The sequence below is a fragment of the Neobacillus niacini genome, from assembly GCF_019749295.1.
Taxonomy (GTDB): domain Bacteria; phylum Bacillota; class Bacilli; order Bacillales; family Cytobacillaceae; genus Neobacillus; species Neobacillus niacini_D.
This window is the reverse complement of record NZ_JACWFG010000018.1, coordinates 109,561-327,887: the sequence shown is the minus strand read 5'-3', so window position 1 is coordinate 327,887 and position 218,327 is coordinate 109,561. Positions and strand designations below refer to the sequence as shown.

214 protein-coding genes, 2 pseudogenes and 2 riboswitches (1 of these 218 running past the window's edge) are annotated in these 218,327 nt (G+C 38.2%); of the genes and pseudogenes, 61 read left to right on the top strand and 155 right to left on the bottom strand.

Annotated features, from left to right (window positions below; translation table 11 throughout):
- Positions 1–270 precede the first annotated feature (270 nt).
- Positions 271–1,146, bottom strand: coding sequence for a nucleotidyltransferase-like protein (locus H0184_RS22870; RefSeq protein ID WP_221828768.1), 876 nt, complete (start codon positions 1,144–1,146; stop codon positions 271–273).
- Between the two features lie 149 nt (positions 1,147–1,295).
- On the opposite strand from H0184_RS22870, the gene H0184_RS22865 reads away from it, so the two are divergent.
- Entirely contained in the window at positions 1,296–1,664 is a 369-nt protein-coding gene (locus H0184_RS22865; RefSeq protein ID WP_221828765.1) for a YgzB family protein, read from the top strand.
- Between the two features lie 20 nt (positions 1,665–1,684).
- Here H0184_RS22865 and perR read toward each other — a convergent pair whose 3' ends face one another.
- The 3 genes from perR to H0184_RS22850 form a co-directional block, all read right to left on the bottom strand.
- Positions 1,685–2,122 carry a peroxide-responsive transcriptional repressor PerR gene (gene perR, locus H0184_RS22860; RefSeq protein WP_063255569.1) on the bottom strand — a complete coding sequence of 146 codons (438 nt, stop codon included), beginning with the start codon at positions 2,120–2,122 and terminating at the stop codon, positions 1,685–1,687.
- Positions 2,123–2,536: 414 nt separating this feature from the next.
- Complete coding sequence (gene bcp / locus H0184_RS22855; protein WP_221828764.1) at positions 2,537–3,007, bottom strand: thioredoxin-dependent thiol peroxidase; 471 nt, start codon at positions 3,005–3,007, stop codon at positions 2,537–2,539.
- Between the two features lie 66 nt (positions 3,008–3,073).
- Positions 3,074–3,421 (bottom strand): potassium channel family protein, encoded by a 348-nt coding sequence (locus H0184_RS22850; RefSeq protein WP_260631732.1) that lies wholly within the window; start codon positions 3,419–3,421, stop codon positions 3,074–3,076.
- Positions 3,422–3,654: 233 nt separating this feature from the next.
- Between H0184_RS22850 and H0184_RS22845 the strand changes: the two genes are divergently transcribed.
- The 3 genes from H0184_RS22845 (at position 3,655) to H0184_RS22835 (ending at position 10,977) form a co-directional block, all read left to right on the top strand.
- A complete protein-coding gene (locus tag H0184_RS22845; RefSeq protein ID WP_221828761.1) occupies positions 3,655–4,950 on the top strand; it encodes a glutamate-1-semialdehyde 2,1-aminomutase in 1,296 nt (431 codons plus the stop codon).
- A gap of 288 nt (positions 4,951–5,238) precedes the next feature.
- Positions 5,239–9,708, top strand: a complete 4,470-nt coding sequence (locus tag H0184_RS22840; RefSeq protein WP_221828759.1) for a glutamate synthase-related protein — start codon at positions 5,239–5,241, stop codon at positions 9,706–9,708.
- Positions 9,709–9,903: 195 nt separating this feature from the next.
- On the top strand, positions 9,904–10,977 hold the full coding sequence (locus H0184_RS22835; RefSeq protein ID WP_221828757.1) for an FUSC family protein: 1,074 nt from the start codon (positions 9,904–9,906) through the stop codon (positions 10,975–10,977).
- A 370-nt stretch (positions 10,978–11,347) separates the two neighbouring features.
- Here H0184_RS22835 and H0184_RS22830 read toward each other — a convergent pair whose 3' ends face one another.
- From H0184_RS22830 to fabL, 5 genes are all read right to left on the bottom strand, one after another.
- Positions 11,348–13,123: an ABC transporter ATP-binding protein gene (locus tag H0184_RS22830; protein WP_221828755.1), complete on the bottom strand. Its 1,776-nt coding sequence runs from the start codon at positions 13,121–13,123 to the stop codon at positions 11,348–11,350.
- Positions 13,124–13,262: 139 nt separating this feature from the next.
- On the bottom strand, positions 13,263–13,793 hold the full coding sequence (ntdP, locus tag H0184_RS22825; RefSeq protein WP_063254541.1) for a nucleoside tri-diphosphate phosphatase: 531 nt from the start codon (positions 13,791–13,793) through the stop codon (positions 13,263–13,265).
- Positions 13,794–13,988: 195 nt separating this feature from the next.
- Positions 13,989–14,246, bottom strand: a complete 258-nt coding sequence (locus tag H0184_RS22820; protein ID WP_221828754.1) for a YgaB family protein — start codon at positions 14,244–14,246, stop codon at positions 13,989–13,991.
- A 161-nt stretch (positions 14,247–14,407) separates the two neighbouring features.
- Positions 14,408–14,719, bottom strand: coding sequence for a gamma-type small acid-soluble spore protein (locus H0184_RS22815; RefSeq protein ID WP_221828814.1), 312 nt, complete (start codon positions 14,717–14,719; stop codon positions 14,408–14,410).
- A gap of 76 nt (positions 14,720–14,795) precedes the next feature.
- The gene (gene fabL / locus H0184_RS22810) at positions 14,796–15,545 is read right to left on the bottom strand and encodes an enoyl-[acyl-carrier-protein] reductase FabL (protein WP_221828752.1); all 750 of its coding nucleotides are present in this window, start codon (positions 15,543–15,545) and stop codon (positions 14,796–14,798) included.
- Between the two features lie 113 nt (positions 15,546–15,658).
- Here fabL and H0184_RS22805 point away from each other — a divergent pair, with 113 nt between their 5' ends.
- Positions 15,659–15,883, top strand: a complete 225-nt coding sequence (locus H0184_RS22805; RefSeq protein WP_221828750.1) for a hypothetical protein — start codon at positions 15,659–15,661, stop codon at positions 15,881–15,883.
- 20 nt (positions 15,884–15,903) lie between these two features.
- Here H0184_RS22805 and mutY read toward each other — a convergent pair whose 3' ends face one another.
- Entirely contained in the window at positions 15,904–16,998 is a 1,095-nt protein-coding gene (gene mutY, locus H0184_RS22800; protein ID WP_221828748.1) for an A/G-specific adenine glycosylase, read from the bottom strand.
- Positions 16,999–17,274: 276 nt separating this feature from the next.
- Between mutY and H0184_RS22795 the strand changes: the two genes are divergently transcribed.
- Positions 17,275–18,255: a metal-dependent hydrolase gene (locus H0184_RS22795; protein ID WP_221828746.1), complete on the top strand. Its 981-nt coding sequence runs from the start codon at positions 17,275–17,277 to the stop codon at positions 18,253–18,255.
- A gap of 33 nt (positions 18,256–18,288) precedes the next feature.
- On the opposite strand, the gene H0184_RS22790 is transcribed toward H0184_RS22795, so the two are convergent.
- Positions 18,289–18,558: a YfhJ family protein gene (locus tag H0184_RS22790; RefSeq protein ID WP_221828744.1), complete on the bottom strand. Its 270-nt coding sequence runs from the start codon at positions 18,556–18,558 to the stop codon at positions 18,289–18,291.
- Positions 18,559–18,699: 141 nt separating this feature from the next.
- Here H0184_RS22790 and H0184_RS22785 point away from each other — a divergent pair, with 141 nt between their 5' ends.
- Positions 18,700–18,873, top strand: coding sequence for a small, acid-soluble spore protein K (locus H0184_RS22785; protein ID WP_179161444.1), 174 nt, complete (start codon positions 18,700–18,702; stop codon positions 18,871–18,873).
- 58 nt (positions 18,874–18,931) lie between these two features.
- On the opposite strand, the gene H0184_RS22780 is transcribed toward H0184_RS22785, so the two are convergent.
- Positions 18,932–19,255 carry a YfhH family protein gene (locus H0184_RS22780; protein WP_221828742.1) on the bottom strand — a complete coding sequence of 108 codons (324 nt, stop codon included), beginning with the start codon at positions 19,253–19,255 and terminating at the stop codon, positions 18,932–18,934.
- Between the two features lie 83 nt (positions 19,256–19,338).
- On the opposite strand from H0184_RS22780, the gene H0184_RS22775 reads away from it, so the two are divergent.
- Positions 19,339–20,016 carry an SDR family NAD(P)-dependent oxidoreductase gene (locus H0184_RS22775; RefSeq protein ID WP_221828740.1) on the top strand — a complete coding sequence of 226 codons (678 nt, stop codon included), beginning with the start codon at positions 19,339–19,341 and terminating at the stop codon, positions 20,014–20,016.
- 10 nt (positions 20,017–20,026) lie between these two features.
- Here H0184_RS22775 and recX read toward each other — a convergent pair whose 3' ends face one another.
- Positions 20,027–20,836 (bottom strand): recombination regulator RecX, encoded by an 810-nt coding sequence (gene recX, locus H0184_RS22770; protein ID WP_221828738.1) that lies wholly within the window; start codon positions 20,834–20,836, stop codon positions 20,027–20,029.
- A 141-nt stretch (positions 20,837–20,977) separates the two neighbouring features.
- Here recX and H0184_RS22765 point away from each other — a divergent pair, with 141 nt between their 5' ends.
- Complete coding sequence (locus tag H0184_RS22765) at positions 20,978–21,112, top strand: YfhE family protein (protein WP_221828736.1); 135 nt, start codon at positions 20,978–20,980, stop codon at positions 21,110–21,112.
- A 94-nt stretch (positions 21,113–21,206) separates the two neighbouring features.
- Entirely contained in the window at positions 21,207–21,395 is a 189-nt protein-coding gene (locus H0184_RS22760) for a YfhD family protein (protein ID WP_090760423.1), read from the top strand.
- 459 nt (positions 21,396–21,854) lie between these two features.
- Here H0184_RS22760 and H0184_RS22755 read toward each other — a convergent pair whose 3' ends face one another.
- From H0184_RS22755 to argC, 13 genes are all read right to left on the bottom strand, one after another.
- Positions 21,855–22,523 (bottom strand): GNAT family N-acetyltransferase, encoded by a 669-nt coding sequence (locus tag H0184_RS22755; RefSeq protein WP_221828734.1) that lies wholly within the window; start codon positions 22,521–22,523, stop codon positions 21,855–21,857.
- 13 nt (positions 22,524–22,536) lie between these two features.
- Positions 22,537–23,205 (bottom strand): GNAT family N-acetyltransferase, encoded by a 669-nt coding sequence (locus tag H0184_RS22750; RefSeq protein WP_260631731.1) that lies wholly within the window; start codon positions 23,203–23,205, stop codon positions 22,537–22,539.
- Between the two features lie 20 nt (positions 23,206–23,225).
- Positions 23,226–24,086, bottom strand: a complete 861-nt coding sequence (locus tag H0184_RS22745) for a carbon-nitrogen hydrolase family protein (protein WP_221828731.1) — start codon at positions 24,084–24,086, stop codon at positions 23,226–23,228.
- Positions 24,087–24,285: 199 nt separating this feature from the next.
- On the bottom strand, positions 24,286–24,486 hold the full coding sequence (locus tag H0184_RS22740) for a hypothetical protein (protein WP_221828729.1): 201 nt from the start codon (positions 24,484–24,486) through the stop codon (positions 24,286–24,288).
- Positions 24,487–24,700: 214 nt separating this feature from the next.
- Complete coding sequence (gene argH, locus H0184_RS22735; RefSeq protein WP_221828728.1) at positions 24,701–26,077, bottom strand: argininosuccinate lyase; 1,377 nt, start codon at positions 26,075–26,077, stop codon at positions 24,701–24,703.
- A 60-nt stretch (positions 26,078–26,137) separates the two neighbouring features.
- Positions 26,138–27,349 carry an argininosuccinate synthase gene (locus tag H0184_RS22730; protein ID WP_221828726.1) on the bottom strand — a complete coding sequence of 404 codons (1,212 nt, stop codon included), beginning with the start codon at positions 27,347–27,349 and terminating at the stop codon, positions 26,138–26,140.
- 77 nt (positions 27,350–27,426) lie between these two features.
- Positions 27,427–28,404, bottom strand: a complete 978-nt coding sequence (gene argF, locus H0184_RS22725) for an ornithine carbamoyltransferase (protein WP_221828724.1) — start codon at positions 28,402–28,404, stop codon at positions 27,427–27,429.
- Positions 28,388–31,624 carry a carbamoyl-phosphate synthase (glutamine-hydrolyzing) large subunit gene (gene carB / locus H0184_RS22720; RefSeq protein ID WP_221828721.1) on the bottom strand — a complete coding sequence of 1,079 codons (3,237 nt, stop codon included), beginning with the start codon at positions 31,622–31,624 and terminating at the stop codon, positions 28,388–28,390. Before carB ends, argF begins: the two co-directional genes overlap by 17 nt.
- Positions 31,611–32,687, bottom strand: a complete 1,077-nt coding sequence (locus H0184_RS22715; protein ID WP_221828812.1) for a carbamoyl phosphate synthase small subunit — start codon at positions 32,685–32,687, stop codon at positions 31,611–31,613. The genes carB and H0184_RS22715 overlap by 14 nt, the downstream gene beginning before the upstream one ends.
- 5 nt (positions 32,688–32,692) lie before the next feature.
- Positions 32,693–33,892, bottom strand: coding sequence for an acetylornithine transaminase (locus H0184_RS22710; RefSeq protein WP_221828720.1), 1,200 nt, complete (start codon positions 33,890–33,892; stop codon positions 32,693–32,695).
- Complete coding sequence (argB, locus tag H0184_RS22705; RefSeq protein WP_221828718.1) at positions 33,892–34,683, bottom strand: acetylglutamate kinase; 792 nt, start codon at positions 34,681–34,683, stop codon at positions 33,892–33,894. Before argB ends, H0184_RS22710 begins: the two co-directional genes overlap by 1 nt.
- Before the next feature lie 14 nt (positions 34,684–34,697).
- Complete coding sequence (argJ, locus tag H0184_RS22700; RefSeq protein WP_221828810.1) at positions 34,698–35,924, bottom strand: bifunctional ornithine acetyltransferase/N-acetylglutamate synthase; 1,227 nt, start codon at positions 35,922–35,924, stop codon at positions 34,698–34,700.
- A 43-nt stretch (positions 35,925–35,967) separates the two neighbouring features.
- Positions 35,968–37,005 (bottom strand): N-acetyl-gamma-glutamyl-phosphate reductase, encoded by a 1,038-nt coding sequence (gene argC, locus H0184_RS22695; RefSeq protein WP_221828716.1) that lies wholly within the window; start codon positions 37,003–37,005, stop codon positions 35,968–35,970.
- Positions 37,006–37,314: 309 nt separating this feature from the next.
- Here argC and H0184_RS22690 point away from each other — a divergent pair, with 309 nt between their 5' ends.
- Together H0184_RS22690 and H0184_RS22685 are read left to right on the top strand one after the other, a co-directional pair.
- Positions 37,315–37,620, top strand: coding sequence for a hypothetical protein (locus H0184_RS22690; RefSeq protein ID WP_221828714.1), 306 nt, complete (start codon positions 37,315–37,317; stop codon positions 37,618–37,620).
- Positions 37,621–37,637: 17 nt separating this feature from the next.
- Positions 37,638–38,375 (top strand): Mrp/NBP35 family ATP-binding protein, encoded by a 738-nt coding sequence (locus tag H0184_RS22685; protein WP_221828712.1) that lies wholly within the window; start codon positions 37,638–37,640, stop codon positions 38,373–38,375.
- Positions 38,376–38,411: 36 nt separating this feature from the next.
- On the opposite strand, the gene H0184_RS22680 is transcribed toward H0184_RS22685, so the two are convergent.
- The 6 genes from H0184_RS22680 to H0184_RS22655 are packed head-to-tail and all read right to left on the bottom strand — an operon-like array spanning position 38,412 to position 43,297.
- Positions 38,412–38,741, bottom strand: coding sequence for a group I truncated hemoglobin (locus H0184_RS22680; protein ID WP_260631749.1), 330 nt, complete (start codon positions 38,739–38,741; stop codon positions 38,412–38,414).
- 21 nt (positions 38,742–38,762) lie between these two features.
- Positions 38,763–38,957 carry a hypothetical protein gene (locus H0184_RS22675; protein ID WP_221828708.1) on the bottom strand — a complete coding sequence of 65 codons (195 nt, stop codon included), beginning with the start codon at positions 38,955–38,957 and terminating at the stop codon, positions 38,763–38,765.
- A gap of 11 nt (positions 38,958–38,968) precedes the next feature.
- Positions 38,969–39,472: a QcrA and Rieske domain-containing protein gene (locus H0184_RS22670; protein ID WP_221828706.1), complete on the bottom strand. Its 504-nt coding sequence runs from the start codon at positions 39,470–39,472 to the stop codon at positions 38,969–38,971.
- Positions 39,469–40,038 (bottom strand): 4Fe-4S dicluster domain-containing protein, encoded by a 570-nt coding sequence (locus H0184_RS22665; protein ID WP_221828704.1) that lies wholly within the window; start codon positions 40,036–40,038, stop codon positions 39,469–39,471. Before H0184_RS22665 ends, H0184_RS22670 begins: the two co-directional genes overlap by 4 nt.
- The gene (gene fdhF, locus H0184_RS22660) at positions 40,031–42,193 is read right to left on the bottom strand and encodes a formate dehydrogenase subunit alpha (protein ID WP_221828702.1); all 2,163 of its coding nucleotides are present in this window, start codon (positions 42,191–42,193) and stop codon (positions 40,031–40,033) included. The genes H0184_RS22665 and fdhF overlap by 8 nt, the downstream gene beginning before the upstream one ends.
- Positions 42,194–43,297: an MFS transporter gene (locus H0184_RS22655; protein WP_221828700.1), complete on the bottom strand. Its 1,104-nt coding sequence runs from the start codon at positions 43,295–43,297 to the stop codon at positions 42,194–42,196.
- Positions 43,298–43,479: 182 nt separating this feature from the next.
- On the opposite strand from H0184_RS22655, the gene H0184_RS22650 reads away from it, so the two are divergent.
- The gene (locus H0184_RS22650; protein ID WP_221828808.1) at positions 43,480–44,067 is read left to right on the top strand and encodes a YdcF family protein; all 588 of its coding nucleotides are present in this window, start codon (positions 43,480–43,482) and stop codon (positions 44,065–44,067) included.
- Positions 44,068–44,085: 18 nt separating this feature from the next.
- Here the strand turns inward: H0184_RS22650 and H0184_RS22645 are convergent, their stop codons facing one another.
- From H0184_RS22645 to desA, 6 genes are all read right to left on the bottom strand, one after another.
- A complete protein-coding gene (locus H0184_RS22645; protein WP_221828699.1) occupies positions 44,086–45,411 on the bottom strand; it encodes a sensor domain-containing diguanylate cyclase in 1,326 nt (441 codons plus the stop codon).
- 105 nt (positions 45,412–45,516) lie between these two features.
- The gene (locus H0184_RS22640; RefSeq protein ID WP_221828697.1) at positions 45,517–46,281 is read right to left on the bottom strand and encodes a MerR family transcriptional regulator; all 765 of its coding nucleotides are present in this window, start codon (positions 46,279–46,281) and stop codon (positions 45,517–45,519) included.
- 313 nt (positions 46,282–46,594) lie between these two features.
- A complete protein-coding gene (locus H0184_RS22635; protein ID WP_221828694.1) occupies positions 46,595–48,208 on the bottom strand; it encodes an acyl-CoA dehydrogenase family protein in 1,614 nt (537 codons plus the stop codon).
- A gap of 199 nt (positions 48,209–48,407) precedes the next feature.
- Positions 48,408–49,007, bottom strand: coding sequence for a response regulator transcription factor (locus H0184_RS22630; RefSeq protein ID WP_221828692.1), 600 nt, complete (start codon positions 49,005–49,007; stop codon positions 48,408–48,410).
- Positions 49,008–49,011: 4 nt separating this feature from the next.
- Positions 49,012–50,145: a sensor histidine kinase gene (locus H0184_RS22625; RefSeq protein WP_221828690.1), complete on the bottom strand. Its 1,134-nt coding sequence runs from the start codon at positions 50,143–50,145 to the stop codon at positions 49,012–49,014.
- A gap of 148 nt (positions 50,146–50,293) precedes the next feature.
- Positions 50,294–51,325, bottom strand: coding sequence for a Delta(5) desaturase DesA (gene desA, locus H0184_RS22620; RefSeq protein ID WP_221828688.1), 1,032 nt, complete (start codon positions 51,323–51,325; stop codon positions 50,294–50,296).
- A gap of 306 nt (positions 51,326–51,631) precedes the next feature.
- Here desA and H0184_RS22615 point away from each other — a divergent pair, with 306 nt between their 5' ends.
- Positions 51,632–52,702 (top strand): GIY-YIG nuclease family protein, encoded by a 1,071-nt coding sequence (locus H0184_RS22615; protein WP_313771816.1) that lies wholly within the window; start codon positions 51,632–51,634, stop codon positions 52,700–52,702.
- Positions 52,703–52,754: 52 nt separating this feature from the next.
- On the opposite strand, the gene H0184_RS22610 is transcribed toward H0184_RS22615, so the two are convergent.
- From H0184_RS22610 to H0184_RS22555, 12 genes are all read right to left on the bottom strand, one after another.
- Positions 52,755–53,363: a methyltransferase gene (locus H0184_RS22610; protein WP_221828686.1), complete on the bottom strand. Its 609-nt coding sequence runs from the start codon at positions 53,361–53,363 to the stop codon at positions 52,755–52,757.
- Between the two features lie 21 nt (positions 53,364–53,384).
- The gene (locus H0184_RS22605) at positions 53,385–53,942 is read right to left on the bottom strand and encodes a hypothetical protein (RefSeq protein WP_221828684.1); all 558 of its coding nucleotides are present in this window, start codon (positions 53,940–53,942) and stop codon (positions 53,385–53,387) included.
- Between the two features lie 3 nt (positions 53,943–53,945).
- Entirely contained in the window at positions 53,946–54,578 is a 633-nt protein-coding gene (locus tag H0184_RS22600; RefSeq protein WP_221828682.1) for an SCO family protein, read from the bottom strand.
- Between the two features lie 82 nt (positions 54,579–54,660).
- Positions 54,661–56,343 (bottom strand): cbb3-type cytochrome c oxidase subunit I, encoded by a 1,683-nt coding sequence (locus tag H0184_RS22595; RefSeq protein ID WP_221828804.1) that lies wholly within the window; start codon positions 56,341–56,343, stop codon positions 54,661–54,663.
- Positions 56,344–56,362: 19 nt separating this feature from the next.
- Positions 56,363–56,830 (bottom strand): cytochrome c oxidase subunit II, encoded by a 468-nt coding sequence (locus H0184_RS22590; RefSeq protein WP_221828680.1) that lies wholly within the window; start codon positions 56,828–56,830, stop codon positions 56,363–56,365.
- A gap of 14 nt (positions 56,831–56,844) precedes the next feature.
- Positions 56,845–56,991, bottom strand: coding sequence for a cytochrome c oxidase subunit 2A (locus H0184_RS22585; protein ID WP_221828678.1), 147 nt, complete (start codon positions 56,989–56,991; stop codon positions 56,845–56,847).
- Positions 56,992–57,176: 185 nt separating this feature from the next.
- Positions 57,177–58,112 (bottom strand): heme o synthase, encoded by a 936-nt coding sequence (gene cyoE / locus H0184_RS22580; protein ID WP_221828677.1) that lies wholly within the window; start codon positions 58,110–58,112, stop codon positions 57,177–57,179.
- Between the two features lie 108 nt (positions 58,113–58,220).
- On the bottom strand, positions 58,221–58,970 hold the full coding sequence (locus H0184_RS22575; protein ID WP_221828675.1) for a TPM domain-containing protein: 750 nt from the start codon (positions 58,968–58,970) through the stop codon (positions 58,221–58,223).
- Positions 58,967–59,545: a LemA family protein gene (locus H0184_RS22570; protein ID WP_221828673.1), complete on the bottom strand. Its 579-nt coding sequence runs from the start codon at positions 59,543–59,545 to the stop codon at positions 58,967–58,969. The genes H0184_RS22575 and H0184_RS22570 overlap by 4 nt, the downstream gene beginning before the upstream one ends.
- Before the next feature lie 91 nt (positions 59,546–59,636).
- Positions 59,637–59,867 carry a hypothetical protein gene (locus H0184_RS22565; RefSeq protein ID WP_221828671.1) on the bottom strand — a complete coding sequence of 77 codons (231 nt, stop codon included), beginning with the start codon at positions 59,865–59,867 and terminating at the stop codon, positions 59,637–59,639.
- A 31-nt stretch (positions 59,868–59,898) separates the two neighbouring features.
- Positions 59,899–60,429: a hypoxanthine phosphoribosyltransferase gene (gene hpt / locus H0184_RS22560; protein ID WP_260631729.1), complete on the bottom strand. Its 531-nt coding sequence runs from the start codon at positions 60,427–60,429 to the stop codon at positions 59,899–59,901.
- 86 nt (positions 60,430–60,515) lie between these two features.
- Positions 60,516–61,112, bottom strand: coding sequence for a vWA domain-containing protein (locus H0184_RS22555; protein ID WP_221828669.1), 597 nt, complete (start codon positions 61,110–61,112; stop codon positions 60,516–60,518).
- Positions 61,113–61,207: 95 nt separating this feature from the next.
- Here H0184_RS22555 and H0184_RS22550 point away from each other — a divergent pair, with 95 nt between their 5' ends.
- Positions 61,208–61,699 (top strand): hypothetical protein, encoded by a 492-nt coding sequence (locus H0184_RS22550; RefSeq protein ID WP_221828667.1) that lies wholly within the window; start codon positions 61,208–61,210, stop codon positions 61,697–61,699.
- Between the two features lie 80 nt (positions 61,700–61,779).
- Entirely contained in the window at positions 61,780–62,208 is a 429-nt protein-coding gene (locus tag H0184_RS22545) for a VOC family protein (protein ID WP_221828666.1), read from the top strand.
- 86 nt (positions 62,209–62,294) lie between these two features.
- Here the strand turns inward: H0184_RS22545 and H0184_RS22540 are convergent, their stop codons facing one another.
- The 5 genes from H0184_RS22540 to H0184_RS22520 all read right to left on the bottom strand — a co-directional run bounded on the left by H0184_RS22540 (position 62,295) and on the right by H0184_RS22520 (position 66,488).
- Positions 62,295–63,041 carry an amino acid ABC transporter ATP-binding protein gene (locus H0184_RS22540; RefSeq protein ID WP_313771815.1) on the bottom strand — a complete coding sequence of 249 codons (747 nt, stop codon included), beginning with the start codon at positions 63,039–63,041 and terminating at the stop codon, positions 62,295–62,297.
- A gap of 16 nt (positions 63,042–63,057) precedes the next feature.
- Positions 63,058–63,717, bottom strand: coding sequence for an amino acid ABC transporter permease (locus H0184_RS22535; protein ID WP_221828664.1), 660 nt, complete (start codon positions 63,715–63,717; stop codon positions 63,058–63,060).
- Between the two features lie 69 nt (positions 63,718–63,786).
- The gene (locus tag H0184_RS22530; RefSeq protein ID WP_221828662.1) at positions 63,787–64,563 is read right to left on the bottom strand and encodes an amino acid ABC transporter substrate-binding protein; all 777 of its coding nucleotides are present in this window, start codon (positions 64,561–64,563) and stop codon (positions 63,787–63,789) included.
- Positions 64,564–64,683: 120 nt separating this feature from the next.
- Positions 64,684–65,229, bottom strand: coding sequence for a GNAT family N-acetyltransferase (locus tag H0184_RS22525; RefSeq protein WP_221828660.1), 546 nt, complete (start codon positions 65,227–65,229; stop codon positions 64,684–64,686).
- Between the two features lie 14 nt (positions 65,230–65,243).
- The gene (locus tag H0184_RS22520) at positions 65,244–66,488 is read right to left on the bottom strand and encodes an MDR family MFS transporter (RefSeq protein ID WP_221828658.1); all 1,245 of its coding nucleotides are present in this window, start codon (positions 66,486–66,488) and stop codon (positions 65,244–65,246) included.
- Positions 66,489–66,588: 100 nt separating this feature from the next.
- On the opposite strand from H0184_RS22520, the gene H0184_RS22515 reads away from it, so the two are divergent.
- Positions 66,589–68,235 carry an ABC transporter substrate-binding protein gene (locus H0184_RS22515; protein WP_221828656.1) on the top strand — a complete coding sequence of 549 codons (1,647 nt, stop codon included), beginning with the start codon at positions 66,589–66,591 and terminating at the stop codon, positions 68,233–68,235.
- A gap of 43 nt (positions 68,236–68,278) precedes the next feature.
- Here H0184_RS22515 and H0184_RS22510 read toward each other — a convergent pair whose 3' ends face one another.
- The 15 genes from H0184_RS22510 to H0184_RS22440 form a co-directional block, all read right to left on the bottom strand.
- On the bottom strand, positions 68,279–68,452 hold the full coding sequence (locus tag H0184_RS22510; RefSeq protein WP_221828654.1) for a hypothetical protein: 174 nt from the start codon (positions 68,450–68,452) through the stop codon (positions 68,279–68,281).
- A gap of 130 nt (positions 68,453–68,582) precedes the next feature.
- The gene (locus H0184_RS22505) at positions 68,583–70,376 is read right to left on the bottom strand and encodes an ABC transporter ATP-binding protein (protein ID WP_221828652.1); all 1,794 of its coding nucleotides are present in this window, start codon (positions 70,374–70,376) and stop codon (positions 68,583–68,585) included.
- On the bottom strand, positions 70,373–72,112 hold the full coding sequence (locus H0184_RS22500) for an ABC transporter ATP-binding protein (RefSeq protein ID WP_221828650.1): 1,740 nt from the start codon (positions 72,110–72,112) through the stop codon (positions 70,373–70,375). Before H0184_RS22500 ends, H0184_RS22505 begins: the two co-directional genes overlap by 4 nt.
- 589 nt (positions 72,113–72,701) lie before the next feature.
- Positions 72,702–74,300 (bottom strand): aspartate:alanine exchanger family transporter, encoded by a 1,599-nt coding sequence (locus H0184_RS22495; protein WP_221828648.1) that lies wholly within the window; start codon positions 74,298–74,300, stop codon positions 72,702–72,704.
- 185 nt (positions 74,301–74,485) lie between these two features.
- Positions 74,486–76,861, bottom strand: a complete 2,376-nt coding sequence (locus H0184_RS22490) for a polyprenyl synthetase family protein (protein ID WP_221828646.1) — start codon at positions 76,859–76,861, stop codon at positions 74,486–74,488.
- A gap of 139 nt (positions 76,862–77,000) precedes the next feature.
- A complete protein-coding gene (locus H0184_RS22485; protein ID WP_221828644.1) occupies positions 77,001–78,206 on the bottom strand; it encodes an ABC transporter permease in 1,206 nt (401 codons plus the stop codon).
- Positions 78,203–78,883, bottom strand: a complete 681-nt coding sequence (locus H0184_RS22480; protein WP_221828642.1) for an ABC transporter ATP-binding protein — start codon at positions 78,881–78,883, stop codon at positions 78,203–78,205. Before H0184_RS22480 ends, H0184_RS22485 begins: the two co-directional genes overlap by 4 nt.
- Complete coding sequence (locus H0184_RS22475; protein WP_221828640.1) at positions 78,867–80,090, bottom strand: efflux RND transporter periplasmic adaptor subunit; 1,224 nt, start codon at positions 80,088–80,090, stop codon at positions 78,867–78,869. Before H0184_RS22475 ends, H0184_RS22480 begins: the two co-directional genes overlap by 17 nt.
- A 167-nt stretch (positions 80,091–80,257) precedes the next feature.
- Entirely contained in the window at positions 80,258–81,724 is a 1,467-nt protein-coding gene (locus H0184_RS22470) for a protein adenylyltransferase SelO (protein WP_221828638.1), read from the bottom strand.
- A 119-nt stretch (positions 81,725–81,843) separates the two neighbouring features.
- The gene (gene abc-f / locus H0184_RS22465; protein WP_221828636.1) at positions 81,844–83,751 is read right to left on the bottom strand and encodes a ribosomal protection-like ABC-F family protein; all 1,908 of its coding nucleotides are present in this window, start codon (positions 83,749–83,751) and stop codon (positions 81,844–81,846) included.
- A 410-nt stretch (positions 83,752–84,161) separates the two neighbouring features.
- Complete coding sequence (locus H0184_RS22460; RefSeq protein WP_221828634.1) at positions 84,162–85,427, bottom strand: MFS transporter; 1,266 nt, start codon at positions 85,425–85,427, stop codon at positions 84,162–84,164.
- A gap of 189 nt (positions 85,428–85,616) precedes the next feature.
- The gene (locus H0184_RS22455; RefSeq protein ID WP_221828632.1) at positions 85,617–86,783 is read right to left on the bottom strand and encodes a C40 family peptidase; all 1,167 of its coding nucleotides are present in this window, start codon (positions 86,781–86,783) and stop codon (positions 85,617–85,619) included.
- Between the two features lie 255 nt (positions 86,784–87,038).
- Positions 87,039–87,962, bottom strand: coding sequence for a cysteine synthase A (gene cysK, locus H0184_RS22450; RefSeq protein WP_221828630.1), 924 nt, complete (start codon positions 87,960–87,962; stop codon positions 87,039–87,041).
- Between the two features lie 241 nt (positions 87,963–88,203).
- The gene (locus H0184_RS22445) at positions 88,204–88,572 is read right to left on the bottom strand and encodes an MmcQ/YjbR family DNA-binding protein (RefSeq protein ID WP_221828628.1); all 369 of its coding nucleotides are present in this window, start codon (positions 88,570–88,572) and stop codon (positions 88,204–88,206) included.
- Between the two features lie 23 nt (positions 88,573–88,595).
- On the bottom strand, positions 88,596–88,991 hold the full coding sequence (locus H0184_RS22440; protein ID WP_221828627.1) for a VOC family protein: 396 nt from the start codon (positions 88,989–88,991) through the stop codon (positions 88,596–88,598).
- Between the two features lie 286 nt (positions 88,992–89,277).
- On the opposite strand from H0184_RS22440, the gene H0184_RS22435 reads away from it, so the two are divergent.
- Positions 89,278–90,240 carry a S8 family peptidase gene (locus H0184_RS22435; protein ID WP_221828625.1) on the top strand — a complete coding sequence of 321 codons (963 nt, stop codon included), beginning with the start codon at positions 89,278–89,280 and terminating at the stop codon, positions 90,238–90,240.
- 130 nt (positions 90,241–90,370) lie between these two features.
- Here the strand turns inward: H0184_RS22435 and H0184_RS22430 are convergent, their stop codons facing one another.
- The 4 genes from H0184_RS22430 to H0184_RS22415 all read right to left on the bottom strand — a co-directional run bounded on the left by H0184_RS22430 (position 90,371) and on the right by H0184_RS22415 (position 93,477).
- Complete coding sequence (locus tag H0184_RS22430; RefSeq protein WP_221828623.1) at positions 90,371–90,946, bottom strand: DUF4256 domain-containing protein; 576 nt, start codon at positions 90,944–90,946, stop codon at positions 90,371–90,373.
- Positions 90,947–91,232: 286 nt separating this feature from the next.
- Positions 91,233–92,207 (bottom strand): tRNA dihydrouridine synthase, encoded by a 975-nt coding sequence (locus H0184_RS22425; RefSeq protein ID WP_221828621.1) that lies wholly within the window; start codon positions 92,205–92,207, stop codon positions 91,233–91,235.
- A 314-nt stretch (positions 92,208–92,521) separates the two neighbouring features.
- The gene (locus H0184_RS22420; RefSeq protein WP_221828619.1) at positions 92,522–92,914 is read right to left on the bottom strand and encodes a YsnF/AvaK domain-containing protein; all 393 of its coding nucleotides are present in this window, start codon (positions 92,912–92,914) and stop codon (positions 92,522–92,524) included.
- Positions 92,915–92,973: 59 nt separating this feature from the next.
- Positions 92,974–93,477 carry a YsnF/AvaK domain-containing protein gene (locus H0184_RS22415; protein WP_221828617.1) on the bottom strand — a complete coding sequence of 168 codons (504 nt, stop codon included), beginning with the start codon at positions 93,475–93,477 and terminating at the stop codon, positions 92,974–92,976.
- A gap of 408 nt (positions 93,478–93,885) precedes the next feature.
- Here H0184_RS22415 and H0184_RS22410 point away from each other — a divergent pair, with 408 nt between their 5' ends.
- Entirely contained in the window at positions 93,886–95,049 is a 1,164-nt protein-coding gene (locus H0184_RS22410; RefSeq protein ID WP_221828615.1) for a hypothetical protein, read from the top strand.
- A 486-nt stretch (positions 95,050–95,535) separates the two neighbouring features.
- Here H0184_RS22410 and H0184_RS22405 read toward each other — a convergent pair whose 3' ends face one another.
- The 3 genes and pseudogenes from H0184_RS22405 to H0184_RS22395 all read right to left on the bottom strand — a co-directional run bounded on the left by H0184_RS22405 (position 95,536) and on the right by H0184_RS22395 (position 99,810).
- Positions 95,536–99,351 carry a GH32 C-terminal domain-containing protein gene (locus tag H0184_RS22405; RefSeq protein ID WP_221828614.1) on the bottom strand — a complete coding sequence of 1,272 codons (3,816 nt, stop codon included), beginning with the start codon at positions 99,349–99,351 and terminating at the stop codon, positions 95,536–95,538.
- A gap of 22 nt (positions 99,352–99,373) precedes the next feature.
- Positions 99,374–99,697, bottom strand: a pseudogene (locus H0184_RS22400) (sugar ABC transporter permease); the annotation flags it as partial.
- Complete coding sequence (locus tag H0184_RS22395; RefSeq protein ID WP_221828612.1) at positions 99,664–99,810, bottom strand: hypothetical protein; 147 nt, start codon at positions 99,808–99,810, stop codon at positions 99,664–99,666. The pseudogene H0184_RS22400 and the gene H0184_RS22395, both read right to left, overlap by 34 nt.
- 691 nt (positions 99,811–100,501) lie before the next feature.
- On the opposite strand from H0184_RS22395, the gene H0184_RS22390 reads away from it, so the two are divergent.
- Positions 100,502–101,044, top strand: coding sequence for a hypothetical protein (locus H0184_RS22390; RefSeq protein ID WP_221828799.1), 543 nt, complete (start codon positions 100,502–100,504; stop codon positions 101,042–101,044).
- Positions 101,045–101,130: 86 nt separating this feature from the next.
- On the opposite strand, the gene H0184_RS22385 is transcribed toward H0184_RS22390, so the two are convergent.
- The 9 genes from H0184_RS22385 to pdxR all read right to left on the bottom strand — a co-directional run bounded on the left by H0184_RS22385 (position 101,131) and on the right by pdxR (position 110,472).
- Positions 101,131–102,627 carry a recombinase family protein gene (locus H0184_RS22385; protein WP_221828610.1) on the bottom strand — a complete coding sequence of 499 codons (1,497 nt, stop codon included), beginning with the start codon at positions 102,625–102,627 and terminating at the stop codon, positions 101,131–101,133.
- A 312-nt stretch (positions 102,628–102,939) separates the two neighbouring features.
- Positions 102,940–103,344 (bottom strand): hypothetical protein, encoded by a 405-nt coding sequence (locus H0184_RS22380; protein ID WP_221828608.1) that lies wholly within the window; start codon positions 103,342–103,344, stop codon positions 102,940–102,942.
- A gap of 179 nt (positions 103,345–103,523) precedes the next feature.
- Positions 103,524–103,904, bottom strand: a complete 381-nt coding sequence (locus tag H0184_RS22375) for a hypothetical protein (protein WP_221828606.1) — start codon at positions 103,902–103,904, stop codon at positions 103,524–103,526.
- Between the two features lie 116 nt (positions 103,905–104,020).
- Positions 104,021–106,333 carry a DUF3987 domain-containing protein gene (locus tag H0184_RS28035; protein ID WP_221828604.1) on the bottom strand — a complete coding sequence of 771 codons (2,313 nt, stop codon included), beginning with the start codon at positions 106,331–106,333 and terminating at the stop codon, positions 104,021–104,023.
- A gap of 135 nt (positions 106,334–106,468) precedes the next feature.
- Positions 106,469–106,603 carry a hypothetical protein gene (locus H0184_RS27830; RefSeq protein WP_260631727.1) on the bottom strand — a complete coding sequence of 45 codons (135 nt, stop codon included), beginning with the start codon at positions 106,601–106,603 and terminating at the stop codon, positions 106,469–106,471.
- Between the two features lie 22 nt (positions 106,604–106,625).
- Entirely contained in the window at positions 106,626–106,802 is a 177-nt protein-coding gene (locus H0184_RS22365) for a helix-turn-helix domain-containing protein (RefSeq protein WP_221828602.1), read from the bottom strand.
- A 68-nt stretch (positions 106,803–106,870) separates the two neighbouring features.
- On the bottom strand, positions 106,871–107,686 hold the full coding sequence (locus H0184_RS22360) for a hypothetical protein (protein WP_221828600.1): 816 nt from the start codon (positions 107,684–107,686) through the stop codon (positions 106,871–106,873).
- 110 nt (positions 107,687–107,796) lie between these two features.
- On the bottom strand, positions 107,797–108,606 hold the full coding sequence (locus H0184_RS22355) for a hypothetical protein (RefSeq protein ID WP_221828598.1): 810 nt from the start codon (positions 108,604–108,606) through the stop codon (positions 107,797–107,799).
- Positions 108,607–109,086: 480 nt separating this feature from the next.
- The gene (gene pdxR / locus H0184_RS22350; RefSeq protein ID WP_221828596.1) at positions 109,087–110,472 is read right to left on the bottom strand and encodes a MocR-like pyridoxine biosynthesis transcription factor PdxR; all 1,386 of its coding nucleotides are present in this window, start codon (positions 110,470–110,472) and stop codon (positions 109,087–109,089) included.
- Positions 110,473–110,598: 126 nt separating this feature from the next.
- On the opposite strand from pdxR, the gene H0184_RS22345 reads away from it, so the two are divergent.
- The 4 genes from H0184_RS22345 (at position 110,599) to H0184_RS22330 (ending at position 113,227) form a co-directional block, all read left to right on the top strand.
- Positions 110,599–111,525, top strand: coding sequence for a DMT family transporter (locus tag H0184_RS22345; RefSeq protein WP_221828595.1), 927 nt, complete (start codon positions 110,599–110,601; stop codon positions 111,523–111,525).
- Positions 111,526–111,578: 53 nt separating this feature from the next.
- The gene (locus H0184_RS22340; RefSeq protein WP_221828593.1) at positions 111,579–111,731 is read left to right on the top strand and encodes a hypothetical protein; all 153 of its coding nucleotides are present in this window, start codon (positions 111,579–111,581) and stop codon (positions 111,729–111,731) included.
- A 284-nt stretch (positions 111,732–112,015) separates the two neighbouring features.
- Entirely contained in the window at positions 112,016–112,240 is a 225-nt protein-coding gene (locus H0184_RS22335) for a hypothetical protein (protein ID WP_221828817.1), read from the top strand.
- A 147-nt stretch (positions 112,241–112,387) separates the two neighbouring features.
- Complete coding sequence (locus H0184_RS22330) at positions 112,388–113,227, top strand: tyrosine-type recombinase/integrase (RefSeq protein ID WP_221828591.1); 840 nt, start codon at positions 112,388–112,390, stop codon at positions 113,225–113,227.
- Positions 113,228–113,328: 101 nt separating this feature from the next.
- On the opposite strand, the gene H0184_RS22325 is transcribed toward H0184_RS22330, so the two are convergent.
- From H0184_RS22325 to H0184_RS27825, 3 genes and pseudogenes are all read right to left on the bottom strand, one after another.
- Positions 113,329–113,787 (bottom strand): hypothetical protein, encoded by a 459-nt coding sequence (locus tag H0184_RS22325; RefSeq protein ID WP_221828589.1) that lies wholly within the window; start codon positions 113,785–113,787, stop codon positions 113,329–113,331.
- Positions 113,788–113,830: 43 nt separating this feature from the next.
- Positions 113,831–114,841: a DUF3231 family protein gene (locus H0184_RS22320; RefSeq protein ID WP_221828588.1), complete on the bottom strand. Its 1,011-nt coding sequence runs from the start codon at positions 114,839–114,841 to the stop codon at positions 113,831–113,833.
- A 370-nt stretch (positions 114,842–115,211) separates the two neighbouring features.
- Positions 115,212–115,292, bottom strand: a pseudogene (locus H0184_RS27825) (SAM-dependent methyltransferase); the annotation flags it as partial.
- A gap of 265 nt (positions 115,293–115,557) precedes the next feature.
- Here H0184_RS27825 and H0184_RS22315 point away from each other — a divergent pair.
- The 3 genes from H0184_RS22315 to H0184_RS22305 are packed head-to-tail and all read left to right on the top strand — an operon-like array spanning position 115,558 to position 119,280.
- Complete coding sequence (locus H0184_RS22315) at positions 115,558–117,042, top strand: spore germination protein (protein ID WP_221828585.1); 1,485 nt, start codon at positions 115,558–115,560, stop codon at positions 117,040–117,042.
- An 8-nt stretch (positions 117,043–117,050) separates the two neighbouring features.
- Positions 117,051–118,136 carry a GerAB/ArcD/ProY family transporter gene (locus H0184_RS22310; RefSeq protein ID WP_221828583.1) on the top strand — a complete coding sequence of 362 codons (1,086 nt, stop codon included), beginning with the start codon at positions 117,051–117,053 and terminating at the stop codon, positions 118,134–118,136.
- A gap of 13 nt (positions 118,137–118,149) precedes the next feature.
- Positions 118,150–119,280 carry a Ger(x)C family spore germination protein gene (locus H0184_RS22305; protein ID WP_221828581.1) on the top strand — a complete coding sequence of 377 codons (1,131 nt, stop codon included), beginning with the start codon at positions 118,150–118,152 and terminating at the stop codon, positions 119,278–119,280.
- Positions 119,281–120,045: 765 nt separating this feature from the next.
- Here H0184_RS22305 and rlmD read toward each other — a convergent pair.
- The 7 genes from rlmD to cax form a co-directional block, all read right to left on the bottom strand.
- Complete coding sequence (rlmD, locus tag H0184_RS22300) at positions 120,046–121,443, bottom strand: 23S rRNA (uracil(1939)-C(5))-methyltransferase RlmD (protein WP_221828579.1); 1,398 nt, start codon at positions 121,441–121,443, stop codon at positions 120,046–120,048.
- 99 nt (positions 121,444–121,542) lie between these two features.
- Positions 121,543–122,349, bottom strand: coding sequence for a delta-lactam-biosynthetic de-N-acetylase (gene pdaA / locus H0184_RS22295; protein ID WP_221828577.1), 807 nt, complete (start codon positions 122,347–122,349; stop codon positions 121,543–121,545).
- A 63-nt stretch (positions 122,350–122,412) separates the two neighbouring features.
- Positions 122,413–123,378, bottom strand: a complete 966-nt coding sequence (locus H0184_RS22290) for a nuclease-related domain-containing protein (protein ID WP_221828575.1) — start codon at positions 123,376–123,378, stop codon at positions 122,413–122,415.
- 306 nt (positions 123,379–123,684) lie between these two features.
- Positions 123,685–125,229 carry a fumarate hydratase gene (locus H0184_RS22285; RefSeq protein WP_313771814.1) on the bottom strand — a complete coding sequence of 515 codons (1,545 nt, stop codon included), beginning with the start codon at positions 125,227–125,229 and terminating at the stop codon, positions 123,685–123,687.
- Positions 125,230–125,358: 129 nt separating this feature from the next.
- Complete coding sequence (locus H0184_RS22280) at positions 125,359–125,556, bottom strand: SE1561 family protein (RefSeq protein ID WP_221828572.1); 198 nt, start codon at positions 125,554–125,556, stop codon at positions 125,359–125,361.
- A 97-nt stretch (positions 125,557–125,653) separates the two neighbouring features.
- Positions 125,654–126,439 carry a YfkD famly protein gene (locus H0184_RS22275; protein ID WP_221828795.1) on the bottom strand — a complete coding sequence of 262 codons (786 nt, stop codon included), beginning with the start codon at positions 126,437–126,439 and terminating at the stop codon, positions 125,654–125,656.
- 546 nt (positions 126,440–126,985) lie between these two features.
- On the bottom strand, positions 126,986–128,023 hold the full coding sequence (gene cax / locus H0184_RS22270; protein WP_260631743.1) for a calcium/proton exchanger: 1,038 nt from the start codon (positions 128,021–128,023) through the stop codon (positions 126,986–126,988).
- Positions 128,024–128,222: 199 nt separating this feature from the next.
- On the opposite strand from cax, the gene H0184_RS22265 reads away from it, so the two are divergent.
- Both H0184_RS22265 and H0184_RS22260 read left to right on the top strand, forming a co-directional pair.
- Entirely contained in the window at positions 128,223–129,401 is a 1,179-nt protein-coding gene (locus tag H0184_RS22265; protein ID WP_221828568.1) for an MFS transporter, read from the top strand.
- A gap of 177 nt (positions 129,402–129,578) precedes the next feature.
- The gene (locus H0184_RS22260; protein ID WP_221828566.1) at positions 129,579–131,495 is read left to right on the top strand and encodes a heavy metal translocating P-type ATPase; all 1,917 of its coding nucleotides are present in this window, start codon (positions 129,579–129,581) and stop codon (positions 131,493–131,495) included.
- Between the two features lie 207 nt (positions 131,496–131,702).
- Here H0184_RS22260 and H0184_RS22255 read toward each other — a convergent pair whose 3' ends face one another.
- Both H0184_RS22255 and H0184_RS22250 read right to left on the bottom strand, forming a co-directional pair.
- The gene (locus H0184_RS22255) at positions 131,703–132,539 is read right to left on the bottom strand and encodes a YihY/virulence factor BrkB family protein (protein ID WP_221828564.1); all 837 of its coding nucleotides are present in this window, start codon (positions 132,537–132,539) and stop codon (positions 131,703–131,705) included.
- A gap of 31 nt (positions 132,540–132,570) precedes the next feature.
- Positions 132,571–132,957: a YtxH domain-containing protein gene (locus H0184_RS22250; RefSeq protein WP_221828562.1), complete on the bottom strand. Its 387-nt coding sequence runs from the start codon at positions 132,955–132,957 to the stop codon at positions 132,571–132,573.
- A 234-nt stretch (positions 132,958–133,191) separates the two neighbouring features.
- On the opposite strand from H0184_RS22250, the gene H0184_RS22245 reads away from it, so the two are divergent.
- Entirely contained in the window at positions 133,192–133,419 is a 228-nt protein-coding gene (locus tag H0184_RS22245; RefSeq protein ID WP_221828560.1) for a DUF1128 domain-containing protein, read from the top strand.
- 29 nt (positions 133,420–133,448) lie between these two features.
- On the opposite strand, the gene map is transcribed toward H0184_RS22245, so the two are convergent.
- Positions 133,449–134,198, bottom strand: a complete 750-nt coding sequence (map, locus tag H0184_RS22240) for a type I methionyl aminopeptidase (RefSeq protein ID WP_221828558.1) — start codon at positions 134,196–134,198, stop codon at positions 133,449–133,451.
- 214 nt (positions 134,199–134,412) lie between these two features.
- Between map and H0184_RS22235 the strand changes: the two genes are divergently transcribed.
- The gene (locus H0184_RS22235; RefSeq protein WP_221828556.1) at positions 134,413–134,742 is read left to right on the top strand and encodes a helix-turn-helix domain-containing protein; all 330 of its coding nucleotides are present in this window, start codon (positions 134,413–134,415) and stop codon (positions 134,740–134,742) included.
- A gap of 182 nt (positions 134,743–134,924) precedes the next feature.
- Here the strand turns inward: H0184_RS22235 and sinI are convergent, their stop codons facing one another.
- Positions 134,925–135,074 carry a DNA-binding anti-repressor SinI gene (gene sinI, locus H0184_RS22230; protein WP_313771812.1) on the bottom strand — a complete coding sequence of 50 codons (150 nt, stop codon included), beginning with the start codon at positions 135,072–135,074 and terminating at the stop codon, positions 134,925–134,927.
- 32 nt (positions 135,075–135,106) lie between these two features.
- Positions 135,107–135,196, bottom strand: a riboswitch (cyclic di-GMP riboswitch).
- A 622-nt stretch (positions 135,197–135,818) separates the two neighbouring features.
- Here sinI and H0184_RS22225 point away from each other — a divergent pair.
- A complete protein-coding gene (locus tag H0184_RS22225) occupies positions 135,819–135,983 on the top strand; it encodes a hypothetical protein (RefSeq protein WP_221828553.1) in 165 nt (54 codons plus the stop codon).
- Positions 135,984–136,014: 31 nt separating this feature from the next.
- On the opposite strand, the gene hutH is transcribed toward H0184_RS22225, so the two are convergent.
- Together hutH and H0184_RS22215 are read right to left on the bottom strand one after the other, a co-directional pair.
- Complete coding sequence (gene hutH / locus H0184_RS22220) at positions 136,015–137,532, bottom strand: histidine ammonia-lyase (protein ID WP_221828551.1); 1,518 nt, start codon at positions 137,530–137,532, stop codon at positions 136,015–136,017.
- A gap of 506 nt (positions 137,533–138,038) precedes the next feature.
- Positions 138,039–140,228 (bottom strand): DNA topoisomerase III, encoded by a 2,190-nt coding sequence (locus H0184_RS22215; protein ID WP_221828549.1) that lies wholly within the window; start codon positions 140,226–140,228, stop codon positions 138,039–138,041.
- Positions 140,229–140,434: 206 nt separating this feature from the next.
- Between H0184_RS22215 and H0184_RS22210 the strand changes: the two genes are divergently transcribed.
- The 4 genes from H0184_RS22210 to H0184_RS22195 all read left to right on the top strand — a co-directional run bounded on the left by H0184_RS22210 (position 140,435) and on the right by H0184_RS22195 (position 144,448).
- On the top strand, positions 140,435–141,706 hold the full coding sequence (locus H0184_RS22210; protein WP_221828547.1) for an MDR family MFS transporter: 1,272 nt from the start codon (positions 140,435–140,437) through the stop codon (positions 141,704–141,706).
- 360 nt (positions 141,707–142,066) lie between these two features.
- Complete coding sequence (locus tag H0184_RS22205; protein WP_221828545.1) at positions 142,067–143,299, top strand: aminopeptidase; 1,233 nt, start codon at positions 142,067–142,069, stop codon at positions 143,297–143,299.
- Positions 143,300–143,371: 72 nt separating this feature from the next.
- Entirely contained in the window at positions 143,372–143,746 is a 375-nt protein-coding gene (gene mscL, locus H0184_RS22200) for a large-conductance mechanosensitive channel protein MscL (protein WP_221828543.1), read from the top strand.
- Positions 143,747–143,812: 66 nt separating this feature from the next.
- Positions 143,813–144,448 carry a Bax inhibitor-1/YccA family protein gene (locus tag H0184_RS22195; protein ID WP_221828541.1) on the top strand — a complete coding sequence of 212 codons (636 nt, stop codon included), beginning with the start codon at positions 143,813–143,815 and terminating at the stop codon, positions 144,446–144,448.
- Positions 144,449–144,485: 37 nt separating this feature from the next.
- Here H0184_RS22195 and H0184_RS22190 read toward each other — a convergent pair whose 3' ends face one another.
- The 8 genes from H0184_RS22190 to safA all read right to left on the bottom strand — a co-directional run bounded on the left by H0184_RS22190 (position 144,486) and on the right by safA (position 150,983).
- The gene (locus tag H0184_RS22190) at positions 144,486–145,004 is read right to left on the bottom strand and encodes an RNA polymerase sigma factor (RefSeq protein ID WP_221828539.1); all 519 of its coding nucleotides are present in this window, start codon (positions 145,002–145,004) and stop codon (positions 144,486–144,488) included.
- Between the two features lie 87 nt (positions 145,005–145,091).
- Positions 145,092–146,420, bottom strand: a complete 1,329-nt coding sequence (locus H0184_RS22185) for an oligosaccharide flippase family protein (RefSeq protein WP_221828537.1) — start codon at positions 146,418–146,420, stop codon at positions 145,092–145,094.
- A gap of 296 nt (positions 146,421–146,716) precedes the next feature.
- The gene (locus tag H0184_RS22180; protein ID WP_221828535.1) at positions 146,717–147,349 is read right to left on the bottom strand and encodes a response regulator transcription factor; all 633 of its coding nucleotides are present in this window, start codon (positions 147,347–147,349) and stop codon (positions 146,717–146,719) included.
- Positions 147,342–148,394, bottom strand: a complete 1,053-nt coding sequence (locus H0184_RS22175; protein WP_221828534.1) for a sensor histidine kinase — start codon at positions 148,392–148,394, stop codon at positions 147,342–147,344. The genes H0184_RS22180 and H0184_RS22175 overlap by 8 nt, the downstream gene beginning before the upstream one ends.
- A complete protein-coding gene (gene liaF, locus H0184_RS22170) occupies positions 148,391–149,125 on the bottom strand; it encodes a cell wall-active antibiotics response protein LiaF (protein WP_221828532.1) in 735 nt (244 codons plus the stop codon). Before liaF ends, H0184_RS22175 begins: the two co-directional genes overlap by 4 nt.
- 92 nt (positions 149,126–149,217) lie before the next feature.
- The gene (locus H0184_RS22165) at positions 149,218–149,862 is read right to left on the bottom strand and encodes a PspA/IM30 family protein (protein WP_221828530.1); all 645 of its coding nucleotides are present in this window, start codon (positions 149,860–149,862) and stop codon (positions 149,218–149,220) included.
- Positions 149,863–149,880: 18 nt separating this feature from the next.
- Complete coding sequence (locus tag H0184_RS22160) at positions 149,881–150,228, bottom strand: lmo0954 family membrane protein (RefSeq protein ID WP_221828528.1); 348 nt, start codon at positions 150,226–150,228, stop codon at positions 149,881–149,883.
- 140 nt (positions 150,229–150,368) lie between these two features.
- Positions 150,369–150,983: a SafA/ExsA family spore coat assembly protein gene (safA, locus tag H0184_RS22155; RefSeq protein ID WP_221828526.1), complete on the bottom strand. Its 615-nt coding sequence runs from the start codon at positions 150,981–150,983 to the stop codon at positions 150,369–150,371.
- Between the two features lie 91 nt (positions 150,984–151,074).
- Between safA and H0184_RS22150 the strand changes: the two genes are divergently transcribed.
- Positions 151,075–151,449 carry a DUF1360 domain-containing protein gene (locus tag H0184_RS22150; protein WP_221828523.1) on the top strand — a complete coding sequence of 125 codons (375 nt, stop codon included), beginning with the start codon at positions 151,075–151,077 and terminating at the stop codon, positions 151,447–151,449.
- Between the two features lie 55 nt (positions 151,450–151,504).
- On the top strand, positions 151,505–151,645 hold the full coding sequence (locus H0184_RS22145; protein WP_221828521.1) for a hypothetical protein: 141 nt from the start codon (positions 151,505–151,507) through the stop codon (positions 151,643–151,645).
- 47 nt (positions 151,646–151,692) lie between these two features.
- Here H0184_RS22145 and H0184_RS22140 read toward each other — a convergent pair whose 3' ends face one another.
- Positions 151,693–152,832, bottom strand: a complete 1,140-nt coding sequence (locus tag H0184_RS22140; protein ID WP_221828519.1) for a trans-sulfuration enzyme family protein — start codon at positions 152,830–152,832, stop codon at positions 151,693–151,695.
- 176 nt (positions 152,833–153,008) lie between these two features.
- Here H0184_RS22140 and H0184_RS22135 point away from each other — a divergent pair, with 176 nt between their 5' ends.
- Positions 153,009–154,541 (top strand): FAD-dependent oxidoreductase, encoded by a 1,533-nt coding sequence (locus H0184_RS22135; RefSeq protein ID WP_221828517.1) that lies wholly within the window; start codon positions 153,009–153,011, stop codon positions 154,539–154,541.
- Between the two features lie 67 nt (positions 154,542–154,608).
- Here H0184_RS22135 and H0184_RS27820 read toward each other — a convergent pair whose 3' ends face one another.
- From H0184_RS27820 to H0184_RS22115, 5 genes are all read right to left on the bottom strand, one after another.
- Entirely contained in the window at positions 154,609–154,743 is a 135-nt protein-coding gene (locus H0184_RS27820) for a hypothetical protein (protein ID WP_260631726.1), read from the bottom strand.
- A 55-nt stretch (positions 154,744–154,798) separates the two neighbouring features.
- Positions 154,799–156,268 carry an amidase family protein gene (locus H0184_RS22130; RefSeq protein WP_221828515.1) on the bottom strand — a complete coding sequence of 490 codons (1,470 nt, stop codon included), beginning with the start codon at positions 156,266–156,268 and terminating at the stop codon, positions 154,799–154,801.
- A gap of 91 nt (positions 156,269–156,359) precedes the next feature.
- Positions 156,360–157,496: a DEAD/DEAH box helicase gene (locus tag H0184_RS22125; RefSeq protein ID WP_221828513.1), complete on the bottom strand. Its 1,137-nt coding sequence runs from the start codon at positions 157,494–157,496 to the stop codon at positions 156,360–156,362.
- A 121-nt stretch (positions 157,497–157,617) separates the two neighbouring features.
- A complete protein-coding gene (locus tag H0184_RS22120) occupies positions 157,618–158,457 on the bottom strand; it encodes an MBL fold metallo-hydrolase (protein WP_396953616.1) in 840 nt (279 codons plus the stop codon).
- A gap of 50 nt (positions 158,458–158,507) precedes the next feature.
- Positions 158,508–158,717: a heavy-metal-associated domain-containing protein gene (locus tag H0184_RS22115; RefSeq protein ID WP_221828511.1), complete on the bottom strand. Its 210-nt coding sequence runs from the start codon at positions 158,715–158,717 to the stop codon at positions 158,508–158,510.
- A 153-nt stretch (positions 158,718–158,870) separates the two neighbouring features.
- Between H0184_RS22115 and H0184_RS22110 the strand changes: the two genes are divergently transcribed.
- On the top strand, positions 158,871–159,569 hold the full coding sequence (locus H0184_RS22110) for a Crp/Fnr family transcriptional regulator (protein ID WP_221828509.1): 699 nt from the start codon (positions 158,871–158,873) through the stop codon (positions 159,567–159,569).
- On the opposite strand, the gene H0184_RS22105 is transcribed toward H0184_RS22110, so the two are convergent.
- On the bottom strand, positions 159,566–159,820 hold the full coding sequence (locus H0184_RS22105) for an amino acid decarboxylase (protein WP_221828507.1): 255 nt from the start codon (positions 159,818–159,820) through the stop codon (positions 159,566–159,568). The genes H0184_RS22110 and H0184_RS22105 overlap by 4 nt on opposite strands.
- A gap of 201 nt (positions 159,821–160,021) precedes the next feature.
- Between H0184_RS22105 and H0184_RS22100 the strand changes: the two genes are divergently transcribed.
- Entirely contained in the window at positions 160,022–160,324 is a 303-nt protein-coding gene (locus H0184_RS22100; RefSeq protein ID WP_221828504.1) for a hypothetical protein, read from the top strand.
- On the top strand, positions 160,325–161,416 hold the full coding sequence (locus tag H0184_RS22095) for a copper resistance D family protein (protein WP_221828502.1): 1,092 nt from the start codon (positions 160,325–160,327) through the stop codon (positions 161,414–161,416). It begins immediately after the preceding gene.
- Positions 161,417–161,450: 34 nt separating this feature from the next.
- Here H0184_RS22095 and kynB read toward each other — a convergent pair whose 3' ends face one another.
- From kynB to H0184_RS22055, 8 genes are all read right to left on the bottom strand, one after another.
- On the bottom strand, positions 161,451–162,074 hold the full coding sequence (gene kynB, locus H0184_RS22090; RefSeq protein ID WP_221828500.1) for an arylformamidase: 624 nt from the start codon (positions 162,072–162,074) through the stop codon (positions 161,451–161,453).
- A 71-nt stretch (positions 162,075–162,145) separates the two neighbouring features.
- Positions 162,146–163,903: a WG repeat-containing protein gene (locus H0184_RS22085; RefSeq protein WP_260631725.1), complete on the bottom strand. Its 1,758-nt coding sequence runs from the start codon at positions 163,901–163,903 to the stop codon at positions 162,146–162,148.
- 129 nt (positions 163,904–164,032) lie between these two features.
- Positions 164,033–164,815 (bottom strand): IclR family transcriptional regulator, encoded by a 783-nt coding sequence (locus H0184_RS22080; RefSeq protein WP_221828498.1) that lies wholly within the window; start codon positions 164,813–164,815, stop codon positions 164,033–164,035.
- A gap of 167 nt (positions 164,816–164,982) precedes the next feature.
- Entirely contained in the window at positions 164,983–165,765 is a 783-nt protein-coding gene (kduD, locus tag H0184_RS22075) for a 2-dehydro-3-deoxy-D-gluconate 5-dehydrogenase KduD (protein ID WP_221828496.1), read from the bottom strand.
- Positions 165,766–165,790: 25 nt separating this feature from the next.
- Positions 165,791–166,621, bottom strand: coding sequence for a 5-dehydro-4-deoxy-D-glucuronate isomerase (kduI, locus tag H0184_RS22070; protein WP_221828495.1), 831 nt, complete (start codon positions 166,619–166,621; stop codon positions 165,791–165,793).
- Between the two features lie 156 nt (positions 166,622–166,777).
- Positions 166,778–167,431, bottom strand: a complete 654-nt coding sequence (locus tag H0184_RS22065) for a bifunctional 4-hydroxy-2-oxoglutarate aldolase/2-dehydro-3-deoxy-phosphogluconate aldolase (protein WP_221828787.1) — start codon at positions 167,429–167,431, stop codon at positions 166,778–166,780.
- Between the two features lie 164 nt (positions 167,432–167,595).
- Complete coding sequence (locus H0184_RS22060) at positions 167,596–168,609, bottom strand: 4Fe-4S binding protein (protein ID WP_221828493.1); 1,014 nt, start codon at positions 168,607–168,609, stop codon at positions 167,596–167,598.
- 160 nt (positions 168,610–168,769) lie between these two features.
- Positions 168,770–169,753 carry a Gfo/Idh/MocA family protein gene (locus H0184_RS22055; protein ID WP_221828785.1) on the bottom strand — a complete coding sequence of 328 codons (984 nt, stop codon included), beginning with the start codon at positions 169,751–169,753 and terminating at the stop codon, positions 168,770–168,772.
- Between the two features lie 164 nt (positions 169,754–169,917).
- Here H0184_RS22055 and H0184_RS22050 point away from each other — a divergent pair, with 164 nt between their 5' ends.
- Positions 169,918–171,579 (top strand): glutamine--tRNA ligase/YqeY domain fusion protein, encoded by a 1,662-nt coding sequence (locus tag H0184_RS22050; RefSeq protein ID WP_221828491.1) that lies wholly within the window; start codon positions 169,918–169,920, stop codon positions 171,577–171,579.
- A gap of 312 nt (positions 171,580–171,891) precedes the next feature.
- Here H0184_RS22050 and H0184_RS22045 read toward each other — a convergent pair whose 3' ends face one another.
- The 15 genes from H0184_RS22045 to H0184_RS21975 form a co-directional block, all read right to left on the bottom strand.
- A complete protein-coding gene (locus H0184_RS22045) occupies positions 171,892–172,953 on the bottom strand; it encodes a PAS domain-containing sensor histidine kinase (RefSeq protein WP_221828489.1) in 1,062 nt (353 codons plus the stop codon).
- 3 nt (positions 172,954–172,956) lie between these two features.
- On the bottom strand, positions 172,957–173,418 hold the full coding sequence (locus H0184_RS22040; RefSeq protein ID WP_221828486.1) for a GAF domain-containing protein: 462 nt from the start codon (positions 173,416–173,418) through the stop codon (positions 172,957–172,959).
- Between the two features lie 15 nt (positions 173,419–173,433).
- Complete coding sequence (locus H0184_RS22035) at positions 173,434–174,084, bottom strand: response regulator (RefSeq protein WP_260631722.1); 651 nt, start codon at positions 174,082–174,084, stop codon at positions 173,434–173,436.
- Positions 174,085–174,104: 20 nt separating this feature from the next.
- The gene (locus tag H0184_RS22030) at positions 174,105–174,758 is read right to left on the bottom strand and encodes a sensor histidine kinase (RefSeq protein WP_221828484.1); all 654 of its coding nucleotides are present in this window, start codon (positions 174,756–174,758) and stop codon (positions 174,105–174,107) included.
- A 30-nt stretch (positions 174,759–174,788) separates the two neighbouring features.
- Positions 174,789–175,061 carry a hypothetical protein gene (locus tag H0184_RS22025; protein ID WP_221828482.1) on the bottom strand — a complete coding sequence of 91 codons (273 nt, stop codon included), beginning with the start codon at positions 175,059–175,061 and terminating at the stop codon, positions 174,789–174,791.
- On the bottom strand, positions 175,048–175,359 hold the full coding sequence (locus tag H0184_RS22020) for a hypothetical protein (RefSeq protein WP_221828480.1): 312 nt from the start codon (positions 175,357–175,359) through the stop codon (positions 175,048–175,050). The genes H0184_RS22025 and H0184_RS22020 overlap by 14 nt, the downstream gene beginning before the upstream one ends.
- On the bottom strand, positions 175,352–175,543 hold the full coding sequence (locus H0184_RS22015; RefSeq protein WP_221828478.1) for a hypothetical protein: 192 nt from the start codon (positions 175,541–175,543) through the stop codon (positions 175,352–175,354). The genes H0184_RS22020 and H0184_RS22015 overlap by 8 nt, the downstream gene beginning before the upstream one ends.
- The gene (locus tag H0184_RS22010) at positions 175,533–176,057 is read right to left on the bottom strand and encodes a QcrA and Rieske domain-containing protein (RefSeq protein ID WP_221828476.1); all 525 of its coding nucleotides are present in this window, start codon (positions 176,055–176,057) and stop codon (positions 175,533–175,535) included. The genes H0184_RS22015 and H0184_RS22010 overlap by 11 nt, the downstream gene beginning before the upstream one ends.
- 13 nt (positions 176,058–176,070) lie before the next feature.
- The gene (locus tag H0184_RS22005; RefSeq protein WP_063253156.1) at positions 176,071–176,631 is read right to left on the bottom strand and encodes a 4Fe-4S dicluster domain-containing protein; all 561 of its coding nucleotides are present in this window, start codon (positions 176,629–176,631) and stop codon (positions 176,071–176,073) included.
- On the bottom strand, positions 176,632–178,800 hold the full coding sequence (locus H0184_RS22000) for a molybdopterin oxidoreductase family protein (protein ID WP_221828474.1): 2,169 nt from the start codon (positions 178,798–178,800) through the stop codon (positions 176,632–176,634). It lies immediately after the preceding gene.
- Positions 178,787–179,866: a hypothetical protein gene (locus H0184_RS21995; protein WP_260631721.1), complete on the bottom strand. Its 1,080-nt coding sequence runs from the start codon at positions 179,864–179,866 to the stop codon at positions 178,787–178,789. The genes H0184_RS22000 and H0184_RS21995 overlap by 14 nt, the downstream gene beginning before the upstream one ends.
- A 140-nt stretch (positions 179,867–180,006) precedes the next feature.
- Positions 180,007–181,194 carry a hypothetical protein gene (locus H0184_RS21990; RefSeq protein WP_221828472.1) on the bottom strand — a complete coding sequence of 396 codons (1,188 nt, stop codon included), beginning with the start codon at positions 181,192–181,194 and terminating at the stop codon, positions 180,007–180,009.
- Positions 181,195–181,333: 139 nt separating this feature from the next.
- Positions 181,334–182,503, bottom strand: a complete 1,170-nt coding sequence (locus tag H0184_RS21985) for an HD-GYP domain-containing protein (protein WP_221828469.1) — start codon at positions 182,501–182,503, stop codon at positions 181,334–181,336.
- Between the two features lie 178 nt (positions 182,504–182,681).
- Positions 182,682–183,926, bottom strand: coding sequence for an ATP-binding protein (locus H0184_RS21980; RefSeq protein ID WP_221828468.1), 1,245 nt, complete (start codon positions 183,924–183,926; stop codon positions 182,682–182,684).
- Positions 183,927–184,210: 284 nt separating this feature from the next.
- The gene (locus H0184_RS21975; RefSeq protein ID WP_221828466.1) at positions 184,211–184,660 is read right to left on the bottom strand and encodes a hypothetical protein; all 450 of its coding nucleotides are present in this window, start codon (positions 184,658–184,660) and stop codon (positions 184,211–184,213) included.
- A gap of 141 nt (positions 184,661–184,801) precedes the next feature.
- Here H0184_RS21975 and H0184_RS21970 point away from each other — a divergent pair, with 141 nt between their 5' ends.
- Genes H0184_RS21970 through H0184_RS21960 form a run of 3 tightly spaced genes read left to right on the top strand, consistent with a single transcriptional unit; the run spans position 184,802 to position 186,699 of the window.
- Positions 184,802–185,077, top strand: coding sequence for a hypothetical protein (locus H0184_RS21970; protein ID WP_260631740.1), 276 nt, complete (start codon positions 184,802–184,804; stop codon positions 185,075–185,077).
- 3 nt (positions 185,078–185,080) lie between these two features.
- The gene (locus H0184_RS21965; RefSeq protein ID WP_221828462.1) at positions 185,081–186,316 is read left to right on the top strand and encodes a glutathionylspermidine synthase family protein; all 1,236 of its coding nucleotides are present in this window, start codon (positions 185,081–185,083) and stop codon (positions 186,314–186,316) included.
- On the top strand, positions 186,310–186,699 hold the full coding sequence (locus H0184_RS21960; RefSeq protein WP_221828460.1) for a DUF350 domain-containing protein: 390 nt from the start codon (positions 186,310–186,312) through the stop codon (positions 186,697–186,699). The genes H0184_RS21965 and H0184_RS21960 overlap by 7 nt, the downstream gene beginning before the upstream one ends.
- A gap of 30 nt (positions 186,700–186,729) precedes the next feature.
- On the opposite strand, the gene H0184_RS27815 is transcribed toward H0184_RS21960, so the two are convergent.
- From H0184_RS27815 to H0184_RS21940, 4 genes are all read right to left on the bottom strand, one after another.
- Positions 186,730–187,758 (bottom strand): ion channel, encoded by a 1,029-nt coding sequence (locus H0184_RS27815; protein ID WP_313771811.1) that lies wholly within the window; start codon positions 187,756–187,758, stop codon positions 186,730–186,732.
- A gap of 494 nt (positions 187,759–188,252) precedes the next feature.
- Complete coding sequence (locus tag H0184_RS21950; protein ID WP_221828457.1) at positions 188,253–188,702, bottom strand: threonine/serine exporter family protein; 450 nt, start codon at positions 188,700–188,702, stop codon at positions 188,253–188,255.
- A 12-nt stretch (positions 188,703–188,714) separates the two neighbouring features.
- The gene (locus H0184_RS21945; protein WP_221828455.1) at positions 188,715–189,476 is read right to left on the bottom strand and encodes a threonine/serine exporter family protein; all 762 of its coding nucleotides are present in this window, start codon (positions 189,474–189,476) and stop codon (positions 188,715–188,717) included.
- A gap of 120 nt (positions 189,477–189,596) precedes the next feature.
- Positions 189,597–190,706 carry a sugar ABC transporter substrate-binding protein gene (locus H0184_RS21940; RefSeq protein WP_221828453.1) on the bottom strand — a complete coding sequence of 370 codons (1,110 nt, stop codon included), beginning with the start codon at positions 190,704–190,706 and terminating at the stop codon, positions 189,597–189,599.
- Positions 190,707–190,832: 126 nt separating this feature from the next.
- Positions 190,833–190,940, bottom strand: a riboswitch (SAM riboswitch).
- Positions 190,941–191,184: 244 nt separating this feature from the next.
- Here H0184_RS21940 and H0184_RS21935 point away from each other — a divergent pair.
- Positions 191,185–192,384: an MFS transporter gene (locus tag H0184_RS21935; protein ID WP_221828451.1), complete on the top strand. Its 1,200-nt coding sequence runs from the start codon at positions 191,185–191,187 to the stop codon at positions 192,382–192,384.
- A 32-nt stretch (positions 192,385–192,416) separates the two neighbouring features.
- Here H0184_RS21935 and yfkAB read toward each other — a convergent pair whose 3' ends face one another.
- Positions 192,417–193,535: a radical SAM/CxCxxxxC motif protein YfkAB gene (gene yfkAB / locus H0184_RS21930; protein WP_221828449.1), complete on the bottom strand. Its 1,119-nt coding sequence runs from the start codon at positions 193,533–193,535 to the stop codon at positions 192,417–192,419.
- 192 nt (positions 193,536–193,727) lie between these two features.
- On the opposite strand from yfkAB, the gene H0184_RS21925 reads away from it, so the two are divergent.
- Positions 193,728–194,516, top strand: coding sequence for a formate/nitrite transporter family protein (locus H0184_RS21925; RefSeq protein WP_221828447.1), 789 nt, complete (start codon positions 193,728–193,730; stop codon positions 194,514–194,516).
- A 115-nt stretch (positions 194,517–194,631) separates the two neighbouring features.
- Here H0184_RS21925 and recQ read toward each other — a convergent pair whose 3' ends face one another.
- From recQ to H0184_RS21895, 6 genes are all read right to left on the bottom strand, one after another.
- Complete coding sequence (recQ, locus tag H0184_RS21920) at positions 194,632–196,770, bottom strand: DNA helicase RecQ (RefSeq protein WP_221828445.1); 2,139 nt, start codon at positions 196,768–196,770, stop codon at positions 194,632–194,634.
- 444 nt (positions 196,771–197,214) lie between these two features.
- Complete coding sequence (locus H0184_RS21915) at positions 197,215–197,358, bottom strand: hypothetical protein (RefSeq protein WP_221828443.1); 144 nt, start codon at positions 197,356–197,358, stop codon at positions 197,215–197,217.
- Between the two features lie 3 nt (positions 197,359–197,361).
- Positions 197,362–198,924 carry a fatty acid--CoA ligase gene (locus H0184_RS21910; protein WP_221828441.1) on the bottom strand — a complete coding sequence of 521 codons (1,563 nt, stop codon included), beginning with the start codon at positions 198,922–198,924 and terminating at the stop codon, positions 197,362–197,364.
- 15 nt (positions 198,925–198,939) lie between these two features.
- Positions 198,940–200,085, bottom strand: a complete 1,146-nt coding sequence (locus H0184_RS21905) for an acyl-CoA dehydrogenase family protein (protein ID WP_221828439.1) — start codon at positions 200,083–200,085, stop codon at positions 198,940–198,942.
- Positions 200,086–200,124: 39 nt separating this feature from the next.
- Entirely contained in the window at positions 200,125–201,645 is a 1,521-nt protein-coding gene (locus H0184_RS21900; protein WP_221828437.1) for a class I adenylate-forming enzyme family protein, read from the bottom strand.
- A 210-nt stretch (positions 201,646–201,855) separates the two neighbouring features.
- Positions 201,856–203,043, bottom strand: coding sequence for an MFS transporter (locus H0184_RS21895; RefSeq protein ID WP_221828435.1), 1,188 nt, complete (start codon positions 203,041–203,043; stop codon positions 201,856–201,858).
- A 201-nt stretch (positions 203,044–203,244) separates the two neighbouring features.
- On the opposite strand from H0184_RS21895, the gene H0184_RS21890 reads away from it, so the two are divergent.
- The 3 genes from H0184_RS21890 to H0184_RS21880 are packed head-to-tail and all read left to right on the top strand — an operon-like array spanning position 203,245 to position 205,583.
- Positions 203,245–204,207, top strand: a complete 963-nt coding sequence (locus H0184_RS21890) for a D-2-hydroxyacid dehydrogenase (RefSeq protein WP_221828434.1) — start codon at positions 203,245–203,247, stop codon at positions 204,205–204,207.
- 16 nt (positions 204,208–204,223) lie between these two features.
- Entirely contained in the window at positions 204,224–205,162 is a 939-nt protein-coding gene (locus H0184_RS21885; RefSeq protein ID WP_221828432.1) for a glycerophosphodiester phosphodiesterase, read from the top strand.
- 13 nt (positions 205,163–205,175) lie between these two features.
- A complete protein-coding gene (locus H0184_RS21880; RefSeq protein WP_221828429.1) occupies positions 205,176–205,583 on the top strand; it encodes a DUF1761 domain-containing protein in 408 nt (135 codons plus the stop codon).
- 38 nt (positions 205,584–205,621) lie between these two features.
- Here the strand turns inward: H0184_RS21880 and H0184_RS21875 are convergent, their stop codons facing one another.
- The gene (locus H0184_RS21875; protein ID WP_221828427.1) at positions 205,622–208,375 is read right to left on the bottom strand and encodes a GTPase domain-containing protein; all 2,754 of its coding nucleotides are present in this window, start codon (positions 208,373–208,375) and stop codon (positions 205,622–205,624) included.
- Positions 208,376–208,618: 243 nt separating this feature from the next.
- Here H0184_RS21875 and H0184_RS21870 point away from each other — a divergent pair, with 243 nt between their 5' ends.
- Positions 208,619–209,134: a hypothetical protein gene (locus H0184_RS21870; protein ID WP_221828425.1), complete on the top strand. Its 516-nt coding sequence runs from the start codon at positions 208,619–208,621 to the stop codon at positions 209,132–209,134.
- A 32-nt stretch (positions 209,135–209,166) separates the two neighbouring features.
- Here the strand turns inward: H0184_RS21870 and H0184_RS21865 are convergent, their stop codons facing one another.
- The 3 genes from H0184_RS21865 to H0184_RS21855 all read right to left on the bottom strand — a co-directional run bounded on the left by H0184_RS21865 (position 209,167) and on the right by H0184_RS21855 (position 211,475).
- The gene (locus tag H0184_RS21865) at positions 209,167–209,889 is read right to left on the bottom strand and encodes an amino acid ABC transporter ATP-binding protein (protein WP_221828423.1); all 723 of its coding nucleotides are present in this window, start codon (positions 209,887–209,889) and stop codon (positions 209,167–209,169) included.
- On the bottom strand, positions 209,886–210,542 hold the full coding sequence (locus tag H0184_RS21860) for an amino acid ABC transporter permease (protein WP_221828421.1): 657 nt from the start codon (positions 210,540–210,542) through the stop codon (positions 209,886–209,888). The genes H0184_RS21865 and H0184_RS21860 overlap by 4 nt, the downstream gene beginning before the upstream one ends.
- Positions 210,543–210,650: 108 nt before the next feature.
- Complete coding sequence (locus H0184_RS21855; RefSeq protein WP_221828419.1) at positions 210,651–211,475, bottom strand: basic amino acid ABC transporter substrate-binding protein; 825 nt, start codon at positions 211,473–211,475, stop codon at positions 210,651–210,653.
- 295 nt (positions 211,476–211,770) lie between these two features.
- Here H0184_RS21855 and H0184_RS21850 point away from each other — a divergent pair, with 295 nt between their 5' ends.
- The 9 genes from H0184_RS21850 to ilvD form a co-directional block, all read left to right on the top strand.
- The gene (locus H0184_RS21850; protein ID WP_396953615.1) at positions 211,771–212,100 is read left to right on the top strand and encodes a hypothetical protein; all 330 of its coding nucleotides are present in this window, start codon (positions 211,771–211,773) and stop codon (positions 212,098–212,100) included.
- A 162-nt stretch (positions 212,101–212,262) separates the two neighbouring features.
- Positions 212,263–212,400, top strand: coding sequence for a hypothetical protein (locus H0184_RS21845; RefSeq protein ID WP_221828417.1), 138 nt, complete (start codon positions 212,263–212,265; stop codon positions 212,398–212,400).
- A 15-nt stretch (positions 212,401–212,415) separates the two neighbouring features.
- Complete coding sequence (locus H0184_RS21840; protein ID WP_221828414.1) at positions 212,416–212,577, top strand: Fur-regulated basic protein FbpA; 162 nt, start codon at positions 212,416–212,418, stop codon at positions 212,575–212,577.
- Between the two features lie 116 nt (positions 212,578–212,693).
- The gene (locus tag H0184_RS21835; protein ID WP_221828412.1) at positions 212,694–213,029 is read left to right on the top strand and encodes a MerR family transcriptional regulator; all 336 of its coding nucleotides are present in this window, start codon (positions 212,694–212,696) and stop codon (positions 213,027–213,029) included.
- A gap of 477 nt (positions 213,030–213,506) precedes the next feature.
- A complete protein-coding gene (locus H0184_RS21830; protein ID WP_221828410.1) occupies positions 213,507–214,781 on the top strand; it encodes an ammonium transporter in 1,275 nt (424 codons plus the stop codon).
- Positions 214,782–214,861: 80 nt separating this feature from the next.
- Positions 214,862–215,830 (top strand): DUF294 nucleotidyltransferase-like domain-containing protein, encoded by a 969-nt coding sequence (locus H0184_RS21825; RefSeq protein WP_221828408.1) that lies wholly within the window; start codon positions 214,862–214,864, stop codon positions 215,828–215,830.
- The gene (locus H0184_RS21820) at positions 215,830–216,564 is read left to right on the top strand and encodes an exonuclease domain-containing protein (protein ID WP_221828406.1); all 735 of its coding nucleotides are present in this window, start codon (positions 215,830–215,832) and stop codon (positions 216,562–216,564) included. The genes H0184_RS21825 and H0184_RS21820 overlap by 1 nt, the downstream gene beginning before the upstream one ends.
- 419 nt (positions 216,565–216,983) lie before the next feature.
- A complete protein-coding gene (gene ilvE / locus H0184_RS21815; RefSeq protein ID WP_221828404.1) occupies positions 216,984–217,892 on the top strand; it encodes a branched-chain-amino-acid transaminase in 909 nt (302 codons plus the stop codon).
- An 11-nt stretch (positions 217,893–217,903) separates the two neighbouring features.
- Positions 217,904–218,327, top strand: partial view of a dihydroxy-acid dehydratase gene (gene ilvD, locus H0184_RS21810; protein WP_221828402.1) — the start only. It continues 1,247 nt past the right edge of the window; only the first 424 of its 1,671 coding nucleotides appear in the window; it begins with the start codon at positions 217,904–217,906; its stop codon lies off the right edge, out of view.

Here is a 218,327-nt window from a genome sequence, read left to right as displayed (position 1 = left end):
TGATATAGCTCATTTGTTACGTTGGCTTAGCTTTTATAAAAAGCTAAAAAATTGTTTGTTGACGTTACTGTTTGTTTAGTTTTCAAAGAGCAATTATTATCTTCGCCCGTAAGCGACTTTTATAATATAACACATCTCATTTTACAGTGTCAATATTATTTTTCAAAAAATATAACCGTCGTTTGCGAGTAAGTTAAAATCTTTCGTTCGCAGCGACGGTTATTAATATATCAAGTATCTCAAAAAACGTCAATAGGTTTTAATGTTTTTTTACGATAATTTTTTACTCACCTGATAACATCGATGAAAAATACCATTTCCCTTTGTTTCAAGACTAACAACATCGATTAACCCTTTTTCAATAAGATACTCAATTAGGACGGCTAGATCAACAGAATAAGGAATTAATTCTTTTTCATTCTGAATCTCATTGAAAGTCCAATATTCCTTCGTACTAAGAACTTCTAAAAGATGAGCACAACCCACTTTTGTTCGAGAATGGATCATAAACTCGCTTGCTAAGAATAATAACTCCAATCTTTTTTCAATAGCCTCTTCACTATTTACAAGTTCTTCATATAATTTAACGATTTCTGGCTCAATCAGTTTTACCTGCTGCCAAACAGTTAACTCTGGATGTAGACCATTTTCAATTACAGCTAGTCTTGCTAAGTGGTGTAAAGAATGAACAACATAATTATATGCGTCCAGGTACTGTTTGTTTTCAAAGAGAGCTTTACCATCGACATACCGTCTTATCAGCTTCGCAAATTCTAATCCCATTTTAACCTTCCGTCCATTAAACGGAAATTCACGGAGCTCTGTCTTCAGGTTTTCTATATATTCATTACGGTCAAATAATATCTTCGCATTCTGAAGCCATTCAAATATTTTTCGATTCGTACCTAATAGAAGCCATTCTTTTAACTGATCCTCCGTAACAATATGCATAGCTGCCTTGCTGTCATTATAATTATAATGTTTGATTAATGATGGCTGTTCTCCCTCTTTTACTATGATTAAAAGGATTACATCAAAGGAGTCTGTGGTATGGCTTGATTTATGTCTTTTTTCTATCAACAATACTCCAAGCGTATTGGATTGACTAGCCCGTTCCTGATAAATGGGCCGAAGAATGTCTTTCATTCTCATTCCTCCATTATTTTCGATAACCTATATGTTCGACAGTAATAAAAAATCTCCTTCTTATATAGAAGACAAATTTCGACATTCTTTAACATACCATTTTTTCATGAGATGTAAATATGGTATAGTTTGACTAGGAGGGAGAATTTATGGCTAAAAAATATTCAAGTAAAATAAATAAAATCCGCAGTTTTGCATTATCCTTAATCTTTATCGGTTTTTTTGTTATGTATGTTGGAATTTATTTTCGTAACTCACCACTTGTTATGACCATTTTCATGCTATTGGGACTTTTATTTGTTATTGCTAGTACAGTTGTTTACTTTTGGATTGGGATGCTGTCAACCAGAACTGTACAAGTTAAATGTCCAACTTGCGGAAAACATACAAAAATGCTCGGAAGAGTAGATATGTGTATGCATTGCAGGGAGCCTATAACACTTGATCCTGAACTCGCAGGTAAAGAGTTTGATGAATCCTATAATAAGAAATCAAAAAATAAAAGCCGATTTACTTAATCGGCTTTTGTTTCGTTTCATTAATGTACTTCTTTACTTGTACACTCAGGACATGTTCCGTAGACTTCCATTCGATGATTATTCACCTTAAAGCCCGTAACATGTGAAGCAAGCTGTTCTACTTCATTTAATCCTGGGTAATGGAAATCAACTATTTTTCCACAGCTCTCACAGATCACATGGTAATGGTGTGATGTTACAAAGTCAAAGCGCGCTGATGCATCACCATATGTTAATTCTTTTACTAGACCTACTTCACGAAATACTCGTAAATTATTGTAAACTGTTGCCACACTCATATTAGGGAATTTTCCTTCTAGGGCTTTATAAATATCATCTGCTGTGGGATGTGACATCGAGTTTATTAAATATTCAAGTATCGCATGACGTTGTGGAGTTATACGTACTCCAGTTTCCTTTAAAGTTTCTAATGCTTCTTTTAACTGATTCATCGCCATGCACCTCTATTCCAAAAATATTCTTAAATTATAATTGTTATAATTAGTTTACTAAGGAATTAATACTTTTGTCAATATTGTAATATCATAATTAGGCATTGTTTATTATGTCTCCTGGTCCAATTGTTTGTATTTTATGATACATACTAACTATTAATTCTTTTTATTAAAAAATTCACGCTCCAAAGATGCAGCCTTGATCACTGCTCAATTACCGGAGAACAAAAAAAAAGGGCCGATTATCGACCCAACAAGTTTTATCTGAGGAGGTATGCCCTAATAAAATGATATTCAATCTAAAGGTGTTTGCATTGGACAAATGCCTTTTCTATAGAAAATAGGCTATAAATAATAACGCCCTATTCCCTTCCCAATTTCCTTATTAATTTCCCCTTTTAATTCAAGATAAGGTACTTATCCCAAATTCTCTTTTACAAACTGGAGCGCTTCTTCTACATGCCCTTTTACTTTTACTTTTCGCCATTCTTTTGCTATCTTACCTTCTTTATCAATGACAAATGTAGATCTTTCAATGCCCATATACTCTTTACCAAAATTTTTCTTTAATTTCCAAACCTCATACAGTTCAGAAACAGTGTGATCTTCATCAAATAAAAGTAAGAAAGGCAGGTTATACTTATCTCTAAACTTTTCATGTTTTTCTATCGGGTCGGGGCTGACTCCAATAATAACGGAATCTAACTGTGAAAAGTCTCCGTGATAGTCCCTAAAATCACATGCTTGGGTTGTACAGCCTGGTGTCATATCCTTTGGATAAAAATACAACACAACATTTTTGCCTTTAAAATCTGACAATTTTACTTTTTCACCATTACTAGCTAATAATTCAAATTCAGGAGCTTGTTTGCCTAATTCTATTGTCATACCTTACATCACCTCATAGAAAATATACTCTTCCATAAGCCTAACCAAACATGATTAACTATACAACTATTTAATTTCATTGACTTCTCTGTCCATTAATGCACGTGCTACAAATGCTGCAGGCATTGTATAACCAATCAATGCTTCTACTACCGCAACCATTCTGCCCAGCCCATGCGGGATAACATCTCCATTTCCAACGGAAAACAAAGTCATTGCACTGAAATAAAAGCTCGTTTCGAACAGATTGTAGTTATTTTCATGATTTACTTCAACAAGCAGCGAAATTCCTTTTAACTCAAATAATAAATAGATCAGACCAAATCCTAGAATAACAGTTAGATAGATGGACCCTAAAAATAGAGCATTTTCAATCGATACAAACTTGCCTTTTATGGTGTTTGGTATAAACAAAGTTCTTATACTCATAAAAATACAGAAAATCACAATTGGTAGTAAGAAATAGAACACTGCCGCCACCTCAACTTGACCTCATTTAATCTATAACTATGCTTGCTTGGACAATAAAATATCAACAATCCTTACTAAAGGTGGCAGGATCAGAAAATTTTTAAATAGTAAAACAAATTAATGTGTATGAAAAAAGTGCTATTATAGGAAGGAATCCATTTCTAGGAGGAAAATTAATGCATTTTACAAATTCTGAACGAATACATAATGAAGCGTTAGAACATATCGTCGGCGGGGTAAACAGCCCCTCTCGCTCTTACAAAGCAGTAGGCGGCGGTGCCCCAGTGGTAATGGAGCGTGCTCAAGGTGCTTATTTTTGGGATGTGGACGGAAATCAATATATTGATTATCTGGCTGCTTACGGTCCAATTATCACAGGTCATGCTCATCCACATATTACTGAAGCAATTAAAAAGGCAGCAGAGAGTGGTGTCCTGTACGGAACTCCTACACCACATGAGGTCAAGTTTGCAAAAATGCTGAAGGAAGCGATGCCTTTTTTAGAAAAAGTTCGTTTCGTTAATTCAGGTACGGAAGCAGTCATGACCACAATTCGCGTTGCCCGTGCCTATACAGGCCGAGATAAGATCATTAAATTTGCCGGTTGTTATCATGGGCACTCTGATCTTGTACTAGTTGCAGCAGGTTCAGGTCCTTCAACTCTTGGGACCCCAGATTCTGCAGGTGTTCCAAAGAGTATCGCCCAAGAAGTCATTACTGTTCCTTTTAATGATATTGAACCTTTTAAAGAAGCCTTAGAAAAATGGGGCGACCAGATTGCTGCAGTGTTAGTGGAACCAATTGTCGGGAACTTTGGGATTGTTGAGCCAAAGCCTGGTTTCTTACAGCAGGTAAATGATCTCACTCACGCGGCAGGTGCACTTGTCATTTATGATGAAGTTATAACAGCTTTCCGCTTTATGTATGGAGGTGCACAGGATTTATTAGGGATTCAGCCTGATTTAACAGCCCTGGGGAAAATTATTGGCGGCGGTCTTCCAATTGGAGCTTATGGTGGACGTAAGGAAATTATGGAAAAAGTGGCACCATTAGGACCTGCTTATCAAGCAGGAACAATGGCAGGTAATCCAGCATCAATACTGTCAGGAATTGCCTGTCTGGAAGTCCTGAAGCAAGAGGGAATTTATGACTATCTTGATCGTTTAGGAGCTATGCTTGAAGAAGGAATTTTAAATGCTGCTAAAGAACATGGTATTCCCATTACGATTAACCGTTTAAAGGGTGCCTTCACCGTATATTTTACAAACGAAAAAATTGAAAATTACGAGCAGGCAGAAAATACCGATGGTGAGATGTTTGCTAGATTCTTTAAGCATATGCTGCATCAAGGTATAAACTTAGCACCATCTAAATATGAAGCCTGGTTTTTAACCATTGCTCATACAGAAGAGGATATTGAGGCAACACTACATGCCGTAAACAGTGCATTTTCTCTACTTGCCAACGAATAAATATACATTTTTTATACAGTTATGGAGAGTGTAAAACACTCTCCAAATATTTCAACAAACTTGAAAACGTTTACATTTACACCTTTCTAATTAAATCCTCCCTGCCTAATCATTATTTTTCTATCCAATTTCTTGTATATTTATTGATTTCTGAAAATTCATATGATATATTATTTTCACACAATCTTATTTAATTGTGCCCTAATTTATTTGTTAACTATTCTTACATTATTAAGCTAATAGGAGGTGAAGCGGCTTTAGAGGAAATTTCAGCTGAAGCCAATTTATATGACAGAGAGATGGAACCCTTCCCTTTTTAAAGATTTCCATAAGCATGAACATGATGCCTGCGGAATTGTAGCTTGTCTTGAAAAAAACAAGCAGCCTACTAGAAAAAACATTTTTGATTGCATAGATGCTCTTGTCACTATGAATCATCGTGCTGGTTTTATTAACGGTGAGGGCGATGGTGTCGGAATTCACATTGATATTCCAAAGGATTTATGGAAAGAAAAGTTACAAAACGCTAATGTTGATCCCTCCCTAGCTGTCACAGATAGCTTTGCAGTTGGTCATATTTTTATCAGTCAAAAAGCTAACTGGGACTCTACTAAACAAGAATTACTTCATAAACTAAAAAACCACGATTTAGAAATCATCTTTGAAACAAATCAGGTTACCGACTCTAATGCCCTAGGACCAATCGCTATCCAAGAAAATCCAGTTTTCTGGCAATTCGCATGTGTTTCAGAAAAAACCGGCCAAGAATTATCAAAGGTTTTATTCGAAGCAATCATTGATTTAGAAACGAATGAACATGTCCATGTTGCCTCGTTAAGTCAAAACCATGCAGTATATAAAGTAATGGGTGCCGGGGATATTCTCCCGCGCTACTATAAGGATTTAGCCAGCCCTATTGTTGCCTCAACCGTTACACTTGGCCATAACCGTTATTCTACTAATACATTATCTAGTTTCTTCCGCGTCCAGCCTTTTAGTGTACTTGGACATAATGGCGAAATTAATACTATTGCAAAGCTTCGTGATGAAGCAAGGATGATCGGTGTTCCCCTCGTTAAGGATGGCAGTGACTCTCAAGACCTAAGCCGAACGATTGAAACATTAATTTGCCGTGATGGATATACGTTATTCGAGGCAATCGATCTCTTATTCCCTCCAATTATTAATGAAATGAAAGCCTACTCTAATGAATTACAAGATTTATATACTTATAGCCGCGAAGCATGGGGGCATTTTGCCCAAGGCCCTGCCGGCATTATTTCTAGATTTGGGAATGAAGCTGTTTTTAGTGTAGATGCACTAGGTCTTCGTCCACTTTGGATGCTGGAAACAGAGACTTCCTATTTATTTTCATCTGAACCGGGGATTATTCCTTCTAGTGAGTATGTAAACGACCCTAAACCTTTAGCTCCTGGCGAGAAGGTTGGATTTAAATGGCTGAATAGTAAATTAGAAGTTTACGAGCAGGATCAATTTCAAAGAGAAGTTTATCGCACCTTTTCAAAACGCTTAAATCTCCAGGATTCAAGAGTTCGTTTACAAACACCAGCCTTAGAAAAGACAATTACAATGAATTATCCAGACAAAATCCATAATGGACAATATAAGGCATTTGGCTGGGAGAGAGACCACATACAATTAATCGAGCAAATGGCTGAAAAGGGTGTCGAGCCGATTCGTTCACTTGGTCATGATGCTCCACTTGCAGCGCTAAATCCTGAGCGGAAAAACCTTGCAGATTATTTTAAAGAAAGTGTAGCCGTTGTTACGAATCCTGCGATTGACCGAGACCGTGAAACGGAGCATTTTTCAACACGGGTGATAATTGGGAAACGACCTTCTTTATTTACGAGAGAAAAAACAGAAACACTTCTAGAGTTAACCACTCCCCTTCTTTTAGAAGGCAAAGCAGGTTATAGCTGCTCGGATACCATTGGTCAACCCAGCTTCGACCAAGTCATTCAGCATTTCCAAAATGAAAAGCTGGTTACATTTATATCAACAACCTTTAGAAAAGATGAGGAAATTAGCATAGCATTAGCTAGGATTTCTAAAGAAGCAGTTCAGGCTGTAATTTCTGGGAAGAGTCTGCTTGTTCTTGATGACGGAAACGCACACCAGGAAGATTTTTACTGGATTGACCCGCACTTAGTAACATCTGCTATTGACCAGGCACTGGTAAAGGCAGAATTAAGAAGAGATTGCTCAATTGTGGTACGCTCAGCAGCCATTCGTTCGCTGCATGATATGATAACTGTTTTTGGATTAGGCGCCGATTTAATCAGTCCTTATTACATGTTCATGACAGTTCTGGATGAATCCAATCAACCTTTAATTAACCTTTATAATGCATTATCGAAGGGACTAGAAAAAGTAATCTCAACCATTGGCATACACGAATTACGCGGCTACGGAAGACTATTCTCAAGTATCGGCTTGCATGAAGAAGTGGCAAAGGAACTAAATATAGTTAACTTTTTTGGCTCTGCTGATATCGAGAATAACTATGAAGCTATGAAGAATGACGCTTTCCAAAGAGCTCAGGATTACCATAATGAAAAAGAAAGGGTCGGGAAGACTTTCCACCTCTTCCCTCGTATTTGGAAGGCTATAGGTGAAGTGGCAGCAACAGGTGATTATAGTGCTTACCGTGATAAAATTAGTGAGCAAGAGGAGCAGAATCCAACAACCATTCGTCATTTAGTTCAATTAAAGAAGAGCAATCATGCCATTTCCCCAACAGACGTTGACATTACCGTTGGTGAGCATGATTTGCCATTTATCATTTCTTCCATGTCGTTTGGCTCCCAAAATGAAATTGCCTTTAGAGCTTATGCTGAAGGTGCTGACCGTCTAAACATGGTCAGTCTTAATGGTGAAGGCGGCGAAATCAAGGATATGCTTGGTAAATATCCAAAAACAAGAGGACAGCAAATCGCCTCTGGACGTTTTGGTGTAAACGCTGAGTTATTGAACTCTTCTAATCTATTAGAAATTAAAATCGGGCAAGGTGCAAAGCCTGGTGAAGGCGGACATTTACCTGGTTCTAAGGTAACCGCCAAGGTTGCGGCTGCACGTAATGCTACACTTGGTTCTGATTTAATTTCACCATCAAACAACCATGATATTTATTCAATTGAGGATCTAGCGCAAATGATTCTAGAATTAAAAACAGGTAATGACCAAGCAAAAATTGCTGTAAAGGTACCTGTTGTACCAAATATCGGTACAATCGCTGTTGGGATAGCTAAGGCAGGGGCAGATATCATTACATTAAGTGGTTTTGACGGCGGTACGGGGGCTGCAAGAATTCATGCACTCCAGCATGTTGGACTCCCAGTTGAAATTGGTGTTAAGGCAGCCCATAATGCTCTACTTGAAAGCGGACTTCGTAATAAGGTAGAAATTTGGGCAGATGGCGGTATGAAGAGTGCCATGGATGTCATGAAGGTTATGCTCCTTGGTGCAAACCGTGTTGGTTTTGGAACTCTTTCCATGCTTGCGATCGGCTGTACGACTTGTCGTGGTTGTCATTTAGATACCTGTCACGTTGGAATCGCTACTCAAATTGAGTCTGAAGTTCAAGCAAAGGAACATGGACTTCGCAGATTCGTTCCACGTCAGCTTGACCTTGCTGTAAATGGAATAATGAACCTATTCTCGTCCTTTGGAAATGAGCTTAAGGCTCTGGCAGCTTCTGTCGGGATTACCAACTTACAGGATGCTGTTGGACGTTCAGACTTATTAGAACAGGTGAAAGGCAAGAATCAGCTAAGCCTTTCTTATCTATTAAAACCGCTTGAAATCAGCCAATTCTCAAAGACAGAGGAAACAAAAGCGATCCAAGAAGTCCAAATGCAAGTGGCAGTTGGTGCTGAGTATTTAGACGCAAGCGTTGACCAACTTCATTCTTCTCGTGAATTCGATAGTGTCACGTCTGAACAGCGCGTCTTAGGCAGCAGAGTTTCATGTCACCGTGTTCGCGGAAGACTTGATGGTTCATACCAGCAGCTGCCACCTGTACAGCTTAAATATAAAAATGGTTCGATTCCTGGTAACGGCTTAGGGGCTTATAATAGCGGCGGAATTGAAATCATTGTTAACGGCGGCGGTCAGGATGGAGTTGGAAAAACATCCTTTGGCGGCAATATCTTCATCCTTAAATCAAAAGGAAAAAATGGCCGCTATTATAATGGTTCTGTTGGAAAAGGTTTCGGGTATGGTGCTCAAAAAGGTTTGTTAATTGCTCAAGGTAATGCTGACGCCCGTGCTGGAATTCGTCTTTCAGGAGCTGATTTGATTATTGGCGGCTCCGTTAAGCAGCCCCTTCCTGAAAAAGAAGCTGGAAATATTGGAGCAAACGCGAACATTAAAGGCTTTGCATTTGAATACATGACAAATGGCCGCGGCTTAGTTTTAGGCGATCCAGGTCCATGGATTTGTGCCGGGATGACCGGAGGAGTTGTTTATATACGTCAACAGCCTGAGGTTGGTTTAACAGCCCAAGCAATTATGAGAAGGATTGCGAAAGGAGCTAAAGTTTCAGTCATGAGCTTAACCGAAAATGGGAAAAAAGATGTAAATGAACTTCTTAGTAAGTATACAGATGTACTTGCTGATGATGGTCAGATAGAAGAAGCGAATCAGCTTAGAGCACTTCTCTCCAACCCTGAAGATCACTTTATTCAAATTGTACCAGTAAAAGAACAGGCTGACCCTGCTGTATCTACAGAATGATATAAAAAGAAAAAGAACGTTCGCTTTTTACTGCGGACGTTCTTTTTTGCGTTTTGGAAAATATCTTTATCTAATACTGGATTAAATTCATATAATATCTCTTGATTAAATGTTTTAATCCATGTATAGTACGTAAATGTTCATTATGAAGTAAACTAAGAACAACCACTTAAATTTGAAAGGAAATTATTTAGAATGAAGTTAGGTGCCCGCATTTTTAAAACGGGAATTGCAATTGTTTTATCCCTTTATTTAGCACAGCTGCTGCACTCACCCTCTCCTGTATTGGCAGGTATTGCTGCAATCTTTGCGATTCAGCCAACCATTTATCGTTCTTATTTAACGATTGTTGAACAAATACAAGGAAATTTAATTGGTGCAATTCTTGCTGTCATTTTTGTTCTTCTACTAGGAAATCATATTATCATCATTGGTTTAGCCGCTGTGATTGTTATAATCATTAATCTTAAACTAAAAATTGAAAATACAATCGGACTTTCTCTTGTCACGCTCATTTCAATCATGGAAACCCCTGGCACTGATTTTATTCCGTTTGCCGGAATTCGCTTCTCAACCATTATGATTGGGGTCTTTTCTGCATTCGTGGTAAACCTTGTTTTCCTGCCGCCAAAATATGAAAATAAGCTATATTTTAAGATTTCAGGAACAACAGAGGAAATTATCCGCTGGATACGATTAAGTACTCGGCATGACTTCGACCACAATCTGTTGAAGACCGATATTGAAAAATTAAAAGATAATTTAATAAAAATCAGTCAGTTTTATTTAATGTATAAAGAAGAAAGAAGCTATTTTAAAAAGAATAGTTTTGAAAAGTCTAGAAAGCTTGTGATTTTCAGACAGATGACATCCACTGCCAAAAGAGCGCTTGATACATTAAAGAAACTCCATAGATTTGAAAATGAAATGCTTCATCTTCCTGAAAATTTTCAACAATCCATACAGGAACAGCTCGATAGTGTCATTTACCACCATGAGCAGTTAATGCTTAGATTTATTGGAAAAGTACCTACTCCTTTAGATAACGAGGCAGGTAACTGTATTAATAAGAAGGAACTATTTGACCTGTTTTTGGCCCATCAAAAGCTCTTCAGCGATCAAGACGATCCCCATTTATATCATACCATGCAGATTATTTCTTCCATCATTGATTACGGGGAACAGGTAGAACATTTAGATACCTTAATAACAAGCTTTCAGTCTTTTCATCATAATGAGGTATCGATTGAGCAGAAAGAAATCGAATAAAAAGCTCTACGCAGCTTTTACTCGTTTTCTTATGAAATATAATTTGGACAATAAGGCAGCAAATTCGCTGCCTTTTTTGCTTAATAGCTTATAAGAAGTATTGTTCCCTTGTCCCAGCTTTCTCGCCTTACTAGGGAACGATTCTTCTAGTATTGTTCCCTTGTCCCTCCTTTTTCGCCCTACAAGGGAACGATTCTCCTAGTATTGTTCCCTTGTCCCTCCTTTCTCGCCCTACGAGGGAACGATTCTCCTAGTATTGTTCCCTTGTCCCTCCTTTCTCGCCCTACAAGGGAACGATTCTCCTAGTATCATTCCATTCCATAAAAAAAAGACGTATGTTATTTCATACGTCATTTTTTTATGCTCTTTTCTAAGCTTGCAGCGGTGTTTTTTCTTCATGCTGTTCAAGCTGCTGTACTTGAAATAGTTTATAATAATTGCCCTGTTTCGCCATTAATTCTTCATGTTTGCCCACTTCAACAATGTTACCGTGTTCAATTAAGACGATTCGATCTGCATGCGTGATGGTGGATAAACGATGGGCTACCACAAATGTTGTCCGATCCTTCGCCAGCTTATCAAGTGCCTCTTTGATAAGGTGTTCACTCTCTAAATCAAGAGCAGAGGTTGCCTCATCTAATATTAAAATTGGAGGGTTTCGTAAAAATACACGGGCAATAGCCACTCTTTGCTTTTGGCCGCCTGAAAGCTTTACGCCTCTTTCTCCAACCTTCGTATCATAACCATTTGCCAGATTCTCGATAAAATCGTGCGCATTGGCCGCCTTCGCAGCTTGATAAACCTCTTCATCACTTGCACCAGGTTTTCCTAATAAAATATTGTTCTTAACTGAGTCACTAAATAAGATATTGTCCTGGAAGACTACTCCAATTTTGTCTCGTAATGACTGAACATTGAAATTACGGATATCTACTCCATCTAGGAGAATTTTCCCCTCCGTAACATCATAGAAACGAGGGATCAGTGAGACAAGTGTCGACTTGCCTCCTCCGCTCATCCCAACGAGGGCAATTGTTTCCCCTTTTTTTACATCAAGATTGATGTTTTTCAGTATCATTTCCTCAGATTCATTGTATGTAAATTGAACATGATCAAAAGTAATGTCACCCTTCACATCCTTGCACTGTACGGCATTAGGAGCATCGACAATATCATATTTTTCATCAAGGAATTCAAATACCCTGTCCATCGAAGCAAATGACTGTGTCAGGGTTGTGGAAGAATTCACAAGCCTTCTTAATGGGTTGTACAATTTATCAATATAAGCAAAGAACGCAATCATAGTTCCCAGCGTCAAACTCCCTTGGATAACCAAGTACGCTGAGTAGCCAATCACCAGCAGCGGTGCAATATCGGTAATCGTATTAACAGCTGCAAACGCCTTCGCATTCCAGCTCGTGTGCTCTAAAGCCTTATCTAAAAAGTTCTTATTCTGTTTATCAAACTGCTTTTGTTCAAAAGCTTCTATCGCAAAGCTTTTAATCACTGGCATTCCTTGCACCCGTTCATGTAAATAGCTTTGTACCTCTGCAAGTGCCTGTGACCGGGAACGGGTAAGTTTACGTAGATTACCAAAAAAGTACTTGATAGAAATCGCATAAAGCGGGAATAGCAATATGGATACAAAAGTAAGACTGACATTCATGTAAAACATAATAATGATTGCAATAATAATCGTTGCTATATCAAGCCAAAGATTCATTAAACCAGTTATTACAAATGTCTTTGTTTGTTCCACATCATTAATGACACGAGAAATAACTTCTCCTGAACGTGTATTAGCATAATATTTAAAGCTCAATTTTTGTATATGTGAATACATTTTATCTCGTATATCATATAAAATTTTACTTGAAGTCCATTGAGCAAAATATTGGCGGTAATACTCAATAGGCGGTCTTACTACGACAAAAACCACAATCATTACACCCATAATAATCAGTAATTTATTTATTTTCTCATCATTCGTTAGACTACCCGCTCCTATGATATCATCCACTACATATTTAATGAGCATTGGTATCAAAAGCGGAATGCCAAATTTAATAACTCCAATAATGATTGTCCCAATAATTTGGACTCGATATGGTTTTACAAACTGAAGGTACCTGCGTACGCTGCTCAAAGGTAGCTCCCCTTCCTTGTACAATTTACAACGAATATCTCTGCTAGAGTCCTCTCAACACAGGAAAGATGATGAAGATAACTACGATGGCGTTTGTAGGTATCTTCATCATCTTTCCTAGGCGATAAAACATTTTCCATTAACGTCGGTATGTTAAATAACGCTCATACCAGATATCAATAAAATCAGGTGCAAATGGTCCTTTGCGCTGGCGAATCCATTGAATGAGCTTATCAACATTTCTTTTCAAAATTTGGTCAATTACTTCGGGATATTTCATCTCGCGACGGTGGCGTTCATACTCATCCTCATCTAACAAATTAAACGTCATATCAGGGAATACCTTAATATCAAGGTCATAATCAATATATTTAACCGCTTCACCATCAAAAATAAATGGTGAGCTAAGATTACAATAGTAATAAATACCATCTTCACGAATCATTCCAATAATATTAAACCAATATTGTGAATGAAAATAACAAATCGCTGGTTCTCTTGTAATCCATGTTCTTCCATCTGATTCCGTTACAATTGTGCGGTCATTTCCGCCAATTACCAGATTTTGCGATCCCTTTAATACGGTCGTTTCCTCCCAGACGCGATGGATGTGCCCATTGTGTTTATAGCTATGTATTTGTATTGGTTCACCTTCGATGGGTACGCCCATGTTCTCCCCTTCTTCCTTCCTAAAAGCTTTGTAACCGATCTTCTGTGTGCAAATAACGACAAATGGCAACAAAGTTTATTTACTATTTCTTATTATTATAACGGTTGAATAAGGAATTTAAAACAAAAGAGCCATTGATTTCAATGACTCTTTGAAAAAAATTGCATATTTTTCATTCATTTTTCGATTTTCGACCTATAATGAAGGCTCTAGATCAGTTTCACGATAGGATTGAATGACTTCCTCCGTCTGTCTTTCAAATATAGCTTGAATCTCTTTTAACTCTTTTTTCATTTGATTAATATCAAATTGGACACTCTCTAACTCCGTTTCATTCTGCAAAGCCAGTAGTTGTTCTTCAATCTCTTGACAACGTTCAAGCTCTCCTTGAAGGTATAGTAATTTTTCCATTGTCATCATCTGCTCAGATACTAAACGGTTAAAATGATCCATATACCACACCGCCTTATATTTACTTCCTAATATGTATTCTTTAACAAACTGAATTTTCCTTTGACTACTTATGTAGACTTGAGAGAAGTTTTGTCGATAATTATTTTACCGCACTAAGAAGGCACCCTTCGAATTAAGGGTGCCTTCTGCTTCATTACTTATTAGCTTTGGCCGAATTGACCTGAATTTCCTTGGCCTTTATTAGCTTGAGATTGCTGATTTTGTTTTCTAACTTCAGCAGCATCTGTTTGGCTAGCGAATTCTTGGCCAAATTGACCAGCAGAACCTTGACCGCTTTGAGATTGCTGATTCTGTCTTCTTACTTCTGCAGCATCTGTTTGGCTAGCGAATTCAGTTCCGAATTGACCAGCAGAACCTTGACCGCCTTGAGATTGTGCATTTTGTTGTCTAACTTCTTGGATGTTAGTTCCAGCAGAAGTTTTGTTTGGTTGTTGGTTGAAGTTGTTTGCCATTGTAATCACCTCCACAAAAATTAAGATACCCAGGAGGTGTGGAGACTATCCAAAAAAATTTCAAAAAAATTTCAGCCTAAACCAATAAAGAAATACCGCCATCTACAATAATGGTTTGACCTCTAATCATGCTGGATTCCTCACCTAAGAGGAACATAATACAATTAACCATGTCCTCAATTTCCACCATTCGTCCCGCAGGAGTTTTCTCTTTTGCTTCCTGAAGAAGCTCCTCACGGTTTGGAAAATGAGTTAACGCTTCCGTATCCACAGCCCCGCCAGAAACGGCATTTACAACAATATTTTTAGGAGCCAGCTCAACTGCTAAATACCTGGTTAAGGCTTCTAAAGCTGCCTTTGATACACCGACTACCGTGTAATTTTCTAAATAACGAATGGAACCTAGAGAACTGATACTGACAATCTTACCGCCGCCATTTTTCTCCATTAATTTCGCAGCTTCCTGAGCACAGAATAATAAAGCTTTACTGTTAATATTTAATGTCCAATCCCAGTGATTTTCTTCTAACTCCATAATTGGGCGTTGTACACCAGAAGCTGCATTATTAACAAAGATATCCAGCCTGCCGAATTCTTCGTCAATTTGTTGAAACATAGCTTTAATTTTACTAACATCCCCTACATTTGCTTTTACCACTAGAACTTTTCTGCCTAGAGCTTCAATTTCCTCCGCTACCTTCAGTGCAGAACTTTTACTTCTAGCATAATTAATGACAATATCATATCCTTCTTGTGCTAGTCGTAAGGCTGTGGCTTTCCCTATTCCTCTGCTGCTTCCTGTAATAAGTGCTACTTTCTGTGTCATATACTCGTTTCCCTTCTTAATCATGTTTTGTAATCATTTTAAACTTTTCATGCATAGATGACAATTGAATACAAAACCTATGTCTATTAATCAAATGAGAAAGGAAGAAGATTATGTATGTAGGACGGGATATGACAGAGCTTTCTATGGTCTCTAAAACTGATTGGAGGGACAGCGAGCTAGCCTTCTTTCACCACTCATTACAGCAAATAGCACCATACCTAAACAGTGAGGGCGTAACCATTCATCGTGAAATCATTGAGGAAATTGAAAATCGCGGCGGAATCAAGCGTCAAGAAGCAGATTATACACATGGTACCAAAGTGAGTTACGATTAATAAAAAGAGAACGCCTAATTTTAGGCGTTCTCTTTATACAACTTAAGGATTTTATGGAATGAAACTGGAAAGGCGTACTCTTCCATTTCTTGCAGCGTAAGAAACTTCCATTCTGTCCCTTCCGGAAAATTAGAGTTAATGGTTCCTGTATATACGCGTATGTTCCAAATTAAATGGGAAAAAATGTGTTCTATTTGACCAATACTTTTTTCTAGCTTAATATTCATATCAAATGATTCATTAAATAAATCTGTAATTTGTGACCGGTCCATTAAAACTGGTTGATGCATTTCAACATTTGGGAATTCCCATAGGTTTGCTAAAAGGCCAGTCTCCGGGCGTTTATGGATTAAGATCCTGCCTTTTTCATCCTTTACAACAACAGCTGCTAAATCAACACTTTTTTGTGAGTTCTTTTTTGACTTAATTGGAAGTTCTGACTCTACTCCCTCATGAAAGCCTTGGCAATGATCACGTACTGGACAAAGTAGGCAAGAAGGTGATGTTGGGGTACAAATTAATGCACCGAGTTCCATTAATGCTTGATTAAAGGCAGAAGGATCATCATGGGAGATTAACTCTCTCACTGCTTTTTCAAATATCTTTCTTGTCGATGGCTTAGCAATATCCTCCCAAATCGAAAGGATTCTAGATAACACCCTCATCACGTTTCCATCTACTGCTGGCTCAGGTATCCCATAAGCAATACTTAAAATGGCACCAGCCGTGTAAGGACCTACTCCTTTAAGGTTTGAAATGTCTTTTGGAGTATTGGGTACTTGGCCATTATATTTCTCATTTACTTCCTTTACAGCTGAATGTAAATTTCTCACTCGCGAATAATAACCTAGTCCTTCCCATGCTTTTAGAACTTTATCTTCATTGGCACTCGCCAGATCATTTATTGTTGGAAACCATTCGATAAATCGATTAAAATAAGGAATAACCGTATCAACTCTGGTTTGCTGAAGCATGATTTCGGAAACCCATACCTTATATGGGTCCTGGTCTTTCCTCCATGGCAAATCACGTTGTTCATCTTTAAACCAGGATATTAAATCTTCTTGAAAACTTTTTATTGAGATCTTTTCTATATTTTTCAACTCATTTTCCATTACAAAAATGCCTCCAGCCTGTTAAACAAAAAGAAATAAGGGAATATAATAATAAGCATTTTTTAACGATAAGCCATATTAATGATTTTGACAAGATAAAAGAAAAGCGGAAGCGCCTTGACCAGGGAAAAAAGCAGTTCATTTTTTCCCAGGGGCGACAGGCATAAGACGAGCCGGCGGGAAGGTTGTTTTTTAACCTTTCTGACGGATTGGCTTATGACCCCGAGCCCCTAGGCCGCTTGCGCTAGACATTTTATTAAAGGAGGATTTTTCCTTTTGGATACTGGAACTCATGTTGTAATGGGAATTGCTCTTGGTGGTCTTGCGACTCTTGATCCTGTGGTAGCAAGCAGCTCTGTAACAGCAACAAGTGTATTAATCGCTACAATTGCCGGCTCACAAATACCTGATATTGATACCGTTTTAAAGTTAAGAAATAATGCCATATATATTCGTAATCATCGAGGTGTTACCCACTCTATTCCAGCAGTATTTTTATGGCCGCTTATTCTGACAGCAGTGATTTTTCCGTTTTTTCCGAACGCTAATCTTCTCCACCTCTGGGGATGGACGTTTGCAGCGGTGTTTATCCATGTGTTTGTAGACATCTTTAATGCCTATGGTACTCAGGCTCTAAGACCCTTCACCTCTAAATGGGTTGCATTAGGGGTAATTAATACCTTTGATCCCATTATTTTTGGGATTCACATTGTAGCCATTATTATATGGGTTTTTGGCGCTGATCCTGGTTATACCTTTTTAGCGATGTTTTTCGTATTGTTTGGGTATTACCTTCTCCGCTTTTATGCACAAGGTAAAGTAAAGGCTGAGGTTAAAAAAATAATACCAGACGCAACAGATATTATTATTGCACCAACGATGAAGTTTCATCTTTGGAGAATTGCAGCCATGAATGAAGGTGAGTTCTTTGTTGGCAAGGCTGTTGGCACGGATATTGAAATATTAGACCGCTTTAAACGGGTTCCAGTACCAAATACACCTGTGCTAGAAGCTGCCAAAAAGGATAGCAATCTTGCGGCATTTCTTTCCTTCTCTCCTGTGTACCGGTGGGAGTTAGATGAGTATGATGATCACTATGAAGTTCGATTTATTGATTTGAGATATCGAAGCAATGGTCATTATCCATTCGTTGCCGTGGTACAGTTAGATTTAGAGTTAAATCCGATTAGTTCCTACACCGGCTGGGTGTTTAGTGAACAGAAATTAAGGAAAAAACTTAGTATTATCCCCAGTTAATGTTAAAGGCGAGTGACTTATAGTCGCTCGCCTTTAATTTAACTTATTTTTGTCTTGAATAAGAAAATCCTTATATTTTGGATTTTTGGCAACAAAGTCATGGAGTCTCCCGCCATAATTCTCAATCCATTGTCTAACAATTCTTTCTGTCATTTCACTGCCAAGATAATCTCTTCCTGCCTTTGCAGCGGTGGTTTCAAAGTCTTCCCACATTAACTCTACCCAAGTTCGTGCTTGATTGTAGGAGAGTGAGTCGTTTTTTTCTAACAAAAGCTGGGCTAATCTTTCATGATAATCGTTCATACATTCACCTCATTGCCAATTTCTTTTTAACATAACCTAAACCTAAATATCGGATACTATTATCACGTGGTAAGCACTGGTGTGAAGACACTTTGCTTTTCACGGTGTTTCTCATTCCCTTTGATGGAGGTACTAAACATGGTGAGAAATAAAGCAAGGAATTTTCCAAATCAAAATAACAACAAGCTAGAGGGAGAGCCCCGAGCAAAAGCAGAATATGCTTCAAGACGGGCTGACGGCACCATTAATACCCATCCGCAGGAGCGTATGCGTGCTTCTGGTGAACGTGAAAACGACACTCCTGAGTATTTCTAATATTTAGGAGAGCTAACTTAGATGAACCAGAGATTTTACTCTCTGGTTTATCTTTATTCTATTTTAACCCCTTTAACATCGATATCGGCAAGGCTTCTTCTTTACCATCACCCTTTAAACGATATCCCCATGCGAATACACCATTTAGGTAGTCAATTTTAAAATATTCACCTGGGTCCCCTTCAAGCTCATAAATTTCACCAGGTTTAAAGGCAGAAGGATCTAATAAATAGGCTCGGGCCATCGCTGCTTTTCTTTCAAGTACAGCATATTCATTGACCATTCCCATTTGCTCTGCTTTTCTCCCCTTTTCTAGCAACTGGGCAATTTCCTGCTTTAATTCATGCTCAGTCATCGTACTATATCGTTTCTCCTGCTGCATAGCTTCCACTCCCATTTTCGTTTTTCCTCTTATTTTAGTATAGTTATTTTTATATAAATAATAAAGGACGAAGGAGAGATTTAGTGAAAACCATCATTGTAACTGGGGCTGGTTCTGGATTAGGAAAGGAATTAGCATTGTTATTTTCAAAACAAGGATATTATGTTTTATTGACAGGGAGAACTGTAGATAAGCTTTCAACAGTGAAAAAGATAATTGAAGAAACAGGCGGTGCTGCTGACGTTTTTGAGCTTGATGTTCAAAAGGAATCCGATATTTCAAGAAAAATTGGCGAAATAAGCAAAACACACCATATAAGTGGTCTAGTTAACAATGCAGGTGTTGGTCATTTCGGGCCTTTTTTAAACATCCAAGAGAGCGAGATAAAAGAAATGCTCCATACTAATGTACTAGGAACGATATTAATGACAAAAGCTGTATTGCCCATGCTGCAAGAACAGGGTGAAGGTCTGGTGATGAATATCATTTCTACTGCTGGGTTAAGAGCGAAAGTAAATGAATCCGTTTATGTCGCTAGTAAATTTGCTGTAAGGGGCTTTACAGAGAGCCTTCAAAAAGAGTTCGAAAATAGCAGGGTTAGGATTAAGGCTGTTTATATGGGGGGCATGGATACACCGTTTTGGGATGGAAGCAATCACATAACTGACTATTCCCGCTTCCGTTCACCAAAAGAAGTTGCACAAATAATAATGAACCAACTCGACCAAGAGGAGATTATTATTGAAAGTAAAAAATCATGACGTTGTTAAGTCATGATTTTTCGGCTTCCTCTAAGTATTTTTCAATCAGGTCCATTGAAAATCCTTTACGAAAAAGTGCCTGTTTCATCTTTTGCGTGTATTCAAAGCCAGTAAATTTACTATATTTCCGATGTGTTTTTTCACCTTGATACCGGATGGCTTCCATTTCATCATCTAGTTCCTTATCTGTATCAGCTTCAGTCAGCGCCAGAAGAATCACATCGAAAGAGTAACCTTTCCTTAAGAGGAATTGCTCTGCTTTTTGTTTAACGATTCGCTGGGATTCCTTTGAATTTTTTTTGATTACCTTTTCAGCTACTTTGATTGCTTTTTCCACTTGATTTTCAAAAGGGTACTCGGCAATAGCATGTTTAATGATACCCTCATTGATTCCTCTCTCTCTTAATTCCATGCGTATTAAGTCTGGGCCTTTATCCGTCGTATTCATTTGAGTCCTTACATAGGAAAGAGCATATTCCTCATCATTTATGTATTTTTGCGCCGCCAATTTATGAATTACTTCATTAATAATAGGTTGTTCTATTTCCTTTTCAAGAAGATAGTCCCTTATCTCTTTTTCGGATCTCATTCTTCTTGCCAAATAATTAATGGCGCGATTATAAGCCTTCCTAATATCGTCCTGAAATTGTATCTCTAAAATGGAAAATTCATCAATCTCCATGCCTTTTCTTAACTCAAACCGAATCAGTACAGCGCTATCGACACTAAAAGCGTATTCCTCGCCTTTACCATAATCCATAAAAATATTATAGCGATCTTTATTTTTCTGCTGAGTGGTGATTTTAGTAATAACAGCCACATCGTTCACCTCAAACTTACTTTACCATATTTTTTAATCAATTGAGTATCATTCCATTCCGAATAGGTAAAAATGGAGAAGTGCTTAATTTTTCCCATAAGGTTTTAACGATTAACAAAAATGTTGAAAGGAATGAGCAAAATGGGTGGAAAAAAGAAAAAAGATTTAGGCAGAGGAAAATACACGTTAACTAGTACACAAGAGGTCTTATATCAGCGGGAGTTTAAATTAGCAGACCGTGCAGGCGGATTTCACGACAGTAAAACAAAACTTTAAATTTTTCCATTAATGGACCCCTTTCAATTTGTAAAAGCTAATATAGGGAACATTTTTAAGTTCCTTATTGCTAAAATTGAAAGGGGTTTTTGTAATGGGTCGAGCGCAGGGACATAAAACTCGTGATAAAAACAAAGGATCACTTCCACAGGTACCAAAAAACATGAAATCCGATGGAAATGACGTGGAGTATTCTGCAGAATTTGCGGACCATGCAGATCTCGAGGCAATGGCACGAGCAAATGCAGCGAATCAGCGCGTTACAAACAAACGCAGGAAATAAATAACCCTTTTAACCAGCAGGCAGCATTCTTTTGCTGCAAAAAAGAAGAAGCAGGATAGTCCTGCTTCTTTTAAAAATTTTTAGAGGGGGAAAAATCAATCAATCAGCGTGCCCTATAGAGAGATTTCTGCCATTAGGCAATAGGACCCGGTAAAACCTTTACTAGGTGATTGTGAATAGAATCACTATCTCCTTTACACCTTCACTATACTCCCCCTTACCAGCAATATCAATGGATTTCACAGTTTTTTAACATATTAACGTTAGAAATATGGAAAGTATGTGAACTTAATAAGGTGTTAATATTAGAAACCAATTCCTTATGTATACCAACTATTCATTCACCTGTGTATAATGTGCATAAGTACGCAGAGTATCTATACTATAGGATTTTAGATGTGGATATATCTGTGGGTAACTAACAAAGGAGTCTGTAACACAGACTCCCGATTAATAATATTAAAGTGGCAATAAGGAGATGTTTTCTTTTTTCCTCAAGGTTTCAATCATATTAAGCCATTCCAGAGGTTTATTGGAAAGAATGGAGTAATAGGCAGTGAGAAAATCTGCTACAAGTGCAGCTGATATAGAATCTAGCTCATCGTTCATAGGCATGAAACAAAAATCCAGCCCTTTTACAGCTTCTCCATTATTCTCCCAAGAAGGATGTACATAATCCAAATCAATTCTCTTATAACCTAAATGTGATAGAACTTCACGGCGCACATAAGGATCCATAACTTTCACCCCGCCAAACTCATGACCCACTCTGTAAGGGTCATAGATTTCGGCAAACATGCCGAAAAGCTCTTTGCCGTTATCCACAGCCAGCTGCTGTAGGTCCTTTAAACGATTCTGCGCTAGAAACCTCCCTAGGCCAAGACCGGGTCTGCTAATAATGGTGAAATCCGTCATCGCAATATTCCAATCAGGATAATAGCGATATTCCGTTGCCCCAACAACTTCTTCTCCATTTACAGCAACAAACACCCGAATACCCGGGTCTTCTAGAGGTTCCTTCCATAATTCATACGCCAATACTTCCTCTGGCGGGAAAATATCCTTCATTAAGTCATGAAGTTTTTTAAAGTTCGGATCTGTGATACTTGTTATACGTAAATATTCCATGTGCTAACTCTCCCTATTCTTTAATAAATGGATTTTTCCACTCCATTAAGGCAGCATAATGACATGATTCTTCATCATCCAGGTAATTTTCTACAATACCCCTTGGCACTCTTCCGCAGCGAAGCAAGAATGTTATAACAGGGTCCTTTATATCCCCTTTTAAAACTTTATCTAAGTACTGTTCTGGTGTCATGGTATCAGCACTTTTATGATACCCAGGCATTCTGCCGCCGCCTAGCAGCCTTACAAGTTCTTTCTGAATCACAACATGGTACATTGCCTGCATCATGAGTTTTCCAAGACCAAGCTTTCGGAACCTTGGGCGTACACTGATATCCACGATATAGAGTGTATCCCCACTAGGGTCATGGTTCTTAATATATCCATGATCGGTTATTTCTTCCCATGAATGATTGATATGATTTGGATCAAAATTGACAATTAGACCTGTTAAGGAACCTGCTAGCGTCCCGTCCACTTCGATACAAATTGCCCCTTCTTGAAAAAGCTTAACATGATTTGTTAATTGCTCTTTATTCCACCATAATTCAGATGGGAATGGGGGCGGAAAACATTCAGACTGGATTTGAATGAGCTCATCAAAATCCTCTTGAGTGTAATTACGAATAGTCACTGGAATTGGCTTTTCTTGGTCAAAAACAAAGAATTCACTATGATACAAGGCAGCTCCACCCTTTGTCATTATTTTTCCCAATCGTGATATAAATCTGTTCTGCGGTCACGCCAGGTGGTAACCGATCCACGCTCTCTTACTTCATATAATAATTCCAGATCAAGGTCCGCTGTAACGATCATATCGTTGTTTAATTCTCCCTCCACAAGGATACCTTTGGGCGGGAATGGAATGTCATTTGGCGTTATGATGACTGCCTGACCAAAATTAGCTCGCATAAAATCAACAGTTGGCAAAGCACCTACAGTACCGGTTAACACCACATATACCTGGTTTTCAACGGCACGTGCATGACTTGTGTACCGAACGCGATGGAATCCGTGGCGGTCGTCTGTACATGAAGGACAGAAAATAATATCTGCTCCTTTCGCTTTTGCCATGCGGACGATTTCAGGGAACTCAATGTCATAGCAGGTAAGCAAAGCAATTTTTCCTTTTTCTGTTTCAAAAATTTGAAAACTGTCCCCTTTCTCCATGTTCCACTCGTTCACTTCTGTAGGGGTAATATGAAGCTTAGCCTGCTCGCCAATCCTTCCATCTGGGTAAAATAAATGCGCAGTATTATAAAGCTTGCCGCCCTTTTCAATGACGTGCGTACCAGCAATGATATGCATGTTGGTTTGTTTGGCAAAGTTCGAAAACAATTCTCTATATTGGTCTGTGAAGCCTGGCAGGTCATTGATAGTCAGACTCTGGCCCTTTCCATTTCCAATCGATAGCAGCTGTGTGGTAAAGAACTCAGGGAATAGGACAAACTCTGCGCCAAATTCCTCAGCCGTTTTTATATAATGCTCACATTGTGCGGCGAACTCTTCAAAGGAACTTATTGTATGTAGGTGATATTGAACAACAGACACGCGTAATTTCATTGTTATCCTCCTCCTAAAAAATCATATGAGGAAATTATCTAATATTTTTGTTAGTAATACAAATAAAAGGTAACTTGACCTTCTCTAGTTACCACTTATGAGTGACCGCTCTCTCTTTTTTTATCAGTTATCGGGCTCTCATCCTCCTTATGAGTGACCGCTCTCTCTTTTTTTATCAGTTCTCGGGCTCTCATCCTCCTTATGAGTGACCGTTCTCTCCTTTTTTATCAGTTCTCGGGCTCTCATCTTCCTTATGAGTGACCGCTCTCTCCTTTTTATCAGTTCTCGGGCTCTCATCTTCCTTATGAGTGACCGCTCTCTCCTTTTTATCAGTTATCGGGCTCTCATCTTCCTTATGAGTGACCGCTCTCTCTTTTTTTATCAGTTCTCGGGCTCTCATACTCCTTATGAGTGACCGCTCTCTCCTTTTTTTGCAGTTCTCGGGCTCTCATCTTCCTTCTGAGTGACCGTTCTCTCCTTTTTTATCGGTTCTCGGGCTCTCATCTTCCTTATGAGTGACCGATCTTTCTTTTTTTATATATTCATGGGCTCTCATCCACAGGTCTAGGGATTTAAAAACGAAAAACAAAAAACCACCCTTCGGTGGTTTTCGCTTATTTACCTAGTTTTCCCTCGCCAAGCTCGATTTGTTTTAACACCTGTTCAGGTGAGGTACCACCGAAGCTATTTCGAACGGCCACTACATGCTCTGGTGATAAAACCTCGTAAATATCCTCTTCAAATAAAGAGCTGAACTCTTGGTACTCTTCAAAGCTTAAATCAAGTAAAAACTTTTGGTTTTGAATCGCATATAATACGATTTTTCCAATGACTTCATGTGCTTCTCTAAATGGAAGACCTTTTCTAACCAAGTAGTCAGCAATATCCGTGGCATTTGAGAAGTCGTTATTAATCGCTTTTCGCATGATATCTTTGTTTACAGTCATGCTTTCAATCATTGGCGCTAACAGCATAAGGGATCCTTCAAGTGTCTCCACTGTATCGAACATTCCCTCTTTGTCCTCCTGTAAATCCTTATTGTAAGCAAGCGGCAAGCCCTTAAGGACGGTTAGTAAGCCAATCAGATTACCAAAAGTACGACCCGTTTTTCCTCTTAACAGCTCAGGAACATCTGGGTTTTTCTTCTGCGGCATAATGCTGGAACCTGTACAAAATGAGTCATCAAGCTCGACAAATTGGAACTCTTGGCTGGACCAGATCACAAGCTCCTCAGATAATCTTGAAATATGAGTCATAATGATGGAGCCAATTGATAGGAATTCTAAAATAAAATCCCTGTCACTGACTGCATCCATGCTGTTTGGATAGATTGTTTCAAAGCCCAGTATCTCGGCTACACGTTCGCGTTTGATGGGAAAAGTGGTTCCTGCTAAGGCACCCGAACCAAGCGGCAGCCAATTAACACGCTTTAAACTGTCAATCAATCTCTCTTTATCGCGTTCAAACATCCAAAAATATGCCATAACATGATGGGCAAATGAGACCGGCTGTGCACGCTGAAGATGGGTATAACCTGGGATTAACGTGTTAACATTCTCTTTTGCCTGAACTAGCAGGGAACTTTGAACGTCTTCAAGTAATTTAATTAATTCCGTTGTCTTTGTTCGCAGGTAAAGGTGCATATCGGTTGCCACTTGGTCATTACGACTGCGCCCTGTATGAAGCTTGCCTCCGACAGGACCAATCTTTTCTATCAATAATTTTTCGATATTCATATGAATATCTTCATCTTCAACTAAGAATTCAACTTCATTATTGTCAACCATCTTTTTTATTTCAAGCAGTCCTGCTTTAATTTTTTCCGCATCCTCTGATGGAATAATCCCGCATTCACCCAGCATTTGAACATGGGCCATGCTGCCGGCAATATCCTCTTTCGCAAGCTTTTGATCAAAGGAAATCGAAGCTGTAAATTCTTCAACTAACTTATTGGTTTCTTTCGTAAAACGTCCGCCCCATAATTTGGACATGGATTGCCCCTCCTCAAAAACTAACAAGTTTGCCCTCGAAAAGGTTTCGAGGGCACCCCATTATTTCGTTAATGTTTCTTTATTATTTACCTCAGAATAAACCTTTGTAGGCAGACCCCAAATTTTGATGAATCCAACAGCGGCATTATGATCAAATGCGTCACCTTTAGAGTATGTTGCCAATTCTTCATTATAAAGGCTGTTTGGCGACTTACGACCGACAACTGTATGGTTTCCTTTATGGAGTTTTACTCGAATAGTACCGGTAACTACTTTTTGAGTTTCGTCAATAAAGGCATCAAGAGCTGGTTTTATTGGCGAATACCAAAGTCCTTCATAAATAATTTTAGCCATTTGCTGTTCTACTTGAGTTTTGAACTGAGTAACTTCACGTGTAAGAGTTAAAAACTCTAGTTCCTTGTGTGCATTAATTAAAATTAACGCTGCAGGATTTTCATACACTTCTCTTGATTTAATTCCGACTAGACGATTTTCAATATGATCAATACGGCCTACACCATGCTTGCCGCCAAGTTCGTTCAAGGTTTCAATTAATTTTACTAATGGAAGCTTTTCTCCATTTAGTGCAACTGGAACACCTTGCTCAAATTCAATTTCAAGATATTCAGCTTGATCTGGTGTTAATTCAATTGGAGCTGTCCAATCAAATGCAGCTTCAGGCGCTTCTGCCCAAGGATCTTCAAGGACTCCAGCCTCGCAGGCACGTCCCCAAATATTCGCATCAATCGAGAAAGGATTGTCTAAATTCACAGGAATTGGAATACCATTTTTCTCGGCATATTCTATTTCCTCATCACGAGTCATGCCCCATTCACGAACAGGAGCCACAACCTTTAAACTTGGGTTTAATGCTTGAATAGAGACTTCAAAACGAACCTGGTCATTCCCTTTTCCAGTACAGCCATGTGCTACTGCTGTAGCTCCTTCTTTTTCTGCCACTTCTACTAATAATTTAGAAATTAACGGACGTGAAAGAGCAGAAGATAGCGGGTATTTTCCTTCATATAAACAATTAGCCTTTAAAGCTGGCAGAATATATTCTTTTGCTAATAATTCTTTTGCATCGATCATATAAGCTTTAACAGCCCCTACATTCAATGCCTTTTGTTTAATTGCTTCTAGATCCTTACCTTCACCAACATCAAGACCTAGTGCAATAACATCATAGCCATATTTCTCTTGAATCCATTTCACTGAAACAGAAGTATCTAATCCACCTGAATAAGCTAAAACGATTTTTTCCTTTGCCATTTGTATTCTCCTCGTATCTATATGAATTAATATTCAATCAATAGAATTATTATACATAACATTCCTAATAAAATCTACTATTCTAGTAAAAGTTTTAAAATTGCTTTTTGAGCATGCAGGCGGTTTTCTGCTTCATCAAACACTACAGAGTGAGGTCCATCGATAATTTCTGCTGTTACTTCTTCTCCTCGGTGCGCTGGCAAGCAATGTAAAAAGATATAATCTGGTTTAGCGTGTTGGCAAAGTTGCGTATTTACTTGGTAGGCACTTAAATCTTTTAATCTCTTTTCTGTTTCTGCTTCTTGCCCCATACTGGTCCAAACATCTGTGACCACAATATCCGCATCTTTGATGGCATCTACCGGATTATGTGTGATGGTAATTTTGCTTCCCGTTAATTTTCCTGCTTCAATCGCCTTTTCTGTGATCTTCCCATCAGGTAAATATCCTGTTGGGCTAGCAATGCTGATATGCATACCAACCTTTGCAGCTCCTTCCATTAACGAATGAGCCATATTGTTGTTTCCGTCTCCTAAGTAGCACATCTTTAATCCTGCTAATTTACCTTTATGTTCTTGTATCGTTAATAAATCGGCCATTACTTGTGTCGGATGATGCAAATCAGTCAGACCGTTGATTACAGGGACTGTCGCATGCTCTGCCAGTTCTTTAACAGAGTCATGTGAAAACGTTCGAATCATCATACAATCGATATAACGTGATAAAACTTTTGCTGTATCTGAAATACTTTCTCCTCTTCCTAATTGAATATCCTTAGAGCTTAAGAAAATAGCATGCCCGCCTAACTGGAGCATCCCTACCTCAAAGGAAACTCTAGTACGAGTAGAAGATTTTTCGAATATCATCCCTAGAACCTTTCCGCTCAAATAAGGATGTAGTTTTCCTTGTTTTTGAAGGCTTTTCAGCGCTTTTGCTTCTTCAAGAAGGTAAAGAATCTCATCACTATGAAAGTCGGACAAGGATAAGAAATCCTTGCCTTTTAATGTTGGCTGCTGTGATACACCTTTTGCGTTCCAATTAATCACATTTGACATGTTCCACACCGCTCTCTTTGATATTGTAATATTCCGTTACAGTGCGTACCTCAGATTTAGTAAAGTTTTGAGCCTGAAGACTTACCATCGCCTCAACTGTATCTAAATGGGTAAATACCGGCACATTATAGCGGGTCGCTTGTTCACGAATGTAAAAACCAAATTTTATTTTATTTCTTCCTTGATTTGGTATATTAATGACTGCTTGAATGGTATTATTTTTGAAAAGTTCATTCACATCTTCGTTTCCTCTAATAACCTTTTCAATGGCAATGCCTTTTTCTTTAAGGAATCTTGCTGTTCCTTCGGTCGCGGCAAGCTTGTAATTTTCATTCACAAACTGCTGTAGAATCGGAAGGCTGGCTTGTTTCTCACGGTCGGAAATGGAGCAGAACAAATAGTTCTCTGTTTCATCGCTTGATGAAGGGAAGGCCTTTTCTAGAGCTTCATGGAAGGTTGCTCCTAAACCTAAAACTTCACCTGTTGATTTCATTTCCGGTCCTAAAACGTGGTCGACGCCCTTTAATTTGCTTCTTGAAAATATAGGTGACTTAACTGAATAATAATTAGGCTCTGTTAATAGACCAGTATCATTTGATAGAGAATCCAAGGATATTCCTAATTGAGCCATCACTGCCCACTCAATCATTGGAACTCCTGTAACCTTGCTCATGATTGGAACCGTCCTTGAAGAACGTGGATTTACTTCTAAGACCAGAACTTGATTTTGATAAATAACAAATTGGATATTCATTATACCGACTATTGGGGCCGATTTGGCGATCTTTTCAGCATAATCAATTAATGTTTCTTTGGTCTCTTTCGCTAATGAGATAGGTGGAAAAACACTAATACTATCCCCAGAATGTACGCCGGCCCTTTCGATATGTTCAAAGATTCCTGGGACGATTACATTCTTTCCATCACTAATGACGTCCACTTCACATTCTAAACCAGGTATATATCGATCTACTAATAATGGCCACATTTTATCCTGTGAGGAGTTTTCCTCAAGCTGAAGGATATAGTAGTTCAATTCTTCTTCTGTAAAAATAGTAAACATCGATTGCCCGCCGATGACGTAGGATGGACGTACCAATACTGGATAACCAAGTCTTGCTGCAGCTGCCAGCAATTCATCTTTATGTGAAACGGTCTCACCTACAATGTGCGGGATGTTTAGACCTTCTAGTAACTGATAAAATTCTTTCCGATCCTCGAAACGATCGACATTTTCTACTGTTGTGCCTAAAATCTTGACCCCTTCTTCTTCGAGATCATGTGCTAAATTTATCGCAGTCTGCCCGCCGAATTGGATCAACACACCTTCAACCTTCTCTTTTTCAATAACAGTAAGAACATCTTCTGCTGTTAATGGTTCAAAGTAAAGACGGTCAGCAACTGAGTAATCCGTACTAACAGTCTCAGGGTTATTGTTGATTACAACTGCCTCATAGCCCATTTTCTTTATCGCTTTTGCAGCATGGACAGAGCAGTAATCGAATTCAATTCCTTGGCCTATCCGAATGGGACCTGAACCAAGAACTAGAATCTTCCTGCTGTTTGTTTCTTCTACTTCATCCGCTCCGAGCCAGGTTGAATAGTAATAAGGAGTAATCGCATCAAATTCTGCAGAACATGTATCAACCATTTTGTAGCCTGGTTTCCAGTTCAGTTCTTTCCATTTACTTCTTATTTGCTTTTCTTCAATGCTGTATAGTTGCGAAAGTAGTTTATCAGAAATATTATGACGCTTCGCTGTTTTTAATAATGGAAGCGGTACATCGCTCCACGCATAAGATGCTAATTCCACTTCTAAACTAACGACTGAATTGATCTTATTTAAAAACCATGAATCTATCTCTGTTATCTGCTTAATTTCCTCTAGGGAAATACCTCTTCTGAATGCTTCTGCGATCATAAATAATCTTTGGTCATTTGGTCTCTCAAGCTTTTCAAATAAGACCTCATTATCTATGCTTTTATTCGCTTCCAGACAAAGGCTGAATATATTTAGTTCCATGGAACGAATTGCTTTATTTAGTGCGCCTTCAAAGGTTCGGTCAATTGCCATTACTTCACCAGTTGCCTTCATTTGTGTTCCTAATGTACGGTCGGCCTCAGGAAATTTATCAAATGGAAAGCGTGGAAGTTTTACCACAATATAATCAATCGCTGGTTCAAAGGATGCAAAGGTATTACCTGTTATTGGGTTCACAATCTCATCCAAATGATAGCCAACTGCACATTTAGCTGCCGTTCTAGCAATTGGATATCCTGTAGCCTTTGATGCTAAAGCGGAAGAACGGCTTACCCTTGGGTTTACTTCGATAATGCAATATTGGTTGGATTCTGGATTAAGCGCAAACTGGATGTTACAGCCGCCGATAATCTCTAACTCTCGTATTACCTTTAAAGAAGAGTCTCTCAGCATTTGATATTGTACATCTGTCAAGGTTTGTGATGGAGCAACTACAATAGAATCACCTGTATGAACACCTACTGGGTCCATATTTTCCATATTACAAACAATGATGCAGGTATCATTTGCGTCCCTTATCACTTCATATTCAATTTCTTTCCAGCCTTTAATGCTTCTTTCAACAAGGACCTGATGTATCGGGCTTGCTGCTAAACCTTTCTTGAGAACATTTTCAAGCTCTTCCTCATTATGTGCAAAGCCGCCGCCGTGCCCGCCAAGTGTATAGGCTGGTCGGATGATAACTGGAAAGCCTATTTCTTTGACAAACGATACGCCCTCTTCATACGTATGAATAATCGCAGATTCTGGAATAGGTTCGTCAATCTTTATCATTAAACTGCGGAACCGGTCACGGTCCTCGCCATTTTTTATCGATTCTACAGAGGTTCCTAGCAAGGCTACATTGTATTTTTGAAGAATGCCTTTTTCATAGAGTTCTACCGTTAGATTCAATCCTGTTTGACCGCCTAACGTTCCAATCACTCCATCAGGCTTTTCTTTCTGAATAATTTTTTCAATGGTTTCTACATTTAAGGGTTCGATATATACTTTATCGGCAACGGTTTCGTCCGTCATAATCGTTGCTGGGTTATTATTGATTAATACCACCTGTATTCCCTCTTCTTTAAGAGCGATACAGGCTTGTGTTCCAGCATAATCAAATTCTGCTGCCTGACCGATTACAATCGGTCCAGATCCTATTACTAATACTTTTTTAAGGTTTTTATTTAATGGCATAACGTTTATCTCCCACGGAATTTATCTGATAAACAAAATCTTCTAGAATGTAATGGGTGTCACTTGGTCCTGGGTGTGCTTCCGGGTGAAATTGAACTGTTTGAATCGGAAAGCGCCGGTGCTTTAATCCTTCAATGGATTTATCATTAACGTTACGATATGTGATCTGGAAAACCTGTGCATCGATACTTTCATCGACTACAACATACCCATGATTTTGCGCAGTAATTTTCACCTTACCTGTTGCTAGTTCCTTAACGGGATGATTGCCGCCGCGGTGTCCATAGGCAAGTTTCTCCGTCTTCGCCCCATAAGCAAGGGCTATTAACTGATGCCCCAGGCAGATACCTAGAGTAGGATAATGCTGTGTAATCTTTTTGATTTCCGGAAACCACTGTTTCAGTGCCATTGGATCTCCAGGTCCGTTACTTAATAACACCCCGTCTGGCTTTAAGGCTTTGATTTTTTCAAAAGAGGTATTAAAAGGAACGATTGTAACACAACAATTTTCATCGAGCAGTGCATTTAGGATTGATTTCTTATATCCGAAATCGATAAGGACGACGTGCGGTCCTTCATTATTAAAATATTGCATTTTTTTAGTCGAAACTTTTTCTACCCAAAATGGTATGGTTTTGTTTTCATCAAATTTCTCTTGTTTAGCCTTACTCAAATATCCTTTTACTGTCCCTCGGCTGCGAATCGTTTTGACGAGTAATCTTGTGTCTACACCTGCAATGCCTGGAACTCCTGCCTGCATTAGTTTTTCAGAAAACTTATTAATAGATTGATAATGGCTTGGTGTTTCGCATAAATCACCAATCACCACTCCTGCTAAGGAAGGGGAAATACATTCATCGTCCATTGCATTGATTCCATAGTTTCCGATAATCGGATAACAGAAAGTGATAAGCTGCCCTGCATAAGAAGGATCTGTAATGATCTCCTGATATCCAGTCATACTTGTATTAAAAACAACTTCTCCTATGGAGTCCTTGTTTGCACCTATTAGTATTCCTTCAAAAACTTCCCCGGTTTCCAAAGTAAGATATCCCTGTTCCAAAACACTCACTCGCCTTTCTCTATACTTTGGAATGTTGTTTCCAATGCTTTTGTAAATTCGTTCACTTCTTCTTTCGTTACTGTTAATGGCGGAAGCAGTCTCACTACATTTGGTCCCGCTGTTAAAATCAATAGTTGATTTTCAATTGCCTTTTGAACGATTTGAGGAGCCTTATTACCAACAACGATCCCTTTTAGAAGGCCTTTTCCTCTAATTTCTTCTATAAAACTGTACTTTTCTTTGAATTTAGCTAACAGTTCATCAAAATACAGTGAAATTTCATTTACGTGCTTCAATAAATTACTTTCAATAATATGGGATATCGTTGCTACTCCGGCAGCAGTTGCTAATGGATTCCCGCCAAACGTACTGCCATGTGTACCAGGCTCGAATGCTTTTGCTGCCTTTTCTTTCGCAATAATCGCTCCAATTGGAAACCCAGATCCAAGACCTTTTGCTACACTAATAACATCCGGTTTTATACCGTATTGTTCATAAGCAAACAGTCTGCCGGTCCGCCCGATTCCTGTTTGAATTTCATCAACCATTAATAGGATGTCATTTTCAGTACAAATTTCCGCAATTTTCTTCACCCATTCAGGATTTGCCGGAATGACTCCTCCTTCACCCTGGACGAGCTCGAGTAAAATGGCTGCTGGCTGAAGTGTTTTTAACTGTTCAAGTGCCTCTATATCATTAAACGGAAGATAACTAAAGCCTTTGACTAATGGAGCAAAGCCCTGTTGAATCTTTTCCTGCCCTGTAGCAGATAATGTTGCTAATGTTCTGCCGTGGAAGGATTGCTGAAAAGTAATCACTCCGAAGGAATCTGTTCCTTTAACCTTCTGGGCGTATCTTCTTGCCATCTTAATAGCTGCCTCATTGGCTTCCGCGCCGCTGTTGCAAAAGAAAACCTGGTCACCGCAGCTATTGGCTGTAAGCAGTGCAGCAAGCTCCTGCTGGTTTGGAATATGATATAGGTTTGAACAGTGCCAAAGATTTTGCAGCTGCTCTTCAAGCTTTGCTTTTACGACATCTGGTACATGCCCTAGGTTACAGGTAGCAATCCCTGAAGTGAAATCTAAATATTTTTTACCTTGGTCATCCCATACATAGCTTCCTTTCCCCTTAACCAACGTAACAGGAAAGCGGCTATAAGTAGCCATTACTGGCGAAATTGGGGAGACGGAAGTTTTAATGGTCATTATGCAATCTCCTCTTCTAAAACAATTTTGGTACCTATATTTTTGCCGTTCACGTAATCTACCAAGCTATTTTTTTCAAATCCATCAATAATACCAACCATGGGTATTTTATGAACCAACCCATCGATGGCTGCTTTGACCTTTGGAATCATCCCGCCATAGATGGTTTTATTTTCAATTAGTTCTTCTACTTTTGCTTTGGTTGCCATATCAAGTTTGGACTTTTCTCCATTTTCTTCAACTAGAATTCCAGGAATATCACTGATAAAACAAAGATTTGCTCCTAACGCCTTGGCGACTGCACTGGCGGCAACATCTCCGTTTATATTGTATCGCTGCCCCTTTGAGTCAATCCCGATTGGTGAAACGACAGGTATATGACCCTGTTCTACGATGCTCTCAATGACTTGGGTATTCACTTCAACGACCTCGCCTACAAATCCAAGCTCTTTACTTGTAGGTTTTGCTTTTAGTAAACTTCCATCAACACCACTGACACCAAGCGAACTGCCGCCTGCCTCAATGATGTTTCGTACTACTTGTTTATTCACCGTTCCGCTTAACACCATTTCTACGATATCTAACACCTCGTGATTAGTTACTCTCAGGCCATTCACAAAGGTTGTTTCTACATTTAAGCTATTCAATAACTTATTAATAAGCGGACCGCCGCCATGGACGATAATCGGTGTCCATTCTCCTTTTTGATGAAGGGCTATGACATCTTCATAGAACGACTTTGGCAGATTTTCTAACACACTTCCGCCACACTTAATGACTATATAATTCATCTTTGTCCCTCCACTTATGTGCGGTAGGATGCGTTGATTTTCACATAATCATAGGTTAAATCGCAGCCCCATGCCGTTGCACTCTCATTACCTTGGTTTAGTTCAACAATAATTTTTACAGTTTCCAGTTCTAAGTACTCTTTTACCTCTTCTTCTACAATCGGGCTTGGTAAGCCATTTTCAAATACTTTGTACGGGCCAATGGCTACTTTCAATGCATTAGGCTCAACCGGTATTCCTGAATAGCCAATCGCTGTAACAATTCTTCCCCAGTTTGGATCTGTCCCGTAGATAGCAGTTTTTACAAGATTAGAAGAGATAATTGATTTTCCAACCGCTCTTGCAGCCTCATGACTATATGCTCCGTTCACCTGAACTTCAACAAGCTTAGTAGCACCTTCACCGTCTCTGGCAATCTTTTTCGCAAGCTCTTCACTCACTAGCTTTAAGCCTGCTTTAAATATATCCCAGTCTGGATGGTCTTTCGTCAGCTGGTCATTGCCTGCTAACCCGTTTGCCATGACCAAAACCATATCATTTGTACTGGTATCTCCATCGACTGTAATCATATTAAAGGTTTGATTTGTTATATCTTTTAGGGCACCATGCAAATCTTCATGGGCAATATTAGCATCTGTTGTGATAAAGCCAAGCATGGTTGCCATATTCGGATGAATCATTCCTGATCCCTTAGCTGCCCCGCCTATTGAAATCGTTTTTCCATCAACTTTTATTTGAACTGCCACCTGTTTGATACAAGTATCCGTTGTTAAGATTGCTTGTTTAAAGTTTTGTTCATTTTTATAAGCAGCACTGAGTACTTGTTTAATTCCAGCTGTTACCTTTTCCATTGGCAGCAATTCTCCAATGACTCCAGTGGATGTTACTGCAACTAGGTGCTCATCTATGCCTAGCTCATTTGCAAATCCCTTTTGCATTTCATATGCGTCTAACAATCCCTGTTCCCCTGTGCAAGCATTGGCATTTCCAGAATTGACAATGACAGCCTGAATTCTATTCTCTTTCGCTATACTCTCCTGAGTAACCAAAAGGGGTGCTGCTTGAAAAATGTTTGTTGTATACACGCCAGCAACCGCTGCTGGAACTTCTGATACGATATAACCAAGATCAAGGCGTTTCCTTTTTATCCCGCAATGCATGCCCCCTGCCGTAAACCCCTTCGGCAATGTGACACTTCCTTCTTCTAATACAACAATCTCTTTATTTGATATAGCTGGCATCAATTTAATTTCCCCCTTATTCTTGGTAACTCGTAAAATCTCATTATGGATACATTGGTATGCTATCAAGCCCCGTCCTGACATCCCAATCGTTCATAATGTTTGCATTCTGTATTGCTTGCCCTGCAGCACCTTTTACTAAATTATCAATGACTGAAATGATTGTCAGCCGATTGGTTCGCGGGTCAACATGCAATCCTATATCGCAATAGTTGCTGCCGCTTACTTCTTTTGTTGAAGGATATGCCCCTGCTGGACGAACCCTTACAAAAGGATGATTTTCATAAAATTTATTGTATAAATCATTAACTGTATTCGTTGATAGTTTCTCCGTTAAGTTTACATATGCGGTAATCATAATTCCCCGCGTCATCGGTACTAGATGTGTTGTAAATGTGATGGTGACAGAATCACCAGTCTCATCACTCAGTACCTGTTCGATTTCTGGTATATGTTGATGCGCCCCAAGCTTATAGGCTTTTAGGTTTTCATTGATTTCTGCATAATGCGATGTCAATGAAAGACCCCTGCCGGCACCGGAAACGCCTGATTTTGCATCAATTATAATAGTTTTAGAGTCCGCAAGATTTGCTTTCAAAATTGGCAGCAGACCTAGACTTGCAGCAGTTGGATAGCAGCCTGGATTCGCAATGAACGCGGCGCTTTTAATTTCTTTTTCATATATCTCACTCAAACCATAAACTGCCTTAGTTAAATATTCCTCTTCTGGTGCTGAATGCTTATACCAGGTTTCATATTCATTTTGCGACCTCAGCCGGAAATCTCCTGAAAGGTCGATCACTTTAATACCCTTATCTACAAGCTCCGGTGCCATTTTACTGCTGACACCTGATGGAGTTGCTAGAAAAACAATATCATTCTCTTTTACTAATCTTTCCACATCAAAGCTTACAAGTGGTTGATTAATAATTTTAGTTAGGTGCGGATAGGATTCGCTAAAGTTATTACCAGCTTGAGAGTTGGAAACAACCGAACCAACCTCTAAATATGGATGCTTGTTAATAAGCCGAATTAACTCAATTGCTCCATATCCTGTTCCACCAATTATCGCAGCTCTCATTTTTTCCAACTCCTAAGTATCTTACATAATGAATCATTATACATACTTAGTAATAATTATTCAACCAAAAAAATACCCAATTTTCAGTTTTTATTGAATTTTTTTAACGTAATTTTTGAAAACGCTTTCATTGTTATTTGTATGAACATGCAATTATTATGCATATTTTATGCATGTCATAACTTCCTTGAAAAAGATGTTTTTTATGAGGGCTTATGGTAAATACTGTTAGAGAAGGATAAGGAGGTATGCAAACTGTTAACTACAACATTAACCTTTCATAGCGAAGTTGACCTTGCCAAATATGACTTGCCTTTTCTGAAAAAAAGGACTGACTGCCATTATGAAATCTATCTAGACAACACAGACAAGGCACTAGGCGATGTCCTTATCGACAATAAACGAGTTAACCTTGAGTATTCAAGTGAATTATTGTTAGAGGAATATATCATTATCCATGACTTAATTTCTCGATTACGCGAAGGTAATGATGTGATAGTAGATGATTCTAAGAGTTTTTTAGGTTATCTATCAAATGGCGAGCCTGCATACATGATTAATAATTGGGAGCCATGGATTGAGTATCTTCATAGTTCCATGAAAAATTGTCTATAAACAAAAGAGGTGTTAATATGCTATCTGGAAAAGTAATTTCCGTTATTTCAGGTAAAGGCGGGGTTGGTAAATCAACTGTTTCAGCCAACCTTGCTGTTTCATTGGCCAGACAGGGAAAAGCGGTCGGATTAATTGATTTTGATATATATGGAAGCAGTATTCCAAACATGATGAACATTAGTTTTGGTCCAAAGTCAATGAATAACAAAATCATTCCGGTAGAATCTCACGGGGTAAAAATCATGTCCATGGGCTTTATTGTTAAAAATAATGATCCTGTTGTATGGCGTGGTCCTATGCTCGGAAAGGTGATTAATCAATTTATCAATGAAGTAATATGGGGCCCCCTGGATTACTGCATCATTGATATGCCGCCTGGGACGGGTGACGTTGCGATGGATGTCAATCGGCTGATTCCAAGCTCTAATCAGATTGTGGTCACAACTCCACATCCAACAGCCTCACATGTCGCAGAAAGAGCAGGTAAAATGGCTGCAAATAATAATCATACAATCTTAGGTATTGTCGAAAATATGGCATATTTTCAACCTCCCGAGCTCGAACAAAAGTATTATCTGTTCGGTAAAGGCGGGTCGGAGCAGCTAGCATCAAAACTAGGGACAAACCTCATTGCCCAGCTGCCAATTTTAGCTCCAAAAGAAGATGATTATGAGCCTTCTATCTATAAAAGAGGGTCCTTGCTCTTTGATAAATACAACGAATTAGCAGACAAGGTTCAGGATTCAATCGCATAAGTAAATGGTGGTGCCCCAATACGGGACACCACCATTTTACTTTCCTATTATATTTCCTTTGTATCCTTGCAGGATCCCATGAATTTTTTGTTTGTCATCTGCACTAAACCCATGCTCATCTAGTGTAGCGATGAAATTTCCGACCATTGCTTCAAAATGCTCATCGTTGATTGGAATATCTTTATGGGCATCTGCTATCTGTTCATTACTATATTTCCCTTCACCTAATCCGTGCTCTAAAAATGTTTGCGGGTGATGTTGTATTCTTTCTTGGTCATGATCTTTAAAAAATTTGCTCATCAAATCATCCGCATGAATTTTATGAAAGAAATCCTTTATGACTGAAGTTATTTTTTCATCATTCATTTGCAATTCTTCCGACCTCCTTTAATGATCCATTACCTTGTCCACTCTTCTAAAGAATAAATACGTGATCAGCGTTAAAACAAACATAAAGCCTAAGGCCAGTACATAATATAGAAGATTTTCGTAATGACCTGCTAAATATTCCTCTACCATATACTGAATAAGGATAATTTGCACAGTCAGCAGACTCATAAAAATCCACCATGCCATTTTCATTAAACACCCTCCTAGTGCTGAGCCTGTGTGATTCCAACAGCGTAGATTTTCTTACCTTTAAATTTTAATTTAATGGACGGAAGCCCCCTTGGCGGCGGTCCTGCAAGAACTGAACCATCTTCCACATTAAAGAATCCATTATGACATGGGCAGGTTAGCTTCCCCGTATCCTTTTCCCAATAAACAGGGCACATTAAATGCGTGCATTTACTGTTGTATGCCCGATATTCCTTTTCTGAAATTCTGACCAATATAGCAGAATCATTTTCTTCAGGATAATAAAAAGAGACACTCTGCCCCACAGCTATATCTTTTTCCCTAACGATAAACTTCTCTGATTTATGTGCCTCTTCTTCACGATTTTTTGATAACGCCATTAAAGGAGTTGAACTTACAAATAATACGCCCATTAGCGATAAGGAAGAGGCGATAAAACCTCTTCTATTTAATTCTAATTCTTTATCCCTTCTGATATTAAAAGACAACTTCCGAAGAAATCCTTCTATTTTCTTCATGATTGAGCACCATCGCCTTCTCTGTATCCATATCTGTTTGTTTCTGTATCAGGCATTCCAATGACTGTCCTAGTTTCAATCACTGTTCCGCCGAAATCCCACTTAAACTGAACTTCCTTTGGTGGTTCTGCTTTAATTTCATGTTCATCCACAAAACGAATCGTATCTGTTGGACAAACACTTGCGCACATTGGCGGTCTTCCTTTTGAGGTTCTGTCATAACACATATCACATTTGTACATTACTTTTTTCACATCATCGACTCTTGGAATACCAAATGGGCAAGCGTAGGTACAGTTTTTACAGCCAATGCACTTTTCCATTGACGCTGATAATACTGTTCCATCGTCTGCGATTGAAATGGCCTGGACTGGGCATGACTCTGCACATGCCGGTGTTACACAGTGCATACATGGTGTTGGTGAGGCTGCTACTGTTTCACCTGGATTTAACTCATCCACAAACATCCTTGATAGATGATCATGTCCGCTGCATTCCTCACAGCCAATGACACAAGCCCGGCAGGCAATACATCTTTCGTAATCAATATATAAAACCTTAGCCATGCTTTTCACCTGCCTGTGCGGCAATCTTTTCTAACTTAACCGCGCAAACCTTAAACTCTGGTATTTTTGATTTTGGTTCCAGCGCTGGGTTCGTCAAATGATTAATTGCTAAAGATTTACCCCAATGATAAGGAACAAAGACCATGTCCTCTCTGGTAATCTTAGTTATTCTGGCAGCAAGCTCGATACTGCCCCTAGGGCTTGATACTTTCACGAATTCTCCATGTTCAATATTATATTTTTTTGCTAAATTCGGATGAATTTCTACATATGGATCTGGACAGAAATTACGCAGAGCCTCAATCCTCCTTGTTTGATTTCCACTTAAATAGTGAAACACAACTCGTCCAGTCGATAAGATAATCGGGTAGTCTTTACTCGTTTTCTCATTTGGCCCTTTATGTTCAAAGGCTAAGATTCTTGCTTTTCCATCAGGGAAATTAAATTTTAAATCCTCAAACAATCTTGGCAGCCCTTCCGATTCCTCTGTTGGGCATGGCCAAAATACGCCCTGCATTTTATCAAGTTTTTCATACGTGATTCCGTAATAATCTGCGGTCCCGCCTTTACTTGCAACCCGTAATTCATTAAAGATTTCCTCGGGAGAATTAAACTGGAAGTATTGACCCTTCCCCAGTCTTTCTGCAATTTCACAAATGACTTTCCAGTCTCGTTTGGTTTCGCCAGGTGTACGGTCAATACCTTTTACTCGAAGCACTCTGCCTTCAACATTCGTCATGGTTCCATTGTCTTCAATCCAAACGGTTGATGGGAGAACAACATCTGCCTGCTCTGCTGATTCCGATAAAAAGAAATCCATGCATACAAAGAAGTCTAAACTTTTAAGATACTCACCCACATCACCAACTGTTGGTGAAGAGACAATTGGATTACTGCAGATTAATAACAATCCTTTAATTTCCTTTCCGAGCGCCTGAAGCATTTCAAAGGCTGATAATCCTGGACCTGGAATTTCTGATTCATCAACACCCCAAACACCTGCGATATATTCACGTGCTTTCGGATCAGTAATTTTTCTGAACCCAGGCAGCTGATCTGTTTTTTGACCATGCTCTCTTCCGCCCTGCCCATTGCCCTGACCAGTAAAGGTAGCAACCCCTGACCCTTTACGACCCATTTTTCCTGTTACTAAGCATAGATTTACATAGTTTGAAACCGAGTCCGTACCGGTCGCATGCTGTTCAACTCCGCGGGCAAACATCGCAAAACCATTCTTTGCCTGGCCAAATAGCCTGGCGGCGGTTATGATTTTGTCCACAGCCACACCGGTAATCTCAGAAACATGTGCCGGTGTGTACTTCTTTACAAGCTCCTTTAATTCTTCAAATCCAGTTGTATGCTTTTGAATAAAGTCATGATCGACTAAATCTTCTTCAATCATCACATGTAATAAGCCATTCGCTAGCGCCACATCTGTCCCTGGACGAATATCTAGATGTACATCTGCTACAAGGGCTGTCTTTGTTTGTCTAGGATCAACTACGATTAATTTAGCACCCCGATCTCTAGCCCCCCATATATAGGGCATCGATAAAGGATGACACTCAGCCGTATTAGAGCCAGCTATCAACAATACATCCGCAAATTTGATGTCAGACCAAGGATTGGTTGAGCCTCTATCAATCCCGATACTTTGGTTGAAGCCGACAGAAGCTGATGACATACAATAACGTCCATTGTAATCTATATTCTTAGTTCCAAGACCCACCCGCGCGAATTTACCCATTAAGTAGCATTTCTCGTTTGTCATGGATGAGCCGCTATAAATTCCAAAGGCATCTTTACCGTACTTGCCTTGAATTTCTTGAATTTTTGATACAATCAAATCCATTGCTTCATCCCAAGTTGCTGGTTCAAGCTTTCCATTTTTTCGAATAAGCGGCTGCTTAAGCCGTTCCACATGCTCTGCCTGCCGGTAAGCACTAACTCCCTTCGGACAAAGCCTTCCGCCGTTCATTGGAAAATCATATCTAGGCTCCACACCAAGGACTGATTTATCTTCTTTGTTGACTCGGATGTTCATCCCGCATTGCATGCCGCAGAAACAGCAATGAGTAGAAATCAATTCCTCGCCATCCCGCAGGATCGCATCATAATCTCTTTGTGCGTAATCTTTATTTTGTGCATGACCCATCTACTGGTCTCCTCCCTTCTTTAATTGAAGTCCGTTTTTCTGATTGCTCTCTAAAACAAGATTTGCCTTGCGGAAATGAACTTTTGCCCCATATGCTCCTAATCTGTGACTTACTCTTCGGCACTGTGAACACAAGTCTGAAAAATGAAGTGTTGTGTGATCAATCGGAACCGATAGATGTCTCTTTTCTAGTGCCAATTGAACATCCTTGATTTGTACAGCTGTCGCATATTCTATACCGCAGCGCGCACATTCCTTCTGTTCTCCCATTGCATGATACATAGGAACCATTACTGCTAGAAATCGAAGCGGCAGATGCCAGAACTTACTGAAAGGAAAATATAAAAGAAAAACGATGACTGTTACTTGATGGGCAAGCGCAATACCTAAGTAGAAAGCACCCTCCATCCACAACGCCGAAACGGTTAATAAGGAGCCAGTTATTGAGATTGCTATTAGTAGAAAGAGTGGAAAGAAATCATATTCTTTTGACTGCTCAACAATCTTTTTTTCGTCTGTTACTCTTCTATACAGAGCCATCCCGCAGCCAATAATAACAGCTATTCCTGTCCAATTTAAACCGTGGTAAATGGCTATTGCGAGAGGTGAGTCGACACCCATCCGAAATAACGGTATTCCAAAAACCACTGCTGCATAAGTTTTAGGTTCAACTAACTCAAAATGAAGCCAGTTAAGTACAAGGGAAAAGGTAATGGCAAATGAGAAAATAACTCCCCAAGAAATGAACATGTGCTGCGCCCAGCGATATACGGACCGATTTCTAATAAACCTCTGCTCTCCGATATTGGTATACAAAGTTTTAAAGACAAACGCCAAGCCTTTAACACTAAACATCATTTTAATCCCTTGTTTCCATAGCCTTCTAGTGGGAGGACGCAAGGTCCATGAGGTGATTCTGATGGTTAGCAGTACAAAGCATAGAATCGTTGCCCATAAATACCCGTATAAGGCCATATCAAAATATCCAAATTGTTCAGATCCAATATAGACAGAAAAGAATACAATCACTAAAACGATGAAAACATTTCGTGCTGATTTCTTTGAAAATAGCAGTGAATCTTCTTCATATGGATAAAAGTTCATACGCCAAACTCCTTTACTCTTTGTCTCGTTTAGTATGCCAACGGACTATAAAAAAATTCCCATAATTTTGCTATATATAGGTAAGTTTCAACCTATCACTTTATTTATCAGAATCCTCTCTAGTGGGAAACTATGGTAAAATAAAAGGAAGTATGAGAATGATTAAAGGATTGGTAGATGTTATGAGAAATAGGAAAATCTTATTTTGGGGAGCAGGGCTGTTAACACTAAGTCTGCTGTTATATTTTGGGTTCCTGCATTTGAAGATTAGGGACCATACAAATACTGAGGTACCAAGTCATGCTGACTATATCATAATTCTAGGGGCTCGAGTGAAAGGCGAAGTACCTTCTTTGTCACTTCAAAATCGGATAGATGCTGCAGCAGAATATATGAAGAAAAATAAAGAAACCATTGCGATTGCATCAGGTGGACAAGGCCCAGGCGAAGATATAACAGAGGCGGAATCGATAAAAAGAGGATTACTTGTACATGGAATTTCCAAGGATAGAATAATACTAGAAGATAAATCAACAGACACAGTTGAAAATATCACCTTCTCAAAAAAACTCATTCCGAATAAACTTGAAATAGGATTGCTCGTAACGAACGATTTTCATCTTTATCGAGCCAAATCCATTGCGAAAGATCAAGGTTTGGATTTACAAGGAATACCTGCGAAAACACCAGCGGTAGCCATTCCAAAGTCATACAGCAGAGAATACCTAGCGATAACCAAATATTATCTTGTTAGCTTGTTTAAAAAATAGAAACCGGCCAATTCATCTTTAGCCGGTTTTTGGATTATTATAAATTTGATAGTTATTTCTCCCTTTTTTCTTCGCCTCATATAATGCAAGATCCGCATTTTTAAAAAGCGTTTTCTCTTCTGTATCCAATTGGTTGTAAAGTGAAATTCCAATACTTGAAGTAATTTTTACTTTTTCGTTAGCAATAATCCATTCATCACGGAGAGATTTATGGATTCTATCAGCTATTTCTATGACCATTGTCTTTTCTGTCAACTCGGGTATTAGAATGACAAATTCATCTCCTCCAATTCTAGCAAGGAAATCATTTTTTCTAATCGAGCTTTTCACGCGCTTGGCAAATTCCTTCAACACCTCATCACCAATGTCATGTCCATAAGTATCATTTATTTCTTTAAAATGATCAATATCAAGTGCAAATACCGAAAGCAACATTTTCGTTCGTTTTGCTTTTTCCATCTCTATTTTTAGACATTGTGAAAAGTAAGTTCTATTAGGAAAACCCGTTAATGGGTCATGAAGAGCTAACTCTTTTAACTTATCTTCATATTTCTTTCTTTCCGTGATGTCTTTATATGCCACTACACCTCCATCCCAATTACCATTCTGAGCATAAAGAGGCGAAAACGAGCCAAGAAAATAAATCACTTCACCACTTTTTGTTATTCGTTTTACCTCATGAGAAGTCACTGTCTCGCCGCTTTTTACTCTATCAATGATTTTTCTAATATCTTCCCTATCCTCTTCTGGGATAATACTAATGGACTTATCCTTTGCGAGCTCTTCTGCACTCCAGCCTAATAATTTTTCAAATGCTCTGTTAACGGATACAATATTTTCATTTTTATCAAATGTAAACATGACATCTGCTACACTATTCCAAACAAGCTCCAATCGTTCTTTTATTCTTTGTATTTCATTTTCTTTCTCTCTTTGTTCTGTTAGATTCCGAACAATGGCTAACAAATGGGTACACTCACCGTCCTGATTAAACACAGGCGTTATCGTCGATTCCCAATAAATTACTTCATTTTTACTGTTTTGAGGAGGATTCGAAACCCTAACCATATCTTCGTATTTGATTGGCTTTTTTTTCTCCATTGCTTCGTGGTACTTCCTCTTGACAATATCATAAGCATTTTTGGGGAGAACCTCCTGTATCGGCTTGCCAAAGGACTCATTTGTTAATCCGTAAAGGTCTTTAGCAGGTTCATTTAAGACAACATAGCTTAATGATTTATCAGGATTTACTTTTGTTAAAAAGACTAAATCAGTCATATTATTAATCAATTGATAAAATAGATCGGGCCTGCTTAAAATCTCTAAACTGTATTTTTCTGCCATAATTTCGCCTTTCCATGGAAACTCATATAAATCTATTCCTTACTTTATTCTACACTTATTACTGTTAAAATATAAAGAGCTCACCCAAAACGGGTGAGCCTTCCGCTAGATTTTTTTTCCGGTGTATATATGAATTGCGTCCCTTAGAAAGACTGCGGTACCTGGTTGTTCTTTATCATAATAAGCGGTAAATCTTTCATCATCCACGTACATTTGTGCTAGACCTGCATGAGCTTCCTTACTGTAGTCTTTCCAATAATAAGTTAGCCATTGTTTGTGGAGATCAGCTGCCTTTTGTGCGAGTTCACTTGCAGGGTCTCCTGTTTTAAAGGCTTCAGCAAGTGTATTGTGAATCTGCTCAGCTAGTGCTGTCACTTCTTCATATTGCTCCTGTGTCATGTTCATGACTTTTGCATTAGAGGCTTCAACTTTCTCCTTGCCATATTTTTCACGAATTTCTTTTCCGTACTTTTTCTCATTATCTTCCACCATCTTTTTCTTAAAGCCCTCGAATTTCTCTTTATCAGACATGGTTATTCTCCCTTCCGTGAGTGCGATTGTTTTATCGACATTGCTAATTAATAAATCTAGTTGTTCTCTTTTTTCGAGGAGTTTTTCACGATGCTCCCGCAGTGCCTTTGCCCCATCAAAGGAAGGTGCTGTTACAATGTCCTTGATGCTGTCTAAACCAACCCCCAACTCTCTATAAAATAAGATTTGCTGAAGTGTGTTGACTTCCTCCTGACCATAGATCCGATATCCTGATGAATTAATTCTTGCCGGCTTAAGAATTCCAATTTCATCATAATACCTGAGTGTCCGGGTGCTGACACCTGCGAGACTAGCTAGCTTTTGTATTGTATATTCCATGTGATCATCTCCTCATAAACAACGATACACCTTTACGCAACGTTAAGGTCAATAACTAGTTTGCCTATTTTTTTTAAAATTGCTCCATGGTTGTTGATTTTCGTTCCAGTCACTTCGCTTTCCGCGGGCGACCGCCGAGCCTCCTCGACACTTCGTGTCTGTGGGGTCTCGCCTGTCTCGCTTCTCCCGCAGGAGTCTTCGTGCCTGGAACGAAAATCAACAGTGGTTATAAAAAATCAATATTATTCTTTTACAGAGTAAAAACACTAAGCCAGCTATTTGTGTGGATGACAAATAGCTGGCTCAAAATACCCTATTCTATTTCTGCTAATGCTGCTTCCTGATATGCTTTAAAGAAGGAATCGCAAAAGGTATCCCATTCCTCTGCCGCATTCATGGAGGCTTCACTTACCTCTCCAAGGACTGGTCTTTGGAGTAAATCCTCCAGCTGTTTTGAGAATTCTGCAATAATCTCATGGGGTGCGCCTGCTAATACATTTCGAACAAAGTCAGATGGAGAATACCAATCTGCAACTCTCTGAAGATCACGATAAATTTGGGTGAGAAGCAGATTACGCGGGCCTTCCCACTGTTCATTGACAACCACATCTCGGAAAATTCTTGGCAGCGAGGAGAATTCCTCCATTACCCCATGACCTGCAAAGACGGATATCGCATCTCGAAGGACTTCTGCTCCCTCATTTGTCGCACATATTTTTTGGAGTAAGACGAGTTCCCGTAAATTAAACAGCCTTTTTCGTACTTCTATCGGATGTTCCGAATGAATCCCTGGATTTAAAGGCTTTTCCAAGCGTAAAAAGAGATCATAAATTTTAAATGCCCCTGCGGTTGTTCTTTTGGCTGCGTTTTCAATTTTTCTTAGTTTGCTAGCGGATAATGGATAATCCTTCACCTTTTTACCAAAGACTGTACGGAAATCTCCATAGAGATTTGCTTCCCTCGAGGCCCGCAGCATAAATCCTGCGCAGGCAATTCCTATTTCTAATCGGGACAAGGTTAGAACAATACCCACAGCAACAGCAATTCCTCTATCCTTAGGTCCGATTGGATAGGCAAGTGCACCATTATACTGAATTTCGGCAGTTGGCAGTTCGGCCGTACCAAGTTTCCATTTTATTCGATTAATTTGATAACCGTTGCGTTTTTCCTTCTCCTTATCACCTGGAAGCCATGCTGGAACGATAAATGTTGATACCTTGTTGGTACCTGATATTTTGGCAGTCACTACTGAATAGTCTGCATGTGCTGCTGAGCAGAAAAACTTATTTCCATATAGGCGATAGTTTTTTCCATCCTGTACTGCTTCAAGAACATTTGCAGGAAGGTCTGAACCGCCTTGAATCTCTGTCATAAATTGAGCACCAATTGCAAACTCTCCATTTATCCCTTCTTTTGTATGTAGTAAGATTTCTTGGAGTTCCGGTATTTCATGATTGGGAAATTGATCAAGGAGCGCAATTAACCCATGTGTACAGGTTAATGGACAGGTTACTCCGCCTTCACCAATTTGGTGTGTCAGCATCCTTTTCACAAAGCTTTCCCATGGCGGCATCTTAGTCGAAAACAGCCCTTCTCTAAACACCTCACTCTCTAACTGATGTACTTCAAGCGGGCGGACAATACGGTCAATTCGATGATTAAACGCATCATAATGAAGCATATAAGGGCGAGCCTCTGGTCTCGCATTCCGTTCAGCTAATGTATTCCATTTGGAAGACACCCTCGGTGAAAATGCGAGGATCTTATCGTGTACCTGTTCAAACTGGGTTCCCGTAAACTTCTTCACAGCCTTTTGCAAAAATGGTTCATCACGATACCAGTCCAGATTCTCACGTTTTATGACAAACTCATCAAAACTATACGTATTCTTACCCCTCGTCTCCATTTCATGCGAAGTCAAACTCATCCTAAGCCCACTCCTTTACGTTAAATTAATCATAATATTCAGTCTAATTATAACATGACCTGCACAACAAAAAGAAACAGGAGTAACATCCTGCCTCATTTACTTATATAAAGTGTCCATATGGGGTGGACAGTGTCCACGAGTGGTGCCTGTCACCAAGGTGACACCTTGGTGACAGGCACCGTTTTTGGCACCGTTTTTATTTGAACCAGCCTTTTTCTTTGGATTGTTTGATGGCTTCGATTCGGTTTTTGACGTCTAGTTTGTCTAGGATGGTTGAGATGTAGTTGCGGACGGTTCCTGTTTTGATGCTGAGTTGTTCTGCAATTTCCTGTGTGTTTTTTCCATCTGCGACGAGTTCGAGTACTTCTTTTTCACGGTCTGTCAGTGGATTTTCTTCGGAGTATACATCATCCATAAGCTCAGGAGCGTAAATCCGTTTTCCTTCCATGACTCGACGGATGGAGCTTGCAAGCTCTTCGCTCGGACTATCCTTTAACAGATATCCTCTTACTCCTGCTTTAATAGCACGCTGGAAATAACCAGTCCGCGCAAAGGTTGTTAAGATGATCACTTTGCAGTCCATTCCCTTTATCTCTTCTGCCGCTTCGAGTCCGGTTTTTCCTGGCATCTCAATGTCCATTATGCAAATATCTGGTTGATGCTTCCTTACTAGAGCTACTGCTTCTTCCCCGTTTGATGCCTTGCCAACCACTTCCATATCTTCTTCTAAATTAAGAAGAGAACCGAAGGCGCCCAGCAGCATTTGCTGATCTTCTGCGATTACAATTCTAATCATTTTACTACGCCTCCTCCTTTTCCGACGGCTTTACGTCATTGGGCACTCTAATTACCAAAGTTGTGCCTTCTTCTGTTAAAAGCTCCAAGCTGCCATTAATAAACTCAAGGCGTTCCTTCATTCCTAATAGACCGCTGCCCCTCGTTTCATTATCCTCTTCGCTTTTAAAAACACCATTATCATGGATAGTCATGACCATTTCCTTCCACGATTGAACAATGGAAATAGAGCAAGAGGTGGCTCCACTATGTTTGACTACATTGTTGACTGCCTCTTTTAAACACATGCTGAGGATATTCTCAGTCAATAAGGGAACATTTTTTATGGCAATATCCTGGTTTCCCTCAAAGTTTATTTCTGCAGCCTTCAATATTTGTTTCACCCTGACAATCTCATCTTTTAACCGAATTCCTCTCATGGAGGAGACCATTTTCCTGACTTCACTTAACGCTGTTCTTGCCGTTTGCTGCACGTCCTTTAACTCATTACGGGCCTGATCTGGATCCTTCGTAATTAATCTCCTTGCTAAATCACTTTTCAAGCCGATGAGTGATAGCTTTTGACCTAACGTATCATGCAGGTCACGGGCAATCCGCTGACGCTCCTCCAGCTTTACCAGCTCTGAAATCCGTTTGTTAGCATCCTCAAGTTTCTCTTCAAGCTGCCCCATTTCCTTCTTGTTATGAATATTAAACGGCAGCAAAATGACACTTATCCAAATGATGATGACAAAAGGCAACTGCTTCAGAAAAAGTTCATCCTGTTGTACAATACTGAAATTAATAGAGGCGGACGTACTAATTAAATGAATAAAATATAAGGTTAAAAACGTTACTCTTTCCTTAATATTTCCAATAAAATAGGAGAGAAAAAATGCAAAATACACATAGCTATAGAGGCTGGTCGATGTAATTGATATCCCTATTAAGATAAAAGTCCAGAGATATACCGGCCACCCTTTCGAGGCAAATGCAATTCGATAGAAGATAAAAAAGAGAATCGTAAGAATAATTCCAACGATGATTTTAATAAGCGAGGATGTTTGGAAAATAAAATAAAATGGCAATATGCAAAGAATGGTCCAAATATAAGGTGAGATACCGCTATTTTTCTGGAAAGTCATATACTTCTTTATCATAAAAGAACCTCTTTTTCAGCTTATAATAGTTTGTCACCTTAATATTATCACAATTACCCACTATCTTCATTTACTACTATTTATTCGACTGATACCTCATAGTAGAACAAAATAACGACAAGCCCCTTTTTTTAAGGGCTTGTCGTTTCTAGGCTTTCTCCGGTCTTAGGAACTCTTTCTTTTTTTTCACTAGGACCTTAATCTCTTTAAAGCCAACAAACTTTTTCCCCTGCTCATCCCATAAGCGGAATTTGAGAGAGCTTAGGCTTGTTGCTAATGAAATGGTTGGAACGTTTTGCAATGGCAGTGTATTATTATGTGCTTCCTCCAGCTTATAATTTGGAACCCTTGGACTTAAATGGTGAACATGGTGGTAGCCAATATTTCCCGTTAACCATTGTAAAATCTTCGGAAGCTTATAGAAAGAGCTTCCTTCAACCGCTGCTTTCACATATTCCCAATGCTGATCTTCTTCAAAGTACGAATCCTCAAAGGTATGCTGTACATAAAACAGCCAGATTCCCAGCGAACCTGATATTAAAAAGATAGGAGCTTGCACTAATAGGAATTTCTCCCACCCAAGTGTCACACCAAGCAACACTATTAAAGCTGCAATCCCAAAGTTGGTTATATAGGTGTTCATACGTTCATTAAACCTAGCACCTTTTCGATTAAAGCGGTTTTTAAGCAGAAATACATAAATAGGACCTAATCCAAACATGACAAGTGGATTCCGATATAAACGATACTTTAGTTTTTCCCAGTTCGATGCTGCTAAGTATTCCTCCACTGTCAATAACCAGATATCTCCAGTTCCCCGTTTATCTAAATTACTGCTCGTTGCATGGTGCACCGAATGATCATGCTGCCATTGGTGATATGGGAAAACAGTCAATATCCCTGTTATCGTTCCAAGAATTGTATTTGCTTTCCTATTCTTAAAAAAAGAGTGGTGACAGCAGTCATGGAAGATAATGAAAGTCCGAACCAAGAAACCCGCAGCGAGAACGCAGAGACACAATGTTAGTATGTAAGAAATGGCAAGACTTTGATAAGCAAGAATCCATAGTAAAAAGAAAGGTACAAGGGTATTGATCATCTGCCAAATGCTTGCCCGCAGATTGGATTTTTCATAAGGAGCAACTTGCTTTCTTAAATTCTTTTGGTTTTGTTCCATCATAACTCTATTCCCTTCTTTCATTTTTTATCAAAATTATAGCTTTAACACAACACCATTTTGTAGATATAGCTGTCATGTGCCAAACATGATAAATGTCATATCCCTCCATTACGCGAAGAAAGGAGAAGCTCAACTCCTGAGCCTCTCCTCCCTTTTTTGGGCAATGTTATTTTCTGCTTTCATCGTCATTATTAACCCTGATTTTTTAAAAATTTCACTATTTTAAACAAGGGTTTTACCAGATTGTTATTCTCAATTTGTGTATTTTTTTATGATAAAATAAAGAAAAATCAGGTTTAGGGAGGCGTGGCTATTTTGATAAAAGAAAAGGTAGAAAACCTTCCCTCGACTCCTGGGGTCTATTTAATGAAGGATTCCCGCGGCTCTATTATTTACGTCGGCAAGGCAAAAAATCTTAAAAGGCGTGTTCAATCCTATTTCCAAAAATCTAAAACACATTCGCAAAAGATTATTAAGCTTGTCAGCAATATTTCAGATTTTGATATTCTGCTGACTGATACAGAATTTGAAGCGTTTATGCTCGAATGTAAATTAATTCGCGAGATAAAACCTCTATTTAATAAAATGATGAAAAGTCCCCAATCCTATTCCTACATTGCGATTGATAAGGATAGACCTTATCGTGACATTGCGATCACAAACCATCGGGAGAATCAGGATGGCAGACTTTATTTTGGTCCCTTTCCCAGCAAAGCTAGAGTAGAACAGGCGATTATCGGCATCAAGGAAGCCTTTAATATTCTTTGCAGCAATCCAAAGCAGCAGAATTCACTGTGCTTCAATCATTCTATTGGGTTATGCATAGGGATGTGCGGAGGTGGACCTGCTTTACAGAAATATCAAGCCATAATTGAAGACATCATTGGTTTACTAAATGGTGAGAATAAGATATTCCTTGATAATTTGAACAAGAAAATGGCTGAGGCGGCTGCCGATTTCGACTTTGAAGCTGCTGCCAGGTATAGAGATAGGTTTGATGCCATTCAGTTTCTTCTTCGAAAAGAAAAGGTCATCGAGTTTACTGAGAAAAATAAAAATATTGTGGTCATAGAAAATATAAATGAGGATTTCATTAAGCTCTTTCTAATAAAACGCAATGAAATTCTTTTAAGTAAAGTAATTTCCATTGATAGTGCCGAGGTTTCTCAACTAAGCAGCCTTATCACCACCACCTTTAACGCTGCTTCTTTTCCTTCTGACAGTTCTGTAAAGAGGGATGAGATTGATGAAGCTCAAATTATTTATAACTATCTAAAAAGCACCCAATGCCAGTATAAGACGATACCAGATAATTGGATTACAAAACACAAAGATAAGAACATCGAAAATGCTGTAACGAAATTAATGAATAAATAACATACGATAGCAAAATAGCCCTTCGTGGTCTAAATTAGACTGCGAGGGCTATTTAATAGGCCAAACGATAAATTAAAAATCGCTCATTGGCATTCTTCTCATATATACCTGGAAGATGAATTTCTTTTATTAATTCAAACGAGGTGTGGTTTTCTAGATAAAAGATATAATCCTCAGATGGATAATATAAAATCACGTCTACTTCCCGTTTGAATTTCTCCACTGATACTAAGATATGATTAATGATTTTCCAAAAAATCGGGATCGTAAAAGGGTTGAAAAAATAAAAACGATTATCAAGAGGATTTATTTCATATTTTTCTGCCAAAGTGCACTGAAATTGAATCTCCCCTTTATTTTCTCTCGCTTTTAGTAAATAATTTGCTTTGTTCTCCAGTGCTTCTTCATATAGCTTTTCGTTCATCTCAACCCCTGTAACATTGGCATGAAACAGGTAATGAATAAAGAAGTTGAGTCTTCCTTTTCCACAGCCAAAATCCACTATATGGTCGCTGCTGGTTAATTCATATTCAGCGAATAATTTTTCAAGTGCTTCATAGGGCGTTGGCTCATATCGGTGATAATGGAAGGACTTGTTATATCCCCTTTGATTACCCTCTGTTTCGATATTCAGCAATTCATCATAGTTCGTTTCTTTCATGCAATTTCTCCTGCCTGCCCCTCATTCATATGCGGAAGGGTCAATAAAAAAGTTATAGCCTAAATAAACGATCATTCCAATTGCAGTCAGTAAAAATGCCCAGCCAAGTGTAACTTGCTCAATTACTAGATAGTTATTACATAATTGTACAGGTGACCAGATATATATCCATCCTAAACCTATAAACAGGACCGTAAAACTAATAATAATGGAGTTTTTCCCAAAAGGATTGAGTTTTTTCCAACTGTCTCGTAATGAAATCCCCGCCAAGAAAGGTAAACTAATAAATTTAAATCCTTCTACAAGTGTAGAAGTTAAAGCTTCGTCCATTGTCCGCGGTAACATCCAGTATACCATGAGGATGACAAATAAAGTAATTCCCGGAACCCCATTGCTATTCCACTTTTCAAAAAAGCGAGGAAATCGTTTTTGGAAAAAACGTGCCATTAACATTCCGGCAATGACCAGCATCGGCATTTGCATATGCATATGAATAACCATTAAAGATTCCATAAAATTTGCAACAGGAGGGGTCACTAAGAAAATATATAAAAGTAAACCATAAAATGACTGATTCATAGTTTATTTCTCCTCACTGTTTTCTAGGATGTTAACAACCTTTTGAGCAGCTTCGTCGATTTTTTTGTAATCCATTACATCCATCAGACTGCCTTTTTTATCCACTAAATAAAAAGCAGAATTATGAGCAAAAGTTCCGTTATCATCTGGAATTACAATGACACCAAATGCTTTTAATAAAGAATCTAACTCAGTTTGGTTTGGAATTCTTGCCATCCGCCAGGTTTCTCCATCACTTTTAAAAAAGTCTTTGTACTTGTTTAAAACTGCTGGGGTATCTCTTTCAGGGTCAAAGCTTATGCTTAAAAAAACAATTTCCTCTCCTTTAACGGTGCTCGGCAGTTTATCGTAAACTTGCTTCATATTATATTCTAATTCAGGACAAACAGTGGTACATGATGTATAGAGAAATGTAATAAATACATATTTATCTTCAAATTCAGCGATTGAATATTTTCGTCCCATGCTGTCCTCAAGGGTAACATCAGGGAATTTAGGTTTATCAGCTTTCAGCTGCTGCACTCTCGCAGTTTCAGCGGTAAATGCAGTGAATCCATCGGTTCCCAAATAAAACAAGCCAATTCCAAATAGTAAAACAAGAAAAAATGATATTTTCGTATACCTATTATTGATCATAGAGATCACTTCCAACTCTGTTTTCTTTTTTAAGAAGAAAGAGATAGCCCAAGCTTGGAGCCATCTCTCTTCATCTTTCAAATTACCATGTCTTAAACGGTGGTGATCCTGGAGGTGCATTTACGATAAACTCTGTTAACGGAATGACATATGCCATTGCTACTACGATTAGCATAATAACGATCCATAGACCCCAGCGTTCTGTGATATAAGGAGTTTTAGTTGCGTTATCTTCTTCTTCCGCAATTGGGAATTCTGTATCACCTTTTGGTGCAAAGAACATCATATTGAATACTGCGTATACTTGAAGAATAACCCCGACAATTAGTAAGGTACCTCCAACTGCTAATAACATCAAGTAAGGGTCCCAGCCTAATGCTGTTGCATGATCCCCATAAGTTGTGTAAGAAGTTCTTCTTGGTGAACCAAGCAAACCTACATAGTGCATAGCACCAGACATACAAATCATACCTGCAGTCCAAATCCATGTTTGGATAACACCTAATCGATTGATTTGCGGTGTTAAAACGCGGTTTGAGATAAAAGGAACTAACCAATAACTGATTCCAAAGAATGTCATAACAACTGACATACCTAATGTTAAGTGGAAATGTCCAACAATCCACATGGTATTATGAACAACCTGGTCTAATTGGTTTGTGCTTTGGGCAATACCGCCAGCTCCAGCAGGAATGAAGGCAACCATTGCAATAAATGGAGCTAGGAAGCGAACATCGCCCCAAGGCATTTTCTTCCACCAGCCGATTAAGCCTTTACCGCCTTTTCTTCTCGCTGTACGCTCAAATACTGCAAATAGTGCGAATGCTGTCATTAATGATGGGAATCCAATTGCCAAACTCATAAATACGTGCATGAATTTAACTACTTCATTAATACCTGGGTCAATGATTTGGTGATGGAATCCACCAGTGATGTTCATTATAACTAGAGCGATAATAACCACACGTGTTAGTAAATCACTCCAGCGCTTTCCGCCAATAACTTTTGGTACCACTACATACCATGCAGAAACAGCTGTTAGATACCAGATATTAACCAAAGTGTGCCCAAAAGCCCAGAACAGTGTTCGAGCGACCATAACATTGATCGTGTCGACCCAGCCAAATACCCATGGAATAATCATAAATAGTACTTCAACTGCTACGAACATTAGAGCGAAAAATAATAGAACGAATACACCAGTTGCAAAGTAAGATAGGATTGGAACATGCTGTCCTTTATGATTTTTTCTCCAATTCGCTACTTGGATAAATGCTCCAATACAGCACGACCAAACACCCACTACGATTAATGCTAAACCGATATAAAATACTGGGTGTGCAGCCATCGGTGGATAGAAGGTGTACATTACCGATGCTTCATTCATTAAGATTGGAATGACAGCTAATACAAATCCTGCAAGCTTAATGAAGAAACCAATCCATGCCAGCTTTCTTACTTTGGGAAGAAGCCCCCCTAAATTATGAGAAAGTGCTGCATAAAAGTATCCAATCGTAAAGAATGCTGTTAACACGAGGATTAGTAATAATCCGTGTGCAGTCAATACTTGATAATAATTAAACCAACTTGGCAGCTCTAACAATCCTGCTCTGTTTAAACCTTGTAATAATCCTAAAAATCCGCCAACTAATAATGCGATAAATGCTACAGCTATATATGATTTCGATAGTTTTGCATCTTCTGGGTGATATCCCAGCATTTTATTTGCTTTATCTTTAAAACCTATTTTTAAATCTGCTTCCATTTTCATCTGCTATCCCCCCTTATTTCACCGTAATCGTTGTACTCATTACTTGGTGACCAGCACCACAATATTCATTACAGATAACTAAATAACTGCCTGGCTTATCGAATGTTTGTGTGATTTTTTGAATATGCCCCGGCATAACCATTGCATTTATATTTGTTCCAGCCACTTCAAATCCGTGAACAACATCCTTTGATGTCATAATAAACGTTACTTTCGCCCCTGCTGGTATTTCAATGTTATTTGGTGTGAAGCCAAATGCTTGTAACGTCATGACCACTTCATATTCATTTTCGCCAACTTCTTTAACACCTGGGTTATCAAATGGTGCGGTTTCATCAACCTTCTGAGGATCAATGGTTTCCATATTACTTGGCGGTCCCATTTCTAGTGCAAAAGCTTGGTAACCTGTGATTAACATGAATCCCATGATGATACCAAAACTTATTGTAAGCCATATTTTTTCATCAAGATGCATTTTCATTTCTCTTCCCCCCCTTATAATCTGGCCATATAAAGACCGTATAGAACTATATACGTAGCAACAATCACAACTCCAACCACTGTTACGGAAATCCATGTTCCTTTTAGCGGTGCTTCGTGCTCCTGTTTTTTACCTTTATGAGTAACTTTTGTAGCTGCCATTGAAAACTCAACCCCCTTTTGTTGTCCTTAGCTATATAATAATTGCGAAGTGTTCTCACTGAAGTGAACTGAATCACATTGTGGCATTTTGATGATTTAAAAGTGACAAATTTATGAACAACAAAAAAGACTATCCCCGCTAAAGTCAGCAGGGACAGCCTTTTTTTAAGATTATTAACAATTATTTAGAATAGAGGCAGTGTAACAATTATCATTGTAAGAAACAATATCGTTACATAATTCACCGAATACAGGAAAATGACATGTGCCCATTTTAAGTCATTTTTTGTAAAAAATCCGCCGATGCTTACAAGTAACCAACCTGCGTTAAGTATCGTTGCAATAACTATAAATGATGTACCAAGAGGCGTTAAGTAAAAAGGTAAGGGTAGTAGACACGCGACATATACGACAATCTGCCGTTTTGTCATTTCAAACCCATGTACAACGGGAAGCATTGCAACACCCGCGGCTTTATATTCTTTACATTTCTTCATGGCGATCGCAAAGGTATGCGGCATTTGAAAAATAAATAAGATTAGAAACAATATAATTGGAACTATATGATTGCTAGATTCGATGGCTGCCCAGCCGATTAACGGAGTAACGGCTCCTGACACACTCCCAATTACTGTATTAAGGGTATATCTTCGCTTTGACCACATTGTATACAGTATCACATAGGTGAACCAGCCCACAAATGCATAAATGGCTGCTTCAATTGAAGTAAAGAGTAACAGGATTAAACCCAAGATGGACAATACAATTCCCATTGTTAATACAACTTTTAATGGGATATTTCCTGTTACCGTTGGTCGATTTTTCGTTCTATCCATTACCGTATCTATATCTACATCATACCAATTATTAAGAACGAGAGCTCCGGCCATAACCATTGTACTGCCAACAATCGTTAGTAGAAATACTTCCCAGTAATCGCTAAAAGAATGATTAGTAAAATGTAAAGCTAACCAGAACCCAGTAAAAACAGGCAATACATTTGCGATCAAAACCCCCGCTTTAAAAAGTGATTTTAAATCAGAGATTAAGGAAGAGGTATTTCGTTCATTTGTTAAAGGAGCTTTGTCTACCTTCTGAAAAGGTACTTCCTCTTTACTCATCTACTAATACCTCCTAATTTATAACTTCTATCTCATTAAAACATACTTCTCATTAAATCATATATCAAAAGGCTCTAGCATGATTTATATCACTTGGAAATAACACACTTACCAGCCTCGGCCAGCACCGCCGCCGCCCGAAGAACCTCCTCCGCCGCCTCTAGGGCCGCCGCCGCCGCCGCCTCTTCCCATTGATATAATAGATAGAAGAAGATAGGTGAGTGTCCCTCCAAAAAACTTAAAATCCAGGAACACAACAACAACGACGATAATGATCAGCAGCCAAGCGGGAATTCCACCACCCTCATTAGCAGCAGAATGCTGCACTTGCTTTGGAGGAGTCACCCCTCCTTCTTCCCCATATTCTGCTAATACTTCATTCGCAAGTACCTTATACGTTTCAAGTATCGCTTTGTTGTCCTGACCATTTTGTAAGTACGGAATAGCATTTTGGTCTAGAATTCTTCCTGCTTTTCCGTCAGGTATCCTTCCTTCCAGCCCATAGCCTACTTCAATTCTAATTAAACGATCGGTTACGGCTATGACTAGAAGTACCCCATTGTTTTGGGTTTCATCTCCTATCCCATATTTCCTAAAGGCTTCATTCGCAAATTCCTCCATTGTGTACTCACCAATGGAATCTACCGTTAAGACAGAAATTTGTGCAGTTGTTTGATCTTCTATCGTTCTCCCTAAACTTCTTATTTCTGCTGTTTCAGCATCTGTTAGTACCTTCGCAAAATCTTGTACATAGATGTCGCCGATGGGAGCCGGCAATTTGATATTTTCAGCAGAGGCTCCGCTTTGAAGTAAGAAGAAAAGTAAAAAAAGAAGGCTGAAGATCGTTTTCGGTTTCATTCTCCATTTCCTCCAAAGTCAACCTCTGGGGCTTCTGCTGCTTTTGGATCGGCAGTGAAATAGTCTTTTTCATCGAAACCTGTTATACCCGCAATGATGGCGCCGGGAAATTGCTTAATTCTTTTGTTATAGACTGCCACCTGATCATTGTAATCTTTCCTTGCAACAGAAATTCGATTTTCAGTTCCAGACAACTCGTCCATTAATTGGGTAAATTGCTGGTCGGCTTTTAAATTAGGGTAATTCTCAACGACAACTAGCAGCCGGCTTAATGCACCACTTAATTCAGCGTTAGCTGTTGCTTCCTCCTCTACTGTTTTAGCACCTGCTAATCTCGCTCGTGCATCTGATATCGAAGCAATGACCTCTTTTTCATGAGAAGCATAGCCTTTAACCGTATTCACTAAGTTTGGTATTAAATCCAATCTTCTTTGAAGTTGATTTTCAATTTGAGCATACGATTGGTCCACATTTTCCTCTAGGGTAACAAAGTTGTTATAGCTTGACATCAACATCATACCCATTAAAACAATTGCTGCTATAATAATTCCAATTACGACTAATCCTTTTTTCATATGTAATTACACCCCTTTTCCTCTAGTATGTATCAATATATATATGAAATATGAAAAAGCTGTGTGGATTTTCATCCGCACAGCCTCTTCGTTATTTATCCTTATTTTCATTTAACTCATCAATAAGCTGTTTTGTTCTTTTAGCATTTCCTTCTGCAAAATTTTCGAGGCGCTCTTTTAATTCATCATCATTGTGAATCCGCTCCGCTGTAATGAGATAAGTCCTCATGAGATCTTCTTCAACTTCAATCGAATGCTCTAGTATTTCTTCAAGGTTATTTTCTTCTTCCTCTTTCTTTCCTTTAAAAATATTGGCAGTCATAGTTTGAAACCTCCTCAAAGTTGGGGCAAAACTAATACTCTTCCACAGTCGCAATATAAGGTAAATTTCTATATCTTTGTGCGTAGTCGATTCCGTAACCGACAATGAATTCATCTGGGATTACAAAGCCAACATAATCCACTGGTAATTCCACTCTTCTTCTTTCTGGCTTGTCTAAGAGTGTGCAAATTTTTATTTGTTTCGGTTTATGCATATTCAAATGGTCTCTCAAGAAATGCAGAGTTAAACCGCTGTCTATGATATCTTCAACTACAACAACATTTTTATTCGTAATATCTTCATCAAGGTCCTTTAATAGTTTTACTTTTCCTGTCGTTTCTGTTTGGTCACTATAACTTGAAACCGAAATGAAATCGACGTTTATATGTCCCTTCATTTCACGAATTAAATCAGCTGCAAATACAAAAGATCCTTTAAGCACCACGATTAACATGATTGGCTCATTGTTAAAATCTCTTTCGATTTCTTCTGCTAATTCTTTCACTCTTTGTTTTATCTCATTCTCCGAAATCATAGTATCTTTTACTCTATATGCCACCATTACTACCTTCTTTCATTAAAATACATCTAGACTCCGTTATTATTCCAAAAAATACATCTGAATACAATTTTTTGACCATCTTCGCGTTATTTAATCAATTTGGTTTGTCTTCTTTCTGTTACTTCTTCACTTACCATTTTGTACATACATTCAACTCCAATTTCAGTAGCCTCAAAGTTATATGCATTCTCGATATCAATTCCAAGACTGTCTGCTTCTTTCTTGGCATCAATGTTTGCTCCCAGGAAGATGAATTCCCAGTTATATTTCTCCTGCTGATGTTGAATGAGCTCTTTCACCTTTCCATAGGTGAACTCCCTGCTGGCATTTTCAAAACCATCTGTTGTAATCACAAAAATAACCTTCCCTGGCCGATCAGCCTCGTCTGTCTTTGATAATCGGCACCCAACGTCTAGTATCGTCTTCCCTACCGCGTCCAGTAGAGCTGTACATCCCCTTACATAATATACTTCACCTGTCAGCTTTACTTTTTCAGCCTCAACACCATTCCAAATCACTTCGTATTGATCATCAAAAAGAACACCTGTGACCAATGTTTTCCCTTCTAATTTTCTCTGATTTTTAATAAAAGCATTAAAGCCCCCAATCGTATCACCTTCAAGCCCTCCCATCGAACCACTTCGGTCAAGCAGGAAAATAATTTCTGTCAGGTTACTGTTCATCTCTATCATCCTTTCAATTCGCGTTTATATTATAATAATAGGTGAGTCCATCCATTATTTGGTCGCTTGGTGAGCGACATTTTCGGAGGTTGATTATGTTAGATCGAAAGCTGGCAGAAGAATTGCAGCATTATGTTGATACTCACTTACAACCTATTTTTCATGAAATGAAGCTATACAGCTCTGAGGAAAGAATGATTTCTGAGGAGATTCAAAATGTTGATATAGAGGAATTTATTAAAATTAAACGCCAGCCTGCCTTTAGTAAGACATTGTTTCGTTATATTGATAAAAAAGGGGCCAGTGACGCAGATATTTATAAACGTGCTGGGTTGGACCGCAGGCATTTTTCAAAAATACGCTCGAACCCCGAGTACAAGCCCGGTAAAAATACAGTTATCGCACTAGCGCTGGCACTCGAACTAACGAAAAAAGAAACCGATAAACTATTAAGTTCCGCCGGATATTCATTATCTGACAGTGATACCCTAGATTTAGTTATCCAGTTCTGCCTTGAGAAAAAAATATATAATTTTTATGATATCAATCAGGCGTTGGATTATTTCAGTTTAAAACCTTTGATTTAAAAAAGGATAAAAACAGACTAATATCGAATTAATCGGATAGAATGGAATTTGTACATAGCCATTTAAGAGGAGTGAAGAAAATGCCAGTTAATGTTTATCTTGTTTTTAATGGCAACACGCGTGAAGCAGTAGAATTTTATGCAAAGGTCTTTAAAACGGAAGCACCGCAAATTATGACTTTTGGAGACCAGCCGCAGCATCCTGATTACCCAATGCCAGAGGAAGCCAAAGAATTAATCTTGCACACACGACTGAACATTGATGGAAGTACTGTTATGTTCTCTGACAATTTCCCTGGATCACCTTTTGTCGAAGGAAACAACGTGACATTGGCATTAGTAAGCAAAAACTTGGATGATATCCAATCTTGGTATGATCAATTAAAAGAAGGCGGCACTGTTACAATGGAACTTCAAGAAACCTTCTGGGCTAAACTTTATGGTCAAGTAACAGATAAATTCGGAATCCACTGGCAGATAAGCCATGATACCGGAGAATATGGAAGTTAATTTCCACACAAAAAAGGATACAGCCTGAAAAGACTGTATCCTTTTTGCGTTTAACTTGTGCCAAGAGAAGTATCACCATGGACCACTTATTTCAAGCTTCTGCTTAAGAAGGCTTTTGTCCGTTCATTCTGAGGATTTGTAAACAGTTCTGAAGGGTGCCCTGTTTCAATAATCTCGCCGTTATCCATGAATATAACCCGGTTCGCCACTTCCCTTGCAAAGCCCATTTCATGTGTAACCACGATCATTGTCATCTGTTCTTGTGCCAGTGCCTTTATGACCTCAAGAACCTCACCCGTCAATTCAGGGTCCAATGCGGAGGTTGGTTCATCAAATAATAGAATTTCAGGATTCATCATTAGAGCTCTCGCGATTGCCACTCTTTGTTTTTGACCTCCTGATAGGTTTGCCGGATAGACATGAGCATGATTTGTGAGACCAATTTTCCTTAAAAGCTCCATGCTTCTTTGCTGAATAGTTGTAACCGGCTCATTCTTTACCAATTTAGGAGGCAGCTCTAAATTCTCTTTAACCGTGAGGTGCGGAAATAGATTAAAATGCTGAAATACCATCCCCATTTTAGAGGTAATCTTCTTAATATCCTGCGGTTTTGCGTAGACTCCATCTTTTACAAAGGCTTCACCAGCAATCGTAATGCTTCCTCCATTTATTTCTTCTAAATGAACTAAACTGCGGAGCATAGTACTTTTCCCCGACCCCGATGGGCCGATAACGGCTATTACATCATTTTTATTAACATCAAAGGTGATCTGTTTTAATACATCCAGCTTGCCAAACGATTTCTTCAGGTTGGATATTTCAATGATTGCCACTTTTTACCAATCCTTTTTATTCAAATTTATATCTTCGTTCAATTCCTTTAAAAATAAATGTTAAAAATAGTGTCATAACAAGATAAATCATGCCGGCAACGAAAAACGGAACAATCGTAAAGTCACGGTTTACAGCTGTTTGAGCAAAGTGCAGCAGTTCCGGTACCGCAACTGCATAAAGCAGGGCTGTGTCTTTAACAAGCGTCACGGATTCGTTCGCGATAGCGGGAAGTGTGACCCGAACCATCTGCGGTAAAATGATTCTCGTGGTTGTCTGCCATTTACTTAAACCAAGAACCTTAGATGCTTCGTACTGTCCTTTATCAATAGCCAAGAGACCGCCGCGGAAAATTTCTGCAAAGTAGGCTGCATAGTTTAATACAAATCCAATACAAGCAGCCACGAATCGGTCAAAAACTAAATATTCTCCGACTACGGGAAGCATTGGCAGCCCGAAACAAATTAATAACAATTGCAATAATAGCGGGGTGCCCCTCATTACGTAAATATATCCCTGTGCAAGTAAGGATACAAGCTTAAAGCTGCTTTTTACAGCAAGGGTCAGCAGAAAACCAAGCGGCACTGAGACGATAATCGCAATAAAAAACAATAGAACTGTCATCTGTGCCCCTTCTAGCATAGGTACAAGAATGGATGTGAAATATTCAAAAGACATGGTAACTCCTCCAAAAACAAAACAGGGTTCCCACTAGGAATCCTGTTTCGCCCTATATTCATTCTTACTTTAGTACTTTAAAACTTTATCTTCGCCAAACCATTTTTTCGAGATGTCTGAAGCCGTCCCGTCTTCGTTCATTTCATCAAGTGACTTCTGGAGTTTTTCAAGTAATTCTTCGTTTCCTTTTTTAACACCAATCCCATATTCTTCAGGAGCAAGAGACTCTTCTAGTACTTTAAATGTTTCTGCCTCTTTTGTCATGTAATAATTGATGACAATCTCATCGATAACAACTGCATCCAAACGACCGCTCTTTAAGTCAGTTAGAGCCTGTACATTGTCAGCAAATTCCGTTACGGTTTTTATTTTTTCCTTAACCGGTGAAGCGTTTAGAGCGTCAGATGCTGAAGAAAGTGACTGAAGTCCAACTACTTTACCTTCTAAATCATCTAGCTTAGTAAGCTGTGAATCCGCAAGAGTAACAATTACCTGCGCATTTTTTAAATATGGTTTTGTGAAAAGAACCTTTTCTTTCCGCTCATCTGTAATAGTGTATCCGTTCCAAATAAGGTCAATTCTGCCGCTGCTAAGCTCCGCTTCTTTTGTTTTCCAATCAATTGGCTGGAATGTAACTTCTGTTCCCATTTTTTCCGCTGCTGCTTTTGCATAATCAATATCAAAACCTACGATATTGTTATCCTCATCACGGAATCCCATTGGTGCAAATTTATCATCGATACCAATAACCAATTTTTCTTCGTCTTTACTTGTTGGTTTTGAACACCCAGTAAAAATTACAAGTAATGCAGTTACTATAAGAATCATAGTTGCTAATTTTTTCATTTGTATGTACCCCTTTTATAGAAATTAATTTCGCTTTAGTACGTTACCATATTATCATACTACCACATTATAACACTATAATATTATGTAATACAACAAAATAATAAAAAGGAGTCTATCTTAGAAATAGACTCCTTTCGTTGGTATTTTCCAGATCATATGATCTTGACCTTGCCCCCAATAATCCTTCAGCCAATACTCGGGTTCTCCGAATTTCTTTTTCCAGATGGTTTGGGCAGTTTTGAAGCCGCTGTCTAGACAGAATTCCTGGATTTCCCTCGCCATTAATGTCTTTAACATTTCAGCTAAAAGTTGATTCCCCACACCCTGTCTTTGATATTCAGAAAGTACGTATATCGTCCCAATTTCAATCGTATTCCTCAGGGCTCCATTCGTACTCTCTTGAATCAGTTCATTAGCATTCCCACAAGTTATGGTTCCAATAATTTTGTTTTTTGTCAAAGCTATTAAAAAATATCTTTTCTCTCCACTAGTTTCAAAATCCATTTGCAAATACTTTTTCTTACTCTCAATATCTGCTTCGATATCTTCCACTAAATCTGCTAATCCTTCTCTTGCAAATGTATCGGTAAGGACCGTCCTAAAAAACTGGTTCAATTCCTCTTGGTCTTCGATTTTAGGTCTTCTAATCTCTACTTTTAGCAATTTAGCCTCCTAATTTAAGTTGACATATTTTTTTGGACTTTGATTTTATTGACCACAAAAAGTCCACTATAGAGCAGGAAAGTCCCTGCCATTAAGATTAAACCGAGGTAGACAGACATCATGGTCGGCACTAAGAATGCGCCCAATACAATTGCACCGCGAGCAATCAAATCTGCACCGCTAAAGCCTAAATTTGAAAAGGCAGAATAGGATCCGCGTTTGTCCTCCGGCATCATATTTGCCTTCTGGGCATTCGCAATTGGTGAATAAATCAGCTCGCCAATTGTCGCAATACCATTAAATAGTATCAAGACATACCATAAGTTCGCCGACGTAACGATGGTATAGCCTGTACTATATAACAACAGCCCCAATAGAAGCATCTTCCGCGGTGAAAATTTATCTGTTACTTTTGAAACGAAGAATGCCAAGGCCACTACCATCAGCATGTTTTCGATGTTTAGAAAGCTAAGCATCCTTACACCAGCAACTTCAAAGTTCCCTATAAATACAGACTTAAATTCCTCCGCTAATCTTACCCCTATATAACTATTAAGGGAAAATTCGGCCGCAAATATAAACATGGAACCTGCAACTACCTTGACAAATGGCTTATCCTGAAATGCAACTTTGTAATTCTGGATGAGGTCCATAAAAATATTTTCGTGTTTTTTCTCCAGCAGCTTCACACGTGTATCCTCTAACCAGATACCGTAGGCAATCGGCAAACTAATAGAAACAATCGTTAACGTGATAAAAAGCTCTAATTGATGATTCACATATAATAGGCCGCCTAAAGCGGCTCCGATAGCCATCGCTAAATTTACCAGCCAGTAATCAAGGGCATACACACTTTTTCGATTTTCGGGAGTTGTCGAGTCAATAATAATCGCATGCACAGCAGGACGGCCGAGACTGCTGGTAATGGTGAAAATCACATAACTAATCGCAAATAATACTATCCATTTCTGTTCAGGTAATAAGCTTATGGTCATTAGAGCAAACATAAGCGCACTAGCAGCTGATGTTGTAATAATTATTTTTTTCCGAGGGAAGCGGTCTGAAATATAGCCGCCAATAAAGTTAATAAAAAATCCTATTATGACTGTTACTGCTAAGAAAATCCCTGCCCACACTGCCCCCTTATGCTGTGCAAAGAAGAGCGCCATAAAAGGCATTACTGAGCTTCCGATTGCCCGGTTAAAAAAAGAGGTTATCAGCCGTACCTTGATATTTTGGGGATAGTCTTTCCATGCCATTTTTATCAACACCTTTCATACTCTATATAGTAAACTAGACGTAACAGTTTAAAAATGACCAATTTTCAAAAAAATGTCTACTTTTAAGAGGGGTAAGTTGATGGACCACTATCTATTAACCTTATGGAATTCAAAGTCTTCTGGGGAAGTTAAAGTACAGGAGCTTGCTGAACGATTAAATCTTAGTGCAAAACAGACCCGCCGCAAACTAGGCCAATGGCAAGAGGAAGGCTGGTTAACCTTTCAGCCGGGCAGAGGCAGAGGGAATGAATCGAAGTTACAATGGCAGAAGGATGTAGAATCCTCATATGAAAAGCACTTTCTATCCAAATTAGAGAGTTATTCGATTGAACAAGTTAGTAAATTGTTATTGTTTAACTGGTCGACTGAAACAAAACAGCGATTGATGACTAAATTTCAATCCAAGTTTGGGTTTAATCAAGAGGGGCAGGACCGGCTGATTATTCCACGCTTTTATCGTTTCTTAACGTATCATCCGCTAAAGGCTGCAGATGTACATAGTGCAAACCTAATAGCAAACCTATATAACCGTGTGGTCGCATTGGATGATGATAATACGGTTATTCCTGAGCTTGCTCATAGCTGGGAGGTAAAGGATAATCAGTTAACTTTATACCTGCGAAAGGATGTGAGCTTTCATGATGGTTCCATTCTAAAAGCAGAGGACGTCGTCCAATCTTTTATGCAAATGAAGCAGGATTTGATTTATGCTGAACTTTGGAAACCCATTACAAAGATTACCTCTCCCGCACCACTAGTCGTAGAGCTTGAATTTCCAAGTGGCTGTACATATATCTTACCTTTGCTCAGCATGATGCCTGCTAGTATTTATAAAGAATCCAACGGCCAGGTCATCGGAACAGGCAGTTTCTATATGGGAGAAAATTCTGACGAGAAAACCGTATTACATGCTTTTAAACATTATTTTGGGGAGCGTCCATTATTGGATTGTGTTGAATTCATACAGGTTTCGAGAGAGTTTGGAAATGTTTATTATGGTGCACATGAATCTAGAGAGGTAGGTACGTTTGAGGTTGAAAGTGATTCTGGGTTCGGTATTGTGGTGATGAATCCATATCGCCAATCGGACATTGCTAGAAAAGAAGTCAGAGATTACATTCATATGCTTATTAACCAAAATCGAGAGCAAATTTCTACTATTGATTCACGCATTTCAGCTAATACATCTGGTTGTTTAATCGGTTATTCAAGGCCTTATTACATGCCAAAAATAGCAAAACCCTCTCTATCAAAGCCATTAGGTTTGAAGTATACAGGATATACAAAGGATGTATCCTTTTGGTTAAAATCCGTTCTCGAGCATGCTGGGATATGTATAGAGTTAGAAGAAGTATCGTTTCATGATGCCCTGTACCATGATCATTTAAAGGTTGAAGCGGATCTATTTATTCATGGAGAGATTTTTGAATTGAACCAAAGCTTTTCTTATTTTAATTTTATTAAAAATAACCTCTCCCCACTGAGAAAAATAACTCAAAGTGATCCTTATTTACAGAAATATATTAAAGGCTATGATGAATTGCCCTTTGAACAGTGGATGAATCATCATTTAAGAATAGAAAAATATCTAATCGAAAATTCCCTTTGCATTCCACTTTATTATTCAAAGCGGCAAATACCATTTTCCATTAACTTAGTGAACATTGAGATAAAGCATTTTGGGTATGTAGATTTATCAAAATTATGGATGAAGCCTAAATATTAGTCAAAAAGAAAGCCTGACATCATAATGTCAGGCACTGTACTTATTAATCTTGATATCCAGAAAGTTGGTCTTGCACAGAGTTAAGAGAATCAATCGCTTGTTGAATTTTGTTTTTGTTTTCTGGTTTTTCTGCATTGCTTAGGGCTTGCTGAAGAGTATTAACTGTATTTTGTACGGAAGACATACTTTGATTTACATAATCTTTTGCATTTGGCATTTGTGGCACCTCCTTAATTATTTCAAGGATAGTATCTCTCAAGATACAAAAAATATTTAACTCTACTGACAAAAAAAGGCAGCACCCATCATTATTCATTTGGGTGCCGCCTATTTGTATAATGGTTTATTTATATTGCAGGGCTGTTAATAGTCTCTTCACCAATTTCAGCTTCTCTGCCAAATAGTCTTGCATAGACACCATTGTTATTTTCAAGTAACTCCGCATGCCCGCCTTGTTCGACAATCGTACCATTTTCTAGAACAATAATCTTATCGGCTGATAGAACCGTTGAAAGTCGGTGAGATATAATAAGAATGGTTTGTTTCTTACCGGTTTTCAAAACAGACTCATTGATTTTCGTTTCGGTAATCGGATCGAGAGCTGAACTTGCTTCGTCAAGAATGAGGATTGGCGCATCTTTAATGATTGCCCTTGCCAGCGAAAGCCGCTGCTTCTGTCCTCCTGATAAAAGACTGCCTCGCTCACCAACCTTTGTATTCAATCCTTCCGGAAGACTATCCACCAGTTCTTCAAGACCGCTATCATGCAAAGCCTTAAGTAATTCATCATCATCAGCATCTGGCTTTCCAATTCTTAAATTATCCGCCAATGAACCGCTTCGTAATTGAACATCCTGGGTTACAATCGCTATTTGCGACCGCAGCCATGCAGTATCCCATTCGGTAATGTTCCTGCCATCCACTTCAATCTGACCTTTTTTTGTTTCATATAATCTAAACAACAAGTCAACGATAGTAGATTTTCCTGATCCACTTGGTCCAACCAAGGCCACTTTTTCACCTGGTTTAATATCAAAAGAAACACCTGATAATACATTTTCTTCTTTTTCCGGGTAGGCAAACGTTACTTCTTTAAGTCTAATACTGCCGCTTGCCCGATTACCTCGCATGCCTTCCTTTATTTCAGCCTCCGCCGGCTGATGGGTTAGTAGTATATCTGAACGATCTAGCGCCGGACCTGTTCTTCTCACAGAAAGCCAATTACGCAGCAATCGCTGCATTTCATTGGCCGCAATCGTAACTAATCCCCCTGCAGTCATCATCTGTCCGCTAGTCAAACCATCGTCCCAAATTAATAATGTACTAATTAAGTAGACAATCCCTAGAGCAAATCCATTATAGCTGGCAATGACCACTACAGATTGCATTCTAGCCTTTAGTTCTTTAATCAAATGCTCTACAAAGGTATTCCTGATGGCTATAACACTCTCAACCTCATTTTCTGACACTCCCATAACCCGCGATAAGTGAATTCCTGTAACCGATTCTCTAAGTCTTTCAAGATATCGTGAGGCTTCACGCCGCGCATCAGCGGAAGCCGCTCGGGTTCTTGCTCCCACGTAATTGGAAGCCCAGTAAAAGATAATTCCCAATATAACACTGGTTATCATTAAATAAGGATGGATCCATAGCAGCACCAGACTATATATAATAACTCCCTGGACACTCGCCATGAAGGTTGAACCTTCCCACGCAAGAAAATTATGGAGAGTATCTGGGTCATCTGAAACTCTAGCAAGTAATTCCCCAGATGAATTGTTATGATAGAAGGAATATGGCAGTATCTGCAAATGACTAAACAAACGAAGTTTTTGCCAATTGGTTACCGTCTTGGCTGTTTGATGGCAAAAATACTCATCAATGACCATCATGACCAAATCAAATACGGCAGAAAAGATTAATAACCACATTAACCCCCACAGCCAGGAGTGGTTTTCATTTGGAATAATAGTATCAATTAACCAGCTAAGTGCTAAGGTAGGTATTAATGCAGAAAAAACCTGACTGATTGCAATAACAATGGAGTCGGCAATAACCCATTTTTTATAGGGCTTTAAAAAAGCAAGGACCCTTCGTCCATCACGATTCTTTTTTTGTTCGGAGACAGTACTTACGTTCATCCAATCATCTCCTTTTCTAACTCACTATATTGTGCTTTGTATAATTCGTAATACTGCCCTCTTAATGCAAGCAGCTCTTCATGTGTTCCTTCTTCCGCAACCATTCCTTGGTCTAAGAGGAGAATTTTATCCGCGTTCCTAACCGTAACAAGCCGATGTGCAATGGTAATCGTTGTTCTTCCTGGGATTAATTCCTCAAGTGATTCCTGAACTTTTTCCTCTGTTTCTCCGTCCAAAGAGGAGGTCGCTTCATCGAAGATCAAAACTGGCGGTTGGCGCAGTATGGCTCTAGCAAGCGCCACTCTTTGCCTTTGGCCTCCAGATAGCTTTAAACCGCGTTCACCGACCACGGTTTCATACTTATCTTCCAAGGATTCTATTAATTCCTTCAGCCCAGCAGCTTCTACAGCTTTATCCAACTCTTCTTGAGTTGCATCCTTCTTTCCATATAGAAGATTGTTGCGCAGGGTGCTGTTTAGTAGAAAGGTTTCCTGAGAAACAACTCCTACCTGCTGTCTAAAGCTGTTCCGGCTGTAAGTAAAAAGGTTCTTCCCGTCTATAATGACGGAACCTTTATCAGGTTCATATAATCCGAGTAGAATTTGAATGAGTGTACTCTTTCCGCCGCCACTTGTACCAACAATCCCAATGTGGCTCCCTTGTTCCATAGAGAGCGAAACGCCTTTTAGGATCTTTTTGTCACTATTAGGATAAGTAAACCAGATATTATCTAGATTTATCCTTCCTTCTACCTTCCCGAACGATGGAAGACTCTCTTCATGCTCTTCCGGTAAATCGAAATATTCATATATTCTCTGCAAAGCTGGAATTGCTTGTTGGATGGTTAAAGCATTTTCAGCTAGTGAGCGAACAGGTAAAAACATAATTGGAATAAAACTAAGACAAGCAACGAGGGTTCCGATGGTTATATTCCCTTCCCAAATTGAAAAACCGCCAATTAACATCACAACACCTGGAGTTGCAATATTAAACAAATTTCCTAAGCGCCAGTTAACTTTTCCAATTAACGCTGCACGAATAGAAAAGTTTTTCCAGTCAGCCAATTTCTTTTGTTGTGTTTCTATCTCTGTTTTTTGTGTCTGAAAGGTCCTGACTAATCGAATACTTTCAATGCTTTCCTGTAAATGTTGATACATATCCGCACTCATATCTCTTTGAGTCGCACTCATTTTTCTCATTACCTTCCCTAATTTAAACGAAGGAAAAATATAAATAGCAAAAACAGCAAACATGACAATCGCTGCTGGCCAGTACATAACAAAAACGGCAGAAAATGCGGCAATCGCGCCAATAACCTGCTGCAAAATACGGGGCACTACCGTATTATTTAAGTTTTGAATGGACTCCACATCATGAGTCAGACGATATAACATATCACCTCTTGGTGTGGTAGTAAAAAAAGACATGGGTGTACGGTGCAGCTTTTTGAATGCTCGAATCTGCATATCGGTAATCACATCTAAGCCGATTTTTACTTGTACATACTCCTGCAATGTCTCAAATAGCGACTTCCCTAAATAAGCAGCTAGAACCCCGCCCACAACCAAAAGTAAAAAGGTCATTTCTTTATGTGCTATCACCTCATCCACCAGTTTTCCTGCTAGAATAGGAGGCAAAATCGTAAATGCTCCACCAACTAAAGAAAAGAACAAAGCAAGCAAAAGCTTTCTCCAATATGGTCTAAAATGCTCAACTGTAGTTTTTAATAAGTTCATACTATTCCTCCTCGCAAGAATTTATTGTATTACAAAAAATGAAAATATTCATTATTTTTATTGAGTGGATGTGTAAATTTTTGGTTTTTCCGGGTAGGAATTAAGTATTATAAGGGGGATTGAGGACTAATCCTTCTTCAACAGCTAAAGATTTGTCCTCAATAAGGGGGATTGAGGACTAATCCTCCTTCAACAGCTAGAGATTTGTCCTCAATAAGGGCGATTGAGGACTAATCCTCCTTCAACAGCTAGAGATTTGTCCTCAATAAGGGCGATTGAGGACTAATCCTTCTTCAACAGCTAGAGATTTGTCTTCAATAAGGGGGATTGAGGACTAATCCTCCTTCAACAGCTAGAGATTTGTCCTCAATAAGGGGGATTGAGGACTAATCCTCCTTCATCAGCTAGAGATTTGTCCTCAATAAGGGCGATTGAGGACTAATCCTTCTTCAACAGCTAAAGGTTTGTCCTCAATAAGGGGATTGGGGACTAATCTAAGTATGAAACCAAAATAAGATAATCATAGCCCATAAAAAAACAGGAGTCAGAATTTGCTCTAACACCTGTTTGTAAATTTGTTTTATGAATGTTACAGAAAGAATACTAGCAGCTGGGCAGCGATAGCTACGAATATTAGTGCAAACGGGTAGGCAGCAGCGTAGGCAATTGCTGGGTCTTCTGATTCTATCAGCTGGTTGGCAGCACCAAGCCCGGGGGTGCTCGTCATTCCTCCACATAATGCACCCAATGAATGAATAATACTTAATCCAAATAACTTCCTCGCGATAAAGTAACCTGCAAGGATAGGAATAATAGTAATCATTGCCCCTCCAATAACCAAACTAAACCCTTCCTGCTGCACAACTTCGACAATCCCTTTTCCAGCTGTGGTCCCTGCCCCTGCAAGAAAAAGGACTAGGCCAATATCACGGATTACTTGATTCGATGGCTGATAATACCGTACATGTATGGGTCCAAGCTTTCCAAAGTGGCCGATAATTAACGCGATAAACAAAGGTCCCCCTGCCACCCCAAAGGTAATCGTTCCTAACCCAGGCAGGTGAATGGGAATCATCCCAACCACTATTCCCATAAGAAGGATTAAGCTTAAAGAAAGAATATGGATATTCGTCACGGTCAGTTTCTTTTTGCTAAACAGCATTTCTACTTTATTCAAACGATCCTCACTGCTGACGATGGTAAGTATGTCTCCTCTTTCTAAACGCCATTTTGGCTTTTGATTAAACTCAAACCCGCCTCGCTCTATACGTGTAACCGTAACACCGTAATTGCTTCTTAACCCTATTTCTCTCAATGTTTTCCCAATCACTTCATCTGAATCTACGGTTACTTTTCGAAGCTTAATATGATCAACATTTTCAAAATTGGTAGTGACTTCTTGTCCAATGTCCCCGCATATCCTTTGCAGGTCATTGGGCAGCCCTACCGCTACAAGACGATCTCCGACCAAAATGACGGTATCATTTAAAGCGATGATATTTCTATCTCCACGGATAACCCTGCTGATTACCACTGAATCATACTTTTGAAAACCTAACTCCTTTAATGTCCTTTTGTTTATGGCTGTTTTCGTTACTTCAATCGTCATAACTTGTGGTGACTCTTCATTGCGGACCGGTCCCGTTTTCTTTTTTAAATCTTCCTCAAGATTAGCCTTCATAATCCGTGGAAGCAATTGAACAAACAAAACAACGGCGATAACACCGAAAGGATAGGCAATACCATATCCAACGGAGGCAAGAGGATCATTCGTTGCTTCAAGGGCAGCGGCTAACCCAGGAGTACTCGTAAGAGCACCTGTCATAATTCCGATGCTCAGAGCAGGTGATAAATCGAATAGCTTTGATACAATAATCGTTGTAATTGAAGCAACTAATACTATCAATAAACCAATAATTCCAAAAACAATTCCGCTCGACTTCATCATTCTAAAAAAACGCGGACCTGCTTGTAAGCCCACTGCAACAATAAATAACCCAAGTCCAAATTGCTGAATAACAGAAGGGATAGCAAAACCAAAATGACCAAAAACCATTGCTATCAGCAGGACACCAGATGTGCCCATGCTAATCCCTTTAATTTTCATTTGACCTAGCGCAGACCCCAAAAATAATATACTAAACAAAATCGGTAATGGTTCTTTAAAAAATCCCCATATAGTATCCATAACTGCTTCCTCCATAACCTGACAATACATTTAAATACAAAGGTTATTTTCTCATATTCTCTGGAACATAAATCATAAAAATTTTACAGCTTTATGAAATCATCAAAGGTTTTATTTGAGAAATCATAAAAAAAGGCAACAACCCTTAGGTTATTACCTTCCTTTTGGAATTTCCAATTACAGTTCTAATGATCACGGTGCACAATATAATCCAATAAATGCTTTAGAAAAGTAGTATTGCGTGGCACCTCCTGCAAAATTTCCACCGCGTCACAATAATGTTCCCACATTGCTTTTTTTGCTCCATCAGAACCTAAGATCGAAACAAAAGTAGAATTATTGTTCTCCTCATCTTTCCCAATTGGTTTTCCAAGGATGTCTAAATCACCCTCCACATCAAGCAGGTCATCCTTTATTTGAAATGCAATGCCGGCATGGAAGGCGAACTTTTTCAAAGCATCCATCTCGGATGGTTTAGCTTCCGCAAGAATGGCAGGCATTAATAGGGACGCCTCAAAGCCAAGACCCGTTTTATAGAAGCACATAGTAGTTAAGTCTTCTAATGTAAAGGGTTTCCCTTTAGAATTCAAATCCATTGCCTGCCCTTTACACATTTCTTCAGTCAATCTAGAAGAATATTGTATTAAGGTTAACACGGTTTTTGAGTTGAATTGTTCTAGAGATGTTTGTTCCTCGATTGCCTTCTGCGTTAGATATAGTCCCGTTAATTCAGCTATTGCACTATCGTACACCATATGGAGAGTTGGACGCCCCCTGCGTATCGAGGCATTATCCTGTGAAGGCAAATCATCAAAAATCAATGAAGCCGTATGCATGTATTCCAATGATTTAATTAGCGGTACAATTGCTGTCTGATCTAATCCGTACTCCTGAATGCCCATAATCCAAGTAATGATTGGCCTTAATCGTTTCCCATCACCCTCTAGGCTATAGTTTGCAGCTTCAACGATTGGAGAATTCAATGTACTATCTTTAGGGATTGGTAATAAATGATTAATTTGGCTGCGAACATTTTTAATTAAATCTAAGAATTCTTCCTTTTCGTTTCGTTCATTTTTCAGGTTCGTTATCATATGGTCACGCAGGAGTTTATCGAAGAAATCCACATCGTCTGCTTTAGCTGCCATTTTTTGAATAAGAGTATTGAATTTTTGAATTCCTGACGTAAAAAGTTCCATCACTTCATTGTATTTTTTTGTGCCCATTCGTTCTTTAAATCTCTTTAAACCATTAATGGCACGGTCTAAGATTACCTCACATGCCTTTTTATCAGAGTGATAGACACTATGAATTAAATTGGAAATGACACTCCAGTACAATTCAAATGGATTGATTAAATCATCCCGTTGATTATGATATTTCAGATAATAGGTGTAGGGTGTAACAGCACCATTCTCTAAATCATCAAACATATCAGCAAAGTCATCTGCCAACTGGTTGTATATACCGTAAAAGAAGGTTCGATTGTCAAATCCCTCGTCTTCAGCAGCATTGATAACAGATCTGACGATTAAGCGTGAAGAAGAAGATTTAAGGATAACCGGTATATAAAGCTCCTCATTTGTGTAATTTCCATTAGATAAATCCTTCTCTCGGTCCACTTCCTGTGACTGAAAAAAAACATATGATTGTTCAAAAAACGAATGAATGGTCTCTGGCTCCTGTTGTGCCTTAATATATTCAAATCCCTCACGAAGCTCCGAATGAATGAACGTAATCAAGGCCTTGTTCTTTTCCTGCCAATCTCCTCCCAATTTAGGTACAGTTCCAGTGGTAAGAGTAGTACGTATCAAATTGGAGTACTGTTTTTTCTCTTTCTCTGTTAAGACTTTGGAATCAAGAAGATCATCAATGAAGGGATAGGTCAAACCATAGGCATAACCCAGCTTAATAGCTCTCTCCAGTCTATAAGCACGTTCATCAGGAGAGGTGTTTTCTCCCATCTCTTCAATCTCATGCATCAGTACTCCAGCTATTATTTTAATAAGTTTACGCTGGGCATGATTAGCGTCCATCCCCTGTGGAAGGTTGCTGGAAACCATTTTAAGTTTATTTATCATCCAGATAACCGCAGATTCGATAGATTCCTTCTGGGACCACCTGTACAACCAAGCCATTGTGAAAAGCTCATGTTTATTTTCACGTTTTTCATTTGGATGCGTGAGATTGTTTTTTAAACTGTTGACAACACTCTTAATCCTAGCCTGTGTCTCTTTAGAATCCAGCGCTTTCCCCAAATCACGCATAAAAATATAAGAAATGCTTCGATCCAAGTAATTATCCAGTTTGCCCGTGTAATCCAGATATTTAATATAATTGTGATAATCACGGGGATCTGATTTTCTCCTACCACGAGAAAAGAAAGAGAATACTGAATGATGGTGAATATGATTGTGTTTCCAAGAGTGTATATCTCTCGTTAGAACAGGAACAAATTCCTTTTGCCTAACTTGCTGATACAGTGACTGAAAATAATCACCAGCCTTTTTCTCAGCCTTTGCATAGGATGTTTCTTCATTTATTATTAGCGTCTTAATCATTTATACATTACCTCAACTTCAGGTTCACTTAAGTATGTATATTAATAATACACGTAAGCATTAGCTTTATAACTAGTAAAATGAAAATTAAATAAAAAAATCCCCTCAGACCTTTTATCTGAGGGAAAATTAATTTCAGTTATTCATATCGTAATGCCTCAATCGGGCTAAGTTTAGATGCCTTGTTTGCCGGAAGCAAACCAAAGATAATTCCAATTAAGGCTGAAAAACTCACTCCTATGAGAACGATTATCGGACTCACTGTTGCAGTAATCGGAGAAAACTCCGATACAAGGATACTGCCTATCGCTGCCAGTCCAATTCCAATCAATCCTCCTAATGAAGTTAACGTGATAGATTCGATTAGAAACTGTAAAAGAATTTTCCTTCTTGTTGCACCAATGGCTTTCCGAAGTCCAATTTCTCTTGTCCTTTCTGTTACGGAAACGAGCATAATATTCATGACACCGATTCCGCCTACAAGGAGAGAAATCCCTGCAATACTTCCAATTAGGAGTGTTAGTAAAGAAATCATTGTGTTTAATTCTCGTTCATAATCTTCAAAGTCATTTGTGGAATATTGACCATTTTCTAAAGCTTTTTCTGCTGTCAATGTCTCTGCCGCAAGCCTGCCTGTCTCTGAAATGTTTTCTGCATCACTCGCAATCACAGATAGTTGTTCAATTTCTCGGTTACCAAACATCATGGAGATAACTGAACGCGGCATAAGCATCTCACCGGTTTCTGTGTTTCGGAATTGCTCAGGCAGTGGTGACTCATACACTCCGACAATCTTGTAAGGATTATCATTTAAATCAATAATCTCACCAATTGGATTTTCAGTTTCCTTAAAGAATTTTTCCCTAGCTATGGTATCAATCAACACCACTCGATTTAAACCATCATTATCCGCAGCGTACAATGCTCGTCCTTCTACAACTTGAATATCCCTGGCAGGGAAAAACTCCGCACCAACACCGGTAATTTGCATTTCACCCTGTTCATCATCATGCGCCATCATCCCCCAGCCCTGATTTGTCGCAATCACAGCCTTAACTCCCGGAACGGCAGCAAGTGTTTGAATATCTTCTGAAGTTAATACAGGTTCCTCCCAAAACATTTCTGATTCATCTTCAGGCGGGATATATTCATAATAAATATCAATCGCATTCTTATCTGTACTAAACAACTCATCTGTCATCTGCTTTTTCGTACCTTGACCAATTGCTACGATAATAATAACCGCGGCTACACCTATGATAATTCCAAGCATTGTTAGAATGGATCTTATTTTATGGTTCAGGATAGACGACAGGGCAATTTTAAAACTATCCCATACATTCATGTGATTACCCTCCGGTCATCCGTAATTCTACCATCTTTTATCGTGATGATCCGCTTCGCATAGGCTGCTATTTCTTCTTCGTGCGTAACAATAATAACGGTTTTCCCTTCTTCATTGAGCTGGGTAAATAGTTTCATTATTTGTTCACTCGTATTCGAATCAAGCGCACCCGTCGGTTCATCAGCTAAGAGAATCGTAGGGTTATTAACTAGTGCTCTAGCAATCGCAACACGCTGCTTCTGACCCCCAGATAATTGGTTTGGTAAATGCTTCATCCGGTCACCTAAGCCTACTTTTATTAGCAGATCCTGTGCTCTCGCAGTTCTTTCACGCTTAGACACCCCGGCGTATACGAGCGGTGAGGCAACATTTTTAATCGCATTGTCTCTAGGAAACATAAAAAATTGTTGAAAAACAAAACCCACATGCTCATTTCTTAGCTTAGCTAAGATACTCTCTTTTGCAGAGGCGATTTGTTCCCCATTTAATTCGTATGTACCGGAAGATGGATAATCTAAAAAACCGATGATATTCATCAAAGTAGATTTACCAGATCCGGATGGACCCATTATCGCGACAAACTCCCCATCTTCTATCGTTAAGTCAATGCCATGAAGGACAGGAACCTCTAGTAAACCCTTACCGTATACTTTTGTAATATCACTCAACTTCATCATATGAGGTCACTTCCATTCCATCATGCATTTCTTCCGTTGGTGTAATAACAACAAGTTCTCCCGGCGTAATTCCTGTTGTAACTTCAATAAAGGCATCGTTCATAACTCCTGTTTGAACCTCACGTCTCTCTAAGAGCCCATCTTTTAAAATATACACAATTTTTATTCCAGCCTCATCGATGAGTGCTGGGTGTGGAATAGCAATCTTTTTGGCCGCGTCACCTGCTTTTATTTCTAAAGAAACATGGAAGCCTTGACGTAACTCAGAAGTATCATCCGTAATGGTAACTTTAAAAGGATACATGGTCACGTTACCGCCTCCGCCGCTCCCTTCAAATTCACCACCGCCGCCTTCCGCATTTGGGAATTGCGAAACAGATTCAACAGCACCCTTCCATTCACGATCTTTAAAAACCTTTGGCCGTATAATAACTGGCTGTCCTTCTTTAATCTTAACAGTGTCGAATTCACTCATCGACCCAATAACTTTATAGGGTTGACTTGAAATAATGTGGATGACAGGTTCTGATGCACCTGCCTCTGTATTTGCTACATTTTGATTAACCTTAACAATAATCCCATCCATCTTGCTTACAATCGTCATTTCACTTTTCTGTGCGTTCAATTCCTTTATACGGTCATCAGCAGATGTAATTTCAGACTTTGTACTTTCATATTGCATCTCTTGTTGGATTTTTTCATTTGAAAGCTGGTTTACATCTTCTTGTGTAACTAGCCCTTGTGCACCCTCTACTGTCTCTGCAGCTTTTGTATTTACCTTCTTTTTAGCTTCTGTAAGGCGTTTGTTAAGATCTGCAATTTGGTTTTGCTCTGTTTTCCCTCTGCTTTGCAGCAAGTCTTTTTCACGTACTGCCCTTTTAAGCTCACTATCTATTTTCGAAGAATCATAGACTAATAATGCATCACCAGCTTTGACAGCTTGGTTCTCTGCCACCTTAAATTCACTAATTTCCCCTTTTTCCGGTTCTAAAAAAACCTTTTGCTCACTTTCTGGAACAATTTTACCCGTAACAAGAATTGATTCTACCAATTCCTGTTCACTAACTTTTTGTACACTTACACTCATTTCTTCAACATCATTTCCCACAGCTGCTGTTCCTGTTTTAGCATATAAATATGTACCCGTACTTGCAATAATAAGTATTCCCGCAATAACTGCTGCCCAAATCCATAACTTTTTCTTCACCCATATACCCCCATAAAATCTATTAATTACCTATTATCTACTATAAATGTACTGGAAATATTTACAATAGATAAAAGCGGTGAATCTTTTTATTTTCAATCGATAGATTCAATACCAAAACAAATAGCCTTTCATTAGAAAGGCCATTGCATTGTAATTTTTCTTTCTCAGGTACCGCAAAAGGTTCGATAAGGAAGATGTGAGGCTTCTGGCAGCGTGGTGTAATTATTTTGCTCTGCAGTGTATGCATATGGATTCACTAAGACCTCTAGAAGCTTCTCCATTACCGTAAAATCACCATTATTCGCTGCTTCCAGCGCTTCCTCTACACGGTGGTTCCGAGGTATTACCGAAGGATTACTGTTCCTCATTAATTGAATGGAGGAATCCCTCGATTCTTCCTGTCTGCCAAGCCTTTCCTTCCACCGTTCAAGCCACTGAGTAAATTCTGTTGTTTCTTGAAGGATAGTTTCTTCCGGTTTATCTAACGTTAACGCTCTAAAGGTGTTAGTATAGTCTGCACGGTGCTTCTGCATCATATCTAGAAGGTCTTTAATAAGGGACTTATCTTGTTCCTCTTCATTAAATAGTCCTAATTTTGCTCTCATACCTTCGAGCCAATTTGATTCAAAAAACTGAGCAAAGTCAGAGAGCTTATCTTGTGCAAGCGTAACAGCCTCCTCTTGATTCTCATGCAGCAGCGGCAGGAGAGCCTCCGCTAACCTTGCTAAATTCCAGACACCAATATTGGGTTGGTTTCCATAAGCATAGCGGCCCTCACGGTCTATGGAGCTAAACACAGTTGCTGGATCATAGGTGTCCATAAAGGCGCAAGGTCCATAATCAATGGTTTCACCGCTAATCGTCATGTTGTCCGTATTCATTACTCCATGAATGAAACCAACCAATTGCCATTTCGCAATTAACATTGCTTGACGTTTAATTACTTCATGAAGGAACGAGAGATATCGATTTCCATCAGTCTCAATTTCAGGATAATGGCGCTTTATTGCATAATCCGCCAGCTCCCGAAGCTCCTCTTCGGTTCCCCATCTAGCAGCATACTGAAAGGTGCCTACACGCAGATGACTAGCAGCCACACGAGTTAGTATAGCACCAGGTAAATAGGATTCCCGGGCTATTTCTTCACCTGTCGTTGCCACGGCTAAACTGCGAGTGGTCGGAATTCCTAATCCATGCATGGCTTCCGAGATAATATATTCTCTCAGCATTGGTCCAATTGCCGCCCGGCCATCGCCGCCACGTGAGTAAGGAGTCCTTCCAGAACCCTTAAGCTGGATATCAAATCGCTCACCGGCGGGTGTTAACTGCTCCCCTAGAAGTACAGCCCGGCCATCACCCAGCATCGTAAAATGTCCGAATTGGTGCCCCGCATAAGCTTGCGCAAGAGGTGAAGCCCCCTCTGGTATTTTATTACCCGCAAAAGCTGCAGCACCCTCTTCACTTTGTAAGCTCTGTATATTTAACCCTAGAGAAGCAGCCAATTGCTCATTAAAAATAGCGAGCTTAGGTGAACTTACAGGTATTGGTTTCTGGCTTGTAAAGAAAGTTTGAGGCAAGCGAGCATAACTGTTATCAAAATTCCATCCTGTTTCAGTAAAATCCTTTGTCATCTAATCCCCCTTTTCCTCTGGCAATAAATATGATTTTATGTCATTAACATGTCTTGAGGACGCTTTTACTTACTGTCTACTGATGTGATTTTATTATACCCCTTTGGACCCTTATTAACTTAACTTATACTAATCCACCATTCCATAACTGACTCAAGTTCCTCACTTAAATATGTTTTTCTATTATAAAGCTTATTCAGCTCCTCGTAATCCAAATGGTCTTGCTCCAGGGATAAGTCTATCGCAGTTATTTCTTTTTCAAGTCTTTCAATCCTGGCCAGCGCATTTGCTTTCACTTCTTCTTGGTTTATATTTTCGGATTTATTTCGCTGTTTCTTATCTTTTTCGCGATTTTCGACTGGTACTTCTTTAGGCTGCTGACTTTTGTAATCATCGTAATTTCCTGAATAGCTTTTAAATCCAAAGTTCTCTAAAGCAACAACCCTTTCCGCCATTTTATTAATAAAATATCTGTCATGAGAGATAAAGAAAATTGTACCCTTAAAGTCTTCGAGTGCTTCCTCAAGGGTTTCAATCGAGTCAATATCAAGATGATTCGTCGGCTCATCGAGGATTAATAAATTTATGTCCTGATATAAAAGCATTGCCAGCTTTAGCCTGATTCTTTCTCCACCAGACAAATGCTTTACTTTTTTGAATGGGCTTTTTTTATAAAACATAAATTTTGCTAGATATTCACGTGCTTTACCTTCCAGCATAGATATATCTTCCCGAAAGGCCTCGAGGACTGTAAACTCTTCATTTTTAAAGGTAATTTTTTGTGGTAAGTATGCAGCTTTAACATTAGCACCTAATTCCACTACACCTTTATCAGGCTGCTCTTCACCTAAAAGCATTTTCAGGAAGGTAGTTTTCCCACTTCCATTAGGACCCACCAGCCCCACTTTTTCACCATAATGGACCATTAAATCTGAATCCTTAAAAATAATCTTATCTTGATAGCTTTTTGAGAGTCCAATTGCTTTAATCGTTTCATTTCCAGACCGCTGTCCTTCCTTGAATTCAAGTCTCATATTTCGTCTCTCAAAGATAGGTTTATCGATTCGCTCCATTTTATTGAGCTTTTTCTGAATACTGGCGGCTCTTCTAAAAAACTTATTATTATCTGCTCTCATCGCCCAGTCTCTCAAGCTTGTCACTTGCTTTTCCATATTATTGATCTGCTTCTGCTGTTCACGGAAATGCTCATATTGAATCCGCATATTTTCTTCTTTTTGACTAACAAAAGATGAGTAATTGCCCTTATAGGAGATTGACTCCATATCCTCAATTTCTACAATTTTTGTAACCACATTATCCAAAAAATATCGATCATGAGAAACGATAATGATAATTCCCTTATAGCTCTTAAGGTAGCCTTCCAGCCATTCAATTGCCTCCATATCTAAATGATTGGTCGGCTCATCCAACAGCAATATATCCGGATTATGGATTAAAAGTTTTCCAAGCACGACTGTCGTTTTTTCACCGCCGCTTAATAAAGAAAAATCCTTGTTTAAGAAACCTTCAGCAAAATTTAGACCTGTGCAAACCCTGCCTAACTTCTCTTCTCGTTCGTATCCGCCCTTTACTTCAAATAAATGAACGAGATCACTATACTTATTTAGGGCTTTTTCAAGAGCCTTATCTTCCAGTGTTTTCATCTGATCTTCTAATTCACGCATTTGATTCTCAATGATGACAATTTCCTCAAAGGCCAAGTTAAGGACATCAATCACCTTTAAGCCTTCCGGATAGACAGGGGACTGTTCGAGATATGCCTTAGTCGCTCCTCTTGGCAGATTAATCAAGCCTTCATCATAACCAGGGCTTGAGGTTTGAGGGTAGCCTGGATAATAATGCATCTTCTCGATACCTGCTATCAGTTTTAGAATCGTGCTCTTCCCGCTTCCGTTTGCACCGACTATCCCAACCTTATCTCCTTCATATGCTTCAAACGTTATATTATTAACCACAAGGGTAGCTTCCATAAATTTTTTAACGCCATTTAATTTCATTTCTAACATAGAATCTCCTACTTTCATCCATAATTCAGTTACACCTTTTATGGACAAGGCAAAGAAGTACCTGCAATACCTTATTCTTCTGTAAATAAAAAGACCGCAAGAAGATGGTTTCTTCTTACGGTCTGAATAATCAGCGAAATTAATTTACAAAAAGACCCTTAAGCAAAGATATGCATGCTAAAAACGCACATAAATATGCCCATAGTTTCTTCAATAAATTATAATTTTGATTTCAGTAAAGTAAGTTACCTTCTAAATTGCCGTAATTCCATAAAGAGCATAACAAATAAGCCTATTATTTATAGGCGATTTTTGCGCTCATTACAAAATTCATATTAATTTTAAAAATAATTAATATTAGCAATTAGTTGGTTCCATAAACTTACTTTCCCCCTTCAACATTTCCTATATTATCTCATTATTTCATTTTTTTGTAAATAATTTTCTTTAATTGATAGTACACCCATCAAGCCTATTATAGAAAAAATTACCGGAGTATAAAAACCGTAATAGTATCCATTACCAATGCTGCCAGTGATTGTTTCAAATTGATCTAATACGATTCCAAAAATACTTGGCAGCAGGACAGCACTCAGAAATCCTCCGGTATTCGCAAATCCAGATACGATTCCAGATTCTTTTAAAGGAAAGGATTGGCGAACAACAGCAAAGGTTAAGGCACTTGCTCCGTATCCATAACCAATGATAAAGAAAAGTACAATTAGGATTCCAGAAGGAGGATTACCCTTAAATAATAGAAAAACAGCCCAACTCAATAAAATAATAATATGCACGATAACATACGGCTTTTTAATTGTCTCCAAACGGGCTGAAATCCAACTCGTTAGAGGCGCACCTATAAGAGCACCGATAAGACCAATCATGATGAGCTGACTAACCTCTGAACGCGTCATTCCATATACATCCATCCCGTAAGGCACTGCCCATGAACCAATAAAACCTACATACGCACCGACAACACCGAAGTGACATAAGAATAAAGCCCAGGCTTGGCGATTCGAAAATATTCTTCGTAATATCCCCCATGTTTTTTCACGTTGAATCTCTTTACTTGCAGAAACCGAATCGTTAAGTAAGATTTTTTTTGGTTTTTTTATGAGTACAAAATAAAGAAGAATTCCACATAAACACAGTACTAATCCTGCCGAAAAAAATGCTCCTCTCCATCCAAGTAAGTCAATCCAAGCAGAAAAAGGGACAGTTGCCAAAAGAAAGCCCAGACTACCCGTCATGCCTGCCAACCCTATTAACCGAACGAATTCCTTTACTTTAAACCATTGTCCTAAAATTAACACCATATTGACCCAGATGGTGGCATCTCCGGTCCCCGTTAGCATTCTAGCAAAAAACAGAACAAATTCATGGGTACCAAGACTATAGATGATTGTACCTAAACCAGTGAGTATAGCACCTATTATCAGGAAAAAATTTGGTCCATAACGATCTGCCAAAATCCCCATCGGAATTTGAAGGCCGGTATATACAAAAAACTGTATACTTGTCAGTAATCCAATCGTTGATGCTGTTACATTAAAATCCCTCATCACCTGATCTGTAATCAACCCTGGAGCAGTACGCTGGCTTGCCATTAATAAATATGTAAACAATACAGAAGCAAATACAATCCATCTAAATTTGCTATTTTGTTTTTCCATTATTATAAACTCCTGTTTGGTTTTACTCTCAATATATGGGGGTATAGGTAATAGTAGAAACACAGTTTTAGAAAAGGTGGATTTTATTGAAGGGATTCTAAGATTATTGGCAGAGGTATTACAAAAAAATAAAAAAGGCAACAAACCTGGTGATTTGACCACAGGGTTTGTTGCCTATGAATTTTGATTCTAACGTAAAACTCTAGAAGCAGTAGAAAACTTAGACGGATTAAATGATGCGATTTTCACGACATCACCCGTTTGTGGGGCATGGATGTATTGTCCTCCCCCAATATAAATACCAACATGATAGGCTGGGGAGCCTTGGAAAACTAAATCTCCAGGCTGTACTTGACTTAGAGAGATTCTCGTACCGACATTTTGTTGAGCTCGTGAAGTTCTTGGCAGACTAATCCCAACAGAACGATAAACATATGAAACAAAGCCTGAACAATCAAATCCGCTTGGCGTTGATCCACCCCAAACATATGGTACACCTAAATATTGCTTAGCATTGGCAATAACACTATTAGCAGTTGCTGAGTTCGTTACAGGAACGGGAGCAGGTGTTGATGCCGGTGGTGTGTTAACTGCAGTTTGCTGTTGAGTCTGTTGAGTCTGTTGAGTCTGTTGAGTCTGTTGTCCCGCTTGTGGTGCAGCCAGCGGTTGTACCTGTGCAGCTGCAAGTTGGGCAGCTGCTTGAGCAGCTTTTTCAGCCTCTTGTTGATTCCATTGAGTCTGTTGACTTTGTAATATACTTTGTGCAGCAACTAGGTCTTTTTGAATTTGTACTTTATTTTCTTCAATCTGTTTTTGTTCAGCAGCTAATTCTGCTTTTCGCTCATTTAATTGAGAGCTCTGATTAAGTAATTGTTCCTCTGCACCTCTTAAAACCTGTTCCTTTTCATTTAAACCATTCAACAATTCTGTGTCACTTTCAATAAATTGTGAAATAGCTGTAAAACGATTAAAAAAGTCAGAAATGCTATTGGAAGAAAGCAAAAGTTCTGCGTATGTAACCACTGATTGATTTCCCTTTAACTGAATGCTTTTCAAGCGTTCTGAATAAACCTCTTTATGACTCTCTAGGGACTCTTTAGCTTTTGAAATTTCAATTTCAGATTCTTTAATTTTTCCATCTAGTGTGGCAATTTGATCGTTTAATTGTTGACTCTTCTCCATCGCTACTATAATTTTGTCATCTAATTGTTGAATCTTTGTTTCGAACTCATCAATTTGTCCGGCAGTAGCATCGATTTGTTCTTTCGTCACAGGATTTGCAAAAGCTGGTGTAGTATGTATCGCAGCGGCGAAGATAGCTGCCGCTGCCGTATATTTAAAGAATTTTTTTATCATCACAAAGTCTCCTCTAGTAACCTAGCATTTTATTTACTAATATATTCCTAGTTTATATTTCAAAAGGACTAAAAACAATGAAATAGTCGATTTTGTAATTAAAATGTAATTTAATGTAGAATAATCTGACAAAAAGTCAACACATCTCTAATTTTAGACATGTAACTGCAACATTTACTCCAACACGGAAAATAGCCCAGTCCTGAGGACTGAGCTTTTATTTTTTTCATTTATTCAAATTACGTGGTGCAGGAATTAACCTGGAAATAAGTCAGAAGAAAGATACCTTTCCCCTGTGTCTGGCGCTAAGCAGAGAACTCTTGCTGAAGATGGCAGTTTTCTTGCTACCGCGACAGCAAAATAGGCCGAAGATGCTCCTGATGCCCCAACAAAAATCCCTTCTTCTGCAGCAAGCAGGCGTGCTGTCACTTGTGCATCTTCATCCTTAATGAGCAGTATTTCGTCAAAAATAGACCGATTTAAAATGCTGGGAATAAAACCAGGTCCAGTTCCTGGTATTTTGTGCGGTCCAGGCTCACCACCTGATAGCACAGGAGACCCAAACGGTTCTACTACATAAATTTTCAAATTGGGAATCTGCTTTTTCAGTTCTTCCCCTACCCCTGTTACGGTTCCTCCTGTTCCTGCAGTCAACACAAGAGCATCCAATTTCCCATCGAAAGCCTCAAGAATTTCAACTGCTGTTGTTTCGCGATGAGCATCGGCATTTGCAGGATTCTCAAATTGCATCGGAATAAAATAATCAGGTATAGATTCAGCCAACCGATTTGCTTCATCGATAGACCCTTGCATTCGCAAACTAGCTGGAGTCAGGTGGACTTCCGCTCCATAGGCTTTCATGATTTTAATCCGTTCTTTTGTTGCGTTATCAGGCATGGTAATAATACAACGATACCCTTTTACAGCACATACCATTGCAATTCCAATCCCAGTATTACCAGAAGTCGGCTCGATAACCGTACTTTTTCCAGGAATTAATTTTCCCTCTTTTTCAGCAGTTTCAATCATATTTATAGACGCACGGTCTTTGACACTTCCTCCTGGGTTGAATGATTCTAATTTTATATAAACCTCCCCGCCAGCAGGGTCAGGTAATTTATTTAATTTTACGATTGGAGTTTTTCCAATTAAGTCAAGAACTGAACTGTAAAGCTTCATGGTCCTTCCACCTTTCGATCTATTTACCTATACCTCCACTATCTTACCATTTCCAAATGATGATAAAAAGTTTTCCAGTCAACTAGTTGTGGTTTTACACCGGATAACTATTCTTTTTTCAGGATGGCCTTTTCTTCCATATGTATCAAATTATCATTAATGATGTGAACTTATAGATAATAAAGAATACAAAAAAGGCAGTTCCCACTTTTAGGGAAACCTGCCATTTTTCATTCTTCACTTATTTTGCAACTTTCGTCCAATTCTTAACCAACCGCTTTGGTGCCGCACGCAAATAGGCTTCATGAATTAGATCCGTAAGTTCATCCCAGTCGTCCACATTCGGATTTTGGATAGATACCCAGCCGTGGTGTCCGATATATGGGGTTTTGAAAAAGCGTTCTTTTTGAAGCAGTATTTCTTGCGTTTCCCGGTCCGATTTAAACGACAAGCTGAATCCTTTGTCACTTTCACCTGAAATCACAAATGATCTTCCATTGATTTTAAACGTATTGTGACCGAAACCGTCGATTATTTCAACTGCTTCGGGCAGTGCAAGACAGATATTCCGCACCTTTTCAGGTGTGCTCTGTGTATCTAGTGATTCCATTATTTATTCACCTATCATGAATTCTATTTTGCATTCGCATCGGGTTGATGGATTCCGATTATATTTCCTTCAGTATCAATATAGTAACCCTGCCACGCCATTCCTGGCAATGCATACTTAGGCAATGCCACCTTGCCGCCGTTTTCAAGAATTCTAGATTCCACTGAATCGTAATCTTCTACTCCCATTGTGCAGGCAAATCCATTTAAAGCTTGGCTGGGTTCAGGAGCTGCACCTTGACGCTGCATTAAAGCACCATTAATACCAGGTTCATTGTCATTTCCAGTCACTGCCCCAAAGTAAGGCATTCCTGCATATTCACTATAATCTTGAAATGTCCATCCGAATACCTCTCCATAAAACTTCTTCGCTCGATCCATGTCACTCACATGAATTTCAAAATGAACTAATCTTCCCATGATTTCCTCCTGTTTTTCAAATAGTAATAACCCATTATTTCCAATTATCATCTATGTATTCTCAAAAGGTAGATTCTATCATGTTTGTATTTCTCTATCTTTACGGCAGATTCCTTTATTTAAAACGCAATATAGATTAATAAATATGACTAATAAATTAAACAAAAAAGGAACGCTAGTTCGCCAAAAACACATCTTTAGTAACTGTTTAAATAGATTCTGAATTGTTAAACTATTAGTAACTTCCTAGAATACACAGAAACTAATTCTGTCAGGAGGGATACAAATGGAGCAAAGGTTACATTTAATACCGTATCAGGTGAATGAAGTAGTAGAAGTCGTGTCTGAGGTGCCAAAAGGTATTGAGCTTATTGCAGCACCAAAAATTTGGGAGAAATCAAAAGGTAAAGGGATCACGATTGCTATATTGGACACAGGCTGCGATATCACTCATCCTGATTTGAGTGAGCGGATAATCGGCGGCCGGAATTTCACAAATGATGATGATGGAAATCCTGATGAATACAATGATTATAATGGTCATGGAACTCATGTGGCTGGCACTATAGCTGCCGTCCAAAACAATAACGGAGTAATTGGTGTCGCACCAGAAGCAGGTTTATTGATCTTAAAGGTGCTTGACAAAAATGGATCAGGGCAATACGACTGGATTATTAATGGAATTAACTATGCAGTTGACCAAAAGGCAGATATCATCTCTATGAGTCTCGGTGGTTCTGCAGATGTACCTGAATTGCATAAAGCAATTCAAAACGCTATTGCTAATCAAATTCTAGTAGTTTGTGCGGCTGGAAACGAGGGCGATGGGAATGATTTTTCAGATGAGTTCTCCTATCCTGCCTCCTACAATGAAGTGATCAGCGTCGGAGCCAGTAATCTGCAGCGCCGTTCTTCTGAATTTTCAAATTCCAATAATGAAGTCGACTTAGTTGCCCCAGGAGAGGAAATCCTTTCAACGTATTTAAACGGAACTTATGCAAAACTATCTGGAACTTCGATGGCAACACCGCATGTGTCTGGTGCACTTGCGCTAATAAAAGATATAGTTAATAAAAGTTTCGAGCGCAGCTTTACAGAGCCTGAGCTATATGCACAATTAATAAAAAGAACAGTACCTCTTGGAAACTCACCTAAACTCGAAGGCAACGGATTGCTGTTCTTAACAGTAGAGGAATACTTGTCGGATGTGTTCAACCAACAATTATCTAGTGAAATGTTGAAATTATAAAAAAGCTAGAATAACTCGTTCGCAGACAATAATTTAACCAATCACAACTAATGATTACCAATTAGTTTGGATAGAAAAAAAGGCAGAGGGATTGACTACTCTGCCTTTTTCATTTTACTATCCTTATTTGTTACACCCTTAATGAGCCGCGAAACCCTCTGGCACCATAATAGGAGTCTGCACCGTTGTGATACACGAATACATGTTCATAGCGACAATCGCAAAAGAGGGCACCACCGAGTTTTCTGATCTCGGAGGATGTTTGTACCCAACTAGATGTTTTCAGATCAAAACTTTCAAGTTTCTGCAATGCACGATATTGTTCTTCCGTTAAAATTTCAATACCCATATCCGCTGCCATGTCCATAGCGCTATTTTCTGGTTTATGTTTTTTCCTTGCCTCCAGCGCTTCACGGTCGTAACAAACACTTCTTCGCCCTTTAGGACTTTCCTTTGAACAATCATGAAAAATGTATTCATCCTTCTCTTTATCATATTCAACAACATCCGGTTCACCGCCGGTTCTTTCCATCTCTGCCAGCGACCATAGTTTTTCAGGACTAGCATCCAGCTTCGCTTGTACTTTAGCCCATTCAAGACCTTCATGGCGGTGCATGTTTTTCTCAAAACGAAGTCTCAATGTTTCGAGTAATGCCTCCCGTTGTTCCGGTGACAATTCCTTATTAGTGCTGATAATATTTGTCATGTTAGGTTCCCCCTTATTAATTTTCCACATAATGGTTTCTTTGATTGTATTATAACTGGAGTTAACTAATCAAAGCTCATATTTCAATTATATAAGAATGCATGCACTTATATATAAAATCACGCTTATTCTATATTCCGCAAAAAGGGACCAAATCCCTTTAGAATTTGATCCCTTAAAGAACAATTTCAACACCAACTGCCGGGCAGCTTCATGTTTGACTGTAATTGAGTGGCGATACACCCGTTTAAACGTACTACTTGGTTATACAAGTAATTGGGACGCTTTACATTACATCAAGATTCTTTGACACAAAGTTATCGAGCAATGTGCGCACTTCGTCTGTTGACTCTGTATTCATCAGTTGATTTCTTAATTCACCGGCACCTCGGAATCCTTTGACATATATCTTAAAAAAGCGGTGAAGTGCCTTGAACGAACGCAGCGTTACATTTGAATATTTATCATGGAGATCCAAATGCAGCCTTAAGAGATCAAGCATTTCCTTAGTGCTATGCTCCTTCGGCTCATTTTCAAAGGCAAATGGATTAGCGAAAATACCACGCCCAACCATAACCCCATCAACACCATATTGGCTGGCAAGCTTCAAGCCAGTTTGACGGTCAGGAATATCTCCATTGATCGTCAAAAGAGTATCAGGTGCTACCTGGTCACGCAATTTCTTGATTTCTGGGATTAACTCCCAATGAGCATCCACTTTGCTCATTTCCTTCCTTGTACGCAGATGAATAGAAAGATTAGCAATGTCTTGCTTCAAAATGTGTGTCAGCCATTCCCGCCATTCTTCCACATCTGTAAAGCCAAGTCTCGTCTTTACACTTACGGGTAATCCTCCTGCTTTTGCTGCTTGTATTAAATCTGCTGCTACTTCTGGTCGAAGGATAAGGCCGCTTCCCTTTCCATTCTGTGTCACATTAGGTACAGGACAGCCCATATTAATATCAATACCCCGAAACCCTAATTTCGCCATACCAATACTCATTTGCCGAAAGTTTTCAGGCTTATCCCCCCAGATATGGGCTACAATTGGCTGCTCGTCCTCTGTAAAAGTCAAACGCCCGCGTACACTTTGCATCCCCTCTGGATGACAATAACTCTCAGAGTTTGTAAACTCTGTAAAAAACACATCCGGTCCGCCAGCTTCACTTACTACATGGCGAAAAACAACATCCGTCACGTCTTCCATTGGTGCAAGTATAAAAAAAGGTCGTGGTAAATCACGCCAAAAATTATCTATCATAATTAAATCCAAATCCTTTCATTATGGGACCAGGCTAACCCCTTATCCAACATTAAAAAGCAGAATGTCCCTGCTTCTTTTATACTTATACCATTCTTAAGCAGTTTTTATCAAACTGTTGTTACTGCTAGACTGTATTGGTTTTTACGGGATTTAATGATTAGGTATATGTGAAATGCATTTAACTATAATCTTACTCGAACAAAAGTCAATTGTGACAACCATCATGAAATGAAAAGATAATTAAGAAGGAATTATTGAGTAAATGAAAAAATCCTGCCGGGAAGCAGGTCCTTAGAGGATGGTTTTTCTTTTTACAAATCGGAAGGCGTGTCGACTACCTCCACTTTAATATCACCAATCGTTTCAATACGGAGCTTTTCTTCCTTTAGTGTTTCACTTACCTGAACTACTTCTTCAAATTGCTGTGTATCTACTTTCGTATTATGCAACACAGTAGGATGAAGAGTAACTTCTATACGTTCCTCACTCATGGGAATTCGGGTTACCTCGATATCAGGATAATCTGGAGTGAGCCCCTTTTTTTCAATAACTAGTTCTTCATGGATTACCGGTACCAAGATTTGCTTCACTTCTGTGTATGTATTTTTATAAACCCTTACATCGGCAGTCTTAACCCGCTGCTTGGTAATATCCATCTTTTCTTTATGCAGTTGGAATGTCACATCTTGGGTTTCGTCCTTCAATTTCTATCCCTCCTATGCAATGGATCTGGCCCCACCAGGCAGGTGAGGCCAAAGATCAATTAGCTGTTAATATCGCTAAATTCAGATCCGCCTGAAACGATATTAACACTTCCAGTTGTATCAACTTTGGCTTCTTCCCGTCTTAGTGTTTCTTCGATTTGCTGGGTCTCTGAAACCTGGCGCTTAGAAGCAGAAACTTCTTCCGTTGTAACGGTGTATTTGTGTACATCTACTTGTTCTTGACTAACAGGAATATGAATCGATTCATCACTGCTAATCGCAGCGTTGCTTGACTGGTTATTAACCGGCGTTCTTGTGATGACCACTTCCTCATGCATCACAGGAACATCAACAGTTTTTTGCTCCTCCACTACTTCTTTTGAAAGAACAACCTCACCTGCATTGACATTATTTTTTGTAATATCTAGCTCTTCTTTATGAAGTTCTAATTTGCCATCCGATGAATTACTTTGTGTATTGGAAGTTGTATCGGTCCCTTGAGTGCTTGAATTATCATTGTTTTGCGATTTGTCATCCCCGAATAATCCTAAAAAATCTGCCATAAAAAATCCCCCTTCGCTGAAAGTTATGGTCGAACCTTAATATAATTTGCTCTTTCGAGAAAACTATACTGCTATCAGAAAAAGGTAACTATTCATTATTTTTACCATAATTTTTAATACTTAACGAAGGGGGAATAATGAAAAAACAAATCGCAAAAGAATTTTTTACCGAAAACAGGGCCGGATTATCTAGTGTTAATTATTACTAGCAAATTTTAATTAGGGTGTTACAATTTTAAGATTAGTGCGCCACACACTTCACATGTGGAGAGTTTATGTAGCAACAAATTAGGTGCTGGTGAAGCCATACGCATTAAAAACATCCTTAACACCTTTACAAGTCTGGCTTTTTCCTTTTAAAATATATAAATGTTATTTTTTTAAATACTATATAGAAAAGGTGTTAGGATGAATTCAGACCTGAAAAAGCTATTTCTTCTTCAATCGGTTTTTTTATGCATTACCGGGTACAGCACGATTTTTATCAGTTATTATTTTTGGGAAAACAGCACTACACTCGGACCACTGATTGCCTTTAATGGTTTGAGTTATTTTTTATCTTGTTTTGCGTATATAATCGGAACCTATTATCTTTTCAAAAATAATATAAAAATTAGTTATTACCTAAGTGCCATCTCAGCAATCATATTGTTTATTGTTCTTCTTTTAAGTTCCCACTTAAGTCATACAGTTCTTCTAGTTCTTTCAGCAACTAGCTTTGGCTGTGTTTTTGGTTTCTTTTATTCCTCCTCCAATTACGCGTTAAGTGTTCTATCGACTCGGTCGGAACTGAATGTTTTTAATTCGCGAATTGGTTATGTGAAAAACATTTTAATGATTATACTTCCACTTATTAACTCTTTCTTAATTTATTATTTTAGTTTTACGGTTTCATTTGTTTTTATGCTATTGGTTTCTATTTTTTACTTTGTTGCTGTTACCAAGCTGCCTTCCATCGAAGCTGAGTTTAAATCGAATTTCTTCCACGATTATAAGATCATTAAAGTCTCTAAACAGATGGTTCCATTTGGGATTATTACAGCTGGTGTTCTGGAATGTATGGTGTGTCTTCAGGTCATCATTATGGTGGTTTTATCGAAAAATGCGCTTTATGTATCCTATCTGAATGTGATGAATATTGTGGTTTTAACCATCGCCATTGTCTTCATATCGAAATGGAAACAATTAAAAATGGAAAAACAGTTTGTGATTTATACTTTAATTAGTACGGGGTTCATATTGCTCGCCGGCTTCGCGCAAATTACACCACTTTATTTTGTGACAATGGTCGGCCTTGTCGTTTCCATTTACGTGTACGGTTACACAATGGACAATACCTTTTTCAGATATTTGAATGGCATGAAAAAAGAGGACCAAATTGTTATTCTTTTGAAACGTGAATTTTTAATCACAATAGGTCGTTCGATTATGTATCTCTTACTGTACCTGTTTGTTCAGTCCATTCAATCGCCTTACCTCCCTTATTTGGCAATGGGAGTGGCGCTGGTACTGGTGTACTCACTATTTAAATTTCGAAGATTTGACCATGAAACTGAAAAACTTGCAGCGTAATATTATTCGTTTATCTTTTGTATCTTAAGTTTATTGATAATTTCAAACTGCTGACAAAATAAGTTTATTAGTTTTGTCAGCAGTTTTTTTCCTTTCAGTTACAGAAAGTTCCAAAATCATATAGGTAATTAATGATATAAAGAATTCTGCAAAATCCTCAATTCCTTTGTTATAGTTGGGTATCCTTCTATTTCCGGAATTGTTTTTTGTGATGATGAACGTTTTAGACTTGCTGAGTTTGCCATCATTTCAAAAGCGTAAAGCAAATCTATTTTGAAACAGGCTCTAAAGGTTAACAGGAAGCCTTTTCCATGGGTAAAAGCCTTAATGGAGATTAGACTAATCCGCTAATCTCCATCTTATTATTTTTAATCTTAAATACTATCTAGTTGTAACGGAAGGCTGATAATCCAATACTTCACCGAATGTGGCTATAACTTCATTATACCGGTCAAAGCTCTTCTTCTTGTATCTCTTCAAATCTCTTTAATTCTTATCAGAAGAAAGAGCCCACTGCTGAAGCTCCTGATCTGGATTCAAATCATCAAAAGTCAAAATTCCATCTTCTGTTATTTCGAGTGCTTTCCCATTATGAACAGAAGTGATACTAACAGTCCCATTATTATTTTTAGTAATAATCCAGCGCTGATTATTATAGCCAAGATAGTTGTACAGCTGAATTTTATTTTGCCCAGTATCCATATCAAGCGCTTTGCCGCCATCTGTTCGGATTGAATAGGAACCATGCTCATCACCTGTTGGAATCAGGGTCCAGTTTGTAGCCTGGTCTGCATCAGCTATAGTCACAGGCTCCCCGTTATGAGACTTGGATGTATAAAGAGCTTTTCCTGTTACTATATTCGTAAAGCTTGTTTTCATTAAGTTTGCTTCTGAGGCATTGATGACATTAACATGTTGATAAGTTGCTTGACCTCCAAAGACATTTACACCAAAATGCCCTTCGGCAAATGTTCCATCCTGTAAATCCATGATTTTCTGACCGTCCACATAAATCTGGATGTGAGGACCCTTCGCCTCGATTTTCACTTTATATGTCTTTCCTGGTTGAATAAAGGCAGGAACTTTCCCAATTACCATACGTTCCTCAAAGCCTCCGTCAATCTTGTAAAATAGACGAAAAGCCTTCATATTCGGATCAAGATTAAAGTAATATCCGCTTCTACCATCTTCACTTGCCCGGAATAGAATGGAACCTGCACCGCCTGCTTCTCCCAGCATCATTTCTGCTTCATAGATAAAGTCTCCCGCAGTTTCCTTAGCCATATAGTTTGCATCACTTGTATGCGTACCACGGATTCCATTTTCGGTGATAGTCCATTTTGATGCCGAAAGGTCTGATTCCCATCCAGTTAAATTAGTTTGAAATTCACCATCATATACTTTTACCACTACACTTGCGGAAGCCTTTCCATTCGGCGTAGACGCTGTTATGATTGCTTCTCCTTTGCTTCCCGCCTTAAGTACTGCGCTGGTGTTAGTAGAAGAGGCAACCTCCACTATATTCGAATCACTGGATGTCCATTTAATAGGCTGAGTACCCTTTCCATTTCCATTTTTCACAGATGCAAATAAGTTTAAAGCATCACCACTATTCATCTCCCTTTGATTTGTATCCATTACAATACTTGTACCATCTTCCGCATTGTGGCCCCAAGTATCTGTAAGTGAATGTACTTGTAATGATACAACATTCACTTCGCCTCCCTTGGCGTAGAAGTGAATGTTACGACTCGAAGGATCAGGGAATATAACATCAGAAAAAACTATCTTCCCATCATTAGCAAATACCTCAATGGATGAATCATCTACAAAGATATTCATCTTAATACGTTTATTATCCGGTTTTAATGGAGCCTCATGGAACGTTGAGAAAAGTCTGGAGAAATCAGATTCACCTGACTCAGCACGATCTACAAAAATTTTGTTATCTGCTGATTTGTATCCAACAACTGTTTTTTGGTCCGCACCTTCACGAACTTGAAAACCAAATTCGGTTATTTGGCTTGTAGAAGGAATTTCAATCTCAGCTTCTATTTCAAAGGCTCCTGATTTGATTCCCTTTAACAAGTTTGAAGCATTAGCCGGATTTATTATTTTGTTCTGTGTCTGGTATATGGTGCTGCGGATGGACTGTAGTTCCTTAATCGGAGCTTGCGCGAGTCTTATCCCTTCATCTGTGTTCACCAATCGTACTTCTCGCGGAATCGTCAGTTCTCCCTTCCAACCCGTAGTTGGAAATGCAAACGGATAATCCCAGTTGGTCATCCAGGCCAACATTACACGGCGATTATCCGGCATATTGGAGAATGACATTGATGCATAGAACTCCTTTCCGTAATCCGTTTTAAGTACTTTCCCAGTCGGATTGTCATTGATGAATTTACCATCAGCTGTCAACTGTCCAACAAAATACTCCGCATCAGACCCTTGCGTTTTTGGATTTGCCCCAGTACTAATCATCAAAACCCATTTTTTCTCATCTGTCCCTTCAACCTGAAGTTCGAAGAGATCAGGGCATTCCCATACTCCGCCGCGCACATAATTTCCATAACCAAAATTATCAGTAAGCTTCCAATCTATTAAGTTCGTAGAAGTAAAGAAGCGAATGTGATCCCCGCCGGATACAACCATAACCCATCGATTGTTTGCATCATCCCGGACGACTTTAGGATCACGGAAGTCCCAGCCTCCCGGATCATCCCCATTCCTGCCGGGATTCTCAATTACAATCGGGCGTTCCTTTGAATAGTTCCAAGTACGTCCCTGATCGGTACTATAGGCAAGACCAATACGCTGGTTCCCATTCAATCCATCTGGATTAAACGAAGTGTAATATGCAATAAGACCTTTCCCTCCCGTATTCGTAAATAAACCGGAAGCATTATTTAAATCCGCCACAGCTGATCCTGACCAGACATGCCCATGATCATTCCATGGCAAGGCAATAGGAAGTCGACTCCAATTCACCAAATCCTTACTTACCGCATGGGCCCAAGTCCCACCATCTTGATGGAACAAATGATACTCGCCTTCGTAGTAGACCAGACCATTCGGATCGCTTACAGACCCGCGAGCTGGAGTATAATGATAGTCTGGCCGATATTTTTCTTTGTAATAGCTGGATGTTGGAACTAGATAAACATCTTGGAAGTAGGCAGAACCTGATGTTACGATAAATCCTGCAAGCCCAGCCTTGTAGCTTCTATCCGTCACCTTAACAGCAGCTTCAGAGTAGCCATCAACATACAGTTCGATTTCATTGCCATTTGCTATAATTTCAAGATGGTGTTTGGTACCTTCTTGAGATTCATAGGTATGGTCCGATGTTTTAAGTACTGTCCCGTCCGCCCTTTTCAATTGCACCTTGACTGTATGACCTTCTTTATAAAGCACCGCCTGGTAACCAGTTGTTCCCTGTTCATTTGCACGAAAAGCAAGTGCAGCTTCCGATGGGTTTTGATCAAAAGAAACATTTCCTTCAAGTACAAAGTCGCTTGCGCTTTTATTATAGATTTGCTTTGCTTTCACAGCATTATCAGCTATTCCTTTCAAACCTTTGATAGCTGGTTCCCAGTTTCCTTCCTTATATAGTGTTGAACCAAGATTTGTTGAGAGCTCGCTGACTTTTACATTTTGAAATAATGCTGCCCCATCCCATACGTTAAGTCCAAGAAACCCCTTGTTATATGAAGCATTTCTTACCTCAATTATAGGAGCGTACTTGTTCTCCCAATAAACTTTGATCGTATCTCCTACCACCTTCACCTTCAGATGATAGATTCCATCCTCTTGCAACTTAACCTTGCGTTCCTCTTTTAATCTCTTTTCATCACGAGCATCATGAAGGCGAATGATTCCCGCATTAGGAACGATTTGCAGCATATAGGAATCCCAGCCATCCTCATTAGAGCGGAATACTAAGGTGGCATCCGCATTCTTGTCTATTACTTTCACATCTGCTTCATAGATAAAATCTTCAGAGATGACATCTGAAACCGCTATTACATTTTCTGTTGGTTCTGATGTTAGCAATAGTCCCTGTTCTGTGTCTTCCAGTGTGCCTTTCCCTTTAATTTGCCAGCCTGTTAGATTTGTAGTTGCTTTGTTTGTGTTTTCAAAAATAGTTGATTCCACCTTCGTTTCTTCCCCTATGGTTTGATTGGGTACAGCTGCCAAGCCTTTCGAAGGATAAACAAGATACGTTCCCACAGAGGTAGTAATAAGTATAGTTGACAAAAATATTGAAATCCATTTTTTCAAAATTAGTTTCCTCCTTGTCATTTGTTCCAAAGTAGTTTTGCAGTGCATATAGCACAAGTTGTATATTTTTCTTAATTGCTGCCCTTCTTAGTTGGTTCAGCATTAAAGCTAAAATGATAGGGACTGGAAACCCAATAATAAGTCCATAAACACTCAACAAAAGCGTATTCATAAATATGGCCAAAATTTGGTGATGTTAGGAAATCTCTGAAATGCTCCAGTCCAACCCAATCACTTCCTAAAATCCCTTTCATTGGGCTAAAATCCTTAATGCAATAATCGATCCATACATAGGTACATATTTAAAAATAATGGTTAGAATAATGGCAGGAGCTAAAAACAGATACAGTACGTAATTACGCCTGATGTATTGAAAAGAGTACCACTGGTTTCTTTTTTGACCTCTACACGCTCTAACTCTAGAGTATTAGACTTTATATTCTTCCTATAGGCTGTAACCTTTGGTATAAGCTTTGTCATTTCTCGATGGCCCCCTCCTAATACAGAAATTTTGCAACACTTCTCTTGTGTGCAGTATGTTATTCCCAATCAATAATCAAGATATTTGCCACCCTTAAACTTGCTGTTATTATTTAATCATGACTAGCAAAAATCCCGTCAGTCTACGGGTGTTCCACAAAATTTTTTCTAATTGCTGCCTCCTTTGTTCTTAATTGGCAGAAGCAAAGTTAACATACAGATACAGCTTTCTTATCCGTTATAACATTTAAAGCGGTTTCATTTTTGGTATTAACTTACTCTTGCAATCTCTTAACCTTCTATGAAAAATTTTATTGCTTATTTGCTTTTAACTATATCAGGTAGTATAAAAGTTAGATTCCAATATCTTTGGATAGGGGTATTTGAAATTTTTGGCATTTAAATACAATTTCATTCCCATAGGTTTAGGGTGAGCAGGTTTTGTACTAATATGAGACTTTTTTATTCAATAAAAAAACCTCTAGCTTATTTACTAGAGGAATAACAGATTTAAGAGAAAAAAGGTTGAGTCTGAAAAACTAATAATTGTTGAAAAGGCTCATGATGCAATAATTATACGAGAAGTATTTGATGCCGTTCAGCAACAAATGAAAATTAGAACAAAGTATATTACAGCACCTAAAAGCATCTATTTACCAACATTCTTTTTTGCAAAGACTGCGGTACAGGAATGTGGTACAGGAGTAATCGTGAAGGCTATATTTGTGGAAGTTATGCACGTCAAGGTAAAAAAGCATACAGTAATCATCTAATTAGAGAGAAATTACTGAATGAAACAATTCTAACTGACATCCAGAAGTTAGTGAAACAGATGGACAAGCAGCAATGTTTAAAAAAGTTAGAAGCTCAATCAAAAAAATCGAAGCAAAACATTGAAAAACAACTTGAGAAATTAGAAAAGCAATTCGAGATCATTAAGCGTCGCAAAAGAAAGTACATCAATATGTTAGCCGAAGAGATAATTACTCAAGAGGAATACCGTGAAAATGTAGAGGCTAATAATATTGAATTTAACGAGTTAGCAGAAAATAAGAACGATCTTTTAACAGCGATGGAAAGTGAACAAACGGCGGATAACATCGAGAAGTTCAAACAAGAATTACTTCAATTTCTAAATTTCGATGAGTTAACACCCGAGATAAATCGTATCGAAGTAAAGGAAGATGGAACACCTTTCATCCACTATCGTTTTTCGGCTTCCATACCTGATTAAAACGCAGCAGAATCCCCTATTTGGGGTCTGCTGCTTCTTTTAAAACTATCTGCGAGACGCACTCAACGTGTGTTGACTGTTGGTGACTACATTTTTTCTAAAAATAAAGAGGGTTTTGCGAAACGAAAATGAACATTTACTTCTTTTTCACTTGTTATCTCGATTCGCTCGATTACCCTATGCAATAGTTCTTCATTCAAGTCGTTTAATTGTAGTATTTCATCTATTACCCTTTGATATTTAACTAAATCATTATTACCTTCTTGGTGGCATTGTAGCAGCTCAGTAATATCAAGTTTATTTTCTTGTAACTCAATAATTCTTCTTCTATTAGATTCTGTTGTTTCTTTGTATTCATCTTCAGTAATAATCTTTCGGGCAAGTAACTTTATTAGTTCTTTATTTTCTTCTTTAAGCTGCAAAATTTCGTCGTCGATCTTTTTAAGTTTCTTCTTTTCACCTGTCATTGTTTTATTAACCTTGTTTACTAAAGATTCAACCATGTCGTTGCCATTAATAACATTATTTATCAATGCACGTAATTCAGTAAGAATTGCTTTTTTAAGCCTATCTTCTTTAACAAAATGACTAGTACAGGCATTTTTCCCATGCTTTCGGTAACGTCCACATACATATCCTTTTCTGTCTTGCATATACCACAATGAAGTGCCACAATCAGAACAATATATAACATTAGTAAACAAATGCTTTTTTGCTTTTGGACGTTTTTTATACCTGCTTTTTAGCATGTCCTGTACTGTTTCAAAATCTTCTTTAGAAATAATCGGCTCATGTGAATTAGGAATAACAATCCATTCTCCAATGGGTATGTCGTCCCTGGTTTTATCAACCACACTTCTTACTTTGCTTCTCCCTTGTACCAAATCCCCAACATAATGAGGATTTTTTAAGATTAATTTTACAGAAGTACCTTGCCAATACTGACCTGCATTTTTCTTACCAGCAATTTGTGCTGGTGTTGGATACCCTAAACTATCAAGGTGTCTTGCAATTGCTTCAATACCTTTTCCTTGTAAATATAAATAGAAAATCAATTTAATTACATCAACGGTTTCATCTTTTCTGACAACAAGTTTTTTATCAATAACTTCATAACCATAGGGAGCGTTTGAGCCTTTATACTCTCCCCTTTTTGCTTTTTGTTTAAGAGCAGTTTGAATTCTCCTAGAGATACGTTGGCTTTCTTCTTCATAAAGCCACGCGTATAGACCAAATTTGTCCGTATTATCTTCTAAGGTATTAATTGCCCCATCCAAAGTTATTAATTGAATTTTCCTAGATTGGAGGACCCTCTTGATTTTATAGGCTAACTCTCCATTCCTAGCTAAACGAGATAGTTCTTTAGCTAAAATGCAGTCGAACTTTCCCTTTTCAGCATCTTGAATCATCCTTTGGAAGTTTTCCCTTTTATCCGTAGTTCCACTTTCAATATCTAGATAAATTTCTGCAAGTTCCCACCCTTGCTGTTCAATATAGGAGTAAAATAGGTGTTTTTGATTTTCTAAACTTGTTTTTTGTTCCAAATGATCTGTTGAAACCCTGACATATACTGCACATCTCAAGATTTGTTTCCTCCTCAAGAGATGTCTCCGTGTGTATAATCTTTATTATAGATTGGTTTTTTAATTCCTGCATTAACTCTTTTTTCCATTTCACTATTAATATAAGCTTCTATTAAAACTGCAAATTCACATACTCCATAATGGATATTAACTTTCAATTATCTCACCTCGTCAATTTGGTCTCGACAAATCAAGTTTCGATTGGAAGGCTTTCATATGCTGAATTTAATTTTTATCAGTTGTTTAAACAAGGCACGGTCAAGTGTTAGGATATTTAAACACTCCTGATCCGTGCCTTAATTATCTAATGGTTTACCTTTGTTTTAATATAGATAGTTCATAAATTTCGTCTATCCCAAAGCTATGAACACCTTGGTAACAATCTGAATAATCCACGCAATCATGAACCTCACCGTAAAAATCCTCAATTTCAAGGTAAAGTTTCCCCTGATTTATTGTGAGGATTATACCTTCAAAACATCCAGTATCCCATATCGAAACTATTACTCTAAGACCCTTATATAATTTTTTTAGGTTATTAGGGCTATCTATTTCGAGATATTCTAACTCATTATCTATATCCAAGTTATCGTCGAGAAATGGAATAGGACTGTGATGTTGTATTGCTTTAATAAGTACTAGTTCTTCAACCTTTTCCAATTTATATTTTTGAATTAATTTAATAGTCTTTGTTTGTTGTTTTACTTCATTATTCACTATCGTCTCTCCTTTGAATATTCAAGTGTTTGGGAATTTTCAATCAGTGCACATCTGGTTAAGGTGCTTTTTATCTAATTGCCTGTAAACCTTGTTATACCAACCTTTTTAGTTATTTTCTTTTTCAGAAACCTTAGCAAAACTTAACCATTAGCACATACTTCGTTTTATACTCTTTATTATTTCTGAACCTTTACTAATCGGTTGATATATTTATTCCCTAGCTCTAAAGCTGTAGAGAATGGTACATTTTTCGCCTTATATTTTTCGAGAAAAGGGGTCTTTTTCCCTTTCAACCACGTTAGTCTAACAACATCAAACCTTTCCTCCTCTTGCTTCAAAATGAATATGGAACTAAAACGGTTAAGCATAATCTCATAAACTTCACCGGGTACACCAATTACCCAGCCGGACTCATAGGCTTTCTTATCCTCTTCTTTTTCAAAAATCAACTTCTTGTTCAAAGTTAATGGTAATTTACTAGCAGATACTTCAGCTTTGCTGCTCTGACTTGCTTTATTTTCATTAATTACTTTTAATGCCTTTTCCACCAAACCCATAAGTACCACCCTCGTAAATTAGTAATCTTCGCAGCAATACGAAAATAGGAGTACAGTGGAACGCTATATAGACCAACACTTCTGAAGGGAAAATTCGTAACTTCGTTATTTTCGTATTAATTTTCAATAGAATAATAAATTCGTTTTTTTCCTTCTCTTTTTTCGATAATCGTTTGCTGATCTAACAAGTGAGCAAGTTCATTATTAATTTCTTCTGCACTTTTATTGTTGTTAAAGCACTGATGAATTTCAGTTTTTGAAAGCCCATTTCTCCCACTCTTTTTAATATGTTTATATATCTCGTCTCTAAGTGAATTTCCTACGCTGTTTCCAAAGATGTATTTACATGAATTGATGGAGTATTCTGCAACAGCGAGTGCTGCAAGTAAATGAGGTTGTTTTATCTGAGGTGAACAATCTAATAGAGCATAAAGAAGGGCTATCCTTAGTACTTGAGGTGCCATTCTACTCGTGATATCCTTTATTAAAGGGCTACCATAACCCTTTAGCGATGTTAAATCGGGATAAACGCTTGCCCAAAGCGTTTTGCTATCATCATCAAATTCTATTTTTCTAGTTTCTTTAGCTAAAGTAATTGAAGTTTCTAACTTTTGTAGCATTGGTTGAAAATTCACCTGTTCAATGTTCCCTCCAAAGGGTAATAATTTTGAACGGCGAACGCAAAACCACAAAAACCTATTTGCAAAACCATTTGCCATATCTGTATCTGTAATATTTTTTATAAGCTCATGTGGGGTAATGTGTCCGATAATACTCACATGAGCATTTGTTGTTTTATTGGGATTATTTTTCGTTAATGTTCCAGCTGTTCCATCATCCCACATTTTTCTAATAACCTCTGTAACCGTATTTCCTTCCCTTTTAGCAACCTTCAATAGGGAAGCCATTTCAGATTCAATAACTAAAAGCCTTTTATCACTTACCCCATTGTCTACAAGCCGTTCTTCACCGATAGTCACTCCATCTTTGGTAGTTTCCTCGTATTTATAAATGGGGTCCCGAACATGATAAATTAGACCTTCCCCACTTGCTAAACCAGATTTAATATTATTTTGGATATATTCTTTATCAAACGTTTCATATAACCTTTTAATATGTGCTGTTGTTGTGCCTTTCCTACCGACCGAAGAATCAACAACAGTTACTGAAAATAGCCGTCCTGGGTGTTTGGTTGCTTCAACTCCTACATGTGCATTATTACCAACAACATTCCCATAAAAGGTTAGGAGATTAATTAATAACGCAACAGGATCACCTTCTGTATGAGGTTCAATTGCCTTTACTATCTCACCAGCTAATCCATAATATGCTAAATCATTCATTGGCTCTGGGAAGTTGTAAGTCAAGGAAATTTCTTCATTATCTTGTTCAACAGCCCTTACAGATTTTAGTTGTTTTCTCCACCCTGGCTCTAATGAGTCCCTAAACTCGGAAAAACCTTTCCCATGACAAGAATTATGCTGACACATTGCAATAATTCTCCCGTCAGGATATTGAACTACTATTGCAGAGTTATCTGTATGTGAAGGGTCCCATATGCATTGTTCTAGTAAATACTTTGTTCCACCATTCCAATTACCAACAGATTTAACTTTTATCCCTTTTTCATCTAACCAAGCCCCAACATCTTTTATATGGTATGGTTCGCTATTAGTAGTTTTAAAATTTTTCAATTCATTTTCGTTTGAAGGTAATTGGCTTGTTAGTTTCCTTAAGCAGTCAGCGTTAACTTGTTCAAGTTCTTCTGGAACAAATAATAGTTTATTTAAACGGTGAGGGCGTTCTTCAGTATGGTCACCTTTACAGGATAAGGTGCCGTAAACCTTACATATTCTAGCTGGGTTAGAAGTAGTCGTATCAATTTTGACGTTATTGTCACTAAATTTGAGGTCTAGCAGCTTTAGAAAATTTTTAATCAATTCCCTGTATTCCTGTTCATTTGGAAAACCAACTCGATACTTTAGATGAAATCCGTTACCAGAATCTGCAACAACACCATCTGGGAATCCTTCTTCTTTTAAATAGCTAAATACTTCTTTTGCCTTTAGATACGCTAGTTCCTTCTCTTGATCACTCGCATTAACCCCTGTAGGACGTTGGGGATCTACATCAATATATAACCATTCAAGACTAATAATCTCGGTATCCTTAGTTGTATTCTTGGCAAAGGGGATAGCTCTGTTATTAGCCCTACCCAGCAAAGCTCGATTAACCGGATTCAGTGTTATATAAATACCTGGGCATTTACCACTCCATTTCGCACATTCGTTAACTAATTTGTCCAAGTCATTGAAATAGCCGGAGACAGTACCCTTTCCTTTTACATTAAAAAGTCTTAACTCATAAACATGTTCACTTAACGTAAATAATTCTAAGGTTTTCCGGATATTATCCATATCATAGTTCACTGATAAAGGCTCCTTTCATAGCTGCCACTTATTCAGTTTTCAAGGAACGAATTTTACTAATTTACGAATTTTGTTTAAAATCCCTTGATACACCTAGGTTTCTTTGCTTTTTCAGTATTCGCCAACTTACGAAAATTACGAACTTTCTCGTTCACTGTAAATCCCAAACCATGTTCCTATGAGTACAACCTTTTCCTTGTCGTTCAGACTTTTATCGGCTAGAATTTCTCCGACCCTTGCAATTAGTCCATAGCAATCAGTGATTTTCATCAGTCAATCTCCCTTTACACGTTTATTTAGTGATTGATTTTCCACCCTTTTTTATCCATTCCTTAAGCTGTTCTTCTTCCACACGTACTTGCCTACCCAAATAAACAGCTGGGATAATTCCGGCACGGATGAGTGCATATGCTCGATCATTGGTAACATCCAATATCCGGGCAACATCATCCATTTTTAATAGTTTCATTTTAATTCACCTCCTTACAACTTAATTAAGTTAAAGGTTACTAGTAAAATCCAAACACAAAAAGGGCGTTAGAGATTTTCCCTAACGCCCTTTTTATTACTTTTATTTTTTGTTATTATTCTTATTTCTATTTTCTCGTTTAAACCAATGCTATCGTAAATTTTATTAATTTCTTTTCTTACCTTGTCAACACTACCATCCTTAAAAAATTCATGTGCTATATCTTCAAATGTCTCCCCTAAAACGTGGTAGTGAATAAACCACATATAATGATTTGTTGTTCTTTTTTCATCGGCATTTGAAAATCGGTTTTCCCAAAATACTTTGTTAGTCTTTCCAATATAGCTGTTCACAATTTTTTCAACCCTTTTTCGATATAGCTGTTCGGATTCTGTAGCTGGGTTATAAATCGGCAACACCAATTGACCATTTTGGTTTACCTCATCTATTAAATTTTGAACCTTACCAATAACAGGATTAAATAAAAATAAATTATACTTTGTTTGTTCGTTTTCAAACCAAACCATAAAAGTTTGGAACAAATACTCGATTACCCATTCTTCATTTATGTACCAATCTTTCGCCCAGGTTTTGATTTCCTTCTTAAATAAATCCATTGTTGTAACCTCATCAAAGGCACTGAAATCAAGTAAACTATTTGGCTTTTTCCCGAATGATCCGCAGATTTGTTCAAATGATAAATACAGATTTTGTATTTCATCCATCGTTTCTGGAATTACATTTACTAAATTAAGAAGGAATAATGATTGATGTCCAATTCTTTTTAATTCTTCGTCTGCTAGTTGTCCACCTAACCCTAAATAGTATTTTTCCATGTTATCTTTCCTTTGTTGTTTTACACCTAATGTATATTTACTTTCCATTCATTTCAATATTTAATTTTTTACTTTTGTTTATTGACCTCGTAGCAATTGGCTATTTATGAAACCCACATTTAAAAAAAGAACCAATTTCTATGGTCCTGTTATTTATGTTATTCGACTAAAACTCTCATATTTTTTAATTCATCAAATTTTTCTATTAAATAATCTAGAAGTATGATACATCTTAAAGAGTTCAATTCCGTCCCATAATTAGTATCTGCCCCATGCAAAATAGCATGTCTGCTTAACGGAGACTCTAGAACTTGACCATGCTGGAAACTGCTGAGAACAACATTAAAAAAGAATAATTGCACCGCATTATCAAATGAAAATGTTCCTTTTTCATTTAAAAGTGATTCTATATAGGATTTAAGTTTATCTTGCTTTAACCAACCCGTGTGGTTGAAGTTTTCTACTATTATCCCTTCAATTTGAGGTAACAAAGTTGCGATAGACGAAAAAAACTTTCTATTGTTATGTGCTTCAATTCCTTCATTTAGAATTGGTAATCTGTTATGTAGCCAATCTAACCTGATCCACTTTCTTAGTATTACTTTAATTGTTTCCTCATTGAATTTTTGAATAAGTATTTTTTCTACATGCACCCTGGTTAGATCCAATCCATTTTGATAATAACAATGAACGATTTCCCTCATTTGGATTATTTCTAAATCCTCGTGTGGAGGATAACCCATTTCCGCCATAATCAACTTAAATTTTTCTACATCATTGCTAGTAGCTTTAATTCCTTCTGCAATTCTTTCTAAATTCAGTGCGTGAACTTGAACACGCATTGCTTCTGCGAATTTCACCATTGGTTCCGTTGCTTGTTTTAATTGTTCCTGTATGGCTTCCATATTTTCGGTAGCTTCCTGGAACACTGCATTTAAACGACTAAAATCCGGCAGCTGAAATTTCATAACATTCCCCTCTTTATACCATGTACTTTTCTCCTATTTTACCTTATAAATCTTTTCTTTGCTTTCCAGCAATATTATATAATTTATATTCGTTGATTCCCGTCAATCGCACAGTTAAGGTGGTTAGCTCTGTTCCACGAATTTGGATTAAGGGATTACAAATCAATCCTTAGGACTTTACTGTTCTTTGATTAGAATATTTATTGTCGGTATCATAACCTATAAGTTGTAACTAAACATGACTGTTATAGTCTGTTATAGTTTTTCAAGACATAAAAAAAAGACCGTCTATTGACAGTCCGTTCTTGAATTAAAGCCCCCGATAGTTTAAGTACAATTCTTCACAAAATTAGTTTTATTACAGGAATGCTACCCCGTTTGTTTAATAAGAATTTCAGCAAAAAGGTGCCTTAATCCTTCCTAGATCAACGCTACCCATTAGTTTAAGTCCATTTCTTCACAAACTTCTTTTTAGGGGTGCTACCCTCCCCATGCTTTTGCCAACGAGTGAACTCCTGAAAATATCTCTTCCTCAGATAATACTGCAAAACCCAATAGAATGGTTCGATTGTCACTTAAACCGTAATCTGATACAGGATAAACTTTGATATCATATTTAGCAGCCTGTTCAATAAGCTCTTTTTCCACCATACCGTTATTCATGCGGACTAAAAGATGCAATCCAGAATCCTGGCCAATGATTTCAATTGAATTTGGGAAATGAGTCGAAAGCGCTGTGATGAGTGCATCTCTCTTTTTTTTGTAAACAATCCGCATTTTGTTAATATGTTTTTTCCAGCTGCCTTCCTGCATGAATCTTTTGATGATCTCCTGGTCAAGCCGAGACACAGACTGAACGAAGTGAAAGTAATGTTCATGGTACTTTTCCATTAACAGTTTGGGAAGAACGATATAAGCCATGCGCAGGGACGGTAGCAACGCTTTTGAAAATGTACCCATATAGATTACTTTTTCATCGGAATCCAGACTTTGTAATGCAGGGATGGGTTTGCCTGAATAACGAAATTCACTGTCATAATCATCCTCGACGATGTATCTTCCCTTTTTTTCCTTAGCCCAGCTCAGCAACTGCTTACGCCTTGATATCGACATTATCATTCCACAAGGAAATTGGTGTGACGGAGTAACAAAAGCAATATTAGCGCCACTTTCCTTTAAGCTGGTTATGCTGATCCCTTCATTATCAAGCGGAATTCCCTTCACATTTTCAGGTCCTTTTTCGAAGGTTACAAGTCTTTTATGGTACCCGGGGTCTTCAACGGCATACAAGCTTCCCTTTAATAACTTAAACAAAAGTTGTATTAGTGTTGGTGTTCCTGACCCAATGATTATCTGGCTCGGCGCTGTCCGGACGCCACGGGATTCGTACAGATAGGAGGCAATTTCTTCACGCAGCTCATATTCTCCCTGAGGATGCCCAATCGTCAACAAATGTTTACTCTCACTCTTCAAAACATCATTTGCTATTTTTCGAAAAACAGCAAAAGGAAATGAATGATGATCAACTCCTGTTTGAGTGAAATCGAAAGTGACGTCGCTTTTAAAGATTTTTTCCTTGATATAATCGGAATTTTTTTCAGCATCGGAAAATGTTGGCTGAATTTCGCAGACAAAATACCCTTTTCGTGGGATTCCCTCAATATATCCTTCGGCAACAAGCTGGTCGTACGATGCCTCTACAGTGTTTTGGCTCACGTTTAAATACCGAGAAAGTTTTCGTTTGGAAGGAAGCTTAGTATTTGGCCTAAGCATCCCTTTATCAATCTCTTGCTTGATATAGTTATATAACTGTACATATTGAGGCTCTTTACTATACGAATCAAGTTTTGGTGTTAATTCATACATCCATCTGACTCCCTTCCGATAATAAAAACTGGCCCTACAAACCATGCCAGCCTCTTATTATAATGCATCTATGGAAACATTCCTAATAATTACTATTAAAAAACTATCAGCAGGGAGGCAATCATTATGAAAACAACCCGATATGGCGGACTTTTGATGATAATTAGTGGAGCAGCATTATGGGGTCTCTCCGGACCGATGATCCAGTGGCTTTTTCAAAATAGCGAATTATCTCTGAATAATTTCCTTGTTGTACGATTAATTATGGCTGGAATCTTCACTCTGGGACTGTTGCATTTCACTCAAAAAAACATTTTTGGCATCTGGAAGGATCGTCGTTCTTGGATTCAACTCATGATTTTTGGTGTGTTGGGTATGCTTGGAGCCCAGTACGTTTTTATAGAAACCATCCGTGTAAGTAATGCAGTGACAGCAGTACTATTCCAATTTCTCGGTCCCGTTTTCATTACCATTTATTTAGCATGGCAGACAAAAAAACTACCAACAATGATGCAATTTCTAGCTGTGATTGCAGCCTTAGCCGGAACCGTTCTCCTGATTACAAATGGCTCAATGGAAAATGTCATGCTTTCGAAAAGGGCCATTATTCTTGGTCTGCTAACTACACTTGGTTTTACTTTCTATACACTCCATCCTGTCTCATTGATCAAGGAGTGGGGAACCTCGGTCATCATTGGCTGGGGTATGTTAATTGGCGGCATTGTGCTGTTAATTTTCAAGCATGATTTTAGCGTTGTACAATTGGCCCAAACCTTAACACTTCATACATTTTCGATGATGCTTCTGGTAATTATCTGCGGCACGGTTTCTTTTATACTCTATATTGGCAGTCTGAATTATTTAAGCGCCACTGAAACAAGTTTATTATCCAGTATCGAACCTCTAGTTGCTGCAATTGTGTCTATCGTTTGGTTAAATGTGGGGTTTGGTGCTACTCAACTATTAGGCGGATTTTTTATCGTTGCTGCTGTTGTCATCCTATCATTCCCGGATAGTCAAAATAGGGAAAAACAATTGCAGACGTATATGTAAGCATGTCCTGAAGGGGATACCGCTGGGACAACACCCCCTAGAAAGGGGTTGTGTTGTCATTCTACGACTTAACTGATATAAAATGGTGTGAAGTATTAAAAGATTCTAACCAAGAAGTGAAAGGTGCCATCAACCATAACCTTACTTCTGGTATCAATGAAGTAAAAAAAGACGACCCCTGTACGATACTAACGGGTTCTCTTTGAAGTGCAAAATAGAAAAAGGCAAAGCAAATAACAACGCGTTTCACATACGAATTAGCAAACAAAATTGCATCATTTAACAATAAAGAATGAGCTGGATATTAAAAATCCTGCTCCTTTCTTTTGTATTCTTGTTAAAGTTAAGCACCCTTTAGTTTAAATACATTTGTTCACAAACTTAAAGTTTTTAGGATCTGCCTGTTTTCTTTCTCTCAATTATTTTTTGGAGTATAAGTTTAAATGCTGTTACAAATAATACCCCTATAACAAATTAGGGGGTTAATATAATGGAAGAAACACCCACAAGTAATAATGAAATGAGCACAAGTAATAATGGAATGAGTACAAGTAATAACGGAATGAGTACATCTAATAAGATAAACCTTTCAGGTCTTGGTGTTGGAGCAATTGTACTAACCACTGTTTATACGGCGGTTTTGGCTTCGCAGTTAATGGCTACCAAGCATAAAGTCGATTACCTTTATTACAAAGAATTAACACAAAATAAATAGCTAATTATAGACGGTGCTTTTTTCACCGTCTTTTATTTATATAAAACATAATTTGAACTAACCTGCCCGTTACTTCAATATCAACGTGTTTATTTCTATATTCAAGGCAATAATTCCTCTAACACAATCCTTAAGGAGGAATTGATTTTGCAATTAACAAATGCCTGGGAACTTTATGAATCGGATAAGAGGATTGAAGGATTCTCTCCACAGACATTAAAAGCGTATAGACTCCAATCTAAGTTACTCATCCATCACTTTAATGATGTAAGTATTGGATCAGTAACAACCGATCAGTTGAAAGGATACCTAGCAAAATCCAGTGTACACTTAAAACCATCAAGTTTAGCTCATCGGATTCGATTTATTAAATCACTATTTCGTTGGTCACACGAGGAAGGGCATATTCAAAAAAATCCAGCTGCAAAAATTAAAGAACCTAAACAAGGAAAACGGATTCCGAAATTTTTAACGGAGAGAGAAATTGAACATTTGAGGGAAGCGTGTTTTTCTCCAATGGAAAAAGCATTATTTGAATTTATGTTTTCAACAGGTTGTAGAATAGGAGAAATTGTTTCTCTTAATAAAAATAGTATTAATTGGTCAAATCGCTCTGCAATTGTACTTGGAAAGGGTGATAAGGAAAGGGAGGTTTACTTTAATATACGGTGTGAAATCTGGCTTAAGCGATATTTAGATCTTCGCCAAGATAATGACCCAGCTATTTTTGTTACGGAACGAAATCCGCACCGAATGAGCATTGGTCAGATGAGGTACATCATAAAGCGAATATCAAGCCGTGCAGGGATCAACAAAGAAATACATCCACACCAACTACGCCACAGCTATGCCACCCACCTATTGAACAACGGAGCTCCTATCGATGTTATTCAAAGTTTACTAGGGCACGAAAAAAGCGAAACCACTAGGATTTATGCTCAGTTAAGTGGCAGCCTTAGAAGAGAATTTTATAGAAAATATTTTTAGTGATAAATGGCAAAAGGCATCGGACAATTCCGCTGCCTTTTTACTCTTGCCACCCATTAGCTTAACAAGTTTATTTAAAAAGGTTCTAATTATTGTGAATTTTAAAATATACATTTCTTGTTTAGACCTTTCTTTATTATGATTCCTACAACTAATCCAGGAATTACACACAACATTGGGAGCCAAACAGGTCCGAGTAAAACCCCAAATAATAAAAAATTTGAGGAATAAATACATCCCACTGTAACAAAGTAGGCAGAAAACACAAAGGGAAGAAAAGAGTACCTTTCTTTCGCTCCTCCAGCATCCTTATAGGCATCCCACATTGCATAAAAATATAAACATGGATAAAACATTAACCACTGATAATCTGCCTGTCCAATCGCATTTTGAATATCTCCTTGAAAACTTGCAATAATCACAACGTTGAAATTCGCTTGAACATTTATAAGAAACTCTAATATTATCAAAACAATCCCTTTAATTACTTTTCCGTTTAGAAACTGACCAAACCCAGGAAGGGCAATGCTCCACAATAATTTTTCAATTGCATTTTTCACATGATCCCAACCCCCTTATGATTTGGATCTTTTCATAGAAATGTTATTTTTTATAAAATTTGTTTCTATCAATGGGTTGTGGCGGTTGCTCCATCCAGCCTCGTTCAATCAAAAGTTTAAGCCCTTCGTCACCGTACTTCATTACCTCTCCTATAACAAGGAAATAATGGGACGCTAAATCTCTTCTCATTGAGACAGACAATGCATCTGCAAGTGCAGAAATAGCTATTTGGTTTGAAGTAGCTATAATAAACAGTATTAATCTTTCAGAAAATGGAGAAATTGTTGAATTTGTTACCTCCATAGTCATTGGGAATCCGATAAAATGATCATTTTCTTTTAATAACTTATCAAATATATCCACTTGCTTTTCAGCCAGTTTTTTTCCCTTTAATAAATAGTTCTTTATTTCCTTGTCTTTTGTTACCTGTATTAATCCCATCAAAAGGATTAGACCAATTGCATTTCTTTCGATTTCCATAAAAAGTTCTGTTATTTCTAAAGTATTTAGAGGTCTTTTCTCACCTAACAAGGTATTTATTAATGAGGGTTGATCTTTAATAAACTCAACATTTTTTGGATACTCCATCTTTGGAGGTCGATCATTTAATCCTTTTGAAAGCATAAGGTTTAATGCTTTCTTATGTAATTCCGTCTCCCTGTTTAGACACTCCGTAAAAAAATTATAAATATCGATTCGAGTCACTCTAGAAAGAGTATTAGCATACTGAGGAATAATTACTTGTCCTCCACGATATAGAAAACTTAATGCAAATAAGTCTGTATAAAGGGCAGGGGCTGATAAGTCAATATCTTTATCCGAAAATCCCTTTGGTATTGGGAAGTTTTCTTTTTCAAAAATTGTTTCGATTTTCCCAATAATTGTTTCAACCAAAACCTCAGCTTCTTTAATAATTGGCTTTATCTCCTCATCTTGAAGGTATTGAACAAAATATTTGTAAAAACATCTTACAGCTGTGTTTTGAATATATGATCTCCACAGAGTTGCGATTTCAGCAGTAGTTAATTTAATAGGTACATGATTATTTTCCATATCCAAAACCCCCCCTATATAATCAATTGAGGATAGTATCCCCTAAAATAGAAAAAGTATCTATGGAAAGGGCTTATTTATTAAGTGCGTTTTTTTAAGCCTCAAATTCGTAATATTATTGATGAACTAACTCACTGCTTCTTTCTCTGATTTTATATCATATTGAAAAAAACTATACACTATACATTTCTTCTCTCACTATCCTGCATCGTTAGTGCAATAAAAAAGTGATCGCCGCAGCCATCCCAATCTTTAACTATTGCACCCTTTAGTTGAATAAGAAAAATGGTTATTAATATTTTTGAAATACAGCAGTCAATAAACCAGATACACCGAAGACATCACTCGGTTGATTTATATTCTACATTGTATCCCAAAACTCTGTCGGTTCTCTTAATAAAGAATCCAACATTTCTAATAAATCTTCATAATTATAAATAGTTTCTCTCAAAATTTACCCCTTCTTACCAAAAATGATTTTGGTTTACCGTTATTCACGATACGGTTCTCCGTACTGTATCTAAGTGAGGTTTTTATTCACCCTCTTTCAGTACACAGCTACTAATGCTGTTTCCACACAGTTTTTAGTCCCAGAAATCACTTTCTGTTAAATACAAATAAACATTCAAAGGTCAATCCTTACTTCTTTGTTAAAACAAGTATAAAATGATGCCTACTTCAAATACTAAAAAAAATTATTGAAGGATATGTTGTAATTGAAAATCCATCTAAATAAAAATAACTGTCCTAATTATGAAAAAATTAAATACATCCTCAACGAATCACCAGACTTAATGTGTAGAACACTTGAAGTTGGTGGAGATTGTCTCGAAGTTATTTTTATGAAAAATTTAATTAAACATGAGTTTCTAAATGAGTATGTAATTAAATACATTCAACAACTTCCAATAGAATACATAACTTTCTCTTACTTATTGAAAAACATACCAATGGACGAAGTAAAGACAAACTTTGATGAACAAGAGGTTATCTCTTCCCTCTTAAATGGATTCGTTTATATTTACTTATCAGTCGAAAGTAAAGCATTTATGGTAAATTGCACTAACCCTATTGAAAGGTCTATCGAGAAAGCTGAAACAGAATCATTGGTATACGGTCCTAAAATATCATTTACAGAATCATTAACTTCAAATATAAAAATTATAAGACAAAATCTAAAAGATTCTAATTTGTGTACAGATGAACTAGAGATAGGAGAACGTGCTAAAAAGCAAGTAAGAATTATATATATTAAAGATATAGCGGATGATGACATACTTAAAACACTTAAGGAAAGGTTTGAAAAAATAAAAACTGACGATATAAGTGACAGTTCAGTATTAGCACAATGTCTTGAAGATAATCATTACTCGTTTTTTCCACAGTTTATATTAACAGAGTTACCCGATCGATTCCTCTATTCTATTTTAAACGGAAGGATTGGTGTTCTAATAGATAGAAGTCCCGTTGCCATTATAGGACCTGCTAATTTTTTATCATTTTTTGAATCAACAGAAGATATTTATTTAAGATGGTCCTTAAGTACTTTTATTAGATTTATACGATTATTTGCTATGGTTGGGTCACTCCTCATTACAGCATTCTATGTTGCAACCATTACCTATCACTTTGAACTTATTCCATCTAAATTGTTATTAATAATTGGTCAATCCCGTTCACAAGTTCCTTTCCCCCCTTTGCTAGAAGCACTTTTATTGGAATTATTAATTGAATTACTTAGAGAAGCAGGGGCACGCCTTCCTTCAAAAGTTGGTCAAACAATGGGAATTGTTGGAGGGATTGTTATTGGCCAAGCAACTGTGGAGGCGGGCTTGACTAGTAATATTCTAATTATTATTGTTGCATTTAGTGCATTGGGGGCGTTTATGGCTCCTATTTATGAAATGGGGACTGCTATAAGAGTTGCCAGATTTCCTTTCATCATTCTAGCTGGTGTTTGGGGATTAAATGGAATTATTATCGGTGTCTGTGTACTGATGGTCCACTTGTTAAAATTGACATCATTAAACAAACCTTATCTTGCACCTTTATACCCGTTAAGGATCGAGGATTTAAAATATTTCTTAATACGTCTCCCACATCATTTTTATATGAGACGTCCTACGGTCAATCGTCCATTAAATGCAATCCGCACCAGGTGGAAATCTAAAAAAACAGAAAAAGATTTGGATGAATTTTGAGGTGGATAATGAAATCAAATATTAGTTTTGTAAACGCCTATATTGCTTTCTTTATCATACACACTTCGCAAATTGGGATGGGCATCCTTGGTGTTTCTAGAATTATTTATCTTGAAGCTAGGCAAGATGCATGGATGTCCATTTTACTATCTGGTCTATACATTAGTATTATCACTTGGATTATGATTAGCTTACTAAATAAATATGAAAACTGTAATCTTTATGAAATACACGAAATTTTGTTTGGTCGCTTTCTAGGTAGTATCATCAATACCTTTATTGTCATTTACTTCATTGCAGCCAATTACTCTATCATCATTGGTTATATAGAATTATCCCTAACATGGGGCTATGAAGGATTTTATGAATGGGGAGCCACTTTAGTACTATTATTACTAACCATTTATGCAGTATCAGGTGGATTCAGAGTAATTGCAGGGATATGCTTCTTATCCTTTATAATGACTATATGGCTGGTATTTGTGATGTATCAACCACTAGATTCCATAAAGTTTGCTAGAATTTTACCTATCCTGTCTGCTTCCCCTTCAGAATTGATGAAAGGAGTATTTAAAAGTAGTTATACCATGTTGGGTTTTGAGACTTTATATTTTATTTTTCCCTTTCTAAAGGAGAAAAATAAAATACTTTTTTTCAGTCAATTAGCAGTTTGGTTTACCACCCTCCTTATTTTATTTTCAACTGTTATTTCTATATTATTTTTCAGCCCAAAAGAATTAGAAAGGCATATCTGGCCTATTGTCAGTATGATAAGTTCTGTCCATTTTCCATTTATTGAGCGTTTTGAATTTATAGCCGTTTCATTATGGATAATAGTCATTTTTCCGAATTTATGTATATACCTATTTATTTCTTCAAAAGGAGTTAAACAAATATTTCACTTAAAACAAAAACACGGAATATGGGTAATTTCTATCATCATTTTTATTACCAGTCTTTTTATCACAAAAAGATTCGACAATGACCTTTTTTTTGATCAAGTTGGTCAGGTTGGCTTTTATCTATGGTTTATCTATCCGATATTCTTATATTTCATTTCAATCATTAAATCTAAAATCTTTTCACGTTCTTAACGGAGTTGAAAAAATGAAAAAATGGTTTATTCTATTGAGTTCCCTTCTCTGCACTGCATGTATGCCCCCTGATAAAATATTAGAAAGGCAAGGGATTTCAACAATTATTGGTTATGACTTACTTGATGAGGATACATACAAAGGCACAATTAGCTTGTTGCAATTCGACCGTAAAGAAGAAAAGACAAGTGTAACCATTTCTGCCGTCGGAACGACAAGCAAACAAATAAGACAAAGGTTAGAACAACGGACAAGCCACGACATTACTTCTGGACAACTAAGGACAATATTATTTGATAAAGATATGACTGAAATGTTAGGAATTGCTTCTTTTTTAGATACCATGCAACGTGACACCAGCATTGGGTCTTTAATATTTTTGGCAATTACAAACAATGCTGAGGATACGATTAATAATAACAACTATGAAGAATTCCCTGACATGGGATCATATATTTACCAATTATTAGATAAACACGAAAGGAAGGAAATGTTAATAGACTCCAACTTGCATGATTTTTTCTCCTCACTATATGAATTTGGTATCGATCCTACCTTACCTATTATAGCGAATAAGAAGGGTGTAGCCCCCTATATCAATAGTGTTGCATTATTTAAGGATGATAAAATGGTGGGTTCTATCTCTTTGAAAAAAACATTGTTCATAAAATTATTCACTAAAAGAGATGCTTTTTTGGGAGATATAACATTTAACATTCCTGTTGAGGTTTTAGAAAAAAAGGGAGTAACACTAGTCGAAAAGATAAAAGGAGATAAATTTAATATTACCATTCGCCCAATAAAGTACCGTGGAAAAATTGAATTTTCTAAAGAAGAGGCGGTAAACCTAAACGCCAATATTTCAGTTTCAACTATAGAATTACAGCCTGCTGTGACTTTTAATAATAAGGAATCCATAAAAAAATTGGAGGAAATACTTGAGGAAGAACTAAACAAAGAATTAGGGGATATTCTTGAGGTGTTTAGGAAATTAGAAATTGATCCAATTGGTATTGGAAGAAAAATAAAAAGTATTCGAAAATATTCCAATACTAATGAAGAAGATTTGAGAGAAAAGTATTCCAGATTAAAGTTCAAACCAAATATAACGATAGAAATAAAACGAACTGGGGCAGTTGATTAGTAAAGATAATAGATAAAGTCTTATTCTTCCATGTATCAATATGTAAAACCATAATTAACTACAATCCTAGTTCAACAATTGGGCCAGATTGTTGAACAAAGATTAAACAACACTTTAAACTAACCTGCGTCGTTAGCGTGAGTACATTATTTCACAAACTTTATTTTATTTTAGCATATATATCCAATTATAATGTGCCTTCTATGCATTTATTGTAAGACAATTTGTATATTTAATTGGTGGTAAAATTGTAGCGGTACACCATCCATTGTACCCCTACAATTTGGGGTGCATTTTCCTATACAAATTTTATGTAATTTCTGGTCAAATGGCTATACACCAATAAAAAATGAGTGTCAATTTAATATGCAAATTGGCACTCATTTTAAGGTAAATTTTTAATGGATGTGTTAGGAAACGGAACCCGTTAGTATATTGCTGGATCCTTTTTGCACTCAACTTACCATCTATAACTCCATCTACCAGTCTTCTATCTGTGGTAGAATGCCCCGTATATATCTTTTTAGCTCTTCTGGTAATTATCCCCTTCCAACTCATCAAGTGTGAAGGTAATGATCTGTGGAGCTGCTGTATCCATTACCTACTTGGATTTGTGGTTGACCTTTGATATCAACCATTTTTCTTGTTAGCATAATAAGAAAGACATGAAATCACATCACGTAAATCTATACTAATATACATTCTAATTGTTTAACACAAAATAAAAAACCTTCCAAAAAGGAAGGCTGAATCACACGGAACATCTCAATTATATTTTTCTTGGTCTTTTAAAACTAGTAGTGAACAACACTCCACATGTGCAGTCTGCGGAAACATATCTACAGGCTGAATATATTTCACTTCATATTTTGCACTTAACAAATTGATATCTTTTGCCAAAGTAGACGGGTTGCATGAGATGTATATAAGTTTTTCAGGTGCTGTTTGTAGAATCGTTTGGATTAATTGCCCGTCCAGACCTGTTCTTGGCGGGTCGACGATGATCACATCCGGCTTCCAGCCTTTTTTCACCCATTTAGGAAGAACCTCTTCAGCTTTTCCAGGTACATATTTCGTATTCGTCATCCCGTGACGCTTGGCATTTTTCTTTGCATCGTCGATTGCTTCTGGGATTACGTCCATCCCACGAACTTCTGCTGCCTGGTCTGCAAGCCATAATCCAATGGTTCCAACCCCACAATAGGCATCTACAATTTTTTCTTTACCTGTCAGTGATGCTGCACTTTTCACTTCATTATAAAGCTTAATGGTTTGAACAGGATTCAACTGGAAGAATGTCCTCGCAGATAATTCAAATTGCAGGTCACCCAACGTTTCCTGGATATATTCCTCACCCGCTAGCGGTAACGTTTCTTCCCCAAAAATTAGCGATGTTTTTTGTTCATTAATATTCTGAACGATGGATTTCACATTTGGAAGTCGTTTTTGGATTTCCTGTACAATCTGTTCTTTCTTTGGTAATTCTTGTTGATTGGTTATAAGCACAACCTGAAGCTCGCCACTTTGCACACCTACTCGAGTAACAATCGTGCGAACGATGCCTTTTCGTGTTTTTTCATTATAAATGGTAATTTTAAGTTCTTCGAGAATCTTTTTAACTGCATTCACTGCCTCATTCGTTTGTGAATGCTGAACAGCACAATGTTCGATATCAATGAGTTGATGTGAATTTAGACCATACAAACCAGCTAATACCCTACCGTCTCTTCCAGCTAGTTGAAAACTGCTCTTATTGCGGTAGCCCCATGGATTTTCCATACCAATGGTTTCTCGAATATCGAGTTTGTCCACTTGGAGTCTTGTATGTCGTTCAAGCGATTGGATAACGATATCCCGCTTCTCTTTTAATTGCTGGCTATATGCTAGGTGCTGCAGCTGACAGCCTCCGCATTGCTCATAAACAGGGCAAGGCGGCTGCACCCGATGCGGCGATTTAATCCGAATTTTTTTAATTTTTGCTTCAGCAAATTTAGGGTTAATCTTTGTTGCCTCGACCACAACCTCCTCACCAGGAAGGGCACCAGGCACAAAAACGACCTGCTTTTTAAAATATCCAACACCTTCCCCATTAATGCCCAGCCTTTTGATGGTTAATGGAAAGGTCTGTTTTTCTTGTATTTTGATTGATTGATTAGTTTTCATTTATTCACTCCACATTTCACTTCTGTGTTTGATTCTCCGTATTATAGCATTATTAACAGAGAAAAGCCGAATTCTACGCGAATCCAGCTTTTCACCTCATTATTTTCTCCAGAAGCTCGGTATGATCTTTGATAAACCTTTCTTTTCTGGCTTGAATTCATCAAGGCTCTTGAATTTATAGCCTTTCTTTTTCAAATCCTTGATTACTTTCTCAAGTGCATCGGCGTTATCCTTCGAAACAGTGTGTAACAGTAATACACTTCCAGGGTGGATTTGTCTCATAATGTTAAGGTAAGAATACTCCCAGCCTCTTTGAGCATTCGTGTTCCAGTCGACAAAAGCTAATGACCAGAAAACATGGGTATAGCCTTCTTCCTTCGCAATCTGCATCGTTCTCTCGCTAAAAACGCCTCTTGGAGGACGTAAATACTTCATTTTCTTTTGCCCTGTAATCTCTTTTGTTTTGTCCTTCACTTTTTGAAGTTCCTCACGAATCCGCTCATCACTGATTTCTGTCATATTAGGATGGTGCCAAGAATGATTGCCAATGATATGACCTTCATCTACCATCCTCTTCGTCAATTCAGGCTGCGATAATAGGTAATGTCCCGTTACAAAAAAAGTTGCCGGAACTTTTTCCTTTTTCAATACATCCAATATTTGACCAGTATATCCAGCTTCATACCCATTATCAAAGGTTAGATATAGAATTTTTGAATTTGGGTCTCCCTTATAAAAAGCACCATACTTTTCAAGTATCTTTTCATACTCCGCTCCTGCATCGGGCGGCTGTTCATCCACAGCCTTTTTAAACCCCCAATGGATGGGCTTATTGGGAACGTAACCATATGTAACCTGAGGTACCATTAACAGCATCAAACTAAGGATGCAAACTAACTTCTTCATCCATGTTCCCCCTATTTTGTTTTTTTTAGTATTTGTTTGTCATTGGGAAACATGATTAGTATTTTAAGGAAAAAGGGGTGGTTGGTGGTAGACTGTATCACTTTTGTATCCTACACGGGTAAAATCAATTGTAGATAACAAATAAGAGGCGATTCTCTGGGAAGGAATGTGGAGGAATTTTCGTATTTCTGAATTAGTAAACCACGGCTTATAAATTAAGCAATAATCGTCAATTGCTCTTATATGGGCATCTTTTGAAACGCAGTGACATGTAGGACACATCCATTTATGTCTGTAATATTTCATCGGCGCCAATAAACACGCTGGGCATTGAACACCAGTAATAATATCCGATACAGGTATATTGAACGATTTTAAAATGTCTATTCTCTTAGGCGTGTGTTTTTTTAATAAAAGGTCGCTTACATTGAATAAATCCTGTTCATTCATATAGATCTTTTTGTTGTACCTTTCTAAATCCTCAATCTTTCTTAGTAAATCATGTGATTTACAAACTTTATTTTCTGCTTCTTTGTACCCTGGAGTAACAATGATTTCACTTGAAGATCTGGTGAAGACAACTAAGTTATCTATAAAAATCTTAGGTAAATTATTTTCCTCCATCCAATTTCTCAATAATATTTTGTGTCGATTAATCTGGGAAACAGGATTCTCATAAATCTCTCTCGTATCAACGGTTTCTTGGATCATCTGATTTTTTTCAATGGTTATTTTGCCTGAATGGTTCTTTGCATCAAGATTAATTAGAATATTGGGTGAAAGAAGAATCACGTCAATTTGAAAAAATACTTCACCTATTGGGAGTCGGAGATCGTGGAATATGTGGTATTTATGCTGTGGAATTTGCCCCACTTGGTAATTTAATTCTTTTTCGCCATTATAACCTGACTTTAAAATTTTTATATTCGTTTTAACCTCTGGTATTTTTTCATGGTCAGGACTTATTCTTCTCTCTAAAGCCTCTGCTTGAAGTAGGGGGATTGGGACGCTTAAATTTTTATCAAACAAACAAGATCCTCCTCTAATTGTTTGTTGTTACTATTCTATTTAAATAATGATTTCCCTGCTTATAATACAGAATCATTTTGAATCTTTTATAACTTATAACCAAATTTGCCAGATAACTGTACAGTTCTTACAAAAAACCATACAGTTTATACAATTAAGTGTACAGCTTATACAATAAACCGTACAGTTTATACAATTAACCGTACAGTTTATACAAAAAACCATACAGTTTATACAAAACAAGCCCTAGCCCCCAACCCCAAACAAAAAAGAGCAGACTCCCTAATATGGAGTCTGCCCTAAAACCTATTTAAACACTCTATCCTTAAATTGCGCTAATTTTTCTAGTGAAGACTTGTCTACATCTGCATGCAGGCTGTTTCCGTGCGAATCCATTGTTACGACAGCAGTGAATCCTTCTACACGAAGGTGCCACATGGCTTCAGGGATACCAAATTGCATCAGGTCAACACCTTCAACACCCTTGATACAATCTGCGTAATACTGTGCAGCGCCGCCAATGGCATTCAGGTAAACGCCGCCATGCTCTTTAAGAGCAGCCAACGTACGTGGACCCATACCGCCTTTTCCAATAACCGCACGGATACCAAACTTCTTCATGATCTCGCCTTGGTAAGGCTCCTCGCGGATACTAGTCGTTGGGCCGGCTGCTTTCACATTCCAATTCCCCTCTTTATCCTTCAACATAACCGGACCACAGTGGTAAATTACTTGTCCATTTAAATCCACTGGTGAGTCGTGGTCAGACAGGTATTTATGGATGGCGTCACGGCCGGTATACATCATCCCATTAATTTGAACCACATCGCCGACTTTTAATTCCCGAATTTGTTCTTCGCTAATTGGCGCTTGAAGTGTGATGACCTTCTCGGAAACTGCAGCTGCAGCTTCTTTTTCTGCTTCTGTTTGGGCAAAATCAATGAATTCGCCATCTTGGTACATCCATTCGTTAATCTCGCCAGTAGAAGGTTCTATGCTGACGCCCATACGGCGGTAAGCCCAGCAGTTATACGCTACAGATACATAGAAGCTGGCTGGAATTCGATTCATAACCCCAACTTTACAGCCTAACAAAGTGGCTTCTCCGCCGAATCCCATAGTACCGATTCCAAGTTTATTCGCATTTTCCAAAACATACTCTTCTAAGGCGCGTAAATCTTCATTTGGATTCACATCATCTAAAGAACGGAATAATTGTTCTTTTGCTAAGTCGTAGCCAGATGAACGGTCACCGCCGATTCCTACCCCGATAAAACCAGCACTGCAGCCTTGTCCTTGAGCCTGATAAACGGAATGCATCACACATTTACGAATACCATCAAGGTCACGTCCCGCTCGTCCCAGTCCCTCTAACTCACAAGGAAGACTGTACTGAATATTCTTGTTCTCACAGCCGCCGCCTTTTAAAATCAAACGAACATCGATATAATCTTTTTCCCATTGATCAAATTTAATAACCGGTAATCCTGCACCCAGATTGTCGCCACTGTTTTCACCCGTTAAAGAATCAACTGAGTTAGGGCGAAGTTTTCCTTCTTTGGTTGCGGTTACAATTGCATTTTTAATTGCATCTTTTAATTCTAATTGGTTTACGCCAACAGGCGTTTTAATTTTAAAGGTTGGTAATCCAGTATCCTGGCAAATAGGTGAAACTTGATCATCTGCCATTTTAATATTATTGGTAATGGTTGCAAGGCTCATTGCTGCACTTGTCCCCGCATTTTCTTTCTCCTTTGCCGCTTTCACTGCGCGGCGGACATCCTTTGGAAGCTTTGTAGAAGTTTCAACTACCAGCTTGTACATACTTTCCTGGAATTTCTCGATATTCACCTAAAGTACCCCTTCCCCTTGTCCGATTCATAATCTATTTAAAAATTACAACTATTTGACGATTATTATTATACTCCTATAAACAACTGATTTAAAGATAAAGGTTCTCCCAAAAAGAAAAGAGCCTGATTAAACAGACTCTGGTGCTTCACGATGATTGAACTCTTTACATTTGTTTTCTAACTCATCAATCATTTTTATTAAGTTGTCGATATCATCAAGATCCGTGTCCTCTGGATCGATAGCATCCAATACATCTAGAAACATGTTCAAACGTTGTTTTAAGAAACTTACTTGTGAATTTTTATCATGAGTCGGATTGCCCAAAGTTGATTCTCCCCCTTCTATTCCAATATCCTACACTGTCTGAAGTTCTTTTTCAAAAAAGAACCCCTACGACCTTTGTAGGAGTTCTTTCCCCAAATCATCTTGGTCTTTCAGACGCGGCAAATCCAAACGAGACATGATCCTGGACTGGAATCCATGCTCCAATTCCTTGTGAGGTTACATTTTTAATCACGATAATCTTTTTATTTCCCTTTAGCATTAAATAAACCTCACCGTAAGTGACTTTACCCTTTTCATTGACGGCAGGTGCATATGCATATAAGTACCCTAATCGATTAACAGGGATATTGTAGACATGGTCGTTCTTTGTTCCTGCTCCGATAATTGTATCAAAGGCTAGTGGTAAATGTGTTTTTTCCATTGCCTTTAACAGCATCATCTTTTTTACATCTTCTGCATTTGGTATTTTTGCGGTTAATCCGCCGCGGATAATTTTTTGAGCCTCTTGTACATAATGAATCTGGTATGGTACTTTACCGCCGCGATTATCATAGAAGTTTGTATTAATCTTTTGATACTCCCAGTTAGGAGACGTTTCGGATGATTCATAATTTAATGGCCACTGTCCAAGGTACACGATGGCACGATATCCTAATGCAAAAGGTGTGCTATTAATACTTGATTCATTCAACATGCGGATTAAATCTGGATTTTCAATTTTCACCTTCGAAGAGTCAATGAGTTTCTTTGTTAGCTCACTAGGCTGCAGGGTAGGTAAATCCTGAGTTGAATTGGGGTAGGTATTTTCCTTCGTTATATTACGAACCGAAGGAGGAACTTGGTAGTTTGCAGGTTCTTTTTTTGCATTTGCCTTTTCAGCCGAAACAGTTGGGAGAAAAGCTAATAGTAATAGCATTGTCATGAAGACAGGGTAAAACTTTTTCACAAAGAAAAACTCCTTTCACTTTTGTAACAGTTATAAGTCTGCTCATAGTGTTTTCGGAGTTGAAAACTTTTATCCATTTCCACGAAATATTTCAATATTTCTCCTGATACTCCCCGCTATCAAGTGATTATTTCTCAGTCAATGCCATCATTAAATCAGCCCAAAACCGAATGCCATTTTATTCTCCTAAAAAATAATAATCAGAACATTTACAAAATTCAATTAACCAGTTATAATGTACTTAACCTTAAAAAAGGAGGGCAGTAATCAATCGACGAACCATTTACCAGTAAGGAGGTTGGGATTCCACTCATATATGAAAATTCAACACTCGTGTTTTTCAATTATAAACTAAACATGAAGGTTGGTGATTGATGGGCCCAAGATACGCGATTGGTTTTACCCCATATAGCATAATGATTGAATGAAAGCAAAATTACATGATTTACTCTTACATCGAATTTGAAAAGTAAAGGAAGACTCTGTGCCCGCTGGCTCAGAGTCTTTTTATTTGACCATTTTTTATAGTAAGAAGAATCCTATACCCATGATGAAATAGGCCGCAAGTAAGGTGAGTCCCTCAAACCAGTTTGATTCCCCGTCATTTGAGATTACAACCATAAGCAGTACAGAGGTCACCATGGCAATTAACTCTGGCATAGTAAAAACAAGCGGCATGGTTGTTGGAAAGAGAAGGGAAATTAAGACTAGTACTGGTGCAACAAACATGGCAATCTGAAGTGTTGAGCCGATTGCAATCTCTACCGCAATATCCATTTTATTTTTAAAGGCCATTACAATAGCAGAAGCGTGTTCTGCAGCGTTACCAACAATGGCGACAATAATAACCCCTATGAATAACTCCGTCCAGCCAAATGATTCCGCTACATATTCAAACGTATGAACAAGATTTTCTGAAATATAGGCAACAGCTAGAGTAGCTGCCAATAGAACGCCAATAGCCTTGCCTTTCCCCCATTCAGGCTCTTCCTCATGATGTGTTTGTGCATTCTCACTTTGATAAACCCCTCGATGTGTAACCAATTTAAAGAAAAGAGCCGCTAGATAAAGTAAGATTAGAATAAGTGATATCCCAATACTAAGTGTTAATGTTTTCGACTCATTCATTTCCATCGAAAAGACCTCAGGAATTACAAAGGCTACAATTACAGCGAACATTAACAATCCAGAATTGTGCCTGGCATCATGGACATTAAACGTCTGCCTTTTAAATTTCAAACCCCCGATAAAAAAGGATAAACCAGCCACCAGTAGAAGATTCCCCAAGACTGATCCTGTTAAGGATGCAAGTACAACTCCAACCAGCCCTTCCTTTAAAGCAAAAATTGAAATGATTAATTCCACTGCGTTTCCAAAAGTAGCATTTAATAGACCTCCTACACGTGGTCCTGTGACAATTGCCAAACTTTCAGTTGCCCTCCCCATATAACTGGCAAGAGCGATAATTGAAACACAGTAAACAACAAAAAGAATCATAGTCGGCCAATGCATCAGTGTCCCAATCACAGAGAGCGGGACTCCAATGAAAGTAAGCAGCATAAATATTTTTTCCACTGTTTCTCCTCCTTAGGGCTTGCATAGAAAATGAATATGATAAAAAAGTATAAAAATTCCTCCAGTATGATAGTTCCCTTTTTTTGTGCTATTTAACATGATTGAAGAATATTTTTCTTGCAAATGCATTATTTTCCCGATACCATCGAATGGGTATTAATTAACAAACTAATGAGGTTTATATATGAATAAAACTAATTTTCGGTTTTGGGTTTTAGTGACCATCGTCGCCATTTCTGGCTTTTCACAAGGAATGCTTCTTCCATTGATTGCGGTGATTTTTGAACAAGGCGGGGTTTCTTCCTCTCTTAATGGATTAAATGCCACTGCTCTCTACATTGGGATTCTTCTTGTTTCTCCATTTATGGAAGCACCGCTGCGAAAGTATGGCTATAAACCAACGATTATACTTGGCGGCGGACTAGTAGTGCTGGCCCTTGCACTGTTTCCATTGTGGAAATCCTTTTGGTTTTGGTTTGGCTTGAGGGCTCTAATCGGGATTGGGGACCATGCCTTACATTTTGCCACGCAAACCTGGATTACCTCTGCCTCTCCAACCGAAAAGAGAGGGCGGAATATTTCCTTATACGGTTTATTTTTTGGGATAGGATTTGCCAGCGGACCCTTGATGACACCACTGGTAAATATTAATGAGGCATTGCCATTTATTGTTTCCTCTATCCTTTGTTTAATTGGCTGGGTATTTGTATTTACATTAAAGAACGAGTTTCCTGAACAGGAAGTGGAAATTAATTCATTCCTTAACACAATCAAACGTTTTAAGAAGACCATGAAATATGGCTGGGTCGCTTTCCTCCCACCCTTTTGCTACGGATTTTTAGAATCCTCTTTAAACGGCAGCTTTCCCGTCTATGCATTAAGAAGTGACATCGACGTTGCAAGTGTTTCCTTCGTACTAACAGCCTTTGCAGTCGGCAGTATCATCACGCAGCTGCCATTAGGTGTTCTTAGCGATTCCTACGGACGTAGAAATATCTTAATGATTGTTCTTCTTCTTGGATTTCTAACATTTACATCCGCGAGCATTTTTGAACATTCCTTTATTGGCCTTTTCATCTCATTCCTTTTCTCAGGAATGGTCGTAGGTTCTACATTTTCACTGGGAATCAGTTATATGACGGATCTAGTTCCGAAAAATTTGTTAGCAACAGGAAATTTGTTATGTGGTATATTCTTTAGCTTAGGAAGTTTAAGCGGACCCATAATCGGCGGTTTATTTATTCAATTTTTCAAGGGAATTAGTTTCTTTTATATTATCAGTACCATGCTGTTAACCTTATCCATCATTATTTATACGTTTGGTAAGAAGAACTATTCAATGGTTGAGCAGCATAACTCTTAATTATATTTGGAGCATAATTATATAAATTGCATATAATTTATGATAAAATTAATTTAATCTAATAATTGTTTTCGGAAGTCCGCTGTCATCTTTATTGATGACAGCTTTCGTGTTTTTTAGGGGTAATGATTTTGATTATTTTTCTCAATTAGATAGACAAAGAGGAGGGAATTGAAAATGAGTACAGATGCCAAGAGATTAACAAAAGGGCTGCCCAAGGTAAGTATTTTAGAAAAAATAAAACCCCATGCCGAGCTGATTGCCGCTGGACTTAGTGGTGTTTTCATTGCAGCAGGATGGATTACAGATAAAATGGGTGATCATGTCACTTCTATTATCTTTTATTTATTAGCCTTTGTGATTGGCGGCTTTGCAAAAGCCAAGGAAGGAATCGAGGCTACTTATGAAAACAAACAGTTAAATGTCGAAATGCTGATGATTTTTGCAGCGATCGGTTCTGCGATTATTGGTTATTGGACAGAAGGCGCCGTTTTAATTTTTATATTTGCTGTCAGCGGTGCTTTAGAGACTTATACAATGAACAAAAGTCATAAAGAAATATCCTCGCTTATGAAGCTTCAGCCAGAAGAGGCTCTTCTCATTAATAATGGGATTGAAAGGCGTGTACCTGTCTCTGAGCTAAAGATTGGTGACCAAATCCTAGTTAAACCGGGAGAAAGAATCCCTTCAGATGGAGTCATTAAGATGGGGCATACCAATATTGATGAGGCCGCCATTACAGGGGAATCAATGCCAGTCTCAAAAGGAATTGATAAGGAAGTGTTTGCAGGTACCGTCAATTTAACAGGTGCCATCACACTCCAAACAACGAAAACAAGTAATGAAACACTCTTTCATAAAATCATTGAACTTGTACAATCCGCACAAAGCGAAAAGTCTCCATCACAGCTGTTTATTGAACGCTTTGAAGGAACGTATGTAAAGACCGTGTTAGTTGTTGTTTTATTAATGATGTTCCTGCCCTATTTCTTACTGGATTGGACATGGAATGAGTCATTTTATCGAGCGATGATTTTATTGGTTGTCGCCTCTCCTTGTGCTTTAGTTGCTTCGATTATGCCGGCAACACTGTCTGCCATTTCAAATGGCGCAAAACGAGGAATTCTAGTCAAAGGCGGCGTACATTTAGAAAATCTAAGCCATTTGGAAGCCATTGCCTTCGATAAAACCGGTACACTAACGAAAGGAAAACCTGAGGTTACCGAAATAATCATTCATGAAAACTTTAGTGAATCGGAACTGTTATGGAAAGCAGCTTCAATAGAAAACCAATCAAATCATCCTCTTGCACAATCGATTGTCAAATATGTGAAAGCCAAATTTGACACAGACCTTATTCAGCCGGAGAATCTTGAAGATGTTTCGGGGTGGGGTGTAAAAGCGGAAATAAATGGGGAACAGTGGAAAATAGGCAAAGCGGATTTTGTTGGGAAAGAGGCCGCACTAACATTTGCTGACGGTAAAGCAGCTGAGCTTGCCAGCCAAGGGAACACGCTTGTATTTGTGCAAGTTAACGGTTGTTTAGCCGCAATGATTGCTTTAAAGGATGTTGTTAGACAAGAAACGAAGGCTGCTCTGGACCACTTAAAGAAGCTTGGTATTTACACGGTAATGCTTACCGGTGATAGTGAGAAAACGGCTAAAGCAATCGCAAAGGAAAGTCATGTCGACCAGTTCTTTGCCGAATGCCTGCCTGAAGAAAAAGTGGAGCAGCTTAAAAAGTTAAAGGAAAAATACAAAACCATTGCAATGGTTGGAGATGGAATTAATGACGCACCTGCATTAGCGATTGCGAATGTTGGTATTGCGATGGGTGAAGGATCGGATGTTGCCCTCGAGACAGCGGATGTAGTGTTAATGAAAAATGACCTGCCAAGGATTGCCGAAGCCATTCGTCTTTCCCAAAGAATGAACTCTATCATTAAACAAAATGTAATCTTCTCGATCACGGTGATTATGATCTTAATTTCATCTAATTTTTTTCAATTACTGGATTTGCCTTTTGGAGTAATCGGTCATGAAGGCAGTACCATACTCGTAATTCTAAATAGTTTAAGACTGTTAAAAAATTAATGAACCGGGCTTTCGCCCGGTTCTATTTAATGATATCCATTGCTGCCGTTAGCAGAACCAGATGTTTTATTGCCTTTACTGCCTTTACCCTTTTGCTTTGTGCCGCCATCTTTTTTTGTTTTTTTAGTCATGGTGAGTCCCCCCTATTTATTAACTGTTCCCCACCTATATTGTCTGCAGTGAATGAAGTTTTCATAAAGAAAAAATTTAACAGTTTGCTTTATTCCTTTCACTATAGAAAGCATTGATCTCTCCGCCAATAATGATAATAAACCCAGATATGTATAACCAAATTAGCAAGACGATGATGGCTCCAATACTTCCATAGGTCAATGAAAAGTTGTTAAATTTACTTACATAGAAAGATAAAGCATAGGACGAAACAATCCAGCCGACGGTTGCAAAACCGGCTCCTGGGAATGCACTCCTGCAGCGCAATTTAACATTAGGAGCAATCCAATATAATCCAGTGAAAATTAAAAATAAGATAAGGGCGCTGACAGCTAATCTGAGCATTTCCCAAATACGAAGAAATTCCATCTTAAAGCCTAAATAGGAAAAAAGAAATACTCCAATTTCTCTGCCAAATATCGGTAGTAATACAGCAACGATAAAAACAAAAATCATTCCGATTGTCAGCAGGATAGCCATCCCCCTAGAAACGAAAAAAGAACGACTCTCTTTCACATTGTATGCTTTGTTAAAGGCTCTTACTAAGGCATGAATACCATTAGAGGCAGACCAAATGGTTCCAATAATCCCAATGGATAGTAATCCCCCATTGCGGGTATTCATTACATAGTTAACATTTTTCTCGATTAAATCCATGGTTTGCGGCGGCGCAAACTCTCTAATATTTCCTAAAATGTCAGGGTATGGAATAGGCAGATAAGGCAATAAAGTAAAAATAAAAATTAGAAGTGGAAACAATGAAAGAAGAAAAAAATAAGCGAGCTGTGCAGATAAACCTGGAATATCATCTTCTTCTATCCGATGCCATAACATACTTAACAAAGATTTGCGAACATTCACTACCTTCTCCATATCTCACCTCTCCTTAAACGATTCTTACTTCTTATTTTTCTTTCTCTGCAGCGTCCTCTTCCACAACAACCTCTTTTAATAGGTCTTCTTCAAGTGAGTCTTCAGGACCTGAAAAAGCAATCTTCGTCTCCTTAACCCTTTCCTTTACCTGCGGTGTCAACTCACGAAGTTCGTCCACTTTCTCTGTAATAAAAGAAATATCCTCGTTTACCTGCTCAATCGTGTTTCTAATTTTTTCAGCAGTCTCTTTTATATTTCCGGTTATTTCACCGGGATGCGCAATAACATACGAGACTTGCTCGTACGCTTTTTTCACATTTACCTTCATATCCTGACGTGTTTTTTTATCTAATAAGCTAAGGGCCCCGCCTGCTAAGGCACCATAGATTATGCCTTTCAAAAATAAATTTTTACCCATTTTTTTAACCTCTCCTTTCAAAATGTTTTTATCATTGTTTTCATCACTATGAAAAAAATACCAATATACTCCACTTTATATTTTGCTTTAAGCAGGCTGCCAAATGCAAGGGCTGGCCATATTTTTATCCTATTATTCTTATTACCCATCAATAGACCCCATAAAACATGTTTAGATTGACATCTGCCATTGAAAATGGAAAGATAAAGTTACGAATACTGAAAGGGTGACGGGATGAACTTATCAGAGAAAACAACAGAAAATGTAGAATATATGATTGAACAAATTAAAGAAAAGTTAAAGGTATTAAATCTTGGGGCCATAAAACCTTCTCACTTTGATGAAGAAATGTACGAAGAGTTAAAAGAAATATATGAAATGGTGATAAAAAAACCATCTTTTAGCCCAAATGAAATGCAAGCCTTAGTAGAAGAGCTAGGAAATCTTCGTAAAAACAAGTAAAACAGATCTCAGAGGATCTGTTTTTTCATTTAATCCTGTTCAGTTAAAATAATGGGACCGTCCTTTGTGATGGCAATGGTATGTTCATATTGAGCAGAATATTTACCATCAATCGTACGTGCAGTCCATCCATTATCATCCATCTTGGTTTGATACTTTCCGACGTTGACCATTGGCTCAATGGTAAACACCATTCCTTCTTTAATTCTAGGACCTTTTCCAGGCAGTCCGTAATGTGGTACATCTGGTTTTTCATGAATGACAGCCCCAATTCCATGGCCGATAAAATCCCGAACAACTGAAAATCCTTCACCTTCAACATACGTTTGAATTGCGTGTCCAATATCTCCGATTCTATTGCCAGGGACAGACGCTGCAATTCCTTTATAAAGTGCTTCCTTCGTAACATTTAATAAATGTTCAGTCTCCTTTGAAACCTTACCAACAGCATAGGACCATGCAGAATCAGCCAGCCCGCCATTATAATTAACAACCATATCAATGGTGACAATATCACCTTCATTTAATGGCTCTTTTCTAGGAAAGCCATGGCAAACTTCATCATTAATACTTGCACATGTAGCATATTTATAGCCTTTATAGCCTTTCTGCTGTGGAGTTGCCTTGTGCTTGCTTAGGAATTCGTCTACAAACTCATCAATCTCCCATGTTGTAATTCCTGGTTTTATCAACTTTTTTATTTCCTTATGACATAAGGAAAGAATTTCTCCTGCTTTTTTCATCGCTTCAATTTCACGCTGTGATTTTAGAACAATCATGACTTCCCAACCTTTATTATTTATTTATTTATTTATGAATTCTTATAGAATTGGAAACACACTTTAATAGTATCGTTAAAACGCCACTTTTTCAAAAAATATTCGATAGTTGGAAACTTTTTTGTTATAATAAGTTGTTCTTAATATGGAACTTTTTCATCGTTTCTGATAAAATTATTATAGTAATAATTAATATATTAGGTGTGTGAGCTCAATGATAGGTGATCGTGTTAAAAAACTTCGTTTAGAAAAAAAAATGTCATTATCAGAACTTGCAGAGCAAGCAGGAGTGGCTAAATCTTATTTAAGCTCACTTGAAAGAAACCTGCAAAGAAATCCATCGATTCAATTTCTTGAAAAGATTTCTTCTGTATTACATGTACCTGTTGATCATCTAATAAATGAACAGATTAATAAAGAAGAATTAGATAGTGATTGGATGAATATTGTCAAAGAAGCGATGGATTCAGGTGTCTCGAAAGAACAATTTCGCGATTTTATTGAATTCAATAAGTGGCGAATCGGTCAGAATAATAATGAATAAAGAAAAGCGGAAGGCGCCCGCCTATCGGCGACAAGCATAAGACGAGCCGGCTGAAAGGTTGGTTTTTAATCTTTTGGACAGATTGGCTGTAGAGCCGCGAGCCGATGGCGCCTGGAGCTGGACAAGTAAAAGAACAAAGCATACTACCATGATTTCGTAGTATGCTTTGTTCTTTATGTATCTTAGCGATTCTTTACTAGTACTTCTCTAACTTCTTTCTGATGGAGAAAATCTAAGATTGTTTCCTTTGATAGACCTAGTTCTTTTGCTTCAACAATAAGTGCCAACCATTCTGCGTCCATTCCATTCATCATACTATCCGTTATTTCCACACTCATTCACTCCTAAAATACAAAGTCGTATTCCAGGTAACCCGGCCATCATAGTATGTATATCACACCTTAGATCCTCGGCTTTGCGTCCCCACTTTTCAATGAGTTTGCCTTTTTCTGTTTCAAATTACCCACAAATCTTTGATTATTCAGTATATTCAATAGAAAAGTCTCCGGAGTCCTAATCCCTAAAGCCTATACTTATTATATCTAGTACTTTTTTAGTAACGTGTTGAATTTTGTCAGAAATTTCTATTTTTCAAACCTTTTTTTCACACAATATATTCCAAATTTCTACAAAATTCCCCACCAATACTAAGAATATTATAAAAATTTCATCTCTACTTTGGAAGATTAATGGAAAATACGAGGGGTAAAAGTCGAAATTAGGAATTTTTACCCAATGAAAGTTTTTGTGAAACACCACAAAAAGACTAGAAGCTGATATGAAATTTGACTAATATGTGACAATTGACATTCACTATAAACAACATTATAATATTCTAAATATTAATAATATTAAGATAATGGTGGTGAATCTATTTATGACAGCCATTCATGTATTAAATTACGCAATACCCATTGGTTTTATGATTTTTTTCGGTTATTTAATTGACCGGATGTGCAGCCCCGCTAAGTCTGAAGAAAAAGTTAGTGAGGAATAAATCTTCCTGCTTACACTGCCTGCTAATAAATTTCATTCATTTGGGAATGATACATTCGAAGACGAAAGGAGTGTTTGATTTGGCACGTGGAGAACATTTTAATCATAAGAAGAAAGGTCACCCTGGAAATTTACCGAAGGATAACCAAGTGGTAAAACATTCAAAGGATGCCATCGGTGATGAGGAATTCCTTGTAGTCAGGGAAGCATTTAAGAATAGAGTTGAAACAGAAGAAATAGAATGACAAAAGGCGTGAAGTTTCACGCCTTTTTTATTTACTTCACATTATCAAATTTTTGAATGAGCATCCTTAGGTCCAAACCTTTTAGACCCACTGCGGCCCTCTCAATATCTTTTGAAAAGATTCGATCTTTTTTTATGGAAGGTACAAGCTCTCTTCCTTTCTCATACATTTTTTTGGTCTGACTGGCCATTTTCTCTACCCCGCGTATTTCAACCGCCTGCATCGCACAAATGAATTCAATCGCCAGCACTCTTCGTGCATTTTGAATAATTTGATAGGCATGCCTTGAGGCAATGGTCCCCATACTTACATGGTCTTCTTGATTTGCAGATGAAGGAATGGAATCGACACTTGCCGGATGGGCGAGTGTTTTATTTTCTGAAACCAACGAGGCCGCTGCATATTGCATAATCATAGCACCTGACTGTAAACCAGGTTCAGGACTTAAGAAAGGCGGCAGGTCGTTCAACTGTGGGTTTACTAATCGCTCAATTCGTCTTTCAGAAATATTGGCAAGCTCCGCAACAGCAATTTTCATAAAATCCATTGCAAATGCAATCGGCTGACCATGAAAATTTCCGCCAGAGATAACTTTTTCTCCATCATCGAATATTAATGGATTATCTGTAGCTGCATTCATTTCAATTTCTAATTTTTCCTTAACATAATCTAATGCCTGCCATGATGCTCCATGAACTTGTGGAATACATCTTAGCGAATAGGCGTCCTGAACACGATATTCTCCTTGGACTGTTGTTAATAAACTATCACTTAGATACCTGCGAATTCTTGCCGCAGTATCTATCTGCTGCTGATAGCCCCTTGCTAAATGAATTTCCTCAGCAAAAGCATCAATGATTCCGTTCAACCCTTCCATTGTCATTGCCGCAATAAGTTCACTTTCAAATGCTAACTGCTCTGCTTCTAGATAGCCAACAACTCCCATTGCCGTCATCGCCTGTGTCCCGTTAATCAGCGCAAGACCTTCTTTTGCCTCCAAGGTGATTGGAAGAATTCCTTCCGTTTGAAGTGCATGAATCGACTCCATCCGATTGCCTTTGTAAAAAACTTCTCCTTCCCCAATCAGCACTAATGCTAAATGCGATAACGGCGCCAAATCTCCGCTTGCACCAAGTGAACCCTGCTGAGGAATAACCGGTATGATTTCAGTATTAACTAGTTCTAAAAGTTTCTCAATCACAATTGGCCGTACTCCTGAATACCCTTTTAAAAGTGCATTCGCACGTAAAAGGACCATCGCTTTTGAAACAATTTCTGGAAAAGGTTCACCGATGCCACATGCATGAGAACGAATTAAATTAAGCTGTAAATCTCTGACATGATCCTTTTCGATTAATACATCGCTAAACTTCCCAAATCCTGTATTAATCCCGTAAACTACCTTTTGTTCGGAAACAATCTTCTCGACCGCTTCACGGCTCTTTTTCACGAGACCCATACTTTTTTCAGAAGCAAAAACCTTTTCGTTGCGATATAAAACTTCCTTCATTTGTTCCATCGTTAAACTTTGACCTGTTAGCATAATCATATTTCTCACCTCTACCACTTTAATAGAATAAAGAAAGAGGCTGGATTCCATATCAGATTAGATTTGGAGTCCAGCCTCTTTTATTAACATTTGTTCATTTAGTTTTGTTTTGGAGTGTCTCATAGGGTTATCATTCCATTCCTACTAATTTCGGTTGTTCGCGACTAATTTTGGCCATCCACAACTATTTTGGGTTATCCGCAACTATTTCCGGCTATCCGCAACTATTTTCAGCCATCCGCAACTATTTTCAGCCATCCGCAACTATTCTCGGCCATCTGCAACTATTCTCGGCCATCTGCAACTATTTTCCACTATCAGTAAAATTCTATTATGTTAATAATTATTGTATGTGATAAAAAGTCTGTTTGTCAATAAAATAGTCTGAATTTTAGCACAATAACACTTTAGCACAATAGTAAATAAAAGTATTTGATGTACATTCTACAAAAAAAGTGGTCCTGCAAATGGCAGGACCAATTAACAACTTGCTTAACCATTATTCCTTACTTTAAATTTAACTTCTTTAAAGCATCTGCCAAAGCGGTGTTTATTGGCTCTTCTTCCTTGTTTTGGTTTTTCAGGTACTTTTGCACTGTACGTTTGTCTACTTTACCGCCAGATTCCTTTTTTCGGCGTGCTTCGAAAGCAGATAGTTTCTCACGATGTCCGCATTTACATGCGAAAACTTGGCCCTCGCCTTCACCGCGCAGCTCCAGTTTTTTACGGCATTGCGGGCAGCGCGCATTTGTAACACGGGAAACATTTTTCCGATGTCCACATTCACGATCCTGGCACACAAGCATTTTGCCCTTTTTCCCATTCACTTCAAGCATTGGTTTTCCGCAGTCCGGACAATTTTTGGTAGAGATATTGTCATGCTTATACTTTTTATTACTGTTTTTTATTTCAGCAACAATTTCTTTTGTATATTTTTTCATTTCGCTTATGAACACGTCTTTTTTCAACTTTCCATGGGCAATTTGTTCAAGCTTTTGTTCCCACTGGGCTGTTAATGCAGGAGATCTTAGTTCTTCAGGCACTAAATCCAGCAATTGACGTCCTTTGGAAGTAAGGTGAATGTCTTTGCCTCGCTTTTCGAGTAAAAATGAATTAAAAAGCTTATCAATAATATCAGCGCGTGTAGCTACAGTTCCTAATCCTCCAGTTGATTTTAATGTCTCTGCAAGTTGTTTATTATTGGTTTCCATATACTTTGCAGGGTTTTCCATTGCCGACAGTAGTGTTGCCTCATTAAAACGGGCAGGCGGACTCGTTTGACCGGATGTTTGGGCGATTAATCTCAGGTTAAGAGTATCGCCTTTTTCGATGCGGGGTAAAATCTGTTCCTTCAGGTCGTCTCCTGCATCCTCATCTTCAAAGCGATTCTCGTATACTTCTTTCCACCCTGTAGATAGGATGGTTTTCCCCCTTGCTATAAAGTTCTCTTCGCCGATTTTTGCACGAAGAGTTAACTGCTCATACTCAAATGCCGGGAATAACACAGCTAAGAATCGTTTAACCACTAAGTCATAAATTTTCCGCTCTTTATCTGTGAAAGCTGAGAAGTTTACATAGCTTTCGGTTGGTATAATCGCATGGTGATCGGATACTCTGCTGTCATCCACAAACGCTTTCGATACTTTTATCGGCTTGCTTAAAATCTTATTAGTTAAGGGACGATACTCTCCTACTCCACAGGCCCTCAAACGTTCCGGAAGCGTTTCTACAATATCTGAAGATAGGTAACGTGAGTCAGTACGAGGATAGGTTAAGACTTTGTGCTGCTCGTAAAGTTTTTGCATAATATTTAACGTTTCCTTAGCAGAGTACCCAAAGATTTTATTTGCATCGCGCTGCAATTCGGTTAAATCATAAAGTCCAGGAGAAAAGGATTTTTTCTGTTTTTTCTCAATTTCTTTTATAATTGCGGGTTGTTTACCCAGCTTTTTTACAATTCCGTCGACTTTCTCTTTATCAAAGCTTCTGCTGTTTCCTTTTGCATCCTGCCAGGTCAATTTTAAATTGTCTGTTGTCTGGGCTTCGATTCCGTAATACGTTTGGGATTTGAAGTTTTTAATTTCATCCTCACGTGCCGCTATCATAGCAACCGTTGGAGTTTGAACCCGGCCGCAGTTTAGCTGGGCATTAAAACGGGTAGTTAATGCACGTGTTGCATTCAGACCGATATACCAATCCGCTTCAGATCGGGCAACAGCAGAAGCAAATAAATTTTCATAGGCTTTGCCCGGCTTCAAGTTCCGAAAACCATCTTTAATTGCTTTATCCGTAACGGAAGATATCCATAGACGCTTTGTAGGTTTATTAACCTTTGCCTTAGCAAGTATCCATCTTGCAACTAGTTCACCCTCACGGCCGCTATCTGTTGCAATAATTATCTCCTCGACATCAGAGCGTTGCAGCTGGCTTTTTACAGCATGAAACTGCTTACTGCTTTGCTTAATGACTACAAGCTTTAGCTCATTTGGCAGCATCGGTAAATCTTCTAATTTCCAGGTTTTATATTTTTCGTCATAACTTTCAGGATCTGCAAGGGTAACTAAATGTCCCAGCGCCCATGTAACAATATATTTATTTCCTTCTAAGAAACCGTTTCCTTTTTTATTACAATCCAATACTCGCGCTATATCTCGAGCGACAGAAGGTTTTTCAGCTATAACTACACTTTTTTTCATTTATAAACATCCTTTCGGTAACGCATTGTATAATAATATAGCATATTATAACGTTAATTACTTAAATCGCATTGCTAACCAAGCTTTGTGAGTAGAACGAATATGGGGATATGTACATTCATTTGTACCTATCTTTTTTCTTGTATTTAACTCTATTTGGATAGTATGATAGTTAGGCAATTATACATAGCGAAATGAGGTACACCATGAGGATTAGAGATTGGGATCCTAACTTAAAGGTTCGCTTATTTAGCGAAGCCATGATGAACATTACGTTTTGGATGTTCTTTCCGTTTTTGACAATCTATTTTGCTGAGGAGTTTGGTAAAAATAAAGCAGGGTTTCTGCTGGTATTTTCACAGATTTTCTCAGTATTGGCTAACTTAATGGGCGGGTATTGCGCCGATCGTTTTGGAAGAAAAAAAATGATGGTACTCTCAGCCATCGGACAAGGACTTTCCTTCATAGCCTTTGCCTTAGCCAGTTCTCCTTGGCTGGAATCTCCATGGGCAGGATTTGTTTCCTTCGCGATTGCTGGCGTTTTTGGTTCATTTTATTGGCCTGCCAGTCAAGCAATGGTTGCAGATGTAGTTGATGAAAAGGATAGAAGCAATGTATTTGCCATTTTCTACACATCCATTAATATCGCAGTAGTCATTGGTCCTATTTTAGGGGCAATTTTTTATGTGAATTATCGTTTTGAAACTTTACTCTTTGCTGGTATTGTATGTATTTTACTTGGCTTAATCTTAGCAAAATGGACAAGGGAAACTGCACCATTACAAAAAGTCGATTCCTTGGAAGAGGATCGTAAGTGGTACTACTTCTTACAAAACCAATTAAAGGATTACACATTAATCATAAAAGATAAAACATTTCTTCTCTTTATTATCGCAGGCGTATTAGCAGGTCAAACATTTATGCAATTAGATTTATTATTTCCTGTTTACATGAAAGACGTAATCGACCTGCAAACTCTGTTTTCAATTGGAGACTGGTCATTCACTGTTAAGGGTGAACAAGCCTTCGGAATTGTGCTTGCAGAAAATGGATTTCTCGTTGCATTACTAACAGTTGTGATTACTAAATGGATGGGCAAATATAAAGAACGAAATGTATTCGTGCTTTCATCTGTTGTCTATGCTATTTCCATCGTACTATTTAGTCAGACCCATTGGATTTGGGGATTTATCATCGCGATGGCTGTCTTTACCTTTGCGGAACTTATGGGAGCCGGAATTCAACAAAGCTTTGTTTCAAAGCTTGCTCCCGAGCATATGAGAGGGCAATATTTTGCTGCGGCAAGCTTACGATTTACAATCAGCCGTACTATCGCTCCATTATCAATCCCATTAACGGTTTTGATAGGATATGAATGGACATTTTTCGTTCTATCCCTGCTGGCACTTGCTAGTGCAGGATTGTATTGGATTATGTTTTATTCATTTGAGAAGAAAACTGTGTTGGATCCTAATTAGGATCCTTTTTTTGTTCAAAAAACTGTCAATAAATCGTACTAAAATGTTCACAATTACCCTATTTACTAGTATAATTAATTTGTAATCGGTTTCTAATATAAGGATGGTGGTATTAATGGAATTATCTCAATTTATGTCCCCCACTTCATGGTCCGGTATTATTACATTTTTAGTATTATTTTCTGCAGGTATTTATTTTAATTTAAAAGTATATGGCAGTAAATTAGAGTAGAGAGTAACTTCCCTACTTATTTTTTTGCCTAATTTTGAGCTCTTGAGCCTTTTAACTGTTATCAGTTTCTTTTTAACAATAAAAGGGATAAAATATATAAGGAAGATTCTGAAAAGGGAGACTAAAAAATGAGTGAATTTCAAAATAATCTAGAGAAATATGCTGAGCTTGCTGTTAAGGTCGGCGTTAATATTCAGAAGGGTCAAATTCTAGTAGTAAACACGACCTTAGATTCTGCAGAGTTTGTCCGCCAGGTTGTGAAAAAGGCCTATGAAGCTGGTGCAAAGAACGTTGTCGTTAATTGGAGCGATGATGTGGTATCAAGAACTAAATATGAATTAGCACCAGATGAAGAATTTACTACATACCCTGTTTGGCGTGCAAAGGAAATGGAAGATTTCGTTGAAAAAGGAGCCGCTTTTATGGCCATTGTTTCTTCCAGCCCGGACCTTTTGAAAGGAATTAATCCTGAACGTATTTCTAACTTCCAAAAGGCCGCTGGAACAGCACTTGCTAAATACCGTCAAGCAGCACAATCTGATAAAGTCAGCTGGACAGTAATTGCTGCACCATCACCTGCTTGGGCAAGTAAAGTATTCCCTGATGCACCAAGTGACCAACAAGTTTCTTTACTGTGGGATGCTATCTTTAAAGCCGTTCGCGTCGATACGGAAAATCCAGTAGATGCGTGGAAAAAACATGATGAAACATTGCATGAAAAGGTTAACTATTTAAATGAAAGACACTATCAAAAGCTTCACTATACAGCACCGGGAACAGACCTAACAATCGAACTACCGCATAACCATCTTTGGGTTGGGGCTGGCAGTGTAAATGAAAACGGTTTTGAATTCATGGCAAATATGCCGACAGAAGAAGTATTTACCGTTCCTTATCGAGAGGGTGTAAATGGTACAGTTGCCAGCACAAAGCCATTAAGCTACGGCGGAAATATTATCGATCGGTTCTCTGTAACCTTCGAAAATGGAAGAATTGTTGATTATAAAGCCGAAGAAGGCGAGGAATTCCTAAAACGTTTAGTAGAAACCGATGAAGGTTCTCATTATCTTGGTGAAGTGGCACTCGTTCCTTTCAATTCACCAATTTCACAATCAAATGTTCTATTCTATAATACATTGTTTGATGAAAATGCTTCAAACCACTTAGCAATCGGAAGTGCTTATGCGTTCTGTATTGAAGGCGGAAAGAAAATGTCTTCTGAAGAGCTTAAAGAAAATGGGCTCAACGAAAGTATTACACATGTTGATTTCATGATTGGTTCAGCAGAAATGGACATTGACGGTATAACTGCCGATGGAAAAACAGAACCAGTATTTAGAAAAGGAAATTGGGCCTTTTAAATAGTATAATGAATGGAGCAGCTTCTAAATAGGAAGCTGCTTTTTACTGAAAAGAATTTGGAGGTTAAAATTATGTTAAATGAATTTAAGAAGTTTGCTATGAGAGGAAATGTGATTGATCTCGCTGTCGGTGTTATTATTGGCGGGGCATTCGGGAAAATCGTATCCTCGCTAGTGGCGGATGTCATTATGCCGATTATCGCAATGCTCGTTGGAAGGGTCAGCGTTGCCGACCTGGCATATAGGTCAATTAAATACGGTGTATTTCTCCAGTCGATTATTGATTTCTTAATCATTGCCTTTTCCATTTTTATGTTTATAAAATTCCTTTCTCGTTTTAAAAAGAAGGAAGAGGAAGTTAAAGTGGAGGTTAAAATGGACAGGCAAGAAGAACTTCTTGCTGAAATAAGAGATTTATTGAAGGCGGAAAAAGATTCTTCTCGATAAAATGAAACATCTTGACCTCTTCTTCGTATATTCTAGATATAAATATATTTTCGAGGTGAAGAAAAATTGTATACACAAACATCTACTGAATTTTTACCTTCTGTTATAAGGACGTTTGCTCTTTCACTTGCCATAGCCTTTGTTGGTACAATGGCAGGCACCTATGTACCGCCGGCATTATTTTTACCCTTGGCCATCCTTGAGTTTGTGCTGCTGATGATTGCCTTTTTCTTTAGACGTAAAAAAGCAATTTCTTATACTTTCCTTTATATCTTTACGTTTATTTCAGGAGTTACGTTATACCCAATTGTTTCCTATTATGCACTGAGTGCTGGGGCAAATGTGGTAATGATGGCTTTCGCGACTACCACTGTAGTTTTCACAGGTGTTGCAGTATATGCGACTAAATCAAAACGTAATTTCTCCTTTTTAGGCGGATTCTTACTTGCAGCCCTGCTCGCTTTGGTCGTAATTTCCATCTGGCATATTTTCATGCCGTTAAGTTCAACAGCTATGCTGGCTTTCTCTTTCATCGGTGTAGTGGTCTTCAGCGGTTATGTATTGTTTGATTTCAATCGTATGAAGCATTACGGTGTAAGCGCTGAGGAAGTTCCTTTGATGGCATTAAACTTATACTTAGACTTTATTAATCTGTTTGTAAGCATTTTACGAATCTTTGGGATTCTATCAAGTAAAGATTAGGTAAATAGTAAAGCCGGGGTTTATACCCCGGCTTTTTTCATGCAAAAGATTGGAGCTTCGGCCTCAGGTGCTCCTTCCCCCTTTTCATTCTAGTTTTAACTGTAGATATTGGTATATTCTTTCTTTTGGATATTTCAATTAAGCTAAGGTCTTGAAAATAATAAAGAAAAAGTGCAGATTGATATATTTCCGGTAACGTCATTACACTTTCAGTCAATTTTTCGGATGAGTATTTATGGAGGACTTCTTCTTCTGGAAGTGGAGGAGCTTCCACTGTCGCAGAGTAGGAGTACACCTCCTCCTTCCAAAACTGTTTTGTTTTATTTTCTTTTCGCCAATAATCTCGACACTTATTTCTAGCTATAGTAAATAACCAGCCTTTTAATCTAGAAGGTTCCTTGATAGTCTGAAAAGCCATGTAGGCAGATATTAATACATCCTGGTACAAATCCTCTGCTAGTTCCTTTTGTTTTACCAAAGAAAAAATATAATTAAAAATGGCTTTCCCATGTTCTTTCACTGTGTCTTCAAACAAATTAGTCATTCTATCCCGCATTTTCTTGTACCTTCTTTCCTATAACACTTCTTATATTAATAGACGGAATAAAAATGGCTTACCCCTACACTCTTGTATCCTATTTTACTAATTATTTTTTTGAACAAACCCTTTCATAAAAATCGAAACGCCAATACTTTTACAAATGCTTAAATAATGCATGAGTGCCAGTAAAACAGATCCAGTGTTCATGGCAATAATTACACCCTCCATCCTCCATTCTGGACGTGCTGCTAGGAAAATAATGATCGCAAAGGACACGATTGTCGACCAAATGGCATGAATAAAGGTTTCTTTTATAAGTCCCAATCCAATTAAAAAGGCCTGCATTGGCATAACAAAAAAGTGAAATAAAAAAAACGGCCATAGCATTTGTAAATAAATCGCAGCAGTCGATGATTCAAAGAAAATGGATGTTAGCTGAGGGGCAAAAATATAAAAAGCGACAACTGCTGGCACCCCATAAAGAAAGGTAAGCGTCATGACTTGCGAAAGCATTTTTTGCAATGTGGGGTAATCTTTATTGGAGTGCGTTTTCGAGACGGCTGGTATTAAGACTGTCATTAAGGAATGAGCAATAAAAGCTGGGAAAAAGCCGATTGAAACGGCAACCCCCATTAGCATGCCAAAATGTTCAGTTGCAATGGCTTCTGATAGTCCAGACCTCACTAAAGCAGCCTTAATTAAGAAGGGCTGTATCGCACCAGTAAGTGCAGAAAATAACCGTAATCCTGTCGTTGGTACAGAGACAGCCACTAAATTTTTGCGGACAGCTTTACGATTTAAATTGGAAAAGGGCATTCTTTTTAATTGCTGAAATTGACTTATTAACATGTAGCATAAGTAAAGAAACACAGCAATTTCACTTCCAATAAAGGAAGCAATGGCAATTAAGACAGCCGATTCTGAGTCAAATTCGAAGAAACGGAATAGAAGGAACAACAAGACAAGCTGAATGGATTTCCTTAGAAAATTAGCTATCGCGATTTTCCCCATCTGATGCCTGCCCATGAAATAACCTCTGGCTACCGAGGTAAAGGAAATAACAGGGACCAGCAGAATAATGAGCCATCGTGTATAAGGATGGTATCCATTAAATACTGAAATAAAAGGAATTAGAGCCATGGCTGCTACCAATAGAACACAGGTGAAAATTATCGTAATGGTAATAGCATGATAAAGGATGTTACGATGGAATTTTTCCTCTTTTTCTGCAACAAATTTAGAGATTGATACCGGCAATTCAAAGCTTGATAGAAGAACGAGCAGATAAATAGAGGGAAGGATAGACATATATAAGCCTAAACCATGCTTGCCCAACTCTTTTGCGAGTATTAAATTAACTAATAGTTCAACGCCTTCTCCTAAAAAAGCGGAGAGGGCTAGAAATAATATTCCTTTGTAGAAGATAGCCATTTGTGAACTCCCCTTTAAAACAATCTCACTTTTAATAAGCTATGAGACAAGTTCTAAGATTAGTAGGGAATTTTTTCGCGGCTGTGTAAAAGGTTAAGGTGAATGTTGATTTCCGCTCCCAGGCGCTTCGCTTTCCGCAGGCGTTGCGGTGAGCCTCCTCGGCGCTAGCGCCTGTGGGGTCTCACCAGCTCCGTACTCCTGCAGGAGTCTCGCGCCTTCCGCTCCAATCAACATAATAAAGTATTAGTAACACAGCCCATCAAAAAAAGGACTTCTGCAGTCCTTTTTTCTACTATCTATTTTATTAAGGAATGTTTAAAGGCATAGATGACTGCTTGGGTTCGGTCTTGTACGTTTAGTTTGCTTAGTATATTGCTTACGTGGGTTTTTACTGTTTTTAGGGCGATGTATAGTTCATCTGCTATGTCTTGGTTTGTTTTTCCTTCTGCCATTAACATGAGAATTTCCATTTCACGGCTGGTGAGTTCTTCATGTGGCAGCTGTTGGTGTTTCTGGCGCATTTTTACCATCATTTTCCCCGTGACTTCAGGTTCAAGAACAGATTGACCATGATATGTAGCGCGGACAGCATTGGCAATTTCATCTGCTTTTGAAGTTTTTAGCATGTAGCTCGTTGCACCTGCTTCTAGTGCAGGGTAAACTTTTTCATCGTCTAAAAAGCTGGTGACAATGATTACTTTAGCTTCTGGCCAGTTTTCAATAATTTGTTTTGTTGCTTCAATCCCGTCCATTTCTTTCATGACTAAATCCATTAGGATAATATCTGGCCTAAGCTCAAGAGCCAGTTCCACACCTTTTTTCCCATCAGCAGCCTCACCGACTACTTCAATATCTGGCTGAGCCGATAAATAAGCTGAAACTCCAATCCTCACCATCTCATGATCATCGACAAATACTACTCTAATCATTTACACCATCTCCATTTGTCATAACAGGTACCTTTACTTCCAGCCTCGTACCCTTACTCTGTACACTAATTACCTTTAAGGTGCCTCCAACTTCAAGTGCCCGCTCATGCATATTCTGCATGCCATAGGAACCAGCCTTCATGGTATCGACTTCAAACCCCACACCATCATCCACAATTCTTAATATGACTAGATCATCCCGCTTTATCAATAAAACCTCAAGTTTATTTGCTTTTGAATGCCGGAGCGTATTGGATACCGACTCTTGCAGAATACGGAATAGATGATCTTCAATCCCCTTATCAAGCGGGAATGCTTCCACTTTCCATTTAATTTCCATGGTTACTTTCTGTGATAATTCGATTAATAGCTCTTCAATTCCTTCTTGCAGTGTTTTATTTTTTAGCGCAACTGGACGCAAATGAAGAAGCAGAGCACGCATTTCAAGTTGAGATTGATGGATCATCTCTTCAACCATCTTCAACTGCTTTGCTTCCCTATCATCCTCATTCGTGCTTTGCTTAGTTGTATTAATGGCAGACATCATCATCGAGGCCGCAAATAATTGCTGACTAACCGAATCATGTAACTCACGGGCAAGCCGATTTCGTTCCTGTTCAATTATTTCTTGTATTCTTGCTTCTTGATCCTCCACTTTTTCTGTAGCCAATCGTTGTGAAAGCTTGGCTTGTTCAGAAATTTGTCTTCCGATCTTGTCAATTTGATCTGCAATCCCTTGCATTTCTGCTATCGATTGCTTTCCATTTAATCCGATTTGTTTTCCCTGCTCCAACTGATGTAAGGAGTTTTCAACGGACTGGAACTTCCTTCTCCAGAAAATACCTGTTATGATGCCAAAGATTATCCCAATCGCAATGCTGAAGGAAGGGATAAAAATAACAAATGGGATATCCATGAAATCCCGATTCCAAGCTTCTGACCAATCTGAAATGGGAAAAACAATGATAAAGGCAGCCGATACAACGAGAGCAATAATAATTGAAAAGCCGATATTCCAAATAACTTGCCTTTGGATGGTGCTCATATCCGGCTCACCTCAAGATTTCCCACCAGCATGGATGTAAGTATTTTCACCTTTTGCTCTGCCTGATCATAGCCTGCTGTTTTAAGATGGAAGGCCTGGTTAAATACTTGGGACTGATAATTATCAAGAACAGTTGTAGAACCAACCACACATGAGTGATGAACACTTACTTCAATATCATAAGGGACTTGAATTTGAATATTTCCAATGACATTTCGAATAAAAATGATTGTTTCACCTTTTGGTAAAACGGTATTACTAAGGTCAATGATGGTATCACCAATGCCTGATTGAATATTTATATCGTTCCATTCATAAACACCACTTGGCGTTTTTTGCTGTCCAAAAAATATATTTTCAAAGAGCGGCTTGCTCTTAATGATCGTTTCTGATTGTGGGACCTGCTCTGTTTCTTTGATATCCAATGTAATCTTATTAGGATTCTTTTTCGAGTTAGAATATTGAATAATTAAGTGCACAAGAATAGCCAGTAACAAAAATCTAAAAGTCATCATACTAAACACACTGATTAAAAGAAAAATAATTCCGGCATAGAAAAGACCTTTCCCACTTTTCTTCCCTGATCTTTTTCTGCCTAAATAAATCAATCCACCAGAAAATAAAAGGGAGAAAATAAGACCACTGTTGAAAAATAAAATCTCTAGCAGGAGAACGACAACTCCAATAACGACCAGCCATCCTGTATAATCATTTTTCGCATTTTTTAACATTCGGCCCACCCTCCCTCTGTTGGTTTGTTTCTATACTTATGGCCAAAAAGGTGCAACATTGCGCACCTTTCTAGAATACCATGTTTTGGTTATTAAATGGACTTGCTTTCTTCTAATTTCATTTCTTTTTCTAATTGAGCAATTCTTGCATCAATAGTATCGCGGTAATAAGAGCTCTTCACTTGATGCTCTAGACGGTCTAAGTAATTGTCAATTTCTTGAAAACGTGCAGCTGCTTTATTAGTATCAGTATTTGAGTCCAGCACCTGATTCATTCGATGATTAGCACGTGTTACATTCTCACGCCCCATTAATTCTAAGCGTCGAATCTGCATATCTTTAAGCTTATGCTTCATTTCCTCATATTTTCTTTCCAGTTCACCAAGCTGGCCTTTTACTTGCTCGAGTGAAGACGCTAGTCGCTCCACGCGGCCTGAATACTGCTGGTGTTGTGCTGAAGCAAATTCATACAGCTCCATTTCTCCTGCTTTAGAAGCAATCTCAGCCTGATACTTTCTCTTTTCTGCCAACTCTGCTGCTTGAGAATATTCTCTTGTGAATTCATCTTTCAATGCATATTGACGTTCCAAAAGCTTTCTAACCTTTTCTGTTTCCTGCTCACATTGGCGAAGATATTGGTTTAGCAGGGCAATAGGATTTTTCTTCTCCTTTTGGTCAACTGCAGCATGTAGATCAGCCATAATAGTATCTTTAATTCTAGTTAATAGGTTTGTCATTTTATATCTCTCCTCAGATTAGTTTTTATTTAATTCGTTCCATTGTTTTTCAAAGTTTACAAACGGGTCAGAGTCCTCTTTTTCAATTGTTTTTTTACTGCTATTCCAGTTTTTATATACTAGATAAAGTACATAAGCAGCAAGAACACCAATAATGGCAGGTGCATTATGGATAGAGGCCATTAAGACAAAAAATCCGATAATCCCTAGAACAATCTTACCTCCAGTTGTTTCAGCCTTTAAGAACTGCTTAAAAATGAAGTAAAGGGCAGCAAGACCAACCAGTAATCCTATCATCGGACCTATTGATGAAAGTACTATGATCGCTGCGATACCACCCGCTAGTAGTAAACCAAATTTTTTCATTTTGTTTTCCTCCTTTCTTTATCTTGATTTCATCTTACCTCTAATCCAAATTTCTCATAACGAACCTCCGCTTTATTTTCATATCGGTCTCTAGACGTAGAAAGGGTCAGTCCCTTGATAGGAACTGACCCTCTTGCTGCTTATTTAGAGATAAACATTTGTGTCCAATAATGTCTTTGCGATCCGCCCTTCGCGTATCCAACACCTATATACGTATAATTTCCATTTAAGATATTCGCACGGTGCCCAGGGCTATTCATCCACGCACGAACAACCTCTTGTGCAGTCGTTTGACCGGCAGCAATATTCTCAGCTGCTGCACGATAGGAAATTCCAAAGCTTTTCATCATGGTGAAAGGACTGCCATAAGTAGGACTAGTATGGCTGAAGTAATTTTTATCCCTCATGTCCACTGATTTATAGCGGGCCACTCTGGAAAGCTCCCAATCCTGAGACAATGCCCTTAATCCATGTTTGGCTCGTTCTTGATTCGTTAATTGAATAACTTGACTTTCAATGCTTTTCTCCGCAGCAATAGTCGGAATGGTAACCTTATCTCCCGGATAAATGAGGTTTGGATTTCTGAATTGCGGATTCGCTGAGATAATTTCAGAAATCCCAACCTGGTAACGAACTGCGATTTTCCATAGTGTATCGCCTGGCTGAACGGTGTAAATCTGTTGAGCAAAAGTAATGCTCGGTATACAAATTAATGAGAATATAAGCAACAAAGTAAACCAAAATGATTTTTTCATTTTTTCGCCTCCACGATATATATTTTTGATTTCAGGTTCAAAATATACAGAGTGTCAAAATAAAATTATTTTTAAGTTCGGAGGCTAACGTGTGAGAGACATTTCATGGATTACCTATGTCATGTTAATTTTGGCGAGTTACCGATTAACCCATTTAATTGTTTTTGATAAGATTACTGAATTTATTCGCAGGCCATTTATGAAGAAGGTTAAAGTTGAAACCAATCATGGTATTGAAACAAAGGAAGTACCAAAAGGCATGTTTGGGTATTTATTGAAATGTTATTGGTGTGCGGGAGTTTGGAGTGCCATCTTACTTGGAGGGGGATATTTACTTTTTCCTCAAGTGACCTTTGTCTTTATTTTGATTTTATCCATTGCGGGCGGCCAATCCATTCTTGAAACATTTGTAGGAGTAAATATTAAAAAAGTGGATTATTATGCAGAATTAGAGAGAAAGAAATAGTTTACAGGAAAAAAACTCCCCCCTTCGCATAAACATTAGCAAAGGGGGGATTTGAATGGCTGAATGGTGGGTTACTGCCATTGGGTTTATCATTTGTCTTGGTTTTGTTGGGGGTATTTTTGTATACTTTTTAAGAGAAACACTTAACTCTGAAGACTCCACCCGTATTGATGCGGTAAAAAAAGAAATTGATTAATGGGTTTCACAGCGAAACGAAGAACCTTGGAATCCCAAGGTTCTTTTTTAAAGTGATTTTTCAATCGCCTGTTCAAATTGCACAATTATATCATCAGCATGTTCGATTCCGACTGAAATTCGAACAACCTCTTTTGTTATCCCTAATGCTTCACAGGCTTCCGGCGGGAGCGATCGATGTGACGTAGTAAGTGGATGGGACACGGTTGTTTCAACTCCAGCAAGAGTTGGAGCAATTTTAATCCATGCTAACGAACGGAAAAAGTCGTTAATATCGACAGACTTTGATAGTTCGATGGTCACCATTGCACCATATCCATCTTTTTCTTGTTCAAATGGGTAATAGACTTTTTCAACAAAGGTATTATGCAGTAATGCTTCTGCTAATTTCTTTGCATTGCTGGACTGTGCTTTCATCCTCAATGCCAATGTCTTTAAACCACGGCATGTCAGCCATGCTTCAAACGGACTAACATTTGTCCCTAGGTTCACCACTTTTGCACGTGCGCTGGCAACTAAATCTTCTCTGCCAGTGAGAACTCCAATGGTTACATCACTGTGTCCCCCAATATATTTGGTGGCACTATGAACCACTAAATCAATTCCCATTGAATAAGGCTGACAATGATAAGGTGTCGCAAATGTATTATCAACTAAAGTATTGAGTTGGTGCTTATGGGCTAGTTCTACTACTCCTTTGATATCCTCCACCCGTAACAATGGATTGGTAATGGACTCTGTGTATAGCAGTTTGGTGTTGTCTTTTATCGCCTTCTCTACTTCGGCTAAATTATCAAAAGAAACAAAGCTCGTTTCAATCCCAAATTGGTTTAATTCCTCTTTCAGCATATGAAAGCTGCCGCCATATAAATCATCCGCAGCAATGATATGGTCCCCGTTTTTCACAACCGCCAAAACTCCTGCTAAAATAGCTGACAAACCTGACGATGAGGCTATACCAGCCGGCGCGCCTTCGAGTCTTGCAACAGCCTCTCCGAGTTCATCTGTATTTGGATTCCCCACTCTCGAGTAAAGATATTGACCATTCCCATGATAAAATCCTTCTAGTTCATCGAGATCTTTAAAGGAGAATGCAGAAGTCTGATAAATTGGTGTAACTTTACTCGTAATTTTACTATTACTTTTCTTCCTGCCATGTAAAATTTCTGTCTCAAACTTCTTCCCCATACCAGCACCCTCTTCTTAATTTACAAAATAGTTATTATATTGAAAATATCAATACCTGTATCTTTCGTCAATCTAAATTTATTCCCAAATAATATTTTTTAAAAAAGGTAATCCTTACATGATTTCACGGCATTTGGAAAAAATAATCCTATGAATATATTATTGGAGGTAAACATATGAGCTCAACAGATAGTACTCATCAATTCCCAAGAACATACTGGCGTGAAATAGAGCTTCCATCCTTTGAAAAATTAAATGAAGATATAACTGTAGATGTTGCGATTGTTGGGGCTGGAATTACGGGAATAACGGCTGCGTATTTACTTGCAAAAGAAGGTGTAAAGGCAGCCGTTATTGAGGCAGGAGGAGTACTGAATGGTACTACCGGGCATACAACTGCCAAGCTTACTGCTCAGCATGGATTGATATACGATGAATTAATCAGTCATTTTGGTGAGGAAAAAGCAAAGCTATATTTTGATTCTACCTCCAGAGCGATTCAATTTGTTGAAGCTGCTGTGAATGAGAAAGGGATAGATTGTGATTTTAGCAAACAGGACGCTTATGCTTATGCCTATTCAGATCAATACGCCCAGAAAATAGAAACCGAGTGGAAGGCTTATCAAAAATTAGGAATTGATGGTGATATTGTAGGAAATATTCCATTTGATATCCAGATAAAATCTGCTCTTCTAATGCGTAATCAGGCACAATATCACCCCTTGAAGTTTTTAAGAGGTCTGCTTGACGAAGCTGTAAGTGCAGGCTGTTCTGTTTATGAGAATACGACAGCTCAGACGATAGAAGATGAAGAATCTTCACAGCCAAAGGTAGTGACAAAGGATGGACATCGAATTACTTGCAGGCATGTAATCATTGCTTCCCATTTTCCATTCTACGATAAACCTGGTCTTTATTTTGCAAGGATGTACGCAGATCGATCATATGCTATTGGGATAAAAACAAATAAAGAGTACCCAGGCGGAATGTATGTCAGTGTTGATAGCCCGTCTCGGTCTATTCGATATACTCCGTTGAAGGAGGGAAATCTTCTTATCCTTGGAGGTGAAAATCACAAAACAGGACAGGGTGTAGATACTCTGAATCATTATCTCGCTCTAGAGTCCTTTGCTAAAGAGGTATTTGACCAATCCGAATATCATTATCGCTGGTCAGCACAGGATTTGGTAACCTTAGATAACGTACCGTATATTGGGCCCGTAACAGCAAATAAAGAGCATATTTTAGTTGCAACCGGCTATAAAAAGTGGGGAATGACCACAGGAATAATGGCTGCGCATTTACTGACCGATTATGTTATGAATCGCGATAATCCATCTAAGGAATTGTATTCACCATCACGTTTTGATGCCGATCCAGATGTAAAATCATTTATTTCAACCAATGCGGATGTAGCCAAGCATTTAATTAAAGGAAAGCTTGAGTTTGTTCCAAAAGATCCAGGGGATTTGAAGGATGGAGAAGGATCTGTCGTTATGCACAATGGAAAACGGGCAGGTGCCTATAAGGACGAAAACGGCAAGCTCTACATTGTTGATACGACCTGTACCCATCTTGGCTGCGAATGTGAATGGAATCATGCTGAAAAGTCATGGGACTGCCCATGTCATGGTTCTCGCTTCTCGTACGCAGGCGATGTAATTGAGGGTCCCGCTAAAAAGGCACTAAAAAACGTTGGGAATGAATGAGTTTTTGGATTTCTAAAAAGGTACCAGCAAATAAAAAAACGCCTCCTGAAATTAGGAGGCGTTTACTTTATTTACCATGCGGGCGATTTCGTTTTAAATCTTCACCTGTTGAAAACTCAACAAGTTCAGCACTGTTTTTCATTCCCTTTTTACGATTGTTATTTCTCTGGGCATTGGCATTACCGAGTTTCTGTCTTCCCATACTATCAGCTCCTTTTAGAGAAATTCATAAATAGTATGAGTGAAAATAAATGAAGTTATTCTCCCCCAAAAACTGGTGGCTTGCGGAACTTTGTTAATTGCTCAAAAGCATAAGCCGCTTCAATCAACGTCGGTTCACTATAAGCGCTTCCTGCAAATGTAATTCCAACAGGTTCTCCTTCAGGCGTATAACCAGCAGGAACCGCTATCGTTGGATAACCAGCTTTGCCGCTAATATGGGAACCTTCTTCACTTGGAAAAAGAATCGCATCTAATCCATATTCGTTAAGAGCATAATCAATACCTCTCGTAGTTGAATGGTAATAATCAAACTCCAGAGCCTCTACATACGCTGCTTCGGTTAAAGAACCACTAGTACTTTCGGATTCAATTAATACCGATTGCCCATACTTAAGCATTTTTTCTTCATTTTCACGATTAAATTGAATTAGATCCTTCAACGTTCTAATTGATATTGATGGATGAAGATTACTTAAATAGGCGTTTAAGTCAGGTTTAAATTCATAGGTTAAGACATCATACTGCCACTTCGCATTTACTGATGGAATTTCAATTTGTTCAATGATTTCGGCACCAGCGGCTTCCAAAATAGCTACAGCGTCATGAAAAATCTTTTGCTTTTCTTCACTTAACGGTTCGATGAATCCATCTATGGCAATGCCAATTCGTTTCCCTTTAAGTCCATCTTTACGTAAATGTTCAGTAAAGTCCTTTCCAACTAGCGGGTTACTTCTAGTGATTGGATCCTTCTCATCTCTTCCTGATAAGGAATTCAAGAGTATGGATGCATCACTAACACTCCTTGCCATTGGCCCGGCAGTATCCTGTGTATGGGCAATCGGAATAATCCCTCTTCGGCTGATAAGACCGAGTGTCGGTTTAATGCCTACTAATGAGTTTTGACAGGATGGATTTAAGATTGATCCAGAGGTCTCTGTTCCAACCGCAGCTGCCGCCAAATTGGCAGCAACCGCTGCTCCAGAACCAGAGCTGGAGCCTCCAACATCAAATTGTCCAGGACCATAAGGATTTAGCACCTGACCTCCTCGTGAGCTGTAGCCGCTTTTCATTCCTTCGGCCATAAAGTTGGCCCACTCTGTCATATTCGTTTTACCAAGGATCACAGCGCCTGCTTTGCGAAGCTCTTCAGCCACATAGGAATCTTTGAGCGCTATAGAATTCTTTAGTGCTAAAGAACCTGCACTCGTATGCATTTTATCAGCTGTATCTATATTATCTTTTATCAAGATCGGAATACCGTGCAGCGCGCTCCGTGCTCCCGTATCCTTCCGTTCAGCGTCAAGGGCTGCTGCGATATGCAATGCGTCCGGATTCACCTCAAGGATCGAGTGGATACTCTTATCATAAACCGAAATTCTATGTAGATACATCATCACAAGTTCTTTTGACGTAAGCTCTCCGTTCGTCATCTTTTCCTGCATTTGCGTGATAGTGGCTTCCTCGAGCCACTCATCAAGGTATTTTTTTAACTTAGGATTTTCCATGCATTTCCCTCCCTAGCTCTTAAAATTCTATAAAAGTCGGTGAATTCCTTCTATCCAAAAAGACAGTGGATAAATCCCCACTGTCCTATAATTAGCGGCGTGCCTTTTGTTCCGGTTCAGCAATTAGCCCTTTAAAAAATATTCTCTTTTGAGGCGTTATATTTAACTCTTGGCAATATGTTTTTAATTCTCTTTCTTCCCGGTCGGTTACTAAGGAAATCACGATTCCATCAGCTCCCATTCTTCCGGTTCTTCCAGCCCTGTGAACATACTGGGCAATATCCTTTGGAAAATCCACATGGACTACATGTGTTATTCCCTGGATATCCAACCCACGTGCTGCTACATCTGTCGCAATCAGCATTTTCGTCTTGCCATCACGGAACGCCTTAAGCTCTGCCTGCCGTTCTAATTTCTTCATATCACTATGTAAAATTCCTGCTGACAGCTCTTTAAAATGGAATTTTTCTTTGAACACTTCAATTTCGCCTATATCATTTATAAATGCCAGGGCTTTAATATTTTCCAAGCGGACAATCTTTTCAAGCAGTTTAATCTTATCCCTTGGTTCCGCAACAAAATAAATATGTTCCACTTCGCCAGATGAAGCAAGCTCATCCTTTTCAATACGAATGACTTCTGGTTCCTTCGTCATTTCCTTCGCCATTTTCTCCGTGCCTGCTTTCATGGTAGCAGAAAATAAAACAACTTGGCGATCCCCTAACGTGGATTTAACAATACTTTGCACGGTGTTAAAATGCTCGGGAATCAGCAGTTGGTCTCCTTCGTCCAAAACGACCAGCTTCACTTCATGCATTTTTACTTTTTTCTGTTTGATTAATTCAAATAATCGCCCTGGTGTAGCAAAAATAACATGAGGACGCTTTTTTAACTTTTCAAGCTGACGCTTTACGTTCGCCCCGCCAATAATAGAGGTACCTCTAATCCCGCTGCCTTCTGACCACTTTTGAAATTCTTGATAAACCTGCATAACTAATTCTTGTGATGATGCTAATACTACAGCTTGCAGTGATTGTGATTGAGGTTCAATTTTATTTAATAATGGCAGTAAATAAGCAAGTGTCTTGCCTGTACCAGTTGGTGACTCAGCAATTAAATCTTTTCCATCAAGAATCAGAGGGATGGCTGTTTCCTGAATGGAAGTAGGCTGATGAAATCCTGACTTTTCCCAGTTTTCCTGCAAAAAAGGGCTTAAGTTATTTATCATATTTGACTCCTTTTTAATTCTCATTTCTACATATTATATCCATACATGCCTCTGATACTAACCTAATTAGCAAATTGTGTCCACAAAAAACCCATTCCTTAGCGCGGAATGGGCTTTATCCTTAATTCGTATACCGGCTATTTTTTGGAATGGCCATTTCTTTAAAATTTGCGGTTAAATAACGCAGGTTCTCTCTTAAGTCTTCACCTGTCATTGGAATTCCATGCCCAGTTACTGCTGCCTCTGGTTTTAACGCCTCCAGCTTTTTAACGGATTCATAGGCTGCCTCCCAATCTGTTGTGTAATATCTCGGAGGCCCGCTTATTTCTTGTGCTTGCGTTAATACCTTATAAAGTGACTCTTGTTTAACTGTGACGAATGCATCACCGGCAATTAAAGTACGATCCTGCTCACGAAATAAGGATACGTGTCCTGGTGTATGCCCCGGAGTATGAACCCAATTCCAGCCGGGCATATGTGGAATGGTGCCGTCTTGTGGAAAGGCCTCCACTTGATCCCCAATGTTAATTCCATGGTTTGGGAACATCGGAGACATCTTTGCCACCATTCCTGAATCTACACTTGGATCCCCTGGGGGATAATCTTTTTTTCCGGTTAAATAAGGAATCTCCAGTTCATGCGCATAAACAGGTACCCGCCACTTTTCTAAAAGTCCCACTAATGAACCTACATGATCAAAATGACCATGTGTCAAAATGATAGCACTTGGCCTGGCATCTTCACCGTAATGTTCTGCTATCAACGAGATAATTTCATCAGCACTCTTAGGCATACCTGCATCGACGATCACAAATTCCTTGTCATTCCCCACTAATGCAAGATTGACAATTTGATTGGTATAACAAAACACATCTGGTACAACAGCCAAACCCATGCCGCTCCCAATGGAGGTCATTGGAAGGATTGAACCTTCAAACTTACTATCCTGATTTTGCTCCAAAATAAATCCCCCCTGTTTTTGTTTATTATTTAACAAGGAGGAAGAATATATTAATCAAATGTTCTATTTGCTAATCTATGAATGGTTGAATGTATTTCCTCAGATTCAATAATAGCTTCATTATAGTTAACTTCAATTTTACCGCTGCCAGATATGATTTTTACCTTTTCAATGCCGTTATATCTTTTTATTTTTCTCTTAATTTTACCAATACACCCTGAGCAGGCAACATCATTTAAAGACAACTGAATCATACTCATTTTAATATCCCCTCTCAATCATGGCTTCTAGATTAAGCTTATAAGATTTTCGATCATAATACCTTGATTTACATCAAGGTTGATATGAATCACTTCAAAGTCTTTTTAAGAAAGATAAACTAGAGTATAGAATACTTTAAGGAAGTGGTTTACGTGTGTTGTGATCATTGCTCTCATGAATCATCCTGCCTCACGACTGTTCCTGTTTTTAAAGGACTAAATGAGGAAGATATTAAGCAATTACGAAAGGTAACGCACAGCAGAATGGCACAGAAGGGAGAATATATTTTTCGCGAAGGTGAACGTTCTAGTACGTTATTTGTCATTAAAGATGGGCTGGTTAAACTGACAAAAACGTCAGCTGACGGCAAAGAACAAATTGTACGGCTTTTGTTTCCAGGGGATTTCTTTGGGCTTTTTTCACTATTAAGAGATGAGAAACATTATATCAATGCGGAAACTCTCCAACAAACAGAGATATGTTCAATCGAGAAAAAGGACTTTTTAAAAGTGATGGAGGGTAACTCCGATATGGCGTTCCGCTTTTTAGTAGCTATGAACGATCGTCTATATGAAGCGGATGAATCCGTGGGGAATCTTAGTTTAATGGAAGTAGAACAAAGACTTGCAAAGGCACTTCTTCTTTTTCACGAAAAATTAAAAATAAAGAATGAGCCTTTTACGCTGCCCATCACGAAGAAGGATTTAGCCAGCTTTATTGGAACAACCCCGGAATCTGTAAGCAGGAAGCTTTTGACTTTTATGTCCAAGCATATTATTCATATGGAAGGTCAAAGGGTGATTCAGATTCTAGAGTTGGACCAACTGAAAGGAATAGCTGAGTTAGGTTAAACTTCATTTAATTTTATTGCCATGAGGCGAAAGTGTCCAGGTTCAATTTCATTTACAATCGCATTCATCCCCAAGGACTGAAAGGTCGCAATGAGTGGTTCACCACGATGTGGTAAATGAATTTCAAATATGGTACCCACAGGTGCTGATTTTACAAAATTGATAATTTCCCGTCGTGGATGTTCACCCTTTAGGACTCTCTCGCGAATATCTATGACTGCTCTTTGATTTTCTATTTGGAAGGTGCTCATCCTATTTCATCTCCTAATAAGTATGATTACTTCCAAGTGTAGCACCCATTTGTATCTAGAGTATTGATTTATATCAAGGTCAACTATGTTTTTATCATTAATAAATGAACGTATTGTGAACAATATCTTTAAAGGGATATAACGTTCTGGGATTGGTGGTAGAATGAAGAACAGTAAGATAACAATATATCGGAGTTGAAAATGATGTTAAATAAAATTACTCTATTTTCATTGTTATTGTTCTTTTTATTTGGAGCGAATGTCTTGGCACAATCCCATTTGGAAAAAAGTAAAGCATCACCTGCCCAAACTGAGGAAACTACTGAAATACAAACTGCCTCTGCAGATACTGAAACGGTGATGAAAGAACAGGTCACCATAACAAATGAAATTACTTCTAATGAACCTTCCGTGATGAAATATGTACTTCCTGCTATAATAGGTTTGATTATCATATTCGGCTTTGGAAGCTATTGGTTGATTTTTAGGAGGAAACATATCTAAATGTTTATTGCAGGTATCGTAAGTGAAGCATTACTTTATAGTTGTTTTTCATTATTAGTAGGAAGCTTTATTCTTAGTCTTATCCCCGAAACGGTACGACCGGAAATAAGGATTCCTAAAGTGCTGCTGCTATGCGCAGCATTGGGTATTGCACTGTTTTCATTTTTACCGGTATTAAAAATTGTTTTATATTTATATGAGGACTTAGGCTTAGGCTATACTTTTAAATCTGTATTAACGAATTTCGAGGTAGGCAAGACTTGGATTAGTACGGTAGTTATTTCGTTGATCCTGTTCATCTATCTTATTCCAATTAAACTTGAACAAAAACCTTTATTCTCTTTGACTGGTCTCATCTTTACACTAATCTTAATTGCTTCACTTGGCTGGTCCAGCCATGCAGCATCGTTATCTAAATTAGCAGGCTTTTTCATTCATACTGCCCACTTTTTAGCGATCACAACATGGGTTGGAATCTTGATGGTAGTCAGTTGGTTTTCACAGAACCATGATCATTGGCTGAAATTCTTAAAATGGTTTTCACCTGTTGCTATTTTATGTTTAGTCATTACTACCTTAACAGGTATATCGTTGATGACTTTTCACATGGAACTGACCGATTATGTTAGTGTAACGGCTATTCCCTATGGGCAGACATTATTAATCAAACATATCGCCATACTTCCATTACTGGCTTTCGCCTTTATCAATAGCTTTTTGATTCGGAAAAGGCTTCAAAAGGATCCATCATACAATCCGCTTCCATGGGCGAAGCTTGAGAGCGTGATTGTATTAATTGTTTTTTCTATTACTGGCGCACTTGGACAAGCTTCACCGCCGCATGAATTGAGTTCAATGATTAGGGCAGAAGGTGCTTCTAAGCTGTTTTCCTTTTTTCATCCTAGTCAAATAAACTTTCCGCTTACCTTCTCCCCTGGGGTTGGTTCAATCATCCTATTTCTAATAGCTATCTTTTTCCTGGCATTAGTCATTGTAATTTTTTTAAAGAAAGCTTCAAAAGTTCTGGCATTCCTTATGAGTCTATTGTTTATCATTTCTGGCTATATAGGATTTATGTTAAGTATTTCATAAAAGAAGCAGCGGATATTGATTCCCGCTGCTTCTTTTATGAAAGTGAACGTAACACTGCTCTTACCGGACTCCCATCTCCTTGGGCCAAGGCAAGAGGTAAGGCAATTAACTCATAATCACCAGGTTCAACTTTATCTAAAAGGACTGATTCAAGGATATGGATTCCATTTTTATTTAAACTATGGTGAGCATGAAGGTCCTTGCTGTCTATAGGATCGACAGATGGAACATCTACTCCAATGAGCTTAATCCCCTTTTCTGCTAAAAATGGTCCTAAATCTGCTTCTATATAAGGGATGCTCTCTGGAAATTCATTTGTGTTCTTCCAAGACGAAGTTTTAAATATTACTCTTTTGAATCCTTCCAAATTGATATCACTCAAATCCTTAGCTCCGATACTATCCTTCTCTGACATATCAAGCACCCTGACTGGACCAATGTACAAATCGAGGTCCAATTCAATGATTCTTTTTCCATTGTCATCAAAATGAAAAGGCGCATCCACATGCGTTCCTGTATGCGTACTCATTGAAAGGCTCCCTACATTCACAGAACCACTTTCGGCTTTTGACCAAGACACTTCATATTTAAAGGATGTATCTCCCGGCCAAACCGGCATTCCATTTTCTAGCCTTCTAGAAATATCAATTATTTTCATTTATCCCACTCCCCAGGGCAGCATTTTATTCGTCTATATTTAAAATATATTGCTACCGGCGGTGTTGTCAATTAATGAAAGGAACGCCAAAAGTCTCCAGCGTAATTAATGATGCTGCTTATTTCTTGAAACGGAATCGTAAACGTTGGGAAACCTGCAGCATAAGGGGCAATCTCGTATGGTTCAAAATAAACATTCACTGCCCCATCACTAATAAAGTATGGCTGGTCTGCTTTTATCCCTTTATACGTATCAGGGAAGACATAGGAATATTGATTATCATTTTTGATTTGTTCTCCAACAATCTTACTTATCACCTCTACATAATCTGCTTCTGGCTTAAATAAATCTTTTAGTTGATAAAATTTGCCCGATTTCAAATCTATATGGGCATATTTTTTTATTGGCATTCCATGAGCTGCACCAAAAGGATAATCATATCCATTTATCTCAAGGACTACTAGGTTATTCTTATAATAGCTTACGTCGAAATCGCCTGTGTAGCTTGATTCTAGTTGTGTATGATGAGGGATTGGCTTTACTCCGGAAAGGTCTTTCAATGTCTGATTAACGCTCTCCTGATTTTCAACACCCTTTAACTGTGGGTAGTAAACCAAATAATCTTTATTGGGTTTAAATTTGTTTTCGATAACAGAATAATGGTTGTTTAAAGGAATGATTGTATTCTGTTTCCATACTAACTTGCCTTTTTTATCAAAATAGAGAATTCGGAGATCAATATCTCCTTTAATTAAGGATGCTTCAAAAGCTAATGAACCACTGCCCTTAACCTTTGGAAGATAATCCACTCTCTGCCCCCTCTTGTTGATAAAGAAGGTAATTTCGTCATTATAGGCTGAAGCGATGCCTTCCTTAAAACTCGAAACACCATTATAGATAAAACCGGTATAAGTTTGACCGTTAGAGTCAGCAATTGCATACTTTGGAAACAGATATGGCTTTTCAGGATCCACCGACTTCCCTAGCACAAACATGTCTTCGCCAAGATTTAATAAGCTATTATAATGCGGTTTGATGATGAACTTCCCTTGTCGATCAATTAAACCATAATAATCATGATTATTGTTTTCTACAGTTACAATCGCTTTACCATCAATAAACGGCTGTACTCCTGTATATTTTGGCTCAATGACCACCATCCCTGACTCGTCCATGAAACCCCAGTTGGCTTCTTCCTGTTCCTTGAATGCCAGCATGCCTTCTCCATAATAATTTACAATAGTGTAAGGGTAGGATTTCAATACCTTTCCTGTAAGATCAATCAGCGAATAGCCATTCTCTTTGCCTTTTACTAGTGCTTTACCGTCTTGGAAGTCACTAGCACCTTCATAGGATAAAGGAATGACTTCGTTACCCCTTCTATTCAAATATCCAAATAGATATTCGGCATGCCCGTTATGATTGGCAGCCAATGCTCTGCCCTCATGAAAATCTCCAATGTGGAAATATCCTTTTGTGGTTATTTCTTTTCCACTTTCATCTAATACTTTGTACCCCTCACGATCAATAGCGACTGCCCTCCCTTCTGAAAAAGGACTGATTGTATCATATTTTGGTTTCACAATAAGATATCCGTCACTGTTGATGATTCCTGTAAGATTATTTAATTGAACAATCGCTAAACCATTTTCCTGAAAATCACGTGCCATTTCATATTTAGGCGGAAGAATAAAATTACCCTTTTCATTGATGTACCCCCACTTGTTTCCGCCAATACCTTTCACTGCTGCCGGAAAAAGATAAACCATTCTGGATAAGGAAAGCAGGTATGTAATCCAGTTTTCCTGTTCCATATTTCTTCTAGACATCACTACTACCCCATTTTATTTTTTGTTATATATATGAAAAAATGGGCAGGATGGAGCTTATCTGCAATTACATACAAAAAGAATCTATTTTGAATAAAGCTGCTTCAAAATAGATTCTTTCTTGTATGTTTATATAAAAACATAATTTTGTTGTAATTCTCTTAGAATATTTTCTTTTGTTTTCAATATTGCTTGTGTGATTTCATTTTTCACTTGAGGTGTTATGCGATAGGCCGGTACGCTTACGCTAAAAGCACCGTAGGTTTGGTTATTCATTACTAGTGATACACCTAGGCAATAGACATCTTTTTCACCTTCACTGTCATCTACAGCGTATCCGTTTCTTTTTATTTCCTCTAACTGTTTTAACAAAGCTTCCGAATCTGTAATCGTGGTTTCGGTAATTGCTTTTAGTTCCACTTTGTTCAAATAAGCTGCTATTTGACTTTCTGTCATTTCAGCAAGTACGGCTTTTCCCATTGCAGAGCAGTAAAGAGGCTTAGATAGGCCAATTCTTGAATTCAGACAGACGATAGGTTTATTCGTTTCCAGCTTGTTAACGGTTAATATCTCATCGCCTTCTAAGACTCCCAAGTGTATCGTTTCATCTAAATTATTTTGCAGTTCTTTTAAATAGGGATAAGAAATTTTGGAGATATCGAGATTCGCCAGATACTTGTTCGCGTATTTTATTAGGGCACTTCCCAGCTCGAATTTCTTAGTTTCTGGATGTTTCTTCACATAACCAATTAGAAGTAGAGTATCTAAAATCTTTAATGCGGTTGAACTTGTTAAGCCTGTTTCCTGTGCAATCACATTTAATGATTGTGGTTCTTTTTTTGCTGAGAGAACATCTAGAATACTCGCAGCCTTTATTAGAACAGTACCATAAGGTTGTTTAGCATTCTCCATTGCATTACCTCCCTTCGTAAGTAGCATTACGATTAAAATTTATTTTAGTGATAATTGTTTTTCTCATATTATACACCAATTTCAAACGTATTCCCTGCGTAAAAAGCAAAGAATATAGCTATTTTGGAATAGCTATATTCTTAATCAATGATTCTATTACATTTTTACTAGCGAACTAACCAGCCGCCATCGACAGGGATAATGGCTCCATTCATATAATCAGAAGCTTTGCTGGCAAGGAAGACCACAACACTTTGCAGGTCTGCTGGAGTTGCCCAGCGGCCAGCTGGAATACGAGAGGTTATTTCTGCATGACGCACTTCATCCTCACGAATTGGTGCTGTATTTTTTGTTTCAACATATCCAGGTGCAATCGCATTAATTTGTACATTACTAGCGGCCAATTCATTGGCAAATGCCTTTGTCAATCCAGCCACACCATGTTTGCTTGCTGTATAGGACGGTACAAATTTGCCGCCTTGGAAAGAGAGCATAGAAGCCACATTGATAATTTTTCCGCTGCCTTGTTCGACCATAACTTTTGCGGCCGCTTGGCTCAATAAATAAACAGCGTTTAAATTAATATCCATTACAGCTTCCCAATCTTCTTCTTTACCCTCAAGCAATGGCGAACGACGGATGGTGCCTGCATTATTTACTAAAATATCTACTCTTCCATATGTTTCTAAGCACTTAGAAACAATATCCTTAGACACTTGTTTATTCGTTAAATCGCCTTGAAAAAACTCAATACGGCGGCCTTCATTTTCAATGAGGTCCTTTGTTTCTCCCCAATTATTCCCGTGCGTGACAACAAAAAGATCGGCACCCGCTTTTGCTAAAGCAACCGCAAAACCTTGTCCAAGGCCAGTATTACCACCTGTCACAATTGCAACTTTACCATCTAATTTGAAATAATCTAGTGAAAATTGCTGCAAGTCATTCGTCATTTCTTATAGCCTCCCTCTTGTTGGTTTATTTTAATTCGTTCATTGGAACCATGTCCATATCTGTATATGTGATGTTTTCTCCACACATTGCCCAAATGAATGTATAGTCACTAGTACCGACACCAGTATGGATTGACCAGCTTGGAGAAATGGCAGCTTGCTCATTTGCAATAACTAAGTGTTTTGTCTCATCCGGTTTGCCCATAAAATGGAATACACGTGTATCTTCCTTCATATCAAAGTAAAGGTATGTTTCCATACGGCGTTCGTGTGTATGACTTGGCATAGTGTTCCAAGCGCTTCCTGGAGTCAGGATCGTGTAACCCATTTGAAGCTGACAGCTTTCACATACATTTGGATGAATATATTGATAAATAGAACGATGATTTAACGTTGCTGAATCCCCTGTTACCATTGGTTCGATCTTATCAATGCTGATTTTCACATTTGGATATTTATGATGAGCAGGAACGGAAACAGTATAGAATTTAGCTGGATTAGATGGGTCATCTGATTTAAACTGTAGATCCTTTGTTTCTTTTCCAATGTAGAATCCGTCTTGCTTTTTCATTGGTTCTTCTGTACCTTCAATCACGATTGATCCAGGTCCGCCGATATTAATTACACCAAGTTCACGGCGTTCTAAGAAATAAGTTACTCCTAATTCTGTTGAAAGCTCAATTGTTAATGGCTGGTCTGTTGGTGTAACACCGCCAAAAATCATTCGATCGTTATGGGTATACGTTAATCGAACTTCCCCTGGTACAAAAATACTTTCTACTAAAAACTCCTTGCGTAATTGTTCTGTTGAATAATGACGAATATCTTCTGGGCTATGTGTGTAACGAGTTTCCATTTTATTCACTCCTGTTATCGATTTATTTTAGCAGTGCCATTTTGAATTAAATTTTCTACTTCTTTTACGGTGAGCTTGAAGCTGCTTACATGCTAAAATGAGTATCAGCAGGTGTTGAAAGCCTTAACATAATTTCGCAAAAGTTCAGAAGCCTGCTCATACATTCACCATCTTAATTTCATGGTACCTATCTATATATTGTTTTGCCATCTTCGTAATTTGATCATAATCTCCTGTTTTAGCAGGAGCTAATAAATTTCCGCCTACGCCAACTGCTACACAGCCTTTGTTTATCCACTGCTCCATGTTTTCTAAGTTGACGCCGCCTGTCGGCATGATATTAACTTGTGGAAGCGGTGCTTTTACGGCATCCACAAAACTTGGTTCATATGTAGTCGCAGGGAATAGTTTAATAATGTCTACACCTGATCGAAGTGCTGTTTTCATTTCGGTTATGGTCATGCACCCAGGCAGATACGGTATACTATAAAGGTTACATATCTCCGCGATTTCCGCATCAAACATTGGGCTTACAACAAATTCAGCTCCCGCCATAATCGCGATTCTAGCTGTGACTGCATCAAGAACGGTTCCTGCACCGACGACAATAGAAGCGTTATCCTTATACTTTGCTGCTGTTTCACGAATGACTTCATCTGCTTGAGGCGTTGTGAACGTCACTTCTAAACCGGTAATACCACCATTTACTAGTGCATCTATTGTTTTTAGTGATTGTTCTTTTGTATCTGAACGCAGTACCGCAATAACACCGCTTTCTTCAAGCTTCAAGAGAATATTTGCCTTTTTGATGATGTTTACCTCCCTTCGTTTCTAAATAGGAAATGTAATTGTTTATTTGGAAATTCTATTTTTATTATATTGAACGTTTCTAAGTTTTTCAACTGATTTATTAAAATAATCCGAAAAACAAAAAAAGAGTAACCTGGTTATACGAATCCAGGTTACTCTTTTCCTTAATCAATATATTTAGCTTCGGGAATTAATATCTTCCATTCCTCGTAGCTGATAATTGTTTCCCAGTGCCCTGTTAGTTTAGCAAAGCCTACTATTAAGAAGAATGCCACAAAGAATGACACCGGTATAAACCATTTACTCACCTTTTTGTTTGCCACGGTCATATTCAAGGTGTCCTTCACCGGGCATGCTTCCACACAGGCCATACATGCCGTACAATTCAAGTTATTCACTGTTTCTACCTTGTGCACTTTTACTCTGGATGGGCACACCTTCGTACACATTTCACAGTTCGTACACGTTTCTTCATTTCGGCTAATCTTGGAAATTCTAAATATCGAACCAAGTCCGATGAACGCCCCATAAGGACAAAGGAATCGGCACCAGAAATTTTTATAGAATAAAGATAGGACAAACATTAAGGTGAGAAACCCAATTCCAAAAGCGCTGATATCTAAGAAAAATGTCAGCATTTTTACATCAGATATTTTGTTATAAGGTTCGTTTAAGAAAGAAATTGCACCGTACGTAGGCATAACAATTACCATTCCCAAGAAGAAAAGCAGTAATAAATACTTTATTGGAGTCAGCAGCCAAACGAGCCAGGCGGGTACTTCAAAGTTTCTTTTGAAAAGTTTCTTGCCCAATCTGCTAATCCATTCCCCTACACTTCCAATTGGACAAATCCAGCTGCAAAAAGTTCTTTTAAAAAGAAGAGCACCGCCAACAAAAAAGCTTAACAAAACAAGTCCTGCTGGATGGATTACATCGAAATCTCCTGTAGTGAGCCATACCTTTAATGCCATTAAGGCACTGATTGGCAGGAATCCTTCAACAGCGGATGGTCTTTCCACAAAAGGTGTTTCTCCAAGACTTTCAAAATGCATATAAAATTGATAAAAACGGACACCGACATATAGTAAAAATAACAGGAATACAGCTTGAACGACGTACCTTGTTATTTGAACCGGCTTTCTTTTTATCTGTTTCTTGTACCAGTTCATTGACTTCATTACGACTCCCCCCAATCTTCTTCACCTTAAATATAAGGAACGAAGTAAAATTGGGGATGTGATAAAAGTCATTAAGAATACCGTTTTCATAAAGAGTTCACAACACTATCCTCAAATCAGACAAAATTAGACTGTAATAAGATAAGGGTTGCCGTATTCGTTAACGTTCTACTCCAAACACTATGTTGTTCTGCTTTCGTGCTTCTTCTGTTACGCGCAATACTTTTTTACTCCATTCCTTCAGTTTCTCATACTCTTGATCATTGTTTGTTTCAATGATTTCAGCGAATTTTATGCATTCATAGACCATGTCTTTGTCTTCCTGCGCCACACTAAAGAGTTCATGCTCTTTTGAACGACAATCTATGAATTTAATTTCGGAAATGGGCGCGGCATCTTCTAAGACAAAGGTACCCTTTTCTCCTTGGATCTCACACGGAAGGACGGAATCAGAAATCTTTGAACAAAGAATGGTACAAACAAAGTCTTGATACTCTAAAATCAGTGTCCCGCTGCCATCGACGCCGCTGCGCAATATAACTGGATAATAGGTAACCTTTTGCGGTTCACCAAACAATCCTATAGCTAAGAAGAGAGGATACACCCCTAAATCTACTAAAGCACCTCCAGAATAGGTACTTGAGAAGATATTTGGTTCCTCGCCTTGCAAAAACAAATCGTAGCGTGAAGAATACTTCATATAAGGAAGAATCGCACTTCTTAGATTTCCTGCTAAATGAAGCTTTTCTTTTAAAATTTGGAAGTTGGGAGTATGAATATTACGAATGGCTTCAAATAAATATACTCCATTCTCTTCTGCTGTTTGATAGGCTTCCGTCATCTCAGCAGTATTTGAAAATATCGGTTTTTCACAAATGACATGTTTTTTATTTTTTAAAAAAGTAAGTGCCTGCTCAAAATGAACTGAATTGGGTGAAGCAATATAGACAGCCTGAATCTCAGGACTCTTTGCCATTTCCTCCAAATCGGTAAAATAGTGTTCTGCATTATATGTATGGGCAAGTTCCTTCGCCTTCTCGACTGTTCTTGAATAAACACCCGTTAAATTGAGTTTTCCGCTGTGCTTTGCTGCTTCAATAAAGGAGGCTGTAATCCAACCTGTTCCAACTGTGCCTAACTTAATCATTAAAAAAACCCCTTCCATTACATCTTCAAGCTTATATTGTAGCTTTTTTGCATTCTTTTTACCAATTTCACTATTTTTCTAAAGAATCTTTGGGTACAATGGAAAAATATCATAATTTATGTTATTTATAAGTAATAGATGAAAGAAAGAGGTTGAATAGAGTGGACAATCTAGGTTCTAATTTTATAAAAGATGTTATGATTAAGGATTTGGAATCCGGTAAGCACGATAAAATTATCACTCGTTTCCCTCCAGAGCCTAATGGATATTTACATATCGGTCATGCTAAATCCATTATTATTAACTTTGGATTAGCGGATGAATTTAACGGAAAAACCAATTTACGATTTGATGACACGAATCCGTTAAAGGAAGATGTCGAATATGTTAATTCCATAAAAGAAGATGTAAAATGGCTGGGATTTGAATGGGATGACTTATTCTTTGCTTCCGACTATTTTGAAGAAATGTACAAACGTGCTGTACTGTTAATAAAAAAAGGCCTTGCTTATGTGGATGACCTTACTGCAGATGAAATCCGCGAGTACCGTGGAACATTAACTTCTCCTGGTAAAGAGAGTCCTTACCGCGTGCGTTCCGTTGAGGAAAATCTTGATTTATTTGAAAGAATGCGCAATGGAGAATTTGCGAATGGACAAAAAGTTCTTCGTGCAAAAATTGATATGAAATCTCCTAATATCAATTTGCGTGATCCTGTCATTTATCGAATTGCTCATGCAACACACCATAACACTGGTGATAAATGGTGTATCTATCCGATGTATGCTTTCGCACATCCTTTGGAGGATGCGATTGAAGACGTCACCCACTCGATTTGTACGGTCGAGTTCGAAGACCAGCGTCCACTTTATAACTGGGTAGTGGAACAATGTGAAATGGACAGTAAACCGCAGCAAATTGAATTTGGCCGCTTAAACGTGACCAATACAGTAATGAGCAAGCGAAAACTGAAGCAGCTGGTTGATGAAGGTTTTGTGGATGGCTGGGATGATCCACGGATGCCGACCATTTCTGGAATGCGACGTAAAGGATTCACTCCAGAGTCTATTCGTAATTTTGTCCGTGAGACAGGAGTTTCGAAAGGTTCTGGTGCCGTTGATTCCCAAATGCTTGAACACTTTGTAAGAGAAGACCTAAAGCTTAAGTCTCCACGGACAATGGGAATTCTAAATCCATTAAAAGTAGTGATTACGAATTATCCTGAAGGACAAATCGAGTTACTTGATGCCGAGATAAACCCAGAGGTCCCAGAAATGGGCACAAGGAAAATTCCGTTTTCACGTGAAATTTATATTGAAAAAGATGATTTCATGGAAAATCCTCCGGCTAAATATTTCCGCCTCTTCCCTGGTAATGAAGTACGCCTGAAAAATGCCTACTTTATTAAGTGTGAAGAAGTTATCAAGGATGTAAACGGAGAAGTGATTGAGCTTCGCTGTACTTATGACCCGCTTACCAAGAGTGGCACCGGCTTTACAGGACGGAAGGTAAAAGGAACCATTCACTGGGTAGAAGCAACCAACTCTGTTCCTGCGGAGTTTCGATTATATGAACCACTAATTCTTGATAAAACAGAAGACGAAAATGACGCGGAAGAGGGAAAAACCTTCCTTGACAACGTTAATCCAGAATCGCTGGTGGTTCTACAAGGTTTTGTAGAGCCTAACATGAGAGAAAGCAGGCCGCACGATAAATTCCAATTCTTTAGACATGGCTATTTCAATGTGGATCCGAAGCATACAACTGTTGATAAGCTTGTCTTTAACCGAATTGTATCCTTAAAAAGCTCATTTAAGTTATAGGCTGTTTATTCCTTGTTGATCTCGTGTAGTTGTGAAAATTCATAAGCGGAGTAATTCCGTCTAATGTATATAGAGGAAGCAAAATAAGCTACTTTAAGCGGAGATATTCCGGTTAACTGCTCTAAATAACACAAAAACCAACGATTTGATTCATATAAGCGGAAAAACTCCGCTTATATGTAAGGAAATATGGGTATCTCCCTATTTAGCCGGAGTTTTTCCGTTTATTTTTTCATACACAGTGAAAACAGCATTCAGTTATAACATCGCAAAATAGAAGTAGAACCAGGCGCAAACACCTGGTTCTATTTTTTATGGTTTTGGGCTGGATGGGACTTCCAAAATAATCCTTGTTCCTTTACCTGATGACGAATTAATAGTCAGTTCACCACCTACAGCACGTGTTCTTTCGTCCATACTGAACAAACCTACGCCTCGGGACTGGGAATTCACATCAAATCCCTTCCCTTTATCCTCAATCATCACTCTAATACTCTGATCCATTTCCCTAATTGTCACAGCTGCCTCGGATACTTCCGCATACTTGCGGATATTTGTCAGTGCTTCCTGAATGATACGGTATATCGTTAACTCAATACTTATATCTAAACGGCGGTTCAGCACACATTCAAAATAAACATCAATGCCATAGTTCTCAGAAAAACGTGATAGAAAGGACCGAATAGCCGGAACAAGTCCAAGATCATCCAATACGGATGGCCGCAGCTCCCATGATATATCCCTTATCTCTTCAATCAACTGAGTTGCTTCCTTTTGCATTTGGCGGAGCAGCGGATGTTCTAATTCTGACAGTAAACGATTAATCGTTATAAGGTGGCTATATAGATTTTGTCCTATGCCATCGTGTAAATTTCGGGATAAGCGTTTGCGTTCTTCTTCCTGAACGTCAATAATACTAGTCATCATCTTTTGAAGTTCTTGTTCTACTCTTTTCCGCTCTGTAATTTCATGACGAATAGCCAAATATTGATAGGGTTTCCCCTTATCATTTAAGAAGGGGACGATGGTAGTATCCACCCAATAGCAGCTTCCATCCTTGGCTCGGTTCTGGATTTCACCCTTCCATACCTCACCGGTACCAATCGTTCTCCACATTTCTTTAAAAAATTCTTCAGAGTGATATCCAGAATTCAATATCCGATGGTCTTGCCCTATTAGCTCATCCTTTGTAAATTTTGAAATTTGGATGAATTGTTCATTTACATATGTAATAGTTCCTCTAGAATCTGTTATCGCTACAATGGAAGATTCATCGAGAGCAAATTTAATATCCATTAATTCTTGAATCGACTTTTTCAATTCCAGCTCAAGACTGGTGAGTTCATTTAGTGTTTGCTGACGATCTATTTCCATGACTTAAGCCCCTCCGCCTAAGATGTGACTTCTTAAGAGCTGCTCAAGCGTTTTTGCCGACTCTTTCACCTTTTCCTGCACCTGTTCAGGAAACGAGTATGAGACCCTTTTTCCAACGAGTAATACACCTTTTGGAGAGGTATTGAAAAATAATGGGACTGCATAGCAGGAAACCAGTTTTTCAGCAAGCATAATAGGATGGTCTGTAACTTTTCCATAAATTTCATTCGGAAAGTCGCTCATCATCATTGGACTGCCGCTTGAAATGATTTTTCCAGCGATTCCTTTTCCAAAACGGACGGTTATTCTATTATATTTATCATTAAGGTTACCTGATGCATAGTGCCAGCGTACGTCTGGCCCTACTTCATTTTGAAGAGCAAGGGCAACGAAATCACAACCAACTTCCTCAAGCAGCTGATCACAAACTGCCATAACACCATGATTTTCTCTTATTTCCGTCATACTCAAGTATTCTCCTTATATTCCATAACCTAGCAAACCCTTTTTAACCGCATATTCAACCAATTCTGGTCTTGTCTTCATTTGTAGTTTTTCCATTAAGTTACCTTTATGAGTTTCTACCGTTTTTACGCTGATAACCAATTGCTCGGCAATTTCTTTATTTGCATAGCCTTTAGCCACAAGCGTGAGAACTTCTTTCTCTCGTTCAGATAATAGATGGTAGGTATCTTGGCTATCTTTAATACTCCCCAAGTATTCTTCCATTAATCTTTTAGTGGCGGCTGGATGGAGATAAGCATTTCCCAACGAGACAGACTCAATGGCTGACATAAGCTCATCATGCGGTGCGCTTTTTAAAATACACCCGGATGCCCCGGCTTGAATAGCTCTGAAAAGGTATTCTTCATCATCGTGCATCGTTAGAATTAGGATATTTACATTGGGCATTAGTTTTTTTAATTCGGATGTTGCTGATAATCCATCTTTGCCATGAGGCATGCTTAAATCCATGACGACAACATCTGGTTTAAGCTTCATGGCTTTTTTTATGCCTTCATTGCCTTCTGAAGCTTCACCAATTACTTGCATTTCGGGATTAGAATTTAACAGCATTGTAAGACCCATTCTTACAACGGCATGATCATCAACTAATAGGATTTTAATCAATTTTAACTCTCCTTCCCTTCCTATAAAGGAAGAGATATTTCAACAGATGTACCTTCTCCTATTTTAGAGGATATTACACAATGCCCGCCAGTTAGAAGCATTCTTTCCTTCATGGCTGCAATTCCTAATGTAACAGAAGTTTCTTCTAGTTCACCTGTTACAAATCCACCGCCGAAATCAACAATCGTAATCTTTAAGGTTTCTTCATTCCACACAAAACGCATTTTTACATTAGATGTATCTGCATGTTTAGCGATATTTGTAAGTGCTTCCTGACAAACGCGAAAAACCGCAACACTTTTTTGCTCTTGGATTGGTTTCTCTTCCCCAATTGATTCTAAATCAACAAGAACTCCAAATGTCGAGGTATATAGTTTTATATAGCTCTTTATTGCCGGCAGTAAGCCAAGTGTAGTTAAGGAAGGGGGATGAAGCTCCACTGAAAGCAATCGAATCTCTTGTATCGTCTTTTCAATCAACTGAGTCATTTCATGTAAATAGTTTTTCAAATGGTGCTCACTTAATCCTGCTTCAACAAATTGTAATCCAGTTAGAATACTAAATAAATTTTGTCCAACACCCTCGTGCAGCTCCATCGAAATACGTTTAATCTCTTCCTCTTGTGATTGAATAATATAAGAACGAATTTGCTCCTTTGAGACAGACTGCTCCATACTTAACCCCCGTTACCTTTTATCTTTAATCTAAACTGTTTGAAATGTATAGGTTAATCCGCTTTCTAGGTCAGAGGCGAAAAAACTAACCTCTGATTGACTTATGTTACTGATAAGAGGAACAGCTAAAAAATACACGGAATCAAAATAAAAACGAATATGCGTATGATCCGGACAGAGTTGTATTTTCCTTATTGTTTTTTTAATCTTTGGAGCCTGATCTCCACCCTGCTTATCTTCAATAGATATTTCCATTGTTTCCCCAACAAATCTCTGTAATTCATCAATACTAATGGGTGCCACAGCTGTTACATCCTTTCTTCACTGGATAGATGAACATCTTGTAACCCTGCAGGTATTCCCAGAACTTTGAATCTGCATGCTCCTCAATGAATAAAATAGTTTCTTCTTCAGAGGCCCAATCACTCATGCCTTTTACTTCAGCAATGACCATCTCAGCACCCTCTACTGTCTTTTCTTCAAGGAACCAGTTCAGCCGCTTTTTCCCAAACAGGTTTTTCAATAATTCATCAATGTCCGCAGAGAATTCACCTGTTTGTTCTCGTATAAAACAAAAATCTAAATACGTTTCACTATTCATTGGTATTCACACCTTTTTTATAGATAAGGAATGCGAAAGGGAACAGGATTATATTAATAACACCTGCAACAATTGTGTTTGTATAATTTTCATAAAAATACTGGTGAACCATATATTGTGTTGCAATAATATTCATAAATAATACCGCTAAAAGGAGTGCAACACTTACGTAACTACGCTTCATAACGTTTCACCCCAACGGCGTAAACAGAACCGTTTTCTACTTTCACATAAATCTCAGGGAGCGGGCGTCTTGGAGGACCAGCTGTAGGTGCTCCTGTTTCAACATCAAATTTCCCGTGATGGCATGGGCAAAGCATTTCCTTCTCTTCCTTTTTCCAAAATACCGGACAGCGAAGATGTGTACAGGCATTTTGATAGGCCACATACTTTTCTTCAGAAAGCCTAATTAGGATCGCACTGTCATGCTCACCAGGAAAATGAAAATCTACGGCATCACCTACTGGTATAGATGTTACATCAGTAATTTTTTGCTTAGGGTACTTTTTATCACCTAATCCGTTCAGCTCCTTCGCTGCCAAGACTCCCCAAGGAAGAGATGATACAGCGAATACTCCGGCGGCTCCTACTAACGTTTTCATAAACCCTCGGCGGTCAAGTTTTCTTTCATTATTGCGATTGATATTATGTGTATAGTTATCTTCATTGAACGGGATTTTATTATTTTTATCTGTCATGAGTTAATCCCTCCTAAAACAATTTCGTGACACCCTGCAGGATTCCAGGGAGATTCACTCTAACATTGGTTTCGCCTTCTAAGTAAGGCATACTTGTAACCCATTTACCATTATCTAAATTAAATTGCTTTTGTTTTGCTTCAATTTCCTCATCGGTTAACCATTGCAATGTATTTGATGGACATACACTTGCACACATCGGAGGGATCCCATCTTTTGTACGGTCGATACATAGATCGCACTTATACATTAGATTTTGCTCGGTATCGAACTTTGGAATTCCATAAGGGCAGGCAATGGTACAGTTTTGACAGCCAATGCACTTTTCAACAAGAGCCGAAAGAACGGCTCCTGTTTCATGAATTTGGATTGCTTGCGCCGGACAGCTTCTCGCACATGCTGGATTCACACAGTGAAGGCACATCAGAGGCATTGTCTGACGGTTAACAAGCGGGTTAACATCGTATACATAGTTACGGTTACGCTCCTCATGCCCGCCGCACTGTGTGCAGGCAGCCAAACACGAGCGGCAGCCTATACAGTTTTCAAGTTCAAGATATAACCTCTTTTTCATTTACTGCACCTTCTTTAGTTCTAGTTTTTCAATCTGTGCTGCGCAGGCTTTAAATTCCGGCATTCTTGACATTGGATCAAGAGCAGCAATCGTTAAGAGATTAATAGATTTATCGTGTCCAAAATGGTAGGGCACAAATACAGTATCTTTACGGATAGCTTCCGTGATTTTCACTTTATATTCAGCTTCGCCTCTTCTCGTAAATAGGCGAACGTATTCTTCATGTTCAATGTTGTATTTTGCTGCTGTCACAGGGTGAACTTCCACATAAGGTTCAGGACACATATCACGCAGGAACTGAATTCTGCGAGTTTGGTTACCTGATAGGTAATGGTAAACCACCCGTCCGGTTGTTAAACGAAGCGGATATTCTTCACATGGCTCTTCTGCTGGCGGACGGTATGGCAGTGCACAAATTTTCGCCTTTCCGTCTGGATGATAAAACTTTTTATCTAAGAACATATGTGGTGTTCCTTCATCCTTCTCATCTTTACATGGCCAGAATACCCCATCCTGCTTATCGATTTTATCCCAAGTTGCACCATAGTAGTCAGCATAGCCGCCTTTTGAAGCTAAACGGAACTCATCGGCAACATCTCTTGCTGTTTTCAGATGAGAGAAGTACTTTCCTCTTCCTAGATATTCAGCAAGCTCTGCTTGAATCTGCCAATCTGGCTTTGATTCACCTAGTGGTTCTTGCGCTTTATTGATTTTAATAATCCTGCCCTCTAGGTTCGTAACGGTCCCTTCGTCTTCTGACCAAGTTACTGTTGGAAGAATTACATCAGCAAATTCTGCTGATTCTGATAGATAGAAGTCTGCACAAACCATGAAGTCTAAGCCTTTCATAGCTTTACGAACGAAGTTCAAATTAGGTGCCGATACAGCAGGATTTGAACAAAGCAGATACATAGCACGAATGGTTTTTTGCTCCATTAATTCGAACATTTCATAGGCGGAAACACCTGGCTGCGGCATTTCTTCAGGAGTAATCCCCCAAACCTGGCAAACCTCTTCAACATGCTTTGGATTTGTGATTTTACGATAGCCTGGCAGTAAATCTGACTTCTGTCCATGCTCACGTCCGCCCTGCCCATTACCTTGACCAGTAAATGTCGCAACACCTGATTTTGGACGTCCAATTTTACCTGTTACTAAAGCCATATTCGTATAAGCAGAAACATTGTCTACCCCTTTATGCTGCTGCTCGATACCGCGGGCGAACATTACCACAGCATTTGGTGCTTTACCATAAATCTCTGCTGCTCGAATAATTTTTTCAGGAGCTACTCCTGTAATCTCACTTGTATATTCTGGAGTGAATTCTTTCACTAATTCTTTTGTTTCTTCAAATCCGTTTGTATGGTTGTTAACGAATTCCGCATCAGCATGCCCGTTTTGAATTAATAGATTTAAGATTCCATTTGCAAGTGCAAGGTCTGTTCCTGGTCTTAAATCAAGGTGAACGTCGGCCCTTCTTGCAATTGGTGTTTCACGAGGGTCAGCAACAATTAAATAGCCTCCTCTTTCCTGTACCGCCCAAACTCTAAACATTGATGTTGGATGACATTCAGCAGTATTACTTCCAGCAATGAACAAACAATCCGTTTCATGAAGATCTGTCCATGGCAAGGTTGAACCGCGGTCAACACCAAATGAGCGCAAGAAACCACCCGCAGCACTCGACATACAGAAACGGCCATTATAATCGATATATCGTGTTTGCAGGGCTACCCTTGCAAATTTTCCTGTTAAATAACATTTCTCATTGGTCATAGAAACGCCGCTGAAAACAGACAAAGTATCTTTACCGTATTTGTCTTGAAGCTCTCCAAACTTTTTAGCAATTAAGCTGTACGCTTCATCCCATGTTGCTTCACGAAAACCTTCCTTCGTTCCTTTTAGAGAAGCATCATCCCGGATCAAAGGTTTTAGAATACGATCATCATGATTGGTTTGCTGATATGCTGTGACTCCCTTTGGGCACATTTTTCCAACCGTTACCGGCCAATCATAACGAGGCTCAACTCCTATAATCTTATTGGTCTTTGTATTTACACGTAAATTCATTCCGCATTGCATGCCGCAATAACTGCAGTGAGTTTTTACGAGCGTTTCATTTGGATGAATAACATTTTCAATTTCTTTAAAAAACTTATCCCTTTGCATTCTGGTTTGCCTCCTTAACTTTCACCTGGTGTGTTGCGAATCCTGAGAATCTTGAAATACGATATTTTCTGCGGCAAGGGAGGCATAATTCAGCAAGGTTAAAGCCATCTTCCATATTAAATTCAATCGCATTTACTCCCAAAACTTGAATGACATCATTTGATTGCTCGACCGATACGAAGTGGTCACCGCAAACCTTACATTTTTTCTCTTCTTGTTCAGCGTAGTGCTCACGATAGTTTCTTGCAAAGACGCTTACCGGACGGAAAGGAATATGAGCAAGTTTACCGAATGGCAAATATATTAATGTTACGATTACAGAAAATTGATGTATTAATGACATTTGCGGCTGCATCCAGCCATGAAGCCATACGTTTTGAACAGTTAATAAAAGTCCTGTTACAGATATAAAGATCAATAAGTAAAGCGGCAGGAAATCGTAAATAAACTTTTGTTCTGCTCGTGCCTGCATGTTTTTCAAACGACGGTAAAGGGCCATACAAACACCTGATATAACCATAACCGCAGAAATATTTAAGGCGTTATAGGAGAACCAGGCAATGATTCCATCTGCTTTCACGGTCATTAAATCCATGCCCATTAGCACGATTGTGTATTGTCCCATATCGTCCATCGTGAAGTACATCCAGCCAAATACAAGTGGAAAGGTTACTAAACAAGCAAGAACACAGCCCCAGCCGATTAAAATATGCTGTATCCAGCGGTATAGCCCGCGATTTTTGATAAAGTCGTAAATAGCTAAATGATTGACGGCCGTTTTAGGTGTGCTTTTTCTTTTTAAAAGCTTTAGACCTTTTTTAATAAAGATTTTGGTTGGCGGTCTTTCTCCCCAGGCAATAAAACGGTAGAAAAAGCCTCCGATAAAAACAATCGTCCCAACCATATATCCATACAAATTTAAATCAACGTGTGTGAACATTCTAGTTGCGATAAAAGAGAGAACAACAATCGCTGAAACAGTTAAAAACATAGATTTAGCAAACTTAGATGCAAATGCATTATTGATGGAATCCGATTTTTTATTTAATGGCGTATTTGTCTGCATTTTAGCTCCTCCTAAAAAAATAACACTAACGAGTTTTCTTACTCTAATTGTAAGAAAATCGTTAGTGTTATCAATATAGGGGAACTCCCCCATCTCTCGGGGAAAAAACCCTTAAAATATTCGATTTAGACAAATCTTTGTCACATTTTATTAAGAAGGTACTTTTTCCTCCAAGAATATAGAAGCAAGGCAATAAAAATACTAACCTGTAATGAAAAGACTAGGGCATCCCAGAAAATCAAGCTTGTCGGCGGCTGTACAAATCCTGGGAGGATTTTCTTTGCTGCATAGATAATTTCTGGAATATAATAAATAAAATAGAGTACAACCGTTAAGATAACCCCTAGAAAATAAAAGAACGAATATAAGAAAACAGGTTTTTTTTCACCGGAAAAGACAACTTCCTCCGTTGCGTTTGAGTTTAAAAACGAAAATTTCTTCCTTATGGCTTGCTTAGCATTTTCCATCAGATTGTAACAGCCAGTTATATTTTCAAAAACAAAATATAGATCTGTTTTCATATAGATGCAGCATTGAAACAACATCCTTAATACAATATCAAAAACAGCTAGGTGCATTAAACCACTGAGTAACCATTGGCCATCTGAGAGGATGAGTTGAATAACAAGAGAAATAAAGAGGAGAACGGTATCAAAACATAGACCTGCTAAAAAGAGTACATTTCTATCTTTTGGAGCTAGCTTCCAAACAGATGACATATCTGTTAGAAGTACAACAAAAAATAAACGGTGTCCAATCTCTAGTTTAGTCGGAAGCTTGAATGCTCTCATTGCCAAAACATGACCAAACTCGTGTATTAGAACAAAAAGGAACGTAAATACCATCCAAAAAAGTACATTAACGACCATTATATCAAAAATAAAGATGTCATCATGATGAGGAAATAATGAAGGATAACGAATGAAAATAACGATATTCAGAATAAATAATGCTGCATATAAAGTGCAGGTAACTCTATTAAAAAAGAACTTGCCAAAATTTGGTGATATCCATAAAAATCCCAATTTTTCTTTTTGCTTTTCCTGCCTATTAACTTTTGTACCATTAATACTATCAATCAAATCCAACTCGATTAGTTGTTCGGCAAAAATTAAAAGGTCTACCTCTTCCTGCGGGTATTTAACCTTTAGCTCACGCTCAATCTTTCCTAACTGCTCACCCTGATTCATTAATTGGATTGCATCAATACAAATCTCAGGCATTTCATAAAAGTCTCCTGAAATTTGATCTTCAATGATAAACCGTTTCTTATCTTTCCGGATTTCGACAGGAACTAAGGACAAATAGGAATCAAGTGTCAAAGCCATTTAAACACCATCTCTACTAAAATTTTTGAAATAAAAGAAGGATGCATAGCTTCCGCTAGCATCCCACATTTTTAATGTTTTATTCCGATGAACGGACACCACCAGCAAGTTGTCTTTACCTTTTTAAGCTTACGAATTTTCATGAGTCCACCTCCCTCTGTAATTCCCATTTTTCTGTCCACGGATAATTTTTATGAAATTTGATCCATGCGGGGTATACATTTTTGAATTTTTCCACAAGGACTGGATCAAATTGTGTACCCTTTCCTTCAATAATACGTTTGTATGCTTCTTCAACCGGCATAGCTTCACGATAAGATCTTGAAGAAGTCATGGCATCAAAAGCATCAGCAATGGTAGACACCCTGGCAAGTAATGGAATTTCTTCTCCTTTTAATTGTTCAGGATACCCTTTGCCATCCCAGCGTTCATGATGATAGCGAATAACATCAATGCTATTACTTATTCCTTCTACATTCTTAACAGCTTCAGCACCAACAACTGGATGAGACTTGATAATTTCAAATTCCTCATTCGTAAGTCTGCCAGGTTTCATTAAAATGGTATCAGGAATATTCACTTTCCCAATATCATGGAGTAAACATGCATAATAAAAAGATTTTTGTTCTTCCTTTGTGAACTTTCCAACTTCATTAGCTAAAATTAAAGCATATTTTGCAACACGCTCACTATGTCCTCTTGTGTAAGGATCCTTTAATTCTAGTGTTGCTATTACTCCTTTTACAATTCCCTCTAATTGCTTATCATATAAATTGCTGACAGCCCTAACATAGCCTTGAAAACGAACTAATAAAAAGAATGACATGCCAGATAAAATGATCATCAGAATAATAGGCATAATTAGAAAACTAGTATTTAATATGATAGCTGTAATAATATATTTTACGGTAACCCCAATACTGACTAACCAGAAAAAACTGGTACTTAAAAAGATTGGTAAGGATAATATGAAAAATACCTCAACGATATTTCCGCTAGAATATAATTCCGCATTTCTAATATAAGAGAAAATTCCTATAGGCGTAGTGATGCTTAAATAGCTGAGTATAAAAACATATTTTATTAAATAATCCTTTTTCTTCTTGCTTAAATAATAAGCAACTGGGATGAAAATCAATAATACTAGATAAATAAGGCCCCAAACCCAAGGATTTCCAGGAAAACCAGGTTCACTATCTACTATTGTTCCAGGTGCAATGTAATAGTAAAATACATCATAGCCTATTAAAATTATATATGATATTAAAAGAAACCATTTTACTGTTCGTTTTTCTTCATGCTGAATCATGTTATCCTCCAAGCACCCTTTAATACGCCTATCATTTAGGGAATTTTGTAATAAACAGTCAGAAATCCTTTGTTTTTACAAAAAATAATTAACTTTTACTATTCATTTAACATTATATCTCATTGGTTATATGCTTAAAATATATTATACTGATGAAATTTGTATAATTACAGAATTATTATTTTCCAAAAGTCTGTGTTATCGGTATGGTTACAATTACTGTTGTACCGTTTCCGACACTGCTTTTAAACGTTAGTTCCCCTTGATGGTCTTGGATTATTTGGTTAGATACCATTAATCCAAGGCCGGTTCCTTCATTTTTAGTGGTATAGAATGGTTCACCTAAATTATGAATCCGCCCGTCATCTATTCCACATCCCTCATCTCGGATAGAGATTTTCATCTTGTTTCCATCTAAGACGTTAACATTTATTTTTACTCGCCCGCCATCAGGCATTGATTCAATTGCGTTTTTAATAAGATTAATAAAAACTTGCTTTAGTTGATGCGAGTCACATTCTAGTGGGGGCAGGGGTCCAGCGATCACTGTTTCAATAGTTACCTTCTCTTTCTCAGCTTGATGTTGAGTAATCGATAGAGTATAAGCAATAATTTCCTCAATGTTCGCCTTCACAAATTTGATTTCTTTTGGTTTGCCTAGATACATCAAATCGTTAACAATAGAATTGATTCGGTCAATCTCTTGAATCATTATCGGATAAAAATCATTGGTATTTGGGTATCGCTCTTGTTGCAGCTGTGTAAATCCTTTTAATGAAGAAAGTGGATTTCGTATTTCATGACCAATAGCAGCTGCCATTTGGCCAATCACGGCCAGCTTTTCTGTCTTTCTCAGTTCTTCATGCACTTCAATCAAAGAACCGATATACGAATTAAACCGTATCAATATAATATAGGCGATAGCAGATAGGATGATATATATAACTGTAGGAACCACAACGCGAACATCGAGCAGGAGAACTCCAAGAAGTATATATTTTAGCACCATTCCTGCTGAAACAGTCCAAAAGTACCTTTTATTTACAAAGATAGGAGCAAAAAGGATAAAGACAACTTCCGCAATATCTCCGGAACCAAAAGGCTTGTCCGTCCCGTAATAAATCAATATAGTATGGACAGTATCAACAAGGATAAAGCTGTAAATATAAAGATACTTAACAATATAAGGATTACCTTTTTTCATAAAGTATATGGCTAGTGGAAAAATCCCAAAAAGGATAACGTATACCCAAATCCCCAAACCCTGTTGGGGTCTAGTTATTCCCCTGCCATAAATATTGGGAAAAATATAATAATAAATTAGTTCAAATGAAATATAAAAAATATAAAATAACCACAAAAATATTTTAGTTGCTTTCTCCTCTTCATAAAATAATTTAGAGGTTGTACTGCTCTCTTTCATTTTGTAACTCCCTTTTGGTGCACATATAAAGTGATTCAAATTATCTCCTACCATTTTACCACCTTTCGAAGAAAAATCCTTTTATTTTTTTTGGAAATTCGATGAAGTTCGACAAAATTCTTCCTATCCTGAATATGCCTTGTTTTATATAAACATTGAAACATTGAATTGGCTGCTTTCTTTACGTTGGCATCTAACATCTTCCAACCCCCCAGCTATAAAAAAAGCTAACCTTTTTAGATGGTTAGCCTTTTCACTTAAAAGATATACTTTTATAATTAATTTTATCGACTTTTACCAGTGTATGTCCCATAAAACACATAGCATTTTCGGTCTTCATCTATTTCTCTTGAATCAAGTTCAAATTCCAAGAATTTACCATCTTTCTGGATATAGATAAAATCAGAATGAAGAGCTGCCAGTATCTCTTCATGCTCCCACACATCTTTCCTTTCCACTAAGGTAGATGTTGTCCCTTTTAGTTCCCTGACTTCAAAACCTATGTGAGAATATATCGTATCGGAGGTATCGTTGGTGTAACTTTCTTTTGTTACATAAAGAACGGCCGTTCCATCTGGATCCATAGCAGTGGCGTTAACACTATATGTCGCCCCTTCTTTTACGAAGAATTCGCAGGTCATTCTTGCTACTGCTTCAACGGGCGTAATATTTTGATAATTCCATAAGGCAGGAAATTGTTTTTTCTCATCATCTAGTCGATACTCCAACCTCATTTTTCATCCCTCTTTCTTTTTCTTTCCATTTTACCATTGTTTTCCTGAATTTTACTCTTATAATGGATATTATAAATTAAAAAGGAGTGTGAGAAGGTGAAGAAAACCCAATGGTTAATTACTGGTGTTCTTACTTCTCTTATGGCTGGAACTACCCTGGCAGGCTGTTCCCAGGCACAGGACTTACCACCAGAGCCAGATGACACGAACTGTTCAGACTGGGAGTGGGATGATGATGAAGGCGTATGGCAATGTGATGATACTCGCTCAAGTTATTATGGTCATTTCTTTTATGGAGGCTTGTTTTACCGTAATAAATCAGCTTTGATCAATTCCTCTGCTTACAAATCTTATAAATCTTCCTCAAGCTATAAGGGCGGATTTGGCAGCGGATCTAAAGGTGGATTTGGAGGGTAGTACATGTCCACATATGCAAAGGACCGGAGGCAATTTTACTCCAGGTTTCCTGACTTTTGGTCGAATTTATATGGCAGCGAATACAGCCTTTATCATGTTTTTAACATTTCTTATCAAACACATACCCTTTTGAGGGAAGCGACAGAAAAGATGGGAAAGGTATTTTTTAAAACGGCAGGCCTCTTGCGCAGCCTCGAGGACCAGCAGCTTCTTGAACTTGGTTTCCCTGCTGCAAGTCTTCCATTTCTTAGAATGAAAACTCTATTTCCTGAAAGTGTTATTTCTCGATTTGATTTTGTTCTGACACGTAATGGTGTAAAAATGCTTGAATTTAATGCTGATACTCCTACTTTTATCGTTGAATGCTTCAAAATTAACGGGGAAGTCTGTTCTGAATTGGGTTATCGTAATCCGAATGAAAATCAAGAAAAGCTGCTTGCCTCGGGTATTACTAAGGCAGTCCTTGAATCTTCAAAGGAATGTGCGTCACCTAATGTTGTGTTCACAGCCCACCGTGATCATATGGAGGATTGGAACACCACGGTTTATTTAAGTCAGTTATGTAAGGTCCCTAATCAAGTCCTCCCCATTTCAGAGCTAAGGATTACTGACGGTGCACTCTTAGATTCTAATGGTGTATCAATTGATGTTTTATATCGGCAGACGTATCCTTTAGAACATTTACTTGAGGATCAAGACCCAAATACAGGGGATTTAGTAGGAGTTGAATTATTACAACTCGCTAAGGAAGGTAAATTATCTATCGTAAATCCAGTTTCGGCATTTCTTCTTCAACCCAAATCCATTCAATGTCTAATTTGGGGATTAGCGGAACAAGAGGGATTTTATACAAAGGAAGAACAGGAATGGATAAATACATATATGCTTCCTACCTATCTTGAAGCAGATTCATTTGCAGGTACACATTCCTATGTTCAAAAACCATCCTTTGGAAGGGAAGGAGATACGATTACCATATGGAATCAACACACCAAGGTAGATGCCCAAAATTCCTTCCAAACCTACAAAAACGAACTGCCTGTCTATCAATCATATGTACCTCTTCCTGTTGTTTCACTCGAAACTGAAAAAGGCATTGAAGAACTGTCTCTGGTATTTGGTTCTTTCCTTATTGCCGGTAAGCCGAGCAGTATTGGAATCCGTGCGGGAGGAAAAATCACAGGTAATGAATCTTATTTCTTACCAGCAGGAATAAAAAAGGAGGAGTTTAATTGTTAAATTTCTTAATATATCTGGGTGTTTCATTAGCCTTATTACTTATTGGTCTTTTCTTAATGGAGATTACCACAAAGGTAAAGGAATTCGCCTTAATGGCGAAGGGAAATAAAGCAGCAAGCTATGTTCTCGGAGGAAGACTTCTCGGACTGGCAATTGTTTTATATTCCGCTCTTGCTAACTCCATATCGCTAGTAGATACGGTCATTTGGGGAGCAGTTGGTATCGCAGCACAGATTATTGTCTTCTATCTAACTGAATGGCTGACCCCGCGTCGTTTTAACGTATCCCAGAGCATTGAGGATGACAATCGTGCAGTCGGTCTTTTTCTACTATTATTGTCCGTATCGATTGGCATAGTTATTGCTGGCTGTTTGACATATTGAAAAAGCGCATCTATTTAGATGCGTTTTTTCTTATAGTCTTTGGTATATATGCTTGTCACAGATGACAAATAATCTAGCCAATTTTGGGATAGGTTCATTCCATTTCTTGAGTATGTTCAAATCATTTCGATCTGCTATAAGTTGAGCACCGTTGTCCTTTAGTTGTTCATAAGCAGCACCATATGTTTTCCACTCAGGCCTTATGCTGACTTCCCAAAGATCGCTGCCTCCATCTCCATCCTGCCTGCTTAGCAGTTGAGTAAAGAGATGGCTCGCTCCTTTCATTTGGGCTGATTTCGCCATCAGATTTGATACAGAACCATTTGATAAAATAAACTCATCAATCTTAACATGCTTAAAATTATCAACATGCTTTTCATTGATAATCTCAGCTATCGTATAAATATTCTTCTCCGTTCCATCATCATAGCGCTCTATGGAGGATGCAGTTAAAAGAGTCTTGCCATCAACTAAATCAGGATTTCCTATCCCTTCGGCTGCAAACAACAAAACAGCTTGAGAATTTTCAATTTTAGCTTTCCTCAGTGTCTCAACATCTGTCGGGCTCCCTTGAATATAATGAAACCGTTCATGTTCATAAGGAGTCTTTTCAAATTCATCTATCAACACGATATCTGTTTTTTCATCACATAATAAAAGTTCCTTAATTGTGGATTTGCTTTTAGCCGTCCAGCCCATAATAACAAAATGATTTTCACCTTTATAAGACAATTTCCCCTCCTCCTTTCGCTTTTTATATTGCGTAACACCATCTACTATAACCCCAATAACTGTTCCAAATAGTCCTATACCTAATGTATAGACGACAATCATAGCCCATGTTCTTCCAGCCTCTGTGGCAGGATAGACATCTCCATAACCTACCGTAGTCATCGTAGTAAGAATCCACCACACTGCATGCAAGCTGCTTTCAAACGTATTAGGTTCTATAACTCTCATAATTTCTGCGTTTACAATAATAAATAACAAGGTAAACAGTATTACTGTTCGATACCTGTACCGAGAGGCTGTGAGGAACAGTTTACGAAAAAATAGCATTTTCCCCCTCCTTTCCTTTTCTCTTACTATCATTTCTACTTATGATTCCCTTTTTCCTTTTTTAAAAGAAGGACACTATTTATATTCCTTTCATTTTTTGTATTGACTTTTTTAATTACAGGGTGTAATATTATTAATTGTGCTTTAGATTTTATGTAACTTGTATACGATAGATAACGCAATGTAAGAATTTTTTTCTGGCATTCTGCTTATGTTTTAAAAGTAAAAACTTATTCACGCTGGATCGGCTTCGGAGCCGTAAGGATGTAAGAGAGGTAGGGCTTACGTCGTTTAGGTATAAAACCATCAGGTGGAAGAGTAACCGCGGCAAATTGGTCTTTTAATACCATTTATTATATATAAATACTTACCTTGCGATTGCAGATATTTGAAATCAACCAATCACAAGTTACAATAGTGATCCCTTTTGGATCAAAGCAAAAAGAAGGCAGAGGAAATTTATCCTCTGCCTTCGTCCAATTCTATTGGGAATTTTAGATTTTTAACACTTTACCGCCTTTTATCCTGCGAACCACTTGATTAATAACCTCTGAAAAAACAAGCCCAAAAGCAATGGATCCTGATAGTAAGGTTACCTTTGCACCTAATGCTATTGCATGAAAGTAATCATCCTCGACAAAATTCCTCATCGTATCATATGCTAACCCGCCTGGTACTAACGGAATGATTCCAGCAACGCTAAAAATAATAACAGGTGTTTTATAGAATTTGGCGAACTCTTGGCTGACTATTCCAACAAATAGAGTAGCTAAAAGTGTAGCTACTACAGAATCTCCCGAATACTTTTCCGCCATATAATAGATAATCCACCCGCCCATTCCAACAAGTCCGCATTTTACCAGCGTTTCCTTCGGTGCGTTAAAAATGACTCCAAATGCAGCTGTGGCAATAAAGCTTGTGATTAATTGTCCTAAGATTTCCACTCTAATCCCCCATTACAAAAATGATAAAACGACTGCAACCCCAGATCCAATTGCAAATGCTGTTAAGAGTGCTTCCGCGCCTTTAGATAATCCCGAAACCAAATGTCCAGCCATTAAATCTCTTACAGCATTGGTCACTAAGAGCCCAGGTACTAATGTCATAACCGAGCCAATAATAATTTTATCTAATTGGCTGCCGACTCCTATTTTAATTAGAATGAGTGCTAAGAAACCAATGATGAATGACGCTAAAAATTCAGAGAAAAATTTTATCGGTATGTAGCGGTGAAAATATAAAAACCCGAAATAACCTAATCCTCCGGTTACCATAGATGGAATAAAGTCAATCCACTCACCTTTAAACATAATCATAAAACAGCCGCTGGCAATGGAAGCTGCAGCAACCTGAATCATAAAGGGAAAGGTGACATTTAATTCCTCAAGTTCTTTTAAAAGTGTAAGTGCTGCCTCAAGATTGATTTCACCATTTGTAATTTGGCGTGAAATACTATTAACCATTGCGACCTTTTTCAAATCGGTAGAACGAGATGATATTCGAATTAGCTTTGTTTTAGTAGGCTCAGCACCTTCAGCAGAAAAAATAATTCCTGTTGGGGTTACATAGCTGTGCGAATTTTCAATTCCAAAAGCAGCCGCAATTCTCATCATCGTATCCTCAACTCGATAGGTTTCCCCGCCGCTTTGGAGCATAATTTTCCCAGCAAGTAAACAAACATTCATTATTTCGTATGTAAGTGTTTTTTCATTATCCATCTATCCTTCACCACAATTACTCTTTCTTTTATGATTTCCTAAGTTTAATCAAAACACAGCCTTTTATCAATAAAAAAACGCCCTTTCAATGAGAAAAGGCGTTACTATCATCTTTTGATACTACTTCTTATAGTGTTCCTTTAACTTCTTCATCCAGTCCTCTTCAAAAGCGGTTGATTGCCCCCAGCCTGAAATAATATCGGCAAGGTTTACCATATTAACTGGATCTTTTGATTTTTGAAGGTCTTCTTGTGAAATCAATGATGCTTCTAGATCATAGGTTTGAGGAGTTTCTTCTCCTGCTAGTTTCTTGGCTAATAATCTCATATTCACAGCACCAATAAGCTTCGGATCAACGGCAGCAGTATACTTCCAAGCACTGCCTTTTCTTTGAATTTCCTGCAGGTCTGCATTTGATACATCGATACCATAAAGCTTAACTTCTTCTCTGCCTGCTTCCTTCAGTGCACGTGCAGCACCAATGGCAAAAGCATCCCAAGTGGCAAAAATTGCATCTAATTCACCTTTAGGATATTTATTCAGCATAGCAGCAACCGCATTCTGTGTTTGAACACTAGTATCAGCGGAAGCAATACCAAACCGTTCTACTTCCTTGATTCCTGGGTTCTTTTCTAAGACATCCTGGTACACTTTATTTCGTCGAACCATTGGTGGAAATCCATCGACCCAAAGATAAGCGATATTTGCTTCACCTTTCGTTTCTTGAACTAATTTATCTAATGCTAATGTTGCCAATGCTTCATCATCCTGTGATGTAAGAGTTACACCTTCCACTGTTGTTAAATTAGGATTCGAGTCAAAGGCAACAATGCTTTTTCCTGCTTCTACAATTTTCTTCACATCGTTTACTGTTGCATCATCGTCACCATGGGAAATGACATATCCATCATAATCTTGGCTTAAAGCCTGATTAATCGCGTCATGAAATTTCGCGGTATCTCCATTTGCAGTGAAAACATCTACGGTGAATCCTAACGCTTCTCCCTCTTGTTTGGCACCCGCTAGGAATTGAGCAGTATGATCATCACCACCGATTTTTCGAATAACCTTAATCTTTGGCTGATCTCCTTTTGCAAATCGTTCCGGAACCCCCTCAATGGTTGTATTCCCGCTTGTTTGCTTTGATTCTCCCCCAGCTCCGCAGCCTGTTAGCAAAAGTGTTGCTGCAATCGCTGATACAAAAGTGCTCTTTAATAAATTCTTCTTCATGTTGAAATCTCCCCTTTTTTTAATATGTACGTGCATTCCCACCAACGTTGCTCCTAGGAGAGTATTGAAAAACAAAAAACCTCTCCAGGTAAGAGAGGTTTCATCACAAAAAGAAGGATTACTCCTCTCTTATCTTTCAAAACAATTACTTGTTTTGCAGGATTTAGCACCAATTCCAAACGGAACGGTTGCTGGGCGTCATAGGGCCAGTCCCTCTGCCACTCTTGATAAGAGAACGTATTATTTTACTTGTTTAAAGTATTAAACTAAATTTAATCTTCTATTAACATTTTGTCAATAGTGTTTTCTTAATATTTTAAATTAATCCTCTACTTTCACAACCTCACATAATAACGTACCTAAAACCAGAACACTAGAAACGTATATAACTTTCATTTTCTTGAAAATTCGGTATTATAATATTTAGCAAACCGAAATAATAGATGAAAAGAGGTGAGCTGGCCTGACTAAATCGGAAATGGCGAAAAGAAATATCTTAATCATGTGGTTCGCTAATTTCTTTGTTGCTGGAAGTATGACCATGGTTCTGCCGTTTATTTCCTTGTACATAGAGACCTTTGGTGACTTTTCAGAAAAATATGTACAGCACTGGTCTGGAATAACCTTTGCTGTAACGTTTGTATCTGCTTTTATCTTTTCACCCATTTGGGGAAGAATTGGCGACCGCTATGGAAGAAAAAAAATCCTAATTATTTGTGCAATTGGAATGGGATGCTCGATATTCCTCATGGGCTTTGTTCAATCCGTTTGGCAGCTATTCCTCTTGCGGCTTTTGATGGGGTTTTTCACAGGATTTATTCCAATGTCACAAGCATTTATTTCCACACAAACACCGAAGGAAATAGCGGGCCGTGTCCTTGGTACATTGCAAACAGGCAGTATCACTGGTTCACTGCTTGGTCCGATGCTTGGCGGGGTTTTAGCGGATTCACTGGGTTACGCCTTGACCTTTAAATGGACATCTATTGCCATTATTGTTTCTGGACTGCTCGTTTTTGCGACAAAAGAGTATGTAATGGAAGCGAAAAAAGGAACCAAATCACACTATTCTAGTAAGGAAGTTTTCACACATATTGTTAGGAATCCAGTATTGTTAACGGTTTTACTGATCTCGGCACTCGTACAAATTGCCCATTTTAGCATACAGCCAATTCTATCTTTATTTGTCAGTGAACTGCATGGTCACACGAACATCGCATTTTACTCCGGAATTGCCTTTTCCGCAGCTGGATTAGGAAACCTGCTGATGTCGAGAAATTGGGGGAAGATTGCGGATAAACATGGTTATATTAAAATCCTCGTCATACTGCTTTTTGTATCAGGGATCATATACCTTCCTGGTGCAGCCGTTACTGAGTACTGGCAATTAGTTATTATCCGCTTTACCCTGGGAATTGCAATTGGAGGAATTATCCCAGTCCGCATTGCCTACATTCGGCAAGAGGCCCCCATTGCTATGCAAGGTGAAGTCCTAGGCTACAATACAAGCTTACGGTTCCTCGGAAATATCATAGGACCAATGCTGGGTGGATTTATTTCAGGTTATTTAGGATTTTCCGCTGTGTTTATTAGTACTAGTGTTTTATTAATAGTCAGCGGAATTATTTTATTTATCTCAATGCACCGTCATCCGAAGTTGGTTAAACATACAGCGTAGCAAATGAAAAAGGCAGGTAATCCCTGCCTTTTTCATTTGCTTATTTTGTTTTTTTGCATAGAAAAATCTATATCTTGGTAGTAACTATTTTTCACTAAGATATTAGGTCCAAGACAGGCAGCAGCTGGACAATGACAGCTCAGTTCCTTAGCAATAGCAGAAGATTGCCAGTTCTCGTATGCATCTGTCAGCTTAGTATCTAAAACATTTCCCAGCGGCGGAGTATCACCAAAATCAGTAACGATTATATCTCCATTAAAGATATTAACATTTAAGCGGGACCGGCCATCAGGGTCATTTCTTACGGTTACATTTTTACTTTGAAAGAGCCGATTTAGAAGCTCTAAATCCTCTAACTTATGGCTGCATGCATAAAAGGGAAGAGTTCCAAACAGCATCCATACATCTTCATCACGAACATCTAGTAAATGATGAATAGCATCTCTTATTTCATTTAGAGATAATGTTTCAAGATTGCTCGCAAAATCACTTGGATACATAGGGTGAACCTCGTGACGCTGACAGTGCATTTCATCAACAATTTGACGGTGGATTTTCTCTAAATAAGGGAGTGTCCGCTTGTTAAGCATTGTTTCAGCCGAAACCATTACCCCCGCCTTCACCAGCTCTCTGCTATTTTCTATCATCCTCTGAAAATACTTTTCTCGCTGTTTATAATCAGGCTTGCGCTCCATTCTTGCAAACCCGCCTTCGACGAAATCATCTATCGTTCCCCAGTTATGCGAGATATGCATGACATCTAAATATGGAATAATTAACTCATACCGTGCTAGGTCCAGCGTTAAATTCGAATTAATTTGGGTCCGGACTCCTCGTTCATGAGCATATTTTAATAAAGGAACCACATAATTTTTGATAGAGGCAAGAGAAAGCATTGGTTCTCCACCTGTAATACTAAGTGCGTTTAGTGTTTGAATTTCATCTAACCTGCTCAAAAGTAAATCAAGAGGAAGCGCATCCGGGTCTTTTGGTTGGAGGGTGTACCCTACTGCACAATGCTCGCAGCGCATATTACATAAGGTAGTGGTCGTGAATTCAATATTGGTAAGTTGAGGTTTTCCGTACTGCTTAATGTCATTATAAGCTTCCCACGGGTCATATTCCGGGGTTATTTTTTTCAAGTAGGACATAGTAAACTCCTTAAAATCAGTATTAAAAAACCATTTCATTATAACTGAAATATAGTATTTTTTGTTAACATTAAGTATTAATTTAAAACCTATGTTATTATTTAATCTATTATTCTAGACATGCATAATTTAATGTTTCTCGTTAAAACTAACATGATAGAAATTGTTAAACAGTGGATGGTGACGTACATAATGGAAATGCCACTCTTAAGTGAAGTTGAAAAGCTGGCGTTAAAGAAAGTAAAAATTTTTAGACAAAGCCTGTTACGATATATTTTACGAGCCATGCTCGCAAGTATGTTTATCGGGTTTGGTGTAATTGTTGCTTTTAAAACAGGTAACTATTTCTACCTAGAACACTCCCCTTTTGCCTATCCAATGGCGGCACTTACCTTTGGTTCAGCCATTATCCTAATTGCATATGGCGGCGGGGATTTATTTACTGGTAATACCTTTTATTATACCTATGCAGCATTACGTGGAAAAATGGCATGGCTTGAGGTTACTCAGTTATGGGTCAGCAGCTACATTGGCAATATTTTAGGAGCAGCTGTTTTCGCGTTGATGATTTTCACAACTGGATTATACGAAGAATCCTCAGTTAATGGCTTTTTATTAAGTGTTGTAGAAAAGAAAATGCAAGTACCCACAATGGAACTTTTTTTCCGAGGTATCCTTTGTAATTGGCTCGTCTGCCTAGCCTTCTTTATACCAATGGGCCTTAAGGGAGACGGACCCAAAATGTTTTCGATGATGCTCTTCGTGTTTTGCTTTTTTATTTCCGGGTATGAACACAGTATTGCCAATATGTGTACATTTGCCATTGCCTTAGTGTTGAACCATCCAGGAACCATTTCATGGGCCGGAGTTTTCCATAACTTAATCCCTGTAACTATTGGAAACTTATTTGGCGGCAGTATGTTAATGGCGTGGATGTATTATTTTGTGAATAAACCATTTTTAGATGATTATAAAGAATAGAAAATAGCCGTATGCTGCATACGGCTATTTATACTTTAATCGACAAATTCCCGGGAAATATCAACAAATAAGCAGAGCAGATGACAAAAAAATTGTGAATTTTCTAAAAATACCACTATCCCTTATTCTTTTTACTTAAAAAATATAGATAACCCTTTATCATAAAATAACTAACCTCTTCAGGTAATTGTTCTTTAATCGGCTTTAGTCGATCCCTGCCAGCCTCTTGAACAGCTTTCTCTAATAATTGAATGTATTCTGCCGGAATAAGTCGTGTAAAATCAACCTCCATACCTTGCTGAGCACATTGGATTAAGTGGCTTTCTACAGTACTAATAGCCAAATCTCTACTTTTAGCTATTTCATCAATGGATAAGTTTTGCTGATGAAACTGGAATGTCTCTAGGTGGGAATCACCTACAGCCTTTTTTTTGGCTGGCTTTTTTGGTGCAGCTCCGACAACAGATTCAGCTTTGCGTTCAGGGTGTGCTTCACAAAAAGCTCGGATGGATTGAATAAAATCTAGTCCATATTTCTTCAGTTTATGCTCCCCGACTCCACTTACCGTTAGGAATTCTTCGTTCGTTTTAGGCAGTTTGGCACACATATCCTTTAGGGCTGCATCAGAAAAAATAACAAATGGCGGAACATTTTCACTTTCAGCAATTGTTCTCCTAACTTCCCGTAAGGTTTCAAATAATGGATCATCTTTTGAAATTTCTTTAACTTTGACACTTTCTCTCCTATGGACTTGTTCTATCCCAAGCAGAATGTCCTTCCCTTTAGAAGATACATACAGAGTTGGAAATTGCCCCTGTTCAATCGCGATTAATTCTTGAGAGATTAAAAACTCGATAAAATCAGTGACTTCTTTCAAACCTTTTTCCTTCATAATTCCATAGGTGGTTAACTTGTCAAAACCCATCTCGGTTACCTTTTTATTTCTTGAACCTGTTAATACTTGTGCTGTCAGAGTTTTGCCGAATCTCTGTCCCATTCGGATTAAACAAGAAAGTACCATTTGCGCTTCCTTCGTTACGTCGTTACTTGAGCGGGAATCGAGACAGTTACCGCACCTTCCACAAGAATCAGTTTCAATTTCCCCAAAATATTTAAGAATAAACTCCTGCAGGCAATTTTCAGTATGGCAATAATCAACCATCTGCTGCAGCTTTTCCAGCTCCTGTGTGATTCGTGCCCGGTCGCTGGATTGGTCAATTAAAAAGCGCTGAACTTGTACATCCTGTGAGGAATATAGCAGGATACATTCACTCTCAAGTCCGTCACGTCCTGCACGCCCCGCCTCTTGATAATAGCTTTCCATATTTTTCGGAAGTTGAAAATGGAGGACATACCGGATGTTGGATTTGTCGATACCCATTCCAAAGGCTGAAGTGGCGACCATAACAGAGGCTTCATCTTTTAAAAATCTGTCCTGCTCACGTATGCGCTCTGCGTCCCCCATTCCTGCATGATATCGGGCAACATTAATATTGGCTTTTTTCAGTCTCTCGTAAAGCTGGTCAACGTTTTTCCTTGTCGCTGCATAGATAATACCAGCTTCTTTTTCATTCTGTTTTAAATAATCTCTAAGAAAGTTTAATCTATCTTGACCTTTTATCACAGAAAAGGAAAGATTCTCTCGTTCAAATCCCGTAATAATTGAATTCTCCTCATCGATATCCAGTGTTTCACAGATATCCTCGCGAACCCTTGGCGTCGCTGTTGCAGTTAGCGCCAATACATTGGGTTTCTGAGGAAGACTGTAGACCATTTGCTTAATATGACGATAGCTCGGCCGGAAATCATGACCCCATTGCGAGATACAATGTGCTTCATCTACTGCTACTAACGGAATCTCCATTTGCTGCAATTCCTCGATAAATTCACGAGATTCTAAGCGCTCGGGGGCGATGTAAAGGAGCTTGTACATTCCTTGCTTCGCTTCCCTGATTCGTTCATTGGCTTCATTGTAACTTAGTGAGCTATTGATAAAAGTTGCAGGAATTCCTACCTGTACGAGGGCATCGACTTGATCCTTCATAAGTGAGATTAACGGGGATATTACAATCGTGGTACCAGGTAAAACAAGTGCAGGAATTTGATAACAAATTGATTTTCCTCCGCCAGTTGGCATAACACAAATTGTATTTTCTCCAGCTAGTACGGATTGGATTGCCAGCTCCTGCCCATTTCGAAAAGATGAGTAACCAAAATGAGTTTCTAGTAATCGCTGAGCTTTTTCAAATAACAAAACGTCTCCCCCTTCTACTAAATAATCTTCTCTTATTATACCTTTTTTTCAATGTATCCGAGAGTAAATTTATGCTATGTGAAAGTAATTTTCGTTATCCGAGAGTGTTTTCCGCTATGCGAGAGTAATTTTCGTTATCTGAGAGTGTTTTCTGCTATGCGAGAGTAATTTTCGTTATCCGAGAGTGTTTTCTGCTATGCGAGAGTATTTTTCGTTATCCGATAGTGTTTTCTGCTATGCGAGAGTATTTTTCGTTATCCGATAGTGTTTTCTGCTATGCGAGAGTAATTTTCGTTATCCGAGAGTGTTTTCTGCTATGCGAGAGTAATTTTCGCTATACGAGAGTATTATCCGCTATGCGAGAGTAATTTTCGTTATCCGCCAGTATTTCTCGCTATCCGCCAGTATTTCTCGCTATCCGCAACTAATTCCTGCTATCCGCAACTAATTCCTGCTATCCGCAACTAATTCCTGCTTATCCGCAACTAATTCCTGCTTATCCGCAACTAATTCCTGCTTATCCGCAACTAATTCCTGCTTATCCGCAAGTAAAAGACCGCTGAGATAACCACTCAGCGGTCTTTTCAATCATTATCCCTGCGTAAACAGTTCTTCCAACTGTTTACGCAGCACGAATTTTTGAATCTTACCGCTAGCATTCCGCGGCAATGCTTCACAGAAGACGTATTTACGCGGGCGTTTGTAGTTCGCTAGGCTATCACTGTTTTTACAATAGTCTTCTAGATCCTGCTCTGTCAGCGCAGGGTCCTTTTTCACGACAAAAGCGGTAACAGTTTCTCCCCAGCGGTCATCTGGCTGGCCGACAATGGCTACATCCAGCACTCCTTCATGCGCATGCAAAACATCCTCGACTTCACGCGGGTAAATATTCTCTCCGCCGCTGATAATCATATCGTCCACCCGGTCATTGACGAATAGAAAGCCCTCGGCGTCAAGGTAACCGATATCACCTGAATGATACCAGCCTTTGTACATCGATTTTTCAGTAGCTTCATCCCGATTAAAATAGCCTGTCATCATGCATGGTCCTTTTACAATAATCTCACCTGTTTCACCTACTGGAACGATATCATCAGGATCAGATGGTCCATCCTCTCTTGTACGAACCACGCGAATATCATGATTATAAGCTGCCTGCCCAGCTGATCCTGCCTTTCTAAGCTGATCCTTCTCGGATAAGAACGTAATCGCAGGACCCATTTCTGTCATCCCATATGCCTGAACTAACCCGATACCGAATCGGTCGTGGAGAGCATGAACAAGAGACGGTGCCATGGGGGCCGCACCATATAAACCAAGCTTGAGACTTTCCGTGTTATACAGACTTAAATCTTCTTGCAGCAGCATGTTCCACATTGTTGGTGCCGCAAAAAACTTCGTGATTTTCTCCTGCTGAATTAATTGTAAGATGACTTTAGGATTAAATTGATGGAGGATAACATTTCGTGCTCCGGCCTGAATTCTTGGCAAAAAGGCACAGTGAAGTTCGGCACAATGGAACATTGGAGCAGTAACAAGTCCAACATCCTCAGGTTCCAGCTTTTGGGCCGCAATACAAAGCATACTTTGGTCTACCATATTTCGATGGCTATGCATAACCCCTTTTGGCCTTCCTGTTGTCCCGCTTGTATAAATGAACGCATAAATATCATTTTCATTCACATCAGCCTGAATTTCTTCAATCGATGAGCCAGCAAGTTTTGCATGATAACTTTCAGCATAAGCTGGTGTTTCTTCATCAATAAACCAAAAGGCGGTTGAGTCAAAACGGTTTTCGATTGCAGCGATAACAGGCTCCAGCGCCTTTTCAAAAAGAACAACCTTTGGCGTTGCATCTGATAGAATAAAAGCCACTTCCTCAGGCATTAAACGGAAGTTTATTGGATTAAAGATGGCACCAATCTTAGTACAGGCAAAGAAAGCAGTCCCAAGCTCTTCCGTATTAAACATGAACGTAGAAACACGATCTCCTTTTTTTACTCCTTCACTCACCAATGCATGGGCAAGCCGGTTTACCTGCTCATTCCACTCTTTGTACGTATAGCGGACGTTTTTCCTAACGTCAAAAATAGCTTCCTTGTTCGGAAATCTTTTTACCGTTAATTCGAAAATTTTTCCAATAGTAGTTGTCATCTAATCTCCTCCAATTTACAAACCTAGATTTTTTGCAATAATTGTTTTCATAATTTCATTTGTACCAGCGTAAATACTTGAAACCTGTATATCACGGAATCTTCTCGCAATCTCGTATTCTTCCATATATCCATAGCCGCCATGAAGCTGCAGGCATTCTCCGGCAATTTTCTTAGCAGTATCCGTTAATCGCCATTTCGCCATTGAAACCTTGGTCACCACGTTTTGACCATCCATATGTTCAGCTATTAATTGATCTAAAAATGCTCGCCCCATCTCTACCTCGGTAGCCATTTCAGCAATTTTAAACTGCGTATTTTGGAATTGGCTGACAGGCTTTCCAAAGGCTTCACGACTTTTCACATATTCGATCGTTCCCTGAAGCATAACTTCTGCTGCAGTTTGGGCAGCAATGGCAACCAGCAGCCGTTCCTGCTGAAGTTTATCCATCATATATAAGAAGCCTTTACCTTCTTCACCAAGAAGATTTTCCTTAGGTACTTTACAATCCTCAAAAATTAACTCAGCGGTATCCTGACTATGAAGACCCACTTTGTTCAACTTTCTTCCTCTTGAAAAACCGGGAGTATCCCGTTCAACAAGGAGCAAGCTTACCCCTTTATGTTTTGGTACTGCGTGAGGATCAGTTTTACAAGCAACAAGAATTAAATCAGATTGAATCCCATTTGTAATAAAAGTTTTTTGCCCATTCAATATATAGTGGTCCCCATCAAGCTTTGCTGTCGTTTTAATATTCGCGAGGTCAGACCCCGCACCAGGTTCAGTCATGGCAATGGCTGTAATAAGTTCCCCTGTTACACAGCGGGGAAGCCATCGCTGTTTTTGCTCTTCTCTACCGAAGGTATTGATATAAGGAACCACGATATCATTATGCAGCCCCAGTCCCACCATACTAGATCCAACTCTCTCTAACTCTTCATTTATCACAACAGAAAAGCCCCAATCCACACCACTGCCACCATATTTCTCATCTAAATCTGGACAAAGGAATCCCTGTTCTCCCATCTTCCTCCATAAGGAGCGCGGAATCATTCTCTCTTCTTCCCATTGTTCATAAAACGGGACGGCCTCCTTCTCTAAAAATTTCCTTAATGACTTACGAAAAATCTCATGGTCTCCGGTTAAATAAGGATGCTTCATTTTGTAGAACCTCACTTTCTATTTTTACCCGCTTATCAACTAAGCGTTGACTTGATTCAATTTTTGACGAAGCTGATATTTTAATATTTTCCCAGATGCATTCCTTGGCAGCTGTTGTTCTATAAAGATTCTTCTTGGAACTTTGAAGCCCGCGAGCTTCTGACGGCAGAAGCTTTTTAGCTCCTCCTCATTTATGACAGCCCCTTCTTTTGGTACAATGATGGCGCAAACGGCCTCACCCCATGTATCATCAGGGAGTCCAATAATAGCGGCGTCAAGTACCTCAGGATGCTCGAAAAGGACTCCTTCTACTTCCATAGAATAAACATTTTCGCCGCCAGTAATAATCATGTCTTTTTTCCGGTCAACAAGGGTAATGTAGCCTTCCTCATCAATGCTTGCCAGGTCCCCTGTATAAAGCCAGCCATTCTTTACCGTACTTTTCGTTTCTTCCGGCTTTTTATAGTACTCCTTCATAACCATAGGGCTTTTAATAATGAACTCACCCACCACACCAGGTTTAACATCATTACCCTGTTCATCGACAATACGCGTCTCAGTTAGAAAAATTGGTTTTCCTCCCTTGCCAAGGTGGAGTTTATGCCCCTCTGGATCAAGAAGAATTCCACCAGGTCCGCCTTCAGTCAAGCCGCAAAGATTATAAAATTGATCGGTTTTAAATAATTGAATACTCTTTTTCACTAGCTCAGGTGCCATTGGTGCTGCACCATACCCGCACCTGCGGATGGAGGATAAATCGTATTCTGCTGCATTTGGAACTTGTAGAATGAAATTAAACATGGCTGGAACACCAAAGAAGTGAGTAATTTTATGTTCTTGAATGGTTTGAAGTGTTTTGACTGGATGAAAATCACGATGGATGATGTGCGTTGCCCCTAGTGCAACACCTGAAACTAAGAATAGATTTAACTGTGCAGAGTGGAAGAGTGGTGCTACATGAAGGATACGTTCATGTGGACGTAACCCCATATTAATGGTTACTGAAATTCCTACATTAAAAATCCTTTTATGATCAAACAATGCGCCTTTCGGTCGTCCAGTTGTCCCTGATGTATAAAGAATTTCTAAATCATCTTCATCAGAGACCTCAATATCTGGTTCCTTCTTTTCATTAGATAAAGCGCTTTCATAAGAGTGATAGCCTAATGTATGGGGTTCTCCTATGGTAATTACGGTCCTAACACTATCCTCTTTAGCATCTGTTATGATTTCTTCAAATTCTAAATCACAAACAACTAGCTGAGCTTCTGATTGCTGTAATATGTAGTGAACTTCGGTTGAGGTTAAGCGAAAGTTTATAGGTACAGCAACAGCACCTATTTTAGCAGCCGCAAAAAAGGTAAAAACAAAATGGTCTGAGTTTTTCATCATCAAGGCTATTTTATCGCCCTTTTGTACTCCCATCTTCAGAAAGCCATGGGCTAGTCTGTTTACTTCCTCATTGAATTGCCGGTAGGTGTAACTGCGGCCTTCACATTCAATGGCTAAAACTTCCGGGAACTTTCTAGCATTTTGAGATAAAAGACTACCAATATTCATTATTGTTGTTCCTCCCTTTTTTAAAAAGAAATTCACCCTAACCTATTGTAACAAAATTAATGAATATTTAGAATATTACTACAGGAATTATTTACTAACTTTTTACCTATTTTACTAAATTCATAGGAGGACAATTCAGATAGAAGTATACGGGAGTTTTTATTAATTAAAAAGGTCAGAACCTCTTCCTTTTGAGGTCCTGACCTTTTGTTATGATACAATTCTTTCCTTCGGAGTAACTCTCTTTTTCCTTACTTCTATCATAGTTAAAACGACGGCCATAATTAAAAATAAACTGCTTATTCGGAAGAGATTTGCCGTATCAGTGAATTGTGCTATTGCTCCGAAAATCAATCCGCTTAAGCCAATTCCTAAATCAATCGCTGAAAAGAACATTCCATTTGCTACACCTCTGCGATTTGCGGGTGTAATGGATAAGGTCCAGGCTTGCAAGATCGGTAACGCACAGCCAAAGCCAATTCCAAACAATCCTCCCGCTGCGGCAAGCATTAAATTGGTTTGTGCAAAAGACAAGATCCAAAGTCCAATAAAGGTTGCGAAGATACAGATAAATACCATTGCAATCGGTCCCTTTTCATCAAACCACTTTCCTGTAATAGGTCTAGCCACTGTTGCAACAATGGCATTAAGAATATAGAATAAAAAGATTTGATCAATGCCTTTTTCTTCTCCAAATATGACGATAAAGGTTGAGACAGAACCATAACCAAGACAAATAATGAAGGTAATTAAAGAAGGATACCAGCTCGATTTCTCCACTAATGAACCAAGGTAGGAGAATTTAAGGTCCTCTTTTTTTGTTTTTAAAACTGCTTCAGGCGTTCGATAGTGTACGAGTGCAAGCAGCACTACAGATATAAAACCTAAGATGCTGGAAATAACAATTAGATTTGTAAATGTAGTGACATTGTATAAGAAGATTCCTAGACTAGGAGCAATAATATAGGCAATGGTATTGGACAGCCCAAAATAACCCATGCCTTCACCAAGCCGGGAAAATGGAATGACGTCAACTGCTGCTGTTCCATTCACAGTAGTAGACCAGCCCCACGCAAGGCCATGCACAAAACGGATAAAAAGGAATACCACGACGATGCTAGAGATTGGATATAGAATGGTAATAACGAAAAGAATGAATGCTCCAATTAATACGAGATGCTTTCTATGTTTGTATTCAAGCATGTATCCAATAAACGGTCGAATGAGCACAGCACCGATTGAAAACAATGCCGTAACAAGACCAATTTCAAGCCCGCTTGCACCAATTGATTTTATATAAGGGGGCAGCGTAGGAATAAGCATCTGAAAAGACATAAACACAAATAGATTCCCAACCATTAACATAATAAAAGATTTAGTCCATAAACGTTCTTTCATAGGATTACCTCACTACCAATCTTCATTTCGAAGATTGGGGCCATTTTATTTATTTCGTATCACTAAATATCAGCATAGAACCACTGAAAGAGAAATAAGAAATCATCTGTATTTAACCAGTTTCTTCTAGAATGATTATCATTTTTCAGTAAATTCAGGTATTATTTATATTAATAAAAGATGAGCAATTGGAGGAAAAATATGAAAAAAAGAAAACTCGTTATTACTCATAAACTAGAACAGGACCATTTGGAACAAATAGAAGAAATTATCCCTGATTGGACGATCATTGCGGGAAATGATAGAGATACTTGGCAGGGGCATTTACAAGACGCTGAAATCATAGCAGGCTGGAAAAAAGGGATAGAAAAAGATTGTCTCTCCCCCCACTCAAAGCTTAAATGGCTCCAAACCTGGAGTGCCGGTGTTGATAGCTTACCTCTTGAGGCCCTTGCTTCTAAAAATGTGATTGTAACCAGTGCAAATGGCGTGCATGCTTATCCTATTTCCGAAACCATCTTTGCATTAATGCTCAGCTTAACGAGGAAGATTCATACATATGTGAAAAATCAACAAGAAAGAAAATGGCATCATTCTGGCATGAAACTGGAAATGCATGAAAAAACAGTTGGAATTATAGGCGTGGGAATGATTGGGAAAGAAGCTGCAAAGATTGCAAAGGCCTTTGGAATGAAAGTTCTTGGCGTACGCCATTCAGGTAAACCACAGGAGTTCGTTGATGAAATGTACACCACAGCTCAATTAGATGAAATTCTTCCTAACTGTGATTATGTTGTTGTTACCCTGCCGCTAACGAAAGAAACCAACCATTTATTTGGTTCCAAACAATTTGAGCTAATGAAATCCTCAGCTTTCTTTATCAATATTGGCCGCGGTGAAATTGTAGTTGAAGAAGATTTAATTTCTGCTTTACAGAAGGGGATTATTGCTGGTGCTGGATTAGATGTATTTGAAAAAGAGCCATTATCTGTTGATAGTCCATTATGGGAAATGGAAAATGTCATTATTACGCCACATACCTCTGGTTCCACTGAGCATTATAATCAAAGGGTAATAGAAAATATACTGTTTCCAAACCTTAAAAACTATATTTCTGGCGCCCAGCCTTCAGTAAATCTTGTTGATTTTTCAAAAGGCTATTAGCAAAAGGAGCAGCAATATGCAGTATGTCACATTAGAAAAGGGAAAGAAAAAGAAAACAGTCATTCTATCTTTAAAATTGATCATTACTGCCATACTCATTTTTCTGTTGGTTATTAATTTGTTTCCAGTCAAACCAATCCAACAAAAGAGCTTTTTTGATTATAATCGCCCATTGGTCATTGCTCACCAAGGCGGTGAGTTATTAGCCCCTTCCAATACCATGACGGCCTTTACGAAGGCTGCAGAAATGGGGGTAGATGTACTTGAAACGGATATACATATCACAAAGGATGGTTACTTAGTTACGATCCATGATCCCAGTTTAGATCGGACAACTAACGGCAAGGGGAACGTAGCAGACCTTACACTGGCAGAAATTCAAGCGCTTGATGCAGGTTATCACTTTAAGGATTTAGAGGGTAACTATAGTTATCGGGGTAAAGGAGTCTATATCCCAAGTGTTGAAGAACTATTTCAAACCTTCAAGGATATAAAAATTGAAATAGAAATTAAAGATGACAATCCTCCTGAAAGAATAGAGGAAATTGCTTCTAAATTATGGAACCTGATTGAAGAATACCAAATGGAGAAAAAGATTCTTATTGCTTCCTTTGATCAAGATATTCTTAATACATTTGAAAAGTATGCAAAAGGCCGTACAGCCACTTCAGCTGGCAGACAAGAAGTTAAAAACTTCGTTGTCACACATAAATTTCTTTTACGAAATCTCTATGTACCAGAGGTTGATGCTTTCCAAATCCCAGTCGAAGACAGCGGCTTTGATTTAACTGACCAAAGATTAATTGATGGAGCTCACCGTCTTGGCATGGATATCCATTATTGGACGATTGATGACCCAGAAACCATGGAAAAACTTATAGAAGCTGGTGCAGATGGAATACTGACAAACCGGCCAGACTTATTACTACAACTGCTTAAGGAAAAAGGGATATAAAAGGAGGTTTGAAATGGAATTTGCAAATATAAGTATATTCGCCATAATCTTAGCTGTTGCTTCAAACATGGTGATTGGTGCACTCTGGTATTCACCTATTCTCTTTTCAGCTATATGGGTGAAAGCCCTTGGTAAGAAAATGGAGGATATTGATCCGAAAGGAGCCTACGTTGGGTATGGATTAACCACCCTTGGCGGCATTTTTACTGCTGTAGTCCTTTCTTTGTTTATTCAATTATTGGATACTGTAACCATCTTAGATGGAGCTTTATTCGGATTTCTAATTGGACTTATTGCTTCATTCAGAGAATTATCCCCTACCTTCTTTGAAAGCAGGAACTACACTTTATTCTTCATTAGTGCCGGCTACCATATCGTAGCTTTGACAGTTATGGGAATTATTATTGCTGCTTTTGTATAACAGTAAAGGGTGCCTCAATTAGGAGGCACCCTTTACTGTTAATAGATAGTCTGTACACCCTTGCCTGCAATCGTAGTCCATTCAAATTGACGCAGTCTAACTTCAAAGAGTGTCAATGGATCACGGAACATTTCCGGGTTTGTATTCATTTTTTTCAATATCTCTTGATTTGTGGATATTTGAGACACTGATTCTTCGCTCGCAGCCTGGAGTATATTCGTTGGCTGTCTGAAGAACATCGTAATGTCTCGTTCTAATGATTTTTCAAAAAGCTCAAATTGTTGGAAGAAACGTTCAATAACGACCTCAGTTGTTTCTGAGTATTGATCATTTTTTACAAACGCTTTGTATTTGTTATATAACATCGCTTTATTTTGAGTAAGCGCTCCAAATAGTTTTCCCGCACTTTTCAACAGGAATTGTGATGGCGTATTCCGAAGTAAAATATTTACCTTTTCTAGTTGGAACCTGCTCGTCATCCTATCCGTATCGCGGCACCAATCATCAAGCACTTTAAAGTCGCATTCTATTTTAATTCTTTCTTCACCATATAAACTATTTAAGCCTTCCGCCATCTCATATAAAAATTCCTGTCCTTGTTCAAATTCTTCTTTACCGTTATTAATCCATCCTTGTAGTGCTGAATAATATTTCGGCATTAATTCTCTCTCTAAGTAATCTTGAAGTCTATCATTCATTACATCATTAAGCTCTATATGAATCGTACTAAAGTTGCTGTCTTCCTTTACTAACTCTGAACATTCTTGAAGAATTTTCGGGACAGCACTGGTAATTTCATTCTTGATGGATTCCTTGATACCTTGGTAAGACCTTTTTATTGCCTTTGTCGTTTGCGATTCAGTGTCTTTTAATTGGTTAAGCGCACCATTTAACTTCATCACCACTTCTTCGTTCCAGCGTACCGCTTCAATTAATTGATTCTCAACATCAATTCTCTTTTGCAGCAGCCTTGAAATAGTTGTTCGGATAAAGTATAAAAGCTTTGCCAGACGTTTATCAGATATGTTTCTTGTATCTTTTATAGATTGAATAAAGCTCCTTAATTCAACTAATTGCTGGCCTCTTTCATATTTAGCAGAAAAGGCCAATACTTGAGCCTCAGGTAAATATGATTGAATTTTCGAACTAGTTTCCTCAAAGATTCTAATAGCTTCCTGTTCATTGACAATCGTATCCATCTTGTTTAAAAGGAAGTGTACTGGTATATCAGGAGCAAGCTCAAGCATTTGTGTAAGAACACCCTTCTCTTTATCACCAAACGAAGAATTCGCATCTAAGACAAACAAAATACTATCTGCCATTTGAAGGTATTGCAGTAATTCGCCGCGGTCCTGATGGCTTCCTTTTAGACCAGGTGTTTCGATTAAAGCAAGCTTCTGTTCATATAAAAATGGGAATGGCTGTTGAAATTCAATTATTGATTCTAGTGCATTCCGGCGTCGATCCATCCGCTCTTGAAATTGTGTGAAGTCTTCTAGCTGCACGGTTTCCTGATCGGTTATTTCATAGATGTTTAAGTCCTCAAAATCTTTAAACATTACGAGTGACGAAGTGGGGCTATCCTGAATCTCTTCACCCAGAATACTATTAATAAAAGCAGACTTTCCGCTGCCGCTTAATCCGGTAACAAACAGGTGATGCGTGTCAAAATCATTCAATTGTGAAACCAGCCATTTTAAGTGGTTATTTTCACCCATATCCTGTGTTTTCGCCCAACTAATAATCGCTTCAAAGAGATTAATACACTCTTCTAATTCATCAATATGACCTTCTGTTTCGCTAATAAGATTTTCAGCTTCACTGACAATTGACATACTAATACTTGTTGGAAATAATTCATTCCATGACAATACAGCTGCCGATGCTAAGACAGCATGCTTCGGTACTGATAAGCGCAGCCAGTTTGTTAATAGATCAGGTACAAAATCTTCTAGTGTTTTTATACTGTAGTTTCCATTTATTAAACCAAAATACGTTTCGTAATGCAGATTTGAAAGCAATTGAAAATGAATGTTTCGATTAATATCAAGATTGAAAAGCAGGTGATTTACCTCTTTTAACCATGTAAAATAGGACTCTTCACTGCTGTAGCTGTTCCAAAGGGACGCTGTAAGCTCTTCAAAAGTTTTCCGGTCAAGGCTAAATAATTCAAATAGTCCTTGTGAAAAATAATTTGGACTAAAACTTTTTGTAACACCTTTCTTTACATAATCATTCACTGTCTCAAACCATTCAAGTGAACCTGTCCGCCTTGCTTCATTCAATGCAAGTTCAATGGCATGATCCCAATCCTGCTGCTCTTCAAAATAAGCACGGGCTATTGTAGTCACATTAGGATAATCCGGGTTAGAATCGATCGTTCTTTTAATGATTTCAACGGCTTCCTCACGCTTTCCCCGGTCAATATAGAGTGAAAATAGCTGTAAAGCCACTTCTGTCTTTAGGGTAAGGTTATTGGTATCAATTGATAGATAAAGATCCTCAGCGTTTGAGAGTAGACCTGTTTCATAGTAGGCATCGGCAATATTTTTCCTAGCCCAGAGTTCAAGTTCTCCCACAATGTTTTCCCATTTAAAGATAGCTGCCTCAAAATCACGATTGTGGAAATAAATCTCTCCCTGCGCAAAGCGTATCGATGTTAAATCGGGCAGATCTTTTTGTATCTCTTCTTGATAGGCGTCACCTAGCACACGTATCGGTTGTACGTTTTCATGTTCATTTATATACATTTGGTAATATGATTTTTTGATTAACTGACTTTCCAACGTCATTTTTCGTCCCTCCAATACCACCACTTCTATGCATTCATATGGAAAAGAGGCAGAATTATTCCTCTATACAATTCGAACGATGTACTTATTTTTAGTCCCAATTATACCGATTCTACCAAACGATTTTTTAATTTACGTATCAGTTATATTTCAATTTGAATACAATGCCCTAGATAAGCAGGCTTCTACTTATATCCAATTAAGAAGTATAATGGAATCATTCTACGAAAAGGGGCATTTATTTTGAATAAGGATGAAGCTGTTACATTGGCAGATTTGATAAAAAAATCAAGGCCAGCTGCTTACGAAATTACAAAAATGGAAACAGTCAATGGGTCACTGCCTCAATTCCATCAATGGACAAATGGTAAACAAACCTTAGCTGGTTTTGAAGTTACTGCGATTGATACCGGTACTAGCTATTATTTTCTATTCATCGATTGGCACCGTAATAACAACTATTATTTAGTTATTTACATACATAATAAATCAACCACAGCAGCGGAGCTGCGAGTGATTGACGAAATTGATGGAATCCCCCATATTGTGTGGATGTACAAGCCTTTGAAACGAGACGGGAAAAACGATTTAAGAAAAGCTTATTTCAAGCAAATGTTCGGCTCCACGACCGTACAAATCAAAATTCCTGCATCTCCTTTTGATGTAGAAGAATTCTTTAATCAATCATTTAGGCTTTGTCAAAACCGAATAAAAGCGGACAAGATTGTCGACATTTTTGATTTTGATAGTAAAAAATAGCGAAAACAGGCAGGCATCATGCCTCCCTGTTTTTATAAAACCTTACTTAAAAAGGCTTTGGTTCTATCTTCCTTTGGATGGTCAAATAATTCAATTGGCGTATTTTCCTCGACGATGAGCCCGCCATCCATAAAAATGACGCGGTCTCCCACTTCTTTAGCAAACCCCATTTCATGGGTGACAACCACCATCGTCATTCCTTCCTTGGCCAGTTGTTTCATAACTTCTAAAACCTCTCCGACCATTTCGGGATCGAGTGCTGAAGTTGGTTCATCAAACAGCATGATTTTCGGTTCCATTGCCAGCGCTCTAGCAATCGCCACACGCTGTTTTTGCCCGCCTGATAAGGAATCAGGATACGCTTCAGCCTTATCTTCCAATCCTACTTTTCTTAAAAGCTCTAAGCCTTTTTTTCTAGCTTCCGCGGCAGAAGTATTTCTTACTTTCATTGGGGCAAGCATGATATTTTCAATTACCTTTTTATGAGGAAAAAGATTAAACTGCTGAAATACCATCCCCACTTCGGCCCGTACCTTATTAATATCAGACTTTTTATCGGTGATATCAGTTCCTTCAATATAGACATGTCCATCCGTAATACTTTCCAGGAGGTTAATACACCGGAGGAAAGTGGACTTACCTGAACCAGAAGGTCCAATAACAACCACAACCTCCTGAGGCTTAACTTTTACATTAATATCTTTAAGTACTACATTTGTTCCAAAGGATTTTTTTAAATTTTTCACTTCAATCATTCGGTTGACAGCCTCCTTTCAAGACGGCTTAATAAGAAGCTTAACGAAAGCGTTAAGACTAGATAAATTAGTGCTGCTGTAAGATACGGCTCCCATACGCGGAAATACTGACCCTGCATGGCTCGTCCCCAATACATCAATTCTGGGGCTGCGACTAATGAAGCAAGTGATGATTCTTTGATTAAGACAATAAATTCATTACCTAACGGTGGAATCATCCGCTTGAACGCTTGTGGAAGGATTACATAACGCATAGCTTGTACATGTGTCATTCCAAGAGAACGGGCTGCTTCCATCTGCCCTTTATCAATCGATTGTATGCCTGCACGAAAAATCTCAGCGATATATGCAGCAGAATTTAATGACAACGTGAGAATAGCTGCAGCAATACCATTTGTTCCCCCTGTAAATAGTGGTACTACCGCAAAATGAATTAACATAATTTGTACGAGCATTGGTGTACCGCGGAACAAAGTGATATAAACGCTAAAAGGAAATGATAGAAATTTATTTTTCATCATTTTTCCTAATCCGATAAACAATCCAAGTACTGTCCCGATTAAAATACCAGCTAACGATAGTCCAATTGTCAGCAGCGTCCCTTTAAGAAAAAAGGGTGCGTATTCTACTAAAATATCCCATTGAAAATCCATAATAATCCCCCTAATGATACGTTGACCCTCTGTTAAATTATGTAAGACTAGGTATTAAACCAAAAATTGCGTAACTTCTAGTATAAAAGAGTTACGCAATTTTTCTTCTTATTGTTGATCTTTTAGAATTTGTACATCTGGATCTACTTTAAACCATTCATTGTAAATTTTCGCATACGTACCGTTATCTAACAGTTCATTTAGCGCTTTATCAAATTCTGCCTTTAATGCACTGCCCTTAGGGAACATTAGTCCGTAAAATTCTTGTGCAAATGCGTCTTTATCTTCAATAATAACAAACTTGTCTTTTGGATTATTTTTTGCATATTCTTCGATTACTGTATTATCTGCAACAACTGCATCCGCTCCACCAGCCTTAAGCTCAAGGATGGCTAAGTTATTGTTTTCAAACTTTTTTATTTGGCTGCTATTTTTACCAAGAAGACCTTCGACCGCTTCCTGACCGGTTGTTGCGTTTTGAACAGCAACCGTTTTGTCCTTTAAATCCTCAGCACTTTTGATATCACTGCCTTCTGGAACCATAATCTTATTGGTTGATAAGAAATAAGGCACAGAAAAATCATAGGTTTTCTTTCTGTCATCGTTAATAGTAATCGCAGAAACACCAACATCCGCAATTTTTTTCTCTAATTCTAGGAATACTGGGTCCCATCCTGTATTCGCAATATCAACTTTATAGCCTGCTTCTTCTGCCACCGCTTTAACTATATCAATATCAAATCCAACTATCTCGCCTTTATCCAGGTATTCAAACGGTGCATAAGCTGCATCCGTTACGACACGGAGAGTTTTCTTTTCCTTTTCTTTATCAGAATCCCCGCCGTTACTACTAGTTTCACTCGAGCCGCAAGCAGTAAGAATTAACATAAATGCCATGACCAAGAACGTTGTAAAAAGTTTAAACTTCTTCATTTTCCCATCCCCCTATTATACTTTTATGAGTTAATCTTTAAAACATTTATAATTTTTAGAATATAACGATTATAACTTTTTTCGCTTTCATATTCAATCTTTTATTATCAACACTTTACTAATTTACTATTTTAATACGCTAAAAAAACAATATGAAAATAGTATTGAATAGATAATAATCATTTTGGTTTTGATAATTTTAATAATGTATTCATTTTAACTAGGCACTTGCCCACACTCTCCACATATACCTACATAATCTATAGGGTATTATAACAAAAAGGAGAGTTGCCCAATGTATCCTTATGGCTATTACCCAGCACCACCAGTTCAGAATGAGTACAACATGTATGATCCGTATGCACAGCAAGATCCGTATGCACAGCAAGGTCCGTATTTACAACAAGACCAATATGACCAGTATGATCCTGATCGACAACCACAACAGCTAGAACGAAGAGTAAATCAACTTGAAAGACAAAATGAGCGCCAAGAAAGAGAAATCAATCAACTTCAACGTGATGTAAACCAGCTTCAACGTCGTTTGCAGCGTGTTAATCAACGTCTTCGTCAAGTCGAAAGAAGATTTAATTTCCCATTCACTCCATTCGATGGAGAGTACTAGGGAAAAGGGAGAACCAAGCCGATGTGAGCCTGGTTCTCTTTTTTGTTAGATTTTCTATTAAAGTCTAAAAAATCTTGTCAGTGTTTCTAACACAAACACTGACAAAGTTTTAAAATTCCGTTAACTTTTACATTACATACAGTTTAGAAGGGGAGAAGCGGCATGTACCAGAGTAATGAGATTAAGTTAGCTGAGCAAATTCTAAAGCTGGATAAGTTACGCGATGAATTGTTTGAAGAGCTTATGAAAAAGCTGGGCTCACGTGCGCATGAACTTATAAGGGAAGTACAAAATCAGTAAGGAGGAGAATATGTTATGTCAAATCAATTGCGTAAAGGAGTCGAAACACTTAGACTATTTTACATTAATAGATTAATTGAATCTGGTCACTATAAAGATTCTGACAATGAACTTATTTCCCTCACTCTAAGTGAACTACAATATATCTTTAAAAAAACATTCCCCATTAAAAGATAACAGTATTCAATTCAAAAGTTCTTACAGCATGCATCAAAATCCAGTCAATGTAAGGAAAACTAACATAATTTATATTAATACTACCTAATTATAAAAGAGTGTGGTGAAAAGAAAAAATGGCTAATGATTTTTCTTATAAAGATAAAAAAGTGATCACAATTGGAATTGTTAGAGACCTGACTGGTCTTTCAGAGAGACAAATTCGCTATTACGAAGAAAGAAAATTAATCTTTCCTGAAAGATCCTCTGGTGGAAGCAGGAAATATTCCTTTGCTGATGTTGAATTATTAGTGGAAATCGCCAACAAAATTGAAGACGGCGTACAAACACACGAAATTAGAAAAGAAATGCTGCGAGCTCAGAAGAAGCAAAATCAAGATGATTTAAGAAGAAAGATGATACAGGGACAATTAAATGCACAATTCGGATTACGAAAAGGACCATCTTCTTAACCAGAGGATGGTTTTTTGTTTTTCGCTCTGTTACTTGGTTGTTGATTTCCATTCCAGGCACTTCGCTTTCCGCGGGCGACCGCCGAGCCTCCTCGACACTGCGTGTCTGCGGGGTCTCGCCTGTCTCGCTTCTCCCGCAGGACATTTAATTTGCTTCAGTGAATTAGCACCGCACGAAGAAAATGCGATAGCATTTTCGAGGATCTTCGTGCCTGAAACGAAAATCAACAAGTGGTTAAAATAGACATTATCTTTCAACAAAACCTTGTTTAAAAATATTCCACAAACGTTAGTAAATTCCTATTATCCTCTAATCTAACAAACCTCTAGGTTAGGAAAAGAACCTTTTCACCTTCACTTTTTTAAAAACCATGTTAGGAAACCTCACATGTTTGTAGAAACCATTCCAAATCCATGTAAAAATACAAATACACCGAATGTTAAGAAAATTAACATGAAATTAAAGGGGGAGAAATGATGGATACTTTATTCTTAATGAACAGTTTATGGGTAATGGTTGGAGCAATACTTGTCATTCTAATGATCGGAGGATTTATCCTTCTCGAAACTGGATCCACTCGAATGAAAAATGCCGGACATATCGCAGGGAAAACGATACTTACATTTGGTATCTCTTCTATCATATTTTGGGCAGTAGGATATGGTTTAATCTTTGGCGAAGGAAACCCATTAATCGGTCTCTCGGACTTCTTCTACTCTGGATATGAGGTGGAAGGCTTAGCACTTTCCGGTTCCGTATTCTTTTTATTCCAATTAGCCTTTGCGGGTATATCATTAACGATTGCATTTGGCGGTTTTGCGGAAAGAGCAAAACTAGGAGCCTACCTCGTATTCGCCGTATTATTCTCAGTAATTGTTTATCCGCCAATTGCCCATTGGATTTGGGGCGGCGGCTGGTTAGCAGAACATGGTAAGCAAGACTTTGCTGGTTCAACAGTTGTGCATTTAACAGGAGCCATGGCAGCATTAGCAGCTACCCTTATTCTTAAGCCTCGTATTGGTAAATATAATAAAGATGGCTCTGCAAACAATCTAGCGGGACATAACCAAGTATTTACAGCATTAAGTGTTTTAATCTTATGGGTTGGATGGTTTGGATTTAATGCTGGAAGTACAGTATCCGTTGACGGCGCATTCTTTGGATTTGTTGCAATTAACACAAATTTAGCCGCTGGAGCAGGTGTTATCGCAGCGATGATCATTTCTTGGATGGTAATGGGTAAAGCAGATGTACCGATGATGTTAAATGGTGCTTTAGCAGGCTTAGTTGCTATTACCGCTTCTTGTGCCTTTGTTGATACATGGGCAGCCGTTCTTATTGGCTTCATCTCAGGATTACTTGTATTTTATAGCATTCGCTTCTTTGAAAGCAAAAAAATTGATGATCCGATTGCAGCCTTATCCGTACACGGTACCGCTGGTGTATGGGGAACATTATCAACTGGATTATTTGCTACACCAGAATTAGCAACGGTCGGTCAGCCAGGATTATTTTACGGAGGCGGCTTACACCAACTTGGTGTTCAAGCATTAGGAGTTGTAAGCAGCGGCGCTTTTGCATTTATCGTTTCCTTTATCCTCCTTACTATTATGAAATCAGTCATGAATGGCCTGCGCGTTACAGAAGAGGAAGAAATTATCGGTCTTGACATGAGCGAGCATGGAAGCTATGGTTACCCTGAAATGGTAAAGGTAGAAAAAACGGCAATCGAGTCAAAGCTAAACGCTTAAATTCTACTATACAATCACCATCCCCTTTCATGTTGAAAAAGGGATGGTGTTACCTATTATTGAAGGGGTGAAATGGATGAATGGACACCTACTTAGAGATTAGAAGATTCCGAGATAGTCAAAGCATTTGGGTTTCTCGCAATCATATTCAATTAAACCAGCTTCATGATAAAATCATCCATTCTGTAATCACAGTCTCAATTAAACAAATGGAAGATAGATATGGCCCCATCCCCTGCCCTTTTACCTTTTTTATGATGGGCAGCGCTGGACGGTTTGAGCAATCGCTCTGGAGTGATCAGGATCATGGTATTATTTATCAGCAGCAAAGCACAGAAATACAGGAGTATTTTTTAACATTAGGGAAAGAAATCTCATTGGGATTGCACCTATCAGGATATGAATATTGTGATGGAGCTGTTATGGCAAGTAATCCCTTATGGTGTAAATCACTATCACAATGGAGCCTGCAATTAGAAAGCTGGTCCCTCGACTCAAGCTGGGAATGTATTCGACAGTTATTAATTTTTATTGATGGACGATCCCTTTATGGTGAGCCTGAATTTCTAGAAAACTTAAAGAAAAAGGTTTATCAGACTATCCATAATGAGAAGCTTTTAAAAAAGGCTCTCAATAATACTCTTTATCTAAAAAAAGGAATTGGCGTCCTTGGACAAATACTAGTGGAAACACATGGGCTGCATTCAGGTTCCCTAAATATAAAGGAAAAAGCTCTTTTTCCTTATGTAAATGCAATTCGTCTATTAGCTATAAAAGGGAATATACTTGAAACCACTACTCTTTCACGTCTGGAAAGATTATCTGAATATGAACTGCCTTCTATTAAGAGAGAATTATATAAGAAGCAGTTTTTAAAATTACTAAACTTTCGTCTCACACTTTCAAAACCTGACAACTATGAAAATAGCCATTATCTTCCCATGACTTCCCTAACAAAAGAGCAAAAGAAAGAAATAAAAGAAATACTAAAAAATGGTACGGACCTTTACCGTTATGTCAGAAATTTAATAGAAAAGGAGGAGAACTAATGGGAATGAATGATATGATTCAATTTTTCAGACAGATGTCGGGTAAACTTGGTTCCAATATTTATGCAGGTGTCCAAGGGAAGACAAACTTGCAGAACATCTCATTTCTTAGACAAATTCAAAAGGAAATGAAAGAAAACAACTGCTTAGAAACACCTTTGCAAGAATTAAACGTGGTTGTGTTTGACTTAGAAACAACGGGTTTCTATCCTGAAAAAGGTGACCAAATCATCTCTATTGGTGCAATCAGAATGAAGGGTCAGCAAATTTTGAAAACAGAAACCTTCTATTCTCTTGTAAATTCAAACATCCCACTCTCAGAAGAAATTTCTGCATTAACCAAGATTAAAGAAGAGCATTTACAGAACGCACCAATCGCTTCAGAAGTTTTATTAGAATTTTTAAAGTTTGTAAAAAATCATGCCCTTGTTGCCCACCATGCTAAGCACGAACAGTCTTTCATGCAAAAAATGACATGGGATTTATTAAAAACTAGATTCGAGCATCGAATCATAGACACCTCATTCTTACTCCGCTTATCAAATCCAATGATTCAATCCTTACCACTTGAAGATGTGTGCCTGGAGCGTGGAATTGAGATAATCAATCGGCACCACGCACTTGGGGATGCAATAATGACTGCCCATATTTGGGCTCATTCTTTAGAGATAGCCCAAACAATGGGTTATAAAAACCTGCGTGAAGTATACGAATACTTAGCAAGAATTAGATAGTGCAAATACGAAAAACTAGTATTGTGAAAAACTAATGTCGTTTCCTTTCTACAGATTTATAGAGTTATACAGTCAGTTTTTTAAGTTGACTATAGTAGAATCCCCACGTGAAATCTGTTCTTTTCACTCTTCTTTTTTCCCCTCAAAAAAAATTTTTTTACTATTCTTTTTTTCCTCCAACCTTAATCTAACAATAATGAAAACGCTATCAACTTTTCTAATTTATTTGAATTGTCAGATTTTTATGTTGACCAAGAATTAGATTGGGTGTAAGATAACTGAAAATATAATTTGTATTAAATATTCTCATAAATAAACATGCCAATGGTACTCCCATTAATAGGAGAATAGGCTGGATATTTTTTTACAATCTTTTTTTAACTATCTAAAGCGTTTTATGACTAAAAGGAGTGGTTAGGTTGGGAAGTCAATGGATATTCCTTGACGGTGAATTTGTCAAGAAAGAGGATGCTGTAGTTTCAGTTTTTGACCATGGATTTTTATATGGAGATGGAGTATTTGAAGGCATTCGCGTTTATAGCGGAAACGTCTTTAGACTCGATGCCCACCTTAAAAGACTGTACGAATCAGCACAATCCATCATGCTGAATATTCCTTTTACTCAGGAAGAGATGACACAACTAATTGTCGATACGATCAGAAAAAACGAACTGGACAGCGCCTATATACGTGTAGTTGTTTCACGAGGTAAAGGAAATCTCGGACTGGACCCTTCCTCCTGCCCAAAGCCCAGCGTAATTATTATCGCAGAACAATTAGCACTGTATCCTAAAGAATTTTACGAACGGGGTATCAAAATTGCCTCAGTGGCCAGCAGAAGAAATCGGCCAGATGTACTAAGTCCACAAGTTAAATCATTAAATTATTTAAATAACATCCTTGTTAAATTAGAAGCCAATCAAGCTGGTGTTCAAGAAGCTTTAATGCTTAATGATCAAGGATATGTTACAGAAGGTTCAGCTGACAATATCTTCATTGTAAAGAATGGAGTTATATATACTCCTCCTGTTTATTTAGGAGCATTGGAAGGAATTACCCGAAACGCTATCATTGATGTGGCAAGAGCGAAAGGCTATGAAGTAAAAGAATCTCCTTTCACTCGTCACGATGTTTATGTAGCGGATGAAGTGTTCTTAACTGGTACAGCAGTAGAAGTCATAGCTGTAATAGATGTTGATGGCCGCCAAATTAGCGGCGGCAAACCAGGAATCGTTACAAACGACCTATTAGAAGAATTCAGAAAAATCGTAACAACGGACGGAGTGGCTTGTTATCCTGAATCTGCAAACCACGCTATTGTCAGTTAGGAGATAAAAAAATGCGAAGCGATATGATTAAAAAGGGGATTGATCGTGCTCCCCACCGCAGCCTGCTATACGCGACTGGGGTAACAGTGAAGGACTTAGATAAACCGTTTATCGGTGTCTGTAACTCATTTATTGAAATTATTCCTGGACATAAACACCTCAATCATTTCGGTGAAATTGTAAAAGAAGCGATACGGGAAGCCGGCGGAATTCCTTTTGAATTTAACACCATTGGCGTTGATGATGGAATTGCAATGGGGCATATTGGAATGAGGTATTCCCTTCCAAGCCGTGAAATTATCGCAGATAGTGCAGAAACCGTTATTAATGCTCATTGGTTCGATGGTGTTTTTTACATTCCAAACTGTGACAAGATCACACCTGGGATGTTAATGGCCGCAGCCAGAACCAACGTCCCTTCTGTTTTTGTATCAG

Excerpts from the sequence above, each read along its gene's own strand:
- yfkAB (WP_221828449.1), bottom strand. The coding sequence starts at position 193,535 with ATGTCCTACTTGAAAAAAATAACCCCGGAATATGACCCGTGGGAAGCT.
- H0184_RS21875 (WP_221828427.1), bottom strand. The coding sequence starts at position 208,375 with ATGACGTTGGAAAGTCAGTTAATCAAAAAATCATATTACCAAATGTAT.
- mutY (WP_221828748.1), bottom strand. The coding sequence starts at position 16,998 with ATGGAAAATGAGTTGAAAAATATAGAAAAGATCTCAATAAAAAGTTTT.
- cax (WP_260631743.1), bottom strand. The coding sequence starts at position 128,023 with ATGCTGCTTACTTTCATTGGAGTCCCGCTCTCTGTGATTGGGACACTG.
- H0184_RS22595 (WP_221828804.1), bottom strand. The coding sequence starts at position 56,343 with ATGGAAGCAGATTTAAAAATAGGTTTTAAAGATAAAGCAAATAAAATG.
- bcp (WP_221828764.1), bottom strand. The coding sequence starts at position 3,007 with ATGACAATAGAATTAGGCAAACAAGCTCCTGAATTTGAATTATTAGCT.
- H0184_RS22635 (WP_221828694.1), bottom strand. The coding sequence starts at position 48,208 with ATGAGTTTGACTTCGCATGAAATGGAGACGAGGGGTAAGAATACGTAT.
- safA (WP_221828526.1), bottom strand. The coding sequence starts at position 150,983 with ATGAAAAAATCATTTTGGTTTACTTTGTTGCTTATATTCTCATTAATT.
- H0184_RS21935 (WP_221828451.1), top strand. The coding sequence starts at position 191,185 with ATGGCGAAAAGAAATATCTTAATCATGTGGTTCGCTAATTTCTTTGTT.
- H0184_RS22655 (WP_221828700.1), bottom strand. The coding sequence starts at position 43,297 with ATGAACTTTTATCCATATGAAGAAGATTCACTGCTATTTTCAAAGAAA.
- carB (WP_221828721.1), bottom strand. The coding sequence starts at position 31,624 with ATGCCATTAAATAAAAACCTTAAAAAAGTATTAGTAATAGGATCTGGA.
- H0184_RS22590 (WP_221828680.1), bottom strand. The coding sequence starts at position 56,830 with ATGAAAATGCATCTTGATGAAAAAATATGGCTTACAATAAGTTTTGGT.
- H0184_RS22000 (WP_221828474.1), bottom strand. The coding sequence starts at position 178,800 with ATGCAAAGGGATAAGTTTTTTAAAGAAATTGAAAATGTTATTCATCCA.
- H0184_RS22100 (WP_221828504.1), top strand. The coding sequence starts at position 160,022 with ATGATGTTAAATAAAATTACTCTATTTTCATTGTTATTGTTCTTTTTA.
- H0184_RS21975 (WP_221828466.1), bottom strand. The coding sequence starts at position 184,660 with ATGAGGTTGGAGTATCGACTAGATGATGAGAAAAAACAATTTCCTGCC.
- H0184_RS22210 (WP_221828547.1), top strand. The coding sequence starts at position 140,435 with ATGAGGATTAGAGATTGGGATCCTAACTTAAAGGTTCGCTTATTTAGC.
- H0184_RS22335 (WP_221828817.1), top strand. The coding sequence starts at position 112,016 with ATGGAAGAAACACCCACAAGTAATAATGAAATGAGCACAAGTAATAAT.
- H0184_RS22640 (WP_221828697.1), bottom strand. The coding sequence starts at position 46,281 with ATGGAATATACAATACAAAAGCTAGCTAGTCTCGCAGGTGTCAGCACC.
- H0184_RS22485 (WP_221828644.1), bottom strand. The coding sequence starts at position 78,206 with ATGAATGTATGGGATAGTTTTAAAATTGCCCTGTCGTCTATCCTGAAC.
- argB (WP_221828718.1), bottom strand. The coding sequence starts at position 34,683 with ATGAATTATATAGTCATTAAGTGTGGCGGAAGTGTGTTAGAAAATCTG.
- H0184_RS21830 (WP_221828410.1), top strand. The coding sequence starts at position 213,507 with ATGGATACTTTATTCTTAATGAACAGTTTATGGGTAATGGTTGGAGCA.
- H0184_RS21945 (WP_221828455.1), bottom strand. The coding sequence starts at position 189,476 with ATGGATAATGAAAAAACACTTACATACGAAATAATGAATGTTTGTTTA.
- H0184_RS22665 (WP_221828704.1), bottom strand. The coding sequence starts at position 40,038 with ATGGCTAAGGTTTTATATATTGATTACGAAAGATGTATTGCCTGCCGG.
- H0184_RS22610 (WP_221828686.1), bottom strand. The coding sequence starts at position 53,363 with ATGAAAGAAACGAACTATGATGAATTGCTGAATATCGAAACAGAGGGT.
- H0184_RS22835 (WP_221828757.1), top strand. The coding sequence starts at position 9,904 with ATGAAGTTAGGTGCCCGCATTTTTAAAACGGGAATTGCAATTGTTTTA.
- H0184_RS27830 (WP_260631727.1), bottom strand. The coding sequence starts at position 106,603 with ATGAAAATCACTGATTGCTATGGACTAATTGCAAGGGTCGGAGAAATT.
- H0184_RS22405 (WP_221828614.1), bottom strand. The coding sequence starts at position 99,351 with ATGACAAGGAGGAAACTAATTTTGAAAAAATGGATTTCAATATTTTTG.
- H0184_RS22235 (WP_221828556.1), top strand. The coding sequence starts at position 134,413 with ATGATAGGTGATCGTGTTAAAAAACTTCGTTTAGAAAAAAAAATGTCA.
- H0184_RS22460 (WP_221828634.1), bottom strand. The coding sequence starts at position 85,427 with ATGGAAAAACAAAATAGCAAATTTAGATGGATTGTATTTGCTTCTGTA.
- H0184_RS22510 (WP_221828654.1), bottom strand. The coding sequence starts at position 68,452 with ATGCCAAATGCAAAAGATTATGTAAATCAAAGTATGTCTTCCGTACAA.
- H0184_RS22670 (WP_221828706.1), bottom strand. The coding sequence starts at position 39,472 with ATGAAGAAAATAGAAGGATTTCTTCGGAAGTTGTCTTTTAATATCAGA.
- H0184_RS22435 (WP_221828625.1), top strand. The coding sequence starts at position 89,278 with ATGGAGCAAAGGTTACATTTAATACCGTATCAGGTGAATGAAGTAGTA.
- H0184_RS21985 (WP_221828469.1), bottom strand. The coding sequence starts at position 182,503 with ATGATTCAGCATGAAGAAAAACGAACAGTAAAATGGTTTCTTTTAATA.
- H0184_RS22165 (WP_221828530.1), bottom strand. The coding sequence starts at position 149,862 with ATGACAAACCTATTAACTAGAATTAAAGATACTATTATGGCTGATCTA.
- H0184_RS21850 (WP_396953615.1), top strand. The coding sequence starts at position 211,771 with ATGTATCCTTATGGCTATTACCCAGCACCACCAGTTCAGAATGAGTAC.
- H0184_RS22555 (WP_221828669.1), bottom strand. The coding sequence starts at position 61,112 with ATGAACAGTAACCTGACAGAAATTATTTTCCTGCTTGACCGAAGTGGT.
- H0184_RS22355 (WP_221828598.1), bottom strand. The coding sequence starts at position 108,606 with ATGAAATTTCAGCTGCCGGATTTTAGTCGTTTAAATGCAGTGTTCCAG.
- H0184_RS22375 (WP_221828606.1), bottom strand. The coding sequence starts at position 103,904 with ATGGGTTTGGTGGAAAAGGCATTAAAAGTAATTAATGAAAATAAAGCA.
- H0184_RS22425 (WP_221828621.1), bottom strand. The coding sequence starts at position 92,207 with ATGATAGATAATTTTTGGCGTGATTTACCACGACCTTTTTTTATACTT.
- rlmD (WP_221828579.1), bottom strand. The coding sequence starts at position 121,443 with ATGAAAACTAATCAATCAATCAAAATACAAGAAAAACAGACCTTTCCA.
- H0184_RS21880 (WP_221828429.1), top strand. The coding sequence starts at position 205,176 with ATGGAATTTGCAAATATAAGTATATTCGCCATAATCTTAGCTGTTGCT.
- argF (WP_221828724.1), bottom strand. The coding sequence starts at position 28,404 with ATGTCAAATGTGATTAATTGGAACGCAAAAGGTGTATCACAGCAGCCA.
- H0184_RS22505 (WP_221828652.1), bottom strand. The coding sequence starts at position 70,376 with ATGAACGTAAGTACTGTCTCCGAACAAAAAAAGAATCGTGATGGACGA.
- H0184_RS21940 (WP_221828453.1), bottom strand. The coding sequence starts at position 190,706 with ATGAAGAAGAATTTATTAAAGAGCACTTTTGTATCAGCGATTGCAGCA.
- H0184_RS22095 (WP_221828502.1), top strand. The coding sequence starts at position 160,325 with ATGTTTATTGCAGGTATCGTAAGTGAAGCATTACTTTATAGTTGTTTT.
- H0184_RS27815 (WP_313771811.1), bottom strand. The coding sequence starts at position 187,758 with ATGCTATTTTTTCGTAAACTGTTCCTCACAGCCTCTCGGTACAGGTAT.
- H0184_RS22015 (WP_221828478.1), bottom strand. The coding sequence starts at position 175,543 with ATGAAGCGTAGTTACGTAAGTGTTGCACTCCTTTTAGCGGTATTATTT.
- H0184_RS22250 (WP_221828562.1), bottom strand. The coding sequence starts at position 132,957 with ATGGGTAAAAATTTATTTTTGAAAGGCATAATCTATGGTGCCTTAGCA.
- H0184_RS21995 (WP_260631721.1), bottom strand. The coding sequence starts at position 179,866 with ATGCAGACAAATACGCCATTAAATAAAAAATCGGATTCCATCAATAAT.
- H0184_RS21970 (WP_260631740.1), top strand. The coding sequence starts at position 184,802 with ATGGCTGGAACTACCCTGGCAGGCTGTTCCCAGGCACAGGACTTACCA.
- H0184_RS22515 (WP_221828656.1), top strand. The coding sequence starts at position 66,589 with ATGGACCACTATCTATTAACCTTATGGAATTCAAAGTCTTCTGGGGAA.
- H0184_RS22135 (WP_221828517.1), top strand. The coding sequence starts at position 153,009 with ATGAGCTCAACAGATAGTACTCATCAATTCCCAAGAACATACTGGCGT.
- H0184_RS22345 (WP_221828595.1), top strand. The coding sequence starts at position 110,599 with ATGAAAACAACCCGATATGGCGGACTTTTGATGATAATTAGTGGAGCA.
- H0184_RS22530 (WP_221828662.1), bottom strand. The coding sequence starts at position 64,563 with ATGAAAAAATTAGCAACTATGATTCTTATAGTAACTGCATTACTTGTA.
- H0184_RS21820 (WP_221828406.1), top strand. The coding sequence starts at position 215,830 with ATGGGAATGAATGATATGATTCAATTTTTCAGACAGATGTCGGGTAAA.
- H0184_RS21965 (WP_221828462.1), top strand. The coding sequence starts at position 185,081 with ATGTCCACATATGCAAAGGACCGGAGGCAATTTTACTCCAGGTTTCCT.
- kduI (WP_221828495.1), bottom strand. The coding sequence starts at position 166,621 with ATGGAAACTCGTTACACACATAGCCCAGAAGATATTCGTCATTATTCA.
- H0184_RS22115 (WP_221828511.1), bottom strand. The coding sequence starts at position 158,717 with ATGAGTATGATTCAGTTGTCTTTAAATGATGTTGCCTGCTCAGGGTGT.
- perR (WP_063255569.1), bottom strand. The coding sequence starts at position 2,122 with ATGGCGATGAATCAGTTAAAAGAAGCATTAGAAACTTTAAAGGAAACT.
- H0184_RS22545 (WP_221828666.1), top strand. The coding sequence starts at position 61,780 with ATGCCAGTTAATGTTTATCTTGTTTTTAATGGCAACACGCGTGAAGCA.
- H0184_RS22125 (WP_221828513.1), bottom strand. The coding sequence starts at position 157,496 with ATGATAAATAACTTAAGCCCTTTTTTGCAGGAAAACTGGGAAAAGTCA.
- H0184_RS22105 (WP_221828507.1), bottom strand. The coding sequence starts at position 159,820 with ATGAGCACCTTCCAAATAGAAAATCAAAGAGCAGTCATAGATATTCGC.
- H0184_RS22180 (WP_221828535.1), bottom strand. The coding sequence starts at position 147,349 with ATGATTAGAGTAGTATTTGTCGATGATCATGAGATGGTGAGGATTGGA.
- H0184_RS21900 (WP_221828437.1), bottom strand. The coding sequence starts at position 201,645 with ATGAATATTGGTAGTCTTTTATCTCAAAATGCTAGAAAGTTCCCGGAA.
- H0184_RS21835 (WP_221828412.1), top strand. The coding sequence starts at position 212,694 with ATGGCTAATGATTTTTCTTATAAAGATAAAAAAGTGATCACAATTGGA.
- H0184_RS22160 (WP_221828528.1), bottom strand. The coding sequence starts at position 150,228 with ATGAAAAAATTTGGTTTACTACTAGCGGGTGGTATCGCAGCGATCATA.
- H0184_RS22820 (WP_221828754.1), bottom strand. The coding sequence starts at position 14,246 with ATGGATCATTTTAACCGTTTAGTATCTGAGCAGATGATGACAATGGAA.
- H0184_RS22310 (WP_221828583.1), top strand. The coding sequence starts at position 117,051 with ATGAAATCAAATATTAGTTTTGTAAACGCCTATATTGCTTTCTTTATC.
- H0184_RS22805 (WP_221828750.1), top strand. The coding sequence starts at position 15,659 with ATGTATGTAGGACGGGATATGACAGAGCTTTCTATGGTCTCTAAAACT.
- H0184_RS22040 (WP_221828486.1), bottom strand. The coding sequence starts at position 173,418 with ATGACGGAAATAAGAGAAAATCATGGTGTTATGGCAGTTTGTGATCAG.
- argH (WP_221828728.1), bottom strand. The coding sequence starts at position 26,077 with ATGTCCAAATTATGGGGCGGACGTTTTACGAAAGAAACCAATAAGTTA.
- H0184_RS22415 (WP_221828617.1), bottom strand. The coding sequence starts at position 93,477 with ATGGCAGATTTTTTAGGATTATTCGGGGATGACAAATCGCAAAACAAT.
- H0184_RS22495 (WP_221828648.1), bottom strand. The coding sequence starts at position 74,300 with ATGGATACTATATGGGGATTTTTTAAAGAACCATTACCGATTTTGTTT.
- H0184_RS22815 (WP_221828814.1), bottom strand. The coding sequence starts at position 14,719 with ATGGCAAACAACTTCAACCAACAACCAAACAAAACTTCTGCTGGAACT.
- H0184_RS22030 (WP_221828484.1), bottom strand. The coding sequence starts at position 174,758 with ATGGAGCAGTCTGTCTCAAAGGAGCAAATTCGTTCTTATATTATTCAA.
- cysK (WP_221828630.1), bottom strand. The coding sequence starts at position 87,962 with ATGAAGCTTTACAGTTCAGTTCTTGACTTAATTGGAAAAACTCCAATC.
- H0184_RS21860 (WP_221828421.1), bottom strand. The coding sequence starts at position 210,542 with ATGGATTTTCAATGGGATATTTTAGTAGAATACGCACCCTTTTTTCTT.
- H0184_RS27820 (WP_260631726.1), bottom strand. The coding sequence starts at position 154,743 with ATGGGAAGACAGAAACTCGGTAATGCCAATGCCCAGAGAAATAACAAT.
- H0184_RS22760 (WP_090760423.1), top strand. The coding sequence starts at position 21,207 with ATGGGTCGAGCGCAGGGACATAAAACTCGTGATAAAAACAAAGGATCA.
- H0184_RS22430 (WP_221828623.1), bottom strand. The coding sequence starts at position 90,946 with ATGACAAATATTATCAGCACTAATAAGGAATTGTCACCGGAACAACGG.
- H0184_RS21885 (WP_221828432.1), top strand. The coding sequence starts at position 204,224 with ATGCAGTATGTCACATTAGAAAAGGGAAAGAAAAAGAAAACAGTCATT.
- H0184_RS22675 (WP_221828708.1), bottom strand. The coding sequence starts at position 38,957 with ATGAAAATGGCATGGTGGATTTTTATGAGTCTGCTGACTGTGCAAATT.
- abc-f (WP_221828636.1), bottom strand. The coding sequence starts at position 83,751 with ATGTTAGAAATGAAATTAAATGGCGTTAAAAAATTTATGGAAGCTACC.
- H0184_RS22845 (WP_221828761.1), top strand. The coding sequence starts at position 3,655 with ATGCATTTTACAAATTCTGAACGAATACATAATGAAGCGTTAGAACAT.
- H0184_RS22215 (WP_221828549.1), bottom strand. The coding sequence starts at position 140,228 with ATGAAAAAAAGTGTAGTTATAGCTGAAAAACCTTCTGTCGCTCGAGAT.
- H0184_RS21845 (WP_221828417.1), top strand. The coding sequence starts at position 212,263 with ATGTACCAGAGTAATGAGATTAAGTTAGCTGAGCAAATTCTAAAGCTG.
- H0184_RS22440 (WP_221828627.1), bottom strand. The coding sequence starts at position 88,991 with ATGGGAAGATTAGTTCATTTTGAAATTCATGTGAGTGACATGGATCGA.
- H0184_RS21910 (WP_221828441.1), bottom strand. The coding sequence starts at position 198,924 with ATGACAACTACTATTGGAAAAATTTTCGAATTAACGGTAAAAAGATTT.
- H0184_RS22205 (WP_221828545.1), top strand. The coding sequence starts at position 142,067 with ATGAGTGAATTTCAAAATAATCTAGAGAAATATGCTGAGCTTGCTGTT.
- H0184_RS22645 (WP_221828699.1), bottom strand. The coding sequence starts at position 45,411 with ATGGCAGAAAAATACAGTTTAGAGATTTTAAGCAGGCCCGATCTATTT.
- H0184_RS22470 (WP_221828638.1), bottom strand. The coding sequence starts at position 81,724 with ATGACAAAGGATTTTACTGAAACAGGATGGAATTTTGATAACAGTTAT.
- liaF (WP_221828532.1), bottom strand. The coding sequence starts at position 149,125 with ATGTTAAAAAATGCGAAAAATGATTATACAGGATGGCTGGTCGTTATT.
- H0184_RS22020 (WP_221828480.1), bottom strand. The coding sequence starts at position 175,359 with ATGAATAGTGAAACGTATTTAGATTTTTGTTTTATACGAGAACAAACA.
- H0184_RS22535 (WP_221828664.1), bottom strand. The coding sequence starts at position 63,717 with ATGTCTTTTGAATATTTCACATCCATTCTTGTACCTATGCTAGAAGGG.
- H0184_RS22045 (WP_221828489.1), bottom strand. The coding sequence starts at position 172,953 with ATGGAAATAGATCGTCAGCAAACACTAAATGAACTCACCAGTCTTGAG.
- H0184_RS22255 (WP_221828564.1), bottom strand. The coding sequence starts at position 132,539 with ATGGAGAAGGTAGTGAATGTTCGCAAATCTTTGTTAAGTATGTTATGG.
- H0184_RS21905 (WP_221828439.1), bottom strand. The coding sequence starts at position 200,085 with ATGAAGCATCCTTATTTAACCGGAGACCATGAGATTTTTCGTAAGTCA.
- H0184_RS22745 (WP_221828731.1), bottom strand. The coding sequence starts at position 24,086 with ATGAAATTACGCGTGTCTGTTGTTCAATATCACCTACATACAATAAGT.
- H0184_RS22520 (WP_221828658.1), bottom strand. The coding sequence starts at position 66,488 with ATGGCATGGAAAGACTATCCCCAAAATATCAAGGTACGGCTGATAACC.
- H0184_RS22650 (WP_221828808.1), top strand. The coding sequence starts at position 43,480 with ATGAGAAATAGGAAAATCTTATTTTGGGGAGCAGGGCTGTTAACACTA.
- H0184_RS22185 (WP_221828537.1), bottom strand. The coding sequence starts at position 146,420 with ATGGCTATCTTCTACAAAGGAATATTATTTCTAGCCCTCTCCGCTTTT.
- kynB (WP_221828500.1), bottom strand. The coding sequence starts at position 162,074 with ATGAAAATAATTGATATTTCTAGAAGGCTAGAAAATGGAATGCCGGTT.
- H0184_RS22605 (WP_221828684.1), bottom strand. The coding sequence starts at position 53,942 with ATGAATCAGTCATTTTATGGTTTACTTTTATATATTTTCTTAGTGACC.
- H0184_RS22320 (WP_221828588.1), bottom strand. The coding sequence starts at position 114,841 with ATGGAAAATAATCATGTACCTATTAAATTAACTACTGCTGAAATCGCA.
- H0184_RS22480 (WP_221828642.1), bottom strand. The coding sequence starts at position 78,883 with ATGATGAAGTTGAGTGATATTACAAAAGTATACGGTAAGGGTTTACTA.
- H0184_RS22625 (WP_221828690.1), bottom strand. The coding sequence starts at position 50,145 with ATGATAAAGAAGTATATGACTTTCCAGAAAAATAGCGGTATCTCACCT.
- H0184_RS22865 (WP_221828765.1), top strand. The coding sequence starts at position 1,296 with ATGGCTAAAAAATATTCAAGTAAAATAAATAAAATCCGCAGTTTTGCA.
- H0184_RS21825 (WP_221828408.1), top strand. The coding sequence starts at position 214,862 with ATGGACACCTACTTAGAGATTAGAAGATTCCGAGATAGTCAAAGCATT.
- map (WP_221828558.1), bottom strand. The coding sequence starts at position 134,198 with ATGATTGTTCTAAAATCACAGCGTGAAATTGAAGCGATGAAAAAAGCA.
- H0184_RS22175 (WP_221828534.1), bottom strand. The coding sequence starts at position 148,394 with ATGAGCACCATCCAAAGGCAAGTTATTTGGAATATCGGCTTTTCAATT.
- H0184_RS21865 (WP_221828423.1), bottom strand. The coding sequence starts at position 209,889 with ATGATTGAAGTGAAAAATTTAAAAAAATCCTTTGGAACAAATGTAGTA.
- H0184_RS21980 (WP_221828468.1), bottom strand. The coding sequence starts at position 183,926 with ATGAAAGAGAGCAGTACAACCTCTAAATTATTTTATGAAGAGGAGAAA.
- mscL (WP_221828543.1), top strand. The coding sequence starts at position 143,372 with ATGTTAAATGAATTTAAGAAGTTTGCTATGAGAGGAAATGTGATTGAT.
- H0184_RS21990 (WP_221828472.1), bottom strand. The coding sequence starts at position 181,194 with ATGGCTTTGACACTTGATTCCTATTTGTCCTTAGTTCCTGTCGAAATC.
- H0184_RS22245 (WP_221828560.1), top strand. The coding sequence starts at position 133,192 with ATGAACTTATCAGAGAAAACAACAGAAAATGTAGAATATATGATTGAA.
- H0184_RS22410 (WP_221828615.1), top strand. The coding sequence starts at position 93,886 with ATGAATTCAGACCTGAAAAAGCTATTTCTTCTTCAATCGGTTTTTTTA.
- fabL (WP_221828752.1), bottom strand. The coding sequence starts at position 15,545 with ATGACACAGAAAGTAGCACTTATTACAGGAAGCAGCAGAGGAATAGGG.
- H0184_RS22395 (WP_221828612.1), bottom strand. The coding sequence starts at position 99,810 with ATGACAAAGCTTATACCAAAGGTTACAGCCTATAGGAAGAATATAAAG.
- H0184_RS22490 (WP_221828646.1), bottom strand. The coding sequence starts at position 76,861 with ATGATTAAGACGCTAATAATAAATGAAGAAACATCCTATGCAAAGGCT.
- H0184_RS22305 (WP_221828581.1), top strand. The coding sequence starts at position 118,150 with ATGAAAAAATGGTTTATTCTATTGAGTTCCCTTCTCTGCACTGCATGT.
- H0184_RS21895 (WP_221828435.1), bottom strand. The coding sequence starts at position 203,043 with ATGAAAGAACGTTTATGGACTAAATCTTTTATTATGTTAATGGTTGGG.
- H0184_RS22390 (WP_221828799.1), top strand. The coding sequence starts at position 100,502 with ATGTGGTACAGGAGTAATCGTGAAGGCTATATTTGTGGAAGTTATGCA.
- H0184_RS22565 (WP_221828671.1), bottom strand. The coding sequence starts at position 59,867 with ATGACTGCCAATATTTTTAAAGGAAAGAAAGAGGAAGAAGAAAATAAC.
- H0184_RS22630 (WP_221828692.1), bottom strand. The coding sequence starts at position 49,007 with ATGATTAGAATTGTAATCGCAGAAGATCAGCAAATGCTGCTGGGCGCC.
- H0184_RS21840 (WP_221828414.1), top strand. The coding sequence starts at position 212,416 with ATGTCAAATCAATTGCGTAAAGGAGTCGAAACACTTAGACTATTTTAC.
- H0184_RS22570 (WP_221828673.1), bottom strand. The coding sequence starts at position 59,545 with ATGAAAAAAGGATTAGTCGTAATTGGAATTATTATAGCAGCAATTGTT.
- H0184_RS22260 (WP_221828566.1), top strand. The coding sequence starts at position 129,579 with ATGAGTACAGATGCCAAGAGATTAACAAAAGGGCTGCCCAAGGTAAGT.
- argC (WP_221828716.1), bottom strand. The coding sequence starts at position 37,005 with ATGAGAGCTGCGATAATTGGTGGAACAGGATATGGAGCAATTGAGTTA.
- H0184_RS22365 (WP_221828602.1), bottom strand. The coding sequence starts at position 106,802 with ATGAAACTATTAAAAATGGATGATGTTGCCCGGATATTGGATGTTACC.
- H0184_RS22755 (WP_221828734.1), bottom strand. The coding sequence starts at position 22,523 with ATGGAATATTTACGTATAACAAGTATCACAGATCCGAACTTTAAAAAA.
- H0184_RS22275 (WP_221828795.1), bottom strand. The coding sequence starts at position 126,439 with ATGACAATGCTATTACTATTAGCTTTTCTCCCAACTGTTTCGGCTGAA.
- argJ (WP_221828810.1), bottom strand. The coding sequence starts at position 35,924 with ATGCCAGCTATATCAAATAAAGAGATTGTTGTATTAGAAGAAGGAAGT.
- H0184_RS21925 (WP_221828447.1), top strand. The coding sequence starts at position 193,728 with ATGGAAATGCCACTCTTAAGTGAAGTTGAAAAGCTGGCGTTAAAGAAA.
- H0184_RS22730 (WP_221828726.1), bottom strand. The coding sequence starts at position 27,349 with ATGGCAAAGGAAAAAATCGTTTTAGCTTATTCAGGTGGATTAGATACT.
- H0184_RS22740 (WP_221828729.1), bottom strand. The coding sequence starts at position 24,486 with ATGAGAGCCCGAGAACTGATAAAAAAAGAGAGAGCGGTCACTCATAAG.
- H0184_RS22445 (WP_221828628.1), bottom strand. The coding sequence starts at position 88,572 with ATGGAATCACTAGATACACAGAGCACACCTGAAAAGGTGCGGAATATC.
- H0184_RS22765 (WP_221828736.1), top strand. The coding sequence starts at position 20,978 with ATGGGTGGAAAAAAGAAAAAAGATTTAGGCAGAGGAAAATACACGTTA.
- H0184_RS22190 (WP_221828539.1), bottom strand. The coding sequence starts at position 145,004 with ATGCGGGATAGAATGACTAATTTGTTTGAAGACACAGTGAAAGAACAT.
- fdhF (WP_221828702.1), bottom strand. The coding sequence starts at position 42,193 with ATGGGTCATGCACAAAATAAAGATTACGCACAAAGAGATTATGATGCG.
- H0184_RS22060 (WP_221828493.1), bottom strand. The coding sequence starts at position 168,609 with ATGAAGTCAATGAACTGGTACAAGAAACAGATAAAAAGAAAGCCGGTT.
- cyoE (WP_221828677.1), bottom strand. The coding sequence starts at position 58,112 with ATGAGTAAAGAGGAAGTACCTTTTCAGAAGGTAGACAAAGCTCCTTTA.
- H0184_RS22870 (WP_221828768.1), bottom strand. The coding sequence starts at position 1,146 with ATGAAAGACATTCTTCGGCCCATTTATCAGGAACGGGCTAGTCAATCC.
- H0184_RS22010 (WP_221828476.1), bottom strand. The coding sequence starts at position 176,057 with ATGACAGATAAAAATAATAAAATCCCGTTCAATGAAGATAACTATACA.
- H0184_RS22360 (WP_221828600.1), bottom strand. The coding sequence starts at position 107,686 with ATGGAAAGTAAATATACATTAGGTGTAAAACAACAAAGGAAAGATAAC.
- kduD (WP_221828496.1), bottom strand. The coding sequence starts at position 165,765 with ATGACGAATGACTTGCAGCAATTTTCACTAGATTATTTCAAATTAGAT.
- H0184_RS22080 (WP_221828498.1), bottom strand. The coding sequence starts at position 164,815 with ATGGAGAATGCTAAACAACCTTATGGTACTGTTCTAATAAAGGCTGCG.
- H0184_RS22585 (WP_221828678.1), bottom strand. The coding sequence starts at position 56,991 with ATGGCAGCTACAAAAGTTACTCATAAAGGTAAAAAACAGGAGCACGAA.
- H0184_RS22550 (WP_221828667.1), top strand. The coding sequence starts at position 61,208 with ATGTTAGATCGAAAGCTGGCAGAAGAATTGCAGCATTATGTTGATACT.
- H0184_RS22780 (WP_221828742.1), bottom strand. The coding sequence starts at position 19,255 with ATGCAGCAGGAGAAACGATATAGTACGATGACTGAGCATGAATTAAAG.
- hutH (WP_221828551.1), bottom strand. The coding sequence starts at position 137,532 with ATGATTATGCTAACAGGTCAAAGTTTAACGATGGAACAAATGAAGGAA.
- H0184_RS21855 (WP_221828419.1), bottom strand. The coding sequence starts at position 211,475 with ATGAAGAAGTTTAAACTTTTTACAACGTTCTTGGTCATGGCATTTATG.
- desA (WP_221828688.1), bottom strand. The coding sequence starts at position 51,325 with ATGATGGAACAAAACCAAAAGAATTTAAGAAAGCAAGTTGCTCCTTAT.
- pdaA (WP_221828577.1), bottom strand. The coding sequence starts at position 122,349 with ATGAAGAAGTTAGTTTGCATCCTTAGTTTGATGCTGTTAATGGTACCT.
- ntdP (WP_063254541.1), bottom strand. The coding sequence starts at position 13,793 with ATGGGCGTACCCATCGAAGGTGAACCAATACAAATACATAGCTATAAA.
- pdxR (WP_221828596.1), bottom strand. The coding sequence starts at position 110,472 with ATGTATGAATTAACACCAAAACTTGATTCGTATAGTAAAGAGCCTCAA.
- H0184_RS22145 (WP_221828521.1), top strand. The coding sequence starts at position 151,505 with ATGGCTGAATGGTGGGTTACTGCCATTGGGTTTATCATTTGTCTTGGT.
- H0184_RS22575 (WP_221828675.1), bottom strand. The coding sequence starts at position 58,970 with ATGAAACCGAAAACGATCTTCAGCCTTCTTTTTTTACTTTTCTTCTTA.
- H0184_RS22790 (WP_221828744.1), bottom strand. The coding sequence starts at position 18,558 with ATGAACGATTATCATGAAAGATTAGCCCAGCTTTTGTTAGAAAAAAAC.
- H0184_RS22130 (WP_221828515.1), bottom strand. The coding sequence starts at position 156,268 with ATGGAAAATCCTAAGTTAAAAAAATACCTTGATGAGTGGCTCGAGGAA.
- hpt (WP_260631729.1), bottom strand. The coding sequence starts at position 60,429 with ATGGTGGCATATAGAGTAAAAGATACTATGATTTCGGAGAATGAGATA.
- H0184_RS22600 (WP_221828682.1), bottom strand. The coding sequence starts at position 54,578 with ATGATCAATAATAGGTATACGAAAATATCATTTTTTCTTGTTTTACTA.
- H0184_RS22265 (WP_221828568.1), top strand. The coding sequence starts at position 128,223 with ATGAATAAAACTAATTTTCGGTTTTGGGTTTTAGTGACCATCGTCGCC.
- H0184_RS22680 (WP_260631749.1), bottom strand. The coding sequence starts at position 38,741 with ATGAATGATGAAAAAATAACTTCAGTCATAAAGGATTTCTTTCATAAA.
- H0184_RS22685 (WP_221828712.1), top strand. The coding sequence starts at position 37,638 with ATGCTATCTGGAAAAGTAATTTCCGTTATTTCAGGTAAAGGCGGGGTT.
- H0184_RS21890 (WP_221828434.1), top strand. The coding sequence starts at position 203,245 with ATGAAAAAAAGAAAACTCGTTATTACTCATAAACTAGAACAGGACCAT.
- H0184_RS22710 (WP_221828720.1), bottom strand. The coding sequence starts at position 33,892 with ATGACCATTAAAACTTCCGTCTCCCCAATTTCGCCAGTAATGGCTACT.
- H0184_RS22500 (WP_221828650.1), bottom strand. The coding sequence starts at position 72,112 with ATGAACTTATTAAAAACTACAGTTGAGCATTTTAGACCATATTGGAGA.
- H0184_RS22140 (WP_221828519.1), bottom strand. The coding sequence starts at position 152,832 with ATGGGGAAGAAGTTTGAGACAGAAATTTTACATGGCAGGAAGAAAAGT.
- H0184_RS22455 (WP_221828632.1), bottom strand. The coding sequence starts at position 86,783 with ATGATAAAAAAATTCTTTAAATATACGGCAGCGGCAGCTATCTTCGCC.
- H0184_RS22005 (WP_063253156.1), bottom strand. The coding sequence starts at position 176,631 with ATGAAAAAGAGGTTATATCTTGAACTTGAAAACTGTATAGGCTGCCGC.
- H0184_RS22840 (WP_221828759.1), top strand. The coding sequence starts at position 5,239 with ATGACAGAGAGATGGAACCCTTCCCTTTTTAAAGATTTCCATAAGCAT.
- H0184_RS22085 (WP_260631725.1), bottom strand. The coding sequence starts at position 163,903 with ATGTCTAGAAGAAATATGGAACAGGAAAACTGGATTACATACCTGCTT.